The organism is Mycobacterium sp. SMC-19, assembly GCF_045310815.1.
GTDB lineage: Bacteria > Actinomycetota > Actinomycetes > Mycobacteriales > Mycobacteriaceae > Mycobacterium.
On sequence record NZ_JBJIAM010000003.1, the window covers coordinates 55995 to 282777 of the forward strand.

216 protein-coding genes, 1 tRNA gene and 3 pseudogenes (2 of these 220 only partly in view) are annotated in these 226783 nt (G+C 67.0%); 123 read left to right on the plus strand and 97 right to left on the minus strand.

What is annotated here, in order from left to right:
• Window positions 1–338: the start of an FAD-binding protein gene (locus tag ACJH5R_RS07775; RefSeq protein WP_406781675.1), read on the minus strand. It extends 1210 nt beyond the left edge of the window; the window shows 338 of its 1548 coding nt (coding positions 1–338); its start codon is at window positions 336–338; the stop codon falls past the left edge of the window.
• Window positions 331–867 (minus strand): flavin reductase family protein, encoded by a 537-nt coding sequence (locus ACJH5R_RS07780; protein ID WP_406781676.1) that lies wholly within the window; start codon window positions 865–867, stop codon window positions 331–333. The genes ACJH5R_RS07775 and ACJH5R_RS07780 overlap by 8 nt, the downstream gene beginning before the upstream one ends.
• A 130-nt stretch (window positions 868–997) precedes the next feature.
• Between ACJH5R_RS07780 and ACJH5R_RS07785 the strand changes: the two genes are divergently transcribed.
• A complete protein-coding gene (locus tag ACJH5R_RS07785) occupies window positions 998–1675 on the plus strand; it encodes a PadR family transcriptional regulator (RefSeq protein WP_406781677.1) in 678 nt (225 codons plus the stop codon).
• A gap of 15 nt (window positions 1676–1690) precedes the next feature.
• Here ACJH5R_RS07785 and ACJH5R_RS07790 read toward each other — a convergent pair whose 3' ends face one another.
• Window positions 1691–3370, minus strand: a complete 1680-nt coding sequence (locus ACJH5R_RS07790; RefSeq protein WP_406781678.1) for a 3-ketosteroid-delta-1-dehydrogenase — start codon at window positions 3368–3370, stop codon at window positions 1691–1693.
• A gap of 126 nt (window positions 3371–3496) precedes the next feature.
• Here ACJH5R_RS07790 and ACJH5R_RS07795 point away from each other — a divergent pair, with 126 nt between their 5' ends.
• Together ACJH5R_RS07795 and ACJH5R_RS07800 are read left to right on the plus strand one after the other, a co-directional pair.
• The gene (locus ACJH5R_RS07795) at window positions 3497–4675 is read left to right on the plus strand and encodes a Rieske 2Fe-2S domain-containing protein (RefSeq protein ID WP_406781679.1); all 1179 of its coding nucleotides are present in this window, start codon (window positions 3497–3499) and stop codon (window positions 4673–4675) included.
• The gene (locus tag ACJH5R_RS07800) at window positions 4656–4952 is read left to right on the plus strand and encodes a hypothetical protein (RefSeq protein ID WP_406781843.1); all 297 of its coding nucleotides are present in this window, start codon (window positions 4656–4658) and stop codon (window positions 4950–4952) included. Before ACJH5R_RS07795 ends, ACJH5R_RS07800 begins: the two co-directional genes overlap by 20 nt.
• Window positions 4953–5153: 201 nt before the next feature.
• Here ACJH5R_RS07800 and ACJH5R_RS07805 read toward each other — a convergent pair whose 3' ends face one another.
• From ACJH5R_RS07805 to ACJH5R_RS07845, 9 genes are all read right to left on the minus strand, one after another.
• Window positions 5154–6230 carry a hypothetical protein gene (locus tag ACJH5R_RS07805; RefSeq protein WP_406781680.1) on the minus strand — a complete coding sequence of 359 codons (1077 nt, stop codon included), beginning with the start codon at window positions 6228–6230 and terminating at the stop codon, window positions 5154–5156.
• Between the two features lie 120 nt (window positions 6231–6350).
• On the minus strand, window positions 6351–7328 hold the full coding sequence (locus ACJH5R_RS07810; protein WP_406781681.1) for an alpha/beta hydrolase: 978 nt from the start codon (window positions 7326–7328) through the stop codon (window positions 6351–6353).
• A gap of 10 nt (window positions 7329–7338) precedes the next feature.
• Complete coding sequence (locus tag ACJH5R_RS07815; protein ID WP_406781844.1) at window positions 7339–8214, minus strand: SDR family NAD(P)-dependent oxidoreductase; 876 nt, start codon at window positions 8212–8214, stop codon at window positions 7339–7341.
• A 17-nt stretch (window positions 8215–8231) separates the two neighbouring features.
• Window positions 8232–8738, minus strand: coding sequence for a nuclear transport factor 2 family protein (locus ACJH5R_RS07820; RefSeq protein WP_406781682.1), 507 nt, complete (start codon window positions 8736–8738; stop codon window positions 8232–8234).
• A gap of 122 nt (window positions 8739–8860) precedes the next feature.
• On the minus strand, window positions 8861–9901 hold the full coding sequence (locus tag ACJH5R_RS07825) for an acyl-CoA dehydrogenase family protein (protein ID WP_406781683.1): 1041 nt from the start codon (window positions 9899–9901) through the stop codon (window positions 8861–8863).
• Complete coding sequence (locus ACJH5R_RS07830) at window positions 9898–11049, minus strand: acyl-CoA dehydrogenase family protein (protein WP_406781684.1); 1152 nt, start codon at window positions 11047–11049, stop codon at window positions 9898–9900. The genes ACJH5R_RS07825 and ACJH5R_RS07830 overlap by 4 nt, the downstream gene beginning before the upstream one ends.
• The gene (locus ACJH5R_RS07835; protein ID WP_406781685.1) at window positions 11049–11834 is read right to left on the minus strand and encodes a crotonase/enoyl-CoA hydratase family protein; all 786 of its coding nucleotides are present in this window, start codon (window positions 11832–11834) and stop codon (window positions 11049–11051) included. The genes ACJH5R_RS07830 and ACJH5R_RS07835 overlap by 1 nt, the downstream gene beginning before the upstream one ends.
• 70 nt (window positions 11835–11904) lie before the next feature.
• Complete coding sequence (locus ACJH5R_RS07840) at window positions 11905–13326, minus strand: aldehyde dehydrogenase family protein (RefSeq protein WP_406781686.1); 1422 nt, start codon at window positions 13324–13326, stop codon at window positions 11905–11907.
• Window positions 13327–13346: 20 nt separating this feature from the next.
• On the minus strand, window positions 13347–14465 hold the full coding sequence (locus tag ACJH5R_RS07845; RefSeq protein WP_406781687.1) for a zinc-binding dehydrogenase: 1119 nt from the start codon (window positions 14463–14465) through the stop codon (window positions 13347–13349).
• Window positions 14466–14707: 242 nt separating this feature from the next.
• Here ACJH5R_RS07845 and ACJH5R_RS07850 point away from each other — a divergent pair, with 242 nt between their 5' ends.
• Window positions 14708–15295 carry a TetR/AcrR family transcriptional regulator gene (locus ACJH5R_RS07850; protein WP_406781688.1) on the plus strand — a complete coding sequence of 196 codons (588 nt, stop codon included), beginning with the start codon at window positions 14708–14710 and terminating at the stop codon, window positions 15293–15295.
• An 8-nt stretch (window positions 15296–15303) separates the two neighbouring features.
• Window positions 15304–16524 carry an NADH:flavin oxidoreductase gene (locus tag ACJH5R_RS07855; protein ID WP_406781845.1) on the plus strand — a complete coding sequence of 407 codons (1221 nt, stop codon included), beginning with the start codon at window positions 15304–15306 and terminating at the stop codon, window positions 16522–16524.
• Here ACJH5R_RS07855 and ACJH5R_RS07860 read toward each other — a convergent pair.
• Window positions 16480–18066 carry an acyl-CoA synthetase gene (locus ACJH5R_RS07860; protein ID WP_406781689.1) on the minus strand — a complete coding sequence of 529 codons (1587 nt, stop codon included), beginning with the start codon at window positions 18064–18066 and terminating at the stop codon, window positions 16480–16482. The genes ACJH5R_RS07855 and ACJH5R_RS07860 overlap by 45 nt on opposite strands.
• Window positions 18067–18184: 118 nt before the next feature.
• Between ACJH5R_RS07860 and ACJH5R_RS07865 the strand changes: the two genes are divergently transcribed.
• Window positions 18185–20107: an NAD(P)-binding domain-containing protein gene (locus tag ACJH5R_RS07865; RefSeq protein ID WP_406781690.1), complete on the plus strand. Its 1923-nt coding sequence runs from the start codon at window positions 18185–18187 to the stop codon at window positions 20105–20107.
• Window positions 20104–20991 (plus strand): SDR family NAD(P)-dependent oxidoreductase, encoded by an 888-nt coding sequence (locus ACJH5R_RS07870; protein ID WP_406781691.1) that lies wholly within the window; start codon window positions 20104–20106, stop codon window positions 20989–20991. Before ACJH5R_RS07865 ends, ACJH5R_RS07870 begins: the two co-directional genes overlap by 4 nt.
• A 14-nt stretch (window positions 20992–21005) precedes the next feature.
• On the opposite strand, the gene ACJH5R_RS07875 is transcribed toward ACJH5R_RS07870, so the two are convergent.
• Window positions 21006–21632 carry a Dabb family protein gene (locus tag ACJH5R_RS07875; protein ID WP_406781692.1) on the minus strand — a complete coding sequence of 209 codons (627 nt, stop codon included), beginning with the start codon at window positions 21630–21632 and terminating at the stop codon, window positions 21006–21008.
• Complete coding sequence (locus ACJH5R_RS07880) at window positions 21625–21990, minus strand: hypothetical protein (RefSeq protein WP_406781693.1); 366 nt, start codon at window positions 21988–21990, stop codon at window positions 21625–21627. The genes ACJH5R_RS07875 and ACJH5R_RS07880 overlap by 8 nt, the downstream gene beginning before the upstream one ends.
• 102 nt (window positions 21991–22092) lie before the next feature.
• Here ACJH5R_RS07880 and ACJH5R_RS07885 point away from each other — a divergent pair, with 102 nt between their 5' ends.
• Window positions 22093–23346, plus strand: a complete 1254-nt coding sequence (locus ACJH5R_RS07885) for an NADH:flavin oxidoreductase (protein ID WP_406781694.1) — start codon at window positions 22093–22095, stop codon at window positions 23344–23346.
• Here ACJH5R_RS07885 and ACJH5R_RS07890 read toward each other — a convergent pair.
• The 6 genes from ACJH5R_RS07890 to ACJH5R_RS07915 form a co-directional block, all read right to left on the minus strand.
• Window positions 23336–24283 (minus strand): alpha/beta hydrolase, encoded by a 948-nt coding sequence (locus tag ACJH5R_RS07890; protein WP_406781695.1) that lies wholly within the window; start codon window positions 24281–24283, stop codon window positions 23336–23338. The two genes, ACJH5R_RS07885 and ACJH5R_RS07890, sit on opposite strands and share 11 nt — an antisense overlap.
• Complete coding sequence (locus ACJH5R_RS07895) at window positions 24280–25149, minus strand: IclR family transcriptional regulator (RefSeq protein ID WP_406781696.1); 870 nt, start codon at window positions 25147–25149, stop codon at window positions 24280–24282. Before ACJH5R_RS07895 ends, ACJH5R_RS07890 begins: the two co-directional genes overlap by 4 nt.
• A 233-nt stretch (window positions 25150–25382) precedes the next feature.
• On the minus strand, window positions 25383–26843 hold the full coding sequence (locus tag ACJH5R_RS07900) for an FAD-dependent oxidoreductase (protein WP_406781697.1): 1461 nt from the start codon (window positions 26841–26843) through the stop codon (window positions 25383–25385).
• On the minus strand, window positions 26840–27748 hold the full coding sequence (gene bphC, locus ACJH5R_RS07905) for a biphenyl-2,3-diol 1,2-dioxygenase (RefSeq protein ID WP_406781698.1): 909 nt from the start codon (window positions 27746–27748) through the stop codon (window positions 26840–26842). Before bphC ends, ACJH5R_RS07900 begins: the two co-directional genes overlap by 4 nt.
• A 10-nt stretch (window positions 27749–27758) precedes the next feature.
• Entirely contained in the window at window positions 27759–28940 is a 1182-nt protein-coding gene (locus tag ACJH5R_RS07910) for an acyl-CoA dehydrogenase family protein (RefSeq protein WP_406781699.1), read from the minus strand.
• A gap of 75 nt (window positions 28941–29015) precedes the next feature.
• Window positions 29016–30077, minus strand: coding sequence for a 2Fe-2S iron-sulfur cluster-binding protein (locus ACJH5R_RS07915; RefSeq protein ID WP_406781700.1), 1062 nt, complete (start codon window positions 30075–30077; stop codon window positions 29016–29018).
• Between the two features lie 121 nt (window positions 30078–30198).
• Between ACJH5R_RS07915 and ACJH5R_RS07920 the strand changes: the two genes are divergently transcribed.
• From ACJH5R_RS07920 to dmpG, 10 genes are all read left to right on the plus strand, one after another.
• Entirely contained in the window at window positions 30199–31821 is a 1623-nt protein-coding gene (locus tag ACJH5R_RS07920; RefSeq protein WP_406781701.1) for a flavin-containing monooxygenase, read from the plus strand.
• On the plus strand, window positions 31821–32618 hold the full coding sequence (locus ACJH5R_RS07925) for a mycofactocin-coupled SDR family oxidoreductase (RefSeq protein ID WP_406781702.1): 798 nt from the start codon (window positions 31821–31823) through the stop codon (window positions 32616–32618). Before ACJH5R_RS07920 ends, ACJH5R_RS07925 begins: the two co-directional genes overlap by 1 nt.
• Window positions 32615–33460, plus strand: coding sequence for a mycofactocin-coupled SDR family oxidoreductase (locus tag ACJH5R_RS07930; RefSeq protein WP_406781703.1), 846 nt, complete (start codon window positions 32615–32617; stop codon window positions 33458–33460). Before ACJH5R_RS07925 ends, ACJH5R_RS07930 begins: the two co-directional genes overlap by 4 nt.
• A gap of 2 nt (window positions 33461–33462) precedes the next feature.
• Window positions 33463–34257 (plus strand): SDR family NAD(P)-dependent oxidoreductase, encoded by a 795-nt coding sequence (locus tag ACJH5R_RS07935; protein ID WP_406781704.1) that lies wholly within the window; start codon window positions 33463–33465, stop codon window positions 34255–34257.
• Between the two features lie 55 nt (window positions 34258–34312).
• Complete coding sequence (locus ACJH5R_RS07940; RefSeq protein WP_406781705.1) at window positions 34313–34879, plus strand: nuclear transport factor 2 family protein; 567 nt, start codon at window positions 34313–34315, stop codon at window positions 34877–34879.
• Window positions 34876–35028 (plus strand): hypothetical protein, encoded by a 153-nt coding sequence (locus ACJH5R_RS07945; protein WP_406781706.1) that lies wholly within the window; start codon window positions 34876–34878, stop codon window positions 35026–35028. The genes ACJH5R_RS07940 and ACJH5R_RS07945 overlap by 4 nt, the downstream gene beginning before the upstream one ends.
• 18 nt (window positions 35029–35046) lie before the next feature.
• On the plus strand, window positions 35047–35652 hold the full coding sequence (locus tag ACJH5R_RS07950) for a hypothetical protein (RefSeq protein WP_406781707.1): 606 nt from the start codon (window positions 35047–35049) through the stop codon (window positions 35650–35652).
• Between the two features lie 58 nt (window positions 35653–35710).
• On the plus strand, window positions 35711–36577 hold the full coding sequence (locus tag ACJH5R_RS07955) for an SDR family oxidoreductase (protein ID WP_406781708.1): 867 nt from the start codon (window positions 35711–35713) through the stop codon (window positions 36575–36577).
• A gap of 125 nt (window positions 36578–36702) precedes the next feature.
• On the plus strand, window positions 36703–37635 hold the full coding sequence (locus tag ACJH5R_RS07960; protein WP_406759764.1) for an acetaldehyde dehydrogenase (acetylating): 933 nt from the start codon (window positions 36703–36705) through the stop codon (window positions 37633–37635).
• Entirely contained in the window at window positions 37632–38660 is a 1029-nt protein-coding gene (dmpG, locus tag ACJH5R_RS07965; RefSeq protein ID WP_406759765.1) for a 4-hydroxy-2-oxovalerate aldolase, read from the plus strand. The genes ACJH5R_RS07960 and dmpG overlap by 4 nt, the downstream gene beginning before the upstream one ends.
• Window positions 38661–38732: 72 nt before the next feature.
• On the opposite strand, the gene ACJH5R_RS07970 is transcribed toward dmpG, so the two are convergent.
• Both ACJH5R_RS07970 and ACJH5R_RS07975 read right to left on the minus strand, forming a co-directional pair.
• Window positions 38733–39305 carry a TetR/AcrR family transcriptional regulator gene (locus ACJH5R_RS07970; RefSeq protein WP_406781709.1) on the minus strand — a complete coding sequence of 191 codons (573 nt, stop codon included), beginning with the start codon at window positions 39303–39305 and terminating at the stop codon, window positions 38733–38735.
• 358 nt (window positions 39306–39663) lie between these two features.
• Window positions 39664–41322, minus strand: a complete 1659-nt coding sequence (locus ACJH5R_RS07975; protein WP_406781710.1) for a flavin-containing monooxygenase — start codon at window positions 41320–41322, stop codon at window positions 39664–39666.
• A 101-nt stretch (window positions 41323–41423) separates the two neighbouring features.
• Here ACJH5R_RS07975 and ACJH5R_RS07980 point away from each other — a divergent pair, with 101 nt between their 5' ends.
• Together ACJH5R_RS07980 and ACJH5R_RS07985 are read left to right on the plus strand one after the other, a co-directional pair.
• Window positions 41424–42314: an SDR family oxidoreductase gene (locus ACJH5R_RS07980; protein ID WP_406781711.1), complete on the plus strand. Its 891-nt coding sequence runs from the start codon at window positions 41424–41426 to the stop codon at window positions 42312–42314.
• Window positions 42315–42337: 23 nt separating this feature from the next.
• The gene (locus ACJH5R_RS07985) at window positions 42338–43159 is read left to right on the plus strand and encodes an IclR family transcriptional regulator (protein WP_406781712.1); all 822 of its coding nucleotides are present in this window, start codon (window positions 42338–42340) and stop codon (window positions 43157–43159) included.
• Window positions 43160–43164: 5 nt separating this feature from the next.
• On the opposite strand, the gene ACJH5R_RS07990 is transcribed toward ACJH5R_RS07985, so the two are convergent.
• Window positions 43165–44256, minus strand: coding sequence for an acyl-CoA dehydrogenase family protein (locus tag ACJH5R_RS07990; protein ID WP_406781713.1), 1092 nt, complete (start codon window positions 44254–44256; stop codon window positions 43165–43167).
• 69 nt (window positions 44257–44325) lie between these two features.
• On the opposite strand from ACJH5R_RS07990, the gene ACJH5R_RS07995 reads away from it, so the two are divergent.
• Window positions 44326–45204 (plus strand): hypothetical protein, encoded by an 879-nt coding sequence (locus ACJH5R_RS07995; protein ID WP_406781714.1) that lies wholly within the window; start codon window positions 44326–44328, stop codon window positions 45202–45204.
• Here ACJH5R_RS07995 and ACJH5R_RS08000 read toward each other — a convergent pair.
• Window positions 45121–46563 (minus strand): wax ester/triacylglycerol synthase family O-acyltransferase, encoded by a 1443-nt coding sequence (locus tag ACJH5R_RS08000; protein ID WP_406781715.1) that lies wholly within the window; start codon window positions 46561–46563, stop codon window positions 45121–45123. The two genes, ACJH5R_RS07995 and ACJH5R_RS08000, sit on opposite strands and share 84 nt — an antisense overlap.
• 135 nt (window positions 46564–46698) lie before the next feature.
• On the opposite strand from ACJH5R_RS08000, the gene ACJH5R_RS08005 reads away from it, so the two are divergent.
• From ACJH5R_RS08005 to ACJH5R_RS08020, 4 genes are read left to right on the plus strand one after another with little or no spacing between them, the layout of a single operon-like run.
• Window positions 46699–47664, plus strand: coding sequence for an alpha/beta hydrolase (locus ACJH5R_RS08005; protein ID WP_406781716.1), 966 nt, complete (start codon window positions 46699–46701; stop codon window positions 47662–47664).
• Window positions 47655–48452 carry an SDR family NAD(P)-dependent oxidoreductase gene (locus ACJH5R_RS08010; protein ID WP_406781717.1) on the plus strand — a complete coding sequence of 266 codons (798 nt, stop codon included), beginning with the start codon at window positions 47655–47657 and terminating at the stop codon, window positions 48450–48452. Before ACJH5R_RS08005 ends, ACJH5R_RS08010 begins: the two co-directional genes overlap by 10 nt.
• Window positions 48453–48456: 4 nt before the next feature.
• Entirely contained in the window at window positions 48457–49263 is an 807-nt protein-coding gene (locus ACJH5R_RS08015) for a glucose 1-dehydrogenase (RefSeq protein ID WP_406781718.1), read from the plus strand.
• A gap of 9 nt (window positions 49264–49272) precedes the next feature.
• Window positions 49273–50133: an alpha/beta fold hydrolase gene (locus ACJH5R_RS08020; protein WP_406781719.1), complete on the plus strand. Its 861-nt coding sequence runs from the start codon at window positions 49273–49275 to the stop codon at window positions 50131–50133.
• A 35-nt stretch (window positions 50134–50168) separates the two neighbouring features.
• Here the strand turns inward: ACJH5R_RS08020 and ACJH5R_RS08025 are convergent, their stop codons facing one another.
• Complete coding sequence (locus tag ACJH5R_RS08025; RefSeq protein ID WP_406781720.1) at window positions 50169–51422, minus strand: hypothetical protein; 1254 nt, start codon at window positions 51420–51422, stop codon at window positions 50169–50171.
• A 428-nt stretch (window positions 51423–51850) separates the two neighbouring features.
• Here ACJH5R_RS08025 and ACJH5R_RS08030 point away from each other — a divergent pair.
• Window positions 51851–51926: transfer RNA gene (locus ACJH5R_RS08030), tRNA-Thr, on the plus strand.
• A gap of 46 nt (window positions 51927–51972) precedes the next feature.
• Window positions 51973–52379 (plus strand): annotated as a pseudogene (locus ACJH5R_RS08035) (HNH endonuclease).
• 47 nt (window positions 52380–52426) lie between these two features.
• Here ACJH5R_RS08035 and ACJH5R_RS08040 read toward each other — a convergent pair.
• Entirely contained in the window at window positions 52427–53170 is a 744-nt protein-coding gene (locus tag ACJH5R_RS08040; RefSeq protein ID WP_406759623.1) for a hypothetical protein, read from the minus strand.
• A 108-nt stretch (window positions 53171–53278) separates the two neighbouring features.
• Here ACJH5R_RS08040 and ACJH5R_RS08045 point away from each other — a divergent pair, with 108 nt between their 5' ends.
• Both ACJH5R_RS08045 and ACJH5R_RS08050 read left to right on the plus strand, forming a co-directional pair.
• Window positions 53279–53998, plus strand: a complete 720-nt coding sequence (locus ACJH5R_RS08045; protein ID WP_406759622.1) for a response regulator transcription factor — start codon at window positions 53279–53281, stop codon at window positions 53996–53998.
• Window positions 53999–54061: 63 nt separating this feature from the next.
• Window positions 54062–55525: a sensor histidine kinase gene (locus ACJH5R_RS08050; protein ID WP_406759621.1), complete on the plus strand. Its 1464-nt coding sequence runs from the start codon at window positions 54062–54064 to the stop codon at window positions 55523–55525.
• 3 nt (window positions 55526–55528) lie between these two features.
• Here the strand turns inward: ACJH5R_RS08050 and ACJH5R_RS08055 are convergent, their stop codons facing one another.
• Window positions 55529–55933, minus strand: coding sequence for an HIT family protein (locus ACJH5R_RS08055; protein ID WP_406759620.1), 405 nt, complete (start codon window positions 55931–55933; stop codon window positions 55529–55531).
• Between the two features lie 111 nt (window positions 55934–56044).
• On the opposite strand from ACJH5R_RS08055, the gene ACJH5R_RS08060 reads away from it, so the two are divergent.
• Window positions 56045–56575 (plus strand): YceI family protein, encoded by a 531-nt coding sequence (locus tag ACJH5R_RS08060; protein WP_406781721.1) that lies wholly within the window; start codon window positions 56045–56047, stop codon window positions 56573–56575.
• A gap of 74 nt (window positions 56576–56649) precedes the next feature.
• Here the strand turns inward: ACJH5R_RS08060 and ACJH5R_RS08065 are convergent, their stop codons facing one another.
• From ACJH5R_RS08065 to ACJH5R_RS08110, 10 genes are all read right to left on the minus strand, one after another.
• The gene (locus ACJH5R_RS08065; RefSeq protein ID WP_406759618.1) at window positions 56650–57777 is read right to left on the minus strand and encodes an NDMA-dependent alcohol dehydrogenase; all 1128 of its coding nucleotides are present in this window, start codon (window positions 57775–57777) and stop codon (window positions 56650–56652) included.
• A 143-nt stretch (window positions 57778–57920) separates the two neighbouring features.
• Window positions 57921–59162, minus strand: a complete 1242-nt coding sequence (locus ACJH5R_RS08070) for a cytochrome P450 (protein ID WP_406759617.1) — start codon at window positions 59160–59162, stop codon at window positions 57921–57923.
• Window positions 59163–59240: 78 nt separating this feature from the next.
• The gene (locus ACJH5R_RS08075) at window positions 59241–59981 is read right to left on the minus strand and encodes a glucose 1-dehydrogenase (RefSeq protein WP_406781722.1); all 741 of its coding nucleotides are present in this window, start codon (window positions 59979–59981) and stop codon (window positions 59241–59243) included.
• A 48-nt stretch (window positions 59982–60029) separates the two neighbouring features.
• The gene (locus tag ACJH5R_RS08080; protein ID WP_406759615.1) at window positions 60030–61112 is read right to left on the minus strand and encodes a diacylglycerol kinase; all 1083 of its coding nucleotides are present in this window, start codon (window positions 61110–61112) and stop codon (window positions 60030–60032) included.
• Between the two features lie 25 nt (window positions 61113–61137).
• Entirely contained in the window at window positions 61138–61683 is a 546-nt protein-coding gene (locus tag ACJH5R_RS08085; protein ID WP_406759614.1) for a nuclear transport factor 2 family protein, read from the minus strand.
• A gap of 3 nt (window positions 61684–61686) precedes the next feature.
• Window positions 61687–61896 carry a ferredoxin gene (locus ACJH5R_RS08090; protein WP_406781723.1) on the minus strand — a complete coding sequence of 70 codons (210 nt, stop codon included), beginning with the start codon at window positions 61894–61896 and terminating at the stop codon, window positions 61687–61689.
• A gap of 19 nt (window positions 61897–61915) precedes the next feature.
• A complete protein-coding gene (locus ACJH5R_RS08095) occupies window positions 61916–63271 on the minus strand; it encodes a cytochrome P450 (RefSeq protein WP_406759612.1) in 1356 nt (451 codons plus the stop codon).
• The gene (locus ACJH5R_RS08100) at window positions 63268–64095 is read right to left on the minus strand and encodes an SDR family oxidoreductase (RefSeq protein ID WP_406781724.1); all 828 of its coding nucleotides are present in this window, start codon (window positions 64093–64095) and stop codon (window positions 63268–63270) included. Before ACJH5R_RS08100 ends, ACJH5R_RS08095 begins: the two co-directional genes overlap by 4 nt.
• Window positions 64096–65313 (minus strand): cytochrome P450, encoded by a 1218-nt coding sequence (locus tag ACJH5R_RS08105; RefSeq protein ID WP_406781725.1) that lies wholly within the window; start codon window positions 65311–65313, stop codon window positions 64096–64098.
• Window positions 65310–65903, minus strand: a complete 594-nt coding sequence (locus ACJH5R_RS08110) for a TetR family transcriptional regulator (RefSeq protein WP_406781846.1) — start codon at window positions 65901–65903, stop codon at window positions 65310–65312. Before ACJH5R_RS08110 ends, ACJH5R_RS08105 begins: the two co-directional genes overlap by 4 nt.
• 228 nt (window positions 65904–66131) lie before the next feature.
• On the opposite strand from ACJH5R_RS08110, the gene ACJH5R_RS08115 reads away from it, so the two are divergent.
• From ACJH5R_RS08115 to ACJH5R_RS08150, 8 genes are all read left to right on the plus strand, one after another.
• Window positions 66132–67601, plus strand: coding sequence for an aldehyde dehydrogenase (locus tag ACJH5R_RS08115; protein WP_406781726.1), 1470 nt, complete (start codon window positions 66132–66134; stop codon window positions 67599–67601).
• A gap of 31 nt (window positions 67602–67632) precedes the next feature.
• Window positions 67633–68385 carry an SDR family oxidoreductase gene (locus tag ACJH5R_RS08120; protein ID WP_406759608.1) on the plus strand — a complete coding sequence of 251 codons (753 nt, stop codon included), beginning with the start codon at window positions 67633–67635 and terminating at the stop codon, window positions 68383–68385.
• Complete coding sequence (locus ACJH5R_RS08125; RefSeq protein ID WP_406759607.1) at window positions 68382–69272, plus strand: NAD(P)-dependent oxidoreductase; 891 nt, start codon at window positions 68382–68384, stop codon at window positions 69270–69272. The genes ACJH5R_RS08120 and ACJH5R_RS08125 overlap by 4 nt, the downstream gene beginning before the upstream one ends.
• A complete protein-coding gene (locus tag ACJH5R_RS08130; RefSeq protein ID WP_046286453.1) occupies window positions 69272–69697 on the plus strand; it encodes a carboxymuconolactone decarboxylase family protein in 426 nt (141 codons plus the stop codon). The genes ACJH5R_RS08125 and ACJH5R_RS08130 overlap by 1 nt, the downstream gene beginning before the upstream one ends.
• A complete protein-coding gene (locus tag ACJH5R_RS08135) occupies window positions 69694–70569 on the plus strand; it encodes an SDR family NAD(P)-dependent oxidoreductase (RefSeq protein WP_406759606.1) in 876 nt (291 codons plus the stop codon). Before ACJH5R_RS08130 ends, ACJH5R_RS08135 begins: the two co-directional genes overlap by 4 nt.
• A gap of 679 nt (window positions 70570–71248) precedes the next feature.
• The gene (locus ACJH5R_RS08140; protein ID WP_406781727.1) at window positions 71249–79525 is read left to right on the plus strand and encodes a PE family protein; all 8277 of its coding nucleotides are present in this window, start codon (window positions 71249–71251) and stop codon (window positions 79523–79525) included.
• A 129-nt stretch (window positions 79526–79654) separates the two neighbouring features.
• Window positions 79655–80923 carry a phosphoribosylamine--glycine ligase gene (purD, locus tag ACJH5R_RS08145; protein WP_406781728.1) on the plus strand — a complete coding sequence of 423 codons (1269 nt, stop codon included), beginning with the start codon at window positions 79655–79657 and terminating at the stop codon, window positions 80921–80923.
• A gap of 30 nt (window positions 80924–80953) precedes the next feature.
• Complete coding sequence (locus tag ACJH5R_RS08150; protein ID WP_406759603.1) at window positions 80954–81550, plus strand: hypothetical protein; 597 nt, start codon at window positions 80954–80956, stop codon at window positions 81548–81550.
• An 18-nt stretch (window positions 81551–81568) separates the two neighbouring features.
• Here ACJH5R_RS08150 and ACJH5R_RS08155 read toward each other — a convergent pair whose 3' ends face one another.
• Together ACJH5R_RS08155 and ACJH5R_RS08160 are read right to left on the minus strand one after the other, a co-directional pair.
• Complete coding sequence (locus ACJH5R_RS08155; RefSeq protein WP_406781729.1) at window positions 81569–83341, minus strand: hypothetical protein; 1773 nt, start codon at window positions 83339–83341, stop codon at window positions 81569–81571.
• Between the two features lie 261 nt (window positions 83342–83602).
• On the minus strand, window positions 83603–84445 hold the full coding sequence (locus ACJH5R_RS08160; protein WP_406781730.1) for an alpha/beta hydrolase-fold protein: 843 nt from the start codon (window positions 84443–84445) through the stop codon (window positions 83603–83605).
• Between the two features lie 78 nt (window positions 84446–84523).
• On the opposite strand from ACJH5R_RS08160, the gene ACJH5R_RS08165 reads away from it, so the two are divergent.
• The 3 genes from ACJH5R_RS08165 to pntB all read left to right on the plus strand — a co-directional run bounded on the left by ACJH5R_RS08165 (window position 84524) and on the right by pntB (window position 88260).
• Window positions 84524–85141 (plus strand): TetR/AcrR family transcriptional regulator, encoded by a 618-nt coding sequence (locus tag ACJH5R_RS08165; protein ID WP_406759670.1) that lies wholly within the window; start codon window positions 84524–84526, stop codon window positions 85139–85141.
• Between the two features lie 138 nt (window positions 85142–85279).
• Window positions 85280–86803: a Re/Si-specific NAD(P)(+) transhydrogenase subunit alpha gene (locus ACJH5R_RS08170; protein ID WP_406759600.1), complete on the plus strand. Its 1524-nt coding sequence runs from the start codon at window positions 85280–85282 to the stop codon at window positions 86801–86803.
• 35 nt (window positions 86804–86838) lie between these two features.
• A complete protein-coding gene (pntB, locus tag ACJH5R_RS08175; RefSeq protein ID WP_406759599.1) occupies window positions 86839–88260 on the plus strand; it encodes a Re/Si-specific NAD(P)(+) transhydrogenase subunit beta in 1422 nt (473 codons plus the stop codon).
• Between the two features lie 54 nt (window positions 88261–88314).
• Here pntB and ACJH5R_RS08180 read toward each other — a convergent pair whose 3' ends face one another.
• Window positions 88315–88986, minus strand: coding sequence for a TetR/AcrR family transcriptional regulator (locus ACJH5R_RS08180; RefSeq protein ID WP_406781731.1), 672 nt, complete (start codon window positions 88984–88986; stop codon window positions 88315–88317).
• A gap of 78 nt (window positions 88987–89064) precedes the next feature.
• On the opposite strand from ACJH5R_RS08180, the gene ACJH5R_RS08185 reads away from it, so the two are divergent.
• From ACJH5R_RS08185 to ACJH5R_RS08195, 3 genes are read left to right on the plus strand one after another with little or no spacing between them, the layout of a single operon-like run.
• Window positions 89065–89646: a hypothetical protein gene (locus ACJH5R_RS08185; protein ID WP_406759597.1), complete on the plus strand. Its 582-nt coding sequence runs from the start codon at window positions 89065–89067 to the stop codon at window positions 89644–89646.
• Window positions 89647–89652: 6 nt separating this feature from the next.
• Complete coding sequence (purB, locus tag ACJH5R_RS08190; RefSeq protein WP_406781732.1) at window positions 89653–91071, plus strand: adenylosuccinate lyase; 1419 nt, start codon at window positions 89653–89655, stop codon at window positions 91069–91071.
• Window positions 91072–91076: 5 nt separating this feature from the next.
• Window positions 91077–92300, plus strand: a complete 1224-nt coding sequence (locus ACJH5R_RS08195) for a cytochrome P450 (protein WP_406781733.1) — start codon at window positions 91077–91079, stop codon at window positions 92298–92300.
• A gap of 42 nt (window positions 92301–92342) precedes the next feature.
• On the opposite strand, the gene ACJH5R_RS08200 is transcribed toward ACJH5R_RS08195, so the two are convergent.
• Window positions 92343–93200 (minus strand): type IV toxin-antitoxin system AbiEi family antitoxin domain-containing protein, encoded by an 858-nt coding sequence (locus tag ACJH5R_RS08200; RefSeq protein ID WP_406759594.1) that lies wholly within the window; start codon window positions 93198–93200, stop codon window positions 92343–92345.
• A gap of 50 nt (window positions 93201–93250) precedes the next feature.
• Window positions 93251–93886 carry a hypothetical protein gene (locus ACJH5R_RS08205; RefSeq protein WP_406759593.1) on the minus strand — a complete coding sequence of 212 codons (636 nt, stop codon included), beginning with the start codon at window positions 93884–93886 and terminating at the stop codon, window positions 93251–93253.
• 40 nt (window positions 93887–93926) lie between these two features.
• Here ACJH5R_RS08205 and ACJH5R_RS08210 point away from each other — a divergent pair, with 40 nt between their 5' ends.
• The 6 genes from ACJH5R_RS08210 (at window position 93927) to ACJH5R_RS08235 (ending at window position 101229) form a co-directional block, all read left to right on the plus strand.
• Window positions 93927–94823 carry a phosphoribosylaminoimidazolesuccinocarboxamide synthase gene (locus ACJH5R_RS08210; protein ID WP_406759592.1) on the plus strand — a complete coding sequence of 299 codons (897 nt, stop codon included), beginning with the start codon at window positions 93927–93929 and terminating at the stop codon, window positions 94821–94823.
• Window positions 94820–96937 (plus strand): S9 family peptidase, encoded by a 2118-nt coding sequence (locus ACJH5R_RS08215; protein WP_406781734.1) that lies wholly within the window; start codon window positions 94820–94822, stop codon window positions 96935–96937. The genes ACJH5R_RS08210 and ACJH5R_RS08215 overlap by 4 nt, the downstream gene beginning before the upstream one ends.
• A 10-nt stretch (window positions 96938–96947) precedes the next feature.
• On the plus strand, window positions 96948–97436 hold the full coding sequence (locus tag ACJH5R_RS08220; protein WP_406759590.1) for a glutathione peroxidase: 489 nt from the start codon (window positions 96948–96950) through the stop codon (window positions 97434–97436).
• Window positions 97436–98779, plus strand: coding sequence for a DUF2254 domain-containing protein (locus ACJH5R_RS08225; RefSeq protein WP_406759589.1), 1344 nt, complete (start codon window positions 97436–97438; stop codon window positions 98777–98779). Before ACJH5R_RS08220 ends, ACJH5R_RS08225 begins: the two co-directional genes overlap by 1 nt.
• 61 nt (window positions 98780–98840) lie before the next feature.
• Complete coding sequence (locus ACJH5R_RS08230; protein ID WP_406759588.1) at window positions 98841–99554, plus strand: DUF2334 domain-containing protein; 714 nt, start codon at window positions 98841–98843, stop codon at window positions 99552–99554.
• Between the two features lie 19 nt (window positions 99555–99573).
• Entirely contained in the window at window positions 99574–101229 is a 1656-nt protein-coding gene (locus ACJH5R_RS08235; protein WP_406759587.1) for an FAD-binding dehydrogenase, read from the plus strand.
• Between the two features lie 90 nt (window positions 101230–101319).
• On the opposite strand, the gene ACJH5R_RS08240 is transcribed toward ACJH5R_RS08235, so the two are convergent.
• Window positions 101320–101958 carry an MBL fold metallo-hydrolase gene (locus ACJH5R_RS08240; RefSeq protein ID WP_406759586.1) on the minus strand — a complete coding sequence of 213 codons (639 nt, stop codon included), beginning with the start codon at window positions 101956–101958 and terminating at the stop codon, window positions 101320–101322.
• Window positions 101959–102043: 85 nt separating this feature from the next.
• Between ACJH5R_RS08240 and purS the strand changes: the two genes are divergently transcribed.
• Window positions 102044–102283: a phosphoribosylformylglycinamidine synthase subunit PurS gene (gene purS, locus ACJH5R_RS08245; protein ID WP_024441898.1), complete on the plus strand. Its 240-nt coding sequence runs from the start codon at window positions 102044–102046 to the stop codon at window positions 102281–102283.
• On the plus strand, window positions 102280–102954 hold the full coding sequence (gene purQ, locus ACJH5R_RS08250) for a phosphoribosylformylglycinamidine synthase subunit PurQ (RefSeq protein ID WP_406759585.1): 675 nt from the start codon (window positions 102280–102282) through the stop codon (window positions 102952–102954). Before purS ends, purQ begins: the two co-directional genes overlap by 4 nt.
• Before the next feature lie 28 nt (window positions 102955–102982).
• Here purQ and ACJH5R_RS08255 read toward each other — a convergent pair whose 3' ends face one another.
• Window positions 102983–103780 carry a family 1 encapsulin nanocompartment shell protein gene (locus ACJH5R_RS08255; protein WP_406759584.1) on the minus strand — a complete coding sequence of 266 codons (798 nt, stop codon included), beginning with the start codon at window positions 103778–103780 and terminating at the stop codon, window positions 102983–102985.
• Window positions 103777–104796: a Dyp-type peroxidase gene (locus tag ACJH5R_RS08260; protein ID WP_406759583.1), complete on the minus strand. Its 1020-nt coding sequence runs from the start codon at window positions 104794–104796 to the stop codon at window positions 103777–103779. Before ACJH5R_RS08260 ends, ACJH5R_RS08255 begins: the two co-directional genes overlap by 4 nt.
• 51 nt (window positions 104797–104847) lie before the next feature.
• Between ACJH5R_RS08260 and ACJH5R_RS08265 the strand changes: the two genes are divergently transcribed.
• The 10 genes from ACJH5R_RS08265 (at window position 104848) to ACJH5R_RS08310 (ending at window position 116437) form a co-directional block, all read left to right on the plus strand.
• Window positions 104848–106116 carry a M18 family aminopeptidase gene (locus tag ACJH5R_RS08265; protein WP_406759582.1) on the plus strand — a complete coding sequence of 423 codons (1269 nt, stop codon included), beginning with the start codon at window positions 104848–104850 and terminating at the stop codon, window positions 106114–106116.
• 46 nt (window positions 106117–106162) lie between these two features.
• Complete coding sequence (purL, locus tag ACJH5R_RS08270) at window positions 106163–108433, plus strand: phosphoribosylformylglycinamidine synthase subunit PurL (protein WP_406781847.1); 2271 nt, start codon at window positions 106163–106165, stop codon at window positions 108431–108433.
• A gap of 10 nt (window positions 108434–108443) precedes the next feature.
• The gene (locus tag ACJH5R_RS08275; RefSeq protein WP_406781735.1) at window positions 108444–110138 is read left to right on the plus strand and encodes an alpha/beta hydrolase; all 1695 of its coding nucleotides are present in this window, start codon (window positions 108444–108446) and stop codon (window positions 110136–110138) included.
• Window positions 110139–110171: 33 nt separating this feature from the next.
• On the plus strand, window positions 110172–111014 hold the full coding sequence (locus ACJH5R_RS08280; protein ID WP_406781736.1) for an alpha/beta fold hydrolase: 843 nt from the start codon (window positions 110172–110174) through the stop codon (window positions 111012–111014).
• A gap of 4 nt (window positions 111015–111018) precedes the next feature.
• Window positions 111019–111423, plus strand: a complete 405-nt coding sequence (locus tag ACJH5R_RS08285; protein WP_406781737.1) for a sterol carrier family protein — start codon at window positions 111019–111021, stop codon at window positions 111421–111423.
• A gap of 51 nt (window positions 111424–111474) precedes the next feature.
• On the plus strand, window positions 111475–112992 hold the full coding sequence (gene purF, locus ACJH5R_RS08290) for an amidophosphoribosyltransferase (protein ID WP_406781738.1): 1518 nt from the start codon (window positions 111475–111477) through the stop codon (window positions 112990–112992).
• 132 nt (window positions 112993–113124) lie between these two features.
• Window positions 113125–114390: an SRPBCC family protein gene (locus ACJH5R_RS08295; RefSeq protein ID WP_406781739.1), complete on the plus strand. Its 1266-nt coding sequence runs from the start codon at window positions 113125–113127 to the stop codon at window positions 114388–114390.
• A 15-nt stretch (window positions 114391–114405) separates the two neighbouring features.
• The gene (locus ACJH5R_RS08300; protein ID WP_406760051.1) at window positions 114406–114726 is read left to right on the plus strand and encodes a hypothetical protein; all 321 of its coding nucleotides are present in this window, start codon (window positions 114406–114408) and stop codon (window positions 114724–114726) included.
• A complete protein-coding gene (locus ACJH5R_RS08305) occupies window positions 114702–115970 on the plus strand; it encodes an amidohydrolase family protein (protein ID WP_406781740.1) in 1269 nt (422 codons plus the stop codon). The genes ACJH5R_RS08300 and ACJH5R_RS08305 overlap by 25 nt, the downstream gene beginning before the upstream one ends.
• A gap of 14 nt (window positions 115971–115984) precedes the next feature.
• Complete coding sequence (locus tag ACJH5R_RS08310) at window positions 115985–116437, plus strand: MarR family winged helix-turn-helix transcriptional regulator (RefSeq protein ID WP_406760040.1); 453 nt, start codon at window positions 115985–115987, stop codon at window positions 116435–116437.
• 8 nt (window positions 116438–116445) lie between these two features.
• Here the strand turns inward: ACJH5R_RS08310 and ACJH5R_RS08315 are convergent, their stop codons facing one another.
• Both ACJH5R_RS08315 and ACJH5R_RS08320 read right to left on the minus strand, forming a co-directional pair.
• On the minus strand, window positions 116446–117669 hold the full coding sequence (locus tag ACJH5R_RS08315) for a cytochrome P450 (RefSeq protein WP_406781741.1): 1224 nt from the start codon (window positions 117667–117669) through the stop codon (window positions 116446–116448).
• Window positions 117666–118790 (minus strand): spirocyclase AveC family protein, encoded by a 1125-nt coding sequence (locus tag ACJH5R_RS08320; RefSeq protein WP_406760050.1) that lies wholly within the window; start codon window positions 118788–118790, stop codon window positions 117666–117668. Before ACJH5R_RS08320 ends, ACJH5R_RS08315 begins: the two co-directional genes overlap by 4 nt.
• A gap of 126 nt (window positions 118791–118916) precedes the next feature.
• On the opposite strand from ACJH5R_RS08320, the gene ACJH5R_RS08325 reads away from it, so the two are divergent.
• The 8 genes from ACJH5R_RS08325 (at window position 118917) to purM (ending at window position 126388) form a co-directional block, all read left to right on the plus strand.
• Entirely contained in the window at window positions 118917–119519 is a 603-nt protein-coding gene (locus ACJH5R_RS08325; RefSeq protein ID WP_406760038.1) for a TetR/AcrR family transcriptional regulator, read from the plus strand.
• A 113-nt stretch (window positions 119520–119632) separates the two neighbouring features.
• Complete coding sequence (locus ACJH5R_RS08330; RefSeq protein WP_406781742.1) at window positions 119633–120391, plus strand: SDR family NAD(P)-dependent oxidoreductase; 759 nt, start codon at window positions 119633–119635, stop codon at window positions 120389–120391.
• Window positions 120388–121623, plus strand: a complete 1236-nt coding sequence (locus ACJH5R_RS08335; protein WP_406781743.1) for an SRPBCC family protein — start codon at window positions 120388–120390, stop codon at window positions 121621–121623. The genes ACJH5R_RS08330 and ACJH5R_RS08335 overlap by 4 nt, the downstream gene beginning before the upstream one ends.
• Window positions 121620–121955 (plus strand): hypothetical protein, encoded by a 336-nt coding sequence (locus ACJH5R_RS08340; RefSeq protein WP_406760035.1) that lies wholly within the window; start codon window positions 121620–121622, stop codon window positions 121953–121955. Before ACJH5R_RS08335 ends, ACJH5R_RS08340 begins: the two co-directional genes overlap by 4 nt.
• Before the next feature lie 43 nt (window positions 121956–121998).
• Window positions 121999–122853 carry a TauD/TfdA dioxygenase family protein gene (locus ACJH5R_RS08345; RefSeq protein WP_406781744.1) on the plus strand — a complete coding sequence of 285 codons (855 nt, stop codon included), beginning with the start codon at window positions 121999–122001 and terminating at the stop codon, window positions 122851–122853.
• A gap of 23 nt (window positions 122854–122876) precedes the next feature.
• Window positions 122877–124019 carry an acyl-CoA dehydrogenase family protein gene (locus tag ACJH5R_RS08350; protein WP_406781745.1) on the plus strand — a complete coding sequence of 381 codons (1143 nt, stop codon included), beginning with the start codon at window positions 122877–122879 and terminating at the stop codon, window positions 124017–124019.
• A complete protein-coding gene (locus ACJH5R_RS08355) occupies window positions 124016–125245 on the plus strand; it encodes an acyl-CoA dehydrogenase family protein (RefSeq protein WP_406781746.1) in 1230 nt (409 codons plus the stop codon). The genes ACJH5R_RS08350 and ACJH5R_RS08355 overlap by 4 nt, the downstream gene beginning before the upstream one ends.
• Before the next feature lie 57 nt (window positions 125246–125302).
• Window positions 125303–126388, plus strand: coding sequence for a phosphoribosylformylglycinamidine cyclo-ligase (gene purM, locus ACJH5R_RS08360; RefSeq protein WP_406760031.1), 1086 nt, complete (start codon window positions 125303–125305; stop codon window positions 126386–126388).
• A 61-nt stretch (window positions 126389–126449) separates the two neighbouring features.
• Here the strand turns inward: purM and ACJH5R_RS08365 are convergent, their stop codons facing one another.
• Window positions 126450–126617, minus strand: a complete 168-nt coding sequence (locus ACJH5R_RS08365; protein WP_406760030.1) for a DUF3073 domain-containing protein — start codon at window positions 126615–126617, stop codon at window positions 126450–126452.
• A 135-nt stretch (window positions 126618–126752) separates the two neighbouring features.
• A complete protein-coding gene (locus ACJH5R_RS08370; protein WP_406781747.1) occupies window positions 126753–127832 on the minus strand; it encodes a YgfZ/GcvT domain-containing protein in 1080 nt (359 codons plus the stop codon).
• 35 nt (window positions 127833–127867) lie between these two features.
• On the opposite strand from ACJH5R_RS08370, the gene ACJH5R_RS08375 reads away from it, so the two are divergent.
• Window positions 127868–128737 (plus strand): aminodeoxychorismate lyase, encoded by an 870-nt coding sequence (locus ACJH5R_RS08375; RefSeq protein ID WP_406781748.1) that lies wholly within the window; start codon window positions 127868–127870, stop codon window positions 128735–128737.
• Between the two features lie 96 nt (window positions 128738–128833).
• Here ACJH5R_RS08375 and ACJH5R_RS08380 read toward each other — a convergent pair whose 3' ends face one another.
• From ACJH5R_RS08380 to lmeA, 7 genes are all read right to left on the minus strand, one after another.
• The gene (locus ACJH5R_RS08380) at window positions 128834–129511 is read right to left on the minus strand and encodes an FABP family protein (protein WP_406760027.1); all 678 of its coding nucleotides are present in this window, start codon (window positions 129509–129511) and stop codon (window positions 128834–128836) included.
• Window positions 129512–129686: 175 nt separating this feature from the next.
• Entirely contained in the window at window positions 129687–129989 is a 303-nt protein-coding gene (locus ACJH5R_RS08385) for a DUF1416 domain-containing protein (protein WP_406760026.1), read from the minus strand.
• A gap of 1 nt (window position 129990) precedes the next feature.
• Window positions 129991–130824: a sulfurtransferase gene (locus ACJH5R_RS08390; protein WP_406760025.1), complete on the minus strand. Its 834-nt coding sequence runs from the start codon at window positions 130822–130824 to the stop codon at window positions 129991–129993.
• A gap of 41 nt (window positions 130825–130865) precedes the next feature.
• A complete protein-coding gene (locus ACJH5R_RS08395) occupies window positions 130866–131315 on the minus strand; it encodes a DUF4395 domain-containing protein (RefSeq protein WP_406760024.1) in 450 nt (149 codons plus the stop codon).
• 87 nt (window positions 131316–131402) lie between these two features.
• Complete coding sequence (locus ACJH5R_RS08400) at window positions 131403–131492, minus strand: Ms5788A family Cys-rich leader peptide (RefSeq protein ID WP_369797625.1); 90 nt, start codon at window positions 131490–131492, stop codon at window positions 131403–131405.
• A gap of 29 nt (window positions 131493–131521) precedes the next feature.
• The gene (locus ACJH5R_RS08405) at window positions 131522–131947 is read right to left on the minus strand and encodes a thioredoxin family protein (RefSeq protein WP_406760023.1); all 426 of its coding nucleotides are present in this window, start codon (window positions 131945–131947) and stop codon (window positions 131522–131524) included.
• On the minus strand, window positions 131944–132735 hold the full coding sequence (gene lmeA, locus ACJH5R_RS08410; protein WP_406760022.1) for a mannan chain length control protein LmeA: 792 nt from the start codon (window positions 132733–132735) through the stop codon (window positions 131944–131946). The genes ACJH5R_RS08405 and lmeA overlap by 4 nt, the downstream gene beginning before the upstream one ends.
• Before the next feature lie 61 nt (window positions 132736–132796).
• Here lmeA and ACJH5R_RS08415 point away from each other — a divergent pair, with 61 nt between their 5' ends.
• From ACJH5R_RS08415 to ACJH5R_RS08455, 9 genes are all read left to right on the plus strand, one after another.
• Window positions 132797–133567 (plus strand): winged-helix domain-containing protein, encoded by a 771-nt coding sequence (locus ACJH5R_RS08415; protein WP_406760021.1) that lies wholly within the window; start codon window positions 132797–132799, stop codon window positions 133565–133567.
• On the plus strand, window positions 133564–134472 hold the full coding sequence (gene mshD / locus ACJH5R_RS08420; RefSeq protein ID WP_406760020.1) for a mycothiol synthase: 909 nt from the start codon (window positions 133564–133566) through the stop codon (window positions 134470–134472). The genes ACJH5R_RS08415 and mshD overlap by 4 nt, the downstream gene beginning before the upstream one ends.
• A 111-nt stretch (window positions 134473–134583) precedes the next feature.
• Complete coding sequence (gene pstS, locus ACJH5R_RS08425; protein WP_406760019.1) at window positions 134584–135702, plus strand: phosphate ABC transporter substrate-binding protein PstS; 1119 nt, start codon at window positions 134584–134586, stop codon at window positions 135700–135702.
• Between the two features lie 49 nt (window positions 135703–135751).
• Entirely contained in the window at window positions 135752–136732 is a 981-nt protein-coding gene (gene pstC, locus ACJH5R_RS08430) for a phosphate ABC transporter permease subunit PstC (RefSeq protein ID WP_406760018.1), read from the plus strand.
• The gene (gene pstA, locus ACJH5R_RS08435) at window positions 136729–137643 is read left to right on the plus strand and encodes a phosphate ABC transporter permease PstA (RefSeq protein WP_406760017.1); all 915 of its coding nucleotides are present in this window, start codon (window positions 136729–136731) and stop codon (window positions 137641–137643) included. The genes pstC (ACJH5R_RS08430) and pstA (ACJH5R_RS08435) overlap by 4 nt, the downstream gene beginning before the upstream one ends.
• Before the next feature lie 52 nt (window positions 137644–137695).
• Entirely contained in the window at window positions 137696–138472 is a 777-nt protein-coding gene (pstB, locus tag ACJH5R_RS08440) for a phosphate ABC transporter ATP-binding protein PstB (protein ID WP_406781749.1), read from the plus strand.
• 295 nt (window positions 138473–138767) lie between these two features.
• Window positions 138768–139544 carry a phosphate ABC transporter ATP-binding protein PstB gene (gene pstB, locus ACJH5R_RS08445; protein ID WP_406760015.1) on the plus strand — a complete coding sequence of 259 codons (777 nt, stop codon included), beginning with the start codon at window positions 138768–138770 and terminating at the stop codon, window positions 139542–139544.
• 57 nt (window positions 139545–139601) lie between these two features.
• A complete protein-coding gene (gene pstS, locus ACJH5R_RS08450; protein ID WP_406760014.1) occupies window positions 139602–140708 on the plus strand; it encodes a phosphate ABC transporter substrate-binding protein PstS in 1107 nt (368 codons plus the stop codon).
• A gap of 107 nt (window positions 140709–140815) precedes the next feature.
• Window positions 140816–142834 (plus strand): serine/threonine-protein kinase PknD, encoded by a 2019-nt coding sequence (locus ACJH5R_RS08455; RefSeq protein WP_406781750.1) that lies wholly within the window; start codon window positions 140816–140818, stop codon window positions 142832–142834.
• Between the two features lie 167 nt (window positions 142835–143001).
• On the opposite strand, the gene pstA (ACJH5R_RS08460) is transcribed toward ACJH5R_RS08455, so the two are convergent.
• The 3 genes from pstA (ACJH5R_RS08460) to pstS (ACJH5R_RS08470) are packed head-to-tail and all read right to left on the minus strand — an operon-like array spanning window position 143002 to window position 145987.
• Entirely contained in the window at window positions 143002–143916 is a 915-nt protein-coding gene (gene pstA / locus ACJH5R_RS08460; RefSeq protein WP_406760013.1) for a phosphate ABC transporter permease PstA, read from the minus strand.
• Complete coding sequence (gene pstC / locus ACJH5R_RS08465) at window positions 143913–144875, minus strand: phosphate ABC transporter permease subunit PstC (RefSeq protein WP_406760012.1); 963 nt, start codon at window positions 144873–144875, stop codon at window positions 143913–143915. The genes pstA (ACJH5R_RS08460) and pstC (ACJH5R_RS08465) overlap by 4 nt, the downstream gene beginning before the upstream one ends.
• A complete protein-coding gene (pstS, locus tag ACJH5R_RS08470) occupies window positions 144872–145987 on the minus strand; it encodes a phosphate ABC transporter substrate-binding protein PstS (RefSeq protein ID WP_406781751.1) in 1116 nt (371 codons plus the stop codon). The genes pstC (ACJH5R_RS08465) and pstS (ACJH5R_RS08470) overlap by 4 nt, the downstream gene beginning before the upstream one ends.
• Window positions 145988–146224: 237 nt before the next feature.
• On the opposite strand from pstS (ACJH5R_RS08470), the gene hrpA reads away from it, so the two are divergent.
• Complete coding sequence (gene hrpA, locus ACJH5R_RS08475; RefSeq protein ID WP_406781848.1) at window positions 146225–150142, plus strand: ATP-dependent RNA helicase HrpA; 3918 nt, start codon at window positions 146225–146227, stop codon at window positions 150140–150142.
• Here the strand turns inward: hrpA and phoU are convergent.
• The 5 genes from phoU to ACJH5R_RS08500 form a co-directional block, all read right to left on the minus strand.
• Window positions 150131–150799 (minus strand): phosphate signaling complex protein PhoU, encoded by a 669-nt coding sequence (phoU, locus tag ACJH5R_RS08480; RefSeq protein ID WP_047318210.1) that lies wholly within the window; start codon window positions 150797–150799, stop codon window positions 150131–150133. The two genes, hrpA and phoU, sit on opposite strands and share 12 nt — an antisense overlap.
• Before the next feature lie 54 nt (window positions 150800–150853).
• Complete coding sequence (locus ACJH5R_RS08485) at window positions 150854–153121, minus strand: LCP family protein (RefSeq protein ID WP_406781752.1); 2268 nt, start codon at window positions 153119–153121, stop codon at window positions 150854–150856.
• Window positions 153122–153304: 183 nt separating this feature from the next.
• The gene (dusB, locus tag ACJH5R_RS08490) at window positions 153305–154438 is read right to left on the minus strand and encodes a tRNA dihydrouridine synthase DusB (protein WP_406760047.1); all 1134 of its coding nucleotides are present in this window, start codon (window positions 154436–154438) and stop codon (window positions 153305–153307) included.
• 71 nt (window positions 154439–154509) lie between these two features.
• Complete coding sequence (locus tag ACJH5R_RS08495) at window positions 154510–155511, minus strand: acyl-ACP desaturase (RefSeq protein ID WP_406760009.1); 1002 nt, start codon at window positions 155509–155511, stop codon at window positions 154510–154512.
• 109 nt (window positions 155512–155620) lie between these two features.
• Window positions 155621–156205: a TetR/AcrR family transcriptional regulator gene (locus ACJH5R_RS08500; RefSeq protein WP_406757916.1), complete on the minus strand. Its 585-nt coding sequence runs from the start codon at window positions 156203–156205 to the stop codon at window positions 155621–155623.
• Window positions 156206–156537: 332 nt separating this feature from the next.
• On the opposite strand from ACJH5R_RS08500, the gene ACJH5R_RS08505 reads away from it, so the two are divergent.
• The 6 genes from ACJH5R_RS08505 to ACJH5R_RS08530 are packed head-to-tail and all read left to right on the plus strand — an operon-like array spanning window position 156538 to window position 163863.
• On the plus strand, window positions 156538–157419 hold the full coding sequence (locus tag ACJH5R_RS08505) for an SDR family NAD(P)-dependent oxidoreductase (RefSeq protein ID WP_406757915.1): 882 nt from the start codon (window positions 156538–156540) through the stop codon (window positions 157417–157419).
• Window positions 157419–158801 (plus strand): SRPBCC family protein, encoded by a 1383-nt coding sequence (locus ACJH5R_RS08510; RefSeq protein ID WP_406757914.1) that lies wholly within the window; start codon window positions 157419–157421, stop codon window positions 158799–158801. The genes ACJH5R_RS08505 and ACJH5R_RS08510 overlap by 1 nt, the downstream gene beginning before the upstream one ends.
• A complete protein-coding gene (locus ACJH5R_RS08515; RefSeq protein ID WP_406757913.1) occupies window positions 158798–160642 on the plus strand; it encodes a flavin-containing monooxygenase in 1845 nt (614 codons plus the stop codon). Before ACJH5R_RS08510 ends, ACJH5R_RS08515 begins: the two co-directional genes overlap by 4 nt.
• Window positions 160639–161478 carry a TauD/TfdA dioxygenase family protein gene (locus tag ACJH5R_RS08520; RefSeq protein WP_406781753.1) on the plus strand — a complete coding sequence of 280 codons (840 nt, stop codon included), beginning with the start codon at window positions 160639–160641 and terminating at the stop codon, window positions 161476–161478. Before ACJH5R_RS08515 ends, ACJH5R_RS08520 begins: the two co-directional genes overlap by 4 nt.
• Window positions 161475–162419 (plus strand): SDR family NAD(P)-dependent oxidoreductase, encoded by a 945-nt coding sequence (locus ACJH5R_RS08525; RefSeq protein ID WP_406757911.1) that lies wholly within the window; start codon window positions 161475–161477, stop codon window positions 162417–162419. Before ACJH5R_RS08520 ends, ACJH5R_RS08525 begins: the two co-directional genes overlap by 4 nt.
• 16 nt (window positions 162420–162435) lie before the next feature.
• Complete coding sequence (locus ACJH5R_RS08530) at window positions 162436–163863, plus strand: aldehyde dehydrogenase family protein (RefSeq protein WP_406781754.1); 1428 nt, start codon at window positions 162436–162438, stop codon at window positions 163861–163863.
• Window positions 163864–163879: 16 nt separating this feature from the next.
• On the opposite strand, the gene ACJH5R_RS08535 is transcribed toward ACJH5R_RS08530, so the two are convergent.
• Window positions 163880–164914: a 2Fe-2S iron-sulfur cluster-binding protein gene (locus ACJH5R_RS08535; RefSeq protein WP_406781755.1), complete on the minus strand. Its 1035-nt coding sequence runs from the start codon at window positions 164912–164914 to the stop codon at window positions 163880–163882.
• Window positions 164915–164985: 71 nt separating this feature from the next.
• On the opposite strand from ACJH5R_RS08535, the gene ACJH5R_RS08540 reads away from it, so the two are divergent.
• The 11 genes from ACJH5R_RS08540 (at window position 164986) to ACJH5R_RS08590 (ending at window position 173320) form a co-directional block, all read left to right on the plus strand.
• Window positions 164986–166392, plus strand: coding sequence for a class I adenylate-forming enzyme family protein (locus ACJH5R_RS08540; RefSeq protein WP_406781756.1), 1407 nt, complete (start codon window positions 164986–164988; stop codon window positions 166390–166392).
• Window positions 166377–167282 carry an acyl-CoA dehydrogenase family protein gene (locus tag ACJH5R_RS08545; protein ID WP_406781757.1) on the plus strand — a complete coding sequence of 302 codons (906 nt, stop codon included), beginning with the start codon at window positions 166377–166379 and terminating at the stop codon, window positions 167280–167282. Before ACJH5R_RS08540 ends, ACJH5R_RS08545 begins: the two co-directional genes overlap by 16 nt.
• On the plus strand, window positions 167269–168360 hold the full coding sequence (locus tag ACJH5R_RS08550) for an acyl-CoA dehydrogenase family protein (RefSeq protein ID WP_406781758.1): 1092 nt from the start codon (window positions 167269–167271) through the stop codon (window positions 168358–168360). The genes ACJH5R_RS08545 and ACJH5R_RS08550 overlap by 14 nt, the downstream gene beginning before the upstream one ends.
• Window positions 168357–168524 carry a hypothetical protein gene (locus ACJH5R_RS08555; protein ID WP_406781759.1) on the plus strand — a complete coding sequence of 56 codons (168 nt, stop codon included), beginning with the start codon at window positions 168357–168359 and terminating at the stop codon, window positions 168522–168524. Before ACJH5R_RS08550 ends, ACJH5R_RS08555 begins: the two co-directional genes overlap by 4 nt.
• Window positions 168525–168527: 3 nt before the next feature.
• On the plus strand, window positions 168528–169295 hold the full coding sequence (locus ACJH5R_RS08560; RefSeq protein WP_406757904.1) for an enoyl-CoA hydratase/isomerase family protein: 768 nt from the start codon (window positions 168528–168530) through the stop codon (window positions 169293–169295).
• An 8-nt stretch (window positions 169296–169303) separates the two neighbouring features.
• Window positions 169304–170173, plus strand: a complete 870-nt coding sequence (gene meaB, locus ACJH5R_RS08565) for a methylmalonyl Co-A mutase-associated GTPase MeaB (protein WP_406781760.1) — start codon at window positions 169304–169306, stop codon at window positions 170171–170173.
• 21 nt (window positions 170174–170194) lie between these two features.
• Window positions 170195–170782, plus strand: a complete 588-nt coding sequence (locus ACJH5R_RS08570; protein ID WP_406757902.1) for a TetR/AcrR family transcriptional regulator — start codon at window positions 170195–170197, stop codon at window positions 170780–170782.
• Between the two features lie 110 nt (window positions 170783–170892).
• Complete coding sequence (locus ACJH5R_RS08575) at window positions 170893–171636, plus strand: hypothetical protein (protein ID WP_406781761.1); 744 nt, start codon at window positions 170893–170895, stop codon at window positions 171634–171636.
• A 2-nt stretch (window positions 171637–171638) separates the two neighbouring features.
• Window positions 171639–172388 carry a hypothetical protein gene (locus tag ACJH5R_RS08580; protein WP_406781849.1) on the plus strand — a complete coding sequence of 250 codons (750 nt, stop codon included), beginning with the start codon at window positions 171639–171641 and terminating at the stop codon, window positions 172386–172388.
• 23 nt (window positions 172389–172411) lie between these two features.
• Window positions 172412–173014: a cytochrome c oxidase subunit 3 family protein gene (locus ACJH5R_RS08585; RefSeq protein WP_406781762.1), complete on the plus strand. Its 603-nt coding sequence runs from the start codon at window positions 172412–172414 to the stop codon at window positions 173012–173014.
• Window positions 173015–173020: 6 nt separating this feature from the next.
• Window positions 173021–173320 carry a cytochrome C oxidase subunit IV family protein gene (locus ACJH5R_RS08590; protein WP_406757899.1) on the plus strand — a complete coding sequence of 100 codons (300 nt, stop codon included), beginning with the start codon at window positions 173021–173023 and terminating at the stop codon, window positions 173318–173320.
• Here the strand turns inward: ACJH5R_RS08590 and ACJH5R_RS08595 are convergent.
• The 4 genes from ACJH5R_RS08595 to ACJH5R_RS08610 all read right to left on the minus strand — a co-directional run bounded on the left by ACJH5R_RS08595 (window position 173308) and on the right by ACJH5R_RS08610 (window position 177033).
• Window positions 173308–174384: a dihydrodipicolinate reductase gene (locus tag ACJH5R_RS08595; RefSeq protein ID WP_406781763.1), complete on the minus strand. Its 1077-nt coding sequence runs from the start codon at window positions 174382–174384 to the stop codon at window positions 173308–173310. The two genes, ACJH5R_RS08590 and ACJH5R_RS08595, sit on opposite strands and share 13 nt — an antisense overlap.
• A gap of 20 nt (window positions 174385–174404) precedes the next feature.
• Complete coding sequence (locus ACJH5R_RS08600; RefSeq protein ID WP_406757897.1) at window positions 174405–175862, minus strand: aldehyde dehydrogenase family protein; 1458 nt, start codon at window positions 175860–175862, stop codon at window positions 174405–174407.
• A 199-nt stretch (window positions 175863–176061) separates the two neighbouring features.
• Window positions 176062–176316, minus strand: a complete 255-nt coding sequence (locus tag ACJH5R_RS08605; RefSeq protein WP_406781764.1) for a hypothetical protein — start codon at window positions 176314–176316, stop codon at window positions 176062–176064.
• Between the two features lie 63 nt (window positions 176317–176379).
• Window positions 176380–177033 carry a TetR/AcrR family transcriptional regulator gene (locus tag ACJH5R_RS08610; RefSeq protein WP_406781765.1) on the minus strand — a complete coding sequence of 218 codons (654 nt, stop codon included), beginning with the start codon at window positions 177031–177033 and terminating at the stop codon, window positions 176380–176382.
• 222 nt (window positions 177034–177255) lie between these two features.
• On the opposite strand from ACJH5R_RS08610, the gene ACJH5R_RS08615 reads away from it, so the two are divergent.
• Window positions 177256–178431 (plus strand): acyl-CoA dehydrogenase family protein, encoded by a 1176-nt coding sequence (locus tag ACJH5R_RS08615; RefSeq protein WP_406781766.1) that lies wholly within the window; start codon window positions 177256–177258, stop codon window positions 178429–178431.
• A gap of 84 nt (window positions 178432–178515) precedes the next feature.
• On the opposite strand, the gene ACJH5R_RS08620 is transcribed toward ACJH5R_RS08615, so the two are convergent.
• Genes ACJH5R_RS08620 through ACJH5R_RS08650 form a run of 7 tightly spaced genes read right to left on the minus strand, consistent with a single transcriptional unit; the run spans window position 178516 to window position 184212 of the window.
• Window positions 178516–179319, minus strand: a complete 804-nt coding sequence (locus ACJH5R_RS08620; RefSeq protein WP_406757893.1) for an acyl-CoA dehydrogenase family protein — start codon at window positions 179317–179319, stop codon at window positions 178516–178518.
• A gap of 2 nt (window positions 179320–179321) precedes the next feature.
• Window positions 179322–180443 carry an acyl-CoA dehydrogenase family protein gene (locus ACJH5R_RS08625; protein WP_406757892.1) on the minus strand — a complete coding sequence of 374 codons (1122 nt, stop codon included), beginning with the start codon at window positions 180441–180443 and terminating at the stop codon, window positions 179322–179324.
• On the minus strand, window positions 180440–180862 hold the full coding sequence (locus tag ACJH5R_RS08630) for a nuclear transport factor 2 family protein (RefSeq protein ID WP_406757891.1): 423 nt from the start codon (window positions 180860–180862) through the stop codon (window positions 180440–180442). Before ACJH5R_RS08630 ends, ACJH5R_RS08625 begins: the two co-directional genes overlap by 4 nt.
• The gene (locus ACJH5R_RS08635) at window positions 180846–182075 is read right to left on the minus strand and encodes an amidohydrolase family protein (RefSeq protein WP_406757890.1); all 1230 of its coding nucleotides are present in this window, start codon (window positions 182073–182075) and stop codon (window positions 180846–180848) included. Before ACJH5R_RS08635 ends, ACJH5R_RS08630 begins: the two co-directional genes overlap by 17 nt.
• A 2-nt stretch (window positions 182076–182077) precedes the next feature.
• Window positions 182078–182401: a hypothetical protein gene (locus ACJH5R_RS08640; protein ID WP_406757889.1), complete on the minus strand. Its 324-nt coding sequence runs from the start codon at window positions 182399–182401 to the stop codon at window positions 182078–182080.
• The gene (locus tag ACJH5R_RS08645; RefSeq protein WP_406757888.1) at window positions 182385–183662 is read right to left on the minus strand and encodes an SRPBCC family protein; all 1278 of its coding nucleotides are present in this window, start codon (window positions 183660–183662) and stop codon (window positions 182385–182387) included. Before ACJH5R_RS08645 ends, ACJH5R_RS08640 begins: the two co-directional genes overlap by 17 nt.
• 4 nt (window positions 183663–183666) lie before the next feature.
• Window positions 183667–184212 carry a carboxymuconolactone decarboxylase family protein gene (locus tag ACJH5R_RS08650; protein WP_406757933.1) on the minus strand — a complete coding sequence of 182 codons (546 nt, stop codon included), beginning with the start codon at window positions 184210–184212 and terminating at the stop codon, window positions 183667–183669.
• 258 nt (window positions 184213–184470) lie between these two features.
• On the opposite strand from ACJH5R_RS08650, the gene ACJH5R_RS08655 reads away from it, so the two are divergent.
• The 4 genes from ACJH5R_RS08655 (at window position 184471) to ACJH5R_RS08670 (ending at window position 187676) form a co-directional block, all read left to right on the plus strand.
• A complete protein-coding gene (locus ACJH5R_RS08655) occupies window positions 184471–185751 on the plus strand; it encodes an amidohydrolase family protein (RefSeq protein WP_406781767.1) in 1281 nt (426 codons plus the stop codon).
• Between the two features lie 109 nt (window positions 185752–185860).
• Window positions 185861–187159, plus strand: a complete 1299-nt coding sequence (locus ACJH5R_RS08660; protein ID WP_406781768.1) for a cytochrome P450 — start codon at window positions 185861–185863, stop codon at window positions 187157–187159.
• A complete protein-coding gene (locus ACJH5R_RS08665) occupies window positions 187156–187371 on the plus strand; it encodes a ferredoxin (protein ID WP_406757885.1) in 216 nt (71 codons plus the stop codon). The genes ACJH5R_RS08660 and ACJH5R_RS08665 overlap by 4 nt, the downstream gene beginning before the upstream one ends.
• Window positions 187371–187676: a DUF1330 domain-containing protein gene (locus ACJH5R_RS08670; protein WP_406757884.1), complete on the plus strand. Its 306-nt coding sequence runs from the start codon at window positions 187371–187373 to the stop codon at window positions 187674–187676. The genes ACJH5R_RS08665 and ACJH5R_RS08670 overlap by 1 nt, the downstream gene beginning before the upstream one ends.
• A 102-nt stretch (window positions 187677–187778) precedes the next feature.
• Here the strand turns inward: ACJH5R_RS08670 and ACJH5R_RS08675 are convergent, their stop codons facing one another.
• The 7 genes and pseudogenes from ACJH5R_RS08675 to ACJH5R_RS08705 all read right to left on the minus strand — a co-directional run bounded on the left by ACJH5R_RS08675 (window position 187779) and on the right by ACJH5R_RS08705 (window position 194182).
• A complete protein-coding gene (locus ACJH5R_RS08675) occupies window positions 187779–187988 on the minus strand; it encodes a ferredoxin (RefSeq protein ID WP_406757883.1) in 210 nt (69 codons plus the stop codon).
• An 8-nt stretch (window positions 187989–187996) separates the two neighbouring features.
• Entirely contained in the window at window positions 187997–189199 is a 1203-nt protein-coding gene (locus ACJH5R_RS08680) for a cytochrome P450 (RefSeq protein ID WP_406757882.1), read from the minus strand.
• 113 nt (window positions 189200–189312) lie between these two features.
• Window positions 189313–190131, minus strand: coding sequence for an NAD(P)-dependent oxidoreductase (locus tag ACJH5R_RS08685; protein WP_406757881.1), 819 nt, complete (start codon window positions 190129–190131; stop codon window positions 189313–189315).
• Window positions 190131–191012 (minus strand): alpha/beta hydrolase, encoded by an 882-nt coding sequence (locus ACJH5R_RS08690; RefSeq protein ID WP_406781769.1) that lies wholly within the window; start codon window positions 191010–191012, stop codon window positions 190131–190133. Before ACJH5R_RS08690 ends, ACJH5R_RS08685 begins: the two co-directional genes overlap by 1 nt.
• A 10-nt stretch (window positions 191013–191022) precedes the next feature.
• Window positions 191023–192678 carry a thiolase C-terminal domain-containing protein gene (locus tag ACJH5R_RS08695; protein WP_406781770.1) on the minus strand — a complete coding sequence of 552 codons (1656 nt, stop codon included), beginning with the start codon at window positions 192676–192678 and terminating at the stop codon, window positions 191023–191025.
• Between the two features lie 11 nt (window positions 192679–192689).
• Window positions 192690–192884: pseudogene (locus ACJH5R_RS08700) on the minus strand (ferredoxin); the annotation flags it as partial.
• Window positions 192881–194182 (minus strand): NADH-ubiquinone oxidoreductase-F iron-sulfur binding region domain-containing protein, encoded by a 1302-nt coding sequence (locus ACJH5R_RS08705; protein WP_406757878.1) that lies wholly within the window; start codon window positions 194180–194182, stop codon window positions 192881–192883. The pseudogene ACJH5R_RS08700 and the gene ACJH5R_RS08705, both read right to left, overlap by 4 nt.
• A gap of 29 nt (window positions 194183–194211) precedes the next feature.
• Here ACJH5R_RS08705 and ACJH5R_RS08710 point away from each other — a divergent pair, with 29 nt between their 5' ends.
• Complete coding sequence (locus ACJH5R_RS08710) at window positions 194212–194682, plus strand: hypothetical protein (RefSeq protein ID WP_406757877.1); 471 nt, start codon at window positions 194212–194214, stop codon at window positions 194680–194682.
• Window positions 194683–194687: 5 nt separating this feature from the next.
• Here ACJH5R_RS08710 and ACJH5R_RS08715 read toward each other — a convergent pair whose 3' ends face one another.
• Genes ACJH5R_RS08715 through ACJH5R_RS08730 form a run of 4 tightly spaced genes read right to left on the minus strand, consistent with a single transcriptional unit; the run spans window position 194688 to window position 198232 of the window.
• Window positions 194688–195554 (minus strand): alpha/beta fold hydrolase, encoded by an 867-nt coding sequence (locus ACJH5R_RS08715; protein WP_406757876.1) that lies wholly within the window; start codon window positions 195552–195554, stop codon window positions 194688–194690.
• Window positions 195555–195570: 16 nt separating this feature from the next.
• A complete protein-coding gene (locus ACJH5R_RS08720) occupies window positions 195571–195963 on the minus strand; it encodes a Rieske (2Fe-2S) protein (protein WP_406757875.1) in 393 nt (130 codons plus the stop codon).
• Window positions 195964–197106, minus strand: coding sequence for an amidohydrolase family protein (locus ACJH5R_RS08725; RefSeq protein ID WP_406757874.1), 1143 nt, complete (start codon window positions 197104–197106; stop codon window positions 195964–195966). It lies immediately after the preceding gene.
• 28 nt (window positions 197107–197134) lie between these two features.
• Complete coding sequence (locus ACJH5R_RS08730; protein ID WP_406781771.1) at window positions 197135–198232, minus strand: amidohydrolase family protein; 1098 nt, start codon at window positions 198230–198232, stop codon at window positions 197135–197137.
• A 268-nt stretch (window positions 198233–198500) separates the two neighbouring features.
• Here ACJH5R_RS08730 and ACJH5R_RS08735 point away from each other — a divergent pair, with 268 nt between their 5' ends.
• Together ACJH5R_RS08735 and ACJH5R_RS08740 are read left to right on the plus strand one after the other, a co-directional pair.
• Window positions 198501–199529: an acyl-CoA dehydrogenase family protein gene (locus tag ACJH5R_RS08735; protein WP_406757932.1), complete on the plus strand. Its 1029-nt coding sequence runs from the start codon at window positions 198501–198503 to the stop codon at window positions 199527–199529.
• A complete protein-coding gene (locus tag ACJH5R_RS08740; RefSeq protein ID WP_406757872.1) occupies window positions 199513–200688 on the plus strand; it encodes an acyl-CoA dehydrogenase family protein in 1176 nt (391 codons plus the stop codon). The genes ACJH5R_RS08735 and ACJH5R_RS08740 overlap by 17 nt, the downstream gene beginning before the upstream one ends.
• A gap of 119 nt (window positions 200689–200807) precedes the next feature.
• On the opposite strand, the gene ACJH5R_RS08745 is transcribed toward ACJH5R_RS08740, so the two are convergent.
• The 4 genes from ACJH5R_RS08745 to ACJH5R_RS08760 are packed head-to-tail and all read right to left on the minus strand — an operon-like array spanning window position 200808 to window position 204070.
• Complete coding sequence (locus ACJH5R_RS08745; protein WP_406757871.1) at window positions 200808–202190, minus strand: cytochrome P450; 1383 nt, start codon at window positions 202188–202190, stop codon at window positions 200808–200810.
• 14 nt (window positions 202191–202204) lie between these two features.
• Complete coding sequence (locus ACJH5R_RS08750; RefSeq protein WP_024440885.1) at window positions 202205–202399, minus strand: ferredoxin; 195 nt, start codon at window positions 202397–202399, stop codon at window positions 202205–202207.
• A 51-nt stretch (window positions 202400–202450) separates the two neighbouring features.
• Window positions 202451–203311, minus strand: a complete 861-nt coding sequence (locus ACJH5R_RS08755) for a mycofactocin-coupled SDR family oxidoreductase (protein ID WP_406757870.1) — start codon at window positions 203309–203311, stop codon at window positions 202451–202453.
• A 57-nt stretch (window positions 203312–203368) separates the two neighbouring features.
• On the minus strand, window positions 203369–204070 hold the full coding sequence (locus ACJH5R_RS08760) for an SDR family NAD(P)-dependent oxidoreductase (RefSeq protein ID WP_406757869.1): 702 nt from the start codon (window positions 204068–204070) through the stop codon (window positions 203369–203371).
• A 236-nt stretch (window positions 204071–204306) separates the two neighbouring features.
• On the opposite strand from ACJH5R_RS08760, the gene ACJH5R_RS08765 reads away from it, so the two are divergent.
• The 12 genes and pseudogenes from ACJH5R_RS08765 (at window position 204307) to ACJH5R_RS08820 (ending at window position 216312) form a co-directional block, all read left to right on the plus strand.
• A complete protein-coding gene (locus ACJH5R_RS08765) occupies window positions 204307–205809 on the plus strand; it encodes an aldehyde dehydrogenase family protein (protein WP_406757868.1) in 1503 nt (500 codons plus the stop codon).
• Window positions 205806–207011 carry a CaiB/BaiF CoA transferase family protein gene (locus ACJH5R_RS08770; RefSeq protein WP_406757867.1) on the plus strand — a complete coding sequence of 402 codons (1206 nt, stop codon included), beginning with the start codon at window positions 205806–205808 and terminating at the stop codon, window positions 207009–207011. Before ACJH5R_RS08765 ends, ACJH5R_RS08770 begins: the two co-directional genes overlap by 4 nt.
• 40 nt (window positions 207012–207051) lie before the next feature.
• Window positions 207052–207240: pseudogene (locus tag ACJH5R_RS08775) on the plus strand (hypothetical protein); the annotation flags it as partial.
• The gene (locus ACJH5R_RS08780; protein ID WP_406757866.1) at window positions 207240–208541 is read left to right on the plus strand and encodes an MCE family protein; all 1302 of its coding nucleotides are present in this window, start codon (window positions 207240–207242) and stop codon (window positions 208539–208541) included. The pseudogene ACJH5R_RS08775 and the gene ACJH5R_RS08780, both read left to right, overlap by 1 nt.
• The gene (locus ACJH5R_RS08785; protein WP_406757865.1) at window positions 208538–209566 is read left to right on the plus strand and encodes an MCE family protein; all 1029 of its coding nucleotides are present in this window, start codon (window positions 208538–208540) and stop codon (window positions 209564–209566) included. Before ACJH5R_RS08780 ends, ACJH5R_RS08785 begins: the two co-directional genes overlap by 4 nt.
• 46 nt (window positions 209567–209612) lie before the next feature.
• On the plus strand, window positions 209613–210707 hold the full coding sequence (locus tag ACJH5R_RS08790; RefSeq protein ID WP_406757864.1) for an MCE family protein: 1095 nt from the start codon (window positions 209613–209615) through the stop codon (window positions 210705–210707).
• A complete protein-coding gene (locus ACJH5R_RS08795) occupies window positions 210704–212152 on the plus strand; it encodes an MCE family protein (protein WP_406757863.1) in 1449 nt (482 codons plus the stop codon). Before ACJH5R_RS08790 ends, ACJH5R_RS08795 begins: the two co-directional genes overlap by 4 nt.
• A complete protein-coding gene (locus ACJH5R_RS08800; RefSeq protein WP_406757931.1) occupies window positions 212152–213315 on the plus strand; it encodes an MCE family protein in 1164 nt (387 codons plus the stop codon). The genes ACJH5R_RS08795 and ACJH5R_RS08800 overlap by 1 nt, the downstream gene beginning before the upstream one ends.
• Window positions 213316–214857 (plus strand): MCE family protein, encoded by a 1542-nt coding sequence (locus tag ACJH5R_RS08805; RefSeq protein WP_406757862.1) that lies wholly within the window; start codon window positions 213316–213318, stop codon window positions 214855–214857.
• 17 nt (window positions 214858–214874) lie between these two features.
• Window positions 214875–215381, plus strand: a complete 507-nt coding sequence (locus tag ACJH5R_RS08810) for a hypothetical protein (protein WP_406757861.1) — start codon at window positions 214875–214877, stop codon at window positions 215379–215381.
• Between the two features lie 15 nt (window positions 215382–215396).
• A complete protein-coding gene (locus tag ACJH5R_RS08815) occupies window positions 215397–215816 on the plus strand; it encodes a hypothetical protein (RefSeq protein ID WP_406757860.1) in 420 nt (139 codons plus the stop codon).
• Window positions 215817–215853: 37 nt separating this feature from the next.
• On the plus strand, window positions 215854–216312 hold the full coding sequence (locus ACJH5R_RS08820; RefSeq protein WP_406757859.1) for a hypothetical protein: 459 nt from the start codon (window positions 215854–215856) through the stop codon (window positions 216310–216312).
• A gap of 4 nt (window positions 216313–216316) precedes the next feature.
• Here the strand turns inward: ACJH5R_RS08820 and ACJH5R_RS08825 are convergent, their stop codons facing one another.
• The 5 genes from ACJH5R_RS08825 to ACJH5R_RS08845 form a co-directional block, all read right to left on the minus strand.
• Entirely contained in the window at window positions 216317–216952 is a 636-nt protein-coding gene (locus tag ACJH5R_RS08825) for a twin-arginine translocation pathway signal (protein WP_406757858.1), read from the minus strand.
• The gene (locus ACJH5R_RS08830) at window positions 216949–217749 is read right to left on the minus strand and encodes a VirB8/TrbF family protein (protein ID WP_406757857.1); all 801 of its coding nucleotides are present in this window, start codon (window positions 217747–217749) and stop codon (window positions 216949–216951) included. The genes ACJH5R_RS08825 and ACJH5R_RS08830 overlap by 4 nt, the downstream gene beginning before the upstream one ends.
• A gap of 40 nt (window positions 217750–217789) precedes the next feature.
• Window positions 217790–218179 carry a hypothetical protein gene (locus tag ACJH5R_RS08835; protein WP_406757930.1) on the minus strand — a complete coding sequence of 130 codons (390 nt, stop codon included), beginning with the start codon at window positions 218177–218179 and terminating at the stop codon, window positions 217790–217792.
• A 154-nt stretch (window positions 218180–218333) separates the two neighbouring features.
• Entirely contained in the window at window positions 218334–219974 is a 1641-nt protein-coding gene (locus ACJH5R_RS08840; protein WP_406757856.1) for an FAD-dependent oxidoreductase, read from the minus strand.
• 23 nt (window positions 219975–219997) lie between these two features.
• A complete protein-coding gene (locus ACJH5R_RS08845) occupies window positions 219998–220699 on the minus strand; it encodes a helix-turn-helix domain-containing protein (protein WP_406757855.1) in 702 nt (233 codons plus the stop codon).
• Between the two features lie 138 nt (window positions 220700–220837).
• Here ACJH5R_RS08845 and ACJH5R_RS08850 point away from each other — a divergent pair, with 138 nt between their 5' ends.
• The 5 genes in view from ACJH5R_RS08850 to ACJH5R_RS08870 are tightly spaced (at most 3 nt apart) and all read left to right on the plus strand, a layout consistent with a single transcriptional unit that may run on beyond the window.
• On the plus strand, window positions 220838–221701 hold the full coding sequence (locus ACJH5R_RS08850; protein WP_406757854.1) for an alpha/beta fold hydrolase: 864 nt from the start codon (window positions 220838–220840) through the stop codon (window positions 221699–221701).
• Window position 221702: 1 nt separating this feature from the next.
• Window positions 221703–223457: a bifunctional 3-(3-hydroxy-phenyl)propionate/3-hydroxycinnamic acid hydroxylase gene (locus ACJH5R_RS08855; protein WP_406781772.1), complete on the plus strand. Its 1755-nt coding sequence runs from the start codon at window positions 221703–221705 to the stop codon at window positions 223455–223457.
• Window positions 223414–224343, plus strand: a complete 930-nt coding sequence (locus ACJH5R_RS08860) for a 3-carboxyethylcatechol 2,3-dioxygenase (RefSeq protein ID WP_406757852.1) — start codon at window positions 223414–223416, stop codon at window positions 224341–224343. The genes ACJH5R_RS08855 and ACJH5R_RS08860 overlap by 44 nt, the downstream gene beginning before the upstream one ends.
• Window positions 224340–226079, plus strand: coding sequence for an FAD-binding protein (locus ACJH5R_RS08865; protein WP_406757851.1), 1740 nt, complete (start codon window positions 224340–224342; stop codon window positions 226077–226079). Before ACJH5R_RS08860 ends, ACJH5R_RS08865 begins: the two co-directional genes overlap by 4 nt.
• A gap of 3 nt (window positions 226080–226082) precedes the next feature.
• On the plus strand, window positions 226083–226783 hold the 5' portion of the coding sequence (locus ACJH5R_RS08870) for an LLM class flavin-dependent oxidoreductase (RefSeq protein ID WP_406757850.1). Its footprint extends 613 nt past the window's final position; the window shows 701 of its 1314 coding nt (coding positions 1–701); the start codon lies at window positions 226083–226085; its stop codon lies off the right edge, out of view.

Sequence of the window (226783 nt, forward strand, 5' to 3'; positions counted from 1 at the left end):
ACGAACTCGAATCCCGGGTCCTGCTCCAGGTATTCGATGAACCCTGCGCCGCCGCGAACGTACGCCTCTTGCAGGTCGCGGGGAGTGCGATCGCCCACGACCGCGTGGAAGTAATCCAGGGCGTCATCGATCGTGTCGTCGCTACCTGCGCGTTTCAGAGCGGGATTGCACGGGTACCACACCCCGCCGCCGCCAGAGTAGGCGGTGGTGCCGCCGAATTGGTCGGTGGCCTCCACCAGTAGCACCGAAAGACCTTCGCGCGCAGCGGTGTAGGCGCCGGCTATCCCTCCGCCAGAACCTGCGACGACGACATCGAAGACCGAGTCGAAGTCACCCATTGCGGCCGCCGTCGAAGCCGCTGTAGCCGCCGAAGCCGCCGCGGTAGAACAACAGCGGTGCCCGTTCCTGGTGGGCTCGCAGACCGGTCACCCGTGCAATCACAATCGTGTGATCGCCGGCCTCGTGCTCGCACTCCACGTCGGCTTCGATCGCAGCGAGCGTGCCGTCCAATGCGGGCGATCCGTTGACTCCCGGGAACCACGTCACTCCGCTGAATTTGTCGCTTCCGCGGACGGCGAACTGTGTGCACACGTCGCCTTGCTGCTCCGACAGGATGTTGACGCACAGGCGCCCGACGTCCCGGATCAGGGGCCAGGTACTGGAGGTAATGGCCGGGCAGAACGAGATATAGGGCGGGTCCAGGGACACCGAGGTCACCGATTGGCAGGTGAAACCGAGGGGGCGGCTTCCGTCATGTGCGGTGATGACCGCGACGCCGGTACAGAAGTGCCCCAGGACGCGACGCATCTCCGGAGCTAGGGGTATGAGCAGGTCACCGGGTGGGGTTTGGGTGGCTTTGTCGGACATGCCTCTCCTCGCGCGGGCGAATTTCTCCGTTTGCCACTGTCGGTCCTGCGGCACTGCCGGCGCAACGCGGGTTCCCGGTCAGCGGTAGCTGGGGCGTATCGGCGAAGCTCTTCGTTGTTAGCCTTGTGCAGTGAGCGAAGCTACCGACAATGCCCCCGACGCGCTGAGCGTGTCGCCCACGGGATGGGCGTTGTTGGGGATGCTGTCGGGCGGAGACGAGCTTTCCGGCTACGACATCAAGAAGTGGTTCAACTGGACTATCCGGTTCTTCTACTCCAGTCCGGCATACAGCCAGATCTATTCGGAGCTCAAGCGGCTTGAGCAGCAGCGTCTGGTCACTTCTCGGGTGGACGCCGGTGTTCGCAGCAGGCGGATGTACAAGATCACCGATTCCGGCCTGACCGCGGTGACGCGGTGGGCCAACGATGAGCCGGTCGAACCGCCGAGCCTCAAACACAACCCGCTGATGCGGGTCATTCTCGGTCACCTGATGAATCCGGGCCGGCTCAGGGACGTTCTCACCGCGCACGTCGCCCACGCTGAGCAGATGCATCGCGCGGCGGCAACCGAGGCGCGCTGGGCGGCTGAGGAACCGGCGTGGTCCTACGCGCGGCTGGCACTGCGGTGGTCCGAGGACTACTACGCGGCCGAACGGGAACTGGCGCTGCGGATGATCAAAGACCTGGACGAGGTCGAGGAGACCTTCGCCAAGAGCAGCCAGGAAGGGCAGGACGGGACCAAGTTCCCAGTGCGCGACTACTGGTACGAGGTCGAACGGCGGATCGCCGCCGAAGACGATCAGGGCTGAGTACCGCGGGCAGGCTCAGTCGAGCTTGCCCGCGGCGTGGCGGGCCGCGATGTACCCGAACACCAGGCCCTGGCCGATGGTCGCGCCGGCTCCCGGATAGCTCGCGCCGAATGCGTTAGCCGCGGTATTGCCGATCGCGTAGAGCCCGTCGATCACCGATCCGTCCTCGCGCAGTACCTGGCCGCGGACGCCGGTGCGAAGACCGCCGCAGGTACCCAGGTCGCTAAGAACGACCTTCACCGCGTAGAACGGTCCGGACTCCAGGGCCCGCAGGTTGGGGTTGGGGGCCAGTGTCGGATCGCCGTAGTAGCGGTCGTATGCGCTTGCGCCGCGGCCGAAGTCGGTATCAACTCCCGCTCGGGCCAACCGGTTGAACCGCTCCATGGTGGCCTCGAAGGTCGACGGATCGACGTCGATCGCATGCGCCAGTGTCGGCAGATCCTCAGCGCGGTGCGCGATGCCGGCGGCGTACCACGTTGCGGGGATCGGCATGCGCGGGAACAGCTCGGCGGCCATGAGGTAGCTGTTGCGGTACCTCTGATCGAAGACCATCCACATGACCTCGACCGGATTGCCTGCCCGCTCGCGTTCAAGCACCTTCTGACCAAAGGTCATGTAGTCGATGGCTTCGTTGACGAAACGCTGGCCGGTCTGGTCGACCAACAGGCAACCTGGAAGGGAGCGCTCGGCAAGCATCACCGTCGGTTCTCCGCCGGGAAGCGGCGCGAAAGCGGGAAACCACCATGCCTGGTCCATCAGTGCGATGTCCGCGCCGCACAGGTCCTGGGCCAGCCGGATGGCATCGCCGGTGTTGCCCTCGGCGCCGAGGCTGGCGTGCTCGCCGAGGCGCTCAGACTGAAACTTGTGCCGCCAGCTCATCAGGTGGTCGAAGCCGCCACAGGCCAGCACGACGCCGCGACGAGCAGTGACCGTCACCGGCCTGCCGTTGTGCTGCACGACGGCGCCGGTGACGCGGTCGCCGTCGTAGAGCAGATCCGTGACCGCTGTGTCGGTCCAGACCGGGACGCCGGCGCGCAGAACACCGGCGAACATTCCGGCCGCCAGCGCCTGGCCGCCCGCGGCGTAACGGCGGCGCAGGGCGAGCCCGCCGATGCCTTGAAAGGCGCGCAACAGGATGCGGGGCCACGACTTTCGCGGCACTCGGACCATGAGGTTGAGCCAACGGTAATCCGCCCCGGTCACCGGCATCGGGAACGAAGACTTCATCACGCCGGGACGCAGTCGCTTCAGCTCCGGGCCAAGCCGTGCCGTGTTGAACGGGCGGCACTCGCAGGTACGGCCGACCGCGCTGCCTCCGGGTGTCTCGGGGTGGTAGTCCGAGTAGCCCTTGGCCCATTGGAATTTCATCGGGGTGGTGCGGCGCAGCATCTCCACGGTCGCCGAGCCGTGCTCCAGGAATGCGTGCGCGCGATCGTGGGAGGCCTTCTCGCCGATCACCGCGTCCAGGTAGGTGCGGCCGGCGGCCGGCGTGTCGTCGGAACCCGCGCCGACCAGAATCGGATTGGCGGGCATCCAGAACGCGCCGCCCGAGCGTGCAGTCGACCCGCCGACATGGGAGGTCTTCTCCACGATCAGCGTCGACAGGCCCGCCTCGTGCGCGGCCAGCGCAGCCGCCATCCCGGTGCCGGAGCCAACAACGAGTAAGTCGACGGCGAGGTCGCGTGGATCAGTCACCGGCCGATTCTGGGCTGGATCGCCGCAGTACGCCGCAGCGCTGCCCGGTCAGTGGAACACCACGCCGTTTCACGAGCGTGGCGGTGTTAGAACAACAGCGGTTTCTGCAAGCGATGAACAGCGAGGATGGCCAGAATGACATCGGTAGAGCCCGGCTCCGTCGGAGAGGTTCGCCAGATCGAGGCGCAGGCCGCACCGACCCGGTTCGCGCGCGGTTGGCATTGTCTTGGACTGGTACGTGAACTCGGCGACGGGAAACCGCACGCCATCAGTGCGTTCGGCGGCAAGTTGGTGGTATTTCGCGGTGCGGACGGCAAAGTCAACGCCCTCGACGCCTACTGCCGGCACATGGGCGGCGACCTGTCGGACGGTGAGGTCAAAGGCAACGAGATCGCCTGCCCGTTCCACGACTGGCGCTGGGGCGGCGACGGCCGATGCAAGAAGATCCCTTACAGCCGGCGAGTTCCCAAGCTGGCCCGCACGGCGACCTGGCCGACCATGGAGCAGGACGGGATGCTGTTCATCTGGAACGACCCGGAGAAGAACCCTCCGCCTGCCGACGTGACCATTCCGCGCATCGAAGGTGTCGGGGGCGATAACTGGACCGACTGGCACTGGTACACCACGATCGTCGACATCAACTGCCGCGAAATCATCGACAACATTGTCGATATGGCCCATTTCTTCTACATTCACGGCGGGCTCCCCACCGGCTTCAAGAACGTCTTCGAGGGTCACGTCGCCACGCAGTACTACATGAGTGAGGCACGGCCGGATCTCGGTTCGGGTGAAGGCGCCGCGATTCTCGGAACCACTTCGGTGGCTTCTTATTACGGGCCGTCATTCATGATCGACGACCTCACCTACCACTATCAGCATGGCGATCAGCGCACTGTGCTGCTCAACTGCCACTATCCGATCGACGCCGATTCCTTTGTGCTGCAGTACGGGATCACCGTGGAGAAGTCCGACAACCTGCCGGAAGAAGCGGCGATGCAGATGGCGATCGCGTTGGGCGACTTCGTCAAGATGGGCTTCGAGCAGGATGTGGCCATCTGGCGGCGTAAAGCACGCATCGACAACCCGTTGCTGTGCGAAGAGGACGGGCCCGTCTACCAATTGCGCCGCTGGTACGAACAGTTCTATGTCGACGTCGAGGATGTCAGCGACGACATGGTCGATCGATTCGAGTTCGAAATCGACACCACCCGCCCGCGCGAAGCGTGGATGAAAGAGGTAGAGGACAACATCGCCGCCAACCGGCTGCCTCGCCTGGTGGGTCTGACTGATCATGCGTCCCGATAACCGGCTGAGCGATGCGCCGATGACGGCGGTGACCTGCGCTTCCTGTGGTGCGCGGGTACTGGCGCGTAAGAGCAGCTGGGAACAGACCAGTGTGCAATGGAGTGGGGACTCCTCCGGACGCTGTCTTGAGCGTCGGCGTCAGGGAGAGCAGCGTTCGCCGATGTCGCTGGGCGGGACGTTCTTACGGCCCGGCACCTTTCTGGTGTGCCCCATGTTGCGTGCCTCGATCGAGGAGGCCGCGAGCAGGGGTGCGCTGCCGGTGCTCGACGAACTCTGATCCCTGATCATCGCCTCCGACAGCGGCGCGGTCACCGTCACCGTCAACCCCCCACGGCCGCGTAACGGTCGATGGTGCCCGGGGTCGGTGGCCGCCTGGGCACTGACCTTCTCGTCGACGTCGTCAAACCGATGCGCCCCGCCTTCCCTTGAAGGGAAGGCGGGGCGCATCTCGCTATAGATCGGCCGCTTCGGCTGCGGCTCAGGTGAATTCGAACGCGCTCAAGGGGGCCTCTTCCGGATACACCGCCGGACCGCCCAGGTCGTAGCCGGCGTTCAGGGCGCCGATGAACGCCGGGTCGTGCAGTGGCGCGCTCGGGATGTCGAGCTTGTACCCCTTCTTGCCCAGATCGTCGACCATCATGTCGATCGCCTTGTCGATGGTCAGATCGTCGGAGTGGTCCATGTTCTTCTTCAGTTCGTCGAAGTCCTCGTAGACCTCCGACGACCAGTGCACCAAGAAGCGCAGTTCATCGGTGTGGTGGCGTGCGATGACCTCGTCGTTGTTCTTGAGCACCCAGTGGTCGCGGGACTGCGGGTCGGCGGAGAACATCGTGTCGAATGCCAGACCGGCGGGCACTTGCTGGTCGAGTGGGCCGTTCGCCTCCCCGCGGTGTACCAGCATCTCGTTCTGCACCACGACTCCGCGGTTGTACACCGGCGGCTGCAGGCGCTTGGGCGCCTTGAGCGGACCCTCGGGCCAGTAGGTGAAACCGCTGCCTTCGTCCAGCGAGAACCAGGTGATGACCTGTGCCATCTTGATCAGATAATCCGCAAACAGCCCGGACTTGCCCATCACACTGGTCAGCCAGGTCGGGGCGTTTTCGTAACGGACGCCGCGGAAGCTCGGCGAATCGAGGTGGCCTGGATCGCGATTGGCGCAGGGGCCGTTGATGTTGAACAACATCATCTGAGGCTTGGCGTACTTGGCGTTCCAATACGACTTGGCCATCTCCAGGAACCGGGCGTTGTAGAAGCAGTCGTGCAGTTCCGGGTAGAGCACGGTGCCGTGGTTGGCCAAAAAGCCGCGAAACGTGGGCGTCAGAAACAGGTCCAGGGTGGGCGTGAAGCCTTCCGGGAACTTGCCGCTCATTGTGGCGATCAGCTCTTCCGGAGAAGCGAAGTGCTGGGCGATGATCAGACTCCACGGCCCGTCCTTGCGCACCACGTCGAGCAGGCGTTCCCGCTGGTCGGCGGTGTACACGTCATCGATTTCGCGTGGAGGCGAAGCGGGGCGCAGGATGTCGGAAAGCTCCATCCGCCGCTCTTCGGTGAGCATCACAAGGACTCCTTTTTCTCAGTTCTGGCGTTGTGCCACGCCATTGCTGACCTCGATTGTGTGCGGCACCACCGCGATCCCGAACCCATGGTGTCCAACCATCGGGACGTTAGTCTGCCCTCAGTTGCCGAGCTGGAGCGTCGAGAAGGGCAGCGGGTGGGCGAACTTGGCGCGCAACAGCGCTCCGATCTCGGCCATCGCGAGGCGTCCTCGTGCGGTCGCCTCGGATCGCATCAGGAATCCGTGGTAGATCCCGGGATAGCGGGTGAGCGTGGTCTGCACCCCGGCATCGCGCAGGCGTCCGGCGTAGCGCTCACCCCAGTCGGCGATGGGGTCGAGTTCCGCGGTGACGACGATGGCCTGCGGCAGCCCGCGCAGGTCGGTGGCGTAGGCCGGTACCCGCCGGACGTCGTGGGCGCAGCCCGTCCCGATATCGGCGAGCTCGTGCAGGTAGAGGATGTCGTCGTGGGCCAGCATTGGAGCATCCAGACGGCGCAGGACTGAGGCCGTGGCCATGTCGCGGTCCACGCCGGGGTACATCAGCAGCTGGGCGAAGATCGGCGGGCCGCCGTGGTCACGCGCCGCCAAGGTGACGGCCGCGGCGACGCCGCCGCCGGCGCTGTCACCGGAGATGACCAGTCGGTGCGGATCCAGTTCCAGATCGCCCGCGTGGGCGGCGGTCCACTCGGTGGCGGCCATGGCGTCCTCGAACTGGGCCGGCGGCGGGTTCTCCGGCGCCAGCCGGTAGTCGACGGCGACCACCACCGCGCCGCTGGCGGCGGCCATCGCCCGGGCCATCGGCTCGAACGAGTGATTGGAGCCCATGACCAGTCCGCCGCCGTGCAGGTGCACGATCACCGGCGAGGGGCCCTCGCCAGTGTGCGGCCGGTAGATCCGGAGGGGAATGGGTCCACCCGGCCCCGGCACGGCCGTGTCGGTGATGCCGGCCATCTGCGGCATGTCGGATGGCAGCGGCGCGGCCTCCAGGGACGCGCGGACCTGGTCGAGGCCGCGTTCGCGCAGCGGTATCGGCGGGCCGAAGGCCGCAACCCTGGCGGCGGCGTCGGGGTCGAGCGCGGGAAGGTGCGGCCCGTTCACGGCTGGGCTCCTAGTGTTGGTCGGGATCGAAGCGGCGTTTGTCCCGCAGGCGCGGCGGCGTAAGAGTGCTCAGCACTTCGGCCCGCTCGGCCATCGCCGAACGCACGTACTCGGGCTGGGTCAACAGGTAGAACGAGCCCTGGGCGGACTGCTCGAAAAGCACCTCGGCGGCCTCGAGTGGATCCATCGCATCCGCCTTTATCGCCAGCATCGCATCGCGCTGTGAGTCGGCCGCGCCGACGTCGGCACCGGCCAGGTCGGCGCCCACGCCTCCCGCCGCCTCGAAGATGTTGGACTTCACCGCGCCGGGCAGCACCGCCTGGATATGGATGTGGTCGTCATGACCGGCGAGTTGGACCTCCAACCGCAGACACTCGGTGAGCGCCAACACCGCGTGCTTGCTGACGATGTAGGGGGTCTGCAGCGGAACCGCTGCCACCCCGCCGATCGAGGACAGGTTCCAGATCCAGGCCGGCGAGCCGGCGGCGATCATTTTCGGGATGAAGGACCGGATGCCGTGGAACACGCCACTGACATTGATGTCCATCACCCGGTTCCAGTTGGCGACCGGGGTGTCCCACAGGTATCCGAACTGTTCCACGCCCGCGTTGTTGACCAGCAGCCGAACCGGCCCGATGTCGCGGTAGGTGCGTTCTGCCAACGCGGTGACGGCGTCCGGATCGCGCACGTCGCAGAGCATCTCGACGGCCGTACCGCCGTCGGCGACGATCTCGTCGCGCAGCGCCGCTACGGCGGCGCCGTCGACATCGGCCAGGACCACAGACATCCCCAGGCGGTGCGCATGGCGGGCGAGACCGGCGCCGATGCCGGCACCGGCCCCGGTGATGACAGCGACGCCGCCACCAAAGACGTCGCCGGCGCTCAACGAGTCAGTACCCACCGTCAGGTCGTCGCCGGGGCGTTCTCGGCGCCGGGAAGGCCGATGCCGGAAAGGGGTTCGGAGTTGGTGGCGTCGAGGATGACCGACATCTTGGTGAACTCCAACCCGCTGCGGCTCTTGCCTCCGCGGCGAACACCGACCTCGGTGACGCCGCTGGACACGGCGAACGGAACGAAGTTGGTTATCTGGTTGACGAAGATGTAGAAGCGGGCGTACGTGACGTCGCCGTCGGTGCCGGTGATGTGCAGGTTGGTGGAGTGGTGCCGCAACGGGTACGGGCTGGCCGCACGGTGCTCGGTCAGCCACGGCACGATCACCGCCGCGGTGCTCAGGTCAGCGGCGAGGGCTTCCTCGAACGGGCAGGAGCCGGAGTCGCTACGGCTCAGGTAGACGGCATCGTCGGCGAAGGCAGCGCCCATCTGCGCGTAGTCGGCCTGGTCGTAGTGATACCAGAACTCACCGACGAAGTTGTGCAGCTCGGTCAGCGAGATAGCAGAGGCAGTACTCACGAAAGTCGTCTCCCGGTGTCGATCGTGCGGAACCTGAACGTGGGCTCTAGCGAGTCAACCGGGAATCAGCCTCGTGTGACACGGCGGTAACCGGTCAGTGGAACACCGGGGCATCCCGCGGGTCAGCCGGAGATCAAGCTCCACAGACCGTCGGCGCCGGCAGTCAGCGCTGCCCCGGCGACCTCTTCGTCCCACTGATGGACGGAGCCGAACTCCGAGCGCCACGCCAATGCGGCACGGGTGTATTCGTGTAGCCGATGTTCGAGCGTGGTGCCGATGGCCCCCAGCACCTGGTGGGCGTTTCGGACCGCCACTGAGGTGGCGTGGCCGGTGCAGGACCGTGCCACCGCGACAAGGAACCCGAGATTGGTTGCCGACCAATCGCTGTCGACGGCTGCGGCAAGAGCGGCTTCGGTCGCCGCCCGGGCCAGCGCGGCTTCGGCGGCGATGTCGGAGATCAGTTGCTGGATCGCCTGGAACTTGGACAGCGGCCGACCGAATTGGATTCGCGACGAGGTGTGCTCGACGGACAGCTCCAGGATCGTGTCCAGTGCTGCGCAGACCTGTATCGAACGCAGCAGGGCGGACTTGAGCCGCAGTTTGGTCAGCAGCTCCGCGGTCACCGCGATGCCGGTCAATGCCGAGACGTCGACGGAGACGGTGTCACGCGGCTCGCCGATAGTGTTGCAGCCCGGGTCTATTCGCAGATCGGCCCGGTCGACATCGGCCAACAGGTGAATGTCGTTGTGCGGCCAGATGACCACAACCCGTTCGGCAGTGGACGCCCACGGTACTGCGGCAGCGGTGCCCGACTCGTCGACGACGCAGACGGTGCGCGCGGCCTCGCCGATCGGTGCGCCGAGTTCCTCGAGAAGCCAGCAGGCCAGGACATCGTGCTCGGCCAGCGGCATCCGAACGGCGTGGCGGACCGCGGCGGAGAAAAGTTCGGCGGCTTCACGCCAGCTCGCGCCGCTTCCGCCCGTATCCACCGAGCCGGACAGTCTCACCAATCCCAATTGGTTCAGCCTGGACCAGAATTCGACATCACGGGTGATCGTTCCGGTCGGCGGATGGCCGTCGCGGTGCTCGGCGAACACCGAATTCATCATGTCGACCAGCTCGCGGTCGACTCCGGTCTCGGTGGCGAGTTCGGAGGTGGTCATCGCATCCCCAATCCGCGCGCGATCACGCCGCGCAGCACTTCATTGGTGCCCCCGCGCAGGGTGAAGCCGGGGCGTTGGTCCACCGCGGCGGCGACCAGTTCGCGATAGGCCGAGTCGACGGCGGATGTGTCACCGCAGCGCAGGTCGGCGAAGTCTGCGATGTCGCCCTCGGTGGTGGTGCCCAGCACCTTGACCACGGCCGCCGCGACGTCGGCGGGCTGATGGCGCTCCAGGGCCTCCGCCACGGCGGTCGACATCTGGTGCAGTCCGGCGATCCTGGCCACCAGGCGGCCCAACTGGGCATCGTGGGGCATCTGATGGCTGCCCATGTTCTCGGCAGCGGCGGCGAGAAGCGTGAAGGTGGACAGCCACCGCTCGGGGCCGCTTCGCTCAAAGCTCAGTTCGGAGGTCACCTGGCGCCAGCCGTCGCCGATCTCGCCGAACACCATGGCGTCCGGCACGAAGGCGTCGTCCAGGATGACCTCGTTGAAATGGTGGCTGCCGCTCATCGAGATGATGGGCCGCACCTGGACACCCGCAGCGTCGAGTCGCACGATGAACTGGCTCAGGCCGGCGTGCCGGTGGGCCGGGTCCACCGGTGCGTTGCGCGCCAGCACGATGAAGGCGTGGGCGTGGTGCGCGCCCGACGTCCAGACCTTGGTGCCGGTCAGCTTCCAGCCCCCGTCGACCTGCACCGCACGCGTTCGAACGCTGGCCAGGTCCGAACCGGAGTCCGGTTCGCTCATGCCGATGCCGAAGAAGCATTCGCCGGCTGCGATCTTGGGCAGAAACTCGTGCTTCTGCGCTTCGGAGCCGTACTTGAGCAGCGACGGCACCACCTGTCGGTCGGCGATCCAGTGCGCGGCGACCGGCGCGCCGGCGGCCAGCAGTTCTTCGGTCACCACGAACCGGTCGATGAACGAACGGCCTTGTCCGCCGTACTCTTTCGGAACCGTCATGCCCAGCCAGCCGCGCGCTGCCAGCGCGGCGGTGAAGTTCTCATCCCAACCGCACAGCCAGGCATCCACCGACGGGGTGAAGTTGCCGGCGGCGAGCTGCTCGGCGACGAAGGCGCGAACTTCGGCGCGCAGTCCTGCGGTGCTGGTCGATTCCGAGGTGGCCGGGGGAACCAGGCGGGGCAGTGCCATCAGACGTTTCGCCACTTCTCGATGCGGCGCTCATGCTCGGCGTCGCGGTGAGCCAGCGGTTGCATTGCGGCCGCCATCCCCAGCGTCGACTCCAGCAGACCGGTCCGTGACTCCTGCAGCAGGCGCTTGGCCATCCGCAGCGCGTGCGGCGGGTTCTTGACGATCCGCTCCGCCAGCTCCATTGCGGCGCTCATGAGTTCGTCGTGGGGGACCACCCGGCTGACCAAGCCCCAGGCGTGTGCGGTCGCGGCGTCGATCCGGTCTCCGGTCAGCGTCATCTCGGCGGCCCGCTCATAGCCGATGGCCCGTTGCAGGAACCAGGTACCGCCGTCGCCGGGTACCAGGCCGATCTGCACGAAACTCTCTGCAAAGGAAGCCCGTTCGGAGGCGATGCGGATATCGCACATCGTGGCCAGGTCGCAGCCGGCACCGATCGCCGCGCCGTTGACTGCGGCGATGATCGGAACCTCCAGACGAGCCAATGCCCTTGGGATGCGCTGGATTCCGTCAACGTAGGCATAGCGTTGCTCGATGGCGTCCAAGCCGAACATGCCCTCACGGTTGGCCATGTCCTTGACGTTGCCGCCGGCGGAGAAGATCTTCCCTTCGCCGGTGAGGATCACCGCTCGTACGGTGCTGTCGGAATTGGCGGCGTCGACCGCACGCTCGAAATCGGTGATGAAGTCCTGGTCGGTGATGGCATTGCCGAGGTGGGGCAGGTTGATGGTCCAGACCTGTACCGCGTCGTGTGCCGTGATGGCCAGGGGCCCTGCTGGCATGCTCATGACTGGAAACCTCGAATTCTCGTCGGGTGCGGGGTCGGCGGGCCGGGGCGGGCAACGCCTGACGCCGGTCTCACGGTAGCTGGATCGACTTGATCTGCAGGTATTCCTCAAAGCCGATCCGCCCGAGTTCCCGCCCGATCCCGGATTTCTTGTAGCCGCCGAACGGCGCAGCGGGGTTGTACTTGCCGCCGTTGATATCGAGCTGACCGGTCTGCACCTGGCGCGCGAATCCGATCGCGGTGTCGTCGTCAGCGGCCCACACCGCGCCGGACAGGCCATAGGGCGTGCCGTTGGCGATGGCCAGCGCCTCGTCGGAGTCGCGGAACGGAATGACAGCCAATACCGGCCCGAACACCTCCTCCTGACCCAGTTCGGAGTCCGGGTGGACGTCGGCGAACACCGTGGGGCCGACGTAGTAGCCCACATCGCGCAGCTTCTGGGCACCCCCGGTCAGCAGCCGGGCGCCGTCGCCCGGCGCGCGCTCGATGAACCCGAGCACGCTGTGGTACTGCGATTCGGAGGCAGACGGACCGAGCCGGGTGCCGGGATCCCACGGATCGCCGACCGAGTATTTCGACACCGCGGCCTGAACGAGCTCCAATGCCTCGCTGTAGCGGGACAGCGGCACCAGCATCCGGGTCCAAGCCATGCAGGTCTGTCCACCGTTGAGGAACGCATTGCCGACGCCGACCTTGATCGCGGTGGCGAAGTCGGCGCCGTCGAGGATCACATTGGCCGACTTGCCGCCGAGCTCCAGGGCCACCTTCTTGATGGACTTCCCGGCGAGTTCCCCGACCCGGCTTCCCACGGCGGTCGAGCCGGTGAAGGAGACTAAGTCGACGTCGGGGTGAGTCGACATCCGTTCGCCGATCAGTGCGCCCGGGCCGGAGACCAGGTTGACCACGCCCGGCGGCAGGCCGGCGTCCTCGATGGCGTCGACGAACTCGAACACCGACAGCGGCGCCTCGTTACTCGGTTTGAGGACCACGGTGCAACCGGCTGCGATGGCGGGCAGGACCTTGGCGACCACCTGGTACAACGGGTAGTTCCACGGTGTGATGGCCGCGACCACGCCGTAGGGCTCCCGCAGCACAAGCGAATTGCCGATTCGCTCTTCGAATTCGAAGGTGGCCAGGGCGTCGGCGAATCCCTGGGCGACCGCCAGGGGAACCTGGGTCTGAACGCTCTGCGAGATGCGGATCGGGGCGCCCATTTCCCGGGTGATCGTCTCGGCGATGTCGGGCAGTCGTTTCTCCATCGCGGTGATCACCGCGTCGAGGCGTTCGCGCCGCTCGGTGACGCTGATCATCGGGTCGAACGCAGCGCGCGCCGCGGTGACCGCGACGTCGACGTCAGTCTCGCTACCGCTGGGAACCGAGCCGCACACCTGCTCCGTCGCGGGATCGATCACCTCGATCGTGCCGGTGCCCTCGGGGTTGACCCATTGCCCGTCGATGAAAAGCTTGGTGCGCGTGTAGTCGTGGTTGCTCATGGTTGCTCTCCGGTCGGGGTCTAGGGCACGATGCTGGCGCGGACATCGCGCTTGCCTTCGGCGGCGGCGAAGGCTTCGTTGATGTCGTCGAGTGAGTAACAGGCGGCGGCGAGTCGTTCAAAGGGCAGTTTGTCCTGGTACTCCGCCAAGAAGTCCAGGGCCCGGGACAGTACGGCCGGATCGTAGAGCGAGACCCCGACCATGGTCTTGTTGGCGAAGACGAATCGAGAGGGATCGAACTCGAAGGATTTGCCGATGTTGATGTTGCCGATCTCGACGTAGCGACCGAATTGGCCGAGCAACTTCAGGCCCTCGTCGATCGCCGAGGGGTGGCCGACCACCTCGACCACCACGTCGGCGCCCTGGCCGTCGGTGAGCTTGCGGACGATCTTGGCGCGCTCCTTGTCGGTGGTGACTTCGGTGATGTCGATGACGGCGTCCGCGCCGAAGGCCTTGGCCAATTCGAGCCGCTCCGGGACGCCGTCGATGGCGATCACCTTGGCGGCGCCACGGGCCTTGGCCACGGCGACGGCGTACAGCCCGAGCGCGCCGGCGCCCTGGACCACGACGTACTCGCCCAGTTGCTGATCGACCCGCTCGAGTCCGTACATCACCTGCGACAGAGCGCAGTTGGCGCCGGCGGCGATCTCGTCGGAGATGGAGTCCGGCACGGTGTAGACCACGGCGCCGGCCGGCAACAGGAAGTAGTCGCCGTAGCCGCCCACGAAGTACGGCGGCTCATCCGCGCGGCCCAGCATCGCCATCTTCAGGTTCAGGCAGGCGTTGCGGCGCCCGGCCAGACAATTGCGGCAGGTGTGGCAGCAGAAGAAGTAGGGGAACACCACCCGCGTGCCGACTTCCAGCGGCTTGCCGTTGGAGTCAGCGGTGACACCGTCGCCGAGTTCGGCCACCGATCCGACCATTTCATGGCCCAATACGGTGGGAAGCTGCCCGCCGAGACCGCGAGTGGCGAAGGTGCCGTGCCAGGCGTGGACATCGGAACCGCAGATGTTGGCGCGGCTCACCCGGATCAGGATCTGGCCGGGGCCGGCTTCGGGGACCGGGACAGCCTCGATCTCGAACGGCTTTCCGGGCTCGTCGAAGCGGGCGATTCGTCCGGTGTGCGGGCGAGAACTCACAGCTGAATTCCTTTCATTCGAAATCAGATTCGATGTCGACGCCCGACGCGGCGATGCCATCACAGCCAGCAGCGGCGCAGGGCCGCCCACGCGGGGAGATTATTCGGTTGCCGGGTGCGGTGAGTTCGTGCTTCCCGCCCAGCGGTCAGTGCACTCGGCGAGTGAGATCACATGGGAGGCGACAGTCCACGATCGGCCAATCACCGATTGAATCATTGATTGAATCGTGATTTGATACTGCGATGACGCGCACCGGCACACCTACTCGTGAGCATCTGCTGAACGTCACCGAGCGACTGTTGCTGGAGTCGGGGTACGACACGGTTTCGGTCCGCGCGGTCTGCGCCGCCGCTGGGGTGAATCCGGCGGCGGTGCACTACCACTTCGGTTCGAAGGTCGGATTGGTCTCGGCGTTGTTGGAGACCCGGCTGGGACCGCTGTGGTCGGACGCACTGCCTGAAGCCGTGGCCGACTGCGAGATGCCGATCGAGAACGCGGTGCGGATCGTGGTGGAGCCGATAGTGGCTCTGGCCGCTGATCCGGCCGGCCGGCTGTACCTGCACCTCTTGGCGCGTCTGCTGTTGGCCCGCACCGAGCTGACCTGGACAAAAGGGTGGTTCACGGTGACGCCGTGGGCACGCATGCTGTGCCGCCAAGTGGCCGAACTGAGCGAGAAGGACGCCGCGCAGCGCTGGATGCTCGCGTTCGAGTTGATTTTCGGGCAATTCGGCGATCCCCTCGCCGGCGACCGTCGACTCACCGATCGACAGGTGGACAACCTGCGGGACTTTGTCGTAGCGGGCCTCTCGGCGCCGGTGGTGCGGCGGTGAGCGGCGAAGTGGCCGACGTCTTCGGACGGGCCGAGCTCGGGCCGATCTCGTTACGGAACCGCGTCATCAAGGCGGCCACCTTCGAAGGGCGGACACCCGCCGGGAAGGTCACCAATGACTTGATCGACTTTCACCGTGCTGTTGCGGCCGGCGGCGTCGGGATGACGACCGTGGCCTATTGCGCCGTGTCTGCGGAGGGGCGAACCGAGCGCGACCAGATCCTGATGACGCCTGAGGCCGTCGACGGCCTGCAGCGCCTGACCGATGCCGTCCATGCCGAGGGCGCAGCAGCGTGTGCCCAGCTCGGACACGCCGGACCCGTTGCCAATGCCAAGTCCAACGGTGTGCCCGCGGTCTCGCCGAGCAGATTGTTCAGTCCACTCGCAATGGCGTCCAGCCGCCGTCCCGATTCCGAGGACCTGCGCCGAATAGTCGCCGACCACGCGAGGGCGGCCCGATTGGCGGCTGCTTCGGGATTTGATGCCGTTGAGCTTCATTTCGGGCACAACTACCTGGTCAGTTCTTTTTTCAGTCCACTGCTGAACCGACGGCGCGACGGCTACGGTGGCAACCTCGCCAATCGTGCGCGGTTGGCCCGAGAGATCGCCGTGGCGGTCCGAGCAGAGGTCGGGGATCGCGTTGCCGTCACCGCGAAACTCAACATGGAAGACGGATTTCCCGGTGGCCTGCGCATTGAAGACGGCCTGCAGATCGGTCGATGGTTGCAGGATGACGGTGCGCTGGACGCACTTGAGCTGACGGTGGGCAGCTCGCTGCTCAATCCGATGTACTACTTCCGTGGCAGGGCTCCTCGCGCCGAGTTCGCCGGCGTCTTCCCCCGGCCGTTGAGCTGGCTGTTGGCGACCGTGGGCCGGGGGTTCTTGCGCGAATACCCCTACCAAGAGCTCTATCTGCTCGACCTGGCCCGTCAGTTCCGGCATGAGCTGACGATCCCGCTGATCCTTCTCGGCGGCATCACCAACCGCCGCAGCATGGAGCTGGCCATGAAGGAGGGTTTCGACTTCGTGGCGGTGGCCCGAGCTCTTCTGCGGGACCCGGGCCTGGTGAGGAGGGTCGACGCTGACCCGGAAAGTCGTTCGCTGTGCACGCACTGCAACCGCTGCATGGTGACGATCTTTGACCGGACCCGATGCGTACTGCGGCCTACCGGAACGATCGATCCGCTATCCTCCGGTGCTGATCTCCTCGACGTTGAACCGCTCTCTTAAGAGGCGTTTCAACAGCTTTCCGCTCGGGTTCTTGGGTAGCGCGTCGACGAAGAACAACTGCTTGGGCGTCTTGAATCCGGCCAGATGAGCCCGGCAGTGCTCGATGAGCTCGTCTTCGGTCACCACGATGCCGCCACGGACCACCACGGCGGCGACCACCGACTCGACCCACCGCGGGTGTGGCAGACCGAACACCGCCACTTCCTCGACGCCGGCGTGCCGGTAGATGACTTCCTCGACTTCGCGACTGGCGACATTCTCGCCGCCGGTCTTGATCATGTCCTTCTTCCGGTCCACCACGCGTAGCAGGCCGTGACTGTCGTAGTAGCCGAGGTCGCCGGAGTGGAACCAGCCGCCGCGGAACGCTTCTGCGGTCTTCGTCTCGTCGTCGAGGTAGCCGAGCATCAGGTGGGGGCTTCGATGCACGATCTCACCCACCACGCCGGGGTCCACCGGGGTGCCCTGGTCGTCGAGGATCGCCGTCTCGACGTTGATCACCGGTCGGCCCGCCGATCCGGCGTGTGCGTCTTGGTCTTCTGGTCCCAGGGCCGATGCCAGCGGCGCCATCTCGGTCTGACCGTAGAAGTTCCACAGCCGCAGTTCGGGCAGTCGCTCACGCATCTCGGCCAGGATCTCGGCCGGCATCGCCGAGGCGCCGTAGTACCCCTTGCGCAGGCTGGCGAGGTCCACGGAATCGAAGAGTGGGGATCGCAGCAGCGAGATCCATACCGTCGGCGGAGCAAAATAGCTAGTGGCACCGTATTTTTCGATTGTGCGCAGCACCATCTCGGGTTCCGGCCGGGCGAGAATGATGCTGGTGGCACCGAGGTAGACGGCGGGGATCAAGAAGTTGTCGAGCTGGGCGCAGTGATACAGCGGCAGCGACTGGACGACGACGTCGGTGCCTTCCATCGAGCCGGCGATGACCGAGCTGATGTAGTTGCCCATCAGGCTGCGGGTCGAGTGCATCGCGCCCTTGGGATGCGCCTCGGTCCCGCTGGTGTACATCAGCCGGATCATCTGATCGTCGGCGACATACGGCGCGGGAGCCGCTGCCGAGGTTGCCAGCCACTGATCGAAGTCATCCCAGCCGGGCGGCAGCGTCTGCCCGGGCAGGACGATCGCCGCAGTGGTACGCACACTCCCGCCGAGCTGCATCGCTGCCTGGGCGGTGGGCACCAGATCGGCTTCGACGAGCATCCCGGTGGCCTTGCTGTGGTCCAGGATGAACGAGATCTCTTCGGCGGTCAGCATGAAGTTGATCGGCACCAGCACGACGGCGGCGCGAGCGGTGGCGAACGCCAGCACCGCGTACTGCCAGCAGTTGTGCGCCAAGACCGCTACCCGATCGCCGGGGCCGAAGCCGTTGTCCTGCAAGGCGGCTGCGGCACGATCGACCAAGCGATCGAACTCGGCGAACGTCAGACGGACATCGCCGTCGATCACGCCCAACTTGTCCGGTTGTTTGCGGGCCGAGCGTCGCGGGATGTCACCGAGCGCGTGACTGCGCGCCGAGGCGAGGACGGCATCGAGCTCGTTCATGCCCCGGACTGTAGGACGGCGGCGCCGGGTGCGGGCAAGCCGCGTCCCGCTCAGTAGACAGCGGCCGGATGGATCGCCGGTGGTGGCCACATACTCGGGGCACGAGCAAGGAGGTTCGATGACGACCGATGCGACCGTGACGGCCGACCACACGGGCTCGGATCCCGCTGAGCTGCGCAGTTACCTGCGTCAGGCAGATGCCGGGGTCCTGGTAGCGGTGCTGGCCCAACTGACCGGCGATCCCGCCGTGGTCGACCGGTTTGCCGACAAGATCTCGTTTGAGCCCGACCCTCCGGAGCAGATCGGCGTCACCGACGACGAGACCCGCGAGGTGCTGGTGGAAGCGGTGATGGCCGCACTCGACCAACCGCGTCCGGCCGGTGCGTTGCCCAGCGATGACCCGGCGCTGTTCGCCCGAATCGCGCCACTGGCGCTGGGTACCGAGGTGAGTGCCGAGTATGTCGGCTTGCTGCTGGAGCAGGGCGGATTCCATCCGTCGCAGCCGGTGCTGCCTCGGACCGCCGAGCTTCCGACGGACTTCAAGGTGGTCATCATCGGCGCCGGGATCGCGGGCATGGCCGCTGCGCTGGAATGCGCTGATGCCGGAATCGATTTCGAGATCGTCGACCGCAACGACGAGGTCGGTGGCACCTGGTACACCGCCGTCTACCCGGGCATCGGTGTCGACACACCCTCGGCCTACTACTCGCTGTCGCGCGACATCAACGGTGGATGGTCGAGCTACTACCCGCAAGGCGCTGAGTACCAGAAGTACCTGGAGTCGGTCGCCACCCAGAACAATCTGCGGGACCACACCCGATTCAGCACCGAGGTGGAGGCGCTGTGGTGGGACGAGGAGCGCCGGCTGTGGCAGATCCACGCTGTCGGTCCCGACGGCACCCGTGAGGTCAGCTATGCCAACGCGGTGATACCGGCGGTCGGCTACCTCAACCGCCCACGGTGGCCTGACCTGGCGGGCAAGGAATCCTTCGCCGGCGTGAGCATCCACTCCGCCGAGTGGGACCCGGACTTGGACCTGCGCGGCAAGAAGGTGGCGATCATCGGCGCCGGATGCACCGCGGTTCAGATCGTCGACGCCTGCGTCGGCGAAGTCGAACACCTCACGGTCTTTCAACGTCAGCCGCACTGGGTGGCGCCACGCAAGCGACTCACCGACGACGTGCCCGAGTCCCGCCGCTGGCTCAACACCCACATCCCGTACTACGCCAACTGGAATCGGCTCAAGTCGTTCTGGGGCACCGCCGACAACAACTATCCGGTGATCCTGCGGGACCCGGAATGGGCGGCCGACCACCTGTCGATCTCGCCGGCCAACGACGTGTTGCTGCGGATGTGCCTGGATTACATCGACCGGGTATTCGGCGCCGGCACGGACTTGGCGAAGAAGGTCACGCCCGACTTTGCGCCCTACGGAAAGCGCATCATTCGTGACCCCGGCGGCTACTACGCGGCGTTGGCCAAACCGCACGTCGACGTGGAGGCCAGCGAGCCGGCGCAGGTCAACGAGCGTGGGATCGTCACCCAGGACGGCCGGCAGATTGATCTGGACGTCATCATCTACGCCACCGGCTATTACCTCGATTTCTTGTCGACGGTCGATATCCGGGGCCGCGACGGCATCAAGCTCAGTGACGTCTGGGGAGACAGTCCGAGCGCCTACCGGGGCGGCATGGTTCCCGGTTTCCCGAACATGTTCATCTCGTCGGCGCCCAACTACAGCCCGGGTCACGGAGCCGGACACAACTTCGGCGTGGAGGTGATGGTGCACTACGTGATGGAATGTCTCCAGCTGATGGCGCAGCGCGGTGTGCCGACCATCGAGGTCACCCCGGAGGCGTTCGAGAGTTACGTCGGCGAGATCGACACCGCGATGGCGGACACCGTGTGGTGCCACACGCCCACCGCACACACCTACTATCGCTCCGGCGGTGGACGAATTGTCACCGCCTTCCCGTTCCGGCTGATCGATGTCTGGCAGAGCCATCGTGCTCCGATCGAGGGAGACTTCATCCTCCGATGACCGGATTACTCAGCGGCAAAACCGCATTGGTGACCGGAAGCAGTCGGGGGATCGGGCGGGCGGTCGCTCAGCGGCTGGCTGCCGAAGGGGCGACGGTAGCGGTCACCGCACGCTCTCACCAGGCGTCGCCGTCGACTCGCGCGGGCCACACGGAGGCTCTGCCGGGCACGATTGCCGAGACCGTCGCGCTGATCGAGGCAGCCGGCGGCAAGGCATTCGGCATCGCCGCCGATCTGGAGGACACCTGCCAGCGTGCCGCCTTGATCGACGAGGTGGTCGAGCGGACGGGCCGCATCGACATCTTGGTCAACAACGCCGGATACGCCGACTATTCGGTCATCGAGACCATGCCGATGCAGACTTTCGATCGCACCGTCGAACACTATGTGCGCACGCCGTTTGTGCTGATTCAACAGGCGATTCCACACATGCGGCGTCAAGGTGCGGGCTGGATCGTCAACATCGGATCTGTCACCGGGCTGGCTCCGGCGCGCCCCTACCGCGAGTACAACAAGTCCTCCGGGGATGTGATCTACGCGTCGATGAAGGCGGCACTGCACCGGCTCACCCAGGGGGTGGCGGCTGAACTGGTGGATTCCAACATCGCCGTCAACGTCGTGGGACCGTCCAGCGCGATCCGGACACCGGGTGCAGACAGCCTGATACCCGATTCGTTCCCGACCGAGCCGGTCGAGTACCTGGCCGAAACGGTGTTGGCGATGTGCCATCTACCCGCCGCCGAGCGCACTGGCCTCGTCGCGTTCAGCCTGCACTACCCCTGGTCCCAGCGGCTCGCCGTGCACAGCCTGGACGGCGCCACGGTGCTCCCGCCCCTGGAACCGCCCACGGCCGCCAATCCCAACATCCTGCCCGCCGGACTGTGATTTCCGGCGGGCCGTCACGGTTGTAGGACGGCGCGGTCGATCGCGCAGAAGCTGTGGCACACCCGATCGCGGACGATCATCTCGGTGGTCTCGGGGTCGAACCACCGGTCCACCACCGCCCAGTGGATGGGATGCATCAGGTAGGGCCCCATCAGCCCGGCGACATCGGTGAACTCCTGCTCGAACACATGCGTCCACGCGGTGGAGCCGGTCGGTTCGGTCACCCGGCTCAGCTGCCACGCGCACATGGTGCTGACATAGCCCGGCATCGACTTCAGCTCCGACTCGAACCGCGTCAGAGTCTGCGTCGAGGTGTCCGGCTGCACCCGCAACAGCAGCGTCCGGTACACCGTCGCGGGCTTACCGGTGCCGATCGGCGTGCCCTGATACGTCGCGCCGTTGACCCGGGTGATCGCGGGTTCGGACAGCGCAGCCGCGAGCTGCGGTTCGGCGATGCGCCACGCTGATTCGTCGGGGAAACGCAGGTGCGCCAACACATCCCCGCCATTGCGTGAGCCGGAATCGGTCGGTTCGACGATCCATCGCAGAGCTCCGCTGCGTTCGGCCACCGCGCGGATGGCGGTGAGCACCCGGTCGCGTTCGCCGGATTCGACGTCGAGTAGTCGCGTGACGTTAAACATCGGCTGCCGCATTCATCTCGCACAGTGCGTCGACGTCACCGGCTGCTGCCGCCACCGAGCGGCTTCGCTCCGCCACCAATTCGTCGATTTCTGACCACCATTGCCCCAACGCGGGATCCGGCCGCCCCTTCCAGGTCATCTGCCACCAGGCCAGTGGGTCGGGCAGTGACCAGGTGATCGTGATGGTGTTCGACTCATCGGCGAACCAGATGGGTGGACTGACGAGCACGCTCTGCAGTGTCATTCCGCGGTCCCGGGCCCCAGGCGCGTACTCCGCGAGATAGCGATCCACGAATCGTCGCGCCAGCCCGGGCCTGGTCACGATCCGGTCGATGACGAAGACTTCACCGTCAGCCATGCAGACGAGGCTAGGGGCGGCCCCGCCGTGAGTCCGGCAGCAGTCCCGGACACCGGGAGACAGGCGTTGACGGATCCCACCGACCGCGAGGACGGTTAGGCGATGAACGATCTCAGCCCGAATCCGTTCGCCCCCGTTCAACTCGGCCCGGTCCGACTGCGCAATCGCGTCATCAAGGCCGCGACATCCGAAGGTCGTTCGCCCGACGGGTTGGTCACCGACGATCTGATCGACTTCCACCTGAGCTTTGCCAGGGGCGGGGTCGGCATGACCACGGTTGCGTACTGCTGTGTGTCCAAGGAGGGGGCCAGCGCACCGGGGCAGATCGTGATGGACGCCAAGGCGCTGCCGGGCCTGACAAAGCTCACCGACGCGGTGCATGACACTGGCGCCGCCATCTCCGCCCAGCTGGGCCACGCCGGCGTGGTGGCGCAGAAGAAGTTGACCGGCGTTACCGCGGTGGCGCCGAGCCGCTTCGTCAATCCCACGTCGTTCGCCTACTGCCGTGAGATTCGCCGCGACGAGATCTTCACCGTCATAGATCAATTCGGCGCGGCGGCGCAGGTGGCCGTCGATGCCGGATTCGACGCGGTAGAGCTGCATTTCGGCCACCTCTACCTGCCGAGTTCTTTCCTGAGCCCGCTGATCAACCGGCGTAAAGACGAATACGGCGGAGACATCGACAACCGCTCGCGGTTCGTCCGGGAGATCGCGCAGCGAGTCCGCGACGTTGTGGGCCGGCGGATCGCGGTGATCGCGAAGTTGGACATGGATGACGGCCTGCCGGGCAGCATCTGGATTGACGAGGCGCTGCGCACCGCCCAGCTGTTGGATGCCGATGGGACGTTGGATGCAATCGAGCTGACGCAGGGCTCGTCGGTGTTCAAACCGATGTATCTGTTCCGGGGTGATGTGCCGGTGCGCGAATTCGCCCGGGTGATGCCACCGGCGCTGCGGCCCGGGGTGCGAGTGATGGGCAAGTGGGCCATGGGCAGCTATCCCTACGAAGATCTCTACATGCTATCCGCGGCACGCCAATTCGTGCCGGCCATCAAGAACACCAAGCTGATTCTGCTGGGCGGCATCACCAACCGTGAGCACCTGGAAACCGGGATGCGCGAGGGATTCGACTTCATGGCGATGGGCAGAGCGCTGTTGCGCGACCCAGATCTGGTCAACGGGATGATCGAGGATCCCCGGGTACGCAGCCGCTGCGACCACAACAACAAATGCATGGTTACCGTCTTCACGCGTACCCACTGCGTGCTCGATCCCGAGCAACGCTACGGCGACGCCGCGCCGCTGACTGCCCCGATGAAACCTGTGCAGTCCGAAGGGCCGGCGGTCATTTCGTGACGGCCGGGCCCAGAATCTCGGTGAGAGCTGCGCACGCCTGTGCGCGGGCCCGGTGGCAGATGTCGAGGGTGGGCATCGTCATGAAGCCGTGCACTCCACCCTCGAAGTAGCGCACCGCGGTGGGAACACCCGCGCGTAGTAGGGCGTCGGCATAGGACCGGCCTTCGTCACGCAACGGGTCGTGACCCGCTATGACGGCGACGGCTGGCGGTAGCCCGGACAAGTCCGGGGCGTGCAGGGGAGAAGCGTAGGGGTTGGACCGGTCGGCGACCGCGGGAACGTATTGATCCCAATACCATTGCAGCGCGGGCTGTGGGTTGTAGAAGCCGCGGCCGAACCGGCGGTAGGAGGCCGTGTCGAAGTCGGCATCGATAACCGGATAGAGCAGCAGCTGACCGCCCAGGCGCGGTCCACCGCGGTCGCGCGCCATCAACGCGGCGACGGCGGCGAGGTTGCCGCCCGCACTGTCGCCGCCGACCAGCAATCTGCTCGGGTCGGCGCCGAGCTCACCGATGTGGTCGGCGGCCCAAACGGTGGCCGCATACATATCCTCGGCTGCGGCAGGCCACCGTCCCTCTTCGGGCGCGCGCCGGTAATGCACGGAAACCACCACGGCCGGTAGCCGATTGGCGAAATCGCGGCACAGGTTGTCGTGGCTGTCCAAATCGCAGAACACCCAACCTCCGCCATGGGCGTACACCAGGGTCGGGACCGGGCCGGAATCTGCGGCGCTCGGGCGGTAGACCCGGATCTCAAGCGGCCCGTCCGGGCCGGCGACAGTGCGGTCATACACGTCGGCGACAGGCTCGGGGGTAGCAGACGGCGTGAAACGCGAGCGGATGACGGCCCGCGCCTCCGCGCCGGTCATGGTGTGCACCGGCGGGAATCCCGCGTTGAGCGCCTCGATGATCCGCGCGATCTGCGTATCCAGAATCATGCGAGCTGCAGGCTTCCCCCGCGGACCGCCGGACCTGCCCGCAGCGGCCGCATCTGTTGCAGGGTCGGAGACACCCGGACAGGTCCGCAGTCGACGGCCTGCCAGATTCCCATCGCGGCGATACGGACCGGAGCAACGAGTCGCTGGTCCAGCTTGATCCGATTCATCGGGCCGCAGACCGAAATGGCCGCAACCGCTTCACCCGGCTCGCCGATCGGCGCGGCGACGCAGCCGAAACCTGGCAGCGACTCCTCCCGGTCGAAGGCGACGCCATGGGAACGGACTTTCAGCAGCTCGCTACGGAGTTGGGCGGGGGTGGAGATCGAATACTTGGTCTGGCGGGGGAGCAGATCGGTGTTCAGCGCCTCGACGTCACGCTCATCGGCGAAAGCCAGCATCGCCTTGCCCACTGCCGTGCAATGCGCCAGCTTGCGGCCGCCGACACGGGTCGGGATGGCCGCCGCCATCCGGTCGCCGACCTTGTCCATGTACACGACGTCGGGTCCGTCGAGGACGGCGAGGTGAACCACCAGACCGGTCGCCGCGTGAAGTTCGTGCAGCTTGCGCGCCGCGGCCTTGTGGAGGCGATCCTGGTGCACTGCCAGCGATCCGAGCTCGACCAGGCGCATCCCCAGTTCGTAGTCCCGGCCGCTGCGGCGCAGCCAGCGCAGCTGGACCAGGCGCTCGAGCATCCGGTGGGCCGACGACCGGGGCAGGCCGGTCCGGCGCACGATCTGCGCCAGGGTCAGCCGGCCAGGTCCGTCGAATGCATCGAGGACCAGGGACACCCGGTCGATGACGGCGCTCGGAGTTTCGGTAGGCGCATCCTTGGCGGCGGTCATGGCTAAGGCGGCTGTCGCGGGCATCGGGGAACCTCCGTGGGTATATTCCTAATAGGTATATGCCTAATGGTCATATGTGTACCACATCGGTGTTGCTGGTGTCACACTTTGGCGGGAATTTGACCCGGCGCGCACCTGTAACCGGCACCCGAGTGGCGTCGAGAGCAACGCGACATAGGGCATTAATGCTGCGGAAACATATTCAGTGGCAAACGGTTGCCGGTCATCCAGCGTCGGCCGCCCTGGGCGGCGTGTCGTCAGGCGCGGGTGGCGCTGCGCCCGGCCCGGCGCCCGTAAAAGCTCCCGTCGCCCAGCGACACGCCGCTGGCGTAACCCCAGGCCGCCAGCCCGGCGGCCGACCGTCCTGCGGCGAACAGGCCCGGGATGGGTTCCCCGCTGACATGGAGCACTTGGGCGTCGAGCGTGGTGGCCAGCCCGCCGAGGGTGAATCCGCCGGTGGATTCCCGCAGGTCGATGGCGCCGATGGGGGAGCCGATCGGTTTCAGCCACTGTGGCTTTTTGTGCAGTAGCGGATCGTCGCCGCGGGCAGCGCCCTCGTTGTATGCCGCCACCGTGGCCTGCAGCGATCCCGCAGGCAAGCCCATCTCGGACTCCAGGTCGACCACGGTGTCGGCGACCCAGGTCGGCGGGCGCAGCATGAGTTTGGGTGACGCCGACGCCATGGCCGCGTCCTGGGCCTCGCCGTCGAGGATCAGATATGCGGTGTTGTCCTGGTGGTAGAGCGTCAGCTGTCCGACCCGGCCGGGATAGGTGTCTTCGGCGACGTATCGCTGGCCCCGGCCGTTGACCAGGATTCCGCGCACCAGCTGCTGCGGGTCGATGAAGATGGCGACTTCGGTGGCGTCCATGTGCGCCAGGTCGGCGCCGAGCGCCTGCGCCATCCGGATCGACTGGCCATCGTGTTGTTCCACCGATGCGGCCGGCCGGCCGGCGATCCGCGGCGCGAACTGCGCCACCATGGCCTGGTTGTAGGCGAAGCTGCCGGTGGCCAGCACCACCCCTCGGCGGGCACGAACGCTGATCTGGGTGCCGTAGCGGCGCGCGATCAGGCCGACGACGCGGCCATCGGATTCGACGACCAGGCGCTGAGCGCGAACGTCGTAGAGCGCCCGCGCCCCGGCCTGCAGCGCGGTGTCGACGAGCGGCTTCATCAACATGAAACCGGCGCTGGCCTCGCCCTGCTTCTTGTTGGACATCTGCGGGACGTGGCCGCGTGGCGCGGGAGTGGCGATCGTGTTGAACGGATGGGAGTTCTCGCCGCCGGAATACATCAGGCCCTCGTCGCCCAGCGGCTCCCAACCGGGATCGGCGAAGAACTCGGCCTTGAACGGCACGCCGCATTCGACGAGCCAGTCGAAGTGGGCCACGCTGCCGGCGCAGTAGTCGGCGATGCGATGCTCGTCAGCCCCGGGTCCCATCGCCACATTGAGGAATGCGGCCATGCTGTCGACCGAATCCTCGAAGCCACAAGCCTTCTGCAGCGCCGTCCCGCCGCCGAGATAGATGAATCCGCCGGCCATGGCCGCCGCTCCACCCCACGAGGCGGTGCGCTCAAGCACCAGAACGTCCGCGCCGGTGCGGGCGGCCTCCACCGCCGCAGCGGCACCCGCCACCCCGAACCCTGCGATGACAACGTCGACTTCGTAATCCCAGCCGGCTATTTCGGCGACGGCGACCGGGGTGAAGTCAGCGGTCACGGGCGCATGGCTGCGGGCAGGTCGTCAACCCACTGGTGGCCCCAGTAGCTGTCTGCCGTGATCTCTTCGGCGGTGTAATACGTCTCGTCGACCCGCATGCCCTCGGTGCCGAACTCGATGTCCCAATCGCCGGGTGCGCGGACGTAGAACGACACCATCTTGTCGTTGGTGTGCCGCCCAAGCGTCGACGACAGTTGGAAGCCGTCCTTGGTGACCCGGTCAAGCGCCTGGCCCACGCTGTCGAGACTGTCGACCTCCACCATGAGATGGATCAGCCCCGGGTCGCGCAACGTCGCCGCGGGGCACAGCGCCAGACTGTGATGACGCTCGTTGATGCCCAGGAAGCGCACGCGTACCGGCCCGAACTCCGGGGGGACCGGCACCCGGAAGGCGCCGCGTGACTTGAATCCCAATACCTCGGTGTAGAACTCGAACAGACCGTTGACATCCAGTGCGGGCAGTACCACGTGTCCCAGGCCCTGATCGCCGGTCAAAAACCTTGCTCCGAACGGTGTCACGACGGGGCTGTGGTCGAGAACCGCGCCGTGGAACACCTCAAGAGATGTGCCGGCCGGATCCTCGAACGCGATGACCTCCTCGACGCGGCGGGCGTCTGCTTCGGCCAGCGACAGCTGCTTGTACGGGACACCCGCGGCTTCGAGGGCGCGCGTCACCGCCTGCAGGGCGGCATGGTCACGGACCTCCCAGCCGACGGTGACGATCTTGTCGGTGTCACCCGGGGAGACGATGATCCGTGCGGAGCGCTCATCCATCCGCAGGTACAGCGAGTCCGGGTCGGGCCCACTGCCCTGGGCGAAACCCAGTACGCCGAAGGCGAAGTGGCGCCACCTGTCGATATCGGTGGTCTGTACGGAAACGTAGCCGAGGCTCTTGATCGCACTCACAGGCCAACCCCTAGATCATCGCCCGCAGCGGACCCTGCGGGTCCACACCGAGCGAGCTCAGCGCCGAGGCGTGATACACCGTGCCGGGAACGTGGATGGCGTGAGCCTGACCGACGTGGACGTCGCGCCAGTAGCGTTGCAACGGCTTGTCCATCCGCGCTGCGTTACCGCCGCAACGGGCGAAGATCTCGTCGACCGCCGACACCGCGCGCCACACCGCGCGTACCTGCGTCCGTCGCCCGGCCGCGCGGTCCTCGAACGAAACCTCTTTGCCCGAGGAGACGATGTCGTAGACCCGGTCGGCGTTGGCCAGGAGCTCCTGGCGAGCGGCGTTGATGTCGGCGGCGGCCTCCCCGATCGCGTACATCACGTACGGGTCGTCCTTGATCGCCACACCGCTGGAGTTCACCCGCGCCCGCTGGTAGTCGAGGGCCGCGGCAAGCGCGCCCTCTGCGATACCGATCGTGGCCGAGGAGATACCGAGCGGGAACATCGTCGACCACGGCATCAGATACAGCGGCTCGGTCATCCCGGCCTCGCGCTGGGCAGTGCCGTCCATCACCTGCATCGCATCCATCGTGCGGTAGGCCGGCACGAAGGCGTCGGAGACGATGACATCCTTGGAGCCCGTACCGCGCAGGCCCACGACGTCCCACGAGTCCTCGACGATCTCGTAATCCTTGCGCGGCAGGATCATGTGCAGCATCTGCGGGGGCATCAGCGGCTTGCCGTCGGCGTCGCCGATCATGGCGCCCAGGATGATCCAGTCGCAGTGGTCGGTGCCGGAACTGAACTGCCAGCGACCGTTGAAAAGGTAGCCACCGTCAACGGGCTTGGCGACGCCCTGCGGGGCATACGGCGACGCCACCCAGGTGTCGACGTCGTCGGCCCAGATCTCGGCGCCGACCCGAGGGTCTGCATAGGCGAGCTGGTAGGGGTGAACCCCGACGACGCCGTTGATCCACCCGGCCGACGGATCCAGTGCCGCGGTCGCCATCACCGTCTCGGCGAACTCGCGGGGGTGAACCTCGAGTCCGCCGTGCTTCTTGGACTGCAGCAACCGGATACTACCGATTTCCTTCATCGACTTGACCGTGTCGTCGGTCAGCTTGCCGATCTTCTCGGCTTCCTCGGCCTGGCCCCGCAGCTTGTCGGCGAGCTCCGCGATGCTGTCAATCACCCGTTTAGTCATGTCAGAGATGGTGACCGCGACGAGCGCGCGGCTGTCCTCCCCATCCCGGTGAGCGGACGACATTCACCGTCGACGTCAAAACTCGATTTTCAGCTTGCTCGACAGCGGGCGCGCCTGACAGGCCAGGAACAAACCCTCGGCGATGTCCTCCTTCTCCAGGATCGCCGCGTTGCCCAGGTCGACCTCGCCTTCGACCACCGTTGCCGCACAGGATCCGCAGTTGCCTTCCCGGCAGGAGAACGGCACGTCCAGACCCGCGGCGAGCATGACGTCGACCAGATTGCGGCTCTTGGGCCAGCCGAGCTGGTGGACCTCGCCGTCGATGCTGATCTCGGTCTCGGCGGCTTCTTCATCGTCGGCGATGTCGTCGATCGGCACGTCGGAGAACGGGTCGCCGGTCAGCGACTGGAACAGTTCGAGGTGAATGTTCTCCCGCGGCACACCGGCCTCGCTGAGCGCATCTTTGACGACTTCCATGAACGGCGCCGGACCACAGATGAAGGACTGGTAGCTGGTGTAGTGACGGGCGAAGCCGCCCAGCTGGGCGCGGGTGGGCAGCCCCTGGATCGACTCCAGCCAATGCAGGACGGTGAGCCGGCCGGCGTAGCGAGCCGCCAGGTCGCGCAGCTCTGCGGCGAAGATGACGGAGGCTTCATCGCGGTTGGCGTAGCACAGCACCACCCGTCCCGTGCCCGCGGCCAGTACCGATTTGAGGATCGAGATCACTGGAGTGACCCCGCTGCCGGCCGCCCACAACAGGAAGTCCGCATCCAGGTCTTGCGGCGTGAACTGACCTGAGGGTGGCAGCACGTCGATCGTGTCGCCGATGGACAGGTTGTCGCACAGCCAGTTCGACACGTAGCCACCGCTGGTGCGTTTGACCGTGAACTTGGGTGCGTCGTCGGTGTGCGGAGAACTCGCCAGTGAGTAACAGCGCGCGGCGGAGCCGCTCAGCTCGCTCGGGACGCGCAGGGTCAGGAACTGGCCGGGGCGGTAATCGAATCGGTCCCGATGCTCGTCGGGAACCTCGAGCACCATGGACTTCGCGTCCGGGCTCTCCTCGATAACGGCGGTGACGGTCAGTGATATCGCGCGCGGGCTGACCCCGGATCGGCCGGTGGATTCTGCATCGGTCATGGCCGACATTGTGAGTAGTACGGCCGGCTCGGTGGGATGCCCTCACCGGTGGCCGGGAGAAATTTCTCGATGCCCGTTGACCGGGAGACGCCCGGACCCGGGTAGCCGCGGACCAATTACGGTGGCCCCCGTGAGCAGCGCGACCGAGAGCAATGTCGACGTCATCGTGGTGGGTGCGGGGTTCGGCGGCCTCTACGCCCTACATAAATTCCGGGAGCAGGGCCTGTCGGTCCGTGTCTTCGAAGCGGCACCCGAAGTCGGCGGAACCTGGTATTTCAACCGGTATCCGGGGGCACGATGCGACGTCGAGAGCCTCGACTACTGCTACTCGTTCTCCCCGGAGTTGCAGCAGGAGTGGACCTGGACCGAGAAGTACGCCACGCAGAGCGAGATCCTCGACTACATCAAGTGGGTCGCAGACAAACTGGATCTGCGATCGGGAATCACCTTCAACACCAGGGTCGTCTCCGCGGTCCTCGATGAGGACACGCTGCGTTGGACGGTGACCACCGACGGCGCAGAGGCGGTCACCGCGCGCTTCGTGGTGATGGCCACCGGGCCGTTGTCCTCACCGTTGACCCCGGACATCCCGGGTCTGGACACGTTCGACGGCGAGATCTATCACACCGCGCACTGGCCGCACGAGGGCGTGGACTTCACCGGGAAGCGGGTCGGCGTGATCGGCACCGGTTCTTCAGGTGTGCAGTCGATTCCGATCATCGCCGAGCAGGCTGCCGAGCTCTTCGTCTTTCAGCGCACCCCCAACTACAGTGTGCCGGCGGGCAACCGTCCGTTGACCGCCGAAGAGGTCGCGCACGCCAAGGAGACGTATGACGAACGGCGCCGGATGTCGTGGCGCAGCGGCGGGGGATCCCCGCACGTGGCACATCCGAAGCTGACCATGGAAGCCTCGCCCGAGGAGCGCCGAGCCGCCTTCGAGGAGCGCTGGCATCTGGGCGGCGTGCTGTTCTCCAAGACCTTTGCCGATCAGATGATCGACATCGAGGCCAACGAAGAGGCCCGAAAGTTCTACGAGGAGAAGATCCGCGCGGTGATCGACGACCCTGAGGTCGCCGAGCTGCTGATCCCCGACGACCATCCCATCGGCACCAAGCGAATCTGCACTGACACCAACTACTTCCAGACCTTCAACCGGCCCAACGTGTCGCTGGTCAGTGTCCGCAAGACGCCCATCGAATCGATCGACGCCTCGGGTATCACGACCTCTGCGGGGCACTACGATCTCGACGCCATCGTGCTGGCCACCGGCTTCGACGCCATGACCGGGACACTGGCCAAGATCGACATCGTCGGTCGCAGCGGGCGGAAACTGGTCGATGACTGGTCACACGGCCCCCGCACCTATCTCGGGCTCGGTGTCGACGGATTTCCCAACCTGTTCCTGGTCTCCGGCCCCGGTGCGCCGGCCGTGCTGGCCAACATGGTTCTGCACGCCGAGGCGCACATCAACTGGATCTGCGACGCCATCGACTACCTCGACAAGCACGGCTACGCAGCCATCGAGGCCACCGCAGACGCCGTCGACACCTGGATCGCCGACTGCAACCAGCGCGCCGACGCCACGCTCTTCCCTCAGGCGAACTCCTGGTACGTGGGCGCCAATGTGCCGGGAAAGCCGCGCGTCTTCATGCTCTTCATCGGGGGATTCGCCACCTACCTCGATATCTGCGCCGAAGTTGCCGGCGCCGGATACAAGGGATTCCGGCTGCTCAAGGCGTCGTGATGCCGAGGCTTGCTGGCAAGGTCGCCGTTGTCACCGGTGCGGGGCGGGGAACGGGTCGCGTCCACTGCGAGCGGCTCGCCGCTGCCGGCGCCGATGTGATCGCCGTCGACATAGCCAGTGCAGCTGACGATCTCGCGACCACCGCAGACCTGGTCGTGGCTGCCGGCCGGCATTGCTTCACCGGCAGTGCCGACGTCCGGGACCTCGAGGCGTTGCGGGAAGTCGTTCGCGCCGGGGTCGCCGCGCTCAACGGACTCGACGTGGTGATCGCCAACGCTGGCATTCACGCTGCCGGCGCGCCGGTCTGGGAACTCGCCAGTGACGTTTGGCGCGACGCGATCGATGTGAACCTCACGGGGGTCTGGCACACGGTCAAGGCGGCTGTGCCCCATCTCAAGCTCGGTGGGTCCATCGTTATCATCAGTTCCACCAGTGGAATTCGTGGCCCCGCCGAGACGGCGCACTACACCGCCAGCAAGCATGCGGCAGTGGGGCTCGCCCGCACCCTCGCCAACGAACTCGGTCCACGCGGTATCCGGGTGAACACGGTGCATCCCGGAGCGGTCGCGACGCCGATGATCCGCAATGAGGTCACCTATCGGCGGCTGTGCCCCGACATCGCGAACCCGACCGAGGCGGACGCCGTCAAGGTGCTGACAAAACGCAATCTGCTCCCGGTGCCGTGGGTGGATCCGGAGGACGTCGCCAATGCCGCGGTGTTCCTTGCCTCCGACGACGCCCGCTACATCACCGGATCCCAACTCGTCGTCGACGCCGGATTGACCCAGAAGACATGACCGCACCTCGGCTCGCCGGAAAGGTAGCGCTGATCACCGGTGCGGCTCGTGGAATCGGGCGCGCGCAAGCGCTGCGGTTTGCCCAGGAGGGCGCCGACATCATCGGAATCGACCTGTGCGGCCCCATCGACACCGTCGCAGTGCCGCACGCAACTGTCGACGACCTGCACGAAACCGTACGTCAGGTGCGCGCTGCCGGCGCCCGGATAAAAACGGCGGTGGCCGATGTGCGCGACAGGGAGGCACTGGGCGTTGCCGTCGACGACGGGGTGAGGTACTTCGGGGGGCTCGACATCGTTTGCGCCACCGCTGGAATCACCTCACGCGGCCTGGCGATCGAAATGCCGGAGCAGACCTGGCAGACCATGCTGGATGTCAACCTGACCGGGGTATTCCATACCTGTCAGGTCAGCGTTCCGCATCTGATCGCACGTGGCGGCGGCGCTATGGTGCTGGTCAGCTCCATCGCAGGTCTGAGGGGACTGCAGGGGGTCGCGCACTACACCGCCGCGAAACACGGCGTGGTCGGGTTGATGCGTAGTCTCGCCAATGAGCTTGCCCCCCACCAGGTGCGGGTCAACACGGTCCATCCGACGAACGTCGACACATCGCTCATTCACAACGACGTGGTGAGCAGTGCATTTCGTCCGGACCTCGATCGGCCGCCGACACGCGAAGAGTTCGCCGACGCAGCGAAAACCATGAACATGCTCGACATCCCCTGGGTTGAGCCGATAGATGTGGCCAACGCGTGTCTGTTCCTGGTCTCCGACGAGGCACGCTACATCACGGCCGTCACGCTGCCCGTGGACGCGGGAAGTACTCAGCGACAGAGGAAATGAGCATGGTCGATATGAAGAGGTACGGCCCGTGGGCGGTGATCGCCGGAGGTTCTGAGGGCGTAGGCGCGGAGTTCGCCCGCATCCTCGCCGAGGCCGGGTTCAACCTGGTTCTCATTGCACGTAAACCGGGTCCGTTGGAGCAGACCGCGCAGCGCTGCCGAGAGCTGGGTGCCGAGGTGCGGTCCGTGGCGCTCGATCTGCTGGACGGCACGGCAGTCGATGAGATCGTGACGGCCACTGCCGGGCTCGAAGTCGGCCTGCTGATCTACAACGCCGGAGCCAGCACGTGCAACGAGCCATTCCTGGAGGCACCGCTGAATGAGTTCAGCAAGGTCATCGATCTCAACGTCACTCGCATGCTCGAGCTGGTGCAGCACTACGGTCGGGCCATGTCACTACGGCGGCGTGGTGGCATTCTGCTCGTCGGATCGCTCGCCGGCTACATGGGGGCGTGGTGCCACACCGTCTATGCCGGAGCCAAGGCCTTCTCCCGGATGTTCGCCGAAAGTCTTTGGCTGGAACTGCGTGAGCACAACGTCGACGTACTGGAATTGGTCCTGGGGGTGACGCGCACGCCGGCCATGCAGCGAGTCGGCCTCAACTTCGACGTCCCCGGAATGATCGTCAACGAACCAGCCGAGGTGGCCGCTGAAGGGCTCGCGCACCTGGCCGACGGACCTATCTACGTCGCCGGCGGAAACCTGGAGACCGCGCAGGCGAACAGCGCACCTGACCGGGCGAGAGTCGTCCTGGACTCCCACGAGAAGATTCTCTCCCTCGTCAATCGACGAGATTGACCATGCGCGCCGGATGGTCCGCTGCGGTGGCCGCAGACAACGAAGGAGAGTTCGGATGAGTGATGTCAGCGGAGAGATCGCCGAGCTGCGCGCACGCCTGCAGCGGTTGGAGGATGAACGTGACATCGCGCGCCTGATCGCCTCTTATGGACCTGCAGTCGATTCCGCGGATGCGGATGCGGCAGCGGGCCTGTGGGCGGATGACGGCAGCTACGACGTCGAGGGTTGGCGGATGAACAGTAGTGCCGATGTGCAGGCGATGGTAGCCTCACCGGCTCACCGGCAGTTGGTCGATACGGGGTGCTGTCACTTCCTGGGTCCGGCGGTGGTGACGGTCAGCGGTGAGTCGGCGGTGGCGGTCTGTGAATCGCTGGTACTTCTGCGGCGTTCAGAACCGCTACCGCACAGTGATTTCGATCTCCAGGCGTGGGACTCCTCTGCTCAGGAATACATGATCTGGCGGGCCAGCGCGAACCACTTCGAACTGGAGCGCGGTACGGGCGGCTGGCGAATCTCCCGTCGAACCAGCGCCATGATGGCCGGCCGTGAAGCCGCGCTCCGGCTGTTGAGAAGCGGTGTGAGCGGCGTGCGCCTGGTCGATGCGGAGGGACAAGGATCGTGAGCACCTATCCGCTGGCATTCTTCTCGTTCATCTCGCTGCATGAGCCGGGACCCGACGATCACCGTCGCTACAACCAGTGGCACCAGCTCGATCATCGTCCGGAGAACTTGGCTTTGCCCGGGGTTGCAGGGGGTGAGCGCTGGCGATGACCTGCGGACTGTAAGGAGATGTCCGCCGGGACGTCGGAGCAATCGGACGTCGATTACGTAGCGATGTACTGGTTTCGGGAGCCGGTCGAGCGATCGGTCCGCGAATGGGAGCAGCTCGGTGCCGATTCGTTCCAGTGGGGGAGGGGGCCGATGATCCCGGGGGTTCGCCGAACGCTGCTGGCGTTTTTCCGCCCGATCAAGGGGTACTCGGCTCCCTCGTCACTGGTGTCGCCGGAGGCGATTCCCCACCGACCCAACCGGGGCCTGCATCTGACTCTGACTCGCCACCCCGACCCGCTCGGCGCCGACACCCACGAGGAGCATCGGCTGCAGGACCAGGTCGTGATTCCCGAACTGCTCCGGCTCCCGGGTGTGGCCGGCGCCTGGACCTTCGCGCTCGATCGCCATCAGGACAACGCTCTGGGCTTGCGGTCGCAGGAAGCGTCCGACAGCGCAGGCGCACTGCGGCTGCGGGTGCTCTACCTCGATGACGACCCCCTCGACACGACGATGCGGGTTCGGCAGCGGATCGCGGAGATGCAGGAATCGCCAACGCCGCTAAGCATCGGAGAAACCGTGCTCGATACGCCGTTACGGAGCATCACGGCGTGGGTGGACTGGTGACGTCACGTAGCTGTCTCCGACGATTTCAAAAACCAGTGGTGGAAGCGAGAGGTGCGCAGTGGGAACGTACGTAGTGACCGGATCGGCATCGGGCATGGGGCGCCAAGCTGGCGAAAAGCTCCGTGCGGCAGGGCATACCGTCATCGGGATCGACATCCACGATGCGGACATCAGGGCTGATCTGTCGACGCACACCGGACGCCGATCGGCTGCCCAGGCGGCGCTGGACGCCTGTGGCGGGATCCTCGACGGTGCTGTCCTTGCCGCCGGATTGGGCCCCATCCCCGGGCGTCAGCGTTTGATTGCCCAGGTCAACTACTTCGGTGTGGTCGACGTGTTGACCGCCCTGCGGCCCGCATTGGCTCGCGCTGCAAACGCCAAGGTGGTTGTTATTGCGAGTAACTCCACCACCACGACGCCGCTGGTACCCCGCCGTGCGATCCGCGCCCTACTCGCCGGGGATGTCGACAAAGCGCTCGGTGCGGTCCGTATCTTCGGCAGCCGATCCGCCCCGATGATCTACGCGGCCTCGAAGATCGCGGTGTCCCGCTGGGTGCGGCGCCACGCGGTCACCCGGGAATGGGCCGGCGCGGGCATCCGGCTCAATGCGATTGCCCCCGGCGCCATCATGACCCCGTTGCTGGCCGAACAGCTGGCCAATCCCGCCGAGGCCAAGGCGATCAAGGCGTTCCCGGTCCCTGTGGGCGGCTACGGTGACGCCGGACAGCTTGCGGACTGGATGGTGTTCATGCTTTCCGATGCTGCTGACTTTCTCTGCGGCAGCGTCATTTTCGTGGATGGGGGTTCTGACGCGTACTTTCGTGCGGAGTCTTGGCCGGCTGCTGTGCCGGTCCGGGGTTTGCCACGCTACGCGGTGAAGTTCGTCTCGGATATCCGCTCACGGAGATCTTCGGGGACGCCGTGAATCTGTGAGGTATCTGACGTCCAGTGAGTGGACGATGATCCGGATGACGGCGGCGGATTGCGAGATGGTGCAGGTAGTTGTGTGCTGCTGTCACGATGCATCGTGAGGAAAGACGGGAAGCGTTTATGGCTGCCAAAGCCTCAGTCGCGATTGTTGGGTCGGGCAATATCAGCACCGACCTGTTGTACAAACTGCTGCGTTCGGAGTGGCTGGAGCCGCGCTGGATGATCGGCATCGACCCGGAGTCCGAGGGTCTGGCCCGGGCCCGCAAGCTCGGCTTGGAGACCTCGGCGCAGGGTGCGGACTGGCTGCTGGCCCTGGATGAGAAGCCGGACTTCGTCTTCGAGGCCACCAGCGCCTACGTGCACAAGGCGTATGCGCCCAAGTACGAGGCCGCCGGCATCCGGGCCATTGACCTGACCCCGGCCGCGGTGGGCCCGGCGGTGATTCCGCCGGCCAACCTGCACGAGCACGTCGATGCGCCCAACGTCAACATGATCACCTGCGGTGGACAGGCCACCATCCCGATCGTGTACGCGGTGACCCGCGCGGTCAAAGCCCAAGGCGGCACGGTGCCGTATGCGGAGATCGTGGCCAGTGTCGCCAGTGTGTCGGCCGGTCCGGGTACGCGGGCCAACATCGACGAGTTCACCAAGACCACCTCGGCCGGTGTGCAGACCATCGGTGGTGCCGAGCGCGGCAAGGCGATCATCATCTTGAACCCCGCCGACCCGCCGATGATCATGCGCGACACCATTTTCTGCCAGATCCCCGAGGACGCCGACCGCGACGCGATCACCGCGTCGATCAAGGACGTCGTCGCCCAGGTGCAGACCTACGTGCCGGGCTACCGGATGCTCAACGAGCCGCAGTTCGACGAGCCGTCGCTGAACTCCGGCGGGCGTGCGGTGGTCACCACGTTCGTCGAAGTCGAGGGCGCGGGCGATTACCTGCCGCCCTATGCGGGCAACCTGGACATCATGACCGCCGCCGCTACCAAGGTCGGCGAGGAGATCGCCCGCGAGATGGCGGCGGCAAAGGCTGGAGGAGCGAAATGAGCGACCACATCTTCGATGTGCGGATCACCGACACCTCGCTGCGCGACGGCAGCCACCACAAGCGGCACCAGTTCACCGGTGAGGAGGTCTCGGCGATCGTCGCCGCGATCGACGCCGCCGGGGTGCCTGTCATCGAGGTGACCCATGGTGACGGATTGGGCGGGTCCAGCTTCAACTACGGGTTCTCCAAGACCCCGGACCAGGAGCTGATCAAGCTCGCGGCGCAGACCGCCCGCGACGCCAAGATCGCCTTCCTGATGCTGCCCGGCGTGGCCACCAAGGAAGACATGAAGGAGGCGCAGGGCAACGGCGGTGTGATCTGCCGGATCGCCACCCACTGCACCGAGGCCGACGTCTCCATCCAGCACTTCGGCCTGGCCCGCGAGTTGGGCCTGGAGACCGTCGGGTTCTTGATGATGGCCCACACCGTCACCCCGGAGAAGCTGGCCGCCCAGGCCCGCATCATGGCCGACGCCGGCTGTCAGTGCGTGTACGTGGTCGACTCGGCCGGTGCGCTGGTGATGGAGGGTGTTCGTGATCGGGTGCAGGCGTTGGTCACCGAGCTCGGTGACGACGCCCAGGTGGGTTTTCACGGCCACGAGAACCTCGGGCTCGGCGTCGCCAACTCCCTGGAGGCGGTACGCGCCGGTGCCAAGCAGATCGACGGCTCGGTGCGCCGATTCGGTGCGGGCGCGGGTAACGCCCCGGTCGAGGCGCTGATCGGGGTGTTCGACAAGGTCGGGATCAAGACCGGCATCGACTTCTTCGACATCGCCGACGCCGCCGAGGAAGTGGTGCGCCCGGCCATGCCGGCCGAGTGCGTGCTGGACCGCAACGCGCTGATCATGGGTTATTCCGGGGTGTACTCCAGCTTCCTCAAGCACGCGGTGCGCCAGGGCGAGCGTTACGGCGTGCCCGCCCATGAGCTGCTGCACCGGGCCGGGCAGCGCAAGCTGATCGGCGGCCAGGAGGACCAGCTCATCGACATCGCGCTGGAGATCCAGCGGGAGCGGGCTGCGAAATAATCGCGGCATGACCTTGCGGCCACAGGCGAATCAGGCTCATCGGATGGAAGACTATGCGGTGGAACCCGTCTGCTAGCCAGCATTTTCGCTGATAGCCGCCAAGGCGTGTTCGAGTCGCCGACACAGATCAGGCGCCGTTGTCCGATTTTGGGCTATTGCAAGGATGTTTGCTATCCACACGTCCGCAACGAGTGCCGCCACCTGTTGGTGGTGATCAAGTCGAGCGGCTTGGTGGTGGCGCATGGCGTCGGCGAAGATTTGGATCAGCCTGTCCCGCACCAGTTCGGCTTTACGTGCGGCTGGCCCAGTCGCATTGAGATATGCGCGCGCCGCAGCGTCTGCGAGCAGTGGTGTCAACTCTAGCTGGGTAGTGAGCGATTCGACGGCGCTGAGCAGTCGCTGGTGCGGCTCAGTCCCGCCACCGTTGTCGGCCACGTTGTGAGCCCTGAAGTCGCTCAACCAACTGTGCAAACATTCGAGTAGCAGGCCGTCCTTTGACGGGAAGTAGTAATAGACCGAGCTGATCGGCACCCCAGCGGCATCGGCCACCGCCCGTATCCCGGTCCCTCCATTGCCATTAGCGGCCTGCTGCAATGCCGAGGCCAAAATGCGTTCGCGCCGATGATCTGGCTGAGGCTGAGTCACCGGTGAGCTTCCGAACCACGGGGCGCAGCATCCGGAGCGAATTCACCTAATGCGGCAACGGCTCTGGCCGTCCGCAGGATCGGTGCCGACCCAGAACGGACGGCAACCGAAATGAGTCGGACTGACACATCGCACCCTATCTCTCAAGGCCCGTACCGCTGGTAGTTCTGTGGTCGTGGCGGCCTCAGACCCTGCACGATAAGTTGCGCACAGATTAGTTGGGTGATGACTGCTCATTCACTGGAACGATTTTTGCCGGATGCGAATCCAGCTCAGAACCGGATGAGAGTTCGGGTACGTGCAAAGCGTCTGCGATCGAGCCCAGGACCGCCGGCATATGCGGCCAGGCCGCGGCCACTTAACGGCCGTAGGTATTGTCTAGCCGAGAAAGCTCACCAGTGTCTTCGGTTTGCCTGGTTCCGACTGTGTCGAATCCCTTGTAGCCCGCGGCGGCCACGTCGGCGATGATCGCGCCGTAGGTGCCGAAGCCGCCGACGAACGGCATGAAAACGCGCGGACGCCCGGTGATGTTGGCGCCCAGATACCACGAATTCGCCTGCGTCATCAGGGTGTCTGCTGCCCGTTGGGCGCACTCGGTGCCCCAGTCGGCGGCCGCATCCCGGCGGGCCTCCAGGGCGGTGGCGCTGCTCGCGTCGAGGTAGGCGATCGCCTCGGCGACCCAGTCGACGTGCAGTTCGGAGTGCAACACCATGTTGGCCAGCACCGACGGACTGCCCGGGCCGGTCATGTTGAACAGGTTGGGGAATCCGGGGACGCTCAACCCCAGGTAAGTGAGTGGCCCACCGGCCCAGGCGTCGTTGAGTGTCACGCCGCCGCGCCCGACGATGTCGATCTTGGCGACCGACCCGGTCATGGCGTCGAAGCCGGTCGCGAAGACCAGGACGTCCAGATCGTGGTGTGCCTCGGCGGTGCAGATGCCGCGCGCGTCGATCCGCTCGATCGGAGTGGCGCGCAGGTTCACCAGATGCACGTGGTCGCGGTTGAAGGTCTCAAAGTAGTTGTCGTCGGTGCAGATCCGCTTGGCGCCAATCGGATGGTCTTTGGGGATCAGCAGTTCGGCGGTCTCCGGGTCATCGACGATCGCACGGATCTTGTTCTCCCAGAACAGCCGTGCCGTGTCGTTGGCCGCCAGGGTGACCAGCTGATCGGGAAAGGTCTTGGAAAACAGCACCCCACCGAGTTGCCAGCGTCGCTCGTAGGCGGCGTCGCGCTCCTCGGCGCTCAGCTCCAGCGCCGAGGACGGGTGCGGCTCGTGCGGTGAGCCGCCGCCGCTGGCCCGCGACAACCGTCGGCGTTCGGGATAGCCGGCCTTCTGCGCCTCGCGGGTGGCCTCGTCCAGCGGTGCGTTCCCGGCCGGAATGCTGTAGTTCGCGGTGCGCTGAAACACCTCCAACCGGCTGGCCTGAGCCGCGATCGGCGGGATCACCTGAATGCCCGAGGAACCGGTGCCGATCACCCCGACCCGCTTACCGGTGAAGTCCACGCCGCCGTGCGGCCAGTGCGCCGTGTGATAGGTCTCGCCGGCGAACGACTCCAGTCCTTCGATCGCGGGGACATTGGCGTTGGACAGCGGCCCGACCGCGAGTACGCAGAACCGGGCGGTCACGGCCTCGCCCGCATCGGTGCGGACCTGCCAGGCCAAAGTGGTCTCATCGAGGACGATGCTGGTCGCCCGCGTCCCGAATGAGATGTCGCGTCGCAGGTCGAAGCGGTCGGCGACGTGATTGAGGTAGCGCAGGATCTCCGGCCCGGTGGCGTACTTCTCGCTCCAGTCCCAGTCCTGCTGCAGCTGGGCGTCGAAGGAGTAGGAGTAATCGACGCTCTCCACATCGCAGCGGGCGCCCGGGTAGCGATTCCAGTACCAGACCCCGCCCACCCCGTCGGCCGCCTCGAACACCCGCACGCTCAGTCCGTCACCGCGCAGGCGGTGCAGCGCGTAGAGGCCGGCGAAGCCCGCCCCGACCACGACCACATCCACGTTCGTCTCCGGCTTCATGACCGGCGATGCTAGGAACCGTGGCCGGACCGGGCACACCGGCTGTCTCGCTGGACGGGACAGGCTGTGACGTGGGGTGCTTGTGCCCGGAAGCTACGGCCATGCTCACCAATACGGCCCGACTGGCCGGCAAAGTCGTCCTGATCACCGGCGGTGCGCGCGGCCTGGGTGCCGCGTTCGCCCGGCACGTCGTCGCAGGCGGCGGCCGGGTGGTGATCGGCGACCTCCTCGACGAGGACGGGGCCAGGCTGGCCGCCGAACTCGGCGGTTCAGCGAGGCTCGACGGAGGAGAGGCGAAGCTGGGACCGCCGCATGGGCCCGGCGGTTCAGCGAGGCTCGACGGAGGAGAGGCGAAGCTGGGACCGCCGCATGGTCCCGGCGAGGCCGCGCGCTATGTCCACCTCGATGTCACTGACCCGGCCGACTGGCAAGCCGCGGTGCAGTCCGCGATCACCGAGTTCGGCGGGCTGACCGGGCTGGTCAACAACGCCGGGGTGGCGACCGGGCAGCTCGTCGAGCACGAGCCCGTCGCGCACTTCCGCAGCGTGCTGGAGGTCAACCTGGTGGGCGTGTTCAACGGCATCCAGGCCGTCATCGCGCCGCTGCGCGCTGCGGGCGGCGGCTCCATCGTCAACATCTCGTCGGCCGCCGGGCTGATGGGCCTGGCGCTGACCGCCGGGTATGGCGCATCCAAGTGGGGGGTGCGCGGCCTGTCGAAGATCGCGGCGGTCGAACTGGCCGGCGAGAAGATCCGGGTCAACTCGGTGCATCCCGGCATGACCTACACCCCGATGACCGCGCAGGTCGGCATCCAGCCTGGGGAGGGGCGCTACCCGAACACCCCGATGGGTCGTGTCGGTCTGCCCGAGGAGATCACCGGCGCCGTCAGCTTCCTGCTGTCCGACGAGGCCGCCTACATCACCGGCGCGGAGATCGCCGTCGACGGCGGCTGGACCGCGGGACCCACCGTGCAATACGTGATGGGGCAGTGACGTCGCGGGGATAATGCCCTCGTATGGATGCCACGTCGATGGTGGCGCGAGTTGCGCTGATCATCAACCTGTTCGACCAGCCCGGCAAACGACTGCGTCTCGATCAGGTGGCGGCCCGCACCGGGCTGCCGCGATCGTCGGTGCACCGAATCCTGACCCAGCTGGAGTCGGCCGGTCTGGTGCAGCATCGGCCCGACGGCTACGGCATGGCCTCCTCACCGCTGCCGGTGTCGCAGATCGTCGACCACGCCGAACTGCGCGGCGTGGCCTCGCCGACCCTGGCCCGCCTGCACTCTGACACCAGGCTGGTGGTGCATCTGGGGGTGCTGCTCGGCGCCGACGTCGTCTATCTCGACAAGGTCGCCGGCGACGGTGGCGCACTGGTACCGACCCGGGTGGCCGGTCGCACCCCGGCGTACGCGAGCGCATTGGGCAAGGCGCTGCTGGCCCGACTTCCGGCCGAGGATGTGGATGCGCTCGTCGGCGACCGGCTCGCCAAACGGACCCGGGCCACCATCGCCGACCGGGCCACCCTGCACCGCGAACTGGCCCGGATCCGCAGCCGACACGGGCTGGCCTACGACACCGAGGAACTGGCGGTAGGCCTGTCCAGTGTCGCCGCGCCGATCCGTGCGGGTGACGGTCTGATCGCCGGGCTGTCACTGACGGGCGCGGTGCCCATGCACCGGCTGCAGCGCACCGCGCCGTTCGTCATGCGCGCCGCGGGCCGGATCTCCCACGAGTTGAGCGGATCGGCCCCGGCCGACGGCCAGCAGCGCGCGGCCGACACCGACAGCATGCTGTCTCGGGTATTGCGCACCATCTCCGCCGACGCCTGGGTCTGACCGCCTCACAGGATCAGGTCGTCGACGGGCAGCCCAAAGGCGAACTGTCCCACCGCCGTCAACACCCGCTCCACGTCATTGGCGGCATGCAACCGCGCGGTCTGAAGGTCGCGCCAGACCCGGTCCAGCCGGGCGTCCGCAGCGGCGCCGGCCTGGTCGACGCACCGCTCGACCGCCTGCATCGCCCGCTCGAACGCCAGCACCTGATCGCGGCGCGCCCGCAGCATCAGTTCGGCATCGGGGACGGTGCCCGATTGGGCGCAGTCGCCCAGATCGGCCAGATTGCGATGGATCTGCAGGGTGGACACCTCCAGTCCCGCGGCCGCCTTAGCCAATACACCCAGCGGGTTCGACATCTGATCGCGGTGCGCGTCGAGCACCCCAGCGGCAGCGCCGAGCAGTGGTGCCGTGCCGGCGTGGGTGTACAGCGTGGGTTGGGGGAGCCGATACAGCGGTGCGAGCGTGGCTCGCTGCGCGTCACCGACCCAGCTGAAGCAGTGCTGGGCCGGTACCGGAGCGCCGGACACCACCACGTCGTGTGCGCCGATCCCGCGCAGCCCCAGGCTGTTCCAGGTCGGTTCGACGGTGTAGTGCTCGCGGGGCACCAGTGCCACCGTGAAATCCTCCGCGGCGCCGTCCACCCCGACTACCAGTGCCCCGGCGATCAGCCAGCTAGCGTGCTCCACCCCGGCGCAGCGGCTCCACCGCCCCGACAGCCGAAAACCATCGCCCGCTCGCTCCAGGCGGCCGGTGGGGGCGTAGGCCGAACAGATCAGCGCGCCCGGATCATCGCCCCAGACATCGCGCTGGGCCGCACCGTCGAACAGGGCCAGGTGCCAGGAGTTGACCGCGAGCGCGGCGGCCAGCCATCCGGTCGAGGTGCAGGCCGCCGAGATCTCGGCGACCACCGCCAGGTAGTTGTCCGGATCGGTCTGCCGACCGCCGAAACTGTCGGGTTGCAGCAGCGCGAATACGCCCGCATCGCGCAGGACCGCGATGGTGTCGGATGCCACCGCACCGTCCCGGTCGACCCGGTGGGCGGCCGCGGCTATTGCCGGCAACAGCGGTCGAACCGCCGCCAACACGCCCTCGACCATGCGCGCCGCCCTTCGTGTCGTGGATAGCATTCATTGTGGCGCTGGCCGCACGTCCGCGAGGAGATATCCATGGGTGCCTGGCAGATGTTGCAGCCCAGGCGATTCGGCGGCCAATCCATGCCTGCCGGAGAATTTGTGGCCGCGGTGGCGGCTGCGGCCGCCCAGGACGGCTCCGCGGGCTGGCGTTGCGCGATGGCCAACGCGGCGGCCTATTGGGTCGCGGTGCTGCCCGATCATGCCGGTACCGACATCTGGGGTGGCGACGACAAGGCGCGGGTCGCGTTCGGCCGACACCCGGGCGGCCGGTTCGAACGCGGCGATGACGGTGGGCGGCTGACCGGTCAGTGGTGCGATGTCGCCGGCGCCGACGTTGCGGACTGGCTGCTGTTGGCCGCAGATGACGACCGTCTGGTGCTGGTGCACCGTGCCGACATCGCGGCAGTGGTGCCCACCGAAACGGCTGGCCTGCCCGATGCCGGCCTCGCCGAGCTGACGGTGACGGCGTTGCCGGTCACCGACGAGCGGGTCTTCACGGCGTGCGACGACGGTGCCGCCGTGATCACCGGCGCTGCGGCGGCAGCCGCGGTGGCCGGTGCCGCCGACGGGCTGTGGCGGGTGCACGTCGCCCAGGTCCGGGAGAAGCTGGCCGCCTCCTACGGCAGCGCCGAGACAGCCGATCTGACGGTGTCGACCCGGCAGGCGGCCCGGGCCGCCGCCGATATCGACGCCGCCACGCTGCAGATCGTCGCGTCGTTGTCGCAGGACCCGTCGACCGCGGCGCGGGCGCAACGCCAGGCCGCCGTGCGGGCACGTGAGGCCGCCGACCGCGTGCTGGGCAGCAGTCGCGGCCACGCGCTGGACGCCTCAGACCCGGTCGCCCGCTTGTGGCGCGACGTCCACACCGGATGCCGGCTGGCACTGCGCCTGCTCGACGACCTCGACCGCTGAGGCGGCACTTGCCAGCTCGGCCAGGGCCTGGGGAAGACCGTCGGCGATCTGCCAGGGGTCGGGCACGTGCGCTCCACAGCTGAGCACCCCGATCGTCAGCTGGCCCTCGTAGCTCCACCCGGTGAAGTTCAACCCCATCGGGAACACCAGCGGGCCCGATGAGATCAGCCGCTCGACGGGCGCGCCGTCGAGGCAAAGCTGTTGCGGTCCTCGCATATTCGATGCGATCAGGCTGAACGTCGGCCGGTGTGTGGTGCGCTCACCGATCAGCGGCAGGGCACGCGAGTAGAACCAGAACAGCGGCCAGTACTCCATCCAGTCGTGCTGCAGCCACAGGTCGCGTTCGGCCTGAACCTCGCGGGCGGTCCGGGTCGCCGCGGCGATCGCGGTCAGCCGCTCGAGCGGATCGGCGATGTCGGTGGCCAGTGCGACGTTCCACCGGGCCACCTTGTTGCCCCAGGGGTCGCCCTGGGGCGGGCGCATCGACACCGGAACCACCGCGGTGAGTGCTTCCTCGGTCAGTTCGCCGTGCCGGTCGAGGTAGGCGCGCAACGCCCCGCTGCAGACGGCGAGGAATACGTCGTTGACCGTCACGCCGTAGGCCCGAGCGACCTGCTTGATAACCGCCATGTCGCAGCCTCGGAAGGCGAAGTGGCGCTCCGCGGTCAGCGGCGCGTTGAAGCGAGCGCCGGGCGCGGCGAACGCGGCGGCGTAGCCGGGTTTGCCGGCACGGCGGCGCCGCAGAACGACCCGGCTGACCGCAACGGTGCGGGCGACCACCCGCGGCAGGCCGAGCGCTGCGGCGAGCTGATGGCGCGCCACCATCGGAAGCCACTGCCACGGCGCCGGCCGTGGCTCGTCGCGCGGGGGAGCCGACGGGGCGGTGTCGGTGCCGCACAACGTTTCGAGAATGCGCAGCGAGGCCGTCCCGTCGGCGACGGCATGGTGAATCTTCCAGATCAGCGCGACCCTGCCGTCGGCCAGGCCGTCGATGTAGAACAGCTGCCATGGCGGGCGGCTGCGATCGAGACGGTCGTGGAAGATCACGTCGATCGCCAGCGCCAGCTCGCGATCACCGCCGGGCGGGGCGAGGGTGATCCGCCGTAGGTGGTGGCCGACGTCGATGCGGGGTCGGGCGATCCACCAGGGCCTGCCGAGCCGCAGGCCGGGCATCAGCAACTGCCACTGCAGTGGCTCGACCCGATCGACCAGGCCCGGGAGCATCGCCTTGACCGCCTCGAAGGTCAGCGGTCGCTGGCCCCGGCTCGGGTCGAGCACCATCACCTTGATCGTGTGCTGCGGTTGGGCGGCGTTCTCCCACGCCAGAAAGCTGTTGTCTTCGCCGGTCAGCCGCCGCATTTGTCGCTCCACTCGCTATCGCAGTGATGTGGTCCGGTTCACTTGTATGCCTGCGGTGTGCCCGGCCCGACGCGTTGTCTCGAACAGTGAGACCTCGGGATTTGCCGGCGTCGCCGGCGTCTTACGTTGCGCTGCGTGAGCGATATCGCCTCGATGCAGACCGAGCTGGCCGACCGGATGACCGCGGCCTTCGCGTCCATCGCTGCCGGGGACGGCAACGCGGTGGCGGTACGGGCCAGCCTGAAAGCCAGCCGGCGACCGGCCCGACCCGTCCCGGTGGGCTGGGTCGACGAGCGACACATTCCCGGCCCGGCCGGCCCGATGCAGGTGCGTATCTACTTCCCCGTCGATCCGGGCACACCCCGGGAGCAGCTGCCGGTGCTGGTCTACTTCCACGGCGGCGGCTTCGTGCTGTGCGACCTCGACTCGCACGACTCCTGCTGTCGTCGGCTCGCCAACGGCGCCGGAGCGATCGTGGTCTCGGTCGACTACCGGCTGGCGCCCGAGTCGCCGTTCCCCGCCGCGATCGATGACGCCTGGGCGGCCACGCAATGGGTGGCCGCACACCTGGCCGAACTAGGCGGCGATCCGAAGCGGTTGGTGATCGCCGGGGACAGTGCCGGCGGCAACCTCGCCGCGGTGGTGGCCATGCTCGCCCGCGACCGCGGCGGGCCGGCGATCGCGTTCCAGTTGCTGATCTATCCCGTCGTCGATCAGCGGCGTAAGCAGGCGGCGGGCCCCGGTGTTCGGCCCGCCCGCAGCGGGACCCTCACCGCCGCCCACATGCAGTGGTTCACCGAGCAGTACCTGGGCCGTGACGGCGACCGAACCGATGTGCTGGCCTCACCGATCCTCGGCGACTTCACCGGCCTTCCGCCGGCCCACATCGTCACCGGCGCGTTGGACCCGCTGTGCGCCGAGGGCGAGGAGTACGCCCAGCGGCTTCAGGACGCGGGCGTGGCGGCCAGCGTCACGCGCTACGCGCAGGGCTTCCACGGCTTCTTCAATCTGGCGGACCATCTGCCCTTCGCCGCCCAAGCCAGCGACGACGTCTGCGCGGTGCTCCGCGCGGCCCTATCGGAAGGATGGCCATGCAACTGAGGAACGCTCGGGTCTTGATCACCGGCGCCAGCCGCGGTCTGGGTCGCAGTATCGCCCAGGTGGTGGCCGAGCGCGGCGCCGACGTCGCGCTGGTGGCACGCGATGGTGCGGCGCTGGAGATCCTGGCCAAGGAGCTCGATGGCAAGGCCTACCCGACCGACCTGTCCGACCCAGCGGCCGTCGAGGCCCTGATCGAGCGGGTGGAAGCCGATGGGCCGGTGGACGTGCTGATCAACAACGCGGGCCTGGATCACGTCGGGCTGCTGCCCGACACGTCGGCGCAGTCGGTACGCGAAGTGCTGCAGGTCAATCTGGCCGCGCCGATGGAGCTGGGCCGGTCGCTCATGCCGCGGCTGGTGTCGCGCGGTCGTGGCCACATCGTCAACGTGTCGTCGATGGGCGCGCTGAGCATCACCCCGGGTCTCACCCTGTACGGCACCTCCAAGGCCGGCCTGAGCCAGTTCACCCACGGGCTGCGCCAGGAGCTGCGCGGTACCCCGGTGGGCACCACGCTGGTTCAACTCGGGTCGGTCAAGACCGACATGATCGACAACATCCGCGAGTTCGGCCCGACGCGGCGGGTGATCGAGCGCTTCGAGCGGTGGCGGATGCAGCCGCGGGAAGCGCTGGATCCGGTGTTCGTGGGCAACGCCGTCGCCGATGCCGTCGAGCGACGCCGCAAGTATGTGAACCTGCCACGCCAGGTCGTGGTGACCGCTGCGCTCACCGAGCTGCCCCGACGGCTCAGCGAAGTCCTGATCACCGGCCTCGACGTGAAGACGGTCTGAGGAGATGACGTTGGTGGATTTGAAGGGCAAAGTCGCGATCATCACCGGGGCAGCGCGCGGGCAGGGTGCAGCTGAGGCCCGGCTGTTCACCTCGCTGGGTGCTCAGGTGGTGCTCACCGATCTGCTGGCCGACGAGGGTGAGCGCGTCGCCACCGAACTCGGGGCGCGGTTCGTGCGGCACGACGTCGGGGACGAGGCCGGGTGGGAGACCGTGGTCGAGATGGCGGTCAGCGAGTTCGGGAGGCTGGACGTCCTGGTCAACAACGCCGCGATCTGCCAGTCGGTTCCGCTCGTCGAGCAGTCCGCCGCGGGCTTCAAGGCGATGCTGCGGGTCAACCTCATCGGGGCGTTCCTGGGCGTCAAGGCGGTGGTGGAGCCGATGCGGGCGAGCGGCGGCGGGTCGGTGATCAATGTGTCATCGCAAGCCGGACTGCAGGGTCTGGCCGGCTACAGCGCCTACGGGTCGACGAAGTGGGGACTGCGAGGCCTGACGAAGGTTGCGGCAATCGAGTTGGGGCCCTATGGGATTCGAGTCAACTCGGTACACCCCGGCATGGTCGACACCCCGATGGTCGCGCACCTGGGCATTCGTCCCGGACTGGGCCGACACCCGGCAGTGCCGCTGACTCGCATCGGGCTGCCGTCCGAAGTCGCCGACGTGGTCGCCTTCCTGGCCTCGGATGCCTCGGCGTATGTCACCGGAGCCGAACTGGCCGTCGACGGCGGGGCGAGCGCGGGCAAGATCCCGACCCCGGCACCGCAACGGGCAGCATCCGGCGTTAGCCTGTCTAAAGAGTTTCGGGACCTTTGAGGGAGACACATGCCGGCCGAGCTGAGCCACGACGAGACCCTGCGCGAGGTCACCACCGAGCAAGGGGTGCTGCGCTACCACGAAGCCGGTAACGGGCCGACGCTGCTGATGCTGCACGGCTCCGGTCCGGGCGTGACCGGATGGCGCAACTACCGCGGCCTGCTGCCCGCCTTCGCCGAACACTTCCGCTGCCTGGTGCTGGAGTTCCCCGGGTTCGGGGTCAGCGACGACTTCGGTGGGCACCCCATGGTGACCGCGTTCGGCGCGGTGCCGGCGTTCGTCGAAGCCCTCGGCCTGGACAAGTTCAGCATCGTGGGCAACTCGATGGGCGGCGGTGTCGGGATCGGCTATGCGATCGGCAACCCCGACAAGGTGAGCAAGCTGGTGACCATCGGCGGTATCGGCACCAACCTGCTCAGTCCGGGACCGGCCGAGGGCATCCGGTTGCTGCAGGACTTCGTCGACAACCCGAGCCGCGACGCGCTGGTGCGATGGCTGCACTCGATGGTCTACGACCCGTCGGTGGTCACCGAAGAACTCATCGAGGAGCGGTGGGCACTGGCCACCGACCCCGACACCTTGGCCAGCGCCCGGCGGATGTACGGCAAGGAAGCCTTCACCAACATGGTGAAGATGATGCAGGCGTCCAAGGGCCCGTTGCCGTGGGCGATGATGCACCGGCTCAAGACACCGACGCTGGTCACCTGGGGTCGCGACGACCGGGTCAGCCCGCTGGACATGGCGCTGATCCCGATGCGGACCATCCCCGACGCCGAGGTGCACGTGTTCCCCAACTGCGGGCACTGGACCATGATCGAGGCCAAGGACGCCTTCACCCGCGTGGTGCTGGAGTACCTGACGCGCGACTGACGCGGGTAGTCCAGCCTCCCCGGGGCAGCCGGTCTTTAGAAGCTGAAACTGAACAGGGCGTGGTCGTAGAGGCCGAGCCCGTTGAGCAGGTCGTCGATGGTTGCGTCGTCGACGCCGACGTTGGTGAGCAGGTCGTTCAGGCTGTCGTTGAGCAGGCTCAGCCCTGAACCGTTCAGTCCGGCGATCAGGGCGTCCAGGCTGGTGCTCGAGAGGCCGAGGGAATCGAGCATGCCGCCCACCGTGGCACCCAACGGGATCAGGCCGGAGCCCAGTAGGTCGCCCAGGGTGGTGGTGTCCAGGCCCAGCCCGCCCAGCAGGCTGTCGACCGACATGTTCAGCGGGAGCGTGGGCAGCAGCTGGCCGAGGGTGGCGTTGTCCAGTCCCAGGACGTCGAGTGCGCTGCTGAGATCGATGCTGCCGATACCGGCGGCCGGGTCGGTCAGCAGAGTCGCTAGGCCGGGGAAGATGGCGGCGTCGCTGAGTCCGGCGACCTCGAGTAGCCCGCCCAGGGTGGTGATGTTGTTGAGGCCCGGGATCACCCCGACCCACTCCAGCAGGGTGTTGAGGAAGATGGCGTTCCCGCCGAGGTCGGTGAGGATCGTGCTGAGTTGAACGTTGCTCATGCCCAGCCCGTTCACCACGTCACCGAACGTGACGTCGTTCAGGCCCGGCACGGCGGCGCCCAGGGCGGTCAGGATGGGCGCCAGGTCTTTCATCTCCATGTCGCCGAAGCCCAGGCCGGTCACCAACTGGTCCAGGGTGACGCCGCTCAGGCCCAGCCCGTTGATCAGGCCGAGGGCCAGGGCGCCGACGTTCTGGCCGCCCAGGCCCAGGCCGTCGGCCAGGCTGCTGAGCGTGACACCGTCCAGGCCGAGCCCGTCGACCAGTCCGTTGAGCAGGCCGGCCAGCCCGACGTCGGCGAGTCCGAGACCACCGACCAGGGTCCCCACCGTGGTGTGGCCCAGGCCCAAGCCGTCGACCAGGCCGGGAAGCAAGGTACTGAGCTGGTCGTCGCCCAGGCCCAGGAAGTTGACGATCTGCGCCAGCGTCACGTGCCCGAGGCCGAACATGTCGGCCATCGGGCCGAGGGGGAACAGGCCGACGGTGCCGTCGTCGATGACGATGAAGCCCAAGTTGGTGGCGTCGGCAGCGGACGCGGCGACCGCGGTGAGTTCGACCGCCCGGTTCTGGAGGGCCGGGAGTTGCGGCGCTGCCGGTGCGACGGCGACGAGAGCGGCGCAGGTAACCGCGAGGCTGCCGGTGATAAACGGATTCCGCGTGAGCTGCATAGTTGTTCTCCCCCAAGTCGAATGAACTGACTACAACCTGAGACCCTATACGGGTTTTCGTAAGAAAAAGCGCAGGAAACGTGAACTGGGATTCCTGGCCCCCCACTCGTGGGTGGTCCGCGCGTTTGCTGTACCAGCGTCCGATGTGGGCCAGAACCGACCAGGCAAAACCGGCTGATCGCGGTCTCCGGGGGTTGCCACCGCGCGCGCCTAAGGTGGATCGGCGAGCGCCGTCTGCGGTCTGGAGCCCCCTGTCAGGATTGAACTGACGCGGGCTTGTTTACCAAAGCGCTCGTTCCGCACCCTTCTGCTGACTGGAGGACGCTGGCAGCACCGCTCGCGCATCCGCCGGCTTGAGTTGGCGGGAGCGGGCGGCTCGGACGGCATCACCCCGTCGTACAATCGCCATGGCTCATTGGGCCAGCCCGGCCGCGTTAGCTCAGTTGGTAGAGCGTCGCTCTTGTAAAGCGGATGTCGAGAGTTCGAGTCTCTCACGCGGCTCCATTCGGCGGCGCCGTTCTTGTCGGTACTGGTGGATAGCGTCTGTCTCATGACAGTGACCTGTCTCGGGTGCGGCGTCGATTTGAAGGCCGTCGGCTAAGGGTGTTCTGCAGCAATGCATGTCAACAGTCACTCCGCCGACGCTTGCTCTTGGAGGCCTGGCTCGACACCGGAGTCTGTGGTCGCACGTCATACCTCGGCAACTATGTCCGGGACTACTTGAGTGAGCAGCAGGGCGGCTGCTGTGCGATCTGCCGCATCGAGGGCACGTGGAACGGTGTGACTTTGACGCTGATCATCGACCACATTGATGGAGATGCAAACAACAATCGTCGTGAGAATCTGCGCCTCGTTTGTCCCAACTGTGACAGCCAGCTGCCGACGTACAAGGCGAGGAATCGCGGCAGGGGGCACTACTACCGGCGACAGCGGTACGCCGATGGCCGGTCCTATTGAGGCTTCGGCCTTCTAAGTCGGGGCGTAGCGGGCTGCCGCCAGCGGGCTCAATTCTGCGGATCGGTCGGGTCCTGGTCGATCACCCGTTGGGAGCGCACCGTTCGGGTCGACGAGCGGCGGCTGGATCGGCGGGGCAGCAACGGAATCCGCTCGGCGATGTTGCTCAGCGGATTGACCACCATGGTCAGCGCGATCACCGCCTCCTGCAGGGTCTCGATCGCCGGCTCCAGAGCCTCCATCCCGGGGGCCAGTCGGCTCAGGGTGTCGGCGACACCGGCGAGCTGCTCCAGGGGTCCGTTACGGGCGGTCAGCTTGTCGATCAGTCCGCCCTCGGACAGCAGCCGGTCGGCCAGGCCGTCTTCGGCCAGCAGTCGTTCGATCAGCCCGTCTTCGTCGGTCAGTTGATCCACCAGGCCGCCGGGCTGCAAGGCCCGCTGCAGCCCGCCACCCTCGGCGGTGAGCCGGTCGATGACTCCGCCTGGCCCGGTCAACTGGTCCACCAGGCCGCCCGGTGCCAGCAGGCGGTCGGCCGGCCCACCCGGCGCCAGCGCACGCCCCAGGGGCGCGTCGTCGTCCATCAACTTGGCCAGCCGGTTGGCCCGGGCAATGGTGTCGTCCAGGCCCAGCATGTGCGCCATCGAGCTGTTCGGGCCCTGTTTTCCGGCGTCTCCGAGGGCCTGGCGAGCCAGTCCGAGCGCCGTCGTGGCCACGCCCAGACTGGCGTCGGCGATCGACAGGCCGATGCGCGCCGGGGCGGTGGACACGGCAATCAGCTGCTTGACCAGGCTCACCAGGCCAGTCTAGGGGGCATTCGGAGCGGGCATCGGCTAGTTTGATTGACAGTAAACATGCAGCCGATATCCAGGTGGTTTTCACCGGACCGCGAGGGAATTGACGCTATGGGAGCAACAGCCGCGCATGACGCTGCACCGGAGGCCCGCGTTCTGGTCGTCGATGACGAAACGAACATCGTGGAACTGCTGTCGGTCAGCCTCAAATTCCAGGGTTTCGAGGTCTACACCGCCTCCAGCGGACCGGCGGCGCTGGACCGCGCGCGCGAGGTCCGGCCGGACGCGGTGATCCTTGACGTGATGATGCCGGGCATGGACGGATTCGGGGTGCTGCGCCGGCTACGTGCCGACGGCATCGACGCCCCCGCGCTGTTCTTGACCGCCCGCGACTCGCTGCAGGACAAGATCACCGGGCTGACCCTCGGCGGCGACGACTACGTGACCAAGCCGTTCAGCCTGGAAGAGGTGGTGGCGCGGCTACGGGTCATCCTGCGCCGGGCGGGCAAGGGCGCCCAGGAACCGCGCAACTCGCGGCTGGCGTTCGCCGACATCGAACTCGACGAGGACACCCACGAAGTGTGGAAGTCCGGCCAACCGGTGTCGTTGTCGCCCACCGAGTTCACGCTGCTGCGGTACTTCGTGATCAACGCCGGCACGGTACTGAGCAAGCCGAAGATCCTCGACCACGTCTGGCGCTATGACTTCGGCGGCGACGTCAACGTGGTGGAGTCCTATGTCTCCTACCTACGGCGCAAGATCGACACCGGCGAGAAGCGCCTGCTGCACACGCTGCGCGGAGTCGGTTATGTGCTGCGCGAGCCGCGATGAACGCGAGCCGCGACCAACGACGGTGGCCCGTGAAGGCCGGAAACGGGTTGTAGGTCGAAATATATGGGGACGGTCAAACCCCTTCGGGACATCTTGCCGCTGAAAGTCAGCCTGGTCGCTGCCACCCTCGCCATGGTGGCCATCGGGTTGCTGGCACAGGGGTATGCCGTGACCACGATTCTGCGGCACCGTCTGATCGGCAGGATCGACGCCACGCTCATCGATGCCGCCCACGGCTGGGCACTGGAACAACGGGGGCGGGTGCCGTCGCGAGAGGGGGAGGACCCCAATCCCGGTCGGCCGCCGACGAGCTTCTACGTCCGCGACGTCGACCCCGATGGCAGCATCTGGACCGTCGTCAACGACCAGAACGCCGAGCCGCTGCTGCCGCCGGACAACGACGTGGGATCGGTGCCGATCACGATTGGCTCCGTCGACGGGTCGGGCGTGCAGTGGCGGGCGCTGTCGGTGCACGGCGAGAACGGCCGACTGATCACCGTGGCCAGGGATCTATCCGATCCCCGGGCCACCCTGCGCTATCTGGCCTGGTGGCGGGTGACGATCGGCGTCGGGGTGCTGCTGGTGCTGGGCGCCGCAGGTTATGTGGTGGTCAACCGCAGCCTGCGTCCGTTGGCCGAAGTCGAACGGACCGCGGCGGCGATTGCTGCCGGCCAGTTGGACAGTCGTGTGCCCGAACGCGATTCACGTACTGAAGTCGGACGGCTCACGTTGGCGCTCAACGGCATGCTGGCGCAGATCCAGGAGGCAGTGGCCTCCTCGGCGGAATCGGCGGAGAGCGCGCGCATCTCCGAGGAACGCATGCGGCGGTTCATCACCGATGCCAGCCACGAACTGCGCACCCCCCTGACCACGATTCGTGGCTTCGCCGAGCTGTACCGGCAGGGGGCGGCCCGCGATGTGGAGTTGCTGATGTCGCGTATCGAAAGTGAAGCGCGCCGGATGGGCCTGCTCGTCGAGGACCTGCTGCTGCTGGCCAGAACCGACGCGCAGCGTCCCCTGGAGCGGCACTGGGTCGACCTGTTGGTGTTGGCCACCGACGCTGTGCACGACGCACGGGCCATCGCGCCGAATCGGGCCGTGGAGCTCGAGGTGTTCGACGGTCCGGGAACTCCGGAGGTGCTTGGCGACGAAGCGCGGCTGCGGCAGGTGCTGAGCAATCTGGTCTCCAACGCGCTGCAGCACACCCCGGACGGGACTGCGATCACCGTGCGGGTCGGCACCGAGGGCGACGACGCGATCCTCGAGGTCATCGACCAGGGCGCCGGTATGAGCGAGCAGGACGTGGAGCGGGTCTTCGAGCGGTTCTTCCGGACCGATTCGTCGCGGGCACGGGCCAGTGGCGGCACCGGATTGGGGCTGTCGATCGTCGACTCCCTGACCCGCGCGCATCACGGCACGGTGACCGTCAGCTCGCCGCCGGGCCAAGGCTGCACGTTCCGGGTCTCGCTACCGCGACTTTCCGACACCTCGGCCCGGGCGGCCGAGTTGCCCGCTGAGATCGTCTGAGTCTCAGCCCAGTTCGGCCAGTGCGGCCTTGATCTTGGCCTGCGCCTCGTCGAGTGATTCCGCCGACGGATTGCGATCTACGCCGGCGAAACCGAAGTCGGACAGGCTGCGGGTCGGGAAGACATGGACGTGCAGGTGGGGAACCTCTAGGCCGGCGATGATCATGCCGGCCCGCTCGGTGTCGAACGCTCGGCACACCGCTTTGCCGATCTTCTGTGCCACCGCCATCACCTGGGCGAAGGCGGCGCCATCGATGTCTTGCCACTGGTCGATCTCGGCGCGGGGCACCACCAGCGTGTGGCCCTGGGTCATCGGCTCGATGGTCAAGAAGGCGACGACGTCGTCGTCCTCGTGGACGAATCGACCCGGCAGCTCCCGGTTGATGATTTTGGTGAACACGGTGGTCATGGGATCAGCATATGCGCCGAGTGCCAGATTAAACGGCCGCTGCTGCGTATTATCGAGGACGAGCTGATACCCATCGTGCGGGCTTGCCACGCCGGAGGCGGAGGAGATGAGATGTCATCTGTCGCAACATTTCTCAGCAGTCCTAAGGCAGTGGGGAATTGGAATCTGGATCCCGGGCAATCAAGCATCCGATTCGAGAACGGAACCATGTGGGGCGCGCTGAAGGTCCGCGGCGCGTTTACCGAATTCAGCGGCAGCGGCGAGATCAAGAACGACAAAACGGTGTCCGGCAGGGTCGATATCAAGGCCGCCTCGATCAACACCGGCCTGGGCACCCGTGACCACGACCTGCGCCGATCGAACTTCTTCAACACCGACCATTACCCCGACATCACCGTCGTGGTCACCGGTGGGGAGCCGGCCGGAGGCGATGTCGCTCGGCTGGAGGCCGAACTGACCGTCAAGGGCATCACCGGGCCGTTGCCACTGAAAGTCGAGGTGACCCCGATCGAAGACGGCGGAGTGCGGCTGACCACCGAGGCGACCGTCACCCGCAAGCAGTTCGCGGTGGAAGGGAACTTCCTGGGCATGGTCGGCAACCGGACCAGGCTCAGGGCCAGTCTGGTCTTTCGGCCCGCCTAGTACTCCGTTGACTCTGCGCTGAGGGCGGGTGCTTCTCGCACTTCTTCGCCCTCAGCGCAGAGTCAACTGATGATTTATCGGTCGGCGTCGGTGTAGCGGATGATGCCGCGAATGTTCTTGCCGTCCAGCATGTCCTGGTAGCCCTCGTTGATCTGCTCCAGCTTGTACTGGCGGGTCACCATGTCGTCCAGGTTCAGCTTGCCGACCTTGTACATCGACAGCAGTTGCGGGATGTCGTACTGCGGGTTTCCGCCGCCGAAGATGGTGCCCTGCAGGTTCTTCTGCAACAACGTCAGCATCGCCAGGTTGAGCGTGACCTGGTTGTCCAGCATGGACCCCATCGCGGTGAGCACGCAGGTGCCGCCCTTGGCGGTCAAGATCATGTAGTTGTCGACGTCGGCGCCGTGTACCTCGCCGACGGTGACGATCACCTTGCGGGCCATCAGGCCGGCGGTGACCTCCATCATGCCGCCCATCGCGGCGAAGATGTCGGGGTAGACGTGGGTGGCACCGAACTTCAGCGCCTGGTCGCGCTTCCAGTCCACCGGGTCGATGACGAAGATGTTGCGGGCACCGGCGTTGACCGCGCCCTGCAGTGCCGACATGCCCACCCCGCCGACGCCGACGATCGCGACGTCTTCACCCGGGCGGATGTCCGCGCTGCGGACGGCCGAGCCGTAGCCGGTGGTGACACCGCAGCCCACCAGGCAGGCCACCTCGAACGGAATCGACGGGTCGATCTTCACCACCGAAGACTTGTGCACCACCATCCACGGCGAGAAAGTGCCTAACAGCGTCATCGGGTAGACGCCTTCGCCGCGAGCGGTGACGCGGAAGGTGCCGTCACTGACCGCCACGCCGCTGAGCAGTCCGGCGCCCAGATCGCACAGGTTGCGCAGTCCGGACTGACAGGTCGGACACGTGCCACAGGACGGGATGAAGGACAGCACCACGTGGTCGCCGGGGGCGATGTCTTCCACCCCGGGGCCGACCTCGGTGACGATGCCGGCGCCCTCGTGTCCACCGAGGACCGGGAAGCCGGCCATGGGGATGCTGCCAGTCATCAGGTGGTGGTCGGAGTGGCACATACCGGCCGCCTCCATCTGAATCTTGACCTCGTCTTTCTGGGGGTCACCGATCTCGATCTCCTCGACCGACCACGGCTTGTTGAACTCCCAGAGCAACGCACCCTTTGTCTTCACCGCGAACCTGCTTTCCTTTTGAATTTCCGGACGTCCGGCAGTCCCCTGCTCGGAGCCTATAACCGACTACGGGGCGGCGGGAAGGTTCGTTCGAACCCCTTCGAACCCCTGGGCCCGCACCGCCGAGTCGCGCCGCCGACGGCCTAGCCGTGGTAGGCGACCTGCAGATCCTTGACCCCGTTGATCCAGCCGGAACGCAGTCGCTGCGGCTCGGCCAGCTTCGCGATATCCGGGAGCTGGTTGGCGATTTCGTCGAAGATCAGCCGGATCTCCATCCGGGCCAAGTTGGCACCGATGCAGTAGTGGGTGCCCTGCCCGCCGAACGCCAGGTGCGGGTTGGGATCGCGCAGGATGTCGAAACTGAACGGCCGGTCGAAGACCTCTTCGTCGTAGTTTGCCGAGCTGTAGAACAGTCCGACCCGCTGCCCTTTGCCGATGGCCACCCCGCCGAGTTCGGTGTCGATTTTCGCGGTGCGCTGGAAACAGTGCACCGGGGTCGCCCAGCGCACGATCTCGTCGACGGCGGTCTCGGGCCGCTGCCGCTTGTAGAGCTCCCACTGATCGGGGTTCTCGGCGAAGGCGTTGATGCCGTGCGTCATGGCGTTGCGGGTGGTCTCGTTGCCCGCCACCGCCAGCAGGATGACGAAGAACGCGAACTCGGTCTCGCCGAGGGATTCGCCGTCGATGTCGGCCTGGACCAATCGGGTGACGATGTCATCGGCCGGACAGCGCCGCCGCTCCTCGGCCATGGTGTAGGCGTAGCCCATCAACTCGGCGTTGGCCATCGCCGGATCGGAATCGAAATCCGGGTCATCGGTGTTCATGATCGAGTTGGTCCAGTGAAACAGCTTCTCCCGATCGGCCTCGGGAACCCCGAGCAGATCGGCGATCGCCAACAGCGGCAGTCGCATCGCGATGTCGTCGACGAAATTGCCGCTGTCCTTCTCGGCCGCCGCGGCGACGATCTCGCGGGCCGACTGGGCCAGCTTCTCCTCCAGCGCACCCACGGAGCGGGGCGTGAACAGCCGTGACACCAGCTTGCGCAGCCGGGTGTGCTCGGGCGGGTCGTGGTTGATCAACAACGCCTTGGTCAGATCCAACTGGTCGGCGGTGATGCCGTCGGGCAGGCGCATGACCGCGCCCTTGGCATTGGTCGACCACACGTCGTTGTCGCGCGAGATCTCTTTGATGTGTTGGTGTTTGCTGATGACCCAGTAGCCGCCGTCATCGAAGATGTTGCTGTGTGCGGCCTGTTCGTTCCACCAGATCGGCGCTGTCTTGCGCAGTTCGGCGAACTCGGTGATCGGCATGCCGTGGAGCAGGACGTCCGGATCGGTGAAGTCGAAACCAGAACCGAACGGACAAGCTGATTGCGTTGATGTCAAGACGAACACCTTTGGTTTGTCACTGGAGCGCTAACCTCGCCCGGGCATACACATGATGGCTAGGTGTATGACCGAGTGTCAACCATTTTTGTGCGGAACATCGGTGACCAGACCGCCGTCCATGACGAACTCCGAACCCGTGGCGTAGGAGGACTCGTCGCTGGCCAAGAACAGCACGAAGGTGGCGACTTCGTCGGACGTACCGGGCCGGCCCAGCGGGATCGTCACCATGTCCTCGGGCAGATGCTCGGTCATCGGCGTGCGGATGAAACCGGGGTGCAGCGAGTTGACCCGGATGTTGTGGCGGGCCAGCTCGAGAGCGGCGGATTTGGTCAGTCCACGCACCGCCCATTTCGAGGCCACGTACGGGTGCACCATCGGCGCACCGCGCAGGCCCTCGATCGAGGACACATTGATGATGGACCCGCCGCCGGCGGCGATCATCGAATCGATGGACGCGCGCATGCCCAGGAATGTGCCATTGAGGTTCACGTCAATGACGTTGTGCCACTGGTCCAGATCGAATTTGCGCAGTGGCCCCAGCGCGACGGTCCCGGCGTTGTTGACCAACACGTTCAGCTTCCCGAACGTCTCGACCGCGACGCTCACCGCGGCAGCCCACTGCTCGGGGTCCCGGACGTCGAGATGCACATAGCGCGCGGCGTCACCCAGCTCAGCCGCGAGCGCTGCGCCCTCTTCGTCCAGCACGTCGCCGATCACCACTTTGGCGCCCTCGCCGACCAGCATCCGGGCATCGGCCGCACCCATACCGCGTGCACCCCCGCTGATCAGAGCTACCTTGCCCTCTACACGTCCCATGCGCATTCCGCCTTTCAGTCCTCGGTGGTGGTGGTTGTCTTCGGTGTCTCAGTCGGTGGTTGTCGCGATGACGGCGGGTGCGCCGACCAATGGCAGGTCGAGGGTGGTGACGATTCCGGGCGGTGCCGCGACGACGGCGGGAATCGCGTTGACCACCCGGCCAACACCGACGGCGATCGCGGCGTAGTTGTGATCGCCATGCCGGCTGGTCGGGCAGATGTCGACGGCGTAGGACGGTTCGCCGGTGATCTCGACCCGATAGGAGCCGCCCGGCTGTGCCGGCTGCGCCCAGTCCGGGCGCAGGTCGCTGCGCAGCCGGGTGACGTGCTCGACCACGATCAGCGGCTTGCCGTCCACGATGCCGTTGATCTCGAACTTGAGTGCGGCGACACCGCCTTGGGGAATGTGCCCGGCCGCGATATCGAACGCCTCCGGAGCGGGTTCGCGCTCCGACGAGTCGGTGATGGCATCCAGGGTCACGCCCAATCCGGCGGCCAGCTCGCGGATCGTGGCGCCCCACGCGATGCTCAAAATGCCGGGCTGCAGCAGCATCGGCACGTTGTCGAGCGAATTGCCGAAGCCCATCACATCGAACATGACCTCGGCGCCGTCGTAGGTCGCGTAGTCGGCGATCTCAAGGCAACGGATCTGCTCAATGTTCTGGCATGTGCTGGCGAAGGCCAGCGGCACCATATCGGTGATGAATCCGGGATCGACACCGTTGACGTAGACGCTCGAATTGCCCTGCCGGGCTGCGTCTTCGATAGGCGCGATGAACTTGTCCGGGATGACGCCCCAGGGATACTGCAGCACCCCCGGGGCGGTCCCGATGACATTGATACCGGCGGCCAGCAACCGGCAGACGTCCTTGAGCGCGTCGGGCAGCCGGGTATCGCCCATCGCGCAGTAGACCGCGGCCTCGGGCTTGGCGCCGATGATCGCCTCGAAGTCGTCGGTGGCGGCGATGCCGGTGTGGACGTCGAGACCGGCTAGCTCGCCGGCATCTTGGCCCACCTTGGCTGCTGTCGAGACCCACACCCCGGTGAGCTCGTAGGCGGGATTGGTGATCAGCCCGCGCAGGGCGATGCGCCCGGCGTTGCCGGTGCCGATCAGGGCGACACGTATGGCCACGAGTTCTCCTGGAGTGGGTTGTGTTCTACCAGAGTGGAACCGGAGAAGTTCCCAGCGGGAAGTAGCCGGGGAGCTTCTCGCCGGCCAGGCTGCGCTCGATACGCTTCTGCATTCCGGCCGAGAGCTTGCCTGCGGTCATCAGATCCAAGTAGAGCTTCTGGACGTGACCGAAGTCGAAGAAGTCACGCTGCCACTCGATCTTCGCGTCGGCGTTGAGTCGAAACCAGCTGCCGCCGATGCCGTAGATCTCCGACTCGGCGCCGTCGGCGTCTGTCGCGACCTGCTTCCAGAATCCGACGATCTCGCCCTGCTTGTCGTCGATGATCACCCTTTGATACGGGTACTGCCAGTTGTCCAGCCCCTCCATCTCCAGACCCAGCGCGATGTCGCGGATCTCGTCGATCCCGACGCACATGACGTCCTCTTTGGGGCCGATGTTCCATCCGTAGGTCGCGTCATCGGCGTAGAAGTCAGCCAGCGGCCGCCAGTCACCGGCCGCTTCGGCATCGCGATTGACCTGCAGCCAACGCTCGACCCATTCTTCGAGTTGTTCGCGGGGAAATGACGTCATAGTTCAATCCTGTTTCTCTTCAATGGACAACGCTCGGGTGGGGCAGGACCGCACGGCTGCCTGGATCTGGCGGCGGTCTTCGTCTGGTGGTTCGGAGTCGAGGATCTCGACCTTGCCGTGCTTGGGCACCTGGAAGTAGCCGGGCGCCTCCAGCTCGCACATGGCGTGGCCCTGGCACAAGTCCAGGTCCACCTTCACTGTGTAGCTACCCATTTCAGCGCTCCCTCGGCCTCTACTTGTTGCGCCGGCGGTAGCGCACCTTGGCGGGGCGAGCCAGTTGCACCACCATCTTGGAATGGTCGTTGCGGTAGGTCTCCGGCGGCTGCGACATCTCGAACTCGTACTCGCGCAGCAGAACCGAGAAGATCGCCTTGATCTGCATGGTGGCGAACGCCGCCCCCACGCAGCGGTGCCGACCAGCCCCGAACGGGATCCACGTCCAGCGGTGGATGACGTCTTCCTCGCGCGGTTCGTTGTAGCGCTCCGGCACGAAGTCATTGGGCTCGGGGAAGTTCTCCGGTATCCGGTTGGAGACCGCCGGCGAAGCCGCCACCATGTCGCCTTCGTGGATCGGGTAGCCACAGACCTCGAATTCACCCTTGGCCACCCGCATCAGAATGATCAGCGGCGGATGCATGCGCAGGGTCTCTTTGAGCACGTTCTCCAGGTTCGGGATCTGGCGCAGCGCATGGAAACTCACCTCGCCCCCGTCGGCGTAGAGCTCGTCGAGTTCGGAGATCACCGCGGCATGGGCCTCGGGGTGGCGCAGCATCTCGATCAGCGTCCACGCGCTGGTTCCCGAGCTGGTGTGATGCCCGGCGAACATCATCGAGATGATGATCCCAGTGATTTCGTCGGCGGAAAACCGCGGGTTGCCGTTCTCGTCCGGGATCGACACCATGACGTCGATCATGTCCCGGCGCTTCTTGTCGGACTCCGGGTTGGCGAGCCGGCCGTTCATGATGCCCTGAACCAGTTCGACCAGCTTGACGCGGGCCTCGTCACGGCGACGGAAGCTCTCGATCGGCAGGTACGGGTCGACGTAGCACAGCGGGTCGGTGCCGTTCTCCAGTTCGTAGTAGAGCTGGGCGAACCGGTTGTCGAGTTCTTCACGGAACTTTCGCCCGATCAGGCACGCCGTCGAGGTGTAGATGGTCAGCTCGGCGAAGAACTCCAGCAGGTCGATCTCGCCTTCGTCGCCCCAGTCGGCGATCATCTGGCGCACTTCATGCTCGATGGTGCTGGCGTGGCGCTTCATGTGCTCGCCGCGAAGTGCGGTGTTGTGCAACATCTCCGCGCGCCGCTCCGGCGGGGCGTCGAACACCACGCCGTTGCCGAAGATAGGGGTCATGAACGGGTAGGCCGCGGCCTGGTCGAGCTCGTCGTCGGTGGAGCGGAAGAAGAACTCGTTGGCTTCGGCGCCGGTCAGCAGCACGACCTTGCGGCCGGCCAGGTCGAACCAGCCGACGTCGCCGCATTCGTCGCGCACGCGCTGCATCAACGCGATCGGATCGGTGCGGAATTCTTCGAGGTGGCCGTGCTCGGCCTCGCCCCCGGAGACCCGGGGAACCTCAGTGGTGACGGTCATGACGGCATTCCTTCCTCACCCAGTTGCAGGTTCTGGCGATCGGAGGCGGTGTCGCGCAGCGGGGCCTCGGGCTGCACCTCCATGTCGACGATGTGTGCGCCGCGCGGGGTTTCGGCAACAAACGCGATGGCGCGAGCTAGATCTTGCGGCCGAAGGAAGTAGCTGTGCCGAGCCTGACCCCACTTGGCCCAGTCCTCCAGCATCGGCCCCACCTGCTCGGCGGACAGCTTCCAGCCCATCTCGGTCAGGGTCGGGCCGGGGTGGACGATGGAAGCGCGTACCCCGGTGCCCTCCAACTCCATCCGCAGGTTGTGCACCATCGCGACCAGCGCGGCTTTGGCTGCACCGTAGGCGCCCATGTGTGGACGCTGCTGCAACGCAACATCGGATCCGACGAAGATCACGTCGCCGCGCTGGCGGGCGACCATGTCCGGAAGGACGGCGGTGGCCAGCCGATTGGCGCCGATCAGGTGTACTTGAATCTGGTCGTTGAACGCCTCGGTGGACAGCTCGTGGATGCGGCCGGGATTCATGTCGCCTGCACCGGAGACCAGTAGCTCGATCTCTCCCAGTGCGTCGATGCTTTGCGCCACAAACGATTTGACGGAATCAGCGTCGGTCACATCGAGTGGGAACGCCACCGCCTCGCCGCCATTGTCGCGGATCTTGGCGACCAGATCGGCGAGCCGATCCGCACGCCTGGCGCCCAAGGCTACCGGGAATCCGCGGCCCGCCAACTCTTCTGCGGTGGCGGCGCCGATACCCGAGGATGCGCCCGTGACGATGGCGGGCCGCCGGTCCGGGGATGGGTCGAAACGTGGCATTTATGCCTCCTTGACGGTGATCGGGAGGTCGGCGAAGCCGCGCACGTTGGATGAATGCACCCGCACGGCCTTGGCCTCATCGACCTGGTAGTCGCTGATCCGGCTGAAAAGTTCGTCGAGCGCCACCCGGGCCTCCATCCGGGCCAGGTGTGCGCCGAGGCAGAAGTGGGCGCCGCTGCCGAAACTGAGCAGCTTGGAGCCGATGTCGCGGCCGATCCGGAAGGCGTCGGGGTCGTCGAAGACCCGCTCGTCACGATTTCCGGAACCGGGCAGCAACAGCACCACCGAGTCGGCCGGAATGGTGGTGCCGTGCAGCGTGTAGTCCTCGGCGACCGTGCGCGCCAAGATCTGGCTGGGCGTGTCGTAGCGCAGTGTCTCCTCGACCCACAGCGGAATCAGCGAGCGGTCGGCGTAGAGCGGCGCCAGCTGGTCACGGTTGCGGTGGCCCCAGTAGATGGAACTGCCCAGCAGCTTGGTGGTGGTCTCATTGCCGGCGATCACCATCAGGAACAAGAAGGCCAGGATCTCCTGGTCGCCGAGCCGGTCGCCGTCGACCTCGGTCTCCAGTAGCGCTGAGGTGAGGTTGTCGGCCGGATTCTTCTTGAAATCGGCGATCATCTCGTTGTAGTAGGTCATCAAATCCATCGATGCCTGGATCGCTGACTGCGGGACGTCGGTCACCCCGTCTTCGCGGTGCAGCACCCCGTCGGCGAGTTCCCGGATCCGGGCCCGATCGGCCTCCGGGACGCCCATCAGCTCGGAGATGACGTCCATCGGCAGCTTGCCGGCGAAATCGTTGATGAAGTCGAACGAGCAGGTGCCGTCGGAGCCGGGCTGGATCGCGTTGTCCAGATGCTGACGCGCCAGCCGAATAACCTGCGGTTCGAGCTCGCGGATCCGGCGCGGGGTGAAGCCCCTGGACACCAGGGTGCGCAGTCGAAGGTGCTGCGGATCGTCCATCGCCAGAAACGACATCACCAGCTGGGCATGGGGGCCGCGGGAGACCGGGTCCAGGGAAACCCCGTCCCGATTGGAGAGCGCTTCGCTGTTGCGGAACCCGTGCAGCACATCCTGATGGCGCGAGATCGCCCAGAAGTCGAGCTCTTCGTTGCGATACACCGGGGCCTCGTCGCGCAGGCGCCGGTAATACGGGAACGGGTCCTCGTGAAAGTCGTAGTCGTACGGGTTGAGGACGGGTGGTGCCGTCTGCAAGCTCATCGCGGTGCTCCTGATTCGAGGATCAGGCTGACGACGTAGGCCAGCCGATCGGTGATCTGGTGGTAGGTGAAGGCGCCGCTGCCGGCGTTGACCAGAGCGCCGAAGAAGGTCATCTCCAGGGCGGAGACCTTCTGGGCATCCGCGTCCGGACCGAACGCCGAGGTGATGCGGCGGTGGATCTCCGCGCCGATCCGATCGCGCACTGTGCGGACCGCCGGGTCGCTGTTGCCGCTGAGCAGCGCTGCGGTGCAGGCCGCCGCGACTTCGGGTTCGTCGGCGACCACCAGTGCCAGGTGCCGCAGCGCCTGGTTGACCCGACTCGGCATCGGCTCGTTGACGTCGGTGAAGTACGGGACCTGACGAACCAGGTCCAGATACACCTCGGCGATCAGATGGTTCTTGGAGGAGAAATAGGTGTAGGCGGTGGCCGGGGCGACCTTGGCGCGGGCCGCGACCGCGCGGACGGTCAGGTCTGCATAGGACTTCTCCCGCAGCATCTCGACGCCGGCGCCCAGCACCTTGCGGAAGGTCTCCTCCTGGCGCCGATTGCGGGTTGCGGGCGTGGCACCCGCAGTTGCGGGGTCAGCCAAGGCAGCGTTCGTCGATGTGACTGCCGCCACCGATTCGCTGGACACGTGTCCAACGTAGCTGAAGGTGGATTTGTTAGGCAAGTCCCCTGGGAAACAACGGTTTCAGGCTAAGAGGGTTGCGGGCGCGCCAACTCTGAGGCTAGGGTTCGAGCCGGTGATAACGGACATGTGTCCATTTTCGCAGTGTTTCTTCACGGGGGACTGCGACCAAGCTGCGGGAGTGAGAAGATGGCGCTACTGGCTGACGGCGTGAGCCGGCTGCTTATCGACGGCAAGCTGACCTCGGGCGGAGCCGGCGGCTTCGCCACCGTCAACCCGGCCACCGAAGAGGTGCTCGGTGAGGCGGCCAATGCCGACGCCGCCGACATGGATCGCGCCATCGGTGCGGCGCGCCGGGCGTTCGACGAGACCGACTGGTCGACCAACACCGCACTGCGGGTGCGCTGCATACGTCAGTTGCGTGAGGCGATGCTCGAGCATGTCGAGGAGCTTCGCGATCTGACCATCGCCGACGTGGGCGCGCCCCGGATGCTGACCGCCGGCGCGCAGCTGGAGGGGCCGATCAACGACCTCAGTTTCGCCGCGGACACCGCCGAAAACTACGAGTGGAAACAGGATCTCGGTCAGGCCGCGCCGATGGGCATCCCCACTCGCCGCTCGGTGGTGCGGGAGGCGGTGGGCGTCGTCGGCGCCATCACCCCGTGGAACTTCCCGCACCAGATCAACCTGGCCAAGCTGGGCCCGGCACTGGCCGCCGGCAACACCGTCGTGCTCAAACCCGCACCCGACACGCCGTGGGTCGCTGCGGTGCTCGGAGAGCTGATCGCGGAGAAGACCGACATCCCACCGGGCGTGGTCAACATCGTCACCTCGACCGACCACGCGCTGGGCGCCACACTCGCCAAAGACCCACGGGTGGACCTGGTTTCGTTCACCGGATCGACCGCCACCGGCCGCAGCGTGATGGCCGATGCCGCTGCCACCATCAAGAAGGTGTTCCTGGAGCTGGGTGGCAAGTCCGCCTTCCTGGTACTCGACGACGCCGACCTGGCCGCGGCGTGCTCGGTGGCAGGATTCTCGGTCTGCCTGCACGCCGGGCAGGGCTGCGCGATCACCACGCGTCTGGTGGTGCCCCGGGCCCGCTACGACGAGGCGGTCGCCATCGCGGCCGGCACGATGGGCTCGATCAAGGCCGGTGACCCGTCGAAGCCCGGCACCATCTGCGGCCCAGTGATCTCCGCGCGCCAGCGTGACCGGGTGCAGAGCTACCTGGATCTGGCGATCGCCGAGGGCGGCAGTTTCGCCTGCGGTGGCGGTCGCCCAGCGGATCAGCCCGCCGGTTTCTTCATCGAACCCACCGTGATCGCCGGGCTGACCAACGAGGCGCGGGTCGCCCGCGAGGAGATCTTCGGCCCCGTGCTCACCGTGATTCCGCACGATGGCGACGACGACGCGGTGCGCATCGCCAACGACTCGCCCTACGGGTTGTCCGCCACCGTCTACGGTGCCGACGCCGAGCGGGCGGCGGGGGTAGCGGCCCGACTGCGGGCCGGCACCGTCAACGTCAACGGCGGGGTCTGGTACTCCGCGGATATGCCGTTCGGTGGCTACAAGCAGTCCGGCAATGGCCGCGAGATGGGCGTCGCCGGGTTCGAGGAGTACCTGGAAATCAAAGCCATTGCGACAGCAGCGAACTAACGACTAGTACCGGATCAAGGAGAACAAGCAGATGGGCCAATTCGACGACAAGGTGGCTATCGTCACCGGCTCCGGTGGCGGTATCGGGCAGGCCTACGCCCAGGCCCTCGCCGCCGACGGCGCCGCGGTGGTGGTCGCTGACATCAACATCGACGGCGCGAAGACCGTGGCCGACCAGATCGTTGCCGACGGCGGCAAGGCGATCGCGGTACGCGTCGACGTCTCCGACCTGGAATCGGCGCAGGCCATGGCGGATGCGGCCGTGGCTGAGTTCGGCGGAATCGACTACCTGGTCAACAACGCCGCGATCTTCGGCGGGATGAAGCTCGACGGCCTGCTGACCGTGCCGTGGGACTACTACGAGAACTTCATGCGGGTGAATCTGGACGGCGCACTGATCTGCACGCGGGCCGTCTACGAGCACATGGCCAAGCGGGGCGGCGGCGCGATCGTCAACCAGTCCTCCACCGCGGCATGGGTGTACTCGAACTTCTACGGTTTGGCCAAGGTCGGCGTCAACGGCCTGACCCAGCAGCTCTCCCGTGAACTGGGCTGGCGCAACATCCGGATCAACGCGATCGCACCCGGCCCGATCGACACCGAGGCCAACCGGGTCACCACCCCACAGGCCATCGTCAAGCAGATGGTGCAGCAGCTGCCGCTGGCCCGGATGGGCACGCCGGAGGATCTCGTCCCGATGTGCCTGTTCCTGCTGTCGGACCAAGCGTCGTGGATCACCGGCCAGATCTTCAACGTCGACGGCGGACAGATCATCCGCTCATGAGCAGCCCGGAACAGCAGCCCCGTCTTGGCTACATCGGCCTCGGCAATATGGGTGCGCCGATGGCCAAGCGTCTGGTCGACTGGCCCGGCGGCGTAACGATTTTCGACCTGCGGACCGAAGCGATGACGCCACTGGCCGAGGCCGGGGCCAGCGTTGCGGGCAGCGTCGCCGAGGTCGGGGCGAACGCCGACATCATCAGCATCACGGTGCTCGACGACGCCCAGGTCCGACAGGTGGTCGCCGAGCTGGTGCCCGCGGCGAAGCCGGGCACCGTCATCGCGATCCACTCGACGATCGCCGACACCACGGCCGCCGAGCTGGCCGAGGAACTCAAGCCGCAGGGCATTCACGTCATCGACGCACCGGTCAGCGGTGGTGCCGGGGCGGCCGAGAAGGGCCAACTGGCCACCATGGTCGGTGCCGATCGCGCGGTCTACGAGCAGATCAAGCCGGCATTCAAGCAGTGGGCATCGTTGGTGATCCACGCCGGGGAGCCCGGCGCTGGAACCCGAATGAAGCTGGCGCGCAACATGTTGACGTTCACTGCCTACGCGGCGGCCGGCGAAGCCATGAAATTGGCCGAGGCGGCCGGACTCGATCTGCAGGCGCTGGGCCGGGTGGTGCGCCACACCGATGCGCTCACCGGCGGCCCCGGCGCGATCATGCTGCTGGACTCGACCGCACCGCTGCCGGCGGACCACTTCCTGTACAACGCCTTCACCCACACCCGGGGACTCGGCGAGAAAGACCTCAGTCTCGCACTGGGATTGGGACAGGCCACCGGGGTCGACCTTCCGCTCGCCCAGGTGGCGCTCGCCGAACTCGCCGCCGGTCTGGGCGTGCCGCACAGCGAGGACTCCGCTTTTCAAGAACCGGGAGAGATCTGATGGACGAACTGCGCCGTACCGGGCTGGCCAAGATGAACGAGGTCTACGCCTGGGACATGCCCGATATGCCGGGTGAGTACTTCGCGCTCACCGCCGACCACCTGTTCGGCCGGATCTGGAGCCGCCCGGGGCTTTCCATGCGCGACAAGCGCCTGATGACGCTGACGGTGGTCACCGCGGTGGGGGAGAAGGACCTGGCCGAGATCCAGGTCAACGCCGCCCTGCACAACGGCGAGCTGACCGAGGACGAACTGCGCGAGATGGCCATCTTCATCACCCACTACGTCGGCTTCCCGCGCGGATCCGGGCTGAACGCCGTGGTGGAGAAGGTGATTGCCAAGCGCAACAAGGCCGCTGCCGCGGGCAAGGGCGAGGACAAGAAAGCCAACGTCGCAGCCGTGCTGGATAAGCAGAAGGGCGAGTGACGCAGAACCTGCTCGTCGCGCGGGGCGCCGTTGTGGTCGGCGGCAGCCGCGGCATCGGCCGAGCGGTGGCGCAGCTGCTGGCGGGCTGCGGTGCCGGAGTGGTGGTGAACGGCCGGGACCCGGGGGCGGTGCAGGACACCACCGAAGCGATCACCGCAGCGGGTGGGCGGGCCGTCGGCCTGGCCGGCGCGGCCCATGTCGAGGCGACCGCCGTGGCGCTGGTCCAGGCCTGTCGGGAGGAATACGGCAGCGTCGACGTGCTGATCAACTGCGCCGGCGTCGCCGAACCCCGCGGCTCCTCGATCCTGTCGGTGTCCACCGAGCAGTTCCACGATCTGCTCGACGCACATTTGGGCACGGCCTTTCAGACCTGCCGGGCGGCCGCGCCGATCATGGCCCAGCAGCGCCGAGGCTCGATCGTCAACAGCGGCTCGGTGGCATTTCTGGGCGATTACGGCGGCACCGGATATCCCGCCGGCAAGGGCGCGATCAACGGCCTGACCGTGGCGGTGGCCGCGGAGCTCGCGCCCTACGGGGTGCGGGCGAACGTCGTCTGTCCTGGCGCGAAGACCCGGTTGTCCACCGGAGACGACTATGAGAAACACATCCGAGACCTGAACGCCAGAGGCCTGTTGGATGAGATCAGCATGCAGGCTTCGCTGGATCCAGCCCCCGCCGATTACGTCGCCCCGCTGTACGCCTACCTGGCCAGCGATCTGTCCGCCGGGGTGAGCGGATCGGTGTTCCTGGCCTCGGGTGGCTTCCTGGGCCGCTTCGAACGCCCGGTTCCCGCGGTACTCGGATACCGCGATCACCAGCGCTTTTCGCCCTGGACCGTCGACGAACTGCACGCCATGGTGGCGAGCCGCTGACACGACGGGACGTCACTTCTTGACGCCGTCGCCACGAATGTGCAGCGGCTTTCGTCGGCCGTCACATCTGGGGTGACTCGTTCTTCGCTTATCAGGCGGGGTCGCCTGGTCCAGTGCGTAGCTCGACCCGTCGGGATCTGAGAGTCAGGTGTGGCGGCGCGCGGGCGTGCTAGTCGGTGACGTCGGCAGACCCGATCCTCGCTTCTTGGGCTGGAACGCCGCCGGAAAGCCCGCGGTGGCGAAGATGGCACTCGGGTGGACGAAAGTCGCGTACGGATTACCCTAGGCCCCCTAGGGCAGTCCGGATTGGTCGGTCGCCGAAGGGCTGCGACCCCTTTTCTTGGCCGAAATTGACGTTTCCGTTAGTAAGCCTATGAGTGATTTCACTTTTTTAGTCCATAGTGATGGACTTCATTTCTAAAGTGAATGCGACCAGGCGTTTTATGACTGTTTCGGTCGTATGTTGTCCACGACAGGACACTTCTCTCCATTTTTGAGTGGCGGGCCCTGCTACTCGCCGGTAGCTTCCGTCTTCGCGGAATCTGTCCGCTTCCTCAGGTTGAGGACACGCCGGTCCGAGAGCAGGTAAGACGTGACTCGTCAGCACAACAGCAAGGCCCTTGGCCGTTCGAAGGGCCGGCAGATGTGCGGCGACGTTGTTCGTTCGTCCGGTCCGCGCGTGGGGCATCGCGTAGCTGCTGCGTCGAGTGTCGTGGCCGCGTTTTTGGGGTTTGGGGTGGGGCCGGCGCCGGTGGCGTCGGCGGATGGTCTTGATGTGTTGGATCCGGTGTTTTGGTCGGAGTTGACCGATCCGGGTTCGGTGTTGTGGGCGGGGTGGGGTGAGCCGGGTGCTGCGGATGCGGGCAACTTCTTGTTTGATGCTTTTGAGCAGTTCGATCTGGCGGTGGCGTCGTTCTATCACGATGACTTGTATCTGCCGCTGTATGACCTGACGCAGGACTTCATTGCTGGTAATCAGCAGTTTTTGGACTTGATCAACCAGCCGTTTGTGGACTTGTTCGGTCGGGAGTTGATCGGTAACGGTGTCGATGGGTTCACCGGGTCCAATGACACGATCTTCGGCTCCACCGGATGGTTTGGAAACCTCGGTGATGGCGGCTTCTTGTTCGGTGATGGTGGTGCCGGTGCTGCGGGCGTGGCCGGGATTGCTGGTGGTGTCGGTGGTGTTGGTGGCGCTGCGGGCATGTTCGGCAATGGCGGCACCGGTGGTGTCGGTGTTGAGGGCGGCGATGGTGGCGCTGGTGGTGTGGGTGGGTGGTTGTTCGGTGATGGCGGCGCCGGTGGTGCCGGCGGGGCATCACTGGATGCGTTGATTGCTGGCGGCAATGGTGGTGCCGGCGGTGATGTGATCAGCCTGCTGGGCTTCGGTGGTGCTGGTGGTGCTGGTGGTGCTGGTGGTGCGGGCGCGGTCGGTGCCACCGGTCTAGCTGGTTTCGAGGGCGCGTTGGGTGCGCTCAATGGTTCCTCGGGCGCCGATGGCCTCGCTGGTGGGGTGGGTGGCAATGGTGGCGCTGGTGGTGCGGCCGGCTTCGTGCTCGGTCTGGGCGGCTTGGGGGGTGCTGGTGGTGCTGGCGGCACTGGTGGCACTGGTGGTGCCGGTGGTGCCGGCGCGGTCAGCATCGATGATCTGGGCGGCAATGGTGGCGTCGGTGGGGTCGGTGGCGATGGCGGTGTCGGTGGCCGTGGTGGTGTCGGTGGTGTCGGTGGGCACTTCGGTGCTGCCGGCAATGGTGGTGTGGGCGGTAATGCGGGCTTAGCCGGCGATGGTGGCGCTGGTGGCCTCGGTGGTGACGGTCTCCTCGGTGGCGGCGATGGTGGCGATGGCGGCGCGGGCGGTGCGATCGGCACCATTGCCGGCGCCGGTGGGGCCGCGGGTGAGAAGTTCATGTCCTGGATGTGGGGCAATGCCGGACGCCCGGGCGCCGATGGTCTGGTCCCGACCGGGAACAGTGGCAATGGTGGGGTCGGCGGTAACGGCGGCAACGGCACCGGCACCTTGACTAACGGCCAGGGCGCCGCGGGCGGCAATGGTGGGGCCGGCGGTGATGGCGGTGCGCACGGCAACGGCGCCACCGGTGGCCTCGGCGGGGATGGCTTCACCGGCCTGACCGGCGCCAATGCCACGGCTGCTGGTGGTTCCGGGGTTTCTGGTGGCACTGGTGGTGCTGGTGGCAATGGTGGTGCGGGCGGCTCCGGTGGTGCGGTGGGCGGCAACGCCGGCAATGGTGGTGCCGGTGGTAAGGGCGCAGCCGGTGGCGCTGGTGGTGCCGGTGCCGAGGGCGCCACGGGTTCCTTTGCTGATGGTGGTGATGGCAATGGTGGCGCTGGTGGTGATGCCGGCAATGGTGGTGCCGGTGGCCAGGGCGGCACCGGTGGTGCCGCGGGAACCGCGGCGCACGGCACCGCAGGCACTGCAGGTGCCGGCGGGGCCGCCGGTGATGGTGGCAACGCCGGGACCGCGGGTGCCGGTGGCCAAGGTGCGGCCGGCAGCGCCGCGCATCCCGATGCCGGCAATGGTGGTGCCGGCGGCAAGGGTGGGGACTTTGGTGCCGGCGGTGTCGGCGGAACCAACGGTGATGGCAGTGGCCAGGCCACCGATGGCCTTGATGGGTCGGCCACGGTGGGTGGCAATGGTGGGGCCGGTGGGGATGGCTTCTTGGGCACCAATGGTGTCGCCGAGGCGATCAATGGCACCGGTGGTGGCCACGGCGGCAATGGTGGCGACGGTGGCGCCGGGGGCCTGACCGCCGATGGGTCCCACGCCGCCCAAGGCGCCGGTGGTGCTGGTGGTGATGGTGGCGCCGGCGGTAACGGCTTCAACGGCTACAACGGCGATGGCCCGGGCGGTGATGGCACCCATGCCGGTGATGGTGGCGCCGGCGGTAACGGCGGCCAGGGTGGGCACGGCTCGATCGACGGTGCTCACGGTGTTGGTGGCTTGGGCGGTAACGGCGGTAACGGGGGTAACGGCGCCGACGGTGGCGACGGCGCTGGTGGCGATGGCGAGCACGCGGGCGGGTATGCCGGCCAGGACGGTGGCCATGGTGGCAACGCCGGCAAGGGTGGTGCCGGCGGCGACAGTGGTAACGGCACTACCTCCGCCAGCGGCAGCGATGGCGTCGCCGGGATCGGCGGCAACGGTGGTAACGGTGGCACCGGCCTCGACGGGGTCAATGGCACCGCCGAAAACCCCGACGGCACCGCGGGTGCCGCCGGTGGGGCCGGCGGCAAGGGTGGTCAGGGTGGTCTAGAGGCCGACGGCACCACGGCGGCCACGACGGGCAATGGTGGTGCCGGTGGCTCCGGTGGCCGTGGTGGTAATGGCTTCAACGGGACTAATGGTGATGAGCCGGGCTCGGCGGGCACCCGCGGTGGCAATGGTGGCGCTGGTGGTGCTGGTGGTGTCGGCGGCGCCGGCACGGTCGAGGGTGCTCACGGTGCTGGTGGGGTCGGCGGTAACGCCGGCAACGGTGGCAACGGCGCCAACGGCGCGAACGGCGCCAACGGCAACGCTGAGCACACCGCCGGCCATGCCGGTGGTGATGGTGGCGCGGGCGGTAACGCCGGTGTTGGTGGTGCCGGTGGTGACAGCGGTGGCGGCACCACGGCGGCGAACGGCAGTGACGGCGCGGCCGGTAAGGGCGGTGCCGGTGGCCTCGGTGGTACCGGCCTCGACGGTGTGAACGGCAACGCAACCAACCCCGATGGCACTGCGGGTGGTGCTGGCGGTGCTGGCGGTAACGGCGGCGCCGGGGGTGTTGAAGCTGATGGGGTCACGCAGGCTGCTGATGGTGCCGGTGGAGCTGGTGGCGGTGGTGGCCGCGGCGGCAGCGGTTTCAACGGCACTAATGGGGCCACCCCGGGTGCTGATGGCACCCGCGGTGGCAATGGTGGCGCCGGTGGCGCTGGGGGAGTCGGCGGGACCGGCTCGAGCACCGGTGCCCACGGTATTGGTGGGGTTGGTGGGAACGCCGGCAACGGCGGCACCGGCGCTGATGGTGCCAATGGCGCAGGCGGCACTGCGCAGCACACCGGCGGTTATGCCGGACAAGACGGCGGCAAGGGCGGCAACGCCGGCACCGGCGGCGCCGGCGGCGACAGCGGTAACGGCACCACCGCCGCAGCAGGCAGTGATGGCACCGCCGGCAAGGGCGGCAACGGCGGGGCGGGCGGCACCGGACTCGACGGCACCAACGGCACCAACGGCGCAATCGATGGCACCGCTGGTGGTGCCGGCGGCGCTGGTGGCAACGGCGGCCAAGGCGGCCTACAGGCAGACGGTGTTACCCGCGCCTCTGATGGTGATGGGGGCAATGGTGGCGTCGGAGGTTCCGGCGGTCACGGTGCCAATGGTGGGGGCGGTTCCAATGGTGGGGCTGGTTCTGACGGTGGCGACGGGACTGCGGGTTCGCTCGATGGTGGTGCTGGTGACCGCGGTGGCGATGGCACCGATGGCAGTCGTGGTGGCAATGGTGGTGTCGGTGGTTCTGGTGGTGTTGGCGGTACTGGTGCCCACGATGGTGTTGCCGGTGCTGGTGGCGTGGGTGGTAACGCGGGCAGTGGTGGCAACGGTGGCGATGGTGGTGCCGGTGGTCACGGCGGTGATGGTTTTGAGCAGTCCGGTGTGGGTCTTGCTGGCGGCAATGGTGGCGCTGGTGGTGCTGGTGGCGATGGTGGTGCCGGGGGTGTGGCGGGCACTGCGGGCGCTGGTGGTGTCGGGGGTGATGGCACGCGGGCTGCTGATGGTGCTGCGGGCACCGATGGTTTGGCGGGGTTGGGTGGTGTTGGTGGCGATGCCGGCAGTGGTGCTGATGGCACCGATGGGGCCGCGGGCCGTGATGGTCTGAGCGAGGGCAATGCCTCGGTTGATGGTGAGGCCGGTGGCGCTGGTGGCGCTGGTGGTAACGCCGGTGTTGGTGGTGTGGGTGGTTCGGGTCGTGGTGGTCAGGCCGCTACCGGCAGTGATGGCACCGCCGGCAAGGGCGGCAATGGTGGTGCCGGCGGCCGGGGTGCTGATGGTGTTGATGGCGTCGCGGGTGCTGTTGATGGCAGCGCGGGTGGCAATGGTGGTGCTGGTGGCAACGGTGGTCAGGGTGGTCTGACCGCGGACGGGGTGACCCGGGTTTCTGATGGTGATGGGGGCAGTGGTGGCGTCGGTGGTTCCGGCGGTCACGGTGCCAATGGTGGGGTCGGTTCCAATGGTGGGGCTGGTTCTGACGGTGGCGACGGGACTGCGGGTTCGCTCGATGGTGGTGCTGGTGACCGCGGTGGCGATGGCACCGATGGCAGTCGTGGTGGCAATGGTGGTGTCGGTGGTTCTGGTGGTGTTGGCGGTACTGGTGCCCACGATGGTGTTGCCGGTGCTGGTGGCGTGGGTGGTAACGCGGGCAGTGGTGGCAACGGTGGCGATGGTGGTGCCGGTGGTCACGGCGGTGATGGTTTTGAGCAGTCCGGTGTGGGTCTTGCTGGCGGCAATGGTGGCGCTGGTGGTGCTGGTGGCGATGGTGGTGCCGGGGGTGTGGCGGGCACTGCGGGCGCTGGTGGTGTCGGGGGTGATGGCACGCGGGCTGCTGATGGTGCTGCGGGTACTGATGGTTTGGCGGGGTTGGGTGGTGTTGGTGGCGATGCCGGCAGTGGTGCTGATGGCACCGATGGGGCCGCGGGCCGTGATGGTCTGAGCGAGGGCAATGCCTCGGTTGATGGTGAGGCCGGTGGCGCTGGTGGCGCTGGTGGTAACGCCGGTGTTGGTGGTGTGGGTGGTTCGGGTCGTGGTGGTCAGGCCGCTACCGGCAGTGATGGCACGGCCGGCAAGGGCGGCAATGGGGGTGCCGGCGGCCGCGGCGCCGATGGTGTTGATGGCAGCCAGGCGACCGCGCCGGGTGGCAACGGCGGCGCCGGGACCAACGGCGGCAACGGCGGCAACGGCGGTGCGGCCGGTAACGGCGGCCGGAACGCCGATGGCAGCGCCAGCGGGTTCAACGGCACCCAGGGCAACGGCGGTGACGGCGGTGCCGGCGGTGATGGCGGCGCCGGCTACCAGGGCCTCAATGGAGTCAACCTCGGCGATAACGGTCAAGAAGGCGGCAGGGGCGGCGCAGCAGGGTCCGGCGGTCATGGGGGGACCGGTGCAGTCGGCGGCGCCGGCGGTAACGGCGGCAACGGCGGCCAAGGCGGCAATGGTGGCGAAGGCCGCGACGGCTACGACGCAGCCGGCGATGGAAACGCCGAGGCGGGTGCCCACGGCGGCAACGCCGGCGACGGCGGCAACGGCGGCGCCGGCGGCAGCGGTGGTACGGGCGGCAACGGTGGAGCTTCCACGGCAACCGGCGGCGTGGCAGGCGCCAACGGTAACGGCGGCAATGGTGGTCACGGCGGCGCCGCCGGCACCCCCGGCGATGGCGGCGACGGTAAGACCGGTGACGCCGCTCACCTCGCGGGCGGTAACGGCGGCAATGGCGGCAACGCCGGTGCGGCCGGCGCGGGTGGAGAACGTGGCGCGGCCGGGACCGGCGGCAGCGCAGGTACTGGCAATGCGGGCCAAGAGGGAATTGCCGGTAGCGGTGTGACCGGTGTCGTCGGCAACGGCGGCAACGGTGGCAACGGCTACGACGCCGGCAGTGACGACCACGCTGCAGCGAGCACCAACGGCGGTCACGGTGGTGCTGGCGGCAACGGCGGTGACCGCGGCAACGGCGGTAACGGTGGCCACGGTGGCGATGGGACCACGGGTGCTCAGGGCGCAGACGGCCAGAACCCAGGGGCGTCAGGCAACACCGGCGGCACCGGTGGATCCGGCGGCCAGGGTGGCGCGGGCGGAGCGAGCGGCACCCAAGCCGGCAATGCGGGGTCCGGAGGAAACGGCGGTCACGGAGCTACCGGTGGCGCCGGCGGCAAGGGCAATGACGGAGCTACCGGCAGCTTCGCCAACGGCGGGACCGGCAACGGCGGCAACGGCGGCAACGGCGGAGCCGGCGGCCAGGGCGGCAACGGGGGCGACGGCGGTGCGGCGGGCGCACTGAATAACGGCAGCGGCAGCGCCGGAGCGCAAGGCACGGGTGGCAATGCCGGCAGCGGGGGTAACGGCGCCAACCCCGGCGACGGCGGCAACGGTGCATCCGGAATCGCCACCCACACCACCGGCGGCAACGGCGGAAACGGCGGCAACGTCGGGCACGGTGGCGCCGCAGGTACGGCGGGAGCCGGATCGAACGGCAGTGGCCAGGCCGGTACCTCCGGCAGCGCCCCCACCGGAGTCATTGTCGGAAACGGCGGCGATGGCGGCGCTGGCTACACCACGGCTCCTCCCGCCACCACCGGCCAGACCGCGGCCAACGGTGGTGCCGGCGGCAACGGCGGCAACGGCGGCGATCACGGCAACGGCGGCACCGGTGGCACGGGCGGTAACGGAGCCGACGGCGCGGACGCCACCGCTATGCAGTCCGGCGGTGGCCGTGGCGGCAACGGCGGTAACGGTGGCAACGGCGGGAAGGGCGGCCTGGGCGGTTCGGTCATAGGCTCGGACGGCGGGGTCGGTGATGGCGGCAACGGCGGTGCCGGCGGCGCGGGCGCCACTGGCGAGTTCGGGGTCAACAACGGTTACGGCGGCACCGGTGGCACCGGTGGTAACGGCGGCAGTGCCGGAGGAGCCGCCGGACAGGTCGGCAACGGCGGTACTGGTGGTACCGGTGGCGATGGCGCTGACGGCGTGCGCGGCTACAACGGTGGCACCGGAGCTCAGGGCGGCAACGGCGGAACCGGTGGATTGGCCGGCACTGTCGGCCACGGCGGGGTGGCCGGCAACGGCGGCGACGGTGGAGCGGGCGGAACCGGCGCGGCCGGCGCCGTGACGTACGACAACGGCCAAGGCGGCAGGGGTGGAACCGGTGGTCTCGGAGGCAACGCTGGCAACGGCACCGGTACCGCAGGCAACGGCGGAGTCGGCGGCGAGGGTGGCGCCGGCGCCCACGGCCAAGTCGGCTACAACAACGGCTACGGCGGCAACGGCGGAAGCGGCGGGCCCGGGGGGCTGGCCGGCACGGTGGGCTCTGCGGGCCAGGTGGGCAACGGCGGTACCGGTGGGGCCGGTGGAGACGGCGCGGACGGCCAAGTCGGCTACAACAACGGCTACGGCGGCAACGGTGGTAACGGCGGCTCCGGAGGAAGCGCCGCGAACAGCACTGGCCAAGCCGGCGCCGGCGGCAACGGCGGTAACGGTGGTCGTGGCGACAACGGTCAGCTGGGCCACAACAACGGCTACGGCGGTAACGGCGGTAACGGCGGTAACGGTGGGCAGAACGGGTCGGTCGGCACGGCCGGACCGATCGTCAGCAGTGGCGGCAATGCCGGTGACGGAGGCAACGGTGCTGACAGCACCTCGACCGCCAACAACAGCTATGGCGGAAACGGTGGCAGTGGCGGTAACGGTGGCAATGCCGGCGCCGCCACTGGACAGGCCGGCTCCGGAGGGAACGGCGGTACCGGTGGAAACGGCCGGGCCGGCCGGATCGACGCCAACAACGGCTATGGCGGCAACGGCGGGCGCGGTGGTAACGGCGGTAACGCCGGAAGCATCGGCACCGGTGGCATCGGCGGCAACGGTGCCTACGGCGGCGACGGCGGAGCGGGTGCGAACGGCGACATCTATCGCAATAACGGCAGCGGCGGCATCGGCGGCGCCGGTGGGGCCGGTGGTGACGCGGGCACCAGCAGCCCGGGCGCTTCAGATGGCCGGGGTGAGACTACGCAGGGCGGCCAAAACGGTGATGGCGGCAACGGCGGCGTCGGCGGTAACGGTGCCAACGGAGTCTTCGAAGTCAACGGTGGCAGCCCCGGAGTGGGCGGCGCGGGCGGTACGGCCGGCGCCGCTGGGACGGGTGGCTCTGGCGGCCAGGCCGGTTCTGGCGGCCAGGCTGGCGCATCGGGCGCCCCGGCCTGACCCGCTTACCGGGCCGGGCAGCACGCGGCAGAGGTATGCAGCGCCATCCGCAGGGATTGACGCTATATATCCTTTGTCTCGCGCCTTGCCGACGATGAAGCGAGGCGAACTCAGAGAGGAGTAGCGCCCATGCGCGTCCTGGTGATCGGTTCCGGCGCCCGGGAACATGCGTTACTTCTAGCCCTTCGCAACGACCCCAAGGTCGATCACGTGGTGATCGCCCCCGGTAACGCCGGTACCGCGGCGGTGGCCGAGCAACGAGACATCGACATCACCTCGGCGTCGGCCGTCACCGCCCTGGCCCGCGACGTCGAGGCCGACCTGGTGGTGATCGGGCCGGAGGTGCCGCTGGTCCTGGGCGTGGCAGATGCGGTGCGTGCCGCCGGTATCGCCTGCTTCGGGCCGTCGCAGGACGCCGCTCGCATCGAAGGCTCCAAGGCGTTCGCCAAGGACGTGATGGCCGCCGCCGGCGTGCGCACCGCCCGCTCGGAGATCGTCGACAGCCCCGCTGACCTGGACGCCGCCCTGACCCGCTTCGGTCCTGATGCCGGGGAGGCGGCCTGGGTGGTCAAGGACGACGGGCTGGCCGCGGGCAAGGGCGTCGTGGTGACTGCAGATCGGGCAGCGGCCCGGGCGCACGCTGCCGGGCTGCTCGACAGCGGGCATCCGGTGCTGCTGGAATCCTTCCTGGACGGACCCGAACTGTCCCTGTTCTGCGTCGTCGACGGCGCCACCGTGGTGCCGTTGTTGCCGGCGCAGGACTTCAAGCGGGTCGGCGACGGCGACAGCGGACCCAACACCGGCGGCATGGGCGCATACGCCCCGCTGCCGTGGCTGTCCCGGGAGGCCGCGGCCGGCATCGTCACCGACGTCGTCGAACCCGTCGCGGCCGAACTGCTCCGACGGGGCAGCCGGTTCACCGGCTTGTTGTATGCCGGTCTGGCGATGACGTCGACCGGGCCGGCGGTGGTCGAATTCAATTGCCGCTTCGGCGATCCGGAGACCCAGGCGGTGCTGGCACTGTTGGAGTCGCCGCTCGGACAGTTGCTGCATGCCGCCGCCACCGGCGGACTGAGCGAGTTCGGTGTGTTGCGCTGGCGGGATGCCGCCGCGGTGACCGTGGTGCTGGCCGCCGAGAACTATCCCGGCCGGCCGCGTGTCGGTGACGTGATCGTGGGCGCCGAGGCCGACGGCGTGTTGCACGCCGGCACCGCGCGCCGTGACGACGGGGCGGTGGTGTCCTCGGGCGGGCGCGTGCTGTCGGTGGTGGGCGTGGGAGACGACCTCAATGCCGCGCGTGCCGACGCCTATCGGATCCTCGATTCAATTCGCTTGCCGGGAAGTCACTTCCGCAGCGACATCGGCGCGGCTGCCGCCGAGGGGAAGATCCAGATCTGACCGGATAGGGCTACCGCTATCCTTGGTGGCATGGCTGACCAAACTGAACCGGAGTCCACCGAATCCGAAACGCAGGATCGCCCGGCGAAAAGTACCGGCACGACGAAGCGGCGGTCAGCTCCCCTTCCGGCCCCGGCCCCGGCGCAGTCGAGCACCGGCCCCCTGCTGATCGCCGCGGCGGTCGGACTGGTCGCCGGGCTCATCGGTGGTGCGGCGGTGGCCGGCCTGTGGCACCCGGGTGGTTCGTCCTCGAGTGGTTCGACCAAGTTCAGCGGTGAGCAGGTCAACGACGCGAAGAAGGACGTGTGCGGCGCGGTCGTGCTTGCTCGTCAAGCGGTGGCCAACAACATGCACATGAAGAACCCGGACCCGGAGAACCCCATCGCCCAGCTCGCGGTGGCGGCCAACGCCCGGTTGTCGCTGACTGCGGGTGCGGCATATCTGCGTGGCCGGCTCGAAGCGGACCCCGCGACGCCGGAAGACATCGTGGAAACCACCCAGAAGATGGCCGGTGCGCTGGAGCGTCTGAACCTCAGCTACCTTGTCGGGCAACCGAATACGGAGCGCGAGCAGCTGGGGCATGACCTCGATGCGCACATCACCGCGCTGGGCAAGCTCTGCCAGTAACCCCGTTGGGGCTAGCGCTCACAGCCCGAACAGGGCCAGCGGGTCCATGGCGGACATGGCGCCGGCGTCGTCCAGGCCGTTAAAGGCGTCGCCCGGGTCCAGTGGGTTGGCGGCGGAGAACATGCCGAACAACGAGCTCAGATCGACGTTGCCGAACGGCGTCACCAGGGTGTCGGTGACGGTGCCATCGTCACCGGGGGTGGCGATGTAGATGTTCTGCCAGCCGCCGCCGAAGTTCAGGACGTCGTAGACCGTTCCTGCCGCGGGAAGCAGCGAGGCGTCCACCCCTTCGGCAGCGGCGACGCTCGCCACGGTGAACTCGGTGTTGGCCATCCCCAACAGGTTCGACACATTCACGCCGGTGGTGATGCTCCCGAGGTCGGTGGGGCTTGCCCCGGAGTCGTCGTAGACAGTGAAGACCTGCGGGGCGAAGTCGATCGGTGCACCTCCACCAATGCCGACCGAGGCACCGCCGAGGGCCAGCAGCGGCCCGACACCGAACAGCGCCGGCACGATGTTGAAGCCCTCTTCCGATCCGGTCAGGCCGAGCGTCGGGTCGAAGACGTACCCACCGAGGCTGAAGGCGTCCTCGCCGAGGCTGCTGTCGCCGACCTGCAGTCCGGTGAACGCGTCACCCGGGTCGAGCGGGTTGGCGGCATTGATGCCGCCGAACAGCGCGTCCAGGTTCATGTTGCCGAACGGCGTGACCAAGGTGTCGTGGACTGTGCCGGGGGTGACGGTGCCGTCGACGGTGACGTCCGGCGTCGCCGTGTAGACATTGACCCATCCGCCGCCGAGGTTCAAGGCGTCGTAGACCGATCCCAGTACCGGTAGCTGCGAGTCCTCCACGCCGTCGGCCGCGGTGACACCCTGGACGATCAACTGGGTGTTGGTCATGCCCAGCAGATTCGCCACGTCCACCGCGGTCTTGACGCTGCCGAGCTCGCTGCCGCCGCTTCCGTAGACGTCAAAGTCCTGGGGTGCGAAGGCTTGTGGCTGGGTTCCGGGATACCCCAGGCTGAACACCAGTTGGCCGCCGCCGAGGTTCAACAGGGGCGGCAAGCTGGCGAGAGAGTCGACCGGGGTGAAGCCCTCGGTCACCGTGCCGTCATCCCCGGTGCTGAATGGGTTGAACGTGAATCCGCCGATGGTGAAGGCGTCGGCGCCGATACTGCTGTCGCCGGCCTGCAGCGGGGTGAACGCGTCGCCCGGCTGTAGCGGGTTGGCGGCGTTCATATCGGCGAACAGCGAGCTCAGGTCGGTATTGCCGAACGGCGTCACCAGGGTGTCGGTGACGGTGCCGTTCGCTCCCGGGGTGGCGACATAGACGTTGTAGAAGCCATTGCCCAGGTTCAGTACGTCGTAGACCGTTCCCTTCACGGGTAGTGCCGAGGCTTCGACTCCATCGGCGGGGGTGGTGTCGAGGACGGTGAACGCGGTGTTGGACAGGCCCAGCAAGTTCGCGACGGTTTCGTTGGTGCTGATGCTGCCGAGCGATTCGGTGCCGTTGTACAAATCGAAGGTCTGCGGGGCGAGGTCCAAGCTGGTGGGCCCAAGGCTCACCGACCCGCCGCCGAGACCCAACAGCGGCGGAGCCAAGCTGAGCGGACCGACCGGGTCGAAGCCCTTGGCGCCGGAAGAGGTGATGGGGTCGAAGATGGTGCCGTCGATGGTGAAGGCGTTGTCACCGGGGGCGGCAGCGCCCAACGCGGCCTGCATGAGTGCTGCGGTGATCAGCCCACCGCTGGCGGTGACCGCAACGGCGGCAGTCTGAATTCGTCGATTTGTCATCACAAGGCCTTCCAATTCGTTCGGTTGGACTGGCATTTGGTGCGACCCAGAATCAGTTGAGTTACTGGTGAGTACTTTTTGACGCTACCGGGGGTGTTCTTCATCACACAAGGTTTTGTCGGGCTCATATACCGGACAAATTCGACGATTTCGGAGACAATGCGGCCGAATTACGGGACACGCACCCAGATTCGCGGTAAACCCCGAGCGCGGCCTCCCGCTTCTTGTTCGTGCAGCGGTGTTCGCCAGACTGAAGAACTTCTAGGCAGTCAGCAGTGGGGCAAGCCAGGTCAACTCGGCGGGCAGCTGAGAACTCCAGTACGACCCGTCGTGCCCGCCGGGGGAGAAGCCGCCCGCCGGGGGGCTGGGCAACTGGGCGATGAAGGCCTGGGTCGCCGAATAGAACGGGTCGCCGTTTCCGCAGTCCACCCGGATCGGGATCGAGCCCAATGCCGGCATCCCGAACACCGAGTTGGCCGCGAAGTCCGATGCGCCGTCGAACGCGCCCGGCGCCGTCGCTCCGGGTGACAGCCACAGTGCGGGGCTGACCGCGCAGATCGCCGCGGTTCGGCGCGGGCCGAGTCGGCCCCCCAGCAACAGTGCGCCGTAGCCGCCCATCGACCAGCCGATGAATCCCACCCGGGAGGTGTCCAGGCCCTGTTCGGCCAGCAGGGGCAGCAACTCGTCGGTCACCATTGCGCCGGAGTCTTCACCGGAGGCGCGGTGGTGCCAGTAGCTCCCGCCGCCGTCGACGGCGACCACCGCGAACGGGGGCAGGCCCGCGTCGACGGCCTCGGCTAGGCCCTGCTCCACGCCGCCGGCCATCACGGTCGCAGCATCACTTCCCTTGCCGTGCAGCGCGATCAGTGGACGCAAAGCGCCGGTCTGGCCGGGCGGGCGGGCGATCGCCCAGTTGGTGGTGATTCCCCCGCGTGCCGCCGAGGTGAACGAGCCAGTCGTCATCGTTGGCGCGGCCTGCGCCGGGGCGGCCTGCGTGGGGCGCGCCTCGAGCAGTGAGCTCGCCCCCAGTGCGCCCGCGGTACCCATCGCGGCTCCGAGGCGTAGCACCGTCCGTCGGCTCAACTCTGGCATGGCGGCCATCATGCCAGCGGGTGCTGTTTGTCCGAAAAGGCGGAAACGCATGATGCGGCGCTACCCGGGCTGGCAGCATCTCTAGGCGTGATGACAGCAGTGACGCCCAAGGGCGAACGACGGCGGTATGCGCTGATCAGCGCCGCCGCCGAGCTGCTGCGCGAGGGCGGTTTCGACGCCGTGCGGCATCGTGCCGTGGCGCACCGAGCCGGTCTGCCGCTGGCATCGACGACCTATTACTTCTCGTCACTTGAAGACCTCATCGCGCACGCCGTGGAACACATCGGGATGTTGGAGGTCGCACAGTTGCGAGCGCGCATCACCGAGCTGTCCCGGCGCCGACGCAGTGCCGAGACCACGGCGGACATCTTGGTGGAGCTGTTGGTGGGGGAGGGCAGCGACGAGCAGATCGACGAGCAGCTCATCTCCCGCTATGAGCGCTATATCGTCTGTTCTCGCCACCCGGCGCTGCGCGGTATTCAGCGCCGGGTCCTGCATCAACGGTCCGACGCGGTCGCTGAAGCGGTCGAACGCTCCGGTCGGATCGCGCGGGTCGAGATGGCATATGCCCTGGTCTGCATGGTGGACGGCGCGGTGATGGCGGCACTGGTCGATGATCTGCAGGGGCCGCGGGTGGCCGCCCGGGCCGCGGTCGTCGACGTCATCGATATGCTCGCCCCACTGGATCAGCGGGCAGTGTCGGCCTGAGAGCCGCACACGGTATGCTGCCTCGATCCCTTTGTCGCTCCTTAGCTACTGGCGGGTAACAAAGGGGCCGGAGACGCTTGGAGAACGCCCGTCAGCGCCTGAAGACGGCCAAGAGATGCGAATGTGGAGAGCTACGTCATGAATATCGGTGTCCTATCCGAGGCGCAGCCCGGTGAGACGCGTGTGTCGGCGACGCCGACGACGGTCGCTGCACTGACCAAGCTCGGTTACGACGTCGTAGTGGATGCCGGTGCGGGCGAAGCGTCGTCCTTTTCCGACGCGGCGTTCACCGAGGCCGGCGCCACCATCGGCGATGCGCGTGCCGCCGACATCGTGTTCGGTGTCAACGCCCCGTCGGCTGAGCAGCTGGACGGCATGAAGCCGGGCGCGACGCTGGTCAGCCTGCTGGCTCCGGCGCTGAACCCGGACCGGGTAGAGGACCTGGCTCGCCGGCCCATCACGGCGCTGTCGATGGACGCGGTACCCCGGATCTCGCGCGCGCAGTCGCTGGACGTGCTGAGCTCGATGGCCAACATCGCCGGCTACCGCGCCGTGATCGAGGCTGCCCACGTCTTCGGCCGATTCTTCACCGGCCAGGTGACCGCCGCGGGCAAGGTGCCGCCGGCCAAGGTGCTGGTGGTGGGCGCCGGGGTTGCGGGCTTGGCCGCGATCGGTGCCGCCGGCAGCCTGGGCGCCATCGTGCGGGCGACCGACCCGCGGCCCGAGGTGGCCGACCAGGTGCGCTCGCTCGGCGGGGAATACCTGTCGATCGAATCGACCGAGACCGAGGTGTCGGCCACTGGCTACGCCAAAGAGATGAGCGACGACTACAAGGTCCGCGAGGCAGCGCTCTACGCTGAGCAGAGTGCCGACGTCGACATCATCATCACCACCGCGCTCATCCCGGGTAAGCCCGCGCCGCGGATCATCACCGCCGAGATGGTCGCGTCGATGAAACCGGGCAGCGTGATCGTCGACATGGCCGCGGCCAACGGCGGCAACGTTGAGGGCACCGTCAAGGACCAGGCCGTCGTCACCGCCAACGGGGTGACGATCATCGGCTACACCGACCTGGCCGGCCGGCTGCCCGCGCAGGCGTCGCAGCTCTACGGCACCAACCTGGTCAACCTGATGAAGTTGATGACTCCCGGCAAGGACGGCCAGCTGGTGCTGGACTTCGACGACGTGGTGCAGCGGTCGATGACCGTGGTGCGTGACGGTGCGTCGACCTGGCCGCCGCCCCCGGTGCAGGTCTCGGCAGCTCCGGCCAAGGTCGCCGAAGCCCCGGTGGTCACGCAGAAAGCCAAGGAACCGATGTCGGCCGGACGCCGGCTGGGCGTGGTGGTGTCCGCGGCGGCAGTGCTGTTCGCACTGGTCGCGATGGCGCCGGCGGCACTGCAGGTGCACCTGATCGTCTTTGCGTTGGCGATCGTGATCGGTTACTACGTGATCGGCCATGTGCACCACGCGCTGCACACGCCGCTGATGTCGGTGACCAATGCGATCTCCGGAATCATCGTGGTGGGCGCGCTGCTGCAGATCGGCCACGGCGACCCGGCCATCACGAGTTTGGCCGCCGCGGCGATCCTGCTGGCCAGCATCAACATCTTCGGTGGTTTCGCGGTGACCCGCCGCATGCTCGCCATGTTCTCCCGCAGCTAGGCGCTGCGCACCCCGACTTGGAGTAGACCCCGCTTATGTTTTCAGTTGAGACCGCCGCCTCGGCGGCATACATCGTCGCGGCGCTGCTGTTCATCCTGGCTCTGGCCGGGCTGAGCAAGCACGAGACGTCCAAGGCCGGCAACAGCTTCGGCATCCTCGGGATGGCGGTTGCGCTCGCCGCGACGATCACCCTGGCGGTCCATCACGACATCAATCAGGTCGGCCTGGCGCTGCTGATCGGGGCCACCGTGGTGGGTGCGGCGATCGGGTTGTGGCGCGCCAAGGTGGTCGAGATGACCGGCATGCCCGAGCTGATCGCGCTGCTGCACTCGTTCGTCGGTCTGGCGGCTGTGTTGGTCGGCTGGAACGGCTACCTGCACGTAGAAAACAGCCCGTGCAGCGCCGACGCCCGCGAACTGGCCGCCCAGGGGCTGTTCGGCATCCACTCCGCCGAGGTGTTCATCGGGGTGTTCATCGGTGCGGTGACCTTCACCGGTTCGATCGTGGCCAACCTCAAGCTCTCGGGGCGGATGAAGTCCAACCCGCTGATGCTGCCGGGCAAGAACTTCCTCAACATCGGGGCGCTGGTCGCGTTCGTCGCTTTGACGGTGTGGTTCGTCAACGAGCCCAAGCTGTGGCTGCTGATCGTGGTGACCCTGCTGGCGCTCGCGCTGGGCTGGCACCTGGTGGCATCCATCGGAGGCGGCGACATGCCGGTGGTGGTCTCCATGCTCAACAGCTACTCCGGCTGGGCGGCGGCGGCCTCGGGCTTCCTGCTCTCCAACGACCTGCTGATCATCACCGGCGCGCTGGTCGGCTCCTCGGGTGCCTACCTGTCCTACATCATGTGCAAGGCGATGAACCGCTCGTTCATCTCGGTGATCGCCGGCGGGTTCGGGATCGAGGCCGGACCGGCCGAGGACAAGGACTACGGCGAGCACCGGGAGATCACCGCCGAGGGCGTGGCCGAGATGTTGGGCGGCGCCGACTCGGTGATCATCACCCCCGGCTACGGCATGGCCGTCGCACAGGCCCAGTACGGGGTCGCCGAGCTCACCCGCAAGCTGCGCGACCGCGGCGTCAACGTGCGCTTCGGCATTCACCCGGTCGCCGGCCGGCTGCCCGGCCACATGAACGTGCTGCTGGCAGAGGCCAAGGTGCCCTACGACATCGTGCTGGAGATGGACGAGATCAACGACGACTTCGGTGACACGTCGGTGGTGCTGGTGATCGGCGCCAACGACACCGTCAACCCGGCGGCCGCCGAAGACCCGTCCAGCCCGATCGCGGGCATGCCGGTGCTGACCGTGTGGGACGCCGACAACGTGATCGTCTTCAAGCGCTCCATGGCTTCCGGCTACGCGGGTGTGCAGAACCCGCTGTTCTTCCGGCCGAACTCCGCCATGTTGTTCGGTGACGCCAAGGACCGGGTCGAAGACATCCTGCACGCGCTGTAGGGCCCGCGGCGATCGCAAGCGCGGCGGAGCCCGACCACCACCGCGACGCCTCGGCTAGGGCGTTTTCGGTCGGGCGAAACCCAATCGTTTGGTTTCGCCCGCCGGCTGCGGCTGCTCGCGATGCAGGCCGTTGAGCAAGGCGAACAGCACCGGCTCGATCTCGCTGACCGCGTGTGCGGGATCGGCGGCGGCGGCGATGATGGGCCCGGTCTTGCTGAGCAGCGCGTAGAGCAACTCCGCGGTGACGCCAACGGGCACCGCCTCGATCTCGCCGGCCTCGATCAGCTCGCCGAGTACCGCGCGCAGCAATGGAAGCGCCAGTTCCTCATCGACGATCTGCTTGCGGTCCCAGCCCAAGGCGCTGGCCGATTCCCGTAGCAACACCCGTGCGTCGTGATTGTCGACGTAGCAGCGCAGCACCGCGCTGATGGCCAACAGCGCCTGTTCCCACGGGCTGGCGTCGCCAGGCATTGACTCCAGGGCGCCCGGTAGTACGGCCTGCATGACATCGGCCTGGCTGAGCCGGAAGACCTCGGCAAAGATCGCCTGCTTGTCGCGAAAGTGATGGTAGACGGCGCCCTTGCTGGAGTGCGATGCCTGCGCGATCTCATCGACTGAGGTCGCTTCGAAGCCCTTGGCAACGAAAAGTGTCCGGGCGGCGTCGAGCACCGCGGTCCGCGTGAGCTCAGCGTGCATGGCCCGCCGGGTTGGCCTCCCGTTACTCATCGGCAAAAGGGTACTCACCGACCGGCAGTCTGTGTCAGACTACGAGCCTGTCCGTTTTTCTCGACATGTGGAGTCGCCATGTTGACCGTTGGCCGCGCCAACGAGAGTAATGCCACGTTGGCGCATCATGAGTGGCCGCCGGCAGCTCGCATAGCGGTCGAGGTCTTCCTTGAGTTCATGCGCAACAAGCGAGTGCGCCCCTGCGACATTGCCACCCGCTGCCGCACCCGATCCCTCACCCGGCATGTCCCCGTCGGGCCGCGCCGAGAGATCGTGCGTTCCTTCGACCTCGCGCCGCCCTTCTGGCCGGTCACCGTCGACCCCTATGGCGGCCTGCTGGCCGGTTATGGCATCGACCGCGACGGCGCGTGCGTCCGCTACACCCAGAATCCCTACCCGCTCACCAGCCGGGCTGACGACATGACGGTCCAGCGGGTGCAGTTCGCGCAGGGGTGTCACCACGTGATGCGCCGTGCCACCCGAGCCAACCCCGCCTTCATCTGCGAACCGGTGCCCCCATGGCGTGCCGTCCAGGTCGTCCGGGAGCACCTCATCGATGCCGCGATCTCGCTGTCCGAAGGTCGAGGCCCGGTCATGCTGGGAGCGGCGCCTGCTGTCCAGGCCGGTCAGACTCCGCCGGACGGGACGACCGTAAGCTAGCTGCTCGTGAGCATCCCCAATGTGCTGGCCACCCGTTACGCCAGCACCGCGATGACAGACATCTGGTCCCCGCAGGCCAAGATCGTCGCCGAACGGCGGCTGTGGCTGGCGGTACTGCGCGCCCAGTCCGAGCTTGGTGTGCCGGTCCCCGCGCAGGCGATCGCCGACTACGAGGCCGTCCTCGGTGACGTCGACCTGGCGTCGATCGCAGCCCGCGAGCGGGTGACCCGCCACGACGTCAAGGCACGTATCGAGGAGTTCAACGCCCTCGCCGGTCACGAGCACATCCACAAGGGCATGACCAGCCGGGACCTGACCGAAAACGTCGAGCAGCTGCAGATCCGCCAGTCCCTGCAGCTGATCCACGACCACGGGGTGGCGGTCGCGGTGCGCCTGGTCAACCACGCGGTGGCCTACCGCGACCTGGTGATGGCCGGGCGCAGCCACAATGTCGCCGCGCAGGCCACCACGTTGGGGAAGCGGTTCGCCTCGGCTGCCGAGGAAACACTGCTCGCGCTGCGGCGCGTCCGTGAGCTGATCGACCGCTATCCGCTGCGCGGCATCAAGGGGCCGATGGGCACCGCGCAGGACATGCTGGATCTGTTCGACGGTGACACCGCCAAACTGGCGCATTTGGAGCGCCTCGTCGCAGATTTTCTGGGATTTTCCGCGGTGCTGACCAGCGTCGGGCAGGTTTATCCCCGCTCGCTGGACCACGACGTGGTCTCCGCGCTGGTTCAGCTGGGCGCCGGACCCTCCTCGCTGGCGCAGACGATCCGGCTGATGGCCGGCCACGAACTGGTCACCGAGGGCTTCGCGCCCGGCCAGGTGGGCTCGTCGGCGATGCCGCACAAGATGAACACCCGCAGCTGCGAGCGGGTCAACGGCCTGCAGGTGGTGTTGCGCGGCTACGCCTCGATGGCGGCCGAACTGGCCGGCGCTCAGTGGAACGAAGGCGACGTCTTCTGCTCGGTGGTGCGTCGCGTCGCACTGCCCGACGCCTTCTTCGCCATCGACGGGCAGACCGAGACCTTCTTGACCGTGCTCGACGAGTTCGGGGCCTACCCGGCGGTGATCACCCGTGAACTGGACCGCTACCTGCCGTTCCTTGCCACCACCAAGGTGTTGATCGCCGCGGTGCGTGCCGGGGTCGGCCGCGAAGCCGCTCACGAGGTGATCAAGGAACACGCGGTGGCCGTCGCGCTGGCGATGCGGGAGCGGGGCGCCGAACCCGACCTGCTGGACCGGCTGGCCGCCGACGAACGGCTGCCGCTGGACCGGGCCGCGCTGGATGCGGCCGTCGCCGACCGGCAGGCGTTCACCGGTGCGGCCGCCGACCAGGTCGACCGAGTGGCGGCAGAGGTGGCCGAACTCGTCGAACGGTATCCGGCCGGGGCTGCCTACAGCCCGGGCGCGATCCTGTAGCCGTCATGGAGGTCCAGGGGCTCGCGAGCATCGACTTCACCGATCTGGACAACTTCGCCGACGGCTTCCCGCACCAGCTGTTCGCGCTGCACCGCCGCGTCGCCCCGGTGTTCTGGCACGAGCCCACCGCACACACACCGGACGGCGACGGCTTCTGGTCGGTGGCCACGCACGCCGAAACGCTCGAAGTGCTGCGTGACGCGCAGACCTATTCGTCGGTCACCGGAGGGGACCGGCCGTTCGGCGGCACCGTGCTGCAGGACCTACCGATCGCGGGTCAGCTGCTGAACATGATGGACGACCCGCGGCACGCGCAGGTCCGACGGCTGGTCAGCTCCGGACTGACTCCGCGGATGATCCGCCGCGTCGAAACCGACCTGCGCCACCGGGCCTGGACCCTGCTCGACGCCGTCGAGCCCGGGGTTCCCTTTGATTTCCTGGTCGACATCGCCGCCGAGATACCGATGCAGATGATCTGCATCCTGCTGGGCGTACCCGAGGCCGACCGGCATTGGCTGTTCGAGGCGATCGAGCCCAGCTTCGACTTCCGCGGCTCGCGCAAGGCGGTGGTGTCGCGACTGTCCATCGAGGACGCCGGCAACCGGGTCTACACCTTCGGGCGGGAGTTGATCGCGGCCAAGCGTGCCGAGCCCGCCGACGACATGCTGTCGGTGGTGGCCAACTCGACCGACCCCGAGCTCAGTGATCTCGAGGTGTATCTGTTCTTCCAATTGCTGTTCAGTGCCGGCGCCGAGACCACCCGCAACGCCATCGCCGGCGGGCTGCTGGCGCTGGCTCAGCACCCCGGCCAATACCGTTTGCTGCGCGGCGATTTCGGCCTGCTGCCCACCGCCATCGAGGAGATCCTGCGCTGGACCTCACCGGCGCCGTCGAAGCGGCGCACCGCCACCCGGCGCGCAGTGCTGGGCGGGCGGACCATCGACGCTGGCCAGAAGGTGCTGGTGTGGGAAGGATCGGCCAACCGCGATCAGACGGTTTTCGACCGCGCCGACCAATTCGACATCACCCGTAAACCCAATCCGCACATCGGTTTTGGACACGGCGCGCATTTCTGTTTGGGCGCCCATCTGGCCCGGTTGGAACTGCGGGTACTCTACGAGGAGCTGCTGGGCCGGTTCGGCGAATTGGCGGTGGTGGCGCCGGTGGAGTGGACGCGCAGCAACCGCCACACCGGGATGAGACACATGATGGTGGAACTGCGGCCCTAGATCCGCTGCGATTTCGGCGCGGTTTTACCCGCTCAGCGGGCACTATCGCGCCGAAATCGCCCACCGGATCTCGGTGATGACCCGATCCGGGGCAGTGACTAAGTCCAGCCAGGTGAACCGGAGCACGGTCCACCCCCGCAGCACGATCTGGTTCTGCCGCACTCGGTCACCTTCGAATTCATCCGGGCCGCTGTGATACGCCCAGCCGTCAACTTCGATCGCAACTGCGATTTCTGGAAAGGCAACGTCAATCTTGTAGCCGCCCAGTCGATAGTTCGCCACCCATCCAGTGATGCCGGCATCGCGCAACAGTTGGACCAGCATTCGCTCGGCCTGTGAACGCGCGCCGCTCTCTGCCGCCTGCAGCATCCGACGGGCCGCCGGGGAACCCTGCCGGCCCGCGTTTCGCAGCTGGGCCCGCCACAGGTGGGGTAGTTCAGTGTGGCGCTGCAGGGCGGTATCCATCACCTTGGGGCCCCCGCCACGACGGGCAGCGGCCTCGACCGTCGTCAGGGCGAGCCCGGTAACCAGCAGCCCCCTGCGCTCGACCACATCCTCGGGAAAGAGGTCTCGGCGCCTGAGTCGGGTGCCTCGATGAGCCCGCCCATGTGAATCGCGAGGAACGGTAACCTCGACCAAATTCGGTGCGGCGGTGGCCAGCTGGTGCCACCAGGCCGCCGCCAATCCGCTGGCGACGGCGTCAATTCCGTAGCTCCACACCGCTGCTCGGATGCGCGCGGCGGTGGTGAACGGACGATCGTCGGCAAAGTACACGCCGGGCCCGCAGCGCCGCCAGCGTCCAGATTGGAGTCGGCGGCCGATGGCGGAGCTGGAGAGGCCGCACTCCAAGGCCTGCGAGCGGGTGATCACACCGTCGTGACGCCGTAGATAGTTGTCCACATAGGTCGGACGTAGCCCGACCGGCCCGGGTTCCGTGCGATTTCCCCCGCTCAGCGTGCCGGTCCGCGCCGAGATCGCCGGGCCACGCCCGCGGAATGCAGCTCGAGGAGGGCCAATCCTCCGATCACCGCGGGGTCGGCATGGCGCCAGGCCCCGGCGGGGTCGGGACTGATCGCGGTCAGCTTCCCCAAAGGACGATTGGTCAGCGCGCGCAGCGCCAGAAGTTGCTGCCCGGCCATGGTGGCGTACAAACCCAGCACCGCTCGTTTGCGCAAGAAGAACCGCAGTCGCAAGACCAGCCACGGCATCGCCACCGCCAGAATCGGCGGGGCCGCGACCGCGAACGCGAGCACGTAGGCCAGCCAGCCGGCCGTGGTGTTCAGATTGTGGCCCGCCCCGGCGATGTCGACGGCGGCATGGCCCGCCGCGGTGAGCGGCTTGCTCACGGCGTCGCCGACCAGCGGGATACGGTCCGCGCTCTTGCCTGCCGACGTCAAACTGTCGGCCACACCGTTGGCGCCGCGCTCGAACTGCTGCCCGACACCGGCGATGGTGGTGACCGCGCCATGGACGGCGAGCGCGACGAGTACCCACAAGAAGGTCCACGCCGCGACGACGAGGTCGCTGAACAGTTGGGCCAGTAGGCGGCCGGGGGAGGTGGCGTAGGGCAGCAACCGGGAGGTCATCATCCGATCCCAGCACAGTGCCTACCGCTAAGCTGGCCGAATGCCGCGACCTGCGCTCTCCGATTACCAGCACCTGGCCAGCGGCAAAGTCCGCGAACTTTACCGGATCGATGATCAGCATCTGCTGTTCGTCGCGACCGACCGGATCTCGGCGTTCGACTACATCCTCGACAGCGAGATCCCGGACAAGGGCCGCATCCTGACCGCGATGAGTGTGTTCTTCTTCGACCTCGTCGAGGCCCCCAATCACCTGGCCGGGCCGCCCGACGACCCGCGTATCCCCGATGAGGTGCTCGGCCGCGCGCTGGTCGTGCGCCAGCTGAAGATGATGCCGGTGGAGTGTGTGGCTCGCGGCTACCTGACCGGCTCGGGCCTGCTGGACTACCAGCGCAGCGGTGCCGTGTGCGGCATCCCGTTGCCGCCCGGACTGGTGGAAGCCAGCAAGTTCCTCAACCCGCTGTTCACCCCGGCGACCAAAGCCGAGATCGGCGAACACGATGAGAACATCTCGTTCGCGCAGGTGATCGACCTGGTGGGTCCGGTGCGGGCCGGCCAGTTGCGCGACCGCACCCTGGCGACCTATGTGCAAGCGGCCGACCACGCGCTGACCAAGGGAATCATCATCGCCGACACCAAGTTCGAGTTCGGGATCGACGAACACGACAACCTGGTGTTGGCCGACGAGGTGTTCACCCCCGACTCGTCGCGCTACTGGCCGGCCGACCACTACCGCGCCGGGGTCGTGCAGCAGAGCTTCGACAAACAGTTCGTCCGCAACTGGCTGACCGGTCCGGAATCCGGTTGGGACCGGGCTTCAGACCAGCCGCCCCCGGCGCTGCCCGACGACATCATCGCCGCGACGCGCGCCCGTTATATCGAGGCCTACGAACGCATTTCGGGTCTGTCCTTCGACGACTGGGTCGGCCCCGCAGCATGACCGACGTATCGCAGGATCTCCCGGGTCCACCTTCGGCAAAGCGCGTAGCCAGCACTCGCACGCACCACGGGGACGTCTTCGTCGATTCTTATGAGTGGCTGCGTGACAAGTCTGATCCCGCGGTGATCGCCCACCTGGAAGCCGAGAACGCGTACACCGACGCCACCACGGCACATCTGGAACCCTTGCGGCAGGACATTTTCGACGAGATCAAGGCTCGCACCAAGGAAACCGACCTGTCGGTGCCCGCTCGCCGCGGCGACTGGTGGTACTACGCGCGCACCTTCGAGGGAAAGCAGTACGGCGTCCACTGCCGCTGCCCGGTCAGCAGCCCCGATGACTGGGACCCGCCGCAGCTCGAAGAGGCCACCGAGATCCCGGGCGAGCAGGTGTTGCTCGACCAGAATGCCGAGGCCGAAGGGCACGACTTCTTCGCGCTCGGTGCCGCCAGCGTCAGCCCGGACAGTCGCGTCCTGGCCTACTCCGTCGATGTCGTCGGAGATGAGCGATACACCCTGCGGTTCAAGGATTTATCCACTGGCGAGCTGCTTGCCGACGAGATCGCCGGGATCGGCGCCGGGGTGACTTGGGCGACCGACAATCAGACCGTCTACTACACGACCGTCGACGAAGCCTGGCGCCCGGACACCGTGTGGCGCCACCGAATCGGCAACCCCGCGGACTCCGCCGAGCAGGTCTACCACGAGGCCGACGAACGATACTGGCTGTCGGTGGGACGCACCCGCAGCGATGCCTACGTGTTGATCGCGGCCGGTTCGTCGATCACCACCGAGGTGCGCTACGCCGACGCGGCCGACTCGCACGCCGCGTTCACCGTGGTGCTGCCTCGCCGCGAAGGCGTCGAATACTCCGTCGAGCACGCCATCATCGGCGGCCAGGACCAATTCCTGATGCTGCACAACGACGGTGCGGTCAACTTCACCTTGGTGCAGGCCCCGGTGAGCGATCCGGCCGCGCAGCAGACTCTGATCGCCGGACGCGACGACGTGCGGCTCGACGCGGTGGATGCCTTCGCGCATCACCTCGTGGTCGGATACCGCGCCGAGGGCCTGCCCCGCATCCAGCTGTGGCCGATCGGCGCCGATGGTGATCTCCAACCGCCGCAGGAGATCACGTTCGACACCGAGCTGACGTCGTCGGGTCTGGCAACCAATCCGAACTGGGACGCCCCGAAGCTGCGGGTAGGTGCGACGTCGTTCATCACCCCGGTGCGGGTCTACGACATCGACCTAGCGACCGGTGAACGCACCCTGTTGCGCGAACAACCGGTACTGGGCGAATACCGCAGCACCGACTACGTCGAATATCGCGACTGGGCCTATGCCGAGGACGGCACCCGGGTGCCGGTGTCGATTGTGCACCGAGCCGGAATCGAAATGCCCGCTCCCACATTGCTTTACGGCTACGGTGCCTACGAGGCGTGTGAGGATCCGCAGTTCTCGATCGCTCGGTTGTCGTTGCTGGATCGGGGGATGGTGTTCGCCGTAGCCCACGTTCGCGGCGGCGGCGAGATGGGCCGGCTGTGGTACGAGCGCGGCAAGCTGCTGGAGAAGAAGAACAGCTTCACCGACTTCGTCGCCGTGGGCCGTCACCTGATCGATGCAGGGGTGTGCCGGCCCGGGCATCTGGTGGCGATGGGCGGCAGCGCCGGCGGCCTGCTGATGGGGGCGGTGACTAACCTGGCGCCGGATCTGTTCGCCGGGGTGGTGGCACAGGTCCCGTTCGTCGACCCGCTGACCACGATCTTGGACCCGTCGCTGCCGCTGACCGTCATCGAGTGGGACGAATGGGGAAACCCGTTGGACGACAAGGACGTCTACTTCTACATGAAGTCCTACTCGCCGTACGAGAACATCGCCAGCCGGGAATACCCGCCGATCCTGGCGATGACCTCGCTGAATGACACCCGGGTGTACTACGTCGAACCGGCGAAGTGGATCGCGGCGCTGCGGCATACCAAGACCGACATCAATCCGGTGTTGCTGAAAACCGAGATGAACGCCGGCCACGGCGGTATCTCCGGGCGCTACGAACGCTGGAAGGAGATCGCGTTCTCCTACGCCTGGCTGCTGGCGGTTGTCGGCTGCGGGTAACGTCGCGGCCATGAGCCTCGTCGATATCCCGCTGACCACCCTTGACGGCCGTGCCACCTCGCTGGCCGACTACGCCGACCGTGCGGTCCTGGTCGTCAACGTCGCGTCCAAATGCGGACTCACCCCGCAGTACGGCGCGCTGGAGAAGCTCGCGCAAGACTACGGCGACCGCGGGCTGACCGTGCTGGGCGTGCCCTGCAACCAGTTCATGGGCCAGGAGCCCGGAACGGCCGAGGAGATCGCGACCTTCTGCTCCACCACCTACGGGGTGACCTTTCCGCTGCTGGCCAAGACCGATGTCAACGGCGCGGACCGCCATCCGCTGTATGCGGAGCTGACCCAGACCGCCGACGCCGAGGGCGCCGCCGGTGACGTGCAGTGGAACTTCGAGAAGTTCCTGCTCGCCCCCGGTGCCAGCGTGGTCAACCGCTTCCGCCCGACCACGGTGCCGGATGCACCCGAGGTGATCGCCGCCATCGAAGCCGTCCTGCCTGGCTGATGCATACCCGGTCGGAACGCTTCCCCAGCGTGCGGGCGGCGGCGCTGGCCTACCGGTTCCGGGAGAGCCTGTTCGCGCTGCCATTGGTGATCGTGTTCGGCGGAATGGCGCTCGCCGTCATCACCCGGGTGGCGGACCGCAACATCGGCCCGTCGCCGCGCTTCCTGCTGAAGATGGACAGCGGTGTGGCCACCACGCTGCTGTCCACCATCGCCGGCGCGACCATCACCACCGCGGGAGTCATCTTCTCGCTGACCATCGTCAGCCTGCAGCTGGCAAGTTCGCAGCTGTCGCCCCGAGTCATGCGGTGGTTCATCCGAGACCGGCTCAGCCAGGTGGTCATCGGCCTGCTGGTCGCGTCGTTCGTGTACTGCGTGCTGAGCCTGCCCGACCTCGATGGGTCGTCGCCGGTCCCCGCGCCGCCGCTGACGGTGACGGTCGCGGTCGTACTGACAATCGCGACGGTCATCACGATCATCGCCCACGTCGACCACCTGGCCCACCGGCTGGAGGTCGGGCAGGTGGTGCGCGAGATCGCGGCCGAGGGCTCCATGGTGATCGACGCCGTCGCGGCCGCCGCCGCCCACGAGCGACCCGCCCACGAGGCGGACATGGAGGTTCCCCCGGACGCACTGCGGCTGACCTCGCCCGGCAACGGCTGGGTCAGTCAGGTCAACCCCCAGCGGCTGCTGGCCGCGATCCCGGCCGGCACCACAATCCGGTTGGACACCCGCGTCGGTGCCTACATCCACCTCGGCCAGCCGCTGGTCACCATCTGGCCGGTGCCGGCCAATCCGGATCGGGTGCGGGACAAGCTGTCCCGGGCGGTCGTCGTCAGTGACAGCCGCACCATGCAGGAAGACGTCGACTTCGCCTTCCGGCAGCTGGTCGATATCGGGCTGCGTGCACTCAGCTCGGCGATCAACGACCCGACCACGGCGGTGGAGGCCACGCTGCGGGTGGGCAGCCTGCTGCGCCGCGTGCTGACGGTGCCGCCGCGACCGCGGGCGGTGGCCGGACCGGATGGTCGAATACTGTTGCGGCCCTGGGATCTCGACCCCAAGGAATACATCGGGCACGGTTTCGACCAACTTCGCCAGGTTGCGCCCAGTCAGCCCCTGGTAGCAGCGGCGATCCTGCGGGTGCTGCGGATGCTGGTCGCTCACGTCAAGGAATACGGCCGGCCCGAGCACCTGCCCGCCCTGCGGGAGCAGACCGACCTGCTGCTGGAATCGCTGGAGATGACGCCGGGTCTGCACCCCCGTGATCTGGCCCGCCTCAAGGCGATCGCCGCGGACACCACCGATCCGGCCGACCACAGTCGCCGCCGGGCGACTCCGTAGCGCTATCTGACGTCTTCCTCGATGTCACCGACAGGTCACCTGCGCTGGTCACACTGATGTGGTGACCGGACAACTGATCGTCTCCGTCTCCGGAATCGGGGCGCACACCCGGGCCGACGCCGAGGCCTTCTGCGCGCAGCTGGACGCCCGCGGCGTACCGGTGTCGCTGCTGGTGGCGCCCCGGCTGGGGGGCGACTACCGCCTCGACCGCGATCCGGACACCGTCGACTGGCTGACGCAGCGGCGCGCCGACGGCGCGGCGATCGTGCTGCACGGCTTCGACGAGGCCGCCACCAAGAAGCGCCGCGGCGAGTTCGCCACGCTGCCGGCCCATGAGGCCAATCTGCGGCTACTCGGCGCCGACCGCGTACTGGAGCATCTTGGACTACGCACCCGGCTGTTCGCCGCGCCCGGCTGGACCGTTTCGCCGGGCACCATCAAAGCTTTGCCGCACAACGGTTTCCGGCTTCTGGGCGGTTTGCATGGCGTCACCGACCTGGTGCTGGGTCATACCGTGCGGGCCCGGGTGGTCGGCGTCGGGGCCGGATTTCTCGCTGCGCCCTGGTGGTGCCGGATGGTGGTGGCCACCAGTGAGCGCATCGCTCGTCGTGACGGCCTGGTGCGGCTGTCGGTAGGCGCGCGACAGCTGAACAAGCCGGGAGTGGCCGAGGCCATGCTGGACGCGGTGGACACGGCGTTGGGCCACGGTTGCCGGCGGGAGCGCTACCGGTGGCCGCTCGCACCGGTCGACGTGGCCTCGGAGTTGAGCGCCTGAGTCGTTACCCTGGGACGCCATGAGCGGTAAGGCGGACGCTGACGCGATCGTCGTCGGGGCAGGTCTGGCGGGCCTGGTGGCGGCCTGCGAGCTGGTGGACCGCGGCCAGCGCGTTCTCATCGTCGACCAGGAGAACAGCGCCAATCTGGGCGGACAGGCGTTCTGGTCCTTCGGCGGGCTGTTCTTCGTCGACAGCCCCGAGCAGCGCCGGCTCGGGGTACGTGACAGCCACGAACTGGCGCTACAGGATTGGCTGGGCACCGCCGGGTTCGACCGGGCGTGCGACCACTGGCCGCGCCAATGGGCGCACGCCTACGTGGACTTCGCCTCGGGTGAGAAGCGCAGTTGGCTGCGTGCCCGCGGACTGAAAGTGTTTCCGCTGGTGGGCTGGGCCGAACGTGGCGGTTACGGCGCCACCGGGCCCGGCAATTCGGTGCCCCGATTCCACATCACCTGGGGCACCGGACCGGCCCTGGTGGAGATCTTCGCGGGCCGGCTGCGAGGCCGTTCGCGGGTCCGATACGCCTTCCGGCACCAGGTCGACGAGCTGATCGTCGAGGGCGGCCGAGTGACCGGGGTGCGGGGCAGTGTGCTGGAGCCCTCGGCCGCCGAGCGCGGCGTGGCGTCATCGCGGAACACGGTGGGACAGTTCGAGTTCCGTGCCCCTGCGGTACTGGTTACCAGCGGCGGTATCGGCGGCAATCTCGATCTGGTGCGCCAGAACTGGCCGGAGCGGATGGGCCGGGTGCCCGCGCAGCTGCTGGCCGGGGTGCCCGCACACGTCGACGGCCGGATGATCGGGATCACCGAGGCGGCCGGCGGCCGGGTGATCAACCGGGACCGGATGTGGCACTACACCGAGGGCATCACCAACCACGACCCGATCTGGCCGGGCCACGGCATCCGGATCATCCCCGGACCGTCGCCGCTGTGGCTCGACGCCGCCGGCGTACGGCTGCCCGGGCCGCTGTATCCCGGATTCGACACCCTGGGCACGCTCGAGCACATCGCTCGCTCCGGTCAGGACTACACCTGGTTCGTGCTGAACCGGCGGATCATCGAGAAGGAATTCGCGCTGTCGGGCCAGGAGCAGAATCCCGACCTGACCAGCCGCAGTCTGCGTCAGCTGGCCGCGTCGCGCGCCCGGTCCGGGCCGCCCCCGCCGGTACAGGCGTTCATCGATCGCGGGGTGGATTTCGTGCACGCCTCGTCGCTGCGTGACCTGGTAGCCGCCATGAACGACCTGCCCGATGTGGTGCCGTTGGAGTACGCGACGGTCGAGGCCGAGGTCACCGCGCGCGATCGTGAAGTGGCGAACCGATTCAGCAAGGACGGTCAGGTCACCGCGATCCGCGGCGCCCGGGCCTATCTGGGCGACCGGATCGGCCGGGTGGTGGCCCCGCACCGGCTGACCGATCCGTCCGCCGGTCCGCTGATCGCGGTCAAGCTGCACATCCTGACCCGGAAGACGTTGGGTGGCTTGGAAACCGACCTGGACTCCCGGGTGCTGGGCGCGAACGGCAAGCCGATCGACGGGCTGTACGCCGCCGGCGAGGTGGCCGGTTTCGGGGGCGGCGGCGTGCACGGCTACCGGGCACTGGAGGGGACATTCCTGGGCGGGTGCATCTTCTCCGGCCGGGCTGCCGGGCGGGGCGCCGCCAGCGACATCGCCTGACCCCGGTTTCCCGCGAGCGTGCGCAGTTGTACGGCGTAGGCGGCGTGTCGCGGCACAAACGCGCCCTCTCGCGCAAGGGGTGCGACGCGGCTAAAACGTGACGGAGCTTTCCTCGGGAAGCACCTGGAAGTCGGCGCGTCCCATCTCGGCCAGGCGGCCGTGATAGATCCCGCGGGCCTCGGCGGCGATGATGCCCTGGTGGATCGGCACCGCGGCCCGCGGCGCGACCGCGCGCAGGTACTCGACCGCCTCGGAGATCTTCATCCACGGCGCCGCCGCCGGGGTGGCCAGCACGTCCACCGGTTCGCCGGGCACGAACAGCGCGTCACCGGGGTGCATCAACCGGGCCGGATGGCCGTCGTCGCCGATCAGGTAGGAGATGTTGTCGATCATCGGCAACTCCGGGTGGATCACCGCGTGCTGCCCGCCCACTCCGCGCACCCGCAGCGGCCCGACGTCGAAGGCGTCCCCGACGTGCACCGGCTGCCAGGGCGGGCCCAGCTGGGCGGCGGTCTGCGGGTCGGCGTAGAGCGCGGCACCCGGGTTGGCGTCGATCAGGGCCGGCAGCCGCGCCACGTCGGCGTGATCGGGGTGCTGATGAGTGACCAGGATGGCCGCCAGACCGGTGATGCCCTCGAAGCCGTGCGAAAAGTTGCCGGGGTCGAACAGCACCGTGGTTCCGCCGAAATCGGCGAGCAGGCAGGAATGGCCGAAGTGGGTCAGTTGCATACCTAAAGATTGTGCGCTCCGGCGCCACCGGCGGGCATCGGTATTGTTGACCCGACCGATTCCCCGTCGACAGTAGGGAGCACCCGTGGCCCGGGTGGTTGTGCACGTGATGCCCAAAGCCGAGATCCTTGACCCGCAGGGACAGGCGATCGTCGGAGCGCTTTCTCGGCTCGGACACACCGGAGTGTCGGATGTGCGGCAGGGCAAGCGCTTCGAGCTCGAGGTCGACGATTCGATCGACGACGCCGCGCTGGCCGAGATCGCCGAATCGCTGCTGGCCAACACGGTGATCGAGGACTTCACCGTCAGCCGGGAGACCTCGTGAGTGCCCGGATCGGCGTCATCACCTTCCCCGGCACCCTCGACGACGTCGACGCCGCCCGCGCGGTCCGGTTCGTCGGTGCCGAGCCCGTCAGCCTCTGGCACGCCGACGCCGACCTCAAGGGCGTCGACGCCGTGGTGGTGCCCGGCGGCTTCTCCTACGGCGACTACCTGCGCTGCGGGGCCATCGCCCGGTTCGCCCCGGTGATGGGCGAGGTCATCAAGGCCGCCGGCCAAGGCATGCCCGTACTCGGCATCTGCAACGGCTTCCAGGTGCTGTGCGAGGCCGGGCTGCTGCCGGGTGCGCTGACCCGCAACGCGGGCCTGCACTTCGTCTGCCGCGACGTCTGGCTGCGGGTGGCCTCCACCGCGACGGCCTGGACCTCCCGATTCGACGCCGACGCCGACCTGTTGGTGCCGCTGAAGTCCGGCGAGGGCCGCTACGTGGCCTCCGAAGCAGTGCTCGACGAGCTGGAGGGTGAAGGTCGGGTGGTGTTCCGCTACCTCGACAACATCAACGGCTCCCTGCGCGACATCGCCGGGGTGAGCTCGGCCAACGGCCGGGTGGTCGGGCTGATGCCGCACCCCGAGCACGCCATCGAGGCGCTGACCGGGCCCAGCGATGACGGGCTGGGGCTGTTCTACTCCGCGCTGGACGCGGTGCTGTCGGTCTGACGGGCTCAGCCCGCCAGGGGCCATGGCGTCAGCAGGTCAGCGCAACCGCTGCCTCGGCGGTGTAGCACAGGAACGTCAGCGTCTCCTGCAGGTAGAGCTGCACGTTCTCGGCATCGTGCGACAGGTAGCCGATCGACACGTCGGTGCCCAGCCGCAGGTCGAAATCGCCGCCGCGGGTGGTCAGCACAAACGCACCGTCGATCGCCGGTGCCCAGATGATGTCGCCGGTGACCAGCCGGCGCAGGTGCTCCAGGATCGGGTAGCCGTGATCGGAGGTCTCGGCGACCTTGGTGTAGGTCTCTGCCGACAACAGCACCGAGTACGGGCCGTCCACCCCGGCCAGCCGCAGCGCTGAGAGCGCCTGGCTGATCACGTCGGGGATGCCGCGCGGGTCCTCCGGCAGCGTCAGCTCCGGGTTCGAGCTGGCGCTGCGGATGCCCTCCACCGCGGCGCCCGGGTAGCCCCCGAAGATGATCCGGTCCTCGGCGAACGCCAACTTCTTGGCCGCGGCCTTCACCGGGTCCCAGTCGGGATCTTGCGAGCCCCGCTCGACATCGTCGATCTCGTCACGCGACAGGGTGAACGGAACCCGCAGGCGCACCAGCGGTTTGCTGTCGCGCAGATGCGCTTCGACGCCGTCGGCCGGCGCGCCGATGCCGGTCAGCCGGCCGGTGCCCACCGCGGCGGCCGTCGGGCCGGCCGGCTCGCTGACGTCGACCACTCGGCGACCGGCAATGTGCCGCTTGAAGGTCCGGGTGGCCTCCTGCTCGATGTCGGCCCAGGCCGCTTCGGTGACCGGGGCCAGATCGCGATACAGGTTGTTCATTGCGAGGTTCCTTTCAGGCTGCCGATGTTCAGTGAGCCTTGAACGGCGGTGGATTCGACGGGCTCGGTGGGGGTGGGCGTCGCTGCTCCCGGCAGCGGCGGCGGATCGTCGAGGAAGTCGGCGGTGGGGGTGAAGAACATCCCGCCGGTGACCGCGGTGGAGAAGTCCAGGATGCGGTCGGTGTTGCCCGGCGGGTCGCCGAAGAACATGTTGCGCAGCATCTGCTCGGTGACGTCGGGAGTCCGCGCGTACGCGATGTAGTACGTGCCGGACTCGCCGGCGCCCACCGAGCCGAACGGCATGTTGTGCCGCACGATGTCCAGTTCGTTGCCGTCCTCGTCGGTGATGACATTCAGCGCGATGTGCGAGTTGGCCGGTTTCACCGCGTCGTCGAACTCGATGTCGTCGGCCTTGGTCCGGCCGATCACGCGTTCCTGTTCGGTGACCGGCAGCGCCTCCCAGGCGGCCATGTCGTGCAGGTACTTCTGGATGTGCACGTAGGACCCGCCGGCAAAGTCGGGATCGGAGTCACCGACCGCGGTGGCCTCCAGCGCCTCGTCGTCGACCGGGTTCTCGGTGCCGTCGACGAACCCGAGCAGGTCTCGATTGTCGAAGAACCGGAAACCGTGCACCTCGTCGACCACGGTGATCGCGCCGGCCATCGCCTTGACGATCCGCCCCGCCAGCTCGAAGCAGACGTCCATGGTCTCGCCCTTGACGTGAAACAGCAGGTCCCCCGGGGTGGCCGGAGCGGTGTGGCGGGGACCGGTCAACTCCACGAACGGATGCAGCTGCGCCGGCCGGGGCCCGGCGAACAGCCGGTCCCACGCCTCCGAGCCGATCGAGGTCACCAACGACAGCCGTTTGGTCGGGTCGCGAAAGCCGATCGCCCGGGCGAAACCCGCCAGGTCGGGCAACGCCTCGTGCACTGTCTGCTCGCCGCCCTCGTTGATGGTTGCCACCAGAAAAATGGCCGCACAGGTCAGGGGAGCGGTCACGGGCTGGACGGACGGCACGGTATCGACCCTAACGCCCCCGCCGGCGTCCCGATGCGAAAGACTTGAGCCATGGCGGCCACCGCAACCGGATTATGCGAATTCATCGACGCCTCACCGTCGCCGTTTCACGCCTGCGCAACCGTGGCCGAGCGGCTTCGGTCCGCCGGCTACACCGAGGTCGCCGAGACCGATCGGTGGCCGCAGGCGCCGGGGCGGTACTTCGCCGTCCGTGCCGGTTCACTGATCGCATGGAACAGTCCGGAGCACGGCGGCCACATCCCGTTCCGGATCATCGGCGCGCACACCGACAGCCCGAACCTGCGGGTCAAGCAGCATCCCGCCCGCGAGGTCGCCGGCTGGCAGCTGGTGGCCCTGGCGCCGTACGGCGGGGCCTGGCTGAACTCCTGGCTGGACCGCGAGCTGGGCATCAGCGGGCGGCTCTCGGTGCGCGACGATTCTGCGGGCGCGGGAATCAGCCACCACCTGGTCCGTATCGATGAACCGATCCTGCGGGTGCCGCAGCTGGCCATCCACCTGGCCGACGACCGCAAATCGGTCACCCTGGACCCCCAACGCCACATCAACGCCGTCTGGGGAGACGGCCGGTCGCCGGACTTCCTCGGCTACGTGGCGCAGCGCGCCGGCGCCGAGCCCCGCGACGTGCTGGGCTTCGACCTGATGACCCACGACCTCGCGCCGTCGACCGTGACCGGGGTGGGCCAGGAATTCGTCAGCGCGCCGCGGCTGGACAACCAGGCCAGCTGCTACGCCGGGCTGGAAGCCCTGATCGCAGCCAAGCCTGGCCGCCATCTGCCGGTGCTGGCGCTGTTCGACCACGAGGAGGTCGGATCGACGTCGGATCACGGCGCCCAGTCCGATCTGTTGAGAGGCGTGCTGGAGCGGATCACGCTGGCCGCCGGCGGCGACCGGGAGGACTTCCTGCGCCGGCTGACCGCCTCCACGCTGGCTTCGGCGGACATGGCGCACGCCACCCACCCGAACTACCCGGAGCGTCACGAACCGGGCCATCCGATCGCGGTCAACGCCGGCCCGGTGCTCAAGGTGCAGCCCAACCTGCGCTACGCCACCGACGGCCGCACCGCCGCCACCTTCGCGCTGGCCTGCGAGAAGGCCGGGGTGGCGCTGCAGCGCTACGAGCATCGGGCCGATCTGCCCTGCGGATCGACCATCGGCCCGATGAGCGCCGCAAGTACCGGGATCCCCACCGTTGACGTCGGCGCTCCGCAGCTGGCCATGCATTCGGCACGGGAACTGATGGGCGCACGGGACGTGAGCTCCTATGCGGCGGCTCTGACGGCATTCCTGGCGCCGGACTGAGCCGAAATCGGTGCCATAGACTGTGCCCGTGACGCCCCCGACCACGCTGGACACCGTCGAACACGCCGCTGCAACGCCCGAGCACCCGCAACCGTTCGCCGAGTTGGGTCTCAAGGACGACGAGTACCAGCGCATCCGCGACATCCTGGGCCGCCGCCCCACCGACGCCGAGCTGGCCATGTACTCGGTGATGTGGAGTGAGCACTGCTCCTACAAGTCCTCCAAGGTGCATCTGCGCTACTTCGGTGAGACCACGACCGACGAGATGCGCAAGGCCATGCTGGCCGGCATCGGCGAGAACGCCGGCGTCGTCGACATCGGCGACGGCTGGGCCGTCACCTTCAAGGTGGAGTCGCACAATCACCCGTCCTACGTCGAGCCCTACCAGGGTGCGGCCACCGGAGTGGGCGGCATCGTGCGCGACATCATGGCGATGGGCGCCCGCCCGGTCGCGGTGATGGACCAGCTGCGGTTCGGCGCCGCCGACGCTCCCGACACCCGCCGGGTGCTCGACGGAGTGGTGCGCGGCATCGGCGGCTACGGCAACTCCCTCGGGCTGCCCAACATCGGCGGCGAAACCATCTTCGACCCCTGCTACGCGGGTAACCCGCTGGTCAACGCGCTGTGCGTCGGCGTGCTCAAGAAGGAAGACCTGCACCTGGCGTTCGCCTCCGGTGCCGGCAACAAGATCATCCTGTTCGGCGCGCGTACCGGGCTGGACGGCATCGGCGGGGTGTCGGTGCTGGCATCGGACACCTTCGGCGGCGACGAGAGCGGCGCGGGCCGCAAGAAGCTTCCGTCAGTGCAGGTCGGCGACCCCTTCACCGAGAAGGTGCTCATCGAGTGCTGCCTGGAGCTCTACGCCGCCAAGCTGGTGGTCGGCATCCAGGATCTCGGTGGTGCCGGATTGTCTTGTGCGACTTCTGAGCTGGCTTCTGCCGGCGATGGCGGAATGGCGATCCAGCTGGACCAGGTGCCGCTGCGCGCAGCGAACATGAGCCCGGCCGAGGTGCTGTCCAGCGAGTCGCAGGAACGCATGTGCGCCGTGGTGGCCCCGGAGAACGTCGACGCCTTCATGGCGGTCTGCGCCAAGTGGGACGTACTCGCCACCGTGATCGGCGAGGTGACCGACGGCGACCGGTTGCAGATCACCTGGCACGGACAGACCGTGGTCGACGTTCCGCCGCGCACCGTGGCCCACGAAGGCCCGATCTATCAGCGCCCGGTCACGCGCCCCGACACCCAGGACGCGCTCAACGCCGACCGCTCCGACAAGCTGCCGCGGCCGGTCACCGGTGAGGAGCTGCGTGCGACGCTGCTTGCGCTGCTGGGCAGCCCGCACCTGTGCAGCCGGGCGTTCATCACCGAACAGTACGACCGCTACGTGCGCGGCAACACCGTGCTGGCCGAGCACGCCGACGGTGGGATGCTGCGCATCGACGAGGCCTCCGGTCGCGGGATCACGATCTCCACCGACGCCTCCGGTCGTTACACCAAGCTCGACCCCTACACCGGGGCGCAGCTGGCGCTGGCCGAGGCGTACCGCAACGTGGCCGTCACCGGCGCCACCCCGATCGCCGTCACCAACTGCCTGAACTTCGGTTCTCCGGAAGACCCCGGGGTGATGTGGCAGTTCGCCGAGGCCGTTCGCGGTCTGGCCGACGGCTGTGCGGCACTGGGGATTCCGGTGACCGGCGGCAATGTCAGCTTCTACAACCAGACCGGCGCCACGCCGATCCACCCCACCCCGGTGGTCGGGGTGCTCGGGGTTATCGACGACGTCGGCCGCCGTATTCCCACCGCGTTCGGAGTCGAACCGGGTGAGACGCTGATTCTGCTCGGCGATACCCGCGACGAATTCGACGGGTCCATCTGGGCGCAGGTGACCGGCGACCACCTGGGCGGACTGCCGCCGACGGTCGATCTGGAGCGCGAGCAGCTGCTGGCCGAGGTGCTGAGCGCGGCATCGCGCGACGGCCTGATCTCGGCAGCCCACGACTTGAGCGAAGGCGGGCTGATCCAGGCGGTGGTCGAGTCGTCGATCGCCGGTGAAACCGGTTGCCGCATCTTGCTTCCCGAAGATGCCGACCCGTTCGTCTTCCTGTTCTCCGAGTCGGCGGGCAGGGCCCTGGTGGCGGTGCCGCGCACCGAGGAGAGCCGATTGCGCTCCATGTGCGAGGCGCGCGGCCTACCGGCCACTCGCGTCGGCGTGGTGGACCAGGCCTCGCAGGAGATAGAGGTCCAGGGCCAGTTCAGTGTGTCGCTGACCGAACTGCGCAGCACCTCCGAAGCGGTGCTGCCGGGGCTGTTCGGATAGTCCGACCAGGATGCAGGCGCCGGCCAAACACCCACTGCTGGTGTGGGCTTGGAGCCTGCTGCGGCTGGGGTTCGTCGGGGTGGCGTTCGGTGCGCTGTTCTTCTGCCTGTCGCTGACCCCGTCGCTGCTGCCGCGCGACTGGCTGTTCCAGGGGCTGATCGGCGGGATCAACGCGGCCTTCGGCTACGGGCTGGGGGTGCTGATCGGTGCAGCGGTGGAGCGGTTCGTCCTGCGCGGTGCCGACTGGTGGCCGCCGCCGCGCCCGGTCTTGCTCGCGCTCAAGGCAACAGTGGTGGTGGCGGCCCCGGTCGCGTGCATTGTGATGCTGATCCCGGCCGCCGGCTGGCAACGCCAGGTCTCCGAACTGCTGGGCATCGAAGGCCCGGCAACCCTGGGCTACCTGCGCACCCTCGGCGTGGCCATCGGGGTGGCCGCGGCGCTGGTGGCGACGGTGCGGGTGCTGATCGACGCCAGTCGGCTGCTGGCACGGGCGCTGATCCGGCGTTGGCACCTGCACCGCGAAGTCGCCATGTTCATCGGCAGCGCGATCGTCGTCGTGCTGCTGACCACCTTGATCAACGGCGTGCTGATCCGCGGTTTCTTCGCCGGCGCCAGCGCGGTGTTCCAGCCCGAGGACAGCGCCACCGTGCCCGGGACGAACCAACCGCTACAACCGGAGCGATCCGGCAGCCCGGAGTCGTTGGCGCCCTGGGCCACCCTGGGCAGCCAGGGCCGCAGCTTCGTCGCCGGGGGAGTGCACGCCGCCGAGCTCGCCCGGATCAACGGACGGCCCGCCCGTGAACCCATCAGGGTGTATGCCGGGCTGCACAGTGCGGGCGACGACCAGGCGCGCATGCAGCTGCTGCTCGAGGAACTGGACCGCACCCACGCCTTCGACCGCCAGGTGTTGGTCGTGGTGCCCACCACCGGCACCGGGTGGGTCGACCCGGCGGCGGCCGACGCGCTGGAGATGCTCTACAACGGCGACACCGCCATCGTCGGCGTGCAGTACTCCTACCTGCCGAGCTGGATCTCCTTCCTGGCCGACCAACGTAAATCGATGGACTCCGGCCGGTTGCTGGTGCGCACCATCGCCGAGCGGTGGCGAGGCCTGCCCGCGCAGCACCGGCCCAAGTTGGTGCTCTACGGGGAGAGTCTGGGATCGATGGCCGGGCAGGCCGCGTTCGACTGGCTGCCCGATGTCGCCGACATGGGCTATGAGGCCGTGCTGTGGGTGGGGCCACCGCAGGCCAGCCCGCTCTGGCATGCGTTGCTGGTGCGGCGTGACCCCGGCAGCACCGCCGTGTTGCCGCGCTACGACAACGGCCGCACAGTGCGGTTCGCCCAGGGCACGGTGCCGGCCGAGATCGCCCGGATCGCCGCGCCGCCGTGGCAGGGCACCCGGGTGCTGTTCCTGCAGCACGCCTCCGATCCGGTGGTGTGGTGGTCACCGGACCTGCTGTTCGCGCGGCCCGACTGGCTCACCGAAGCGCCCGGCCCGGACCGGACCGCCTCCATGCGCTGGTACCCGGTGGTGACGTTCTGGCAGGTCAGCGCGGATCTGTTCCACGGTGAGCAGATGCCCGCCGGGCACGGGCACAACTACGCGGACACGATCCTGGACGGCTGGGTGGCGGTGCTGCCACCCGACGGCTGGACGCCGGCCGACACCGAGCGGGTGCGCGCGGCGCTGCGGGGCGGCTAGGCAACCACCGGGGTCGTGCGGAATGCTGCATCTATGGAGCGCTACACCCGTGACGGCCTGGTCTTCGATGTCCGCGACGCCGGGCCGCCCGACGGTCCCGTTGTGGTGCTGCTGCACGGCTTTCCGCAGCGAAACGACAGCTGGAGTGCCGTCATCGACCGGCTCACCGCCGCGGGCTACCGGTGTCTGGCCCCCAACCAGCGCGGCTATGCACCCGGTGCCCGGCCACCTCGGCGCCGGGACTATCGCATGTCCGAACTCGTCGCCGACATCGGCGCATTGATCGATGCCAGTGGTGCGCAGCGTGTGCACCTGGTGGGACACGACTGGGGTGCCGCCGTGGCGTGGGGAGTGGCAGCCGAACTGCCCGAACGGCTCGCCACGGTGTCGCCGGTGTCGGTCCCGCACCCCGCCGCCTTCCTGAAGTCGTTTGTCACCAGCCGGCAGGGGCTGGCGTCGTGGTACATGGGTTTCTTCCAGCTGCCGTGGCTGCCGGAGTGGTTGCTGACGCGCGGGAACGGCGCAGTGGCCGCCAAGACTCTGCGGCGAAGCGGGCAGACGGCGGCGGCGGCCGAACGGGATGCGCAGGCCATGACGGAGCCGGGCGCGCTGACCGGCGGGCTCAACTGGTACCGAGGTCTGCCGATGTCGAATCTGCGAGACAGCAACCAGCAGATCTCGGTGCCGACGATGTATGTGTGGAGTGATGACGACATCGCGCTGAAGCCCAAGGCGGCACGCAACACCGCCCGATACGTCGACGCGGAATACCGATTCGAGATCATGTCGGGCGTCTCGCACTGGATCCCCGATACCGAGCCGGACCGGCTCGCCGACCTGCTGCTGGACTGGTTCGCCGCACACCCCATCGACTGACCCCATGGCAGCCGCCCGCTCACGTCCGCAGCCCGACCCGGCACAGACCCGCGCAGCCGTACTGGCGCTCGCGGCGTGGCTGCGTGACGAGAGCCTGCCGGCCCCCGACCGCGCCGAGTTGGCCGCCGCGGTCCGGCTGACCGCCCGCACGCTGGCCGAGCTGGCCCCCGGCGCCAGCGTCGAGGTGCGGATCCCGCCGTTCGTGGCGGTGCAGTGCATCGCCGGGCCGCGGCACACTCGCGGCACCCCGCCCAACGTCGTCGAGACCGATCCGCGCAGTTGGCTGTTGTTGGTCGCCGGGTTGCTGGAGACAGCCGATGCGACCGCCGCCGCAAAGCTGCGGCTGTCCGGTTCGCGAGCCGCCGAGATCGCCGATTGGCTGCCGTTGGTGAAACTTGACGCACGTTGACCGTAGACTGAACCTCGTCACTGTGGCCCGTCCCCCTGGAGCAGCTGAAACGTGCCGGACCAGCAGGTAGTAGACCTTGAGAACGCACCCCGTGAAGAGTGCGGCGTCTTCGGAGTTTGGGCTCCCGGCGAAGAAGTAGCGAAGCTCACTTATTACGGCCTGTATGCGCTGCAGCACCGTGGCCAGGAGGCCGCCGGGATCGCGGTCGGCGACGGTTCGCAGGTGCTGGTCTTCAAGGATCTGGGCTTGGTCAGCCAGGTGTTCGAGGAGCAGACGCTGGCGGCCATGCCCGGGCACGTGGCGGTCGGCCACTGTCGCTACTCCACCACCGGTGACACCACCTGGGAGAACGCCCAGCCGGTGTTCCGCAACACCGCGGCCGGCACCGGTGTGGCGCTGGGGCACAACGGCAACCTGGTCAACACCGCCGAACTGGCCGGCCGTGCCCGCGAACTGGGCCTGATCGACACCCGCCGTCCGGGCGTGGCCACCACCGACTCGGACATCCTGGGTGCGCTGCTGGCGCACGGCGCCGCGGACAGCTCCCTGGAGCAGGCGGCGCTGGAGCTGCTGCCGACGGCGCGCGGTGCTTTCTGCCTGACTTTCATGGACGAGAACACCCTGTATGCCGCCCGCGACCCGTGGGGCGTGCGGCCGCTGTCGCTGGGCCGGCTCGACCGCGGCTGGGTGGTGGCCTCGGAGACCGCGGCGCTGGACATCGTCGGCGCCTCGTTCGTCCGCGACATCGAGCCCGGTGAGCTGCTGGCGATCGACGCCGACGGGGTGCGCTCCACCCGGTTCGCGAACCCCACTCCGAAGGGCTGCGTCTTCGAGTACGTCTATCTGGCCCGGCCCGACAGCACGATCGGCGGCCGGTCGGTGCACGCCACTCGAGTGGAGATCGGCCGTCGGCTGGCGCGCGCGCACGCGGTGGAGGCTGACCTGGTCATCGGTGTGCCGGAGTCCGGCATCCCGGCCGCGGTGGGCTACGCCCAAGAGTCCGGTATCGACTACGGACAAGGCCTGACCAAGAACGCCTACGTCGGGCGGACCTTCATTCAGCCGTCGCAGACCATCCGCCAGCTCGGTATCCGGCTCAAGCTCAACCCGCTGCGCGAGATCATCCGCGGTAAGCGGCTGATCGTCGTGGACGACTCGATCGTGCGGGGCAACACCCAGCGCGCCCTGGTGCGGATGCTGCGTGAGGCCGGTGCCGTCGAGGTGCACGTGCGGATCGCCTCCCCGCCGGTGAAGTGGCCGTGCTTCTACGGCATCGACTTCGCCTCGCCGGCCGAGCTGATCGCCAACGCCGTCGAGGACGAGACCGAGATGGTCGAAGCGGTGCGGCGCGCCATCGGCGCCGACAGCCTCGGCTATGTCGGTCAGGAAGACATGATCGCGGCCACCGAGCAGCCCAAATCGCGGCTGTGCTGCGCCTGCTTCGACGGCAGCTACCCGATCGAGCTGCCCGATGACAGTGCCCTGGGCAAGAACGTCATCGAGCAGATGCTGAGCAACACCGCGCGCAAAGCCGAGAGCGACAACGACGCCGCGCTGAGTCAGTCCTAGCCCGAAGTCGGTCCTTCAGAAACCGCTGAAGCCGACTTCCGGACCTAGTATCAACTACTTGACACTAAACCGGTCCCTCGATAGCGTCGGCGCCAACGAGGCTCGTGACCCGGCGTGAGGACAGGAGTGGTTGTGGCGCGTTTTCCGAAGCCGCCCGAGGGCAGTTGGACCCAGCACTATCCCGAACTCGGTACCGAACCGGTGTCCTACCGCGATTCCATCAGCCCGGATGTCTACGAAAAGGAGCGCGCGGCGATCTTCCGGCGCGCCTGGCTCAATGTCGGTCGGGTAGAGCAGATTCCGCGAAAGGGCAGTTACTTCACCCGGGAACTCAAGGTGGTCAACACCTCGATCATCCTGGTGCGAACCGGATCTGGCGAGATCAAGGCCTATCACAACGTCTGCCGGCACCGGGGCAACAAGCTGGTGTGGGACACCATGCCGTTGGAGGAGACGAGCGGGAACTGCCGCCAGTTCACCTGCAAGTACCACGCCTGGCGCTACGACTTGGATGGCAATCTGGCCTTCGTCCAACAGGAGGAAGAGTTCTTCGACCTCGACAAGAGCCGCTACGGGCTGGTCGGCGTGCACTGCGACGTCTGGGAGGGGTTCATCTTCGTCAACTTCGCCGCCACCCCGGAGCAATCGCTGCGCGAATTCCTCGGGCCGATGGTTACGGCGTTGGAGGGCTACCCCTTCGGGCAGATGACCTCGCGATGGCAGTACCGCTCGTCGGTCAACTCCAACTGGAAGCTCTTCTTGGACGCGTTCCAGGAGTTCTATCACGCGCCGGTCCTGCACGGGAACCAGACGCCGACGGCCTTCCGGGTAGCGGCCGAACAGGCGGGCTTCGAGGCGCCGCACTACCAGATCGAAGGCCCGCACCGACTGGTGAGCACCTCGGGGGTGCGAGCCTGGGAGATGCCGGCCGAGATGCGCAAGCCGATCGAGGAGATCTGCCAGAGCGGGTTGTTCGGGCCATGGGACTCACCGGATCTCGGCCCGATGCCCGACGGCCTCAACCCCGCGAAATGCGATCCGTGGGGCCTGGATTCGTTTCAGATCTTCCCCAACTTCACGATCCTGTTCTGGGGGCAGGGCTGGTATCTGACCTACCACTACTGGCCGACCGGGCACGACTCGCACATTTTCGAAGGAACGCTGTACTTTCCCCAGCCGCGGACTCCCCGTGAGCGGGTCGCTCAAGAACTCGCGGCGGTGTCGTTCAAGGAGTACGGGCTGCAGGACGCCAGTACCTTGGAGGCCACCCACACGATGATCGGCACCGGCGTGGTGGACCGGTTCCTGCTCAACGACCAAGAGGTGCTGATCCGGCACTTCCACTGCGAAACCGCCGCGTGGATCGCCGAGCACGAGCGCACCGCGGCCAAGGCCTGAGAGATCGTGACCACCATGCTGCCCAAGGAATTCGCCGACCTCGAACCGTTCAGCCAGTGGTGCCTGCCGTCCGAGCCGGAGCGCTACGCCAAGCGCCTGAGCAGTTCCATGTTGGACATGCAGGCCTTCTACGACGCCGTCACGGCGCGCGCCGAAGACGCGCTGGCCTATTGCGACAAGTTCAGCCTCGACGACATGCCCGAGGATGTGCTGAACCTGATGTACCTGCTGTATTCCATGATCACAGTGGCCTTCCCGGCCGAATCCTGGAAGCAGCCGCGCGTTCCCGACTCCGGCGCCGCCGTCATCGAATGCGTTTCGGAGCCCTATCCGTGACCGGGGTGTTGGTGCTGCGCGCCGATCGGTGGCTCGACATCGACGCCGGTGTGGTGCGGTCACCCGCCGTCGTGGTGGTCGAGGACGGCCGCATCTCCGCCATCAACCCCGAAGCGCCCCTACCTGTTTCGGCTGAAGATATCGACCTCGGCGATGTCACATTGCTGCCCGGACTGATGGACATGGAGCTCAACCTGCTCATCGGCGGGCCGGGTAGTCCGGAAGGGCTCCCCACGCCGCTGCACGGCGTGCAGGACGATCCCGCCTACCGCACGTTGCGGGCCGCGGTGAACGCGCGAACCACGCTGGAAGCCGGCTTCACCACCGTCCGCAACCTGGGGCTGATGGTCAAGACCGGCGGTTATCTGCTGGATGTCGCGCTGCAGCGTGCCATCGATCAGGGCTGGCATGTCGGTCCGCGGATCTATCCCGCCGGCCACGCCGTCACACCCTACGGCGGCCACCTGGATCCGACGGTCTTCCAACGGCTTGCGCCCGGCGTGATGCCGCTGTCGATCGCCGAGGGCATCGCCAACGGCGTACCGGATGTGACCGCCTGCGTGCGCTACCAGATCCGCCACGGCGCCAAGCTGATCAAGGTGTCGGCCTCCGGCGGGGTGATGTCGCACAGCACCGCGCCGGGCGCCCAGCAGTACTCCGACGCCGAGTTGGCCGCAATCGCCGACGAAGCGCATCGTGCCGGGGTGCGGGTGGCCGCACATGCCATCGGCGACACCGCGATTCGGGCGTGCATCCGGGCCGGAATCGACTGCATCGAGCACGGTTTCCTGGCCACCGACGAAACCCTGGCGATGATGGTGGACCATGGCACCTTCCTGGTCTCCACTACCTACTTGACGGACGCCTTGGCTGTCGACCGGATCGCCCCGGAGCTGCGCAAGAAAGCGGCCGAGGTGTTCCCGCGGGCCAAAGCGATGTTGCCCCGGGCGATCGAGGCCGGTGTACGCATCGCGTGTGGCACCGACGCGCCGGCAATTCCGCATGGCCAGAACGCCAAGGAACTGTGCGCACTGGTGGAGCGCGGTATGACGCCGGTGCAGGCACTGCAGGCGGCCACCGTCGTCAGCGCCGATCTCATCGACGCCGCCCACGAATTGGGCAGGCTGGCCCCGGGTTACTGCGCCGATATCATCGCCGTACCGGGTGATCCGACCCGGGACATCAGCACCACCGGTGACGTGCGATTCGTCATGAAGGACGGCCGGGTCTGCAAGCGCAGCTGACAGGGAAGCGGGATATGGATCTGACCAACAACATCCTGTGGCTGCTCAAGCAGGCCTTCTACTACTCACTGACGACCGTTAACGAGGCGATCAGCGAGCACGGCGTGAGCACCGCTCAGATCGGTCTGTTGCGCCAACTCGCCGGCGAGCCGGGGTTGTCCGGCGCCGAACTGGCACGTCGTCTCCTGATCACCCCGCAGGGTGTGCAACTGGCCCTTAGTGCGCTCGAGCGCCGTGGGTTGGTCGAGCGCAAGCAGGATCCCCACCACGGCCGAATCCTGCGGGCCTACCTGACCGACGAGGGGCGGGCGGTGACCTCGGCGGTCGTCACGGACGCGATCGCCGCCCATGATCAGGTGTTCGGTGTGCTGAGCCGCGACGAGCAGGAGACGCTGCGAGCGTTGCTGGCCCGAGTCGTCGAGCAGGGCACCGGCCACACCCTCTTCGCCGACCACGTCGAGCCCTAGGGGCGCCGTCACGCAGTTCCGACTCGTGCGGGCATGCTGTCCCAGCCACGGACGGCTGAGGACGACGAGAAGATCGCCGCGTCGAGATCGATCTCCCAGTCCGGGAAGCGGTTGAGGATCTCGTCGAGGGCGATTCGGCCTTCGAGACGGGCCAGAGCGTTGCCAAGGCAGTAGTGTGCGCCGACCCCGAAGGCCAGGTGTTGGCGCGGTACCCGGGTGACATCGAAGGACTCCGCGGTCGCTCCGAATCGGCGCTCGTCGCGATTGGCCGCCCCGATCAGGGTCAGCATCGCCGCCCCCGCGGGGACCACGCGGCCGTGCAACTCGACGTCGCGGGTGACATAGCGCGCCGCCTGCAGTGCCGGCGGTTCACAGCGCAGGATCTCCTCGATGGCGCTGCCCAGCAGCGACCGATCGTCGGCGAGTAGTCGGCGTTGATCGGGGTATTGGGACAGCAACTTGGCCGTCCAGCCGATCAACCGGGTGGTGGTCTCGGCGCCGGCCACGGCGACGACGTTCATGAACATCAGCAGTTCGTCGCGGCGTAGGCGCCGCGTGCGACCGGTCTCGTCAGTGAACTCGACGTGCAGCAGTTCGGTGGTCAAGTCGTCGGCCGGGTGGTCGATGCGCCAGTCGATGAAGTCGGCGAAGACCTGCCCGTCGGTGAGCGCCCCGTCGGGATTGTCGGTCAACTGCCCGCCGCGCTGGGTGCGCACATGCTTGTCGCCGTCTTGCTGAACACGGCGCTGGTAGTCCTCGGGAATGCCGAACAGCATGCCCACCACCCGCAGCGGCATCACCGCGCCGAGGGCGGTGACGAAGTCGACGCGGTCCGCGCCGATCAACGGGTCCAGGCACTGGGCGGTGAATTCTCGGATGGCCGCTTCCAGCGCAGCGATCTTGCGGGGAGTGAATGCGCGGGACAACAGGCTGCGGTGGATGTCATGGATCGGCGGGTCCTCGAAGATCAGCATGCCCGAAGGGATTTCGATGCCGGACTTGAGGATCTCCAACACCACACCGCGTGCCGAGCTGAAGGTCTTGTGGTCGATCAGGGCCGCATTGACGTCCTCGAACCGGCTCACCGCGTAGAAGTCGTGAACTTCGTTGTAGTACAGCGGCGCTTCGGCCCGCAGCCGCGCGAACATCGGATAGGGATCGGCGTTGAGGGCGACATCCCAGGGGTCGTAGTACACGTCCTGAGTGGTGGTGGCGGCCACAGCGTTCTTCACTCCCCGCGCTCGAAAGGAACTATGGGTGGCACGCCGACTCCTTCGGGCATCACCAAGTTACCGTCGACGTCGATATAGCCGGAGCGGTTGGTCGGCAGTGGCAGAACAGGATTCGGGCAGGGCCGGTCGGTACCGTCACCGCAGATCCCGCCGGTGAAGTACGACCGCTTCTGGTGGTCGGCCGGCCACGGGTCGGAGTGCAGGGCGATCCATTGCGCAGGAACCATGTAGAGCACGAAGAAGCACGAGCTGACCCCGGCGAAGACCGCCAGGAACCGGGTGAACTGCTGACGGGCCACGCCCCCTCGTACGCGGTCGAGACCACGTTCGACGACGGTGCGCCCGCGCTCGTCGGTGAAGAAGCGCAGTGAGCACAACGCCGCCTGGACGGCGCCCCACATCAGGCCTTCATAGATGGGCCATTGGTAGTAGGTGTCGGCATGAATCGACACCGACCGGATAGCGCCGGGGTAGGTGTAGAAACCGATCGGCAGCAGGACCAGGCCTTCCATGACGAAATCGAACACGAACGAGATCGCGTAGGTGATGGCAATAAGGCGCAGATTGCTGATGGAGGGCCAGCGCGCCTTGATCTTTCCCATGATCCAGCATCCGGCGATGGTGATCAGCAGAACGCCGTAGGCGTACCCGGGAACGTTGGTCAACAGGGGTTCGGCCACCTGACGGCCGGGCTCCTCGGGCGATACCCAGCCGGGGATATGTGATGTCCACGAACCCCGGTTGAACAGCCAGGTGTTGTAGGTGCACCAGGTGTTGAAGTAATTCAGCAATGGGTCCAGGAAGAACATCAGGCCCATCGAGACAAACAGCAAGCCGTCCAACGTGATTCGGCGCTCGCGGCGCCACGGGCGGATGAAGAACCACCACACGGCCACTGGCAGGCCAACCCACAGCACGATGGCGTTGGCCATCAGGGGCACCTTCATGTACATCGGCGGATCGTTCGGCCCGCCGGGGACGCGCTCGAAAAAGGGGCCGGTGATCCACCGGGTCCAGACATATAGCTGCAGTGTCAGCAGTGCTCCGCCGACGGCTGCCCACACCCTGATCGCACCGCCCCCGCGGCCAGGCGGTTCCGGCTCGGCAAGGACGGATTCGATCTGCTCACTCGACAAGCCGTTACTCACAGCACGGTCTCCTTCCGGGATGTCCCAGCACGGCAAAATATACTCACTGGTATCTGTGATGCCAATAGGTATCGAAGAATCTGTGGGACAATTCGCGCCATGGTGGAGCAGTGGACGCGCGAACGCCGGCTGGAGCGCACGCGGTCGCTGTTGCTGGACGCGGCCGAGGAAGTGTTCGCTGAAAAGGGCTTCACCACGGCGACTCTCGATGACATCGCCCAGGCTGCCGGCTACACCAAGGGCGCCATCTACAAGCACTTCGCGGCCAAGGATGAGCTCTTCCTGGCGGTCAGTGATCGGTACTGGCGCCGGTACTTCGAGAACTTCGCCGAGGTGATGGCGAACGCCACGAAGGTCGGGGTGCGAGAGCTCGACGACATCGCCGAGCGCTGGCAACGACTGAGCCGAGACCGGGGTGCCGAGCATGCCGCGCTTGGGTACGAGTTCACGCTGTACCTGCTGCGCAACCCCGAAGCGCGCGAGCGCGTCGCAGCCAAGCGGGCCGAGGTCGTTGAGCAGTTGGCGAAGTTCATCGTCGAGGGCGTCCAACGGCTCGGGGGATCGCTGCTGATCCCAGCCCTCACCTTGGCGCAGGTGTTGGTCGCCACCAGCGACTCCGCCGTGTTGGCGAGCGAGCTCGACGGCATCGATCTGTATCGGCCGGTGGTGGCGATGTACGTCGCGATGATCAAGTTGCCCTGACGTTGCCCTGCGGTCTGAATATCCGACACTTGAGATCAATGACAAGTACTTGATAATATCGCCACGAGGCTGTTTAGGGTTGCGGTTCGCCGATCGACGCCGAAGGGGATGCAATGACCACAGGGGTGCCGCAGCGGGTTGCCGTGGTCACCGGTGGAGGCTCGGGCATGGGCGAGGCCACCTGTCACGAACTGGGTCGGCGCGGTTATCGAGTCGCCGTTCTCGACGTCAATAGCCAAGCCGCGCAGCGGGTTTCCGATGACCTGCGAGGCGGCGGAATGACTGCGCTGGGCGTCGAGGCCGACGTCACCGATCGGGCCGCCGTCGACGAGGCCTTCGCCAAAGTGCGCAGCGAACTCGGCCCGGTCGCCGCACTGGTCACCAGTGCCGGACTCTTCGGCTACTGTGCCTTCGCCGACATCACCGAAGAGGCCTGGGCGCGGATCATCGACGTCAATCTGACCGGCACCTTCCACTGCTGCCAGGCCGCACTGCCGGACATGGTCGCTGCCGGGTGGGGTCGCATCGTGATGATCTCCTCGTCCAGCGCCCAGCGCGGCTCGCCGTTCGCCGCGCACTACGCGGCGTCCAAAGGGGCGGTCATCACCCTGACCAAATCGCTGGCGCGCGAATATGCCGCCCAAGGCATCACGGTCAACAACATCCCGCCGTCGGGTATCGAGACTCCGATGCAGCATCAGGGTCAAGCGGCCGGATACCTGCCGCCGAACGAACAGATCGCCGCCAGCATCCCGATGGGCCGGCTGGGCAGCGGCGCGGACATCGCCGCGGCCGTCGGGTTCCTGTGCTCGGAGGAGTCCGGCTTCATCACCGGCCAGGTACTCGGTGTCAACGGAGGGGCGGTGTTGTGACAGAACAATCTTCGGCGCGATCGGGCCGGACTCCCGAGGGCTCGTGGACGGAGCACTACCCGGAATTGGGCACCGGCCCGATCTCGTTCGCCGACTCCACGTCGGATGAGTTCTTCGAGCTCGAACGCGAAGCGGTGTTCAAGCGCGCCTGGCTCAATGTCGGCCGCGTCGAGGAACTGCCCGAACGCGGCAGCTATGCCACCAAGGAGATCGAAGCCGCCCGGGCCTCCGTCCTGCTGATCAACACCACCCTCGGAATCGCGGCCTTCCACAACGTCTGCCCGCGGTGCGCGACCAAGCTGGTCTGGAACGATTTCCCGGATCGCGAGACCGCCGGACAGGGCGAGGTGATCACCTGCAAGCGCTGCCGGCGGACGCACAAATTCGAGGGTGCCGAAACCGCCGCCCTGGTCCCGGTGCACTGCGACATCTGGAACGGCTTCATCTTCGTCAACCTCGACGCCGAGCCGCGTCAGGGCCTGCGGGAATTCCTCGGGCCGATGATCACCGGCCTCGACGGCTACCCGTTCGAGAAGCTGACCGAACGCTATGACTGGGTGGCCCACAACAACAGCAACTGGAAGATCTTCGCCGACGCGTTCCAGGAGTACTACCACGTCCCGGCGCTGCATTCCCAGCAAGTGCCGGCCCAAGTCCGGGTGCCCGGTGCCGGATTCACCTGCGGCCATTTCCAACTCGACGGCCCGCACCGACTTGTCTCCACCGCCGGCCGGCGCCGATGGCTGCTGCCCCCGGAGTACATGTACCCGATCGAGCGGGCCACCCGCAGCGGGCTGGTCGGCCCCTGGGAGACACCCGACATCGGTGAACTGCCGGACGGACTGAACCCGGGTGGCATCGAACCGTGGGGGATCAGCAACTTCCAGATCTTCCCCAACACCGAGATCCTGATCTACGGCGGCTGGTACCTGCTCTACCGGTACTGGCCCACCTCCCACAGCACCCACCGGTTCGAGGCCCACACCTACTTCCATCCGGCCCGCACGGTGCGTGAACGCATCGAGCACGAGGTGGCGTCGGTGGTACTCAAAGAGTTTGCGTTGCAAGACGCCGGCATGCTTGGCGGTACCCAGGCCGCGCTGGAGTACGGCATCGTCGACGACTTCCCGCTGGGCGATCAGGAGATCCTGGTGCGGCATCTGCACAAGGTGGTCGCCGACTGGGTGGACGGCTACCGGCGCGAGCGTGCCGGCGTGGGAGCGGCGCAATGACCGGCCCACGGCTGCCCAGCGCGTTCGCCGAACTGGAGAGTTTCGCCGAAACCTGGTGCTTGCCAACAGAAACCGAACGCTTCAATCAAAGACTGGCCAGCACCATCGGTGAGCTTAGGCAGTTCTACGACGCGTTCTTTCCGCGCCTGGAAGACGCGATCGAGCACTGCGACAAGTTCGCGCTGGACGAACTTCCCGAGGACGCCCTCAATTTGCTGCACCTGATCTATTCGCTGGTGATGGTGGCGATGGCGGTGGAGATCATGGGCCAGCCCACCCCCGTCGACGCCGCCGACGCCGTCATGGTCCGCACCGGCTGGCCGCTTCCGTAGCGGTCACAGGCGCGAAAAACCCTTGTCAGAAAGGATCAGGCCGATGAGTCTGCTCACCATCAACAAGCTGACGTCCTCGGTCGGTGCCGAGGTGCTCGGCGTCGACCCGAGGCAGCTAGCTGCCTCGGAAGATCAGGATAGCCTCGGTGCCGCGGTGCTCGAGGCGTTGGAAGACAACGGCGTCCTGGTCTTCCGCGGCCTGCATATCGACCCCCGCGCCCAGGTCGGGTTCTGCGGGCGCCTCGGCAGTGTCGACTACTCCGCGGACGGCCACCACGAGGTCGCGGGCATCTACCCGGTCACGCTGAACCGCGCCAAGAACTCCTCGGCGAGCTACCTGCGCGCCACATTCGACTGGCACATCGACGGCTGCACGCCGACCGGCGACGAGTACCCGCAGAAGGCCACTGTGCTCTCGGCGGTGCGGGTCGCCGAGCGAGGCGGCGAGACCGAATTCGCCAGCTCGTATGCCGCCTACGACCTGCTCACCGATGACGAGAAGCAGCGCTTTCGCACGCTGCGTGTGGTCCACTCGCTGGAGGCTTCCCAGCGGCGGGTCACCCCGGATCCGTCACCGGAAGAGCTGGCCCGGTGGCGGGCCCGGCCCACCCACGAACATCCGCTGGTGTGGACGCATCGCAACGGCCGCCGGTCACTGGTGCTGGGCGCATCCGCCGACTACGTCGTCGGGATGGACCTCGACGAGGGGCGCGCACTGCTGGCTGAATTGCTCACGCGCGCCACCGTTGCCGGCCGGGTCTATCGTCACCACTGGTCGGTGGGCGACACCGTCATCTGGGACAACCGTGGCGTACTGCATCGGGCCGCTCCCTATGACCCCGATTCCCCCCGGGAGATGCTGCGCACCACGGTGCTCGGTGACGAGCCCATCCGGTGAGTGCGGTTATCGGAGGAGATGACATGACCGACTTGTCAACGGAGAGCGAGCTGTTCGTCGCCACTGCGCGCGCATTCCTGGACAAGACCGCGGCGCTGAGCGACTACCGCGACCTGCACGCCCGGGGTCAGTCCTATGACGCGGTCTGGTGGCGGCAGGCGGCCGAGCTGGGCTGGGCCGGGCTGCTGGTGCCCGAGGAGCTCGGCGGCGGCAGCGTCTCGGGCTGCGGCCTGCGTGACCTGGCCGCGATCGCCACCGAGATCGGGCGCACCGTCGCGGCCGGGCCGCTGAACCCGGTCAGCGTGGTGCTGGCCGGTCTCGTCGACGCCGACAACCGGGACACTCACGCGCAGAGCATCGCGGCGTTGATCTCGGGGGAGATCGTGGCAACCTGGGCCTGCGACGAACCCGGCCGGGGCTTTCGTCCCCAGCACCCGGGCCTGACCGCGACCAGCATCCCCGGCGGCTACCGGCTCAACGGAGTCAAAGATCGGGTGGAGGCCGGCGACCGGGCGGACCTGGTGCTGATCGGCGCGCGCACCGACGACGGCGTGCTGCGCCAGTTCCTGGTCCGCACCGATAGCGCCGGAGTGCGGGTGGCGCCGCAGCCCGGGATCGATCTGGTGAAGCAGTACGCGCGCATCGAATTCAGCGATACCGACGTCGACGCGTCCGCGGTGGTCGGCACCGCGGCACAGACCGGTGCGCTCATCGACCGGCAGACCCAGGTCGCGATCGCGCTGGTGTGCGCCGAAACCGCCGGGATCCTGGACGCCGTCATGACCATGACGGTGACGTGGGCCCGCGACCGGTACAGCTTCGGCAGGCCGCTGGCCTCCTACCAGGCGATCAAACACCGGCTCGCCGACATGACCATGTGGCTGCACGCCTGCCGCGCGATCACCGCCGGCGCCGTGGACAAGGTGGCCGCGCGTGACTCCGGCGCCGCCATGTGGGCCGGCGCCGCCAAGTCCTATCTGGGCGAACATGCCGGTCGGCTGATTCAGGAGTGCGTGCAACTGCACGGCGGAATCGGGGTCACCTGGGAACACGACCTGCACCTGTATCTACGTCGGGCCACCCTGTACCGGAACCTGCTCGGCACCCCCGCCGAGCACCACCAGGCCATCTACGCGGCCGCCAGCAGCACGGAGCCCGCCGCATGACCGAGCCAACCGTCGAAGCGTTTGCCGCGTCGGCCCGCGACTGGCTGGCCGCCAACATGCCGCGCCTGGACCCGCAGCACCCCCCGCGCAACGGGCGCGACGACGACGGGGCCTGGCAACGCGCCCGCGAACTGCAGGGACGGCTGTACGACGGCGGCTTCGCCGGGATCTGCTTCCCCCGCGAATACGGCGGGCTCGGCCTGGACCTGCGCTACCAGAAGGCCTTCGACGCCGAATCCGCCGGCTATGAGATGCCGCTGATCCTCAACGTCCCGACGTTCACCATCTGCTGCGCCACCCTGCTCGACACCGGCACCGAGGAACAGAAGCGCCGCCACATCCGCGCCGCGCTGCGCGGCGACGAGGTGTTGGTGCAGCTGCTCTCGGAGCCCAGCGGCGGATCCGATCTAGCCGGCCTGATCACCCGCGCCGAGCGCGACGGCCAGGACTGGGTGGTCGGCGGGGCCAAGACGTGGAGCACCAGCGCGTTCGCCGCCGACTTCGGGCTGCTGCTGGCCCGCACCGATTCGACGGTGCCCAAGCACGACGGGCTGACGATGTTCCTGGTGCCGATCGACGCACCCGGCGTCACGCTGCGCCGCATCGAGCAGGTCGACGGCTCCAACGAGTTCTGCGAAGAGTTCTTCGACGGGTTGCGGCTCGGGGCCGACACGGTGGTCGGTGAGGTCAACAAGGGCTGGGATGTCGCGTCCCGGCTGCTCTACCACGAGCGCCGGGCGGTCGGGCAGGGCTCGGAGTTCGCCAGTGGACGCGGCCCCGAACGCACCGAGATGGCCGCCGGCGACTTCCTGACTTTGGCGCACGACGCCGGCACCGCGGACGACCCGCTCACCCAGGACCAGATCGGCCGGGTCCTTGCTCGGCGGATGGTGCGCGACAAGCTCATCGACTACGCCGGTCGCGGCATGCGCAGTGGTGAGCTGCCGCCCGCCGCGGCCTCGATCATCCGGCTGTTCCATTCCGACGTGACCTATTTGGAGGTCGACACCGCGATGGCGGTCGCCGGCCCGTTGGGAGTGGTGGATGACGAGGCGCACCTGCTCAGAGCAGGTCGGCGGTACCTGTCACGGCAGACCGTGGGGCTCGGTGGTGGCAGCGACGAGATGGCCCGCAACGTCATCGCAGAACGGGTCCTGGGCCTGCCCCGCGAGTACGCCGCCGACCGAGGTGTGCCGTTCAACCAGGTGCGCCACAACCGGCTCTGAGCCCGTAACGTCGAGCGCGATACCGTCCGCGGTCGGCGACCGGTAGCCTTTAGCGCGATGACCTCAGCAGAATCAAGCTCCCAGGGCGTTACCTACGCATCGGCAGGAGTGGACATCGACGCCGGTGACCGGGCCGTCGAACTGTTCAAACCTTTGGCCGCCAAGGCCACCAGGCCGGAGGTGCGGGGTGGCCTCGGCGGCTTCGCCGGCCTGTTCGCCCTGCGCAACGACTACCGTGAGCCGCTGTTGGCGTCCTCCACCGACGGCGTGGGCACCAAGCTGGCGATCGCCCAGGCGCTGGACAAGCACGACACCGTCGGCATCGACCTGGTCGCCATGGTCGTCGACGACCTGGTGGTGTGCGGCGCCGAGCCGCTGTTCCTGCAGGACTACATCGCCGTCGGCCGCACCGTCCCGGAACGCGTCGCCGCGATCGTCGCCGGTATCGCCGAAGGCTGTGTGCAGGCCGGCTGCGCGCTGCTGGGCGGGGAGACCGCCGAGCACCCCGGTCTGATGGAGCCCGATCACTACGACATCTCCGCGACCGGTATCGGCGTGGTGGAGGCCGACGATGTGCTCGGCCCCGAACGGGTCCGTCCCGGCGACGTACTGATCGCCATGGGTTCTTCGGGCCTGCATTCCAACGGCTATTCACTGGCCCGTGCGGTGCTGCTGGACATCGACCGGATGAACCTGGCCGGCCATGTCGAGGAGTTCGGCCGCACCCTGGGCGAGGAACTGCTGGAACCGACCCGCATCTACGCCAAGGACTGCCTGGCGCTGGCTGCCGAGACTCAGGTGCGGACCTTCTGCCACGTGACCGGCGGCGGATTGGCCGGCAACCTGGCCCGCGTCATCCCCGACGGGCTGATCGCCGAGGTGGACCGTGGCACTTGGACGCCGGCTCCGGTGTTCGCGATGATCGCCCAGCGTGGACGGGTGAGTCGCGCGGAGATGGAGAAGACGTTCAACCTGGGCGTCGGCATGGTTGCCGTCGTCGCGCCGGAGGACACCGACCGCGCGCTGGCAATCCTGACTGCCCGCCACGTCGACTGCTGGCCGCTCGGCACAGTGGCCAAGCCGGGGAAGAACGCGGAACCGGGAGACGGGGCAAGGCTGGTCGGGGAGCACCCGAGGTTCTAGGCCCTATCGGGTCTGCCGAGCCCCATCAGGTCCGGTCAGGACCGGCGGTACGCCTGGGCGCTCAACGGCGCCAGTCGTCGTCGCCGTTCCAGGAGTCGTCACCCTCGGAGTCGTTGACCTCAGACCCGGCCAGCTCACGCTGAAGCCGATTGAAATCGGTCGACGGTGAGCTGTACTTCAGATCCCGAGCAACCTTGGTCTGTTTCGCCTTAGCCCGGCCGCGGCCCATGGGGGACCCCCTCGCGCAATAACGGAGCGGCCCCACGTGCAGGCGGCTCCGATCTGAATGTGTTTATTGTCCTGCCGACAGCTTACCGTGCCGATCGCGGAGGTGCCGACCTGCCCTGCGCCGGTGTGACCACTATCAAAGCCGGCCCCGCAGCCGGTCGACGGCGAGCCGGCCTGCGCCCCGCTCATCCGGCGGCGGCATCGATTCCGGGTCGATCACCGCACTGACCTCGGAGTCGGCGCCGGTCAGCAGCGGGGTGTCGGCCGGGAGTCCGCGTTTGAGCAGCGCCAGCGCGATCGGACCCAGCTCGAAGTGGTCCACCACCGTGCCCAGCCGGCCCACCGAGCGCCCGCCCGAGGTGACCGGGTCTCCGGTCGAGGGCCGGTCCACCGAGCCATCCAGGTGCAGCAGCACCAGCATCCGGGGAGGCTTACCCAGGTTGTGTACCCGGGCTACGGTCTCCTGCCCGCTGTAGCACCCCTTGTCCAGGTGCACCGCGCCGACGCCGGGCCCGCCGATCCAGTTCAGCTCGTGCGGAATGCTGCGCTCGTCGGTGTCCACACCCAGTCGCGGGCGTCGCGCCGCCACCCGGTCGGCTTCGTAGGCCCATATCCCGGCGGGGCGCACCCCGGCCTGGGTCAGCCGGCGCTGCCACTCGCTCTTGTCGGCGCGCGGCACCAGCAATTCCAGCGCGTCGTGGCCGGGGGTTCGTCGCAGGAAACCCTCGGAATCTCCGAGCGGCACCGCGGTAGCCCCGGGCGCAGCGGCCAGTCCCAGTGCGTCGAGGACAGCCGGGGCATCCCGGCCGGGACCCAGCAGCGACAGCACCGCAAGATCCGCCGGCTCGATGCTCACGTCGGCCCAGAACACCATCCTGCGCAGATGCTCGGTCAGGGGCTCGCCCCGCCACGGCTCGGTGTCGAGGAAGGTCCGCTCGGCGAGCTCGGTCTGGATCCAGTGATTCTGGATGTGGCCCTTGGCATCCAAGGTCAGATTCTCGGTGCTGGCGCCGTCGGGAAGATCGGCGACGTGCTGGGTGCACAGGGTGTGCAGCCACGTCTTGCGTTCCGCGCCGCCCAGCGCCAGCACCGCCCGGTGGGACCGATCCACCAACACCGCTGCGGTTTCCGCGCTGCGCTGTTCGCCGAACGGGTCGCCGTAATGCCAGATGGCGCCCACGTCGGGGCCGGAATCGGGTGCGGGGACGGCGGACACGTGTCAACTCTACGGAGCCGCTACGCTCACGGTCCATGGCAGCGGAGGCCGATGTGCAAGACAGCGTCGTGACGATCGTCACCGTGGGCGGCGGACCCGCTGCGGCCGGCACGCCGCTGCTGCACGCCGACGACCTGGCGGCGCTGCGCGGCGACGGGGTTTTCGAGACCCTGCTGGTGCGCAACGGTGCCCCCTGCCTGCTCGACGCCCACCTGCGACGGCTGGCGCGCTCCGCCGAGCTGATGGACCTGCCGACCCCGGACCTGGGTGACTGGCGCCGTGCCGTCGAGCGGGCGGTGCGGCAGTGGGCCGGGGCGGGCGAAGGCGCGCTGCGGATGATCTACAGCCGGGGCCGAGAAACCGGTTCGGCACCAACCGCATACGTGATGCTGACCCCGCTGCCGGAACGCATCGCGGCGGCCCGCCGTGAGGGCTTGACGGTGGTGACCCTGGACCGCGGTCTGTCGGCGCAGGGGCTGGAGCTACCGTGGCTGCTGGCCGGCGCCAAGACGCTGTCCTACGCGGTAAACATGGCGGCGCTGCGGTATGCCGCGAAACAGGGCGCCGACGACGTCATCTTCATCAGCTCCGACGGCTACGTCTTGGAAGGTCCCCGCTCCACGGTGGTGCTGGTGGAACCCGGACGGCTCATCACTCCGCCGCTGTCGCACCCGATCCTGCGCGGCACCACCGCCGAGGCGCTGTTCGACGTGGCCCGCGGCGCGGGCTACGACTGCGAATACGCCCCGTTGCGGCCGGCGGATCTCGCTGCGGCGCAAGATGTCTGGCTGGTGTCCAGCATCACCCTGGCCGCGCGGGTGCATACCCTCGATGGCCGGGTGCTGCACCCGCGGGTGTCCGAGGAGGAATTCGCCGGACTGGTCGACACCGCAATCGGCCGCTGAAGGCCCACTGAAGGGCCGACTGACAGCATTGACTCTGCGGCTATGGCGCAAAAGTGCGAGAAGCCTGCGCCCTCAGTGCAGAGTCAACGCAAGGGGTCAGCCGATGAAGCGTGACAACCGGGCCGACAGGTGCGGCACCAGCTCGCCGTCGGCGTTCACCCGCTCCTCGACGTAGGCCAGGTCACCGTCCTCGACGATCCCGTAAAGCCGTTTGGCCCCGCCGATCAGCGCCCCCGATTTGCTGCGCGCCAGCGCGTCGGTGACCAGCTCCCAGGAGGCCGGCCCGTGTGGACGCCCGTAGAACAGCTCCACGTAGCCGGTGGAGTGCGCCAGCAGCAGTTCGATGGCCTGCGTTTCGTCCGGGTCGTCCGGATCGTCCACGAACCGCCAGAAGCCGGTTTCGCGCAGGGCCGGTTGGTGCGACTCGTCGTCGTCGGACAGCTGCCAGGACCGCGCTTCCCAGTTCAGGTAGTCGCCGCCGTCGTGGGACACCACGATCTGCTGACCGAACCGGTAGTCGCCGTGCGCGCCGTGACCCACGCCTTCACCACGCCACACCCCGACCAACGGCAACAGTGCCAGCAGGGCGTCGTGCAGGTTCGCACCCTCGCGCAGGTTGGCGGTATCGGTGAACGGCAGGTCGTCAAAGACCGGAATGTTGCGTGCCGCGGTCGCCTTGGCACGTTCCGCGGCGGCGGCTACCGCGCGGTCGCCGGAACCCCGGTCGACCTGACGCTCGCCGCCATCCGGTGTGCCCCCGTCGGAGGCACTCACATTTCGTCGGTAATCAGCCGATACAGCGTGTACAGCGCGAACCAGGTGATCAGGCCAGTCGCCGCCACCAGCATCAACTCGAAGAACAACACCACGGGAGGAAGTCTAGCGGCGTTCGCAAGGCCGGCGGAGCCGGGTGCAGCGGGACTTGGTCATCCGAGCCATCGGGTAGTCGTCAGGCGACTTTGATGTCGACCTCGTGGATGCCCGCCCCGGAGGGCGTCACCACGGCGTCACCGTTACCGGCCGCGGACAGCGCACGCACCCTCCAGGCACCTGGAGCGGCGAAGAACCGGAAGTCACCGGTGGCCGAGGCGACCACCTCAGCGGTGAACTCGTCCGAGGAGTCCAGCAGTCGGACGAACGCACCCCCGACGGACGCACCGGAGCTGTCCACCACGCGACCGGTGATGACGGTCTCCTTCTCCAGGTCGACGTTGGCAGGCAGGGCGAGCCCTTGCTTGGGTCCAGAGCACATATCAGCTTCCCAATTCGATCGGGGCGCCCACCAGGGAGCCGTATTCCATCCAACTACCGTCGTAGTTCTTCACGTTGTTATGTCCGAGCAGCTCACGCAGCACGAACCAGGTGTGCGACGAGCGCTCACCGATACGGCAATAGGCGATGGTCTCCTTGTGACCATCCAGGCCGGCGTCGGCGTACAGCTTGGCCAGCTCCTCGTCGGACTTGAAGGTGCCGTCCTCGTTGGCGGCACGGCTCCACGGCACGTTGATCGCACTCGGGACGTGGCCGCGCTGCTGGCTCTGCTCCTGAGGAAGGTGCGCCGGAGCCAGGATCTTGCCGGAGAACTCCTCGGGGGAGCGCACATCGACGAGGTTCTTGGTGTTGATCGCCGCCACCACCTCGTCGCGGCGGGCCCGCAGCGATTCGTCCAGCGGCTTGGCGGAGTAGGAGGTGGCGGGCCGGCTGACGGCTTCACTCGACAACGGACGCCCGCCGAGCTCCCACTTCTTGCGGCCGCCGTCGAGCAGCTTGACGGACTCGTGTCCGTAGAGCTTGAAGTACCAGTAGGCGAAGGCGGCGAACCAGTTGTTGTTGCCGCCGTAGAGGATCACGGTGTCGTCATTGGCGACGCCGCGCTCGGAGAGCAGCTTGGAAAACGCGGCCTCGTCGATGACATCGCGGCGTACCGGGTCCTGCAGGTCCTTGCGCCAGTCCAGCCGGATTGCGCCCGGGATGTGGTTGATGTCATAGACGCTGGTGTCTTCGTCGACTTCGATGAACACGGTGTTGGGCGCGTCGAGATTGCTCTCCGCCCAGTCGGTGGAGACCAGGACGTCCGAGCGTGCCATGGTGGGAATCCTTCCAGTTGCTTCGGGGAGAATGCTGTGAGTTATGCCGTGGACGGCCGCAGGCGCACGACGAGCGGGTAGAGCTGGCAGCCCAGACAGATTCCGAAGGCGGCGTTGAGGAAGGCGGCGGCCAGCGCAAACGCCGTCGCGATCAGGCCGACCGCCGGGGCGAAGGCGAGGCCGGCGACCCCGATCAGGGCGAATACCAGGCCGACGAGCTGCGCGAAGCGCAGTGGCGCGACCGGCTCACGCTCGGTGACCGGCCCGAGTCGTGGCGCCACCAGTCGGGCGAACAGCAATCCGTAGGGGTGGCGGCGGGGGCCCAACGCCGTGCCGACCGCGAACACGACGGCCTGGGCGGCCAGCAACGCGGCCGCGCCCAGGGGGCTGAACTGCGAGATCAGCAGGACGGCCACCAGTACGGCGGTGGTGATCCAGGCGGTGAACCGGGGACCCCGGACATCTACCTGTGTGGTGTCGGTGTTGGGCATGAATGCTCCTGGCTGTCGTGGCGAGTGGCTGGTGGAGACATGCCACGGCTTCCCGGGCGCTCCGATAGCGACGCGAAAACGCGCGTCTCAGCGACAACGACAACAACAGCAGCCCGCGGTGCGGCACAGGTCAACTGCGCGGCGCTTGGTGAGCACAAGCTCAAGGCGGGCGAACACGACGTACAGCCTACCCAACGCAGGGGTGGTCAAGCCAACAGAGGCTCCAGCGCAGAACGCAGGTCCGCCGACGTCGGGACACCGGCGGCACGGTAGCGCTGGCGCCCTTCGGTGTCGAAAATCACCGTGGTCGGCAGTGACAGCACCGAGAACCTGCGCGCGGCTTCGGGGTTGGCGTCGATGTCGATCTCGTGATGGGGGACGCCTCCGAGGTCATCGCAGACCTTTTCGACCACACGGCGTACGCCGGCGCACGGTCCGCACCACGGCGCGGAGAAGTGCACCACCGCCGGTCGCCCGACTTCCACCCCTAGAAGGGCGGCATCGGAGGCGGCGTTGGCGTTATCGCCGGTGCCCGGGTCGGGCAGTTCCCGCAACACTCCGGCTCGTCGGTTCAGCCACCATCCGATCGCGCCGGCGAACACCAGGGCGGCAACGATCGCAAGGATGCTCATCGCGGGCGGAACTCCGGCAGTGTGACGGTCAGGTCGTCGGCGATGCCCTCGATGATCACATCGGAGCCGCGGGCGCCTTGGCTGGTCGGTACCAACCCGAACGGCAGCCGCTGCTGGGGCAGGCTGCCGCGGAACGCGGTGAGCACCGCGGCGCGCTGCTCTTCGGGCACACTCTGGTCGGCGGTGTCCGGGCCGGTGAGGACGCCCGTCGGGGTGATGACCAACGTGGTGTGGTCCGGTCCGGCGATCGACAGATCCACGGCAACGCTCACCCGCTTGCCGAAACCCGCTGGCGTGCCGGTGAATACCAGCCCGTGGTTGCTGGAGATTCCGGACTCGGTGGTGCCGCCCGTGTTGTCGTTGGTCTCCGCCGGCGGGGCTTCCACCATCAGGTCGCGGATGCCCAAGTAGCGGCCCAAATGCACAGAACCGATGATAATCCGGCTCTCCAGCCGGGCTACCGGGATCGGGGCGTCCGGCCGGAACCGCCAGGTGGCCTCGGTCAGGTCGACCGAGTGCATGGTGGCTTCCAGCATCGACTTGCCGATCATCGGCTGCTCGACGGCCGAGGCCTTGATCTCGACCTCGTCGTAGTGGTCGCGTCGCGCCTGCGGCAGGAACGGGAAGCCCAGAATCGCCACGAACGGGTCCGCGTGGAGGTCTGTGGCTTTGCGTACCGACCGGGACAATTGGTACTCGGCGTAGACGCTGGCTCCGAAATCGACGCCGACAGCCACCACAACCAGGGCCGCGATCGCGGCCGACATACCGATAAGCACCCTGCGCACTCGGTCATTCTGGCAGGTCGCACGCTATCGTTAGATCACCTGGGACGCTGGAGGGCCTCTATTGGAGCTACTGCTGTTGACCGCTGACCTGCACCCTGACGCGGTGCTGCCGTCGCTGTCCCTGCTGGCACACACCGTGCGGACGGCGGCGCCAGAGGTTTCTGCGCTGCTTGAGGCCGGTTCGGCCGAGGTGGTTCTGGTCGACGCACGCACCGATTTGGCCGCGGCCCGCGGACTGTGCCGGCTGCTGAGCGCCACCGCGGGATCGGTCCCGGTGGTCGCCATCGTGACCGAGGGTGGACTGGTGGCGGTCAACGCCGAGTGGGGCATCGACGAGATCCTGCTTCCTGGTACCGGGCCCGCCGAGACAGATGCCCGATTGCGGCTGCTGACCGGGCGTCACGGTGCACCGGCCGCCGAGCAGGCCTCGGGTCAGACCAAGCTCGGCGAGCTGGTGATCGACGAGGGCACCTACACCGCAAGGCTGCGGGGCCGTCCGCTGGACCTGACCTACAAGGAGTTCGAGCTGCTGAAGTACCTCACCCAACACGTCGGTCGGGTCTTCACCCGGGCGCAGTTGTTGCAAGAGGTCTGGGGCTACGACTTCTTCGGCGGTACGCGCACGGTCGACGTGCACGTCCGGCGGTTGCGCGCCAAGCTCGGGCCGGAATACGAGTCGCTGATCGGCACCGTCCGCAACGTCGGCTACAAGGCGGTCCGGCCGGTGCGTGGTCACTCCGCGGCCACTTCCGACGACGACGCGGACGACGACGTGGTCGAGGACCTCGACGGCGCCGACGGCGGCGCGCCCGAGCCGCTGACCAGGCAGTGACCGCCCCGCAGTGGCATGCCGCACTGACCGATGACGAGCAGCGCCAGATCCGTGAGCTGATCACTGCCGCCGGTGACCACGACGGCGTCGCGCCGGTGGGGGAGCAGGTACTGCGGGAACTCTCGGCAACCCGCACCCAGCATCTGGTCGTCGCTGACGGCGCAACCGTGCTGGGCTACCTGAACCTGGCCGCCGGCACGGAGGACGCCGCGCCGATGGCGGAGCTGGTGGTGGCGCCGCGCGCCCGGCGGCGTGGCATCGGGGCGGCGATGGCCCGCGCCGCGCTGGCCAGAACCGACGGCGGTGCCCGGTTCTGGGCGCACGGCACCCTGCCGGCCGCCCAGTCCACGGCCGAGGCGCTGGGCCTCGCCACGGTGCGCGAGCTGCTGCAGATGCGCCGATCGCTGCGGGGGGTGCCCGAGCCGACGGTTCCGTCTGGGGTGACGATTCGCACCTATGCGGGCCCGGACGACGACGCCGAACTGCTGCGGGTCAACAACGCCGCGTTCTCCTGGCATCCGGAGCAGGGCGGCTGGACGGCGGAGGACCTGGCGCAGCGCCGCGCAGAGGCGTGGTTCGATCCGGCCGGTCTGTTTCTGGCGTTCGACGGACCCGTGCTGCTGGCGTTTCACTGGACCAAGATCCACACCGGCAAACCGGGCGCCGAACGCGCCGGGGAGGTCTACGTGGTGGGAGTCGATCCGGCCGCCCAGGGCCGCGGTCTGGGCCGGGTACTGACCGAGATCGGCCTGGTCTACCTGGCGGACCGGCTTGCTGATGTCGTGGAGCCGATTGTGCTGCTGTACGTCGAGGCGGACAACACCGCGGCATTGCGCACCTACCAGCAATTGGGCTTCGACGTGCACAGTGTCGACACCGCTTACGCCGCTGCGGACCAGCTTTGAGTCGGCACCGGAATCTATTCACCGCCCGTTCATCTGGCATGTGGTTGCCATCCATAAGTGCCGCATACGTTCCCGGAGAGATTTGAACCGGAAGCGAGAAAGCGAGAACTGATGAAACGCACAAAGGCGGGTCTTGCGCTGGTAGCGGCCGCGATGACCGGTCTGGCGCTCAGTGGCTGCGGCAGCGATGACAACAACGCAAGCCCGGCAGGCACTGGAACCACCTCGGGTAAAGCCGACTCCGCTGAGTGCGCCGGTAAGAGCACGCTGACCGCTGAGGGATCGACCGCTCAGCAGAACGCGATCGCCGTGTTCAACCAGGTGTGGGGCAAAGAGTGCGCGGGCAAGAACCTGTCCTACAACCCGACCGGGTCGGGCGCGGGCCGCGAGCAGTTCATCGCCGGGCACGTCGACTTCGCCGGTTCGGACTCGCCGCTGAGCGAAGCGCAGGTCGCCGAGGCGGCCGACCGGTGCGGCCAGAACCCGGCATGGCATCTGCCGCTGGTGTTCGGCCCGGTCAGCATCGCCTACCACCTCGACGGGGCGGAGAACCTGGTCCTCAACGGTGACGTGCTGGCCCGGATCTTCAGCGGAGCCATCACCAGCTGGAACGATCCCGCACTGGTGGCCCTCAACCCGGGCCAGGAGCTGCCGGCCATCGCCATCACCCCGATCTACCGGTCGGACTCGTCGGGCACCACCGACAACTTCCAGAAGTACCTCAGCGCCGCGGCGCCGCAGGCCTGGACCAAGGGCGAAGGCAGCGAATTCCAGGGTGGCGTCGGTGAGGGCGCGCAGAAGTCGGCCGGGGTCGTGCAGGCGGTGCAGAGCACTCCTGGTGCCATCGGCTACGTCGAGAAGGGCTTCGCCGACCAGGCCAACCTGCGGTCGGCGATGATCGACTCGGGCTCCGGGGTGGTCGCCGCAACCGACGAATCGGCCGGTGTGGCGATCCAGTCGGCCGGATTCGTCTCCGAGGACAGCAACGACATGCGGCTGGACCTCAGGTCGCTTTACGGCACCAAGCAGGCCGCTGCCTACCCGCTAGTCTTGGTGACCTATGAGATCGTCTGTTCCAAGGGCTATGACCCCGACACGTCGGCGGCCGTGAAGTCCTTCTTGAAGACGGCCTCCACCAGCGGCCAGGACGAACTGTCGTCCGCCGGTTACGTTCGGCTGCCGGACCAGTTGAAACGGCGCTTGAGTGCCGCCATCGACGCGATCCAGTAGCCGCCATGCCGCAAGCGATGAGGGGGTGTCAGGCATCGCCGACTCGTCTGTGTCCGCGCCTGCGTCGACGCCGTCGGTGACCCCGACGGCGGTGCGTTCCACCGGGAGCCGCCTGCAAGATCGGCTGTTCCGTCTGGTCGCAGAAGGCTCCGGGGTGCTGATCATCGTCTTGATCAGCGCCGTCGGGGGCTTCCTCCTGTTGCGGGCGATACCGGCGTTGCAGCGCAACCGTGAGAACTTCTTCACCTACGGCGGCAGTTGGATCACCACCAACACCTCCGCCATGCACTTCGGCATCGCGGAGATGCTGCAGGTGACGGTGTTCGTCTCAGTGTTCGCCCTGCTGCTGGCCATGCCGGTCGCTCTGGGCGTCGCGGTCTATCTCGCCGAATACGCGCCCCGGCGGCTCGTAGGGCTCCTGGGCTACCTGGTTGAACTGCTTGCTGCCGTGCCGTCGATCATCTACGGAGCGTGGGGCCTGTATGTGCTGGCCCCGCAGTTGCGCGGCACGGCGCTATGGCTCAACGAGCATCTCGGTGGATTCTTCCTGTTCGCCGACGGCAACGCGTCGGTGGCGGGCGGCGGCACCATCTTCACCGGGGGAATCGTGCTGGCGGTGATGATCCTGCCGATCATCACCGCGGTCACCCGCGAGGTGCTGGCACAGACCCCGCGCGGCCAGGTCGAGGCCGCCCTGGCGCTGGGCGCGACGCGCTGGGAGGTGGTCAAGATGGTGATGCTGCCGTTCGGCCGCTCCGGCTACATCAGCGCCGCCATGCTGGGCTTGGGGCGCGCGCTCGGTGAGACGGTGGCATTGCTGATCATCCTGCGCTCCACCCAGAAGGCGTTCAACTGGTCGCTGTTCGACGGCGGTTCCACCTTCGCCACCAAGATCGCGGCCACCGCATCGGAATTCAACGATCAATACAAGGCGGGTGCCTACATCGCCGCCGGGTTGGTGCTGTTCGTGCTGACGCTTATCGTCAACGCGCTGGCGCGCGTCGCGATCACTCAGAAGGTGCATTCATGACCGCGTTGCTGGACCGGCCCGTCAAGCTGCGCACGTTTGCCGGGGTAGGCCTGCGCCGCCGGGTGGCCAATTCCATTGCGACGGTGTTGGTCACCTCCGCGATGGCGTTGGCGTTGGTGCCGCTGGTATGGGTGATGTACTCGGTCTTCGACTTCGGTTTCGGTGCGGTCAGTACCAGTTCCTGGTGGACCCACTCGCAGGCCGGCATGACGGCGTTCGTGGCCGGCGGCGGTGCCTACCACGCGATCATCGGGACGTTGCTGCAAGGACTGCTGTGCGCGGCCATCTCGATCCCGATCGGGATCTTCGTCGCGATCTATCTGGTCGAATACGGGGCCGGTACCCGACTGGGCAAGCTCGCGACCTTCATGGTCGACATCCTGACCGGCGTGCCGTCGATCGTCGCAGCGCTGTTCGTCTACGCGCTGTGGGTGGCCACCTTGGGATTTCACCGCTCGGGTTTCGCGGTGTCACTGTCGTTGGTGCTGCTGATGGTGCCGGTGATCGTGCGAGCGACTGAGGAGATGCTGCGGATCATTCCGATGGACCTGCGCGAAGCCAGCTATGCGTTGGGCGCACCGAAGTGGAAGACCATCACCAGCATCGTGATTCCGACCGCCCTGTCCGGCATCGTCACCGGGATTCTGTTGGCGCTGGCCCGGGTGATGGGCGAGACCGCACCGCTGCTGATCCTGGTCGGCTATTCCCAGGCCATCAACTTCGACATGTTCCACGGCTTCATGGGGTCGCTGCCCGGAATGATGTATGACCAGACGTCGGCCGGGGCGGGTGCCAGCGCGGTTCCCACGGATCGTCTCTGGGGCGCCGCGCTGACGCTCATCCTGCTGATCGCGATACTCAATGTCGCGGCCAGGTTCGGGGCGCGCATCTTCGCCCCCAAGAAGTTCTAGACCAGTCTCGACAACCAGCGCGTAGCGGTGGGCGAACAAGGAGAGCTGCACGGTGGCTAAAAGGTTGGATCTCACCGACCTCAACATCTATTACGGGTCGTTTCACGCTGTGGCGGACGTGTCGCTGTCGGTCCCGCCGCGAAGTGTCACCGCGTTCATCGGTCCCTCCGGATGCGGCAAGTCGACCGTGCTGCGCACGCTCAACCGGATGCACGAGACCACCCCCGGGGCCCGAATCGAGGGTTCGGTGCTGCTCGACGGCGAGAACATCTACCGCCCCGGAATCGACCCGGTGGGGGTTCGTCAAGCCGTCGGAATGGTGTTTCAGCGCCCGAATCCTTTCCCCACCATGTCCATTCGCGACAACGTGGTAGCAGGTCTCAAGCTGCAGGGAATCCGCAACCGCCGCACGCTCGAAGAAACCGCGGAGTTCTCCCTGCGCGGGGCGAACTTGTGGAACGAGGTCAAGGACCGGCTGGACAAGCCCGGTGGTGGGCTCTCGGGTGGTCAGCAGCAGCGACTGTGCATCGCGCGAGCCATCGCGGTGCAACCGGACGTGCTGCTGATGGACGAGCCCTGCTCGGCGTTGGACCCGATCTCGACGATGGCCATCGAAGAGCTGATCTCCCAGCTCAAGCAGGACTACACCATCGTCATCGTCACCCACAACATGCAGCAGGCGGCGCGGGTGAGTGACCAGACGGCCTTCTTCAACCTGGCCGATGTCGGCAAACCCGGCCGGCTGATCGAGATCGACGGGACCGAGAAGATCTTCTCCAACCCGAGCTTCAAGGAAACCGAGGACTACATCTCTGGCCGCTTCGGTTAGGCGAGCCACACTCGGCGGCTAACCGGCTGGGGCGCAGCGTATTTCAGGCAGCAGCTGAAGGATCTGCGCGGCGCGAGTTGCTGGCGCGCAACCCGGATCTGAAGGTGATCATCACCCTCGGCCGCCATCGAACCCCGGCGCTTCGCGGCCTACCTCGGCAGACCCGGTGCTTTTCTCCACATTGCAGGACTTCAGATCGTGGCTAGGCTGGCGCGCAGATCGTTGCTCCAAGAAGGTCTGGGCCGTCGGACATTGCGGCCGGGACAGGTTGAGTCGAGTAAGGAGAAGGCTGCCAGTGGCCAAACGGTTGGACCTGAGCGACGTCAACATCTATTACGGGTCGTTTCACGCGGTCGCCGAGGTGACATTGTCGGTGCCGCCACGCAGCGTCACCGCGTTCATCGGCCCATCGGGCTGCGGCAAGTCGACGGTGCTGCGCACGCTCAACCGGATGCACGAAGTCATCCAGGGCGCGCGGGTTGAGGGCTCGGTGCTGCTGGACGGCGAGGACATCTACCAACCCGGTATCGACCCGGTGGGGGTTCGTAAGGCCATCGGGATGGTGTTTCAGCGTCCAAACCCGTTTCCCACCATGTCGATCCGCGACAACGTGGTCGCCGGGTTGACGCTGCAGGGGGTGCGCAACCGCAAGTTGCTTGACGAGACCGTCGAACAGTCCCTGCGCGGGGCGAACTTGTGGAATGAGGTCAAGGATCGGCTGGACAAGCCCGGTGGTGGGCTCTCGGGTGGTCAGCAGCAGCGACTGTGCATCGCGCGAGCCATTGCGGTGCAGCCGGACGTGCTGCTGATGGACGAGCCCTGCTCGGCGTTGGACCCGATCTCGACGATGGCCATCGAAGAGCTGATCTCCCAGCTCAAGCAGGACTACACCATCGTCATCGTCACCCACAACATGCAGCAGGCGGCGCGGGTGAGCGATCAGACGGCCTTCTTCAACCTGGAGGCCGTCGGTAAACCCGGCCGATTGGTCGAGATCGACGGGACCGAGAAAATTTTCTCTAATCCGAGACTTAAGGAAACCGAGGACTACATCTCGGGCCGTTTTGGCTGACCTATTACCGGGTCCGGCTACCGTGTGGTTTCCACGCTGACTGCCGAAGGAGCGCCGTTGAGGATCAACCGATTCGGTATCGTCTCGAGTCTGCTGGCAGCCGTACTGCTGATGGTAACGGCCTGCGGTGGTGGCGAATCGTCGTCGGCCTCAGGGTCGGGCTCCTCAGCGGTGCAGTGCGGTGGCAAGCAGAAACTGACCGCGAGCGGCTCGACGGCCCAGGCGCACGCGATAGAACAGTTCGTCTATGCCTACATCCGGGCCTGCCCGGACTACACCCTGGACTATCGGGCCAACGGATCCGGCAACGGCATCGCCGAATTTGCCAGTGGGCAAACCGAATTGGCCGGGTCAGACTCGCCGCTCGACCCGTCGAACGGTGAGCCGCAGCGGGTGGCAGCGCGGTGCGGTTCGGCGCCCTGGCATCTGCCGACGGTCTTCGGACCGATTGCCGTGACCTACAACATCGGCGGCGTCAACGAACTCGATCTGGACGGGCCCACGGTGGCCAAGATCTTCAACGGCACCATCACCAAGTGGGACGACCCCGCGCTGAAAGCTCTCAACAAGGACGCGGCGCTGCCCGCCGAGCCCATCCACGTGGTGTTCCGCAGCGATGCCTCCGGAACCACCGACAATTTCCAGAAGTACCTCGACGTCGCCTCGGACGGCTCCTGGGGGCGCGGCGTGGGCAAGGCCTTCAACGGTGGTACCGGTGTCGGAGCGGCCGGCAACGACGGCACCTCGGCGCTGTTGCGAAGCACCGAGGGGTCGATCACCTACAACGAGTGGTCCTATGCGGTGGGGCGCGAGCTCAACATGGCCCAGATCGTCACATCGGCGGGCCCGCAACCGGTGACCATCTCTGTCGACTCGGTGGATAAGACCATCGCCGGAGCCAAGTTCAGCGGTGCCGGCAACGATCTGGTGGTGGATACCTCGTCGTTCTACAAACCGACCGTGGCGGGCGCCTACCCGATCGTGCTGGTGACCTATGAGATCGTCTGCTCCCAGTACCCCGACCCAGCGACGGCGCAAGCGGTCAAGGCGTTCATGCAGGCGGCGATCGGCGACGGACAGCAGGATCTGGACCAGTACGGCTACATTCCCCTGCCCCCGGAATTCACGTCGAAATTGAAGACCGCGGTCGACGCTATTTCTTGATCGTCGAGATCTGCGGCGATCCATTTTCGCTGGTAATCTTTGGTTAATCTTCTGTTCACGCAACAGTTGATCGAATGATGCCAATCGTGACCGGTGGATGGAGCGTCGTGAACAATAGCGGACTGGCTTCGCAGGTGGGTTCCCAATTCGGTCCTTACCGGTTGCTTCGGCTGCTGGGGCGAGGTGGGATGGGTGAGGTCTATGAGGCCGAGGACACCCGCAAGCATCGATCGGTTGCACTGAAGCTGATCGCCCCCGTGCTGTCGGGCAATCCGGCATTCCGAACCCGGATGCAGCGCGAGGCCGACGCGGCCGGCCGACTCACCGAGCCGCATGTGGTGCCCATCCACGACTACGGCGAGATCGACGGACAGATGTTCGTGGAGATGCGGCTGATCGACGGCAACGACCTTGGCATGGAGTTGCAGCGCCTGGGCCCGCTGACCCCGGCGCGAGCGGTGGCGGTGATCGAACAGGTGGCTGCGGCCTTGGACGCCGCACACGCCGGCGGAATCACTCACCGCGACATCAAGCCGGCGAACATCCTGCTCACCCGGGATAATTTCGCCTACCTGGTCGATTTCGGGATTGCCCGCGCCGCGGCAGATCCCGGCCTGACCCAGACCGGGATGGCGCTGGGCACCTACAACTACATGGCGCCAGAGCGGTTCAGTGGGGGCGAGGTCGACTACCGTGCCGACATCTATTCGCTGGCCTGTGTGTTGAGCGAGTGCCTCAGCGGTCAGCCTCCGTACCGGAGCGAGACCATTGAACGACTGATCGCCTCGCATCTGATGGAGCCCGCCCCGCGGCCCAGTCAGCTGCGGCCGGGCCAGGTGCCGATCGGCTTGGACCAGGTGATCGCCAGGGGGATGGCGAAGAATCCGCGGGAACGCTACAGCAGCGCCGGCGACCTGGCGCGTGCCGCACACGATGCGCTGACCACCGCGGAGCAGCATCAGGCCGCGATGATCGTGCAGCAGGGCGATGTGGCTACCCGAATGGCCAGCGCCGTCTCCAACAGCGGCGGCGTGGTCTCTCCCGCCACCGGGTACCGGCAACAGCCGGTCAACCATGAACAACGCGGCTACGAACCGAACTCCTACGACCAGCCGCTGGAGCACACCCAGATGCGGCCCGCCCTCACCGGCTGGCGGGACCGGCCGGCGCAGCAGCCCTCGACTGCCGGGCCGGAATTTTCCGCCGAGGCGAAGAACCGCGGCGATCGCCGATGGCTGGTGCCGGCTGCGGCAGCCGCGGCGCTGCTGGTCGCGGTCGGCGTGGGCGGTTACGCGGTCACCCACCGCTCGGATACGTCCCACGGGTCGACGGCGACGGCGTCGGCAAACGGGCAGAGCGTGTTGCCCTTGGACGGCCTGAGCTTCCGGCTCTCCCCGGGCGGGTTGGCGTTGGACAGCAGCGGCAACGTCTACGTCACCAACCAGAGCATGTACGGCCGGGTGGTGAAGCTGGCACCGGGCTCGAACAAACCGGAAATGCTGCCGTTCACTGGGCTCTACGAACCGCAAGGCGTAGCCGTCGATCGGGCCGGCGCGGTGTACGTCACCGACTTCAACAATCGGGTGCTGAAGCTGGACCCGGATTCCCACGTCCAGTCCGAGCTGCCGTTCACCGGGCTGAACTATCCGGAAGGGCTGGTGGTGGACAACGACGGCAGCGTCTACGTCGCCGACCGGGGTAACAACCGGGTGGTCAAGTTGCCGGCCGGGACCGACGCCCAGGTGGTGCTGCCGTTCGCCGGGCTGCACAACCCCGATGACGTGGCTGTTGACTCCTCCGGCAACGTCTACGTCACCGACACCGACAACGATCGGGTGGTGCGACTCGCCGCCGGATCCAACACCCAGAGCGTGCTTCCGTTCACCGGTCTCGATGCCCCGTGGGGCGTCACCGTCGATGGGGCCGGCAATGTCTTCGTCACCAACCACGACAGCCACACCGTGGTGAAGCTGACCGCCGGGGCCAACACCCAGACGAAGCTGCCGTTCACCGGCCTGAACACCCCACTACAGGTCGTGGTCGGTTCGGACGGCGCCCTTTACGTCGCCGACCGGGGCAACAACCGAGTGGTGAAACTGGTCGGCGGCACGGAACCGCGGGGTTGATGCGGCGGTTCCAGCTTCGGCTCTCCTGCGTCGAGCCTCGCTGAACCGCCGGTGTTGATGCGGCGGTTCCAGCTTCGGCTCTCCTGCGTCGAGCCTCGCTGAACCGCGGGGCTGATGCGGCGGTTCCAGCTTCGGCTCTCCTGCGTCGAGCCTCGCTGAACCGCCGGTCAGCGGTCGTGGACCGAGGTGATCCGAGTCGCCACGGCTGCCACGATTGCGCTGACCGCGACCAGGATGATCAGCGTCAGCGCCGCACCCCAGACTCGGGCAGCCCCGGCCGCCTGCGGGTTCCCCAGCTCGGAATAGATCAGCAGCGGCAGCGACGCCATGTTGTCGTGAAAGACGTCGTAGTTGATCGAACGGCTGTAGCCCACCAGCACCAGCACGGGGGCGGTCTCACCCATGATCCGGGCGATCGACAAGAAGATTCCCGACAGGATTCCCGAGAGCGCGGTGGGAATCACGATGCGCAGGATCGTCTTCCATCGCGGCACCCCCAGTGCGTAGCTGGCTTCCCGCAGTTCGTCGGGGACCAGCCGCAGCATCTCCTCGGTGGAGCGCACCACGATCGGCAACATCAGCAGCGCCAGCGCCAGCGACACCGCGAATGCGCTCTGCTCGAATCGGAGGGTGGCGATCCACAGGCTGAAGACGAACAGCGACGCCACGATCGAGGGGACCCCGGCAAGCACGTCGACCATGAAGGTGGTCAATCGCGCCCAGCGGCCGCCGCCGTATTCGATCAGGTAGATCGCCGTCATCAGGCCCAGCGGTACCGCCAGCACGGCGGCCATCCCGGTCTGCACCAGGGTGCCGTACAGCGCGTGGTAGACGCCGCCGGCGAATTCTTCGGGCAGTACGCCGCGTAGCGAGTGCGTCCACCAGTCAAGGTTGGTGATCGCGTGCCAACCGCGGGCCAGCACGACCCAGAGCAGCCAGACCAACGGAATCGCTGCGACGGCGAACGAGCTCACGAACGCTGCCGTGGCGATCTTGTCCGTCAGCCGCCGCCGCAGGCTGAGGTAGTGGCGATGTGGCTCCGGCGACGGTTTGACCGGTGCGTCGAGCAGTTGGGCGGTCATCCGTTGACCTTGCCGCCGGCCACCGCGCGAGCGGCGGCGTTGACGAAGAACGTGAGTGCGAACAATGCGAACCCCGCGGCGATGTAGGCGCCGGTCGGCAGCGGGGCGCTGAACTCCGCGGCCGCCGAGGCGATTTTGGAGGCGAATGTGTACCCGCCATCGAACAGCGACCAATTCCCAGGCTTTGCCGCGGCCCGCAGGATGATCAGCATCGCGACCGTCTCGCCCAGCGCTCGCCCCAGGCCCAGCATCGCCGCGGCGATCACGCCGCTACGGCCGTAGGGCAGCACCGCCATGCGGACCACCTCCCAACGCGTGGCTCCCAGGGCCTGGGCGGCTTCGATGTGAGCGAAGGGGGTCTGCCGGAACACCTCCCGCGAGACCGAGGTGATGATCGGCAAGATCATCACGGCCAGCACGATTCCTGCGGTGAAGATCGTGCCGCCGCCGGCCAGCGACACGTTGCCCTTATGGAACAGGAACAGCCAACCCAAGTGACTTCTGAGGAATCTCATCAACGGCACCAGCATCGGCGCCAGCACGAAGATCCCCCAGAGGCCGAAGATGATGGACGGCACCGCGGCCAGCAGGTCGATCACCACGGCAAACGGTCGGGTCAGCCGCCGGGGCGCGTACTGGGTGAGGAAGACTGCGATGCCGACCGAAATCGGCACCGCCAGCGTCAACGCGAACACCGAGCTCAGCACCGTGACCATCAGCAGGTCGCGGATGCCGAACGACAGGTGGTCGGGATCGTTGGTGCTGAACTCCGGGCTGGTGAAGAAGTTCCCGTCGTTGGCGAGCAACGACGGGAAAGCGCGCACCAGCAGGAAGATCGCGATCAGCGCGATCGCCACCACCACTGTCGATCCGGCCGAGACCGCGGCCGCCCGGAACAGCCGCTCGCCTCGCGGCGAGCGGCTGTTTGCCAGCGGCGTCGATGGATCCCCGGGGGTCACGAGATGGCGTCGACCGCGGACGCCAGGCGGGCCTTGAAAGCCTCGGGGATCGGCACGTAACCGTTGTCGGCCAGACCGCTCTGGCCTGCGCCGATGGTGGACTTCAGGAACAGCCGGACCGCGGTGCCGACCTCAGCGTCCGGGTACTTCGAGCACACCACTTCGTAGGTGGCGAGCACGATCGGATACGAGCCGGTCTGAGTCGGCTGGTAGAACGACGCCGTGTCGAGCACCAGGTCGTTGCCTTGGCCCTTGATGGTGGCCCCGGCGATGGTCTTGCCGACCGACTCGGTGCTGATCGCGACCGGATCGGGGCCGGCGGAGGTGACGATCTGGGCGGTCGCCAGGTTCTTGGCCTGGGCAAATGACCACTCGTTGTAGGTAATCGCGCCCTCGGTGGACGCGATGGCTCCGGCCGTGCCGTCGTTGCCCTTGGCGCCTTCGCCGACACCACCGTTGAACGTCTTTCCGGCGCCCTTGCCCCAGGCCCCACCGGAGGCGGCATCCAGGTATTGCTGGAAGTTGTCGGTGGTCCCGGACTCGTCACTGCGGAACACCACGTGGATCGTCTGGGCGGGCAGCGTGGCCGTCGGGTTGAGGGCCTTGATCGCCGCGTCGTCCCAGCTGGTGATGGCTCCGTTGAAGATCTTCGCGGCCGTCGGGCCGTCGAGGATCAGCGTGTCGACGCCGGGGAGGTTGTAGGTGATCGCGATCGGGCCGAACACCACCGGCAGGTTCCATGCCGGGGATTCGCAGCGTTGCTGCGCCTGCGCGTAGTCGTCGGCGCTCAGCGGGACGTCAGAGCCGGCGAAGTCGGTCTGGCCGCCGACGAACTCGCGGATACCGGCGCCCGATCCGTTGGCGGTGTAGTTGACGTTGTGGTCCGCACATTCGTCGATGAACACCTTGACGAACCGGGCCATCGCGTTCTGCTGGGCGGTCGATCCGCTGGCCTTCAGCGTGTCCGTGCCGCCGCAGTTCCCGCCGGCGGCCGCCGAGCTCGAGGTTGCCTTCTCGCCGGTGTCGGCGTTCTTGTCGCTGCCGCACCCGGATAACACCAACGCGCCGGTCGCCATAATGCCCAGCGTCGTGCCAATTCCATTCAGTTTCACATTGCCCTTTCGCAGACAAATTAGGGTGATGACAGTTAGTGCGACATCACCGAGCCAACCCGACCGCTAATTCGCAACAATCACATGCGAGCCGGATCACTTCTCAATTTAATGCGGTGAACAGAGGTGACGGTACGGTGAACGGCCATGATCTCACGGTGGAATTCTGGTGGAATTCTGATGACGCCGATATGGACTGGCTAAATGCCAGATGACAGGCAAGCCGACCGGGCCCGTATGCTTCGCGAAGTGGTCGAACCGTCCGTCGCGCAGTTGCGCACCCTCCTCGACGAGCTGACCTTCCGGGACGCGGCCTACTTCGGACGGCGCCTGAAGGACCTGCGCGGCGGAAAGCCGGAGCAGTTGCGCAAGCTGGCCGAGCGGATGGGTGAGGCACAAGCACTGGTTGCCGCGCGGCGCGCCGCGGTGCCCGATGTCCGCTATCCCGACCTGCCGGTCAGCGGCCGCCGTGACGAGATCGCCGCGGCGATCAGGGACCACCAGGTCGTGGTGGTGGCCGGCGAGACCGGGTCGGGCAAGACCACCCAGCTGCCCAAGATCTGCCTGGAGCTCGGCCGCGGCATCCGCGGCACCATCGGGCACACCCAGCCGCGGCGGCTGGCTGCCCGCACCGTTGCTCAGCGGATCGCCGACGAACTGGCCAGCCCGCTCGGCGATGTGGTCGGCTATGCGGTCCGGTTCACCGACCGGGTGTCCGATCGCACCCTGATAAAACTGATGACCGACGGCATCCTGCTGGCCGAGCTCGAGCGGGACCGCCGGCTGCTGCGCTACGACACGCTGATCATCGACGAGGCCCACGAACGCAGCCTCAACATCGACTTCCTGCTCGGCTACCTGCGGGAGTTGTTGCCGCGCAGGCCGGACCTGAAGGTGATCATCACCTCGGCCACCATCGAACCCCAGCGCTTCGCAGCTCATTTCGGTGGTGACGGTGGTGCGCCGATCGTCGAGGTGTCCGGCCGCAGCTACCCGGTCGAGATCCGGTATCGCCCGCTGGAGCTGCCGGTCAGCTCCGAGGCCGGGGATGACCCGGATGACCCAGATCGGGAGATCATCCGGACCGAGACCCGCGACGAGATCGAGGCGATCGTCGATGCGGTGCACGAACTGTCCGCCGAACCGCCCGGCGACATTTTGGTGTTCCTGTCCGGCGAGCGCGAGATCCGCGACACCGCAGAGGCTCTCGGCGGGTTGCCCAACACCGAGATTCTGCCGCTGTATGCGCGGCTGTCCACTGCCGAACAGCAGAAAGTGTTCGCCCAGGCGCGCGCCGGCCGGCGGATTGTGCTGGCCACCAACGTGGCTGAGACATCGCTGACGGTGCCGGGCATCCGCTACGTGATCGACCCGGGCAACGCGCGTATCTCCCGCTACAGTCGCCGGCTGAAGGTGCAGCGGCTGCCGATCGAACCCATCTCGCAGGCCTCGGCCGCGCAGCGCAGCGGCCGGTGCGGCCGCACCGCGCCCGGGGTATGCGTCCGGCTCTACAGCGAAGTCGACTTCGACACGCGACCGCGCTACACCGACCCCGAGGTGCTGCGCACGAATCTGGCTGCGGTGCTGCTGCGGATGGCGTCGCTGCGGCTGGGTGCGGTGGAAGACTTCGGCTTCCTCGACCCGCCCGATTCGCGCAGCATCCGCGACGGGGTCGCGCTGCTGGTCGAGCTCGGCGCGTTCACCGCGCAGGGCGCGATCACCGATGTCGGGCGCCGGCTGGCCCGGCTGCCGGTCGATCCGCGGTTGGGCCGGATGATCCTGGCCGCCGAGACCGAGGGTTGTGTGCGCGAGATGCTGGTGCTCGCCGCCGCCCTAACCATTCCCGACCCCAGGGAGCGCCCGGTCGATCGGGAGGAGGCGGCCCGGGCCAAGCACGCCCGGTTCGTCGACGACGATTCCGACTTCACTGCCTACCTCAACTTGTGGTCGTATCTGTCAGAGCAGCGGAAATCGCTGAGCGGCAGTGCATTTCGCCGGATGTGCCGCAATGAGTTCCTGCACTACCTACGAATCCGGGAATGGCAGGATCTGGTGGGTCAGCTGCGCAGCATTGCCGGCGATATCGGCATCCGTGAATCCGGCGAACCGGCCCAGCCGGCGGCCATCCACGCCGCGCTGCTGGCCGGGCTGTTGTCGCACGTCGGGATGCGACGCGACGACGGCCGCGAGTTCGCCGGCGCGCGCAACTCGAAATTCGTGCTGGCCCCCGGTTCGGTGCTGGCCAAACGACCGCCACGCTGGACGATGGTGGCCGAGCTGGTCGAGACCAGCCGGCTGTTCGGGCGCACCGCCGCACGCATCCAACCCGAAACCGTCGAGCGGGTCGCGGGGGATCTGGCGCAGCGCAGCTACAGCGAACCGCACTGGGACGCCAAGCGCGGCGAAGTGATGGCGTTCGAAAAGGTGACGCTGTACGGACTTCCCTTAGTGGTGCGCCGCAGGGTCGGCTACGCCCGGGTGGAACCGGCGGTGGCCCGCGACCTGTTCATCCGGCATGCGCTGGTAGAGGGCGATTGGGCGAGCCGGCACCGGTTCCTTTCCGACAACGCCGCACTGCGCACCCAACTGCGGGAGCTGGAGGACAGAGTCCGGCGTCGCGATCTGATCGTCGACGAGGACACCGTCTATGACCTCTACGACACAAGGATTCCCGCCGAGGTGGTCTCGGCGCGGCACTTCGACGGATGGTGGAAGAAGCAGCAGAAGGCCACGCCCGACCTGCTGACCTTCACCCGCGACGAGTTGCTGCGGACCCACGAGACACTCGGCGCCGATCGGCCGGACAGCTGGGCGACCGCCGACCTCGCATTGCCGTTGAGCTATCGCTTCGAGCCGGGCGCCGCCGACGACGGCGTAACCGTCCACGTGCCGATCGATGTGCTGGCACGCCTCGGCGGCGACGAGTTCGCCTGGCAGGTTCCGGCAATGCGCGAAGAGCTGATCACCGCGCTGATCCGGTCCCTGCCCAAAGATCTGCGACGCAACTTCGTCCCGGCCCCCGACACCGCCCGCGCGGTGCTGTCGGCCATCGGGCCGGCAGGTGAGCCGCTGCTGGAGACACTGGCCGGTGAGCTGCGTCGCCGCACGGGTGTGCTGGTCCCGCTCGATGCCTTCGACCTGTCCAAGCTGCCGGCGCATCTGCGGGTGACCTTTGCCGTCGAGGCCGCAGACGGCACCGAGGTGGCCCGCGGCAAAGACCTTGGTGCCTTGCAGGATCGACTGGCGGCGTCGGCCCGCGAGGCGGTCGCAGACGCAGTCGGTGCGGAGCTGGAACGCAGTGGACTGCGCACCTGGCCGGATGACTTGGACACGCTGCCGCGGGCCGTGCAGCGGATGGTGGCCGGGCGCGCCGTTCGTGGCTTCCCGGCCTTCGTCGATGCCGGCGCCACCGCGCAGCTGCGGGTGTTCTCCACCGAGGCGCAGCAGCGCTCGGCGCTTGGCCCCGGTATCCGGCGGTTGTTGCGCTGCGATATCCCTTCACCGGTCAAAGCGGTGGAACGGCAGATGGATTCGCAGACCCGGCTGATGCTCAAGGCGAACCCGAACGGGACCTTGGCGGCGCTCATCGACGACTGTGCCGACGCCGCGACCGACGCGTTGACGCCGGCGCCGGTGTGGACCCGAGACGCGTACGGCGCGCTGCGGGCCCGGGTGGCCGCCGCGCTGGTCCCGACCACCGCTGACGTGGTGACGCGGGTTGCACAGGTGCTGGCCGCGGCCCGGGACACCCAAGTGGCGCTGCCGGCGCGGGCGCCGGCCGGACAGGCCGAGGCGATCGCCGACATGACCGGCCAGCTGGACGCGCTGTTGGCGCCCGGGTTCGTCGCCGCCACCGGGCGTGCGCACCTGGGGGACCTCACCCGCTATCTCACCGCGATCCGTCGCCGCTTGGAGCAGCTGCCCCGCGCGGCGCAGGCCGACCGCGAACGGATGGCCCGGGTGCACGCGGTGCAGGAGGCTTACCAGGACCTTTTGGCAGCCCTGCCTACGGCACGCCGCCACGACAACGACGTGCGCGACATCGCCCGCCAGATTCAAGAGTTACGGGTGAGCCTGTGGGCTCAGCAGCTCGGCACGCCGCGCCCGGTCAGCGAACAGCGCATCTACCGGGCGATCGACGCATTACTCGCTTGAGGGCAGGGTGTGCTCGTCGGGGAACTTGCCGGTGGCCTGGAAGATCACCCGACGAGCGACCTCGACGGCATGGTCGGCGAACCGCTCGTAGAACCGGCCCAGCAGCGTCACGTCCACCGCGGCGGCTACCCCGTGCCGCCACTCCTTGTCCATCAACACCGAGAACAGATGCCGGTGCAGGTCGTCCATCGCGTCGTCTTCTTCGCGGATCCGGGCGGCCTTCTCCGGGTCGCGTGACAACAGCACTTCTTGCGCGCTGTTGCCCAACTCGACTGCAAGCCTGCCCATCTCGGCGAAGTAACCGTTGACCTCTTCGGGCAGTGCGTGCTGCGGGTGGCGGCGACGGGTGATCTTGGCGACGTGCAGGGCCAACGCGCCCATTCGGTCGATGTCGGCGACCATCTGAATGGAGCTGACGATCGCTCGCAGATCACCGGCGACCGGGGCCTGTAACGCCAACAGCACGAAGGAGCTCTCCTCGGCGCGGGTGCTCATCGCGGCGATCTTCTCGTGATCGGTGATCACCTGTTCGGCCAGCATCAGGTCGGCTTGTAGCAGGGCCTGAGTGGCGCGTTCCATTGCTGCCCCGGCCAAGCCGCACATCGTGCCGAGCTGTTCAGCCAGATCCGAGAGTTGCTCGTGGTACGCGGTTCGCATGCCCTCAAGACTAACCGTGGACCGCGATCCGCGCGGGTTGGGCGGGAGTGGGCGCTACTCGCAGGTGGTATCGGCGGCGTTGGTGACGGTCAAATCGTCGGGCAGTTCGGTCGGCTCGACGCTGGCGCCGCGGTTGAGTTGCACGCTGACCTGCGAGCCGCTGGCCGCGGGTTTGGTCACGGCACGGAAGTCCGACCCCAGGACAACTCGGACGATGCTGCCCAGTCCGCTGACCCGTTCGATCGGTGCGCCCGACAGTGCCGAGGACACCGTGGCGGCGGCCTGCTCGTTTCCGGGGGAGTACAGCACTTTGGTGGACTTGACGGTGCCGGGGTAGTCGTCGGCGTTGTCGACGTTGAAGCCCCACTGTTGCAGGCCTTCGGAGGTGGCGCCGGCCAGGCCGGACTGCTCGGTGGCGTTGGACACCCGCACCGTGACATCGGCGGGTGAGGTCGTGACCGCGTGCACCTGCTCGCTGAGCGGCTTGGCCGCCGGGCTGGCCGGTGATCCGGGCAGGGCGCTGGACTGGGTGGTGGGGCCGGCTGCCGCCGTGGTCGGCACCGCCGTGGCGTTGTGGTCGTTCTCGCCGGGCAGGGGGTCGTCGTTGATGATGGCGTCGAACAGCGCCCGCACGTCGTCCATCCGGGGGACCTCGTCGCCGTTCTCATCGGTCTCACTGGTCGGCACCGTGACGAAGGTGATGTGCCCGGCGGCGACCTTCTGCAACGACTGGCCGAGGTTCACCAGGTCCTTGGTGGTGACGTTGTCCACCGAGCTGTCGCCGATGAACATGTTGACCACATTGTTGAGCTTGGTCGGCGAGAAGAACGTGTTGGTGGAGATCAGCGAACGCAGCAGCGACGACAAGAACAGCTGCTGGCGTTTGATGCGGCCGTAGTCGCCGTTGTCCTCGGTGGTGACGTGACGGGCCCGCACGTAGTTCAGCGCGGTCCCGCCGTTGACCCGCTGGCGTCCGGAGTCCTCCAGGACGCTGCCCAGCACAAGGTCGTACAGCGGGCTGGGGGTGCACACCTCGACGCCGCCCAGCGCGTCGACCATCTTGCCGAACCCGACGAAGTCGACGGCCATGAACCGGTTGATCGCCAGTCCGGACAGTTTCTGGATCTCCTTGACCAGACACTTCGGGCCGCCGAAGGCGTAGGTCGAGTTCAGCTTCGTCTCGGTGTAGACGATGTCGTCGCTGTAGGTGCCGGTTTCCTCGTCGTAGATCGGTCCGTAGGCGCCGGTCACGGAGTTCCAGACCTCGCACTGGATCGGGGTGATCGCCAGGTCCCGCGGGAACGACACCACCACCACGCGTTTACGGTTCGCCGGGATGTTGACCAGCATGATGGTGTCGGAGCGGGCGCCCTCGGCGTCCTCGGTGCTCCCGGCGCCGATGTCGCTGTTGGCGCCGGCGCGGGTGTCCGCGCCGACGATCAGGAAATTCTCGTCGCCGTACTGGCCGGCCGCATCGAGAATGTCGTGCGAGTCGGGGTCCAGCGCGCTGACGTGGTTGAGGCTGCGGTTCTTCGACGAGCTCCACTGCCAGGCCGATCCGGTCAGCACCAGGGCCAGGATCGCCATCATGGCGGCGACCGCACGGCCCGCGAGCTTCGCCCGGTGGTGGGGCCCGTGCGGGATCGGATCGGCATCCGCCGGGCCGGTGTGGTGAGGCGGGTCGATCCGCGCCGGCGGCATCTCGGGGGCGGAGTCCGGCGGTTCAGCGAGGCTCGACGGAGGAGAGGCGAGGCTGGGACCGCCGAATTTACGCGGCGGTTCGGCGAGGCTCGACGGAGCAGAGAGGAAGCTGGGACCGCCGAATGATTGCTCGGTGGGCGGTGACCACTCGTCTTCGTCGGGGGCGTCGGCCGGCAGGAGTGACGTGCCGTGAATACGGTCGAGGTCGGGTACTTCCGACGGGTAGGCCACGTCGACGATGTCGGGCATCGGGGCCGATGCATCGGCCAAGTCGAGCGCCGGCGCATAGGGGGCTTCCGCCTCGGATACCGAGACGGGCTCGGGTGCTTCTGGGGGTGGTGGGGTTTCCGGGGCCATCCGGCGTTGGCTGCGCCCGCCGGACGGCGGGGCATCGGCGTTGACCCTGGCGATCAGTTCGGCAACGCTCACCGAGCCGTTGCCACCGTTGCGACGTCGGGACCCGGCTCGCCGACGGGGGGCGGGGTCCTCCGCCGACGGGTTCTGCCAGCGTTCCCAGGGTGCGGGGCCGGGCGGCGGCATCGTCATCAGCTGATGGTCGCCGTCGTCGTCATTGCCCTCCGGCGCCCAGCGGCCAGGAGTGGCGTTATCGCCGTCACTCATGTCCTCAGGGGCCTCCGAGTCCTTGGTACCGGCGCGCGTCGATCGCACGTCGGCGCGGTGTGGATGATCGGCATTGGTCTCCACACCTGCGTCCGCCCCCGCAGGGGCAATCCCTGCCTCGGGCAATAAGGTACTTATTCTACTGAGAACTTGCCAGACACGCGATGTCGACAAAGTCTCATTTCAGCCACCTGAGTGCATAATGTCCGCCCCGGTAGGCACCGCACAGTCATCGGGGTCCTCCAACCACCCTTCGGGCAGCGTGACCTTGGCCGGCGATCCCTGACGTCCGCGCGGGCCGGTGGCGGCTGCGGGGAAGGGGATAGATCCGTCCAGCTGCTTCAGCAATTCGTCGAGCTCGACCAGCGTGGTCACCATGGCCAGCCCGCGCCGCAGGTCGGAACCGGCAGGGAACCCGTGCATGTACCAGGCGACATGCTTGCGGATCTCGCGCATGCCCTTGTCCTCTCCGAAATGCTGTGCCAGCAGTTCGCCGTGGCGGCGGATGATGTCGGCGACTTCGCCCAGGGTGGGAGGGGTGGGGGCAGGCCGACCCGCGAAAGCCGCCGAGAGCTCGCCGAACAACCAGGGGCGCCCCAGGCAGCCGCGGCCGATCACCACGCCGTCGCAACCGGTGGCCGCCATCATGGCCAGGGCGTCGCCGGCCTCGAAGATATCGCCGTTGCCCAGCACCGGAATCGAACGGACCTGCGCTTTGAGCGCCGCGATCTGCTCCCAGTCGGCGGTGCCGGAGTAGCGCTGCGACGCGGTCCGAGCGTGCAAGGCCACCGCGGCAGCACCCTCGGCCTCGGCGATGCGCCCGGCGTCCAGGTGGGTGTGGTGGGCGTCATCGATGCCGATCCGGAACTTCACGGTCACGGGAATGTCGGTGCCGGCCGTGCCACGCACCGCTGCGGCGACGATGTTGCCGAACAGCCGGCGCTTGTAGGGCAGCGCCGACCCGCCACCGAGGCGGGTCACCTTGGGCACCGGGCAGCCGAAATTCATGTCGATGTGGTCGGCCAGTCCCTCGTCGGCGATCATTTTCGCCGCGGCGTAAGTGGTGTCGGGGTCGACGGTGTAGAGCTGCAGCGAGCGCGGTGACTCCTGCGGCCCGAATGTCGTCATGTGCAAGGTGGCGGGGTGCCGCTCGACGAGCGCGCGTGCGGTCACCATCTCGCAGACATAGAGCCCGCTGACCGTTCCGGCCCGGGACTGTTCCAGTTCGCGGCAGAGCGTGCGGAATGCGACGTTGGTCACGCCGGCCATCGGGGCCAGCACCACGGGGCTGGCAAGCTCGATCGACCCGATCTTCAGCGGCGACTGCGAGCGCGGCGAAGCCGGGCGCGGCAGGTCGCCGTCACCATCCAGCGTCGGCTGCTCGTCAGTTACGACGCTGATGGCTCCAACACCTTCTTGGCGGCGCGCTTCTCGGCCACCTTGGCCTCCCGCTCGAGCCGGCGCTGCTTGGCCAGCTCGAACTTCTCGCACGTCTCGTCCAGCTCGGCGACGATCTTGGCGATCCCCTCCTGGTAGCGGGCGGCCTCGCCGCTGAAACTCCGCTCGAGGATGCCCCACTTCTTCAGCACCGGCATCACCACGTCGTCGCGGTGGATCATCGGGTCGTAGACACCGCCGACCGCGATGATCACGGCCTTGCGGCGGAACTCCGGCACGACGAACCCGGGCATCTGGAAGTTGGCCAGCACCCGGTGCAGCGAGCGCATCGCCTGTTCGGGCGCAATGTCGAAACCGACGGCGCTCACGTCACGGTAGAAGATCATGTGCAGGTTCTCGTCGTGCGAGATCCGCGCCAGCAGCTGGTCGGCGATGGGGTCGTTGCAGGCCTGGCCGGTGTTGCGGTGCGAGATCCGGGTGGCCAGCTCCTGGAAGCTGACATAGATGACCGAGTCGAACAGGCTCTCGGCGAACAGGTCGCCGGAGACCTGGTGGTTCTGGCCCGGGCTGAAGCCGCGGTTGACGGTCTCCATCCGCAGCGTTTCCAGTTCGATGGGGTCGCAGTTGCGGGTGACCACCAGGTAGTCGCGCAGGGCGATGCCGTGGCGGTTCTCCTCGGCGGTCCAGCGGTTGACCCAGGTGCCCCAGGGGGCGTCCATGGTGAAGTTCATCGCGATCTCGCGGTGATACGAGGGCAGGTTGTCCTCGGTCAGCAGGTTCTGCACCATTGCCGTCCGAGCGACCTCGGACAGTTTCGACTGCTCAGGATGCCAATCCTGCCCGCCGAGCGCGTAGTAGTTCTTGCCGTCGGACCAGGGGATGTAGTCGTGGGGGTTCCAGTCCTTGGCCATGGAGAAGTGTCGGTTGATGAGTTTCTCTACGACGGGCTCGAGCTCGTGCAGCAACTCCACGTCGGACCATTCCCGCGTCATGCCAGCTCCCCAGATATCTGTGTCGACTAGTTGCAGGCAATATATCTGTGTCTGTCGGTAGCATCAAGTTTTGGCCGTGCGTGTTTGGCTGTGAACTTGTGGCCCCGACCTAGCGCGCGATTTGCGCAGTGAGCAGCATGTCGACGCAGAAGTCGATGAATTGCTCGCGGCCGGCCTTGAGCTGCCCGTTGAGGTAGGCGGCGAAAAGGGTGGTCAGGGCGCCGATCAACCCGGTCGCCACCATCTGCCGAAGCGCCGAGTCGCCGATCTTGGTAAGAGTGCGCTGCAGCATCACGATGAAGTCCGGCATCCATTTGGCGCCGGCGCGATACAGGATCGGTTCGCTCTCCGGGGCCAGCAGCAGCACCCGGCCGCGCGCCGGGTCGTCGACCATCATGGTGACGAAACGTTCCACGCCCTCCCGGGGATTGTGGGTGGACAGCAGTGCCGCCAAGGCCCGGGTGCACACGTCGTCGTACACCTCGCGCACAAACTCGTCGCGGTCGGCGAAGCTCTCATAGAAGTAGCGTTCGGTCAGCCCGGCTGCGCGACAGGCTGACCGGATGGTCAGCGTGGGCCCGCCCGCATCGCCGAGTAGTTGCACGCCGACCGCGAGGAATTCGTCTCGGCGCAGGGCTTGACGCTCTGCCAGTGGGACTCCGGACCAGCGGCCCCGACGTTGGCTGGAAGACACTCCGCATCTCCTCAAGCTCGTTCTGACAACGCGTGTAGTCAAATTCGGCGACGTTCGACGTGGGCTCCATCATGACGCAAGGCGCTTCGGCTTAAGTGAACGCCCCGCCGGTGTGTGTCGACCGGCGGCGCCGAGCGGGGATGGCTGGGCTACGTCGCATTGGTCCAGACAATAAGGCCGGCAGGCCGCCGGGTTCTGCCCTTGACTCTGCGCTTGCCGCTGCGGAATAGTGTTCTTCAGAACAAAGAATGACATATGTTGTCCGGACAAATTCGCGATCTCGGTGACCGCCGGGCGTGCGAATTACGGTCGGTGCCAGGTGAAAGCGGGTCATGGCGGATCACTGCACTCCTCCCAGCCTGTTGAGCGATTCCAATCCCCTGGACCTGCACGGCCGGATCGTGGTGGTGTCGGGAGCCGGCGGCGGCGGAATCGGCACGACGATCACCGCGATGGCCGCGCGGGCAGGGGCCACCGTGATCGCGGTGAGCCGCTCGCAGGAGAACCTCCGTGAACACATCGCGCCGTTGGCCGACCGAGGCCTGTCGGTGATACCGGTGGCGGCTGACGCGTCCACCGACGAGGGTGTTGCCACGGTGCTCGATGCGGCCCAAGAAGCCGACGGGCGGCTCTACGGACTGGTCAATGTCGCCGGTGGCGCGGATCCGGCGACCTGGATGCCGTCGACCAGGGTGGCGCGCGCCGATTGGCGAAAGATCTTCACGCACAACCTGGAGACCTCCTTCTTCATGAGCCGCGCGGTTGCCGCCGCCCTGGTGGCGCAGCAGCTTCCGGGCTCGATCGTGTCGATCTCCTCCATCAGCGGGATGAACACCGCGCCGTTCCACATCGCCTACGGCACGGCAAAGGCCGCGATCGTTGCGATGACCCGCACTATGGCAGTTGAGTTGGCGGCGGCCGGGATTCGAGTCAACGCAGTGGCTCCGGGAGTCACCAACACCGCTGCCTCGGCCACCTACACCGACGATGATCCCGATCGCGATCTGCAGGCGATCGCCATGGGGCGCCGCGGCCGGCCCGAGGAACAGGCCGGGCCGATCCTGTTTCTGCTGTCGGACCTGGCCAGTTACATCACCGGGCAGACCTTGCTGGTCGACGGCGGGCTCAACCTCAGATGGACACACCTCGACGCCGACAACACCTCACTGTTCCTCAAGGACGACACCTTCCGCGCTGCGATAAGGAGGATGTGATGACCGATCCGGTCCAGGGTTCAAACGACGAACTCGCCAGCCCGGTCACGATCGGTGTCGAGGCCTACACATGTCCGAGCTACGCCCGCGCCGAGCGAGACAAGTTGTGGCGCAAGGTGTGGCAACAGGTCGGGCGGATCGAAGATCTGCCGGAGGTGGGCAGCTACCTCACCTATGACATCCTCGAGGACTCGATCATCGTCGTCCGCAGCGGGCCGGACGAGTTTCGGGCCCACCACAACGTCTGCATGCACCGTGGCCGCCGGCTGATCGACACTCCGGCCGGGGCGAAGAACGCCTGCGCGCGAACCCGCAAGTCGTTCGTCTGTGGATTCCACGGCTGGACCTACGGACTCGATGGAACCTGCACCCACATACGCGAACAGGATGACTGGCAAGGAACGTTGACGCCCGCGAACACCCATCTGGGTTCGGTGCGAGTCGACACCTGGGGCGGCTGGCTCTGGATCAACATGGACCCCGACAGCGAATCGCTGGCCGACTACCTGTTCCCGGCCGCGAAGATTCTTGAACCGTTCGGCCTGGAGAACATGCGCTACAAGTGGCGCAAATGGCTGGAGTTCGACTGCAATTGGAAGGTCGCGATGGAGGCCTTCAACGAGACCTACCACGTCTACACAACCCACCCGGAGTTCAACAGGTTCGGTGAGTTCAAGGGCTGGGCACGGGTGCAGGGCAAGCACAGCAACCTCGGCTACGACGCTCCCGACGATCTGGAGGCGACCAAATCCAAGATCCGGCTGGGGACCGGCGCCGATCCGCGGGTGTCGACCGCGGAGATGCAGGTCTACACCATGGAGGAGACCAACGCCACCACCACCGCCACCCTGGTGAACGCCGCCAAGCGACTGGTCGACGAGCTGCCCGAGGGCACCCCGGCCGACAAGGTCCTGCAGCACTGGCTGGCCTCGGCGCGCCGCGACGACGCGGCCCGCGGGGTCATCTGGCCGACGATTCCCGCCGACGTGCTCGGGCAGGCCGGCACCGCGTGGCAGATCTTCCCGAACTTCCAGATCGGCCAGGGACTCACCAGTGCCCTGTGCTACAGCGCTCGGCCGCATCCCAGTTACAACCCCGACAAGTGCATCTTCGAAGTCTCGGTGTTCGAACTCTTTCCCAAAGGTGAAGAACCGCAGACGCAATGGGAGTACACCCCGGTGGGCGACCCGGGCTGGCGCTCGGTTCTTCCACAGGACTTCTCGAACATGGCAGCGGTGCAGCAGGGAATGAAGTCCCTCGGTTATCCCGGCGCCAAGCCCAACCCCTACCGGGAGCGCGCCATCGTGAACCTGCACCACCAGTTGTCGAAGTACATGGGCGCCGGTGCGCCTCAAGAAATCCCGACAGGAAACGATCGATGACGGACTGTCCGCCGACCCAGACTCCCGATGACTTCGACATCGAAGCGCTCCGGCACAAGTACGCCGATGAGCGGGCCAAACGCATTCGCGCCGACGGCTCCAGTCAGTACCTTGAAGTCAAGGATGATTTCGTGGAGTTCGCCGAGGTCGATCCGCACACCGCGGTGACTCCGCGGGAACCCATCGACGCCGACATCGAGGTCGTGGTCCTCGGGGGTGGCATCGCCGGACTGCTCGCCGGCGCATACCTGAAGAAGGCCGGCGTGCCGGACGTGCGGGTGATCGAGATGGGGGGCGACTTCGGCGGTGTCTGGTACTGGAACCGCTTCCCCGGAATCCAGTGCGACAACGACGCGTACTGCTACGTCCCGATGCTCGAAGAGCTGGACTTCATCCCCTCCAAGAAGTTCGCCGACGGCGCAGAGATTTTCGCGCATTGCCAGAACCTCGGTAAGCACTTCGGCCTCTATGACGGGGCGATCTTCTCGACCCAGGTGCGCACCGTCCGCTGGGAGGAACAGATCAAGCGCTGGCGGCTGACGACGAACCGGGGCGACGACCTGCGGGCGCGTTTCGTGGTCATGGCGCAGGGCTCTTACAACCGGCCCAAGTTGCCCGGTATCGCGGGCATCAAAGAGTTCATGGACGCGGGCGGCCACGTCTTCCACTCGGCCCGCTGGGACTACGACTACACCGGCGGCGACGCGAACGGTGGCCTGGACAAGCTGGCCGACAAGCGGGTGGCTCTGGTTGGCACCGGCGCGACCGGTGTGCAGTTGGTCCCGCATCTGGGTCGGGATGCCAAGCAGCTCTATGTTTTTCAGCGCACGCCGTCGTCGGTGGACTTCCGGGGCAACGAACCCACCGACCCCCGGTGGGCCGCTTCGCTACAGCCGGGTTGGCAGGCCGAACGCAAGCGCAACTTCCACCGCTGGTCGCCGTTCGAGGGCGTGGTGTTCGACGCCCCCGACATGGTGTGCGACTTCTGGACCGAGTTGGGTCGCAACCTGACCGCTCGCATCGGCGCCAGCCCCGACCCGACGGCTCTCGGCGTCGAGGAGATCATGGCGATGCGGGAGGAAGAGGACTACAAGATCATGGAGCGGCTGCGCCGCCGGATCGACGACATCGTCGAGGATCCGCACACCGCTGAGGCGCTCAAGCCGTACTACCGGTTCATGTGCAAGCGCCCGACCTCCAGTGACACCTACCTGCCCGCGTTCAATCGGCCCAATGTCACCCTGGTCGACGTGGCCGAATCCAAGGGGGTCGAAAAACTCACGGAGAAAGGCATTGTCGCGGGAGGCGTCGAGTACGAGGTCGACTGCGTCATCTTCGCCAGTGGTTTCGAGATCTCTACGGAGATCAGCCGTCGGTACGCGATCGACGTGATCGAGGGACGCGCCGGGGTATCGCTGTTCGACCACTGGCGCGACGGGCACCAGACCCTGCACGGGATGACCAGCCGTGGGTTCCCCAACCAGTTTCACACCGGCTTCATCCAGGGCGGCGTGTCGGCCAACACCACCGCGATGTTCGAGCAGCAGGCCGAGCACATCGCCTACATCATCGCCGAGACTCTCAGGCAGGGGGCGACGGTCGTCGAGCCCAGCCAGGAGGGTCAGGACGCCTGGGTCAACACCATCCGGGAGTTGGCTTTCGACAACTCGGCGTTCGATTTATCATGCACGCCGGGCTATTACAACAACGAGGGCCGTGGATTCGGCGACGCGAGCCGCTCGTTCCTGGGCGAGGTGTACTCGCCGGGCTTCTACGCCTTCGACGATCTGCTGAAGGAGTGGCGCGAGGCGGGCGACCTGAAAGGCCTGGACCTGCAGTGACATCGAAGACGACGACTACAGCACTGCCGACACGGGATCTGACCGAGCGCATCGGAACCGAGGTCCGTGCCGACAAGGACGCGCTGCTGTCCGGTGTTCACGCGGGCGCCATCCGCGAACTGCTGGAGCAGCGCGGCGTACTGGTGTTCCCGAAGATCGGGCTGACCGATGCCGAGCAGGTGGCTTTCACCGAAACGCTCGGCGCAGTTGCGCCCGAGCGTGATGGCGAGGCGGTCTACGACGTCACGCTCGACACAACGGTGAACAAGCAGGCCGACTACCTCAAGGGGTCGTTCTACTGGCATCTCGACGGCACCATGAACGAGGTGCCGATCTTGGCCTCGCTGTTGTCCAGCAAGGTATTGCCGGCCGGCGGCGGCGGGGACACCGAATTCTGTAACACCTACGCGGCCTACGACGATCTCTCCGACGACGACAAGGACCAGCTCGCGTCGTTGCGCGCCATGCACTCGGCGTGGAACTCGCTGTTGTACTACGACCCTGAACCCGAATTCGCGACGCTGCGTCAGATGATGGCGATCGGGGAGTGCGAGCTGCCGGTGGTCTGGACGCACCGCTCCGGTCGCAGGTCGTTGATCCTGGGCTGCACTGCCAGCCACATCGTCGGGATGGACCATCGGGACAGCGCCGAAACGCTGGTGCGGCTGCGTGATTGGGCCACTCGTCCGCAGTTCGTCTATCGGCACCAGTGGTCGGTCGGGGATCTGGTCATGTGGGACAACACCGGAACCATGCACCGGGCGTTGCCCTATGACCCTGATTCCGGCCGGATGCTGCGCCGGACCAAGCTCGCCGGTGAGGAACCCTTCGCTTGAGCCGAAACCAGGCTGCGGATCTGAACTTCGACGGCCGCGTCGCCGTCGTGACCGGCGCCGGGCGGGGACTGGGCCGCGCCTACGCACACCTGCTGGCGCAGCGGGGAGCCACCGTCGTCGTCAATGACACCGGCGCCGACCTCACCGGTGACGGGGTGCGCGTGGACCCGGCCGAGCGGGTCGCCGCCGAGATCCGCGACGCGGGCGGCGCCGCGGTGGCCTGCACCGCGTCGGTCGCCACACCCGAGGGCGGCGAGGCGATTGTCGGCGCCGCACTGGAGCGCTACGGACGGGTCGACATCCTGATCCACAATGCCGGAAACGTCCGCCGGGCCCCGTTGCGTGAGATGAGTTCGGACGACTTCGACGCGGTCCTGGACGTTCATCTGCGTGGCGCTTTCCATGTGGTGCGGGCGGCCTTCGGCGCGATGTGTGACGCAGGCTACGGTCGCATGGTGTTGACCTCGTCTATCGGCGGCATCTACGGCAACGCCGACGTGGCCAACTATGCGGCCGCGAAGGCGGGCGTGATCGGGCTGAGCAACGTCGCGGCGCTGGAGGGCGCAGCGCACGGCGTCCGGTGCAACGTGGTGGTCCCGGCGGCGGTGACCAGGATGGCCGAGGGGATCGACACCTCGGCGTACCCGCCGATGGAACCCGAGCTGGTGGCGCCGGTGGTCGGCTGGCTCGCGCACGAATCCTGTTCGGTCACCGGTGAAGTGCTGATCGCCCTGGCCGGTCGGGTAGCCCGGGCCGCGCTGGTCGAGAGCCCCGGTGTGTATCAACCGTCCTGGACGATCGGGGACGTCGAGTCCCGGATCGAGGCGATCCGGGACGTCACCGAACCCGTGATCTTCCCGGTTGTGCCCGACGGGCACGCCGCACATATCCGATACAGCTTCGGGATGGCCCAGACAGGCCAAGCCGAGAAACCCCAGTAGTCGAAGGAGTGTTGTGATGCGCGAATACACCCAGTTCTACATCGACGGCCGGTGGGTGGACCCGGCCGAATCGAAGACGCTCGACGTCGACAACCCGGCCACCGAAAAGGTCTGCGGGAAGATCGCACTCGGCACGGCGGCAGACGTCGACCTCGCCGTCGCCGCGGCCCGGCGGGCCTTTGACAGCTGGTCGCAGAGCAGCCGCGCGGAGCGGCTGGATCTGCTGCAGGCGATCCTCGCCGAGTACCAACGGCGCAGCGGCGACCTGGCCGACGCGGTGAGCGAAGAGATGGGGGCGCCGCCCAGTTTGGCCGCCGGGGTGCAGATCAATCTCGGGGCCGGTCATCTCGTCACGGCGATCGATGCGCTGAAGAACTTCTCGTTCAGCGAGCAGCGCGGCGACACCCTGGTGGAGCGCGAGCCGATCGGAGTATGTGGTCTCATCACGCCGTGGAACTGGCCGCTGAACCAGATCGCGGTGAAGGTCTACCCGGCGTTGTCCACCGGCTGCACCATGGTGCTGAAGCCCTCTGAGGTCGCGCCTTTCTCGGCGTACATCTTCACCGAGATCATGGACGCCGCGGGTGTTCCGGCCGGCGTGTACAACATGGTCAACGGCGACGGGCCCGGAGTCGGCTCGGCGCTGTCGCGGCACCCGGACGTCGACATGGTGTCGTTCACCGGCTCCACCCGCGGCGGCGTCGCGGTGGCCGAGAACGCCGCCCCGACCGTGAAGCGGGTGACCCAGGAGCTGGGCGGTAAGAGCGCCAACATCGTGCTCGACGACGACGCGTTCGTCGACAGCGTCACCGCCGGGGTGTCGGCCATGATGGTCAACTCCGGGCAGAGCTGTAACGCGCCGTCACGAATGCTGGTGCCGAACTCGCGGATGGACGAGGCCATCGCGATCGCCCATGCGGTCGCCGGCCAGGTGAAGGTCGGCGACCCCGCCGATGCGAAGGCGATCGGACCGGTGGCGTCGGCGGCGCAGTTCGCCAAGGTGCAGGGCCTGATCCAGCAGGGCATCGCCGAGGGGGCGACGGTCGCGGCCGGCGGCGCCGGCCGCCCGGACGGGCTCGACACCGGTTACTTCGTCCGACCGACGGTCTTCGCGCGGGTGACGAACCAGATGACGATCGCGCGCGAAGAGATCTTCGGGCCGGTGCTGTGCATCCTTGGGTATGACGATCTCGACGAGGCCGTCGAGATCGCCAACGACACCGAGTACGGTCTGGCCGGCTACGTCTCGGGTGCCGACATCGACGCCGCGCGGGGAATCGCCCGCCGGATCCGGGCCGGCTGGGTGGCGATCAACCACGCCTTCGACCTGAACGCACCGTTCGGCGGCTACAAGCGCAGCGGCAACGGTCGCGAGTGGAGCGACGCGGGATTCCACGAATACCTGGAGACCAAGAGCACTTTGGGCTACGGGGCGGCCGGCTGAGCGCGGCCGCGCCGCCCTACTCGTAGTGCACGGTGATCGAGCCGCCCTCGGGCAGGCCCTGGCAGGTCAGGATGTAGCCGTCGGCGACCTCGTCGTCGTCGAGCACCGTGTTGTTGAGCATGGTCGCGCTGCCCTCGGTGATGTGGGCGATGCAGGTGCCGCAGTTACCCGCCTCGCAGGAGAACGGGGGCGCCAGTCCGGCGCGCCGGGCGCTCTCGAGCAGGGTCTCGCGAGCGACCCGAGGCACCGTTTCCTTCTGGCGCCCGAGGTGGATCGTCACGGTTCCGGTCACGTCGGCGTCGGCGTCGGCGTCGGTGCTGGTCGCTGGGGCCGCGGCCGAAGACGGGGCCGGAGTCGGGGCGGTCGCCACGTCGAAGTCCTCGATGAGCAGGCGGCCCGGACCCGGCCAGGCCGCGCGCACCACATCCATGAATCCCGCCGGTCCGCACACGTAGCAGTCCGCGCCGGCATCGGCGCCGATGAATGCCGCCACCGCGGCGCCGTCCAGTAGGCCGTCGTCGGCGTCGCAATGCCGCTGCACGGTCAGTCGGCCGGGGTAGCGGGCGGCGAGCTCGTCCAACGCGCTCCCGAAGATCGCCGCGGACGCATCCCGGTCGGCGCAGAGCAGCCGCACGACGCGGTCGGTGGTCGCCAGCGCGCTCTTGGCCAGCGACAGGATCGGCGTGATCCCGCTGCCGCCGGCGAACGCCAGCAGTGGAGCCGTCGACTCCTGCAGGCAGAAGATCCCCGCCGCGCGGGTCATCACCAGCTCATCGCCTTCAGCGACGTTGTCCAACAACCAGTTCGACACCTTGCCGCCGGGAACACGCTTGACCGTGGTCATCAGCTCGGTGTCGGTCTCCGGAGCGCTCGACATCGAGTAGGACCGGTACAGCTCCTCACCGTCGACCCGCACCTGGAACGTCGAGTACTGACCGGCCCGGTAGGGAAACGGCGGTTCCTGTGGCGCCAGCACGAAGGTGTAGGCGTCGGCCGTCTCCTTGACGATGCGCGTCACGGTCGCTCGCTGGAAAACATGAGTGACCGCCATGCCCACCCCTTCCGGTTTGCGTTCTTCGCTTTAGAGAATACTATTCTCTCCAACCGATAGGATCTTCTCAAATGTCGCCAGGATCGTCCACCGCAGTGCTTGCGTTCGAGGATCGGCAGTGGTGCCTGCCCGAGCTCGACGCGCTGGCCGGTGACCTGGCAGCCGCCCTGGTGGCCGACGGCGTGCGTGCCGGGGACCGGGTGGCGCTGATGTCGTCGAACCGGCCGGAGTTCGTCATCGCGGTGCGTGCCATCTGGCGCGTGGGGGCCGTCGTCGCGCTGATCAGCCCCGCCTGGAAGCGCGACGAGGTGGCGCACGCCCTGGCGCTGGTGCAACCCCGCTGCGCCCTCGGTGACCAGCCGGTGCTGGCCGAGCTGATGCCGATGCGGCACCTGGACGACGAGATTCCCGCCGGCACCTGGGAGGGTGATCCACCACCGGCCGGTTCCGACGCGCTGCTGGTGTTCAGCTCCGGCACCACCGGGCTGCCCAAGGCCGTGCGGCACACCCACGCCTCGCTGGCCGCGGCGGTAGACCACTGGCGGGATGCGTTGGGGCTGCACGCCGCCGACCGGATCCAAGTGGCCACTCCACCGTCGCACATTCTCGGGCTGCTCAACATCCTGACCGCGCTGAGCGTCGGGGCGTGGGTGCGCTTGCACCGGCGCTTCGACATCGACGCGATGCTGCAATCGATCGGCGCGGACCGGATCACCGTGGAGATGGCGGTAGCGCCGATCGCCCTGGCTATCGCCGCGCATCCGGAACTGGAATCGTTCGACCTGTCTTCACTGCGTTTCATCATGTGGGGCGCCACCCCGGTGACCGCGGCCGTCGCCGACACCGTCACTCGGCGCACCGGCGTGCCCTTCGTGCCCGCCTACGGCACCAGCGAACTTCCGGTGATCGCGTGCAGTCCCGCCGGCGCCGGGCGCCTGGACACCGTGGGCCGGCCGGTACCCGGCGTGCAGCTGCGGGTAGTCGATGTCGAAACCGGTGAGCAGCTCTCGGCCGGTGCTCCCGGCGAGATCCTGGTCAGGTCCGCTTCCTTGATGGCCGGCTACCTTCCCGCATCGGCAACCGCAGAAGCCGTGCGTGACGGATGGTTTCACACCGGCGACGTCGGATACCTCGACGCCGGCGGCTGGTTGCGGATCACCGACCGCTGCAAGGAGATGATCAAGGTGCGCGGCTTTCAGGTCGCTCCCGCGGAGATCGAGGCGGTGCTGCACGAGCACCCCGCGGTCGCGGACTGCGGTGTGTTCGGGGTGCCCGACGAGCGTGACGGTGAGGCCGTCGTCGCTGCGGTCGCACTCTGCGTCCCGGTCGGCGACGACGAGCTGTGCGCGCTGGTCAGTGACCGTCTGGCGTCCTACAAGCGTCTGCACCGGGTGGTGTTCGTTCCCGAGATCCCCCGGTTGCCTTCCGGAAAGCTGTTGCGCCGACTACTGAAGGAGCGCCTATGGATGTCCGGCTGAATGCCGAGCAGCGCCAACTGCGAGATGCCGCGGCCAAGCTTGCCGACGACCTCGGACCGGGCTCGGTGGCCGAGCTCGACGACGCGGGTCGGATAGCGCGGCTGGAACGCGCCGTCGCCCAGACCGGCTGGCGCGCTTTACGTTCCGACGGCGCATCGGGAGTTGAGGTGGCGATCGTCGCCGAGGAGTTCGGTCGCGGCCTCGTCGACGTGCCTTTCCTCGGCCCGGTGCTTGCCGACGACCTGCACCGCCAGGTGGCACTGGGCGAGGGCCCGGTCACCGTCGCGGTCGGTGACACCGCCATCGACGCGCGCGGCGCCGCCCAAGCGGTGATGGTGCGCGAGCGTGCGGTGCTGACCGCCCCGATCGGAGGCTTGCGAACCGGAGCCGACCTCACCCGGCCCATCGCCGACCTTGCCGGTGCGGCGCAGCAGGTCGGCGAGCTCGGCGCCGAGGATGCGTTGCGTTGGCAGGCACTGGCATTGGCGGCAACGTGCGCCGATCTGGTCGGCACCGCACGCGGCGCGCACGGCCTGGCATGCGACTACGCCAAGATCCGTGAGCAGTACGGCAAACCCATCGGCTCCTATCAGGCCATCGCCCACCTGCTCGCCGAGGGACTGGCGCTGATCGAGGGCTCGGTGAGCGTGCTGCGACACGCGGCTTGGGCCGTCGACGAGGCACCCGCGGCCGACGCGGTGCGCGCCGCCCGGATCGCCAAGATCTACTCCGCGCGCGCCGCCCGGACTGTCTGCGAGACCGCGATCCAGGTGCACGGCGGGATCGGCAACACCTGGGAATGTGCGGCGCACGCCTACCTGCGGCGAGCGCTGACTTCGACCGGCCTGTGGCCCGTGACGATAAGGGAGATCGCCGATGGACTTTCGTGATTCGCCCGCCGAAGCCGACTTCCGCAGCGGACTTCGGGCCTGGCTGACCGAGCGGGCCGGTACCTTTCCCGCCGCCGGGGACGACGAGTACTGGGAACGCCAGGGCGAATGGCATCAGGCACTGTATGCGGGCGGATTCTTCGGGGTGTCCTGGCCGCGCGAGTTCGGCGGTCAGGAGCTGCCGCCGGTCTATGACGTCATCGTCGACGAGGAACTGGCCGCCGCCGGCGCGCCCCCGCGGCCGAGTCTGGGCTATCTGGTCGTCGGGCTGGGCCGACATGCCAGTTCCGAACTGCAGCAACGGTTCCTGCCCGGCATGATCGACGGCACGCAGCGCTGGTGTCAGGGATTCTCCGAACCCGGGTCCGGCTCGGACCTGGCATCGCTGACCACCACCGCGACCCGTGAAGGCGACGACTACGTCATACACGGGCACAAGATCTGGACCAGTTACTCCGACGTCGCCGACTGGTGTCTGCTGTTGGCCCGCACCGATAAGGACGCGCCCCGGCACCGCGGCATCTCGGCGTTCATCATCTCGATGCACCAGCCCGGAATCGAGCAGCGGCCGCTGCAGATGATCAACGGTGTCACCACGGAATTCGGTCAGGTGCTCTTCGACGGCGCGCGGGTGCCGGCGAGTCAGATGGTCGGTGCGCCGGGGGAGGGCTGGGCGCTGGCGATGACGGTGGTCGGCCATGAGCGCGAACCGTCGACCCTGGGTTACTCGGCCCGCTACGGCAAGCTGGTGCGCCAGATGGCGAAGCGCGTAGCCGGAGACGTCCCGGAGGAATTGGCCTGGGCGGCAGTGGAAACCGAGATGCTGCGGTTGCATGTGCGCCGGCGGCTCTCCGAACAGCTCGACGGCCTCAGCCACGGCCCGGAAGGCTCGCTGGACAAGCTGCTGATGACCTGGGTGGAGCAGTCCGTCGGCCACGCCGCGCTGGCGGTCGGCGGGGTGGACGACCCGGATCTGCTCAGCGCCTACCTGTACAGCCGCGCCCAGAGCGTGATGGGCGGAACCTCGCAGATTCAGAAGAACATCATCGCCGGCCGAATCCTGGGATTGACGTCGTGATCGCGAACGCGGACGAAGTCCGGGTGAAGCGGGTCACGACTATTGACGCAGTGATCGCGAACGCGGACGAAGTCCGGGTGAAGCGGGTCACGACCATTGACGCAGTGATCGCGAACGCGGACGAAGTCCGGGTGAAGCGGGTCACGACTATTGAAGGAGTCTGAGACATGTACGACATGCCTGCTGAAATCGACGTGCGTGCCGACGGCCCGCTGCGAATCATCACCCTCAATCGCCCCGATGCGCTCAACGCCGTCAACGACGCACTGCACACCGGCCTAGCGAAACTGTGGCCCCGGTTGGAGGAGGACGACGGGGCGCGCGCGGCGGTGCTGACCGGCAGCGGGCGGGCGTTCTCCGCCGGGGGCGATTTCGCCTACCTCGACGAACTGCGGCGCGATGAGAAATTGCGTGCCAAGACGATTGCGCACGGCCGCGATATCGTGCTGGGCATGGCACGCTGCCGTACCCCGGTGATCGCCGCGGTGAACGGGCCCGCCGTTGGTCTGGGCTGCAGTCTGGTGGCGCTGAGCGACATCGTCTACGTCTCGGAGTCGGCTTACCTGGCCGATCCGCATGTGCAGGTGGGTCTGGTCGCCGCCGACGGCGGACCGCTGACCTGGCCGTTGCAGATGAGCCTGCTGTTGGCCAAGGAGTACGCCCTGACCGGAGCCCGTATTCCGGCGGCTCGGGCAGTGGAGTTGGGGCTGGCCAATCACGTGGCGGAAGACCCGCTCGCGGAGGCGATTTCGTGTGCCAGGAGAATCGCCGAGTTGCCCCGCCAAGCGGTGGAGAGCACTAAGCGGCTGCTCAACATCCACCTGGAGCGTGCGGTACTGGCCACGCTGGATTTCGCCAACATGGCCGAAGATCAGTCCTTCAAGACCGACGACTTCGCTGCCATCATCGATCGGCTCACCACGAACAAGAACTGACGGTGTCGATGACCATTGCCGAGTTGCTTGCCGCGGCGCGCGGGGGCTCCGTCCGTGCCACCGGCCGCTTGCTCAGCATGGTCGAAAGCGGCCGGCGCGCCGAAGTCCTGGCCGCCGTAGGCCCGGCCGCCACGCGAGTCATCGGGGTGACCGGACCGCCGGGGGCGGGCAAGTCCACCACGATCGCTGCTCTGGTGGGGGCCTACCGACAGCGCGGCCTGCGGGTGGCGGTGCTTGCCGTCGACCCGTCCTCGCCGTTCAGCGGCGGCGCCCTGCTGGGCGATCGCATCCGGATGGCGGCCCACATCAACGACCCGGAAGTGCTCATCCGGTCGGTGGCGGCCCGCGGCCACCTGGGCGGACTCGCCGAGGCGGTGCCCGCGGCCCTCCAGCTGCTCGCCGCGCTCGGCTTCGATGTGCTGCTGCTGGAGACGGTCGGGGTGGGCCAATCCGAGATCGAGATCGCCGCGATCGCCGACCCGACAATCGTGGTGCTCAATCCCGGCGCCGGTGACGCGGTCCAGGCCGCCAAAGCCGGATTGCTGGAAGTGGGCGACATCGTGGTGGTCAACAAGGCCGACCGGGAGGGTGCCGAGCAGACCGTGCGTGACCTTCGCATCGAGTTGCACCACACCGGCGCACCGATTCTCACCCTGATCGCCGCGCGCGGCGACGGCCTCGACCACCTGGTGGACACCATCGAAGCCCACCACCGCACCGACAGTCGGGAGCGCCGGCTGGCCCGGGCGCGGGCACAGATCCTGTCACTGGCTCAGACCCGGCTGCGCGCCCATCCCGCACTGGACCGGCTCACCGAACGGGTGGTCGACGGGACCGACGATCCCTACTCCGCGGCGGAGCGCCTGTTGTCTGACTAGCCGACTGGCTACTCTCGTCGCATGGCTTCCACTCCGGCCGCTACCCAGTTCCGTTTCATTCCCCGCAGCGCGGCGCAGACGCGCATCCTTGATGCCGCGCTGCAGTTGATCGGTGAGAACGGCGTCGGCGGAACGTCGCTGCAGATGATCGCCGATCTGATCGGGGTGACCAAGGCCGCGGTCTACCACCAGTTCAAGACCAAGGAAGAGATTGTCGTCGCGCTCACCGAACGAGAGCTGGGGGCATTGGAAGAGGCGCTGGAGGTCGCCGAAGCCGAGCAGAGTCGGCCTCGGGCTCGAGAAGTGTTGCTCGACGGCGTTATCGACATGGCGGTACGCCGACGGGGCGCGGCGAGCACCCTGCAGTTCGATCCGGTGATCGTCCGGCTGTTGGCCGAACATCAGCCCTTTCAACAGTTCATCGCGCGGTTGTACGGCGTGCTGGTCGGCGACGCCGGCGACGACGCGGTGGTGTCGGCGGCGATGTTGTCCGGTGCCATCGCTGTTGGGGTAATGCATCCGCTGGTGGGCCACGTCGACGATGACACCTTGCGTGCCCAATTGCTGCGGCTCACGAAACGATTCATCGAGGCTCCCGCGGGGCATTGACCGTCGGATAGCCGTTCGGCTATCTTCGGGTAGTCGATCGGCTAGCGGGATGTTCCGGTGCACGTGGTCGCCCGACAGGCCGCCGGGGGAGCAGCGAAGGGATCACGGGAATGCAGATGATCGCCGAAGCAGAGGAGACGCCCCAGTCCACCGCATTCCGGGCGCAGTTGGTGCTGCTGTGGTCGGGGCCGGTCGTCGGCGCGGTATTGCTCGCGCTGTTCGCGACCTTCCCGGGGTTCTTCCCGCCGATGTCACCGACCATGTCCGCGGCGCAGGTTGCCGAGTTCTACGACCAGCACCGGTCGTGGATCCGGCTCAGCATGGTCGGGTTCAACCTGTGCGGGATCATGATCGTGCCGTTCCTGGTGTTGATCGTGGGCCAGATGAAACGGATGTCCACCCAGAGTCATGTGTTCGCCTACGGATACTTGGCCGCGGTGGTCAGCGGCGCAACGCTTTTCGCGCTGTCCAATATCTTCTTCGGGGTGGCGGCGTTCCGGCCCGACCGCAGTCCCGAGGTGGTCGAGGCACTCAACGACCTGGCCTGGATGTCGTTCATCGCACCGGTCGGAATGATCGTCGGGCAGTTCGCGATGCTGGCCTGCGCCGTCTACGCCGACCGCGGTCCCGATCCGGTCTTCGGCCGCTGGGTGGCTCACCTGTCCGTGGTAACGGCCCTGGCGATGCTGCCCTCGGTCGCGGCGACCGTGTTCAAAACCGGGCCGCTGGCCTGGGACGGTCTCATCTCGTTCTGGGTGCGTAACGGGGCGTTCGCGGTATTCGTGTTCGCGATGTTCTTCGCGCTGCGAGATGCCCTGTACCGGCAGGGCGTTGCCGAGGGCGTGCTGCGGTGAACATCGCCACCCTGCTCTACGGCGACGACGTCGACGCCACCCCACCGCCCGATGCGGGCAAGCCCGATGTGCGGGTGGTGTGGTGGATCTTCGTGGGGTTCTACGGGCTGATGGGCCTGGGGGTGTGCCTGCTGGGCCGGGTGACACCGCCGCCCCGGCCCGACGTGGGCCCGGAGCAGATGCAGGACTGGTTCGCCCAGCATGCGACGACCATGCACTTCGGCTTCGTGTTGCTGCTGGTGATCACCGGCGGGGCTGCGATCTCCAACGGCCTGGTCGGCTACCACATGATGCGGATGACATCGGGTTCGGTGCTGGCCTACGCCTACATCGGGGGGATGGCGGTCGGCGCCGTCCCAGGCTTCCAGATGGTGATCCTGTGCTATTCGCTCGGGGCGTTCCGGCCGGACCGTGACCCGGAGATGGTGCGATTCTTCTACGACCTGGGGATGCTGTCCTACAACGGCTCCCTGGGCTGCTTCACCGCCGCCTACTTCAGCCTGGCGATCGCGATCTTCTACGACAAGAACAACATCTTCCCCAAATGGTTTGCCTACGTGAGCATCTGGCAGATAGTCACCGAGGTGATCGCGAGTCAGATGTGGCTGTTCGACTCCGGTGCATTCGCCTGGAACGGGGTCATCACCTTCTACATCGCGGTCGTGGTGTTCTGCGTCTGGCTGGGGGCGCTGATCGCATTCCTGCAGGTGACGGGTGCGCGCGAGCCCATCGACTCACCACCGATCGTCTGACCGTCTGACTGGGGGCGCATGTGATGACTGACCAGAAGACACCGACCGTGCGGCGACCGCAGATCGGCGTGGGACGCGCGGCGCCCCACCTGCCCGGCGACGGACACATGTGGTTCATGGTGCTGGGCGATCTGGTCATCTTCGGCGGCTATTTCGTGGCATACATGGTGTTCCGCGCGAAGGCGCCCGTGGAGTTTCTGGCTGATCAGCAGCACCTCAACATCACCCTCGGCGTCGTCAACACCATTGTGCTGATCACCAGCTCATGGCTTGTCGTCGAGGGTGTACACGCCGCCCGTGCGGGCAACCGGTCCGGCGCCATCGGCCTGGTCCGTGGAGGAATGGTGTGCGGTGCGCTGTTCGCGGTCATCAAGGTCTACGAATGGACCGCTGAAATCCAAGCCGGATACACCAATTCCAGTACGTTCTTCAGCTTCTACTACGTGCTGACCGGGGTGCATCTGTTCCATGTGGCCCTGGGCCTGATCATTCTCGGCGTGGTGATCCGCGACCTGCGCAATCCTCGCCGGGCCCGGGTCAGCATGGTCGAACAGGGAGCGACCTATTGGCACATGGTCGATCTGCTCTGGGTCGTGATATTCGCACTGCTCTACGTGATGAGGTGAATCGGCGTGACCGCACAGCCACAATCGTTGCTTACCCATCGGCCGGAGCGTCTGACCACCGGAACCTGGCTTGTCCTGGTGGGAATCACCGTGCTGGCCTGGTGGCTGGCTCCGGGGCACAACGCCGGGCCGGTCGAGCCCAGCATCCCCATCACCGTCACCGTGATCGCGCTCTCGGCCATCAAGGCTCGGTTGATCATCCGCAACTTCATGGAGGTGCGCACCGCACCGATCTGGTTGCGCCGCGCCACCGATGGCTGGCTCGCCGTGCTGTGGACGGCGGTGCTGGTGATTTACCTGTTCTGAGCGGGGAATCGGGGCAGGTTCAGCGGCAGATCGTTGTAGGTGGCGATCCCGGGTTCGGCGGCGACGACGGCCGGGATGGCATTGATCGGCGGCATCGCCGTCATGATGTGGCCGAGCTCGAAGAAATCGTCGAGCGACTTCGCCGTGGCGATCAGGTCCGGCGGCGGAGTGAAACCGACCTGCATGTTGACCGTCGGCCGGCCGTCGATGGTGATCTTCCAGCCATCGCCGTCGAGCTGCCAATCCGGCTCCAGCGTTTGACCCTTGCGCCACCGCACGTTGATGTCGATGACGCATTGGCCATTGACGATCCCCTGCCAGCTGGCGAACACCCCGGCCACATGCCCGGCCGGGATCGTCCAGGATGCCATCGATAGATCCGCGGTGGTCTGGGCGTATTCGCACGAGCAGGTGATCTCATCGAGCTCGACGCCCATCGCGTCGGCGACCAGCCGGACCGCCTCGGCGAAGACAGCCGTGCCGTGGGCGGCCATCGGCTCCAGGTCGGGATCGTCGATCGCAGCGCCGAAACCCACCGGCCGCTCGGTGTCGGGAGAGTCGTAGAGGGTGGTGTCGGCCGTCTCGGTGATGGTGATCTTGTCGACCCGGTCGCATGCCGTCGCCGCCACGATCGCCAACAGTTCGGCGAAGCCCGGGCTGACTCCGGACCCGAACAGGGTGGAGCCACCCTTGCGGCACGCCTCATCGAGCCGGGCTCGGTCGTCGCCGAGGTTATGGCCGGTGATGAAAGATGCTGACGTCACAACGTTCACGCCCGCCGAGAGGATCTGTACCAGCTCGTCGACGTTGATCCACATCGGGTTGTAGACGACGCAGTCTGGCTTGAGTGCCAGCAGCGCCGCGGCGTCGTTGGTCGCGGTGACGCCGAGCGGGTCGATGCCGGCCAGCTCGCCGGCGTCGCGGCCGACCTTGTCGTCCGACCATGCGAAGAGGCCGACGAGGTCGTAGTTCGGGTTGCCTGCGATCGCCCGAACGGAGCTCCTGCCGACGTTGCCGGTCGTCCACTGGACGACCCGGTAAGGGGAGGCGGGGGAGTGAACCATGTCGTTATCGCGTTCCGCTGCTACATCTGCGCCCAGACGATCTTCGTCTGGAGATAGGTTTCGATGCCCGCCTTGCCGGATTCGTATCCCCAGCCGGACTGCTTGTAGCCGCCGAACGGCATCGAGTGGTCGAACTGCATCTGACAGTTCAGCCCGACCGTTCCGGCCTTGAGCCGCTTGGCCAGTCGGTGCGCGCGGCCCAGGTTGGACGTCCAGGCGGTCGCGGCCAGCCCGTAGCTGCTGTTGTTGGCCAGGGCTATCGCCTCGTCTTCGTCGTCGAACGGCAGCACCGTGACCACCGGCCCGAAGATCTCCTCCTGGAACAGCCGGCTGGAATCGGGGTCGACGCCTGTGACCACGGTGGGATGCACGAAGTAGCCCTTGCGGTCCAGCCGGTGGCCGCCGGTGACGAACTCATTGCCGTCGGCCTTGCCCTGTTCCAAGTAGCCGAGCACCCGGGTCAGCTGCTTCTGGCTGATCAGCGGACCTGCCATGGCGCCCTCTTCCTTGGGGCCACCGAGCTTCATCATGTTGGCCATGTTCGCCAGGCCCTCGACCACGCGCTCGTAGACACCGCGCTGGACGAACACGCGCGAGCCGCATACGCAGGCCTGCCCGGAGTGCACGAAGGTTCCGAACGCGGCCATGGTGATGGCCATGTCGAGGTCGGCGTCGTCGAAGATCATCACCGGCGACTTGCCGCCGAGTTCCAGGGTGATCTTGTTGAGATTGCTTGCGGCAGAGGAGCGCACGATCTCACGACCGACTTCGGTGGACCCGGTGAACGCGACCTTGTCCACGTCGGGGTGCGCGGTGATCGCCGCACCGGCGGTGTGGCCGTAGCCCAGCACCATGTTGACCACGCCGTCGGGAACGCCGGCCTCGCTCAGGATCCGGTCGAGGACCAGCGCCGACAGCGGGGTCTCTTCGGCCGGCTTGACGACACTGCTGCAGCCCGCGGCCAGTGACGGCGCCAGCTTGGCGCAGAAGTTGAAGACCGGTCCGTTCCACGGGAAGATCAGGCCCACCACGTCATAGGGCTCGCGCAGCGTGTAGACGTGCTGATGCGACTCGATGCCGGTCAGGCCACCGGTGTTCACATCCCGGGCGATGCCGTCGATCTTGGTACACCAGCCGGCGTAGTAGCGGAACCACTCCGAGCCCACCTTGGTGATGATCGCGGCCTGGGAGGCCGGAATGCCGGCGTTGACCGACTCGAGTTCGGCCAGGATCTCGGCGTTCTCGTCGATGAGGTCGGCGACCTTCCACAGCACCTTGGCCCGGTCGTAGTCGGCCATCTGCGACCACACCCCGGACTCGGCGGTGGCCTTGGCCCGGGCGACGGCGTCGTTGACCGCTTCGGGTCCGCAGTCGGTGAACTCGGTCAGCTGCTCTTCAGTGGCCGGATCGATGATCGGAATCACGTCTCCGGTGCCGGGGACCTTACGAATGTCGTCCAACACCGTCTGCACCGACATGGATAATCCCCTTCTCGCATTCGGATAATTGCGTTTGCACGAGGGTATGTGGTTCCCCAGCCGATGTCTAGGGTTCGCGGTGGTCTGCGGCTCAGGCGATCGCGAGCGCGGCGGAGCCGGGCGAAGCGGGTCGCCGTGTGGCGGCTCAGGCGATCGCGAGCGCGGCGGAGCCGGGCGAAGCGGGTCGCCGTGTGGCGGCTCAGTCGGCGTCGTGTTGTTCGCGCACGCCGGCGCTGATCGCCCGGATCAGCCGATCGATCTGTTCGGCACTTCGATCGGCATCCTGGCCCTGACGGGTCTCCACCATGGCGTTGACGAAGACCCACGGCGCGGTTCCGGCCAGCACTACCATCGTCGCCAGCCCCAGGGTGCCCGAGACGCGACCGTCGCCGTCATCGGCCAGCTCCGACATGGCACTCAGATCGGTGAGGTCGCTCTTCCTGCGCGCTGCCATGGTCGCAGTCTGATTTTGCTCAGCGGAGTCGTCGACGTGTTTTGCGGGGGTCAGTCGACCGGGTCAGTTGCGTCCGAAGCCGTGCGCGCAGAAGTCCCAGACTTCCTCGGCGGTCAGCGGGTTGACCGCCGGATCGGCTGAGGCCGGGCTGGATTGGGCGTTGAACATGACCGTCTGCATGATCATGGCCGCCACCCGCCGGGGGTTGGCGCCGGTGCGCAGCCGGCCGGCGTCGGCGGCTTGTTCGGTCAGCTCGGCGAGCAACTCCAACAGTGGTGTGTGGGCGACCCGGACTTCGACGGGGTGGGTCAGCAACAGGGTCGGGGCGAAGTCGGTGAAGAGCGGCCGTTTGGCGGCCGGGTCCGGGCGGGAAGACTCGAACAACAACTCAACGGCGACCTTGAGCCGCTCCAGTGGATCGGACTGATTGGCCGTGGCGGCGCGGATCTGATCGGCGGCGCGGCTCAGGGCGTCTTCGAAGAGCGCCAGCAGCAGCTCGTGCTTGCCGTCGAACTGGAGGTAGAAGCTGCGCAGGGACTGGCGCGAGCGGTCCACGACCTCTTGGACGGTGAAGTCAGTGCTGCCCTTTTCGATGATGATCGACTGCGCGGCATCCAGAAACCGCTGGACGCGTTGCGCCGCGCGGATCTTCGCCGTCTTGATTGAGCGTTCGACCGCGCGCTGCTTCCAGGCGGGTTCTTCGCTCGGATTGGTCACCGGCGTTCCGGACGCTGCGGTGGCCGAGACATGGCGCAACTGTACTGGACGTAAAGGCGCCGGTGGTACGGCACACCGGCGTGGGGGCGACGATTCAGAGATCGTAACTTCTCCATTCGAGAATGATATTCTCATCTCCGCGTCTAGGGAAGCGGACGAGCAAGATCGCCAGCCGCGTTCGAAACGGGTATCCCGGGGGCGCCCGAGCCGAGGAGTTCGCCCATGCAGCTGACCTTTGATCCTGAAGTCGAGAACTTCCGGGCCGAGTTCTCGGCGTTCCTGGACGAGCATCTGCCCACCGGCGCCGAGGCGTTGGAACGGTCGCATTCGTGCTCGGACGTGCCGGACTGGGCCCGCCGCTGGCAGCGACTGTTGTTCGACAACGGCTGGCTGCTGCCCGCGAATCCGCCCGAATTCGGCGGCCGCAACGCGACGATTCTGCAGCAGTACGTGCACTCCGAAGAACTGTCCCGCCGGCGCATCTACCCCAGTTTCAACCCGCAAGGGGTCGGCATCATCGCCGCGTCGTTGTTGTCGTTCGGCACCGAGGAGCAGAAACATCGGTGGGCGGTACCGATTCTGCGGGCCGAGATCACCGCGTCGCTGGGGATGAGCGAGCCTGGTGCCGGATCGGACCTGGCCGGCCTGCAGACCCGGGCGGTGCTCGATGGCGACCATTTCGTGGTCAATGGACAGAAGGTCTGGACCTCCGGCGCCCACGATGCCGATGTGCTGCTGACGTTTGTGCGCACCGATCCGGATGCGCCTAAACATAAGGGCATCAGTGTGCTGCTGATCCCCACCGACACCGAAGGCGTTGTGCGACGGCCCTTTGCGTCGGCCTGCGCGCACAACGACATCGACTTCAACGAGGTGTTCTTCACCGACGTCCAGGTGCCCGCCGAGAACTTGGTGGGGCCGCTCAACGGCGGTTGGGGAGTGGCCAACGGCTCACTCGGGCACGAACGCACGCTGCTGTGGATGAGCTTCGCCGACCGGCTGCGCGATCTGATCCATGACTTCCGTCCCGCCGGTGCGCTGGACCGCGACCGCTTCGCCACGCTGCTGATGGACAACGAGGCGCTGCGGTTGCTCGGCTCGGTAGCGCTGGCGCAGGCCGCGCGCGGTGAGCAGGACGTGCCCGCCCTGTCGGTGCTCAAGCTGCTGGGTTCAGAAGCCGTGCAGAACGCCGCGGAACACGCGCTCGACAACGCGGGTGCCGCCGGCCTGACCCACCCCGCCAGCTCCGGTACTTATATGCCGCTCAACGAGGATCACGCCTCCGGCAGCTGGTTCGACCGATACCTGCGCAGCTTCTCGGGAACTATTGCGGGCGGCACCTCGGAGATCCAGCGCAACATCATCGCGCAACGGGTGCTCGGCCTACCGCGGGGATAGCCCAACTGCCTCGCTACCTCGCGAGTGGGAATTCAGCGACGCCGCAACGGCGTGTCACGTCGCATGATTCCCACTCGCCGAATGTCAGAGTTCGACCATGCGGGGCGCCGAGCCGCGGGCCCGCAGGCCGCCGCCGACCTGGCGGGTCAATTCACGGGCATTGCCGAGCAACCCGTCGAGCACCAGTACCCGCTCGATATGGCGGTGCAGATCGTGTTCCTCGGTGAAACCGACGCCGGCGAGCACCTGCTGGCAGTGCTTGGCTGCGGTCAGTGCGGCCTTGCCCGCGGCGGCCTTAGCCAGCATGGCGGTCAGATCCGGGCTGTCGATGACAGGCACGGTCAGGGTGGCCTCGGCGCCCTCGATGGCGACAAGGGTTTCGGCGAGCCGATGCCGAATGGCCTGGAAGGAGGCGATCGGTTTGCCGAACTGCATCCGGTCCAGGGCATGCCGGCGGGCCAGGGCCAGCATTGCCCGCGCCGAACCGACCAGCCACCATCCCAACGCGCGGCGCGCCTCACCCAGGCGCATGAGTTCCCCGCCGGGTACTTCCAGCAGTGGCAGCCCGCCGAGGACGGGATTGCCGTCGCGTTCGCTGCGCTCCCAGATCACCCAGCGGCCACCGGCATAGGGCATCGGGGGAGTACCGCCGGGCAGGCCGCCGATGGTCTCCAGGATCACGTCGTTGATCACCGAGGCGTGCGCCCCGGTCTCTCCGAGCAACCGGAACACCAGTGGGATCGCCAAATCCGGTTCTTCGGAAAGCATTTCCGCCCAACCGAGTTCGGCCAGGGATCGGTCCAGCGCAGCGCCGGACGAAGAGGTCATGGTCTTGCGCAGTGCGTCTTCCAGCAGGACGAGCGAGGCGGCGTCCATTCCGGTGGTCATCGTCACTCCTTCGGCAGATCGAGCAGTCGACGGGCGATGATGTTGCGCTGAACCTCGGCGGTGCCGCCGTAGATGGTGGCCGCTCGGGAGTACAGGTACTCCGCGCGCCACTCGCCCTCGTCCAGTTCGACGACGCCCGCCAGCAGGTCGCGTGCGGTGTCGTAGAGCAATTGTTCGGCGGTGGCCAGCAGCACCTTGTCGATGGAGGTGTCCGGGCCCAGCCGATGGCCGTCGGCCAGCCGGTGCTGGGTGGCACGGGAGCGGCAACGCAGGGTATGCAACGCCAGATACACCGCCCCCAGGTCATTGTCGACCGCGGCGCCCTGCCGCTTCACCTCGGCAATCAGCGCATCGAAGCGCGAGTACAGGTAGGCGATGCGCTGCCAGAAACAGGTGGAGCGCTCATAGGGCAGCAGATCCATGGCCAGCTGCCAGCCGTCGCCGGGCTTGCCGAGCATGCGCGAGCCGTCGACGACGACATCATCGAAGTACACCTCGCAGAACTCGTCGACGCCGTGCATGGTGCGCAGCGGGCGCACCTCGATACCGGGGGTGTCCATGTCGACGAAGAACGCGGTGATCGCCTGGTGATTCGGCGTATCGGCGTTCCCGGTGCGAGTGAGCAGGATGCAGCGCTGCGAATACTGGGCGAAGCTGGTCCAGACCTTCTGGCCATTGATCACCCACTGGTCACCGCGCGAGGTGGCGCGGGTGCTCAGCGATGCCAGATCGCTTCCGGAACCTGGTTCGGAAAAGCCTTGGCACCACTGTTCCTTGCCGCTGAGCAGCTTGGGGACCATCTCAGCGGCCAGCTCGGGGGTGGCGTAGTCGATCATCGTCGGTGCCAGCACCTCGAGCATGGAGTAGGGGCCCGGTTCCACCAGGCGCCGCCCGACCACCTCTTCGCCCACGATGGCACGCAGCATGGCCGGGCCGCCGAGGCCGCCGGCGTGCTCGGGCCAGCCGTAGCGACTCCATCCGGCTTCGTAGAGAGACTGCTGCACCCGGGCGAACTGATGCAGGTGTGCCTTCAGGCAATGTTCGGCAGACGGTGTCAGATCGTTGGATTCGAGCCAGGCGCGTAGTTGGGCGCGGAACTCAGCGGGATCGTGCAGTGCACTCATCCGGCTTCGGGCCTGCCGACGGCGTGCGGGCGCCCGGCGTCGTGCGCACCGCTGCGCCGGATGAATGTCATCTTGCGGGTCCGCAGCCGCCAGCCGTCGACAGTGCGCACGTAGGTGTCGTTGTAGTACCCGATCCGCATGTCATGGCTGGCGTGGTCGATGAAGCACAGCGGCTGGGTACCGGTCGCGGTGTCGCCGTCCAACTCGATCGCCGGGGTGCCGGTCATGAACAGGCCCTTGGGCGCTGCATCGACCAGCACCGGAAACCGGTCCAGCGAATAGGTTTCGCCGAACGCACTGTAGGTACCGTCCGGGGTGAACACGGCCACCAGCCCGTCGATATCGCCCTGGGTGATGGTCACGGCGTAGCGGGCCAGTGTCTGTTGGATCTCGACCAGGTCGTCAGTTCTTGTTGACATAAACCTTGCCGCCTTTCATGACGAAGTTCACGTTCTGGGTGACGGTGATGTCGGCCAGCGGATCACCGGGAACTGCAATGACATCGGCCAGCAAACCCTCGGCCAGGCGGCCCCGGTCGGCTGCGTTGATGAGCTCGGCGGCAGTCACCGTCGCCGCCCGCAGCACGGCGGCCGGGGGCATGCCCCAATCCACCAGGGTGACCAGCTCATCGGCATTGCGGCCGTGCGGGATCGCCGGTGCGTCGGTGCCGACGGCGATCTTCACCCCGGCCTCATACGCCGCCTTGATCGAGGTACGGGCCTTGGGGAACATCTCGGCGGCCTTGGCCTGCAGTTCGGCGGGGGCCTTGGATACGTCCATGGCCTCGGCCAACCGCCGTGTGGTGACCAAGAAGCGGTCGTTCGCCACGAGCATCGCGATGGCCTCGTCGTCCATCAGGAAGCCGTGCTCGATGCAGTCGATCCCGCACGCCACCGCGTGTTTGACGGCCTCTGCGCCGTGGGTATGGGCGGCCACCCGCAGCCCCCGCCGGTGTGCCTCGTCGACGATCACGCGCAGTTCTTCGTCCGAATAGTGTTGTGCTCCTGCCTCTCCGGTCAGTGACATGACACCGCCGGAACAGCACACCTTGATCAGCTGCGCGCCGTGCTTGATCTGGTAGCGAACCGCCTTGCGGATCTCGTCGACACCGTTGGCGATGCCTTCCTCGACGGTCAGCTCCAGCACGCCGGGCATGAACGCCGCGAACATGGTCGGATCCAGGTGTCCGCCGGTGGGGGTGATCGCGTGCCCGGCCGGCACCACGCGCGGCCCCTCGATCCACCCGCCGTCGATCGCCTTGGCCAGCGCCACGTCGAGCAGATATCCGCCGGTCTTGACGAACAAGCCGAGGTTGCGCACCGTGGTGAACCCGGCGCGCAGCGTACGCCGGGCATTGCCTACCGCACGTAGCACCCGGGTCGGCGGATCATCCTGTACCTGCGACAGGCCGGGGTTCTCGCCACGGCCGCCCATCAGCAGGTTGACTTCCATGTCCATCAACCCGGGCAGCAGGATCGAGTCGCCGAGGTCGATGACCTCATCGGCCTCGGCACCGCCCGGCGGGCGATCCCCGACCCCGACGATCCGGTCCCCGTCGATGTGCACCACACCGGGCCGGACGATCTCACCGGAATCGGCCTCGAGAAGCCCTGCCGCCCTGAGCGCCAGCACCCCTAGATCACCGGCTCACTCAGCAGTTCCACCCACGCCGCGCCGCTGTCCGGGACTCGCGGCTGTTTCCATGCCTCGATGGGGAACGAAACCATGACGAGGGATTGCATGATGTGCATGAGAGTCTTTGCGTCATCTGGCAAGTCGTCCAGCGGGAACTTGTCGCAGTAAGTCACGACGTCGTCCAGCATCGGGAACGCGACGTCGTAGAACTCCTGCATCTCGGCCATGGATGATCCCAGCCGCTTGGCATAGCGGTCGGGCTCATGAGCCAGATCCCAGCCCAAATGGGGTTCCAGGGCGGCGAATTCAGACGGTAGCGGCACTTTGGTACTCCTTCACGAAGTCGCGGTTCACCTTGTGCAGGTGGCGGATTAGGATCTCTTGGTCGCACAGCAGGAAGTCCTTGACGGCCTTGGTGCCGATCATGGTCTGGGTGGCTTCCAGGGTGTTGGCGTCCTGTAGCGCGTACTCCTTGAAGGTGACGGCGGCCAGCTCCTGGGCCAGGCGTTCGCGCGCGTTCTTCGGCGGCACGAAGTACAGGTTCGCCTCGAAGGTGTGCTTGTCGACGGCGGTCGGCCAGTACTGGTAGGTCAGATACCAGCCTGGCTCCCAGATCAGCAGCATGAAGTTCGGGTAGAAGAGCCACGAGTCGATGCCCCACTGTGGCACTCGCTTGACGTTCACGCCCGGCGGCAGGTCCTTGAGGTTGGCGATGAGCTCCGGCTTGTCCCACGGGCCGAACAGTCCGCTGCGCAGCACCTGGTCCAACGGCTTGACCATAGACATGTCGGGGGGCGGCGCCTGGCCGCCCCAGGTCGACTGCAGGCTGTGCGGGCCGGCCAGCTCGTAGTGCAGCGCCTCGTAGCCGAACTTCTGGATCTTGGCGGCTTCCTCCTTGGTGTACTGCCCCTGGTGCAGGATCGGCGCGTGGTAGAACTCGATGAACGCGTCGATGAAGAGCTTCCAGTTGCTGCCGACTTCGGCGCGGTAGGAGTAGGTCTCGGTCATCTCGCCGAACGGATAGCCCTCGATCCCCTTGGCCAGCGGCCCGAGGTAGTCGGCGAGCGGCCCGGCGTTGTCGTCGAAGTTGACGAAGATAAAGCCTTCCCATACTTCGCAGCGCACGCCTGCCAGGCCGTAGTCGGTCTTGTCGACGTTGAAGAACTCGTCCTCCTGCTGGACGAAGGTAAGGTCGCCATCCAGGCCGTAGCGCCAGGCGTGGTACTTGCAGGTGAATTGCCGGCAGGTACCGGAGGTCTCCTCGTTGGGGAAGTCATTCCACACCAGCTTGTTTCCGCGGTGGCGGCAGATGTTGTGGAAGGCCCGCACGACGCCGTCTTTGCCCTTGACGACGATGATCGAGGTGCCCTTGCACACCGAGGGCAGCTCCCGGGTGAAGTAGCTGCCGGTCTTGGGGAGCCGTTCGACGCGCCCGACGTTGATCCACATGCGCTTGAAGACCGCCTCGCGCTCGGCATCGAAGAATGCCGGGTCGATCGAATCGCTGTAATCGACTGGCTCGGTGCCCAGTTCGGGATAGCTCTGCGTCCAGCTGCCAGCAGCGGGCTTGGGGAAGTGCGCCACGGTACTACCTCTCTGATTCGGATTTTTCGTCAAGTTCAACGCCAAAGGTGTTGAAGGCCATGGCCAACATGGAATAGCAGCCGACCGTGAAGACGAGTTCCATCAGTTGTTGCTCGTCCAGGTGTTTGGCGAGAACCGCCTCGGTGGCGGGGGAGAGCCGGGAGTCCTCTTCGAGTTCGTCGGCCGCGTTCACCACGGCTTGGTACAGATCGTCACGTCCCGCACCGTGCTGCAGGTCTTCGATGTCGGAGTCGGTGAGGCCGGCCTCCTTGCCGATCGTGATGTGGTGCACCCACTCGTATTCGCAGCCGCGGCGGTGGGCAGTTCGCAGGATCGCAAGCTCACGGAGGTTGCCGGGCAGCGATGAGCGGTACAGGAGTTCGACATTGAACTTGAGGAACGCCCGGGCCAGTTTCGGGTGGTGAACCAGCATGGTCATCGCCGAGCCGGCGTCGCGGGAGTTGCGCCGATCCGCGGTCAGCATCTGGGCCAGGGCGCGCTGGACCGCCTCATCGTCCCACTGGGACTCCGGTAGCGGGGTCAGGCGCATCGGTTCCTCCTCGTGGATGAGAATCACATTCTCATATTTGACCAACAGATTTCCATGTTTGGCTCGATTGGTCAACACTTCGCCGTTTGTGCAGGTGGGGCGAGTGGGTGGAACGGTGCTCGGCGCGGCTGGTCGCGCCGCGAACGCCGCGACGTGGGGAGTCCGTGCGAAGGTTGATTCTCCGAAAACGGGAAGATAGTTTTCCAAGGAGACGTCGTTGGGGCGGCCTACCCGCCGCACCCGGAACGGAGGATGGCCGTGAACAAGGACGACATGATTCTGGTCAGCGTCGACGACCACACCGTTGAACCACCGGACATGTTTGCCAACCACCTGCCGCGCAAGTACCTCGATGACGCGCCACGGCTGGTGCACAACCCGGATGGCTCCGATTCGTGGCAGTTCCGTGACGTGGTGATCCCCAACGTCGCGCTCAACGCGGTCGCGGGCCGGCCCAAGGAGGAGTACGGGCTCGAGCCGCAGGGTCTGGACGAGATCCGGCCCGGTTGCTACAACGTCGACGAACGGGTCAAGGACATGAATGCCGGTGGCATTCTGGGCTCGATCTGCTTTCCCTCGTTCCCCGGTTTCGCCGGCCGACTCTTCGCCACCGACGATGCGGATTTTTCGGTGGCGCTGGTGCAGGCCTACAACGACTGGCACATAGACGAATGGTGCGGCGCGTATCCCGGGCGCTTCATCCCGATGGCGATCCCGGTGATCTGGGATGCCCAAAAGTGTGCCGAGGAAGTGCGGCGGGTGTCCAAGAAGGGCGTGCACGCCTTGACGTTCACCGAGAACCCGGCCGCGATGGGCTACCCGAGCTTCCACGACGAGTACTGGAATCCGCTGTGGGAGGCGCTGTGTGACACCGACACGGTACTGAATGTGCACATCGGGTCATCCGGCAAGCTGGCCATCACCGCACCCGATGCGCCGATGGACGTAATGATCACCCTGCAGCCGATGAATATCGTCCAAGCCGCCGCGGATCTGTTGTGGTCCAAGCCGATCAAGCAGTATCCGGACCTCAAGATCGCCCTGTCCGAAGGTGGCACCGGGTGGATCCCGTACTTCCTGGAGCGCGTGGACCGCACCTACGAGATGCATTCGACCTGGACCGGTCAGGACTTCGGCGGGAAGGTGCCTTCCGAGGTGTTCCGGGAGCACTTCCTGACCTGTTTCATCTCCGATCCGGTGGGTGTTGCACTGCGCCATTTGATCGGCATCGACAACATCGCCTGGGAGGCCGACTACCCGCACAGCGACTCGATGTGGCCCGGAGCGCCCGAAGAGTTGTGGGATGTGTTGACCGCCAACAACGTGTCCGATGACGACATCAACAAGATGACCCACCAGAACGCCATGCGCTGGTACTCCTTCGACCCGTTCTCGCACATTCCCCGCGAGCAGGCCACCGTCGGCGCTCTGCGAAAGGCTGCCGAGGGGCACGACGTCGAGATCCGTGCACTCAGCCACCACAAGGACGGCGATCGACAGGCGAATGCGTTGATGGAAGCCGCGCGGTCGAATAGCTGAGCCGGGCTCGCCGGCTCGGTCAACATTGACGGCACCGTCGGCGTATGAAATTCTGTTCACCGGTTACGAGAATGGGATTCTCGATTGTGAGAGGGAGCGGAACGGCTCGATGGATCCAGACGCGATCGATTTCTTCACCGACCAAGCGGTGGTCGGCGACCCGTACCCCTATCTGCGCGCACTGCGGGAGCGGTCGCCGGTCACCCGCGAACCGCACCACGGCGTGACGATGGTGACCGGCTGGGACGAAGCGTGCGCGGTGGCCGGCAATGCCGAGGTGTTCTCCTCGTGTATCGCGGTGACCGGCCCGTTCCCCGGCTTCCCGGTCCCGCTCGACGGTGACCTGGGGGGCGAGACCGTCGCGGGCCTGATCGACAAGCACCGCGACGAACTGCCGTTCAGTGACCAACTGCCGACCCTGGACCCCCCGACGCATACCAACCACCGTGCGTTGCTGATGCGACTGCTCACCCCCAAGCGCCTCAAGGAGAACGAGGACGCCATGTGGGAGCTCGCCGATGCGGTACTCGACGATTTCCTGGCGCCCGGCGCCGGTGAATTCATCGGCGGGTTCGCGGCTCCGTTCACCCTGCTGGTCATCGCGGACCTGCTCGGTGTCCCGGATGAAGATCGTGATGACTTCGTCAAGAACATTCAGCGCAACGCCGGGGGTGGGATCGGCAGCACCGATGCCAAGGCGCTGGCCCACAGCCCGTTGGAGTTCCTCTACGCCACCTTCGCCGGCTATATCGCCGACCGACGCAGTGCGCCGCGTGAGGACGTGCTGACCGGCATGGCGGAGGCGACGTTCCCGGACGGTTCCATTCCGGACCCGATGGACGTGGCCAAGGTGGCCGCCAACGTCTACTCGGCTGGCCAGGAAACCACGGTACGACTGCTCGGCTCGGCGCTGAAGATCATCGGTGAGCGGCAGGACATCCAGCAGCGTCTCCGTGACGACCGCAGCCTCATCCCGAACTTCATCGAGGAGGTGTTGCGCTTCGAGAGTCCGGTCAAGGGCGACTTCCGCCTCTCCCGGGTGGACTCCGAAATCGGCGGGGTTCACGTCCCAGCCGGCACAACGCTGATGGTGCTGGCCGCCGCGGCGAACCGGGATCCGCGCCGGTTCGCCGACCCGGACACCTTCGATCCGGCCCGCTCGAATGCCCGTCAGCACATCACCTTCGGGCGCGGCATCCACAGCTGCCCCGGCTCGCCACTGGCCCGCGCCGAAACCCGCATCGCCATCGAGCGGCTGCTGGACCGCACCACCGACATCAGGATCTCCGACGAGCTGCACGGTCCTGACGGCGGGCGTCAGTTCCGCTACATCCCGACCTACATCCTGCGGGGCTTGATCCAACTGAATCTGGAGTTCACCCCGGCCGTCGAACGGGCCGCGCGATGAAGGCCTGGGTCGACCCGGATCGCTGTGCCGGACACGGTATCTGCACCACGATCTGTCCCGAGGTGTTCGCCATCAACGATGACGGATACTCCGAGGTCACCGTCGACGAGGTACCGGCCCAGTTCGAAGGCGCGGTTCGCGATGCCATCAAACAGTGCCCGGAACGTGCCATCGACGACGTCACCGACGATTCATCCACGAAGGAGAGCTAATGGCGAACGCGCCCAAGGGATATGTCATCTTGACCGAGGCCATCAAGGACCCCGCGGGCATGGTCGCCTACGGCAAGGCGGCAGGGCCGACGATGGCCAACGCCACGATCCTGGCTGTCGAGACGCAACATGAGGTGCTGGAAGGCGACTGGCACGGAAACCAAACCGTCGTATTGGAATTCGAATCCGTCGATGCGGCTCGAGCCTGGTACCACTCCGAGGGCTACCAGGAGGCGGTGAAGCTGCGGCAAGCCGCGGCCGAGTGCAACGCGGTGATCCTGTCCGGATTCCCGGCGCGCTCCTGATCCCGGGCCCGCTATGCGGCGGGAAAGCTCGTGCCCAGTGTGAATATGACGACGGGACACCGGCGTGTCGCGTCGTCATATTCACACTCGCGGCGAGGCCGCCTAGTCCGCGGCGTCGACGATCGCCAGCGCTTGACGTGGGCAGCGGCGGACCGCCTCGGCGACATCGCGTTCGGTCTCGGCGGTGATGTCGGGCTTGAGAATGAAGAGGTTGTCGTCGTCGTCGACGTGAAACACCTCCGGGTTGATGCCCATGCAGATCGCATTGGATTCGCACAGCCCGTAGTCGACCACTACCTGTCGCCGCGACATCGGCACCCCTAACGCAACACGCGGACTGGGACGTTCTTCCATCCCGAGACGTTCTGCATGTGAACTCGTTGCAGGCCAGACCAATCCACTTCGTAGCGAGGCATGAATTCCAACAGTCGTTCCAAGGCGATAACGCTTTCCATCCGGGCCAGCGCCGCCCCCAGGCAGCTGTGAATCCCATACCCCAGTCCGAGGTGCTGCGCCTGCGTCTGGTCCCGGTCGATGTCGAAGCTGTCGGGATCGGTGAAGGCTTCGGGATCCCGGTTGGCGGCCGCGGCGATCAGGAACACCGGCTTGCCGGCCGGAATGGTGCCGCCGGCGACGTGGGCTTCCTTGAGGGTGTAGCGGACGTTGTACTGCACCGGGCCCTCGTAGCGCAGCAGTTCCTCGACCGCGGCGGGAACCTTGCTGGGATCGTCGAGCAGCTTTTGCCACTGGTCGGGCTGGCTGGCGAAGATCACCGCGGCGTTGCCGACCAGTTTGGTGACGGTTTCCGCGCCGGCGGCCCCGAGCAGCGAGGCGAAGCCGGTGATCTCGATATCGTCGAGGCGTCGCATCTGGCCGTTCTCGCCGGGCATTTCGGCGGCGATCAGCCTGCTGATCATGTCGTCCTGCGGGTCGACGCGCCGTTCCTGGATCAGGCCGTAGTAGTAGGTCGCGGTCTCGATGGTGGCCTGCATGCCGGCCTCGCTGATCTCGATCTGTCCCGGTTCGCGGTGCAGCGAGGTGTCGATCCAGTGCCGTACCTGCTGGCGGTACTCGTCGGGTACCCCTGCCATCCGCGTGATGACCTCCACCGGAAACGGCCCGGAGAAGTCCTGCACCACGTCGAAACCGTCGGGGTCGACGTTGCCCAGGAACCGCTCGACCTGCTCGATGACGGTGTCGCGCTGGGCTTGGATCGCGCGCGGGGTGAAGGCCTTGTTGAGCAGGCTGCGCATGTGCCGATGATCGGGTGGGTCCATGAAGATGATCATCTTCTGCGGCGCCTCACCGGAGCGCACCATCGCGAGGTCGCAGCCGCGAGCCGAAGAGTAGGTTTCGAAGTCCTTGAACGCCGCCGACACATCCTCGTGGCGGGTCAGGGCGTAGAAATCCTCTTCGGCGTTGTAGTACAGGGGCGCTTCCTCGCGCATTCGCCGATAGATGTCGAATGGGTTGTCGTAATACTCTTCGGAGAACGGGTCGAAGACGACTTCTGCCTTGGTCATCGAACCTCCTCAGGGCGCCGGACGGTAGGGGAAGCCGACGCTGGGACGGTGGACTATAACCGCTACTGTAAGACAAACGGCAGCGACTCGGAAGGGGGCGCCGCGCACCGGCGTCACCGGGGGTGGTCCATCAGCGACAGCGCCGCGTCGGCGGCGTCGAGCACCGCGCCGGGATCCGCCCCCGCTCGCTGCGCCAGGTCGGACACCAGCCGGACATCCTTTTGCAGCAAGGACCCTGCCAGGCCGGCCAGCCTGTCCAGGGTGCCGCCGGAACCCCGGATGCTGTTCAGCGCGAAGCTGTTCGCGCTGCCCCGTGACACCACCTCGGCGAGCCGGTCGGTGGCGACGCCCAACTGCTTGCCCAGGGCCAACGCGGTGGCCGCCGTCCCGAGGTTGGCGGTGAACAGCAGATTGTTGAGCAATTTGGTCACCTGGCCGGAGCCGAGGTCGCCCAGGTGCACTACCGGGTCGGCATAGGTCTCGAAGACCGGCCGGCAGCGCTCCACGACGTCGGCCTGGCCCCCGGCCATCACCAGCAGCGTGCCGGCCGCGGCGGCCGGACCGCCACCGCTCACCGGAGCATCGATCACCGAAACCTGCTGTTCGGCACAGTGTTGTGCCAACCGGCGACAGGTGTCGGGATGGACCGTGCTGTGAATCGCGATGATCCCGCCGGGCTGCAAGCCGGCCAGCACACCGTTGTCTCCCCGGACCACTTCATCGACGTCGGCGTCACCGACCACGCACAGGCAGACCAGGTCGCTCTGGCCGGCCAGCTTCGCGGGGGAGTCGGCGATGCGTGCCTCGGTGTCGGAGAAGGGCTCCAGCGTGCCGTCCCGTCGCGCCCACAATGTGGTGGCGTACCCGCCCTCGACGATGCGTCGCGCCATCGGCGCACCCTGGCTGCCCAAACCGATGAATCCGACGCGCATCAGCTGACCTCCGAGTCCCGCGCGACGACAGCAGCCGCGCAATCATTGACGAATGACAGCACCGAGCGGTGATATTCCGCTGCGCTGAAGCCGAGGCTGAGATTGTGGCCCGCCTCGGACTGGTGGTTGCTCGTGAAACTGTCGGCGGCGACGAAGATGTCGCGGATCTCGCGCTGCGCATCCGGGCCGGATTCCCAGACCTTCTCGTGTTCGGCGAAGGTGAAGCGCACCGGCACCCGAATCTGTCCGGCCAGCGACGGAAAGTCCCGCCGCGGCCAACTGGCGACCATGTCGGCTTCATAGGGTGCGCCCGACGATGCGTTGGTGATCCCGCGCAGCACCGCCTCCGGATACAGCGAGGCGGGCTCCCAGAGCAGTTCGCGCAGGCCGGTTGGCCGCTGGCCGGGTCCGGCCGAGCCCAGTGCGGTGCGCGCGGCGTCTTGGTAGTGCAGTCCAGTTCCGGCCAGTTCCAGGCCGAGCAGCTGCGCGCCGCGATCGGCCGCGGCCATCCGCACCGCCAGCTCGCAACCGTTGGAGTGACCCAGCAGGAACAGTCCGGCGCCGCGCGACCGGTCACCGAGGATCCGGTCGACGGCCAGGTAGGCCAGTCGGACGCGTTGCTCGGGCTCGGTCATCGCCTCCGGATACAGGGCCGAACTGCCGTAGCCCGGACGATCCAGCGCGATCACGGTGTAGCCCAGCGCCGCACCGCTTCTCAACAGCGACAGAGCGGGCTGTCCGGGGCAGTCGAAATAGATCGACGTGGTTCCACCGCCGTGCAACGCGATGACCACCGCATGTGGATTGGGAACCTCGGCGACCAGCGCCGACATCGGCACCCCGTCGGCGCTGACCATCCGCGGGCCAACCGTGGTGCTCATGAGCCGGTCCTCACGAGTCGGTCCGCAGCAATATGACCCCGCTCGGCGTCAGCCCACCGCTACTCGCCACGGCGACCCGGGCGTCGGGTACCTGGCGGTCACCGGCCTCACCGCGCAACTGGGTGACGGCTTCGTGGATCAGTCCCATCCCATGTGTGCGGCCGTGCGAGAGCTGACCGCCGTGGGTGTTCAGTGGCAGCACCCCGTCGCGCGCGATGTTGACGCCCCCGTCCAGGAAGCTCTTCGCCTCACCGATGCCGCAAAAGCCCAGCGCCTCAATCCAAGACAGGCAGTTGAAGGTGAACCCGTCGTAGAGTTCGGCGACGTCGACATCCGCCGGTCGCAACGACGTCCGCGACCACAGATGCGCGGCCTGGCCCAGCACCTGCGGTTCGTGGGTCAGCGTGCTCTGGTCCCAGTCGATGCGCTCGATGATCTGGGTGCCGACCGCCTCGACTCGGATCGGTGGCTTGGCCAGGTCGCGTGCCGCATCGACGGCCGACACGATCACCGCGACCGCGCCATCGCACGGGACGTCGCAGTCGTAGAGGCCGAACGGCGTGGTGATCATCCGAGCGGACAGATAGTCGTCCATGCTCATCGGGTCGCGGTAGATCGCCGTCGGGTTCAGCTGGGCATTGGCCCGCTGGTTCAACGCGATCCAGCCCAAGGTTTCCCGGGTGGTGCCGTAGCGGTGGAAGTGCCGCTGGGCGTTCTGTGCCAGCGTGTGCGCGGCCGAGGTGGCCCCGAACGGCATCTGCCAGCTGGTGGTCCGCCCGCCCTGCGGCCGGATCTTGCCCTGCTTCATCAGCTCGTTGTGGGTGGCCTCCCACAGGGTACGGAAGCACAGCACGTGGCGTGCCAGGCCGCCGGCGACCGCCAACATGGCCGCGATCACCGATCCGCCCGGGCCGAAGGTCTCCATCCCGCCGTTGTGCCACGTCGGGCGGATGCCCAGCGCCGACTCCAGTGCCGTCACGCCGCCCTCGGTGAATGGGCCCAGCATGCCGGGCCCGGGATAGGTGGACAGGCCGTCGATCTCATCCAGGCACAGCCCGGCATCGGCGATGGCCTCCTGACCGGCCTGCACAGTCAGCGACAGCGCGGGTCTCATCAACCGGCGGCCCAGGTCGGACATGCCGATGCCGGTTATCGCGACCGCGTCTTCGAACTTGTGGTCAGAGACCATCGGTCGGACGTGCCGCCCGAAGTCCTGCGGGGCGATCTCGTCGTCGGGAAGGGGCGCGATTTCACCGGTGTCGCTGACCGGACGGAACAGCGGCAGCCATACGTCTTCGTGCTGTTCGAACACCACTTCCAGTTGCCGGCCGAGCTCGAGTTGATCCGGCTCGCAGTCGATGATGTTGGTGGTCAGCCGAATTCGCGGGTCCTCGCTGATAGCGGCCTGGGCCACCACGTACGGAGCCGGCAGCCCGGGCAGGCTGAATCGGTGGTTGACGGTGAACCCCGCAAGCGTGGCCCGCCCGGACACCTCGCGCACACCCATGTTCGTGCTGCGGCAGTAGCGGCATACCGGCTGTGGCGGATGTATCAGCGAGGCACAGTCGCGGCATTCCTGCAGCCGTAGCACGCCGTCAGCGCCGGCGGTCCAAAAGAATTCGTTCTCGGGGGTGACCGCGGGGAGGGGGCGCCCAGGCGCGCTCATGCGTCGTCCTCCTCGGTGATCTCGATGATGGCGTGGACCGGGCAGTCCAGCAAGGCACGCTTGACGTCGTGCTCGTCGGCCTCGGTCACGGTCCCATCGCCCGTCAGGGACGCATAACCCCAGTCGTCCAGGGAGAAATACCCGGGCGCGTGCTTGGCGCAGAAGCCGAACCCGTCGCACAGCGTGCGGTCCAGGCGGATCTTCATGCCCTCACCTCCTCGACCGCATAGGGACGCTCGGCGCGAAATGCGCCGCCGCGGCAGGACTCGCAGGCACCGTCGAGGTGGCTGGCCACCAAGTCCGGGAACCGGGTCAGCAGGCTGGCCGCAACGTTGGTGGCGCCGTCCAGCGTGCCGCAGGCACCTCGTCCGGGCAGCACGCCGGCCCAGCGCTGCAGTCGCTGCACGTCTTCGGCGGTGGCGGCTCCGTCCCGCAGCGCCTCGGCGACCGCCGCCATCGCCACGGTGCCGTTGAAGCATGACCCGCACTGCCCGGCATTCTCCCGGCCGAAATACGCCAACACCGAGGCCGCCACCGCGACGGGGCAGTCGTCGGTGAGCACGGAGATCGCCCCACAGCCCAGACCGCTGCCGGCGGCACGCAGCGACTCGTGGTCGAGGGTGGCCGCCAGTGCATCCCGATTGAGCAGGCCGGCGAAGTAGCCGCCCATCAGCACACCGCGTACCTGGTCGGCGGGAATCCCGTGCGCGCTCAGCAGTTCGGCGACCGTGACGCCGTGCGGCAGCTCATAGAGCATGGGAGGTCGCCCGCCGCCACTGACCGTGGCCAGGAAGGTGCCCGGCGACAAGGCAGTCCCGCGCGTGCGGAACGTATCCGAGCCGTGGCGCAGCAGATAGGGCAGGTTCGCCAGTGTCTCGACATTGGAGACCACGGTCGGGCGCTGGTGGATTCCCTGCTGGTACGGCCGTGGTGGTTTGTCGGTCGGCTTGGCTGGGCCGCCGTTGATGGCCCGTACCGCCGCGGTCTCCTCGCCGGCCACATAACCCGCGTCGACGGTGTATACCGTGATCAGCAGCCCGCCAAGGATTTCCGGGCCGGCCTCGGCCAGTGCGTTCTCGACATTGCGGGCCGCCGAGGGATCGGAGACATAGACGTAAGCGCGGCGGGCCGCCACCGTCGCGGCGGCCAGCCGCAATCCGTCGAGCACCAGATGCGGTCGGTTGCGCAGCAGCCAGCGGTCCTTGACCGAGGCTGGTTCACCTTCTTCGCCGTTGGCCAGGACCACGGTGTCGCGACCGCGCAAGGCCGCGTCGCGCACCGAGCGCAGCTTCACCGCAAGGGGAAACGCCGCCCCACCGCGGCCGAGCAATCCACTGCGCTGAATTTCGGCCAGGAACTCCTCGGGATCGGGCAGCGGCCGGTAGCCCTCGCCCGCCAGGTATTGCGCTGCGTCCTCGACGCCGGATTGCTCGCGCAGCAGCCGTGGTGCGCAGCCCGGCCAGGTGGCTACACCGACCTTCGGAGTTGCTGCCGTTGTCGTCATTGACACCTCTTTTGGCTAGGCTCGCGGACGTGAGAACAGCGGTGGTGCGACTCGACGTCGACCCGGCCGGGAAGCTGATGCCCGAGCATCTGGCGGCGGGAATGGCAACGCTGCGAGACTTGGCGGGCCAGGCCGGTGTCGACGTAGTCGATGCCGATATCGCGGCCTTGCCGGTGGGTCGGCGCCACGTACGGCTGCTGATCACCGGAGCCGAGAAAGATGTCATCGATATCGGTATGCGGCTGTGTGCCAATGCATTCGACACAATGCCGGTGCCGGGTGTGGTCACCTACCTGAGTAGGGGAACCGATGACGACGTGCACGGGGTGCTGGCCGGGCTGGGACTGTCCGGCCAGATAGTCCGGACGCCGGGATCCGATGGTCTGGACGTCGTGCACGTGACCTTGGCGGAGCAGGATCTTCAGCGGGTTGGCGAAAGCCGCATCCACACCGCGCTGGAGGCGTCGCTGAACTGCGAGGTCCACATTCACACCTGCTGAGTCCATCAGCGGCTCAGGAATTCCAGGATCGCCGGGGCAGCCTGCACCCAGGTGTCGAACATGTTGAAGTGACTGACTTTTCCGGAAGCGCGATCCTCTGCGGCCCGCTCCCAGGCGTCTTCGGGCCACGGCGGGTCGATCAGTTCGGATCCCTTGATCAGGCAGTTGACCTCCAGCGAGGTGCGCTTGGGGTGGTCCCAGTCGTTCTCGCCGCCGCGGATGATCAGCGTGGGAACCGTTATCGCATCGAACATCTCGTCATCGACACCGGGAATCGTCTGGCCCGGCTTGGAGACGAATGCATTGAGCCAGCGCAACATCACTTTGAGGAACGCATCACCGTCCAAGTCGAGCAGTCGCTGCTTGTTGTTCGGGTTCTCCTCGATCCGCTCTTGCCACTCACGTACCCCCAGCAAGGCCGCCGGTCCGCCGCCGCGCGCAGCCAGGATGCTGGGCACCACGTAGTAGGAACCGAGCACGAAGGTGCCGTAGATGCCGCCCACGATGTTCCACAGCGCCAGCTTGGTTACCAGTTCTGGGTAGAGCATGGTGGTCAGGATCGAGTCCCGCGCCCCGCCTGAGCCGCCGGCCAGGATGACGGGCCCGGTCTCCAGGGCGGTGAGCAGCCCGTGCAGGGTCTCGGCGCGCATGTGCGATTCGGACTGGCCGTAGAACTGCACGTCGGAGGCGCCGCAGTTGGGGCGGTCCCACAGCAGTACCCGGTAGCCGCCGTCGACCAGTGCTTCGGCCAGGGGGCGTAGCCCCGGTATCTCCTTGGAGAACCGGCCACCGGGTGTCAGGACGATCAGGTCGCCGGAGGTACCGAGGATTTCGTAGACAACGTTGCCGGCGTTGACTTCGATTGAGGCCACCGAAAACTCCTGTGTGTTAGGCCTGGACGAGGACGTCGTTACCGACTACCCGCACCGGGTAGGTGCGAATGCTCCACTCCGGTTTGACCGCGGTCGTACCGGTGGCGAGTTCGAAACCCCATTGATGCCAGGGGCAGTAGATGTATTCGAGGTCCCGGACCATGGTGGCCTCGCCGGGGCTCTCCTCGTCGACGACGGTGCGGCCACGCAGCCGGCCCGAGCACAGTGGACCGCCCTGGTGCGGGCAGAAGTTCGCGATCGCGTAGAACGTCCCGTTGATGTTGTAGACCCCGACGCCGTGATGCCCGATCGGCACGAGCTTGTGTGTGCCGGGCGGTATTTCATCGATTGTGGCAACAACGTGTTCACGGCCCTGAGCCAGCCGGGGCCGCTGTTCTTCTTGGCTCATCTAGAACACCCGCACCTGTCCCTCGAGGGCCGGGACCGTGTCGGGAAGGTGGTAGGTCTGTAAGCCGTTTTTGAACATCACCGCTTCCCTGGCCGCCTTGGGCAGGTGCTTGACCAGCCAGCGCGGGTCGTCGAAGGTCCAGTGTGGGTAGTCCGAGGAGTACAGCAGGATCTTCTCGCACTCCATCCATTCCAGAGCCCGCGTGAGTTCGGTCTTGTCTTCGGGGTAGTCCAGCGGCTGGGTGGTGAACTTGATGTGGTCCTTGACGTATTCGCTGGGCTTGCGCTTGATGTCCACCCAGGACTTGCGCGCCTCGTAGATGGCGTCCATCCGCCACATCAGCGGCAGGATCCAGCTGAAGGCATGCTCGACGAGCACGATGCGCAGGTTCGGGTGGCGGTCGAAGACACCGTCGAACACCAGGCTCATCACTTGGTTCGCCGCCAGCAGTGAGTAGGTGACCATGAAGTCGTGGTTGTAGCTGGGCATGCCCACCGGCGGCATCGGCAGCTCTTCGTGATGGCTGCGCGACAGGTGGCAGCTGACGGTGATGTCGTGCTTGGTAGCCGCCGCCCAGATCGGGTCGTACTTGGGGTCGCCCCATGCGGGCCGCGGCTCGGCCTTGATCAGGATCTGCGCCATGTAGGGGTGGCCGGCCCACTTCTCGATTTCGGCCACGGCGCCGGCAGGGTCCTCGATCGCGGCACAGATCGAGCCGCGCCAGCGCTGGTGCCAATTGTTCTTGGCATCGAGCCAGTGGTTGGCCTGCCAGTCGTTGAGTGCCGACGACATCGCCTGCTGTGCTTCGGGAAAGCGGGCCGGGTAAGCGGCGGGCTCGAGGATCGCGTAGTCGGCGCCCGCTTCCATGATCAGCTGCTTGAACGCCAACTCCGGGTCGCTTCCGGGGAATTCGCCGTCGGCCGGGAACGCGTCGACTCGCATGGCGTAGGCGTGCGCATAGTCCGGGGCGTCGTAGTAGATCTGTTCACCGACCCGACGGGGCAGAAAGTACTTGCTGCGCCAGGGCTCGGGGAGATACTGCACCAGATCGCCGCGTCGCGGCACCGGGTGAACGTCCGAATCCACGCACCGCACGGCGATTCGCTCGGCGGCCGGCTTGCGCTCGGTAGCTGTCACGGTCATCGTGAACTCCCTTGGTCCCTACTGCTCTCTAGTGTGCGCCCGCGACGGCTGGTACGGCAGGGACTTCTATGCCGTAGAGGCCAGCAGCGTTGCGCCAGCACAGCTTGTCGCGCTGTTCGGCGGTGAGCGCACGCGGAACGGTCAGTTCGTTGCGCTGCCAGTGCGGGTAGCTGGATCCGTACATCACCATGTCGTCTTTGCCGGTGAAGCCGAACCACTCACCGGCGAAATCGGTGTCCCCGGGGCCATCCATGGCGCCCTGCACGAAGTAGACGTGGCCGGGCAGGTAGTCGCTCGGCATCTTCGGCGCCCAGGGCGTCTGCTCCAGGTGTGGCCTGCCGAAGGTGTCCATCCGCCAGATGATCGGCGTCAGCAGGTCCGCGGCCCCGTCGGCCCACACGAACTTCAGCGCCGGCATCCGCTCGAAGACGCCCTCGGCGATCATGTTCATCAGGTGGTACAGGTAATTGCACGCCATAAAGCTGACGTACTGCTCGTAGGTGCGGGGAACGCCGGACGGCGTCGGTGAGGCGGAGATGCCCGAACCCACCTCGATATGCGCCACGACCGGCAGGCCGGCGTCGATGGCCGCCTCCCACAGTGGCCAGAACTGCGGCTTGCCGAAGAGCTCCCGGGATTGCAGCGGAACGCCGACCTGAACAACGCGGGGGTGGCCGGACCACCGGTCGATCTCGCGCAGCGCTCCGGCGATGTCGTCCGGGTTGACGCGGATGGTGCCCCGGAAGCGCTCGCCGTACTCGGGGTGATCCAGCCAGCGCGACACCAGGATCTCGTTGTGCGCCGCGGCGATCGCCGATCCCAGATGCCGGTCCGGCATCACTCCACGCGTCATCGGGTGCAATACCGCCACGTCAACCCCGCGTTCGGTGAACAGGTGCCGGGCGACCACTTCGGGGTCCGACCCCGGGTATTGGCGCTGCGGACCGTCGGTGCCGGGCGCGTACTCTCCGCCCGGCGCGCCGTACCAGTCCATCTCGTAGTCGGGAAAGCCACGGCTCTTGAACGGCTCCCGCATGAAGCTGCGTAGGTCGGAGTTGGACGCCGCAAAGATGTGCACACTGGCGTCGACGACGGGCGTGCGGGTGCCGTCCGGGTGTTCGATCATCAACGCCGCCCTTCGTCCTACCGCCCGCCGGGCACTGTGGTGCAGTCACCGTGCCGCCCGACCCCCCGGTGAAACCATTGTATAGCTGTATTCTTTGCACGCAAGAACTAGATTCTCATTCTGGCGGGCGAGAGCCGAGGGCCAGCGGCCACGCCGCGGCCTGATCAACGGCACGTTGTGCAGCGGTGACAAGGAATCTCAAGCCGAGATCGTTACATCCGTTTGCGAGAATGTTATTCTCGATCGGCGTTTGGGAGAGGTGGCTGCAATGCTCTTGGAGTTCGACGAAGATCAGCGACTGTGGCAGGGCACGGTACGCGATGTGGTGGGCAAGCAGTGTTCGCCCTCGCTGGTGCGCAGGGTCATAGAAGGAGCAGTGGGCGAGACGGACGGGGCGGCTGAGCCCCTGATCGACTCCCTCTGGAAGGTCTACGTGGACCTGGGCTGGACCGAACTGCACGAACCGGAGACCGCGGTAGAGCTGGCGATCGTCCTCGAAGAGCTGGGCCGCGCCACCGACCCCACGCCTTTCCTGGCGACCATGACCCAGTTCGCTCCGCTGGTCGGTGAGCGGCACAACCCGGACGGGTCCACTGGTGCAGCAGTTTTCAGCGGGGTGAGCGCGCATCGCAACGCCGGCGGCTGGGTGTTGAACGGAACCGCACTACAGGTGCTGGACGGCGATCGCGCCGATCGGCTGGCGGTGGTCACCGCGGCGGGGGTCTTCATCGTGGACGCTGGCGCGGTGACGACCCGCAAGGCGGCCGTCTTCGACCCGACGTTGCACCTGAGCGACGTCTCTTTCGCCGGAGTCGAGGTTCCCGACAGCGCCCGGATCCGGGTCGATGCCGAGCGGGCCCGCCACGTCGCGCTCAGCGGTATGGCGATGACGATGGTCGGCGCCTGCCAGCGCATCCTCGATCTGGCGTTGGAGCATGTCCGCAGTCGGCAGCAGTTCGGGGTCCCGATCGGGTCGTTCCAGGCTGTCCAGCACAAGGCCGCGGACATGCACGTGGCGATCGAACGCGCCCGGGCGCTGGCCTATTTCGCCGCGCTGACGATCGCCGTCGATGACCCGCGGCGCCGGATGGCGTCCGCCATGGCCAAGGCCGCCGCTGGGGAATGCCAGTCGGTGGTCTTCCGGCACGGGCTGCAGCTGTTCGGTGCGATGGGATTCACCTGGGAGAACGACCTGCAGTTCGCGCTCAAGCGGGCCAAAGCGGGGGAGCTGATGCTGGGTGGTGCCGCGCAGCACCGGGCCGCGATCGCCGAGGAATATCTTGCAGCTCGCATTTGATCCCGAGGTCGAGGAATTCCGCGCCGAGTTCGCGGCCTTCCTCGACGCCAACCTGCCCCCCGAGGCCGACACACTGGAGCGGCCACGTTCGGTGTCACACATGCCGCAATGGGCCCGCCAATGGCAGCGATTGCTGTTCGACAACGGTTGGTTGTTGCCCGGCAATTCGCCGGAGTTCGGTGGCCGCAACGCCACCCTGCTGCAGCAGTTCGTGCATCTGGAGGAGCTGTGCCGGCGCCGCATCTATCACAGCTTCAATCCACAGGGTGTGAATATCATTGCGGCGTCTCTGCTTTCGTTTGGCAGTGCTGAGCAGAAGCATCGCTGGGCGGTGCCGATTCTGCGCGCTGAGATCACCGCCTCACTGGGCATGAGCGAGCCGAGCGCAGGCTCGGACCTGGCGTCCTTGCGGACCAGGGCGGACCGTGACGGTGACGATTTCATCGTCAACGGCCAGAAGGTGTGGACCTCGGGCGCTCACGACGCCGATGTGCTGTTGACGTTCGTCCGTACCGATCCCGACGCGCCCAAACACAAGGGCATCAGCGTGCTGGTGATCCCGACAAACACCCCGGGCGTGGTGCGTCGTCCGTTCCCCACCATCTGCGGAATCGACGACGAAGACTTCAACGAGGTCTTCTTCACCGATGTGCGGGTGCCGGCGGAGAACCTGGTCGGACCGCTGCACGGTGGCTGGCGGGTGGCCAATGGATCCCTGGGCCACGAACGCACCATGATGTGGCTCGGTTTCGCCGACCGGTTGGACAACATCATCGCCGACTTCCATCCCGAGGGCGCGCTCGAACGTGACCGGTTCGCCACGGCGGTCATGGACTATCAGGCGCTGCGCCTGCTGGGGTCCGCAGCGCTGGCCCGCGCGGCGCGCGGTGAGGAGGACGTCGCCGCTCTGTCGGTGCTCAAGCTGCTCGGCTCCGAGGCCGAGATGTTCGCCTCCGGTCACGCGCTGGATGCGGCCGGGGCCGACGGCCTTGTGCACCCTGCGAATTCGGGACCGTATGCGCCGATGAACCTCGACAGCTACTTCGCCAGCTGGTTCGAGAGGCATGCCCGGAGCTTCTCCGGCACCATCGCCGGGGGCACCTCGGAGATTCACCGCAATATCGTCGCTCAGCAGGGGCTGGGCTTGCCTCGCGGCTGACGCGCGGCCCGCGCGAGGCTTGCTAGACGTCGCGGGCCGGCTAGACCCCGCGAGCAGACCCAGAATCGCACGAAGCGATTACCTCGGGTGCGATTCTGGGTCTGCTCGCGCGGGGAACGTCAGTCGATGACGACCTGTTCTTTGAGCTCGGTGATCGGGCGCGCGCACTCCTGCTCATCGCAGATCCGCTGCAGCTTCTCCAGGGTCTCGTCCAGCCCCGGCCCGAGCCGTTTGCCCGGGGTGAAAGTGGCCGGCAGGTTCCGCATGCCCTGGATGACGCCGATGGTGTCGTAGTGCACCGCACCTTCGGTGTCGCACTGGTAGTCGGGCATCCGGTCGAGCACCGCGGTCACCATCGACTTGAAAACCGTGCGCGCCACGTTGGACCCGATGCAGCGGTGCACTCCCAGGCCGAAACTGAAGTGCCGGTTGCCTTTACGGTCCATGATGATCCGGTTCGGATCCTCGAAGACCGCCGGGTCGCGGTTGGCCATCGCCCACGACAGCCACAGCCTCTCGTACTGCTTGAACTGCTGCCCCTCGACCTCGACGTCCTCGGCGAACGTCCGGCCGTCGCCGGGCGCGGGGGTGAAGAACCGCAGGAATTCCTCGGTCGCCGGGTCCAGCAGCGTTGCGCGCTCCTCGCTGAGCCGGGTGCGCTCGGATGGGTGCTGGCCGAGCCATTCCAGCGCGTGCGCGGTCAGCGCCGTGGTGGTGTCGAAACCGCCGCCGATGACCAGACCCAGGTTGCCCAGGATCTCGATGTCGGGCGCGGGCTCACCGTCGATGCGGAATTGCATCAGCGCGTTGACCAGACCTGGACGCGGGTTCTCCCGGATCTCCATCATGTTGTTGATGATGTCGATACCCATTTCGCGGTGCTGCTCGTTGATCTTCTCGCGATCGGGCGAGTGCTCGGGCGTGTACACCGAGGCGTGGGTGGGCTCGCTGTAGACGTTCCACTTCTTGAGCTCGATGCCCATCATCGCGAGGGTGAACACCGCGGGAACCACGTTGGCCAGATGCTCGACAAAGTCGATCTGGCCCGACTCGATGTGCTCATCGAGTGCGGCGCGGGTGATCTCGTCGACGAATGGCACCCACCGCTTGATCGCGGCGGGGGACAGATACGGATTCAGTGCGCCGCGGTAGGCGCTGTGCTCGGGCTCATCCATCTCCAGGATGCCGCCGCGCACCACCGTTGCGCGGCTGGCCTTGGGGATCGTGATGCCCTGGAAGGGTGTTTCGCCGCTGATGTCGTGATGGTTGGAGACCACCGGGCAGCGGGCCAGTTCGAAGACGTGCTTGCTGTCGGCCGCCACCCAGTGCCCGTTGTACGTGGGACTCCACGCCATCGGGCACTTGGCCTGCATCTCGTTGGTGATCTCTTCGAACTGATCGCGGTACTCCGGGGCGTGCCGATCGAAGAAGAAGGTGTTCTTCTTCCGATCGTCGGGCGCATCGTCTTGGCCGGTCGCGGCGAGTGAATCGTTGACGCTCAAGGAATCCTCCCTATTCATTCCTCGATGAGAATGGCCTGTTCGGGGCAGGAGTGTGCGGCCTCACGCACGGCGTCCTGCTGATCGGCCGGAACCACTTCGGACACCGGCGAAGAGGTGCCGTCAATGTCGTTGAGCACGAAGGAGTCGGGCGCGATCATCGCGCACAGCGTGTGGCCCTGGCATCGCTGGCCATCAACGGAAACCTTCATGTTCTCGCTCCTTTCAACCGATTTCGGTGCGCTGGGATACGACGGGCGTCATCAGATGTGGTAGTCGTACCACTTGAGATATCCACCGGCGTCGACCCGCAGCTGCATCCCGGTGACGTACCGAGCCTCGTCGGAGACCAGCCACAGCACCGCGTTGGAGATGTCTTCGGGTTCGATGAACGGCACCTTCATCGCTTGCTGGACATAGAAGACCGGTTCGGCGTCGGCGCGGGTCGGGTGTTCGAGGTCGGGGCGGAACGAGCGGTACATCGGCTCGCTCTGCAACATGTCGGTGTTGCAGTTGGTCGGGTGAATCACGTTGGCCCGGATGCCACGCGGGGACAGCTCGGTGGCCAGGTCGTGCATGAACTGCGAGATCATCCGCTTGGACGTCATGTAGGCCATGCCGCCCGGGTCGCCACCCGGGTTGGGCTTGCTGTGTGCGTCCATCAGCGCGGCGGCCGAGGCGGTCGCCACGATCGCGGAGCCTTCCTTCAGGTGCGGCAGCGCGACGTGGACGGCGTTCATGGTGCCGACCAGGTTTGTGTTGATGACGTCGGTCCACGCCTGCAGTGGTGGCTGACCCTTCATGCCGGCGATACCGGCCTGTGCCACAACGATGTCCAGCTTGCCCAGCTCGGCGATGCCGGCTTCCAGCGCTGTCTTGAGTGCGGCCGCATCGCGGACGTCGGCCTGGGCGATGACGCAGCGCTGACCGGTTTTTTCGACGAAGTTCTTGGTTTCCTCGAGATCCTCGGGGGTGGCCATCTTGTAGCCGATGGTCTCGAAGTCGGTGCAGTAGTCGACGGCGATGATGTCGGCGCCTTCCTCGGCCAGCCGCAGTGCATGGCTGCGACCCTGCCCGCGGGCTGCTCCCGTGATGAATGCGACCTTTCCGGCAACGCGTCCCACTGCTGTTCCTTTCGTTGGTGTCTGTGCACGCCTTGGCTTGGCGAAATGTGGTGAAGGTCAGGTATTGCGGCCGCCGTTGACGCCGAGGATCTGTCCGGTGATGTAGCCGGCCTCCTCGGACACCAGGAAAGCGCAGGCCGCGGCGATGTCCTCGGGCTTGCCGATACGCCGTACCGGGGTCTTCGCGATGTTGTCCTCGATGTTGCCGAGGAACCCTTGGCGATCGGCATTGCGCAGCATGGGGGTGTCGATGAAGCCCGGCGGCACGGCGTTGACGGTGATACCGCTCGGCCCGTACTCCAGCGCCAAGGTCTTGGTGAGCCCGTTGACCGCGGACTTGGCCGCAACATAGTGCGCCATATAAGGAGTCCCGGAATGCGTACTCGACGAGGAGATGTTGACGATGCGGCCCCAGCCGGCTTCGACCATGTCGGGAAGCACCGCCTGGATGGTGTGGAAGACGCCGTTGAGGTTGATATCGATGATCTGCTGCCAGTCCTCGAAGCTGATGTGACTGAACTTTTTGAAACCGTCTTTGCCGGCGGCGTTGACCAGGATGGTGACCGGACCGAGCTGTTCGCGGATCTGCGTCAGTGCGGTGTCGATCTGCCCGCGATCGGTCACGTCGGCGGCGAAGGCCAGATCCTGACCGTCCGGTTTGAGGTCGATGATGGCCACCCGGTGGCCGGCGGCGCGCAATCGGCTCACGACTGCCGCACCGATGCCCGAGGCGCCCCCGGTCACGACAGCAGTCCTCACGAGGCCCGTCTCGGTCACAAAGAATCTCCTTTCCGAGCGTTGAGAATCGTACTCTCGCTTAGCGGATTCTGGCAAGGCCCATCCGGACCCCCTCTCAGCAGCGAAAATGCCGTAGCCGCATTAACTCTCGCCGTAGAAGTGCAGGTTGCAACGCTTTTCGCACACCCTTGAGTTCTCACATATGAGATGTATGATTCGCCGCAGATGAGAATCTAGTTACCCGCCCGGGAGGCTTGATGCGTTCGCAGGACACGGCAGACACCACCGCCGACGGCTCCACAGGACAGGTTGTCGACCGGCGACTGCTGATCAACGGTGAGCTGGTGGAGGCGGACGCCACCTATGCCTCGCTCAACCCGGCCACTGGAGAAGTCCTGGGCTATGCCCCCGAGGCCGGCGTCGAGCACGCGGTCGCGGCCATCGCGGCGGCACGCCGGGCCTTCGACGAGGGTGACTGGGCGACCGACACCGACCTGCGGGTCCGCTGCCTGGATCAACTGCACCGTGCACTCGTCGAGCATCGTGACGAATTCGCCGCGCTCACCATCGCCGAGGTTGGCGCGACGCCGGCGCTGACCCAGGGTGCTCAGCTCGACCAGCCGATCGCGATCGTCCGCTACTACGCCGATCTGCTCAAGAACTATCCGATGACCGAAGACCTCGGCAACGTCGAGAGCCGCGGAATGCTGCACCACCGTTGGGTGGAGAAGGAAGGCGCGGGCGTCGTCGCCGCGATCATCGCCTACAACTACCCCAACCAGCTGGCCCTGGCGAAGCTGGCGCCCGCGCTGGCCGCCGGGTGCACCCTGGTGCTCAAGGCCGCGCCCGATACTCCGCTGGTGACGCTGGCGCTCGGCGAACTGATCGCCAACCACACCGACATCCCGGCCGGCGTCGTCAATGTCCTCAGCTCGTCAGACCCCGCGGTCGGCGCCGCGCTGACCACCGACCCGGACGTTGACATGGTCACCTTCACCGGATCCACCCCGACCGGCCGGGCGATCATGTCCGCTGCCAGCGGGACACTCAAGCGGGTCTTCCTGGAGCTGGGCGGCAAGTCCGCGGCGATTGTCCTCGACGACGCCGACTTCAACATGGCCTCGGTGTTCGCTGCGTTCTCGATGGTGACCCACGCCGGCCAGGGCTGTGCCCTGACGTCGCGGCTGCTGGTACCCAACAGTCATCACGACGAGATCGTCGAGATGATCAAGACGAACTTCTCCCACGTGCGCTACGGCGACCCCACCGACCCCAAGACCTACATGGGTCCGCTGATCAGCGCCAAGCAGCGCGACAAGGTCGATGCCATGGTGCAGCGCGCGGTGGCCGCCGGTGCCACCCTGGTGACTGGCGGGGAGAAGGTCGATCCCGGCTTCTTCTACACCCCAACGCTGTTGACCAATGTCGACCCGGACAGCGAGATCGCCCAGGAGGAGGTCTTCGGACCCGTGCTGACGGTGATCGGCTATGACGACGACGACGACGCGGTCCGGATCGCCAACAACTCGATCTACGGACTGTCCGGTGCGGTCTTCGGTAGCCAGGATCGGGCGCTGGCGCTGGCCCGCCGGATCCGGACCGGAACGTTCTCGATCAACGGCGGCAACTACTTCAGCCCCGACGCGCCGTTCGGGGGATACAAACAGTCCGGGATCGGCCGCGAGATGGGTATCGCCGGGCTGGAGGAATTCCTGGAAAGCAAGACGTTCGCGGTGCCGGTAGCCGGAGCAGGCGGATGAGACCGCTCGAAGGCGTTCGCGTCCTGGAAGTCGCGATGTACGGGTTCGTCCCCTCTGCCGGTGCGGTGCTGGCGGAGTGGGGCGCCGAGGTCATCAAAGTCGAGCACGCGGTGACCGGCGACCCGCAGCGCGGGCTGCGCCAGACCGGCATGTTGCGGGTCGAAGGCGACCCCAACCCCAACATCGAGCACGCCAACCGCGGAAAGCGCAGCATCGGCCTGGACGTGTCGACGCCCGAGGGTCGTGAGGTGTTGCTCGAACTGGCAAAGCGCGCAGACGTTTTCCTGACCAGTTTCCTTCCCGGCCATCGCAAGAAGTTCGCCATGGACGTCGAGGACATCCGTGCGGTCAACCCGAAGATCATCTACGCCCGCGGCAGCGCGCTGGGCCCCCGCGGTATCGAATCGGAAAAGGGCGGCTACGACATGACCGCCTTCTGGTGTCGCGCCGGTACCGCCGCCACCATCACCCCGCCCGGCATCGAGGGCATGATCGGCCCGCCCGGACCCGCGTACGGGGACACCATCTCCGGCACCAATCTGGCCGGCGGTATCGCGGCGGCACTGTTCCAGCGCGAGCGCACCGGCGAGCCGTCGGTGGTGGACGTGTCTCTGCTGGGCAGCGGCCTTTGGGCCATGGGCCATACCGTCGCCTTGACCAGTCATCTGGGCGAGCGTCTGATCCAGCAGCCGCCCGGTGTGCATGGTTCGCCGATCAACCCGCTGGTCGGGGTTTACGCGACCGCCGACGAGCGCTACATCTCGTTTGTCATGATGCAACCCACCAAGTTCTGGGCCGACGTGTGCCAGCACATGGAACTCGACGACTACATCGACGATCCGCGGTTCGCCACCGCGCAGTCGTTCGCCGAGCACACCCCGGCCGCCGTGGAGATCCTGCGCGCGGCAATGGCCAAGCGGACGCTGCCGGAGTGGAGCGAGCGCTTCGCCACCCTGGCCGGCCCGTGGGCGCCGGTGCAGGACACCCTGCAGGCTGCTGCGGACGCGCAGATCCGCGCCAACGAATACATCGTGCAGGCCGGTGAACTGGAGTTGGTGGCCAATCCGGTGCAGTTCGACGTGGCCGCCCCAGCGACCGGTCCGGCACCCGGATTCGCCGAGCAGACCGATGAAATCCTGGTCGAGCTCGGCCTGGACTGGGACCGCATCATCGAACTCAAGACCGTCGGCGCGGTCACCTAGGTCATCGGGTAGGAGCTGGGGAATCGCAATGCCGTGCTGCTTGACTCGCAAAGGCCACCCGTCGGGTGCCACTGGTGTGGCACAGTGCGTAGAACTCTTCGGGGGTCGGGCCGCGGTGTCGGCGGTAACCATCGTGGAAGGGGCGGCAGCGGTGGTGCCTAGTGGTGTGGGAGCACTGATCTCGGCTCACGATGACGCCTGCCTCGACGCCGCGGTGATGGAGCGGTAATGGTTCTGGGAGCGACGGCGGATCCACCCTTGGGCGGCGACCTCCACGACCCGGACCGACGGTCCGCCGCCGCGGGCCGGCATCGGCCCGCCGGTGCCAGGCGCCAGCCGCCGGCGTACCTGCGTCCGCTGATCGGGCTGGCGACGGTGCTGACGATCGCGGCAGCGATCGGGCTGCCGATCGGCTTGTTCCGGGGCAGTTTCACCCGCACGGTGCCCGTCACGGTGCTCTCGCAGCGCGCCGGCCTGGTGATGTACCCCGACGCCAAGGTCAAGATCCGCGGTGTGCAGGTCGGCAAGGTCGGCGACATCGAGGCCAAGCCCGATGGCACCGCCGTCCTGCATCTGAAGATGGAACCGGGACAACTGCCGCTGATCCCGGCCAACGTCAGCGCCCGGATAGCCTCCTCGACGGTGTTCGGAGCCAAGTTCGTCGATTTGGTGCCGCCGCCCGAACCGGTCACCGCCCGCATGCACGCCGGCCAGGTCCTGGCGGGCGAGCATGTCACGGTCGAGATCAACACGGTGTTCCAACAACTGGTGCGGGTCCTGGACAAGATCGACCCGAAGAAGCTGAACGAGACTCTGAGTGCGGTCTCGACGGCGTTCAACGGACGCGGGCAGAAGCTGGGGCAGGCGCTCACCGACTTCGACAAGCTGCTGGCCGAGATCGAGCCCAGCCTGGGCACCCTCGAACACGAGGCCACCACCATGGCTCCGGTGTTTCGTTCTTACGCCGACGCGGCACCGGACCTGACCGCCGCACTGAACGCCACCAGCACCATGAGTGAGAGCGTTGTGCAAGAGCAGAACAGCTTGGACAGCTTCCTGCTCAGCGCCATCGGGCTGGCCGATACCGGCAACGAGGTACTGGGAGAGAATCGGCAGGTCCTGACCGACTTGACGCAGGTACTGGAGCCGACCGCCGCGTTGCTGGACAAGTACCACGACGAGCTCGGCTGCGCGATCGGCGGCTTGGTGCCGTTCGCCAAATCCCCGCCGTTCGACGTCCCCGGCATCATCATCACCGCCAGCTTCACCCTGGCCAAGGAACGCTACCGCTACCCCGATCATCTACCGAAGGTGGCGGCCCGCTCCGACCGTTCCTACTGCACGGAACTGGGCCTGCCCGATGTACCGCCGGAGTATCGGGTGCCCGCGTTGATCGCCGACACCGGAGCCAACCCGTACGAATACGGCAACCAGGGCATTTTGCTCAACTCCGACGGCCTCAAGCAGGCGCTGTTCGGGCCGATCGGCGGTCCGCCGCGCAACAGCGCCCAGGTGGGGATGCCGGGATGAGAAGCGGAATGGGAACGCTGATCAAGTTCGGCATCTACGCCGTGGTGATGGCGCTGGCGACGGTATTTCTGTTCGCGATCTTCGCCGAGGTCCGAACCGGCCCCACGGTGGGCTACCAGGCGGTGTTCGCCGACGCTTCCCGGCTCAAGGCCGGCGACAGCGTGCGGGTCGCAGGAGTGCGGGTCGGCACGGTCGGCGGCGTGTCGCTGCGTCCGGACGGAACGGTTTTGGTGAAGTTCCAGGCCGACCGCAACATCCCACTCACCACCGGCACGCAGGCCTCGGTGCGCTACTTGAACCTGGTCGGTGACCGTTACCTGGAACTGGCCGACGGGCCGGGTTCGACTCAGCTGTTGGGAAAGGGAGGGCAGATCCCGCTCGAACGGACCGCGCCGGCCCTGGACCTGGACCTGCTGCTCAACGGCCTCAAGCCGGTGATCCGCGGCCTGAATCCCCAGGACGTCAACTCGCTGACGGCGTCGCTGATCCAGATCATGCAGGGTCAGGGCGGCACCATCGACTCCCTGATGTCGCGGACGTCGTCGTTCTCGAACTCCCTGGCCGACAACAACCAAGTGATCGAGTCCCTGATCGACCAGCTCCGCACGACGCTGGCCACCCTCTCGGGCGGTGACAAGCGGTTCTCCGGGGCGATCGACCGGCTGAGCAAGCTGGTGGCCGGGCTGGCGGCTGACCGCGACCCGATCGGGACTGCGGTCACGGCCCTGGACCGCGGCACCGCGTCGCTGGCGGACCTGCTCGGTAACGCCCGCGATCCGCTGACCAACACCATCACTCAGGTCGATCGGTTGACCACCGCGATCAACGCCGACCTCGCCGGCCTGGACATGTCGTTGCAGAAGGCGCCGGAGAACTACCGCAAGGCCATCCGGCTCGGGGCGTACGGCGGGTTCATCCAGTACTACCTCTGCGCGGTCCAGATCCGGGTCAGCGATACCCAAGGCCGTACCGCGGTGTTCCCGTGGATCAAAGCGGAGGAGGGCCGATGCAGCGACACCGACTGAGCGCCGTGCTGCCCGGTGCCGCCTCGGTACGACGGGGGACCCGCCGATGCTGAAATACCATGGCAGCCATCTGATGCGCATGGGCCTGATCGGCGTCGTGGTCGTCGCATTCATCGTTGCGATCGGGCTGCAGCCCGAGCAGCTGATCCAGTGGGCCACCTGCGTGCGCTACCAGGCCCGGTTCGCCGAGGCCGGTGGCCTCAGTACTGGTGCCGACGTCACGCTGTCGGGGATCAAGGTCGGCTCGGTGACCGACGTAGCGCTCGACAACGGCGACGCCCTGGTGACCTTCACTCTGGCGGGCAAGTACGGACTGGGGACGCAGACCACGGCCCACATCCGCACCGGTTCGTTGCTCGGTGAGCGGGTGCTGACCGTGGAGCCGACGGGCAGCGGCAAGATGCATCCGCTGGAGGTCATCCCGCTCACCCGGACGTCGTCGCCGTACTCGCTGGTCGACGTGGTCGGCGAACTCACCACGAACACCGCCGGCACCGACACCGAGTCACTGAACCGGTCGTTGGACACCCTCTCCGAGACCATCGACCAGATCGCCCCGCAGCTGGGGCCGACGTTCGACGGCCTGAGCCGGCTGTCCCGGGCAGTCAACAGTCGCAATGAGGGCCTTGCCGACCTGTTGAAGTCGGCGGCTGATCTGACCGGTGTGCTCTCCGAACGCAGCCAGCAGATCAACTCGCTGATCCTGGACGCCGACAGTCTCGTCGAGGTGCTCAACACCCGGCGGCAGGCCATCGTCAACCTGTTGGTCAGCACCTCCGCGGTGTCGCGGCAGCTGTCCGAACTGGTCGCTCAGAACAACGAACAGCTCAAACCGACGCTGGACAAAATCATCGAGCTGAACAAGATCTTGGTGAAGAACCGGGACAACCTCGCCAAGGCGCTGCCCGGTTTGGCGAAATACGAACTCACCCAAGGTGAGACGGTGTCCAACGGGGCTTACTACAGCGCCTATGTCCCGAACCTGTTCCTGCCTCAGTTGCTCCAGCCGTTCTTCGACTACGCGTTCGGATTCCGTCGTGGCGTCGATGCCGGTCAGCCGCCGGACAATGCCGGACCGCGTGCCGAACTGCCGTTCCCGGTCAATGGGATTCCACAACCAGGAGACCTGCCGCCCCGATGAGGACTCGTAGACCACTGCAGATGGCGGCGGCCGCCCTGGCGGCACTGCTGCTACTGGCCGGTGCAGGCATCCTTGTCCGCCAGACCGTCCTGAAGCCGACCCGGATCACCGCGTACTTCTCCACTGCGACCGCGATTTATCCCGGTGACGAGGTCCGGGTTGCCGGGGTGAAGGTCGGCACCATCGACCGGATCGAACCGCAAGGGACTCAAGCCAAGCTCACCCTGCGCGTCGACCACAAGGTGCCGGTCCCGGCCGAGGCCAAGGCCGTGATCGTCGCACCCAACCTGGTGGCGGCACGGTTCGTCCAACTGACCCCCGCCTATCATCGCGGCGACGGGCCGACGATGGCTGATGGCGCGGTGATCCCGCGCGAGCACACCGCGGTCCCGGTCGAGTGGGACGAGGTCAAGACCCAGTTGAACCGGCTTGCCGCCGAATTGGGGCCGCGCAGCGGCGTTTCGGGAACGTCGGCGGCGCGCTTTATCGACAGCGCGGCCAATGCGATGGACGGCAACGGCGCCAAACTGCGCGAAACGCTGAAGCAGCTCTCCGGCGTGGCCCGGATCTTCGCCGAGGGCAGCGGCAACATCGTCGACATCATCTCGGGTCTGCAGACATTCGTGACGGCGCTACGCGACAGCGATCAGCAGATCGTGGTGTTCGAGTCGCGGCTCGCGACGTTGACCAGTGTGGTCAACGACAGTCGATCCAACTTGGATGCAGCCCTCACCGACTTCGCCGGTGCGATCGACACGGTGCGGGATTTCGTGGCGGGAAGCCGCGCCGAAACCGCCGAGGCGCTGCAGGGTGTGGCCCAAGTCAGTCAGACGCTGGTCGATTCGAAGAATGCGATCCGCAATATCCTGCATATCACCCCGAACGCGATCGCCAACACGCTCAACATGTACAACGTGACCAGCGGAACCCCGGTGGGTTCGTTCGCGTTCGCCAACTTCAGCAACCCGGTGCAGGCGATCTGCACCATGACCGGCGCGATCGGCAACGTGACGTCGACGGAGACCGGCAAGCTGTGCGAGGGGTACCTCGGTCCGGCCATGCGGCTGCTGAATTTCAACGGGCTCCCGTTCCCGATGTCTCCGTACCTGACCAAGGCGGCCAGCCCGGACAAGTTGATCTACACCGACCCGGCGTTGATGCCGCACGCCGAGCACCCGGGAGACCTGCCGGAACAGACGCCGTCGATCTCGGCCTACACCGGGCTGAACGGCGACGTCCCGCCCCCGCCCGGATGGACGGATCCGTTGCAACCGCGCGGTTCCTACGCGCCGGACGGACTGCCCGCCGCAGCGACGCCGGCGCTGATCTCCGGTGTACCGCCGCCCAGTCCGACCACCTTCGACGGGATGCTGCTGCCGGGCGGTCCGCCGCCGCCTGGGCCGCCGCCCGGACCGTTGCCGGCAGAGGGGGTGCCCACGCCATGATGATGGGTCTGAAATCCCTGCGGCGCAGCGCTGCGGTCGCCGTCTTGGTCGCCGGCACCACATCCGGCTGTGCCTTCGGCGGCCTGAACTCGATGGCGCTGCCGGGCGTTCAGGGCCGCGGTTCCGGGGCACAGCACTTCACCGTCGAGCTGGCCAATGTCGGCACGCTGGAATCCAATTCGCCGGTGATGCTGTCCGATGTGGTGATCGGCAGTATCGGCAAGATGACCGTCAGCAACTGGCACGCCAACGTCGACATCGCGGTCAACCCCGGCGTCGAGGTGCCGGCGAATGCGGTGGCGACCGTCGGGCAGACCAGCCTGCTCGGTTCCATGCACCTGGCGCTCAATCCGCCGATCGGGCAGGCGCCGACGGGGCGGCTGAAGTCCGGGGCCAAGATCCCGCTGAGCGACTCCTCGACCTATCCCTCTACCGAGCAGACCCTCTCGTCGCTGGCGGTGTTGGTCAACGGGGGCGGACTCGGTCAGATCGGTGACATCATCCACAACTTCAGCGCTTCCATGGCAGGCCGGGAAGGCGACATTCGCGACCTGATCGTCCGGCTGGACACCTTCACCGGTGCGCTGGACCGGCAACGGAACAACATCGTCGAGGCCATCGAAGAGATGAACCGGACGGCCACAACCTTCGCCGGGCAGCGTGACACCATCAACCGTGCGCTGAACAAGATTCCGCCGGCCATCGACGTCTTGATCAAGGAGCGTCCCAAGTTCGTCACCGCGTTGACCAAGCTGGGCCAGTTCGGCGATCTGTCGGCGGGTCTGGTCAACGACTCCGGGCACCAACTGGTCTCCGACCTCATCCATATCGAACCGGCGTTGCGTTCGCTGGCCGACATCGGCCCGGAGCTCAACTCGGCAGTGGCCTACGCCTCGGCCTTCCCGTACGGGCCCAATGCGATCGAGCGCGCCGTGCGGGGCGACTTCCTGAACCTGTTCGCCGTCTTCGACCTCACCAAGCCCCGCCTCAAGCGGGCCATGTTCGCCGGCACGCAGTGGGGCGACGAGGACGCGAAACTGGTTCCGGCGCCCGGTGATCCCTGGTATCTGAACTACTCCTACGACCCGCTGCAAGAGCCGATTCTGCAGTCGTCTGGCCAGGCCCTGCCGCCGGGAGCGGTTGGCTCGGGAGGCGGTGGCTAGATGCTGACACGCTTTGTCAGGATTCAGCTGATCCTCTTCCTGGTGGCTTCGGTGATCGGCGTTTCAGCCATGCTCTTCGGCTACATGCAGGTGCCGACCATGCTCGGGATCGGCCGGGTGGTGGTCAAACTGGACCTGCCCGAAACCGGGGGGCTCTACCGGTTTTCCAATGTCACCTATAACGGGGTGCAGATCGGCACGGTGACCAAGGTCGAGCTGACGCCGGGCGGGGTACGTGCCACGTTGTCACTGAATCGATCACCTAAGGTGCCCGCCGATCTGGTGGCCGCGGTGCGCAGTGTTTCGGCAATCGGCGAACAGTACGTCGATCTGCTGCCGCGCACCGATGGCGGCCCCTACCTGCACAACGGCTCGGTGATCGCGGCGTCGGACACCCAAGTCCCCCAACAGGTCGGTCCGATGCTCGATCAGGTCAGTGCGCTGGTCGACTCGATTCCCAAGGACCAACTCAGTAATCTGCTCGACGAGACATTCGTCGCTTTCGACGGTGCCGGCTATGACTTCCAGTCCTTGCTGGACTCGGCAACCACCATCAGCGGTGATGCCAACCGGGTTTCGGACAAGGTGCGCAAGCTGGTCGACAACAGTGCGCCGTTGCTGGACTCGCAGGTGCAGAGCACCGACGCGATCCGGTCCTGGGCGCGCAGCGTGGCCGGGATCTCCGAACAGGTAGCGGCCAACGACCCGCAGTTGCGCGCCATCTTGCAACGCGGCCCCGGATTCGCCGACGAAGTATCCGGCCTAATGCAGGATCTCAAGCCCACGCTGCCTATCCTGCTGGCCAACCTGAACACCCTCGGGCAGGTCCTGATGGTCTACAACCCGTCGCTGGAGCAGCTGATGGTGCTGCTGCCCGGTTACATTGCGGCCCAGCAGTCGTTCGGTCTGCCCAAGAACAACCCGACCGGTCTGCCGCAGGGCGACTTCACCCTCACGTTCGGGGACCCCAACCCATGCACAGTGGGGTTCCTGCCGCCGTCGTCATGGCGTTCTCCGGCCGACACCACCACAATCGACACCCCCGACGGCCTGTACTGCAAACTGCCGCAGGACTCACCGGTATCGGTGCGTGGTGCCCGCAACTTCCCGTGTATCGAGCATCCTGGCAAGCGCGCGCCGACCGTCGAACTCTGCGACGACCCCAAGGGTTTCGTCCCGATTGCGATGCGCCAGCACCTCACCGGGCCCACTGCGTTCGACCCGAACCTGCTCAAGCAGGGCATCCCGGTCGATGACCGGGTCGATTTCAGCGACCGGCTCTTCGCCCCGGTCGGGGGTACTCCGCTGCCGCCGTGGGCCACACCATCGGGCACATCACCGGATTCTCCGCGGCCAGAGGTGCCGGCGCCGCCGCCGTTGGCTGGGAACGCCGGGATCGGTGAACAGACGCCTTCGGTTGCGGTGGTGCCCTATGACCCGAACACCGGCAAGTACATGACCCCCGATGGGCGCTACGAGCAGCAGACGAACCTGGTGCCCGGTTCCGGGCCCAAGTCGTGGACCGACCTGATGCCGTACTGAGTGCCGGAGGAGGACGAATGCGCGCACGTGAATTGATCGTCGCTACAGCGGCTTTCGGACTGGTCGTCGGGGCGACTCCGGCACCGCCGGCGCAGGCGGCCCTGGGCTTCGAACTCAACGGCCCCTACCGGGTCATTTCGAACGGGGACTGGGCCAAGACCAATGAGGTCTTCATGAATGAGGTCACGGTCACGTCGGTATGGACATTCAGTTCCAGTTGCGAGAATGCGCACGTCTGCACCGGCCAGGTGAGCAGCGACCAGGGCTGGACCGCTCCGCTGGAATTTCGTACCTCGCGCTGGATCGTCGACCGCTTCCACGAGAACTGGCAGACCTGCCCGGACGGCACCACCTCGTCCGGCCGACAGCGCTACCAGTTCCAGGGTAGCGACACCAACGGCCAGTACGACAAACGCAACATCGACCGGCTGGTCGGCTACGACCGGACGATCGGCGTCTCGGGGGCCTGTGGACGTAACCAGCCCACGGTGATCCTCATGCCGCTGACCGTCGAGCGGCTCTAGGCGGTAGGGGAGGCCATGCAGACCACTCGCGTGATGAAAGTGCTTGTCGCGGCGCTACTTGCCGCAGGCACAATCGCCGGCGTGACGCCCGCGGTGCCGGCGGTCGCCGACCCATACGTACCGATGTGCGACGTCCCGGCGTGCACACCCGGAATCATGCCGAATGTCGTGCTGGGTGCGCCGTGCTCCAACACCACCTACTTCGTCTTCGGGTCCGCAGTCGCAGGGGCCTCGACCCTGCCGGGCAGGCTGGTGTACTGCGCGTCGCCGCGCCGCTACGAGCCCCGCTGGTTCCGCTCCCCGGAGATGCACGGCATCAAAGAGGAGAACAGCAAGTGTGACGAGTTTTCCGGCGAGGTGGCGCAGGCACCCGATGGACTTTTCTTGACCTGTGTCGCCGACGGCGAGTCGCTGTGGCGTCGCGGAGACCTCTAGCGGGACAACAATCTTGGTAAGTCGAGGGAGTTCGCCCATGTTCCGAACCACTGTCGGTGCAGTGCTAGGTGCGTTGACCGTCGCCACCGCGGTGGCACCGACCGCCGCGGCCGACATGCGCTATGGCAACTACGAGGTCCTGAGCAACCGGTGGACCGACGCGACATGGGTGTGGGCGGCTTACCCGTGCGAGACGATGGGCAAGTTCGACGACCTGCCCACCGGCTGCGTGACGGTGAGTGCGATCGACCGGCCGCATTTCTTCGGTCGCGGATATTACGGTGGTACCGCCAAACTGGTGGACGGTCGGTACTCGTTCACCTCGGATTACCCCAACGGTCTGAACTGTCCGTTCGGGCCCTCGATGCCGACGCGCGACACCTACACCTGGGATGCGAACACACTGGCCGGTGTCGTCGAATCACATTTCGACGTGGGCTGTATGAATGGCCCGGGCGGGGTGAACACCTGGACGTTCGCCCTGGTCCGGATGTAACAGGTTAGACGGGGTCGAACGAGGAGATCAGCCACCGGCCGTCGTGCTTCTCCAAGCCGACCTTGACGCTGCTCATCGAAAACGAGCCGTCCGGAATCGACTTGCTGATCGTGGTCTGGTTGAGATAGATCAGCACCTCCGCGGAACTGGGGTGCAGGGATACGACGCCCTTGCGAACCACCGCGGCCACCGTCTGTACCTGCTTCTCCTTGACTGCCGGGGTGACGACCTTCTGGGTGAAATCGATGTAGTGCGACAGGAAGTCACCGGTGAGGTGGCTCTCGGCGGTGGCGAAATCCTGGTCCATCGTCTTTGGGGCGTAGGTCAGTATGGCGATCGCGCCGTCGGCGGCGGCAGCCATCACCGCCTGTTCGTCCGCGGGCCCGAGCTGCCGATCGGCACCGAGCACCCCGAAGTAGAGCCAGTACGTCAGTGCCGCGGCGGCCACCAGCAGCCCGGTGAGCGCGGCCGCGATCCAGCGCGTCGTCGAGACGGCCGGTGCCGCCGACTCGGCCGCGTCCTCGACTGGTCCCTGGCCCCCGAGCGCGGCATCCACGGTCTCGTCGTCCGCGGTCGGTTGGTCGCCCACCGACTCCTCGGTGGTTTCGACGGTCACGTCATCCTCGTCGGATTCGCTCATGCCGCGAAGTCCACCTTCGACATCTTGACCTGGTCGCCTTCGCGGGCCAGGTGCACGGTGAGGCGCCAGGCACGGGGTTCTTCTTTCGCCCCGGCGACATTGGTGACCTTGGTGTTGGCCGCGACCAGCACCACGGCGTCGTTGTCGGACATCGATTCCACCCCCGCGACCGCCGAGTCGACCGTGGTGACGGTTTTCGACTGGCGGGCCACCTTGGTGAAATCGCCGACGTGGTCTTCGAAGTCCTTCTTGAACTCACCGGTTGAGTTGTCCAGGATCGCCTTGACGTTGTCATCGACGGTTTCGTAGTTCAGTGACATCAGCGTCACCACCCCCTGACGTGCGGCGGCGGCATACTCGGCCAATTGGTGCTGGCGCTGCGCCACGCTGTTGTGATGAGCCAGCATCACCACATCCGCGGCGATCAGACCACCGATGGTGAGCACGGCCAGCGTCGCCGCCGCCCAGGGCAGCACGTTGCGGGCGCGCGCGAACTTCCGGGGCCGCTCGGCCGGCTGCTCGGCGTCGCCCTCGTCAACGCCCGAGGCCGGCTCGACCGCTGCCGACGTCTCGACTACCTGCGCGGTTTCCGGCTCGACCGCGGCCGTGGATTCCGGCTCGGACTCCTGCTGTGCCTTCAGCAGCTCCGCGCGGGCGCGGGCCAACTCCGCCGCCGCCTCGGCGGCCTTCGCCTCGGCCTCCGCCAGGGTCAGGGCGTCCTTCGAAGCGCGCTTGGCGGCGTGCTTTCCGACGTGCTTTCTGGGCCCCCCCGGCTTCGCCGGATCACGCGACGGCATACGCCTCTCCTGTCCGTTGTCCACCCAGCACCAGGGTCCCTCACCAAGTGCGGAGGGAGCAGAGCGCCCCCTTAGTACCGGCGTCGGTGGCGACCACGACGTCGTCGATGCGCAGTTCGCAGACGAACCCGGGCGCGCCCGGAGCGGGATGCATCGCGGGCAGTGACACCACCACCATTGCCCAGTCCTCGGGGTTGGCCAGGGTGGTGTCGAAGATCCAGGGCTGGCCCGGCCCGATGATGACGTCTGCCTTCGGACTGTATTGATACGGGTTGTGGCTGTACTCGCCGAAGTTGGGTGGTTGCACTTCGCGGTAGTAGATGTATGCCTGGGCGGTCTCGGTGGAACTGACGGAGTAGCGCACCCGGTGCGGCGCCGTGTCATCGGCGCCCGCTGGGATGGCCGCGGCCAGCGCAGCGGCAAACGCCATCCCCGCAACCACGGACGATCCGGCGACCTGCCTGCCTGTCACGGGCTCCTCCACTGCTGCACCCGCCGGAGCGGACGCGTGGGCAAAGACTCAAATTCTTGGTAGCGAAGAATAACATTTCCGCGATGCTTGCGACGGCGAACCATCCGGCCCGTCATCCCCTGGGGTCGGTGGTCGCTGCCGCACGCCCCGCCCGGAAGCCGAACACCATGGCTGGGCCGATGGTGCCGCCCGCGCCGCCGTATGCCCGGCCGGTCACTCCCGCCATCGCGTTGCCCGCGGCGAACAGGCCGGGGATCCGATGCCCGCTCACGTGCAGAACCCGGCCGTCGGAGTCGGTGCGTGGTCCGCCCTTGGTGCCCATGGCTCCGATGGACAGCGGCACGGCGTAGAAGGGCGCGGTGTCGATGGGCCCCAAGGTGCGCCCGGCGACAGTGCGTGCCTGGTCGTCACCCCAATAGCCGTCGTAGGCGCTGGATCCCCGCCCGAAGTCGGGATCCGCCCCCGCCGCGACGTCGCGGTTCCAGGCGGCCACCGTCTGTGCCAGACCCTCGGCGTCGATCCCGGTCTTGGTGGCCAGGGCGGCCAGATCGGGCGATTGCGAGAACCAGTCCGGTGCGGTGCCATCGGGTGCGACACCGAGGAATCCGTACCGGCGCAGGTGCCCGGCGTCGAACACGATCCACGCCGGATCGTTGACGTATCCGCCGCGCGGCTCCAGATAGTGGAAGGCGCCGGCCATCGAGTTGTAGTCGCAGGCCTCGTTGACGAACCGCCGCCCGGCCCGGTTCACGATGATGCTGCGCGGGCGGGTCCGCTCGAGCCGTACGCTGCGACTGCGCTGCTCGCCGGCGATGGTGTCGCCGGGGATCCGGACGATCGGGACCCACCACGCCTCGCCCATGTTGGCCAGGTCCGCGCCGTGCGCCATCGCCATGCGCAGTGCGTCGCCGGTGTTGTTCGGCGGTGACACCGCACCGCGCATCGGCCCGCGCAGAAACGCCTCCACCAGGGAGGCGTTCCATTCGAAGCCGCCGTTGGCCAAGATGACGCCCCGCCGGGCGCGCACCCGGCGGGTCAAGCCGTCGCCTTCGACCCGCACACCCGCGATGCCTTCGGCGTCGGCGAGGAGCTCGACGCCGCGGCACCCGGTCTGCGGTGTGATCCCGGCGTCGAGCGCGCCGCGCAACAGCCCGGCGATCAGCGCGGTGCCGGCCACGCAGATATCGCCCGCGGCTGTTGCCTCGATGTCGGCGTGCAGCCGGGCACGGGTCTCGGCGTCGAACCCAACGTTGCTGTAGTCGGCGGGGAACGCCGTGATCCGGTCCTGCCAGGAGCCCACCCGGGAGACGTCGTAGGGCAGCGGGCTCAGTGAGCGCCCCCCGGACGGGCGTCCGCCGGGCAGCTCCGGTTTGTAGTCCGGGAAGCCGGTGGCGACCTCGAAGCGGACATCGCTGTGGGCTTCGACGAACTCGACCATCTCCTGGCCGGTCCGCACGAACGTCGAAACCAGCGCGTCGTCCATCGCTCCGAAGGATTGGGCGCGCAGGTAGTCCATAGCTGCCTCGACGGTCAGCCCGGGAGCGCGATCGTGTGCCGGAATCCAGGCGATGCCACCGGACACCGCAGTGGTGCCGCCCACGGTGTCGGACTTCTCGTAGAGGGCCACCGATGCGCCATGCACGGCCGCGGTGAGTGCGGCGGTGAATCCGGCACCGCCGGTGCCCAAGACCACCACGTCCACTGAGTTGTCCCAAGCGTCGTCGTCCCAATCGCCATGCGCGCCGGCTGACATCAATATGTTCCTCTCGGGCAGCTTCAGCTCAAGATTTCGGACAGCCGGCCGGCTGCGGCCAGCACGGCGTCTCGGCCGCGCAGCACCACGTCCTCGCGGTGCGAGATCAGGTTGATGCAGGTCGGCGGTGCCGGGGGGCGGCGGCGAACCGGAACGGCCAGTCCGAAGGTTCCGGGCTCGATCTCGCCGTGGGTGACCACCCAACCGCGCTCCCGGGTCTGCGGGACGATGTCGCGTTCGCCGGGGCGCGCGGGCATGGCTGCCAGCAGTGCGATCCCGGCGGCGCCCAGGCTGAGCGGATGGCGGCTGCCCTCGTGGAACGCGAGTTGATAGCCGACCTGGGTGGGGACGATGACCGCGACGGCCACTTGCTGGTCGCCCTCGGCGACCAGCAGTGACACCGTGGTCCCGAGTTCGTCGGCGAGCGCGCGGAGCGTCGGCAGGCAAAGCTGTCGCACGTTGTTGTCGAACGAGGCTCCGAGTACGGCCAGTGCGGCGGCCGAGCGGTACCGGCCGTCGTCTCCTTTGGCGATCAACCGGAAGCCGGTCAGCGTGTTGAGCAGTCGATAGCTGATCGTCCGGTGCACGCCTACCCGGTCGGCGACCTGCTGGACCGTCAATCCCTGCGGCTCGGCAGCCACGGCCTGTAGGGCGGCCAGCCCCCGGGCCAGTGTCTGGGAACCCCGCGCGGTCTCGGCGGCCGCGTCGGGCATCAGCGTGGGCATCGGCAGGGCCTCCTTGACATACACCCGCGTGAGAGTGATGCTCTTGAATATAACGTACATCTGTGTGCGATAAAAGCACGTTTGATATGCCGCAAAACGAGAATGACATTTCCATACGAGCTGGGGAAGAGGTGGGCGGTGCCGGAGTTCGAGAGCGTCTGGAGTGACCTCCAGGGCGTCGCGTTCGAGCAGGGCTACCTCGACGCGAGCGGAGTGCGGACCCGGTACTTGCGGGCCGGCGATCCGGCCAAGCCGGTTCTGGTGCTGCTGCACGGCTCCGGAGGGCACGCCGAGGCCTACGTGCGCAATCTCGCCGCCCACGCCGAGCACTTCTGGACCTGGTCGGTGGACATGCTCGGTCACGGTTACACCGACAAGCCCGGTCATCCACTCGAGGTTGGCCACTACGTGGCGCACCTGGTGGATGTGCTGGACGCGATCGGCGCTCGGACGGCCAGCATCAGCGGCGAATCCCTCGGCGGGTGGGTGGCGGCGCGCGCCGCCATCGACCACCCGGACCGCGTCCACCGACTGGTGCTCAACACCGCGGGTGGTTCCCAGGCCGACCCCGAGGTGATGAAGCGAATCATCACGCTGTCGATGGCTGCGGTCGAGAATCCCAGTTGGGAAACAGTGCAGGCGCGCATCAAGTGGTTGATGGCAGACAAGACGAAGGATTACGACGACATCGTCGCCAGCCGTCAGCGGATCTACCGCCTGCCGGGTTTCGTCGACGCGATGCGCGACATCATGGCGTTGCAGGACCCGCAGATCCGTGCCCGCAATCTGTTGGGGCCGGCCGAATACGGACAGATCACGGCGCCCACGCTGGTGGTCTGGACCAGTGATGACCCGACGGCCGACGTCGAAGAGGGCAAGCGGATTGCCTCGATGATCCCGGGTGCCCGGTTCGAACTGATGCCCGGCTGCGGCCACTGGCCCCAGTACGAGGACCCCGAGACCTTCAACCGCCTTCACCTGGAATTCCTGCTGGAGCGCTAGCGTGGCCGCGCCCAGTGATGTCGAAGTCGTCGTGGTCGGCGCCGGTCCGGTCGGCCTGACACTGGCCAATATCCTCGGCCTGCAGAGGATTCGCACCCTGGTCATCGAGGACCGCGACACTCTCATCGACTATCCCCGCGGGGTCGGCCTCGACGACGAGTCGCTGCGTACCTTCCAGGCGATCGGCCTGGTGGACGCCGTACTGCCGCACACCGTCCCCAACCAGATCCTGCGGTTCTACGACGGCCGCCGGCGCCTGCTGGCCGAAATGGCGCCCGCCGACGCCTGTTTCGGCTGGCCCAAGCGCAACGGCTTCGTGCAGCCGCTGGTCGACGCCGAACTGCTCCGCGGCCTGGAACGCTTCGACCACGTCGAGGTGTTGTGGGGCCGGCCGATGACCGGGATCGCTGAGACCGGCGGTTCAGCGAGGCTCGACGGAGGAGAGGCGAAGCTGGGACCGCCGCATGGGCACAGCGAATCGGTCACGGTGAGTATCGGCGGTGAAGGATTGGAACCGCAGACCGTCTCGGCTCGCTACGTCGTCGGGTGCGACGGCGGGCGCAGCGCCACTCGCCGACTGATGGGAGTGTCCTTCGACGGCACCACCTCGTCGACGCGCTGGCTGGTGGTCGACATCGCCAATGATCCACTGGGCCACCCCAACAGCGAGGTCGGTGCCGACCCGGCGCGCCCATACGCCTCGATCTCGATCGCGCACGGTATCCGCCGGTTCGAGTTCATGATTCACGCCGACGAGACCGACGAGCAGGCGCAAGACCCCGAGTTCGTCGCGGCCATGCTGGCCCCGTTCGTTCCGCATCCGCACGATGTCGACGTGATCCGCCGCCGGGTGTACACCCACCACTCCCGGATCGCCGGGGCCTTCCGCCGCGGCCGGCTGCTGTTGGCCGGTGACGCCGCGCATCTGATGCCGGTCTGGCAGGGCCAGGGCTACAACAGCGGCATCCGCGACGCGATGAACCTGGGCTGGAAGCTGGCCGCCGTGGTCCGCGGCCAGGCCGGGCCGAGCCTGCTGGACAGCTACGACACCGAGCGCCGCAAGCACGCCCGCGCGATGATCGACCTTTCCACGATGGTGGGCAAGGTGATTTCGCCGACCAACCGCCGCGTGGCGGGCCTGCGTGACCGGGTGATCCGCGCGGCCTCGGCGGTGCCGACCCTCAAACGCTATGTCCTGGAGATGCGGTTCAAGCCGATGCCGCGCTACGAGCAGGGTGCGGTCGTTCATGACCAGCCACACCGTCCCGATTCCCCGGCGGGAACCCTGTTCATCCAGCCGCGCGTTGACACCCGCAGTGGCACAGACCTACTCCTCGACGAGGTGATCGGCGCCGGGTTCGCGGTATTGGCCTGGAACAACAATCCCCGGGCGCTGCTCGGCGAAGAGGTCTTCGCACGGTGGACGGCGCTGGGGGCCAGCTTTATCGCGGTGCGGCCGTCGACCCAGCTGCATTGGACCCCGCCCGGCCAGGCCGATGACCCCGCGATCACCATCGTCGGCGATCGGACCGGAGCGCTGAAAGCCTGGTTCGACCGGCACAGCGAATCGGTGCTGTTCCTGCGCCCGGACCGTTGCATCGCCGCGGCCTGCATCGCCCAGCGCGCCCCCGAGGTGAGCTCACGACTCTTCGACGTCCTGGCCGTGACCGCGCAAGGGGGTGATCGCACCGATGACACTGGCCCTGTGCTGCATGTCCCACAGCCCACTGCTGAATCTGCCGGGACCACCCCGTGAGTTAATGGACGACATCGACGCCGCGATCGCCGACGCCGCGTCGTTCGTCGCCGACTTCAACCCACAGCTGACGGTGATCTTCGCGCCGGATCACTACAACGGGTTCTTTCTGCAACTGATGCCGCCGTTCTGCGTCGGCACCGCGGCCCAGGGCATCGGTGACTATGGCACGCACCTCGGGGCGCTGAACGTTCCGGCCGACATCGCGCGCGAGTGCGCGCAGGCGGTGCTGGAACGCGGTGTGGACGTGGCTGTTTCGGCGTCCATGGACGTCGACCATGCCGTGACGCAGCCGTTGGAGCGGCTGTTCGGGGACGCGGGCGCATGCCCGGTGATCCCGATCTTCATCAACGCGGTCGCCGCCCCGCTGGGACCGATACACCGCGCCCGCGCGCTAGGCGCGGCGGTAGGGGAGTTCCTCGCCGGCCTGGACCTACGGGTACTCGTGGTGGGATCCGGTGGGCTCTCGCACGATCCGCCGATCCCGACACTGGCGACCGCGCCGCCGGTCACCCGGGACCGGATCCTGCACGGCACCGCCATGAGTGCCGAGCAGCGCCAGGCCCGCCAGGAGGCAACCATCGCGGCAGCGCGCGACTTCGCCGCGGGGACCAACAACCTCGCCCCGCTGAACCCGGAATTCGACGAGCGCTTCCTGTCGATCGTGGACAGTGGACGCCTTGACGAACTCAACGACTGGACCAACACATACATCACCGAGTCCGGTGGTGGTTCCGCGCATGAGATCCGCACCTGGGCAGCCGCTTTCGGTGCACTCGCAGCCCAGGGCGGCTACCGCACCGGTCGTCGTTACTACCGGGCGGCGCCGGAGCTGATCGCCGGGTTCGCCATCCGCACCGCAGAACACACGGAGGTGCTCCGGTGACCGACGCAGACCACGTCGTCGACGTGCTCATCATCGGCTCCGGCGGCGGCGGAATGACCGCGGCGCTGGCCGCGCACGCCCGCGGCCTGGACACCCTGGTGGTGGAGAAGTCGCGATACTTCGGCGGCTCTACCGCGCTGTCCGGCGGCGGCATCTGGGTGCCGGGGGCGCCGTCGCAGCGTCGGGAGGGCTATGCGCCCGACCCCGACGATGTCCTCACCTACCTGCGTTCGATCACCGACGGGCTGGTCAGCGACGCCCGGCTGCGGCAGTATGTGGATGCCGCGCCGCGGATGATGGAGTTCCTGGAGCAGACCAGCGCCTGGTTCGAGTTCGTCTGGAAGCCCGGCTATGCCGACTACTACCCGGAGCTGCCCGGCGGCTCCGAACTGGGCAGCACCATCAACGTGCCCGCCATCGACCTGCGCAAGCTCGGCGACGAGGAACAGAATCTACTGGCGCCGCTGGCGTTGGCGCCCAAGGGGATCTGGCTGGGGCCCAAGGACCTTCGGCTTTTCTATCAGGTCCGTCAATCATGGCGCGGCAAAGCGGTGCTGGCCAAGCTGCTGTGGCGGATGTTTCGCGCCCGGGTTTTCGGAGACCGGATGGCCGCCATCGGCCAATCGCTGGCCGCGCGGCTTCGGCTGGCGATGGTCGAACGCGATATCCCACTGTGGCTCGACACGCCGATGACCGAGCTCACCACCGACGAATCGGGTGCGGTGACCGGTGCGGTGGTGCAGCGCGGCGGCCGGGCCCAGCGCATATCGGCGCGCCGCGGCGTGATCCTGGCCAGCGGCGGATTCGACCACGACCTGGCCTGGCGCCAGCAGCATCAGCCTGTGCTGGAACACGATTGGAGCTTCGGCAATCCGCTCGCGACCGGCGACGGGATCCGGGCCGCCGAACGCATCGGCGCGGCGACCGAACTGCTCGACGAGGCCTGGTGGTTCCCGGCACTGTGTTGGCCCGATGGCCGACTGCAGTTCATGCTCAACGAACGCATGATGCCGTCGCAGTTCATCGTCAACGGCGACGGCGAGCGCTTCATCAACGAGGCGGCGCCCTACATGGATTTCGCGCACGCCATGATCGCCGGACAGCAGGCCGGTGTCACCCACATCCCGTGCTGGCTGGTCACCGACCAGCGATCCTTTCACCGCTACGTCGTCGCCGGGCACCTGCCGATCCCGAAGATCCCCGGCGCACCGGTACCAACCGGGCGCCGGATACCGCAAGCCTGGCTGGACTCCGGTGTGGTCAAGGCGGCCAACTCCTTTGAGGAGCTGGCAGGCGAGATCGGCGTTCCACCCGAACGGCTGTGCAGCACCGCGCAACGGTTCAACGAGCTGGCTCGCTCCGGCCACGACGACGACTTCCGTCGCGGCGACAGTGTCTACGACAACTACTACGGCGATCCGACGCTGCCCAACCCCAACCTGCACCCACTGGGCAAGCCGCCCTACTACGCGTTCCGCATCATCCTCGGCGACCTGGGCACCTCGGGTGGCCTGCGTACCGACGAGGACGCGCGGGTGCTGCGCGCCGACGACTCGGTGATCGACGGTCTCTATGCGGTGGGCAACACCTCGGCCCCGGTGATGGGCCGTAGCTACGCCGGGGCCGGAGCAACCATCGGACCGGCGATGACTTTCGGTTACGTGGCCGCCCAACACATCTGCACGCACCATCGTCTCGCCGAATCGCAGACTCCCAACCAATCGCCCAGGAGGTAAAACGTGAAGATCTCACTGTTCTACGAATTCGCGCTGCCGCGTCCATGGTCCGACGACGATGAACGCCAGCTGTTCTCCGACGGCCTCGACGAGGTGGAGCTGGCCGACAAGGCCGGGTTCTCCACGGTCTGGCTCACCGAGCACCACTTCCTGGAGGAGTACTGCCACGCCACCGCGCCGGAGATGTTCTTGGCCGCGGCCAGCCAGCGGACCAAGAACATCCGGCTCGGTTTCGGGATCATGCACCTGCCCCCGGTGGTCAACCACCCCGCTCGGGTGGCCGAGCGGGTCGCCACCCTGGACCTGTTGTCCGGTGGCCGGGTCGAATTCGGCACCGGGGAGGGATCCTCGATCGCCGAGCTCGGCGGATTCGGGATCGACCCGGCCGACAAACGGACCCAATGGGAGGAAGCACTCGAGGTCTCGATCCGCTGTATGACCGAGGAGCCGTTTACCGGCTTTGACGGCCAGCATGTCCAGATGCCGGCCCGCAACGTGGTGCCCAAGCCGATGCAGAAGCCGCATCCGCCGGTCTGGGTGGCCTGCACCCGGCCGGCGTCGGTGCAGATGGCCGCTCAGAAATGCATCGGCGCCTTGAGCTTCGCCTACACCGGTCCGGGACCGCTGGCCGAGCGGGTCAACGGCTACTACAAGGAACTCGAAGAGAACGGCGTCCCGGTCACCCCCCAGGTGAACCCGAACAT

What these genes read in the sequence shown, in the direction of transcription:
- ACJH5R_RS08155 (WP_406781729.1), bottom strand. Translation starts at nt 83,341, where the DNA reads ATGACAAATCGACGAATTCAGACTGCCGCCGTTGCGGTCACCGCCAGC.
- ACJH5R_RS08000 (WP_406781715.1), bottom strand. Translation starts at nt 46,563, where the DNA reads ATGCGGCGGCTGACCGGCGAAGACAACAGCTTTCTGGCGTGGGAGAAC.
- ACJH5R_RS07895 (WP_406781696.1), bottom strand. Translation starts at nt 25,149, where the DNA reads ATGCCCGCGACAGCCGCCTTAGCCATGACCGCCGCCAAGGATGCGCCT.
- ACJH5R_RS07805 (WP_406781680.1), bottom strand. Translation starts at nt 6,230, where the DNA reads ATGCTCACCGAAGAGCGGCGGATGGAGCTTTCCGACATCCTGCGCCCC.
- ACJH5R_RS07890 (WP_406781695.1), bottom strand. Translation starts at nt 24,283, where the DNA reads ATGATTCTGGATACGCAGATCGCGCGGATCATCGAGGCGCTCAACGCG.
- ACJH5R_RS08830 (WP_406757857.1), bottom strand. Translation starts at nt 217,749, where the DNA reads ATGCCGTCGCGTGATCCGGCGAAGCCGGGGGGGCCCAGAAAGCACGTC.
- ACJH5R_RS08725 (WP_406757874.1), bottom strand. Translation starts at nt 197,106, where the DNA reads ATGACCGTGACAGCTACCGAGCGCAAGCCGGCCGCCGAGCGAATCGCC.
- ACJH5R_RS08800 (WP_406757931.1), top strand. Translation starts at nt 212,152, where the DNA reads ATGATGGGTCTGAAATCCCTGCGGCGCAGCGCTGCGGTCGCCGTCTTG.
- ACJH5R_RS08095 (WP_406759612.1), bottom strand. Translation starts at nt 63,271, where the DNA reads ATGACCGTCACCACTGAGGTTCCCCGGGTCTCCGGGGGCGAGGCCGAG.
- ACJH5R_RS08730 (WP_406781771.1), bottom strand. Translation starts at nt 198,232, where the DNA reads ATGATCGAACACCCGGACGGCACCCGCACGCCCGTCGTCGACGCCAGT.
- ACJH5R_RS08535 (WP_406781755.1), bottom strand. Translation starts at nt 164,914, where the DNA reads ATGGCGGTCACTCATGTTTTCCAGCGAGCGACCGTGACGCGCATCGTC.
- ACJH5R_RS08100 (WP_406781724.1), bottom strand. Translation starts at nt 64,095, where the DNA reads ATGCCACGTTTCGACCCATCCCCGGACCGGCGGCCCGCCATCGTCACG.
- ACJH5R_RS07925 (WP_406781702.1), top strand. Translation starts at nt 31,821, where the DNA reads ATGCCGAGGCTTGCTGGCAAGGTCGCCGTTGTCACCGGTGCGGGGCGG.
- ACJH5R_RS08595 (WP_406781763.1), bottom strand. Translation starts at nt 174,384, where the DNA reads ATGGTTCACTCCCCCGCCTCCCCTTACCGGGTCGTCCAGTGGACGACC.
- pntB (WP_406759599.1), top strand. Translation starts at nt 86,839, where the DNA reads ATGTTTTCAGTTGAGACCGCCGCCTCGGCGGCATACATCGTCGCGGCG.
- ACJH5R_RS08305 (WP_406781740.1), top strand. Translation starts at nt 114,702, where the DNA reads ATGCGTTTCGGAGCCCTATCCGTGACCGGGGTGTTGGTGCTGCGCGCC.
- ACJH5R_RS08795 (WP_406757863.1), top strand. Translation starts at nt 210,704, where the DNA reads ATGAGGACTCGTAGACCACTGCAGATGGCGGCGGCCGCCCTGGCGGCA.
- ACJH5R_RS08390 (WP_406760025.1), bottom strand. Translation starts at nt 130,824, where the DNA reads ATGGCACGCTCGGACGTCCTGGTCTCCACCGACTGGGCGGAGAGCAAT.
- ACJH5R_RS08355 (WP_406781746.1), top strand. Translation starts at nt 124,016, where the DNA reads ATGACCGAGCCAACCGTCGAAGCGTTTGCCGCGTCGGCCCGCGACTGG.
- ACJH5R_RS08130 (WP_046286453.1), top strand. Translation starts at nt 69,272, where the DNA reads ATGGACGAACTGCGCCGTACCGGGCTGGCCAAGATGAACGAGGTCTAC.
- ACJH5R_RS08695 (WP_406781770.1), bottom strand. Translation starts at nt 192,678, where the DNA reads ATGAGCGCGCCTGGGCGCCCCCTCCCCGCGGTCACCCCCGAGAACGAA.
- ACJH5R_RS07915 (WP_406781700.1), bottom strand. Translation starts at nt 30,077, where the DNA reads ATGACCGATGCAGAATCCACCGGCCGATCCGGGGTCAGCCCGCGCGCG.
- ACJH5R_RS08220 (WP_406759590.1), top strand. Translation starts at nt 96,948, where the DNA reads ATGAGCCTCGTCGATATCCCGCTGACCACCCTTGACGGCCGTGCCACC.
- ACJH5R_RS08180 (WP_406781731.1), bottom strand. Translation starts at nt 88,986, where the DNA reads ATGAGTAACGGGAGGCCAACCCGGCGGGCCATGCACGCTGAGCTCACG.
- meaB (WP_406781760.1), top strand. Translation starts at nt 169,304, where the DNA reads ATGACCATTGCCGAGTTGCTTGCCGCGGCGCGCGGGGGCTCCGTCCGT.
- ACJH5R_RS08670 (WP_406757884.1), top strand. Translation starts at nt 187,371, where the DNA reads ATGGCGAACGCGCCCAAGGGATATGTCATCTTGACCGAGGCCATCAAG.
- ACJH5R_RS08785 (WP_406757865.1), top strand. Translation starts at nt 208,538, where the DNA reads ATGAGAAGCGGAATGGGAACGCTGATCAAGTTCGGCATCTACGCCGTG.
- ACJH5R_RS08265 (WP_406759582.1), top strand. Translation starts at nt 104,848, where the DNA reads ATGGCGGCCACCGCAACCGGATTATGCGAATTCATCGACGCCTCACCG.
- ACJH5R_RS08045 (WP_406759622.1), top strand. Translation starts at nt 53,279, where the DNA reads ATGGGAGCAACAGCCGCGCATGACGCTGCACCGGAGGCCCGCGTTCTG.
- ACJH5R_RS08505 (WP_406757915.1), top strand. Translation starts at nt 156,538, where the DNA reads ATGGCGGATCACTGCACTCCTCCCAGCCTGTTGAGCGATTCCAATCCC.
- ACJH5R_RS07980 (WP_406781711.1), top strand. Translation starts at nt 41,424, where the DNA reads ATGCTCACCAATACGGCCCGACTGGCCGGCAAAGTCGTCCTGATCACC.
- ACJH5R_RS08820 (WP_406757859.1), top strand. Translation starts at nt 215,854, where the DNA reads ATGTTCCGAACCACTGTCGGTGCAGTGCTAGGTGCGTTGACCGTCGCC.
- ACJH5R_RS08015 (WP_406781718.1), top strand. Translation starts at nt 48,457, where the DNA reads ATGACGTTGGTGGATTTGAAGGGCAAAGTCGCGATCATCACCGGGGCA.
- ACJH5R_RS08560 (WP_406757904.1), top strand. Translation starts at nt 168,528, where the DNA reads ATGTACGACATGCCTGCTGAAATCGACGTGCGTGCCGACGGCCCGCTG.
- ACJH5R_RS07830 (WP_406781684.1), bottom strand. Translation starts at nt 11,049, where the DNA reads ATGGCACTGCCCCGCCTGGTTCCCCCGGCCACCTCGGAATCGACCAGC.
- ACJH5R_RS08240 (WP_406759586.1), bottom strand. Translation starts at nt 101,958, where the DNA reads ATGCAACTGACCCACTTCGGCCATTCCTGCCTGCTCGCCGATTTCGGC.
- ACJH5R_RS08205 (WP_406759593.1), bottom strand. Translation starts at nt 93,886, where the DNA reads ATGACCTCCCGGTTGCTGCCCTACGCCACCTCCCCCGGCCGCCTACTG.
- ACJH5R_RS08680 (WP_406757882.1), bottom strand. Translation starts at nt 189,199, where the DNA reads ATGACCAAGGCAGAAGTCGTCTTCGACCCGTTCTCCGAAGAGTATTAC.
- purD (WP_406781728.1), top strand. Translation starts at nt 79,655, where the DNA reads ATGCGCGTCCTGGTGATCGGTTCCGGCGCCCGGGAACATGCGTTACTT.
- ACJH5R_RS07880 (WP_406781693.1), bottom strand. Translation starts at nt 21,990, where the DNA reads ATGGCTGACGGTGAAGTCTTCGTCATCGACCGGATCGTGACCAGGCCC.
- ACJH5R_RS08085 (WP_406759614.1), bottom strand. Translation starts at nt 61,683, where the DNA reads ATGACGTCATTTCCCCGCGAACAACTCGAAGAATGGGTCGAGCGTTGG.
- ACJH5R_RS08150 (WP_406759603.1), top strand. Translation starts at nt 80,954, where the DNA reads ATGGCTGACCAAACTGAACCGGAGTCCACCGAATCCGAAACGCAGGAT.
- ACJH5R_RS08310 (WP_406760040.1), top strand. Translation starts at nt 115,985, where the DNA reads ATGGATCTGACCAACAACATCCTGTGGCTGCTCAAGCAGGCCTTCTAC.
- ACJH5R_RS07960 (WP_406759764.1), top strand. Translation starts at nt 36,703, where the DNA reads ATGGCTGCCAAAGCCTCAGTCGCGATTGTTGGGTCGGGCAATATCAGC.
- ACJH5R_RS08605 (WP_406781764.1), bottom strand. Translation starts at nt 176,316, where the DNA reads ATGGCAGCGCGCAGGAAGAGCGACCTCACCGATCTGAGTGCCATGTCG.
- ACJH5R_RS08185 (WP_406759597.1), top strand. Translation starts at nt 89,065, where the DNA reads ATGTTGACCGTTGGCCGCGCCAACGAGAGTAATGCCACGTTGGCGCAT.
- ACJH5R_RS08170 (WP_406759600.1), top strand. Translation starts at nt 85,280, where the DNA reads ATGAATATCGGTGTCCTATCCGAGGCGCAGCCCGGTGAGACGCGTGTG.
- ACJH5R_RS08350 (WP_406781745.1), top strand. Translation starts at nt 122,877, where the DNA reads ATGACCGACTTGTCAACGGAGAGCGAGCTGTTCGTCGCCACTGCGCGC.
- ACJH5R_RS08665 (WP_406757885.1), top strand. Translation starts at nt 187,156, where the DNA reads ATGAAGGCCTGGGTCGACCCGGATCGCTGTGCCGGACACGGTATCTGC.
- ACJH5R_RS08160 (WP_406781730.1), bottom strand. Translation starts at nt 84,445, where the DNA reads ATGATGGCCGCCATGCCAGAGTTGAGCCGACGGACGGTGCTACGCCTC.
- ACJH5R_RS08055 (WP_406759620.1), bottom strand. Translation starts at nt 55,933, where the DNA reads ATGACCACCGTGTTCACCAAAATCATCAACCGGGAGCTGCCGGGTCGA.
- ACJH5R_RS08345 (WP_406781744.1), top strand. Translation starts at nt 121,999, where the DNA reads ATGAGTCTGCTCACCATCAACAAGCTGACGTCCTCGGTCGGTGCCGAG.
- ACJH5R_RS07975 (WP_406781710.1), bottom strand. Translation starts at nt 41,322, where the DNA reads ATGAAGCCGGAGACGAACGTGGATGTGGTCGTGGTCGGGGCGGGCTTC.
- ACJH5R_RS08365 (WP_406760030.1), bottom strand. Translation starts at nt 126,617, where the DNA reads ATGGGCCGCGGCCGGGCTAAGGCGAAACAGACCAAGGTTGCTCGGGAT.
- ACJH5R_RS08790 (WP_406757864.1), top strand. Translation starts at nt 209,613, where the DNA reads ATGCTGAAATACCATGGCAGCCATCTGATGCGCATGGGCCTGATCGGC.
- ACJH5R_RS08515 (WP_406757913.1), top strand. Translation starts at nt 158,798, where the DNA reads ATGACGGACTGTCCGCCGACCCAGACTCCCGATGACTTCGACATCGAA.
- ACJH5R_RS08115 (WP_406781726.1), top strand. Translation starts at nt 66,132, where the DNA reads ATGGCGCTACTGGCTGACGGCGTGAGCCGGCTGCTTATCGACGGCAAG.
- ACJH5R_RS08405 (WP_406760023.1), bottom strand. Translation starts at nt 131,947, where the DNA reads ATGAGCATCCTTGCGATCGTTGCCGCCCTGGTGTTCGCCGGCGCGATC.
- ACJH5R_RS08860 (WP_406757852.1), top strand. Translation starts at nt 223,414, where the DNA reads ATGTCCCACAGCCCACTGCTGAATCTGCCGGGACCACCCCGTGAGTTA.
- ACJH5R_RS07875 (WP_406781692.1), bottom strand. Translation starts at nt 21,632, where the DNA reads ATGTTTAACGTCACGCGACTACTCGACGTCGAATCCGGCGAACGCGAC.
- ACJH5R_RS08780 (WP_406757866.1), top strand. Translation starts at nt 207,240, where the DNA reads ATGGTTCTGGGAGCGACGGCGGATCCACCCTTGGGCGGCGACCTCCAC.
- ACJH5R_RS07995 (WP_406781714.1), top strand. Translation starts at nt 44,326, where the DNA reads ATGGGTGCCTGGCAGATGTTGCAGCCCAGGCGATTCGGCGGCCAATCC.
- ACJH5R_RS08090 (WP_406781723.1), bottom strand. Translation starts at nt 61,896, where the DNA reads ATGGGTAGCTACACAGTGAAGGTGGACCTGGACTTGTGCCAGGGCCAC.
- ACJH5R_RS07860 (WP_406781689.1), bottom strand. Translation starts at nt 18,066, where the DNA reads ATGAACGAGCTCGATGCCGTCCTCGCCTCGGCGCGCAGTCACGCGCTC.
- ACJH5R_RS07795 (WP_406781679.1), top strand. Translation starts at nt 3,497, where the DNA reads ATGGCCAGAATGACATCGGTAGAGCCCGGCTCCGTCGGAGAGGTTCGC.
- ACJH5R_RS08280 (WP_406781736.1), top strand. Translation starts at nt 110,172, where the DNA reads ATGGAGCGCTACACCCGTGACGGCCTGGTCTTCGATGTCCGCGACGCC.
- ACJH5R_RS08330 (WP_406781742.1), top strand. Translation starts at nt 119,633, where the DNA reads ATGACCACAGGGGTGCCGCAGCGGGTTGCCGTGGTCACCGGTGGAGGC.
- ACJH5R_RS07990 (WP_406781713.1), bottom strand. Translation starts at nt 44,256, where the DNA reads ATGGTCGAGGGCGTGTTGGCGGCGGTTCGACCGCTGTTGCCGGCAATA.
- ACJH5R_RS08225 (WP_406759589.1), top strand. Translation starts at nt 97,436, where the DNA reads ATGCATACCCGGTCGGAACGCTTCCCCAGCGTGCGGGCGGCGGCGCTG.
- ACJH5R_RS08495 (WP_406760009.1), bottom strand. Translation starts at nt 155,511, where the DNA reads ATGACGCGGGAATGGTCCGACGTGGAGTTGCTGCACGAGCTCGAGCCC.
- ACJH5R_RS07910 (WP_406781699.1), bottom strand. Translation starts at nt 28,940, where the DNA reads ATGACTAAACGGGTGATTGACAGCATCGCGGAGCTCGCCGACAAGCTG.
- ACJH5R_RS07870 (WP_406781691.1), top strand. Translation starts at nt 20,104, where the DNA reads ATGACCGGATTACTCAGCGGCAAAACCGCATTGGTGACCGGAAGCAGT.
- ACJH5R_RS08395 (WP_406760024.1), bottom strand. Translation starts at nt 131,315, where the DNA reads ATGCCCAACACCGACACCACACAGGTAGATGTCCGGGGTCCCCGGTTC.
- ACJH5R_RS08550 (WP_406781758.1), top strand. Translation starts at nt 167,269, where the DNA reads ATGGACTTTCGTGATTCGCCCGCCGAAGCCGACTTCCGCAGCGGACTT.
- ACJH5R_RS08835 (WP_406757930.1), bottom strand. Translation starts at nt 218,179, where the DNA reads ATGGCGTTTGCCGCTGCGCTGGCCGCGGCCATCCCAGCGGGCGCCGAT.
- ACJH5R_RS07850 (WP_406781688.1), top strand. Translation starts at nt 14,708, where the DNA reads ATGACGCGCACCGGCACACCTACTCGTGAGCATCTGCTGAACGTCACC.
- ACJH5R_RS08585 (WP_406781762.1), top strand. Translation starts at nt 172,412, where the DNA reads ATGACTGACCAGAAGACACCGACCGTGCGGCGACCGCAGATCGGCGTG.
- ACJH5R_RS08235 (WP_406759587.1), top strand. Translation starts at nt 99,574, where the DNA reads ATGAGCGGTAAGGCGGACGCTGACGCGATCGTCGTCGGGGCAGGTCTG.
- ACJH5R_RS07950 (WP_406781707.1), top strand. Translation starts at nt 35,047, where the DNA reads ATGTCCGCCGGGACGTCGGAGCAATCGGACGTCGATTACGTAGCGATG.
- ACJH5R_RS08325 (WP_406760038.1), top strand. Translation starts at nt 118,917, where the DNA reads ATGGTGGAGCAGTGGACGCGCGAACGCCGGCTGGAGCGCACGCGGTCG.
- ACJH5R_RS08690 (WP_406781769.1), bottom strand. Translation starts at nt 191,012, where the DNA reads ATGAGCACCACGGTTGGCCCGCGGATGGTCAGCGCCGACGGGGTGCCG.
- ACJH5R_RS07930 (WP_406781703.1), top strand. Translation starts at nt 32,615, where the DNA reads ATGACCGCACCTCGGCTCGCCGGAAAGGTAGCGCTGATCACCGGTGCG.
- dmpG (WP_406759765.1), top strand. Translation starts at nt 37,632, where the DNA reads ATGAGCGACCACATCTTCGATGTGCGGATCACCGACACCTCGCTGCGC.
- ACJH5R_RS08815 (WP_406757860.1), top strand. Translation starts at nt 215,397, where the DNA reads ATGCAGACCACTCGCGTGATGAAAGTGCTTGTCGCGGCGCTACTTGCC.
- ACJH5R_RS07985 (WP_406781712.1), top strand. Translation starts at nt 42,338, where the DNA reads ATGGATGCCACGTCGATGGTGGCGCGAGTTGCGCTGATCATCAACCTG.
- ACJH5R_RS08810 (WP_406757861.1), top strand. Translation starts at nt 214,875, where the DNA reads ATGCGCGCACGTGAATTGATCGTCGCTACAGCGGCTTTCGGACTGGTC.
- ACJH5R_RS08105 (WP_406781725.1), bottom strand. Translation starts at nt 65,313, where the DNA reads ATGAGCTTGCAGACGGCACCACCCGTCCTCAACCCGTACGACTACGAC.
- ACJH5R_RS07935 (WP_406781704.1), top strand. Translation starts at nt 33,463, where the DNA reads ATGGTCGATATGAAGAGGTACGGCCCGTGGGCGGTGATCGCCGGAGGT.
- ACJH5R_RS08545 (WP_406781757.1), top strand. Translation starts at nt 166,377, where the DNA reads ATGGATGTCCGGCTGAATGCCGAGCAGCGCCAACTGCGAGATGCCGCG.
- ACJH5R_RS08575 (WP_406781761.1), top strand. Translation starts at nt 170,893, where the DNA reads ATGCAGATGATCGCCGAAGCAGAGGAGACGCCCCAGTCCACCGCATTC.
- ACJH5R_RS08340 (WP_406760035.1), top strand. Translation starts at nt 121,620, where the DNA reads ATGACCGGCCCACGGCTGCCCAGCGCGTTCGCCGAACTGGAGAGTTTC.
- hrpA (WP_406781848.1), top strand. Translation starts at nt 146,225, where the DNA reads ATGCTTCGCGAAGTGGTCGAACCGTCCGTCGCGCAGTTGCGCACCCTC.
- ACJH5R_RS08375 (WP_406781748.1), top strand. Translation starts at nt 127,868, where the DNA reads ATGGCAGCGGAGGCCGATGTGCAAGACAGCGTCGTGACGATCGTCACC.
- ACJH5R_RS08285 (WP_406781737.1), top strand. Translation starts at nt 111,019, where the DNA reads ATGGCAGCCGCCCGCTCACGTCCGCAGCCCGACCCGGCACAGACCCGC.
- pstA (WP_406760013.1), bottom strand. Translation starts at nt 143,916, where the DNA reads ATGACCGCCCAACTGCTCGACGCACCGGTCAAACCGTCGCCGGAGCCA.
- ACJH5R_RS08805 (WP_406757862.1), top strand. Translation starts at nt 213,316, where the DNA reads ATGCTGACACGCTTTGTCAGGATTCAGCTGATCCTCTTCCTGGTGGCT.
- ACJH5R_RS07865 (WP_406781690.1), top strand. Translation starts at nt 18,185, where the DNA reads ATGACGACCGATGCGACCGTGACGGCCGACCACACGGGCTCGGATCCC.
- ACJH5R_RS08020 (WP_406781719.1), top strand. Translation starts at nt 49,273, where the DNA reads ATGCCGGCCGAGCTGAGCCACGACGAGACCCTGCGCGAGGTCACCACC.
- ACJH5R_RS08615 (WP_406781766.1), top strand. Translation starts at nt 177,256, where the DNA reads ATGCAGCTGACCTTTGATCCTGAAGTCGAGAACTTCCGGGCCGAGTTC.
- ACJH5R_RS08650 (WP_406757933.1), bottom strand. Translation starts at nt 184,212, where the DNA reads ATGCGCCTGACCCCGCTACCGGAGTCCCAGTGGGACGATGAGGCGGTC.
- ACJH5R_RS08300 (WP_406760051.1), top strand. Translation starts at nt 114,406, where the DNA reads ATGCTGCCCAAGGAATTCGCCGACCTCGAACCGTTCAGCCAGTGGTGC.
- ACJH5R_RS07780 (WP_406781676.1), bottom strand. Translation starts at nt 867, where the DNA reads ATGTCCGACAAAGCCACCCAAACCCCACCCGGTGACCTGCTCATACCC.
- pstS (WP_406760019.1), top strand. Translation starts at nt 134,584, where the DNA reads ATGAAACGCACAAAGGCGGGTCTTGCGCTGGTAGCGGCCGCGATGACC.
- ACJH5R_RS08685 (WP_406757881.1), bottom strand. Translation starts at nt 190,131, where the DNA reads ATGCGCGTCGGATTCATCGGTTTGGGCAGCCAGGGTGCGCCGATGGCG.
- ACJH5R_RS08825 (WP_406757858.1), bottom strand. Translation starts at nt 216,952, where the DNA reads ATGAGCGAATCCGACGAGGATGACGTGACCGTCGAAACCACCGAGGAG.
- ACJH5R_RS07835 (WP_406781685.1), bottom strand. Translation starts at nt 11,834, where the DNA reads ATGAGCATGCCAGCAGGGCCCCTGGCCATCACGGCACACGACGCGGTA.
- ACJH5R_RS08385 (WP_406760026.1), bottom strand. Translation starts at nt 129,989, where the DNA reads ATGTGCTCTGGACCCAAGCAAGGGCTCGCCCTGCCTGCCAACGTCGAC.
- ACJH5R_RS08215 (WP_406781734.1), top strand. Translation starts at nt 94,820, where the DNA reads ATGACCGACGTATCGCAGGATCTCCCGGGTCCACCTTCGGCAAAGCGC.
- ACJH5R_RS08735 (WP_406757932.1), top strand. Translation starts at nt 198,501, where the DNA reads ATGCTCTTGGAGTTCGACGAAGATCAGCGACTGTGGCAGGGCACGGTA.
- ACJH5R_RS08765 (WP_406757868.1), top strand. Translation starts at nt 204,307, where the DNA reads ATGCGTTCGCAGGACACGGCAGACACCACCGCCGACGGCTCCACAGGA.
- ACJH5R_RS08025 (WP_406781720.1), bottom strand. Translation starts at nt 51,422, where the DNA reads ATGCAGCTCACGCGGAATCCGTTTATCACCGGCAGCCTCGCGGTTACC.
- ACJH5R_RS07940 (WP_406781705.1), top strand. Translation starts at nt 34,313, where the DNA reads ATGAGTGATGTCAGCGGAGAGATCGCCGAGCTGCGCGCACGCCTGCAG.
- pstA (WP_406760017.1), top strand. Translation starts at nt 136,729, where the DNA reads ATGACCGCGTTGCTGGACCGGCCCGTCAAGCTGCGCACGTTTGCCGGG.
- ACJH5R_RS08660 (WP_406781768.1), top strand. Translation starts at nt 185,861, where the DNA reads ATGGATCCAGACGCGATCGATTTCTTCACCGACCAAGCGGTGGTCGGC.
- ACJH5R_RS08620 (WP_406757893.1), bottom strand. Translation starts at nt 179,319, where the DNA reads ATGACCACCGGAATGGACGCCGCCTCGCTCGTCCTGCTGGAAGACGCA.
- ACJH5R_RS08120 (WP_406759608.1), top strand. Translation starts at nt 67,633, where the DNA reads ATGGGCCAATTCGACGACAAGGTGGCTATCGTCACCGGCTCCGGTGGC.
- purM (WP_406760031.1), top strand. Translation starts at nt 125,303, where the DNA reads ATGACCTCAGCAGAATCAAGCTCCCAGGGCGTTACCTACGCATCGGCA.
- ACJH5R_RS08570 (WP_406757902.1), top strand. Translation starts at nt 170,195, where the DNA reads ATGGCTTCCACTCCGGCCGCTACCCAGTTCCGTTTCATTCCCCGCAGC.
- ACJH5R_RS08540 (WP_406781756.1), top strand. Translation starts at nt 164,986, where the DNA reads ATGTCGCCAGGATCGTCCACCGCAGTGCTTGCGTTCGAGGATCGGCAG.
- ACJH5R_RS08165 (WP_406759670.1), top strand. Translation starts at nt 84,524, where the DNA reads ATGACAGCAGTGACGCCCAAGGGCGAACGACGGCGGTATGCGCTGATC.
- ACJH5R_RS08770 (WP_406757867.1), top strand. Translation starts at nt 205,806, where the DNA reads ATGAGACCGCTCGAAGGCGTTCGCGTCCTGGAAGTCGCGATGTACGGG.
- ACJH5R_RS08125 (WP_406759607.1), top strand. Translation starts at nt 68,382, where the DNA reads ATGAGCAGCCCGGAACAGCAGCCCCGTCTTGGCTACATCGGCCTCGGC.
- ACJH5R_RS08255 (WP_406759584.1), bottom strand. Translation starts at nt 103,780, where the DNA reads ATGAACAACCTGTATCGCGATCTGGCCCCGGTCACCGAAGCGGCCTGG.
- ACJH5R_RS08600 (WP_406757897.1), bottom strand. Translation starts at nt 175,862, where the DNA reads ATGTCGGTGCAGACGGTGTTGGACGACATTCGTAAGGTCCCCGGCACC.
- ACJH5R_RS08485 (WP_406781752.1), bottom strand. Translation starts at nt 153,121, where the DNA reads ATGAGTGACGGCGATAACGCCACTCCTGGCCGCTGGGCGCCGGAGGGC.
- ACJH5R_RS08720 (WP_406757875.1), bottom strand. Translation starts at nt 195,963, where the DNA reads ATGAGCCAAGAAGAACAGCGGCCCCGGCTGGCTCAGGGCCGTGAACAC.
- ACJH5R_RS07885 (WP_406781694.1), top strand. Translation starts at nt 22,093, where the DNA reads ATGAACGATCTCAGCCCGAATCCGTTCGCCCCCGTTCAACTCGGCCCG.
- ACJH5R_RS08705 (WP_406757878.1), bottom strand. Translation starts at nt 194,182, where the DNA reads ATGACGACAACGGCAGCAACTCCGAAGGTCGGTGTAGCCACCTGGCCG.
- phoU (WP_047318210.1), bottom strand. Translation starts at nt 150,799, where the DNA reads ATGCGAACCGCGTACCACGAGCAACTCTCGGATCTGGCTGAACAGCTC.
- ACJH5R_RS07840 (WP_406781686.1), bottom strand. Translation starts at nt 13,326, where the DNA reads ATGAGCAACCACGACTACACGCGCACCAAGCTTTTCATCGACGGGCAA.
- ACJH5R_RS08675 (WP_406757883.1), bottom strand. Translation starts at nt 187,988, where the DNA reads ATGTCGCGGCGACAGGTAGTGGTCGACTACGGGCTGTGCGAATCCAAT.
- ACJH5R_RS08530 (WP_406781754.1), top strand. Translation starts at nt 162,436, where the DNA reads ATGCGCGAATACACCCAGTTCTACATCGACGGCCGGTGGGTGGACCCG.
- ACJH5R_RS08630 (WP_406757891.1), bottom strand. Translation starts at nt 180,862, where the DNA reads ATGTCAACAAGAACTGACGACCTGGTCGAGATCCAACAGACACTGGCC.
- ACJH5R_RS07825 (WP_406781683.1), bottom strand. Translation starts at nt 9,901, where the DNA reads ATGACCACCTCCGAACTCGCCACCGAGACCGGAGTCGACCGCGAGCTG.
- ACJH5R_RS08050 (WP_406759621.1), top strand. Translation starts at nt 54,062, where the DNA reads ATGGGGACGGTCAAACCCCTTCGGGACATCTTGCCGCTGAAAGTCAGC.
- ACJH5R_RS08275 (WP_406781735.1), top strand. Translation starts at nt 108,444, where the DNA reads ATGCAGGCGCCGGCCAAACACCCACTGCTGGTGTGGGCTTGGAGCCTG.
- ACJH5R_RS08510 (WP_406757914.1), top strand. Translation starts at nt 157,419, where the DNA reads ATGACCGATCCGGTCCAGGGTTCAAACGACGAACTCGCCAGCCCGGTC.
- ACJH5R_RS08845 (WP_406757855.1), bottom strand. Translation starts at nt 220,699, where the DNA reads ATGCCCACGCTGATGCCCGACGCGGCCGCCGAGACCGCGCGGGGTTCC.
- ACJH5R_RS08195 (WP_406781733.1), top strand. Translation starts at nt 91,077, where the DNA reads ATGGAGGTCCAGGGGCTCGCGAGCATCGACTTCACCGATCTGGACAAC.
- ACJH5R_RS08210 (WP_406759592.1), top strand. Translation starts at nt 93,927, where the DNA reads ATGCCGCGACCTGCGCTCTCCGATTACCAGCACCTGGCCAGCGGCAAA.
- ACJH5R_RS08840 (WP_406757856.1), bottom strand. Translation starts at nt 219,974, where the DNA reads ATGTCAGCCGGCGCGCATGGCGATTGGGACGACGACGCTTGGGACAAC.
- ACJH5R_RS08750 (WP_024440885.1), bottom strand. Translation starts at nt 202,399, where the DNA reads ATGAAGGTTTCCGTTGATGGCCAGCGATGCCAGGGCCACACGCTGTGC.
- ACJH5R_RS08010 (WP_406781717.1), top strand. Translation starts at nt 47,655, where the DNA reads ATGCAACTGAGGAACGCTCGGGTCTTGATCACCGGCGCCAGCCGCGGT.
- ACJH5R_RS08075 (WP_406781722.1), bottom strand. Translation starts at nt 59,981, where the DNA reads ATGGGACGTGTAGAGGGCAAGGTAGCTCTGATCAGCGGGGGTGCACGC.
- ACJH5R_RS08625 (WP_406757892.1), bottom strand. Translation starts at nt 180,443, where the DNA reads ATGAGTGCACTGCACGATCCCGCTGAGTTCCGCGCCCAACTACGCGCC.
- ACJH5R_RS08060 (WP_406781721.1), top strand. Translation starts at nt 56,045, where the DNA reads ATGTCATCTGTCGCAACATTTCTCAGCAGTCCTAAGGCAGTGGGGAAT.